At 70.7% G+C, this 230,686-nt stretch carries 184 protein-coding genes, 1 tRNA gene, 3 pseudogenes and 1 riboswitch (1 of these 189 only partly in view); of the genes and pseudogenes, 94 read left to right on the forward strand and 94 right to left on the reverse strand.

Going from position 1 to position 230,686, the window contains the following annotated elements; all coding sequences use genetic code 11:
* Positions 1-199: the end of a ketopantoate reductase family protein gene (locus WMF46_RS06435; protein WP_437984791.1), read on the forward strand. Its footprint begins 782 nt before the window's first position; only the last 199 of its 981 coding nucleotides appear in the window; the start codon falls outside the window, past its left edge; its stop codon occupies positions 197-199.
* Between the two features lie 121 nt (positions 200-320).
* On the opposite strand, the gene WMF46_RS06440 is transcribed toward WMF46_RS06435, so the two are convergent.
* The 3 genes from WMF46_RS06440 to WMF46_RS06450 are packed head-to-tail and all read right to left on the reverse strand — an operon-like array spanning position 321 to position 1,840.
* On the reverse strand, positions 321-989 hold the full coding sequence (locus WMF46_RS06440; protein ID WP_437984792.1) for a glutathione S-transferase family protein: 669 nt from the start codon (positions 987-989) through the stop codon (positions 321-323).
* A 7-nt stretch (positions 990-996) separates the two neighbouring features.
* Entirely contained in the window at positions 997-1,500 is a 504-nt protein-coding gene (locus tag WMF46_RS06445; protein WP_437984793.1) for an SRPBCC family protein, read from the reverse strand.
* A 10-nt stretch (positions 1,501-1,510) separates the two neighbouring features.
* A complete protein-coding gene (locus tag WMF46_RS06450; RefSeq protein ID WP_437744628.1) occupies positions 1,511-1,840 on the reverse strand; it encodes an ArsR/SmtB family transcription factor in 330 nt (109 codons plus the stop codon).
* Between the two features lie 108 nt (positions 1,841-1,948).
* Between WMF46_RS06450 and WMF46_RS06455 the strand changes: the two genes are divergently transcribed.
* From WMF46_RS06455 to WMF46_RS06465, 3 genes are all read left to right on the forward strand, one after another.
* Complete coding sequence (locus WMF46_RS06455; protein ID WP_437984794.1) at positions 1,949-2,467, forward strand: SRPBCC family protein; 519 nt, start codon at positions 1,949-1,951, stop codon at positions 2,465-2,467.
* On the forward strand, positions 2,451-2,810 hold the full coding sequence (locus tag WMF46_RS06460) for an ArsR/SmtB family transcription factor (protein ID WP_437984795.1): 360 nt from the start codon (positions 2,451-2,453) through the stop codon (positions 2,808-2,810). The genes WMF46_RS06455 and WMF46_RS06460 overlap by 17 nt, the downstream gene beginning before the upstream one ends.
* A gap of 93 nt (positions 2,811-2,903) precedes the next feature.
* Positions 2,904-3,395: a Fur family transcriptional regulator gene (locus tag WMF46_RS06465; protein ID WP_437550224.1), complete on the forward strand. Its 492-nt coding sequence runs from the start codon at positions 2,904-2,906 to the stop codon at positions 3,393-3,395.
* A 311-nt stretch (positions 3,396-3,706) separates the two neighbouring features.
* Here the strand turns inward: WMF46_RS06465 and WMF46_RS06470 are convergent, their stop codons facing one another.
* From WMF46_RS06470 to WMF46_RS06490, 5 genes are all read right to left on the reverse strand, one after another.
* On the reverse strand, positions 3,707-3,937 hold the full coding sequence (locus WMF46_RS06470) for a hypothetical protein (protein ID WP_437550225.1): 231 nt from the start codon (positions 3,935-3,937) through the stop codon (positions 3,707-3,709).
* 180 nt (positions 3,938-4,117) lie between these two features.
* Positions 4,118-4,894, reverse strand: coding sequence for an ABC transporter ATP-binding protein (locus WMF46_RS06475; protein WP_437984796.1), 777 nt, complete (start codon positions 4,892-4,894; stop codon positions 4,118-4,120).
* Positions 4,894-5,709, reverse strand: a complete 816-nt coding sequence (locus WMF46_RS06480; RefSeq protein WP_437984797.1) for an ABC transporter permease — start codon at positions 5,707-5,709, stop codon at positions 4,894-4,896. The genes WMF46_RS06475 and WMF46_RS06480 overlap by 1 nt, the downstream gene beginning before the upstream one ends.
* Positions 5,706-6,536 (reverse strand): molybdate ABC transporter substrate-binding protein, encoded by an 831-nt coding sequence (modA, locus tag WMF46_RS06485; protein ID WP_437984798.1) that lies wholly within the window; start codon positions 6,534-6,536, stop codon positions 5,706-5,708. The genes WMF46_RS06480 and modA overlap by 4 nt, the downstream gene beginning before the upstream one ends.
* Positions 6,537-6,598: 62 nt before the next feature.
* Positions 6,599-7,705, reverse strand: coding sequence for a substrate-binding domain-containing protein (locus tag WMF46_RS06490; RefSeq protein WP_437984799.1), 1,107 nt, complete (start codon positions 7,703-7,705; stop codon positions 6,599-6,601).
* 285 nt (positions 7,706-7,990) lie between these two features.
* Here WMF46_RS06490 and WMF46_RS06495 point away from each other — a divergent pair, with 285 nt between their 5' ends.
* Positions 7,991-9,424, forward strand: a complete 1,434-nt coding sequence (locus WMF46_RS06495; protein ID WP_437984800.1) for a sensor histidine kinase — start codon at positions 7,991-7,993, stop codon at positions 9,422-9,424.
* 61 nt (positions 9,425-9,485) lie between these two features.
* Here WMF46_RS06495 and WMF46_RS06500 read toward each other — a convergent pair whose 3' ends face one another.
* Both WMF46_RS06500 and WMF46_RS06505 read right to left on the reverse strand, forming a co-directional pair.
* The gene (locus WMF46_RS06500) at positions 9,486-10,028 is read right to left on the reverse strand and encodes a GNAT family N-acetyltransferase (protein WP_437984801.1); all 543 of its coding nucleotides are present in this window, start codon (positions 10,026-10,028) and stop codon (positions 9,486-9,488) included.
* Complete coding sequence (locus tag WMF46_RS06505) at positions 10,025-11,344, reverse strand: hypothetical protein (RefSeq protein ID WP_437984802.1); 1,320 nt, start codon at positions 11,342-11,344, stop codon at positions 10,025-10,027. The genes WMF46_RS06500 and WMF46_RS06505 overlap by 4 nt, the downstream gene beginning before the upstream one ends.
* Before the next feature lie 68 nt (positions 11,345-11,412).
* Here WMF46_RS06505 and WMF46_RS06510 point away from each other — a divergent pair, with 68 nt between their 5' ends.
* Together WMF46_RS06510 and WMF46_RS06515 are read left to right on the forward strand one after the other, a co-directional pair.
* The gene (locus WMF46_RS06510) at positions 11,413-12,978 is read left to right on the forward strand and encodes a PLP-dependent aminotransferase family protein (RefSeq protein WP_437984803.1); all 1,566 of its coding nucleotides are present in this window, start codon (positions 11,413-11,415) and stop codon (positions 12,976-12,978) included.
* Between the two features lie 345 nt (positions 12,979-13,323).
* Positions 13,324-13,830 (forward strand): hypothetical protein, encoded by a 507-nt coding sequence (locus WMF46_RS06515; RefSeq protein ID WP_437984804.1) that lies wholly within the window; start codon positions 13,324-13,326, stop codon positions 13,828-13,830.
* Between the two features lie 88 nt (positions 13,831-13,918).
* Here WMF46_RS06515 and WMF46_RS06520 read toward each other — a convergent pair whose 3' ends face one another.
* Entirely contained in the window at positions 13,919-14,665 is a 747-nt protein-coding gene (locus WMF46_RS06520; protein ID WP_437984805.1) for an SDR family oxidoreductase, read from the reverse strand.
* 167 nt (positions 14,666-14,832) lie between these two features.
* Between WMF46_RS06520 and WMF46_RS06525 the strand changes: the two genes are divergently transcribed.
* Positions 14,833-15,705: a DUF3943 domain-containing protein gene (locus WMF46_RS06525; protein WP_437984806.1), complete on the forward strand. Its 873-nt coding sequence runs from the start codon at positions 14,833-14,835 to the stop codon at positions 15,703-15,705.
* A gap of 185 nt (positions 15,706-15,890) precedes the next feature.
* Here WMF46_RS06525 and WMF46_RS06530 read toward each other — a convergent pair whose 3' ends face one another.
* The 3 genes from WMF46_RS06530 to WMF46_RS06540 form a co-directional block, all read right to left on the reverse strand.
* Complete coding sequence (locus tag WMF46_RS06530; RefSeq protein WP_437984807.1) at positions 15,891-16,430, reverse strand: hypothetical protein; 540 nt, start codon at positions 16,428-16,430, stop codon at positions 15,891-15,893.
* A 671-nt stretch (positions 16,431-17,101) separates the two neighbouring features.
* Positions 17,102-17,464 carry a hypothetical protein gene (locus WMF46_RS06535; RefSeq protein WP_437984808.1) on the reverse strand — a complete coding sequence of 121 codons (363 nt, stop codon included), beginning with the start codon at positions 17,462-17,464 and terminating at the stop codon, positions 17,102-17,104.
* An 88-nt stretch (positions 17,465-17,552) separates the two neighbouring features.
* Positions 17,553-17,828: a barstar family protein gene (locus WMF46_RS06540; RefSeq protein WP_437984809.1), complete on the reverse strand. Its 276-nt coding sequence runs from the start codon at positions 17,826-17,828 to the stop codon at positions 17,553-17,555.
* 437 nt (positions 17,829-18,265) lie between these two features.
* Here WMF46_RS06540 and WMF46_RS06545 point away from each other — a divergent pair, with 437 nt between their 5' ends.
* The 6 genes from WMF46_RS06545 to WMF46_RS06570 all read left to right on the forward strand — a co-directional run bounded on the left by WMF46_RS06545 (position 18,266) and on the right by WMF46_RS06570 (position 25,924).
* Complete coding sequence (locus tag WMF46_RS06545; RefSeq protein WP_437984810.1) at positions 18,266-18,853, forward strand: hypothetical protein; 588 nt, start codon at positions 18,266-18,268, stop codon at positions 18,851-18,853.
* A gap of 69 nt (positions 18,854-18,922) precedes the next feature.
* Positions 18,923-20,632, forward strand: a complete 1,710-nt coding sequence (locus WMF46_RS06550; RefSeq protein WP_437984811.1) for a WD40/YVTN/BNR-like repeat-containing protein — start codon at positions 18,923-18,925, stop codon at positions 20,630-20,632.
* 99 nt (positions 20,633-20,731) lie between these two features.
* The gene (locus WMF46_RS06555; protein WP_437984812.1) at positions 20,732-22,864 is read left to right on the forward strand and encodes a molybdopterin oxidoreductase family protein; all 2,133 of its coding nucleotides are present in this window, start codon (positions 20,732-20,734) and stop codon (positions 22,862-22,864) included.
* Positions 22,864-24,315, forward strand: coding sequence for an FAD-dependent oxidoreductase (locus WMF46_RS06560; RefSeq protein WP_437984813.1), 1,452 nt, complete (start codon positions 22,864-22,866; stop codon positions 24,313-24,315). Before WMF46_RS06555 ends, WMF46_RS06560 begins: the two co-directional genes overlap by 1 nt.
* Positions 24,316-24,398: 83 nt before the next feature.
* Positions 24,399-24,941: a YkgJ family cysteine cluster protein gene (locus WMF46_RS06565; protein WP_437984814.1), complete on the forward strand. Its 543-nt coding sequence runs from the start codon at positions 24,399-24,401 to the stop codon at positions 24,939-24,941.
* Between the two features lie 317 nt (positions 24,942-25,258).
* The gene (locus WMF46_RS06570; protein ID WP_437984815.1) at positions 25,259-25,924 is read left to right on the forward strand and encodes a hypothetical protein; all 666 of its coding nucleotides are present in this window, start codon (positions 25,259-25,261) and stop codon (positions 25,922-25,924) included.
* A 49-nt stretch (positions 25,925-25,973) separates the two neighbouring features.
* Here WMF46_RS06570 and WMF46_RS06575 read toward each other — a convergent pair whose 3' ends face one another.
* The 4 genes from WMF46_RS06575 to WMF46_RS06590 form a co-directional block, all read right to left on the reverse strand.
* Positions 25,974-26,705: a hypothetical protein gene (locus WMF46_RS06575; RefSeq protein WP_437984816.1), complete on the reverse strand. Its 732-nt coding sequence runs from the start codon at positions 26,703-26,705 to the stop codon at positions 25,974-25,976.
* 201 nt (positions 26,706-26,906) lie between these two features.
* Positions 26,907-27,281 (reverse strand): hypothetical protein, encoded by a 375-nt coding sequence (locus WMF46_RS06580; RefSeq protein ID WP_437716120.1) that lies wholly within the window; start codon positions 27,279-27,281, stop codon positions 26,907-26,909.
* A complete protein-coding gene (locus WMF46_RS06585) occupies positions 27,278-28,450 on the reverse strand; it encodes a hypothetical protein (RefSeq protein WP_437984817.1) in 1,173 nt (390 codons plus the stop codon). The genes WMF46_RS06580 and WMF46_RS06585 overlap by 4 nt, the downstream gene beginning before the upstream one ends.
* A 14-nt stretch (positions 28,451-28,464) precedes the next feature.
* Entirely contained in the window at positions 28,465-28,920 is a 456-nt protein-coding gene (locus tag WMF46_RS06590) for a hypothetical protein (RefSeq protein ID WP_437984818.1), read from the reverse strand.
* Positions 28,921-29,051: 131 nt separating this feature from the next.
* Here WMF46_RS06590 and WMF46_RS06595 point away from each other — a divergent pair, with 131 nt between their 5' ends.
* The gene (locus WMF46_RS06595) at positions 29,052-30,440 is read left to right on the forward strand and encodes an MATE family efflux transporter (protein ID WP_437984819.1); all 1,389 of its coding nucleotides are present in this window, start codon (positions 29,052-29,054) and stop codon (positions 30,438-30,440) included.
* 44 nt (positions 30,441-30,484) lie between these two features.
* On the opposite strand, the gene WMF46_RS06600 is transcribed toward WMF46_RS06595, so the two are convergent.
* Positions 30,485-31,309 carry an SDR family NAD(P)-dependent oxidoreductase gene (locus tag WMF46_RS06600; RefSeq protein ID WP_437984820.1) on the reverse strand — a complete coding sequence of 275 codons (825 nt, stop codon included), beginning with the start codon at positions 31,307-31,309 and terminating at the stop codon, positions 30,485-30,487.
* 66 nt (positions 31,310-31,375) lie between these two features.
* Between WMF46_RS06600 and WMF46_RS06605 the strand changes: the two genes are divergently transcribed.
* The gene (locus WMF46_RS06605; RefSeq protein WP_437744659.1) at positions 31,376-32,281 is read left to right on the forward strand and encodes a LysR family transcriptional regulator; all 906 of its coding nucleotides are present in this window, start codon (positions 31,376-31,378) and stop codon (positions 32,279-32,281) included.
* A 152-nt stretch (positions 32,282-32,433) separates the two neighbouring features.
* On the opposite strand, the gene WMF46_RS06610 is transcribed toward WMF46_RS06605, so the two are convergent.
* Positions 32,434-33,960 (reverse strand): amidohydrolase family protein, encoded by a 1,527-nt coding sequence (locus WMF46_RS06610; RefSeq protein WP_437984821.1) that lies wholly within the window; start codon positions 33,958-33,960, stop codon positions 32,434-32,436.
* 331 nt (positions 33,961-34,291) lie between these two features.
* The gene (locus WMF46_RS06615; protein ID WP_437984822.1) at positions 34,292-36,232 is read right to left on the reverse strand and encodes a hypothetical protein; all 1,941 of its coding nucleotides are present in this window, start codon (positions 36,230-36,232) and stop codon (positions 34,292-34,294) included.
* Positions 36,233-36,541: 309 nt separating this feature from the next.
* Here WMF46_RS06615 and WMF46_RS06620 point away from each other — a divergent pair, with 309 nt between their 5' ends.
* The 4 genes from WMF46_RS06620 (at position 36,542) to WMF46_RS06635 (ending at position 39,794) form a co-directional block, all read left to right on the forward strand.
* Positions 36,542-36,892, forward strand: coding sequence for a polyhydroxyalkanoic acid system family protein (locus tag WMF46_RS06620; RefSeq protein WP_437984823.1), 351 nt, complete (start codon positions 36,542-36,544; stop codon positions 36,890-36,892).
* Between the two features lie 12 nt (positions 36,893-36,904).
* A complete protein-coding gene (locus WMF46_RS06625; protein ID WP_437984824.1) occupies positions 36,905-38,242 on the forward strand; it encodes a DNA topoisomerase IB in 1,338 nt (445 codons plus the stop codon).
* A 257-nt stretch (positions 38,243-38,499) separates the two neighbouring features.
* A complete protein-coding gene (locus tag WMF46_RS06630; protein ID WP_437744664.1) occupies positions 38,500-39,006 on the forward strand; it encodes a hypothetical protein in 507 nt (168 codons plus the stop codon).
* 308 nt (positions 39,007-39,314) lie between these two features.
* On the forward strand, positions 39,315-39,794 hold the full coding sequence (locus WMF46_RS06635; protein WP_437984825.1) for a DUF2383 domain-containing protein: 480 nt from the start codon (positions 39,315-39,317) through the stop codon (positions 39,792-39,794).
* 138 nt (positions 39,795-39,932) lie between these two features.
* Here WMF46_RS06635 and WMF46_RS06640 read toward each other — a convergent pair whose 3' ends face one another.
* The 5 genes from WMF46_RS06640 to WMF46_RS06660 all read right to left on the reverse strand — a co-directional run bounded on the left by WMF46_RS06640 (position 39,933) and on the right by WMF46_RS06660 (position 44,253).
* On the reverse strand, positions 39,933-41,099 hold the full coding sequence (locus WMF46_RS06640; protein WP_437984826.1) for an acyl-CoA dehydrogenase: 1,167 nt from the start codon (positions 41,097-41,099) through the stop codon (positions 39,933-39,935).
* Between the two features lie 251 nt (positions 41,100-41,350).
* Positions 41,351-42,484, reverse strand: coding sequence for a class I SAM-dependent methyltransferase (locus WMF46_RS06645; RefSeq protein ID WP_437984827.1), 1,134 nt, complete (start codon positions 42,482-42,484; stop codon positions 41,351-41,353).
* A 43-nt stretch (positions 42,485-42,527) separates the two neighbouring features.
* Complete coding sequence (locus WMF46_RS06650; protein WP_437298260.1) at positions 42,528-42,728, reverse strand: hypothetical protein; 201 nt, start codon at positions 42,726-42,728, stop codon at positions 42,528-42,530.
* 27 nt (positions 42,729-42,755) lie between these two features.
* Positions 42,756-43,934, reverse strand: a complete 1,179-nt coding sequence (locus WMF46_RS06655; RefSeq protein WP_437984828.1) for an iron-containing alcohol dehydrogenase — start codon at positions 43,932-43,934, stop codon at positions 42,756-42,758.
* 1 nt (position 43,935) lies between these two features.
* On the reverse strand, positions 43,936-44,253 hold the full coding sequence (locus WMF46_RS06660; RefSeq protein ID WP_437984829.1) for a putative quinol monooxygenase: 318 nt from the start codon (positions 44,251-44,253) through the stop codon (positions 43,936-43,938).
* A 292-nt stretch (positions 44,254-44,545) separates the two neighbouring features.
* Between WMF46_RS06660 and WMF46_RS06665 the strand changes: the two genes are divergently transcribed.
* From WMF46_RS06665 to WMF46_RS06680, 4 genes are all read left to right on the forward strand, one after another.
* Entirely contained in the window at positions 44,546-45,730 is a 1,185-nt protein-coding gene (locus WMF46_RS06665; RefSeq protein ID WP_437984830.1) for a hypothetical protein, read from the forward strand.
* A complete protein-coding gene (locus tag WMF46_RS06670) occupies positions 45,727-46,404 on the forward strand; it encodes a hypothetical protein (protein ID WP_437984831.1) in 678 nt (225 codons plus the stop codon). The genes WMF46_RS06665 and WMF46_RS06670 overlap by 4 nt, the downstream gene beginning before the upstream one ends.
* Before the next feature lie 144 nt (positions 46,405-46,548).
* Complete coding sequence (locus tag WMF46_RS06675) at positions 46,549-48,477, forward strand: ATP-binding protein (RefSeq protein ID WP_437984832.1); 1,929 nt, start codon at positions 46,549-46,551, stop codon at positions 48,475-48,477.
* 230 nt (positions 48,478-48,707) lie between these two features.
* Complete coding sequence (locus WMF46_RS06680; protein ID WP_437984833.1) at positions 48,708-49,088, forward strand: response regulator; 381 nt, start codon at positions 48,708-48,710, stop codon at positions 49,086-49,088.
* A gap of 73 nt (positions 49,089-49,161) precedes the next feature.
* Here WMF46_RS06680 and WMF46_RS06685 read toward each other — a convergent pair whose 3' ends face one another.
* The 3 genes from WMF46_RS06685 to WMF46_RS06695 form a co-directional block, all read right to left on the reverse strand.
* Positions 49,162-50,835 carry a glycerol-3-phosphate dehydrogenase/oxidase gene (locus WMF46_RS06685; RefSeq protein ID WP_437984834.1) on the reverse strand — a complete coding sequence of 558 codons (1,674 nt, stop codon included), beginning with the start codon at positions 50,833-50,835 and terminating at the stop codon, positions 49,162-49,164.
* 96 nt (positions 50,836-50,931) lie between these two features.
* A complete protein-coding gene (locus WMF46_RS06690; protein WP_437984835.1) occupies positions 50,932-52,974 on the reverse strand; it encodes an ABC transporter ATP-binding protein in 2,043 nt (680 codons plus the stop codon).
* A gap of 258 nt (positions 52,975-53,232) precedes the next feature.
* Positions 53,233-53,859 carry an NAD(P)H-dependent oxidoreductase gene (locus WMF46_RS06695; protein WP_437984836.1) on the reverse strand — a complete coding sequence of 209 codons (627 nt, stop codon included), beginning with the start codon at positions 53,857-53,859 and terminating at the stop codon, positions 53,233-53,235.
* Between the two features lie 191 nt (positions 53,860-54,050).
* Between WMF46_RS06695 and WMF46_RS06700 the strand changes: the two genes are divergently transcribed.
* The 5 genes and pseudogenes from WMF46_RS06700 (at position 54,051) to WMF46_RS06720 (ending at position 58,917) form a co-directional block, all read left to right on the forward strand.
* Positions 54,051-54,551 (forward strand): response regulator, encoded by a 501-nt coding sequence (locus WMF46_RS06700; RefSeq protein WP_437984837.1) that lies wholly within the window; start codon positions 54,051-54,053, stop codon positions 54,549-54,551.
* A 179-nt stretch (positions 54,552-54,730) separates the two neighbouring features.
* Positions 54,731-56,308 carry an alkaline phosphatase D family protein gene (locus tag WMF46_RS06705; RefSeq protein ID WP_437984838.1) on the forward strand — a complete coding sequence of 526 codons (1,578 nt, stop codon included), beginning with the start codon at positions 54,731-54,733 and terminating at the stop codon, positions 56,306-56,308.
* An 86-nt stretch (positions 56,309-56,394) separates the two neighbouring features.
* Positions 56,395-56,853, forward strand: a pseudogene (locus WMF46_RS06710) (multicopper oxidase domain-containing protein); the annotation flags it as partial.
* 457 nt (positions 56,854-57,310) lie between these two features.
* Positions 57,311-57,628: a multicopper oxidase domain-containing protein gene (locus tag WMF46_RS06715; RefSeq protein ID WP_437984839.1), complete on the forward strand. Its 318-nt coding sequence runs from the start codon at positions 57,311-57,313 to the stop codon at positions 57,626-57,628.
* Positions 57,629-57,888: 260 nt separating this feature from the next.
* A complete protein-coding gene (locus tag WMF46_RS06720; protein ID WP_437984840.1) occupies positions 57,889-58,917 on the forward strand; it encodes a hypothetical protein in 1,029 nt (342 codons plus the stop codon).
* Between the two features lie 10 nt (positions 58,918-58,927).
* Here WMF46_RS06720 and WMF46_RS06725 read toward each other — a convergent pair whose 3' ends face one another.
* The 3 genes from WMF46_RS06725 to WMF46_RS06735 are packed head-to-tail and all read right to left on the reverse strand — an operon-like array spanning position 58,928 to position 61,684.
* Positions 58,928-59,413 carry a hypothetical protein gene (locus WMF46_RS06725; protein WP_437984841.1) on the reverse strand — a complete coding sequence of 162 codons (486 nt, stop codon included), beginning with the start codon at positions 59,411-59,413 and terminating at the stop codon, positions 58,928-58,930.
* A gap of 1 nt (position 59,414) precedes the next feature.
* Entirely contained in the window at positions 59,415-60,929 is a 1,515-nt protein-coding gene (locus WMF46_RS06730) for a hypothetical protein (protein ID WP_437984842.1), read from the reverse strand.
* 26 nt (positions 60,930-60,955) lie between these two features.
* The gene (locus WMF46_RS06735) at positions 60,956-61,684 is read right to left on the reverse strand and encodes a hypothetical protein (protein WP_437984843.1); all 729 of its coding nucleotides are present in this window, start codon (positions 61,682-61,684) and stop codon (positions 60,956-60,958) included.
* A 704-nt stretch (positions 61,685-62,388) separates the two neighbouring features.
* On the opposite strand from WMF46_RS06735, the gene WMF46_RS06740 reads away from it, so the two are divergent.
* Together WMF46_RS06740 and WMF46_RS06745 are read left to right on the forward strand one after the other, a co-directional pair.
* The gene (locus WMF46_RS06740) at positions 62,389-64,398 is read left to right on the forward strand and encodes a sensor histidine kinase (RefSeq protein WP_437984844.1); all 2,010 of its coding nucleotides are present in this window, start codon (positions 62,389-62,391) and stop codon (positions 64,396-64,398) included.
* Positions 64,382-64,759 (forward strand): response regulator, encoded by a 378-nt coding sequence (locus tag WMF46_RS06745; protein ID WP_437984845.1) that lies wholly within the window; start codon positions 64,382-64,384, stop codon positions 64,757-64,759. Before WMF46_RS06740 ends, WMF46_RS06745 begins: the two co-directional genes overlap by 17 nt.
* A 118-nt stretch (positions 64,760-64,877) precedes the next feature.
* Here the strand turns inward: WMF46_RS06745 and WMF46_RS06750 are convergent, their stop codons facing one another.
* The 3 genes from WMF46_RS06750 to WMF46_RS06760 form a co-directional block, all read right to left on the reverse strand.
* Positions 64,878-65,540: a glutathione S-transferase family protein gene (locus WMF46_RS06750; protein WP_437984846.1), complete on the reverse strand. Its 663-nt coding sequence runs from the start codon at positions 65,538-65,540 to the stop codon at positions 64,878-64,880.
* 26 nt (positions 65,541-65,566) lie between these two features.
* Positions 65,567-66,040, reverse strand: coding sequence for a hypothetical protein (locus WMF46_RS06755; RefSeq protein WP_437984847.1), 474 nt, complete (start codon positions 66,038-66,040; stop codon positions 65,567-65,569).
* A 424-nt stretch (positions 66,041-66,464) separates the two neighbouring features.
* Positions 66,465-67,472 (reverse strand): aldo/keto reductase, encoded by a 1,008-nt coding sequence (locus WMF46_RS06760; protein WP_437984848.1) that lies wholly within the window; start codon positions 67,470-67,472, stop codon positions 66,465-66,467.
* Between the two features lie 57 nt (positions 67,473-67,529).
* Here WMF46_RS06760 and WMF46_RS06765 point away from each other — a divergent pair, with 57 nt between their 5' ends.
* Complete coding sequence (locus WMF46_RS06765) at positions 67,530-68,441, forward strand: LysR family transcriptional regulator (RefSeq protein WP_437984849.1); 912 nt, start codon at positions 67,530-67,532, stop codon at positions 68,439-68,441.
* A gap of 124 nt (positions 68,442-68,565) precedes the next feature.
* On the opposite strand, the gene WMF46_RS06770 is transcribed toward WMF46_RS06765, so the two are convergent.
* Both WMF46_RS06770 and WMF46_RS06775 read right to left on the reverse strand, forming a co-directional pair.
* Positions 68,566-69,519 carry a serine/threonine-protein kinase gene (locus tag WMF46_RS06770; RefSeq protein ID WP_437984850.1) on the reverse strand — a complete coding sequence of 318 codons (954 nt, stop codon included), beginning with the start codon at positions 69,517-69,519 and terminating at the stop codon, positions 68,566-68,568.
* A gap of 166 nt (positions 69,520-69,685) precedes the next feature.
* A complete protein-coding gene (locus tag WMF46_RS06775) occupies positions 69,686-71,521 on the reverse strand; it encodes a vWA domain-containing protein (RefSeq protein WP_437984851.1) in 1,836 nt (611 codons plus the stop codon).
* 121 nt (positions 71,522-71,642) lie between these two features.
* Between WMF46_RS06775 and WMF46_RS06780 the strand changes: the two genes are divergently transcribed.
* A complete protein-coding gene (locus WMF46_RS06780) occupies positions 71,643-72,659 on the forward strand; it encodes a lipoyl protein ligase domain-containing protein (protein WP_437984852.1) in 1,017 nt (338 codons plus the stop codon).
* A 15-nt stretch (positions 72,660-72,674) separates the two neighbouring features.
* Here the strand turns inward: WMF46_RS06780 and WMF46_RS06785 are convergent, their stop codons facing one another.
* Positions 72,675-74,147 (reverse strand): aminotransferase class V-fold PLP-dependent enzyme, encoded by a 1,473-nt coding sequence (locus WMF46_RS06785; RefSeq protein ID WP_437984853.1) that lies wholly within the window; start codon positions 74,145-74,147, stop codon positions 72,675-72,677.
* A gap of 36 nt (positions 74,148-74,183) precedes the next feature.
* Positions 74,184-74,298: riboswitch (SAM riboswitch) on the reverse strand.
* A gap of 307 nt (positions 74,299-74,605) precedes the next feature.
* On the opposite strand from WMF46_RS06785, the gene ggt reads away from it, so the two are divergent.
* From ggt to WMF46_RS06825, 8 genes are all read left to right on the forward strand, one after another.
* The gene (ggt, locus tag WMF46_RS06790) at positions 74,606-76,438 is read left to right on the forward strand and encodes a gamma-glutamyltransferase (RefSeq protein WP_437984854.1); all 1,833 of its coding nucleotides are present in this window, start codon (positions 74,606-74,608) and stop codon (positions 76,436-76,438) included.
* Between the two features lie 371 nt (positions 76,439-76,809).
* The gene (locus tag WMF46_RS06795; protein WP_437984855.1) at positions 76,810-76,947 is read left to right on the forward strand and encodes a hypothetical protein; all 138 of its coding nucleotides are present in this window, start codon (positions 76,810-76,812) and stop codon (positions 76,945-76,947) included.
* Positions 76,948-77,798: 851 nt separating this feature from the next.
* Positions 77,799-78,167, forward strand: a complete 369-nt coding sequence (locus tag WMF46_RS06800) for a response regulator (protein WP_437550337.1) — start codon at positions 77,799-77,801, stop codon at positions 78,165-78,167.
* A gap of 181 nt (positions 78,168-78,348) precedes the next feature.
* A complete protein-coding gene (locus WMF46_RS06805; RefSeq protein ID WP_437984856.1) occupies positions 78,349-78,780 on the forward strand; it encodes a chemotaxis protein CheD in 432 nt (143 codons plus the stop codon).
* A 5-nt stretch (positions 78,781-78,785) separates the two neighbouring features.
* Positions 78,786-80,474 (forward strand): chemotaxis protein CheA, encoded by a 1,689-nt coding sequence (locus WMF46_RS06810; RefSeq protein ID WP_437984857.1) that lies wholly within the window; start codon positions 78,786-78,788, stop codon positions 80,472-80,474.
* A 55-nt stretch (positions 80,475-80,529) separates the two neighbouring features.
* Positions 80,530-81,084, forward strand: coding sequence for a chemotaxis protein CheW (locus tag WMF46_RS06815; RefSeq protein WP_437984858.1), 555 nt, complete (start codon positions 80,530-80,532; stop codon positions 81,082-81,084).
* A complete protein-coding gene (locus tag WMF46_RS06820; protein WP_437984859.1) occupies positions 81,081-82,076 on the forward strand; it encodes a CheR family methyltransferase in 996 nt (331 codons plus the stop codon). Before WMF46_RS06815 ends, WMF46_RS06820 begins: the two co-directional genes overlap by 4 nt.
* Positions 82,055-83,737, forward strand: a complete 1,683-nt coding sequence (locus WMF46_RS06825) for a methyl-accepting chemotaxis protein (protein ID WP_437984860.1) — start codon at positions 82,055-82,057, stop codon at positions 83,735-83,737. Before WMF46_RS06820 ends, WMF46_RS06825 begins: the two co-directional genes overlap by 22 nt.
* A gap of 232 nt (positions 83,738-83,969) precedes the next feature.
* On the opposite strand, the gene WMF46_RS06830 is transcribed toward WMF46_RS06825, so the two are convergent.
* Both WMF46_RS06830 and WMF46_RS06835 read right to left on the reverse strand, forming a co-directional pair.
* Positions 83,970-85,031, reverse strand: coding sequence for an endonuclease/exonuclease/phosphatase family protein (locus tag WMF46_RS06830; protein ID WP_437984861.1), 1,062 nt, complete (start codon positions 85,029-85,031; stop codon positions 83,970-83,972).
* 253 nt (positions 85,032-85,284) lie between these two features.
* Positions 85,285-85,512 carry a hypothetical protein gene (locus WMF46_RS06835; RefSeq protein ID WP_437984862.1) on the reverse strand — a complete coding sequence of 76 codons (228 nt, stop codon included), beginning with the start codon at positions 85,510-85,512 and terminating at the stop codon, positions 85,285-85,287.
* 17 nt (positions 85,513-85,529) lie between these two features.
* On the opposite strand from WMF46_RS06835, the pseudogene WMF46_RS06840 reads away from it, so the two are divergent.
* A pseudogene (locus WMF46_RS06840) lies at positions 85,530-86,381 on the forward strand (FAD-dependent oxidoreductase); the annotation flags it as partial.
* A 150-nt stretch (positions 86,382-86,531) separates the two neighbouring features.
* On the opposite strand, the gene WMF46_RS06845 reads toward WMF46_RS06840, so the two are convergent.
* The 3 genes from WMF46_RS06845 to WMF46_RS06855 form a co-directional block, all read right to left on the reverse strand.
* Positions 86,532-87,029: a hypothetical protein gene (locus WMF46_RS06845; RefSeq protein WP_437984863.1), complete on the reverse strand. Its 498-nt coding sequence runs from the start codon at positions 87,027-87,029 to the stop codon at positions 86,532-86,534.
* A 21-nt stretch (positions 87,030-87,050) separates the two neighbouring features.
* Positions 87,051-87,914, reverse strand: coding sequence for a hypothetical protein (locus tag WMF46_RS06850; RefSeq protein WP_437984864.1), 864 nt, complete (start codon positions 87,912-87,914; stop codon positions 87,051-87,053).
* Positions 87,915-88,010: 96 nt separating this feature from the next.
* Positions 88,011-89,792 (reverse strand): hypothetical protein, encoded by a 1,782-nt coding sequence (locus WMF46_RS06855; protein WP_437984865.1) that lies wholly within the window; start codon positions 89,790-89,792, stop codon positions 88,011-88,013.
* A gap of 791 nt (positions 89,793-90,583) precedes the next feature.
* Between WMF46_RS06855 and WMF46_RS06860 the strand changes: the two genes are divergently transcribed.
* From WMF46_RS06860 to WMF46_RS06890, 7 genes are all read left to right on the forward strand, one after another.
* Entirely contained in the window at positions 90,584-90,841 is a 258-nt protein-coding gene (locus tag WMF46_RS06860; protein WP_437984866.1) for a hypothetical protein, read from the forward strand.
* Between the two features lie 241 nt (positions 90,842-91,082).
* Positions 91,083-92,345, forward strand: a complete 1,263-nt coding sequence (locus WMF46_RS06865) for an MFS transporter (RefSeq protein WP_437984867.1) — start codon at positions 91,083-91,085, stop codon at positions 92,343-92,345.
* Positions 92,326-92,847: a GNAT family N-acetyltransferase gene (locus WMF46_RS06870; RefSeq protein ID WP_437984868.1), complete on the forward strand. Its 522-nt coding sequence runs from the start codon at positions 92,326-92,328 to the stop codon at positions 92,845-92,847. The genes WMF46_RS06865 and WMF46_RS06870 overlap by 20 nt, the downstream gene beginning before the upstream one ends.
* Entirely contained in the window at positions 92,819-93,928 is a 1,110-nt protein-coding gene (locus tag WMF46_RS06875; protein WP_437984869.1) for a TOMM precursor leader peptide-binding protein, read from the forward strand. Before WMF46_RS06870 ends, WMF46_RS06875 begins: the two co-directional genes overlap by 29 nt.
* 173 nt (positions 93,929-94,101) lie before the next feature.
* Entirely contained in the window at positions 94,102-95,028 is a 927-nt protein-coding gene (locus WMF46_RS06880) for a hypothetical protein (RefSeq protein ID WP_437984870.1), read from the forward strand.
* Positions 95,018-95,455 (forward strand): hypothetical protein, encoded by a 438-nt coding sequence (locus WMF46_RS06885; RefSeq protein WP_437984871.1) that lies wholly within the window; start codon positions 95,018-95,020, stop codon positions 95,453-95,455. Before WMF46_RS06880 ends, WMF46_RS06885 begins: the two co-directional genes overlap by 11 nt.
* Positions 95,452-96,321 (forward strand): hypothetical protein, encoded by an 870-nt coding sequence (locus tag WMF46_RS06890; protein ID WP_437984872.1) that lies wholly within the window; start codon positions 95,452-95,454, stop codon positions 96,319-96,321. Before WMF46_RS06885 ends, WMF46_RS06890 begins: the two co-directional genes overlap by 4 nt.
* 178 nt (positions 96,322-96,499) lie before the next feature.
* Here WMF46_RS06890 and WMF46_RS06895 read toward each other — a convergent pair whose 3' ends face one another.
* Positions 96,500-97,204 (reverse strand): DUF3455 domain-containing protein, encoded by a 705-nt coding sequence (locus WMF46_RS06895; protein WP_437984873.1) that lies wholly within the window; start codon positions 97,202-97,204, stop codon positions 96,500-96,502.
* 386 nt (positions 97,205-97,590) lie between these two features.
* On the opposite strand from WMF46_RS06895, the gene WMF46_RS06900 reads away from it, so the two are divergent.
* Positions 97,591-99,675, forward strand: a complete 2,085-nt coding sequence (locus tag WMF46_RS06900; protein WP_437984874.1) for a PEP/pyruvate-binding domain-containing protein — start codon at positions 97,591-97,593, stop codon at positions 99,673-99,675.
* A gap of 11 nt (positions 99,676-99,686) precedes the next feature.
* Positions 99,687-100,631 carry a lamin tail domain-containing protein gene (locus tag WMF46_RS06905; protein ID WP_437984875.1) on the forward strand — a complete coding sequence of 315 codons (945 nt, stop codon included), beginning with the start codon at positions 99,687-99,689 and terminating at the stop codon, positions 100,629-100,631.
* A 195-nt stretch (positions 100,632-100,826) separates the two neighbouring features.
* Here WMF46_RS06905 and WMF46_RS06910 read toward each other — a convergent pair whose 3' ends face one another.
* Together WMF46_RS06910 and WMF46_RS06915 are read right to left on the reverse strand one after the other, a co-directional pair.
* Positions 100,827-101,498 carry a bifunctional 4-hydroxy-2-oxoglutarate aldolase/2-dehydro-3-deoxy-phosphogluconate aldolase gene (locus WMF46_RS06910; RefSeq protein WP_437984876.1) on the reverse strand — a complete coding sequence of 224 codons (672 nt, stop codon included), beginning with the start codon at positions 101,496-101,498 and terminating at the stop codon, positions 100,827-100,829.
* The gene (locus WMF46_RS06915; protein ID WP_437984877.1) at positions 101,495-102,583 is read right to left on the reverse strand and encodes a PfkB family carbohydrate kinase; all 1,089 of its coding nucleotides are present in this window, start codon (positions 102,581-102,583) and stop codon (positions 101,495-101,497) included. Before WMF46_RS06915 ends, WMF46_RS06910 begins: the two co-directional genes overlap by 4 nt.
* Before the next feature lie 827 nt (positions 102,584-103,410).
* Here WMF46_RS06915 and WMF46_RS06920 point away from each other — a divergent pair.
* The 4 genes from WMF46_RS06920 (at position 103,411) to WMF46_RS06935 (ending at position 108,315) form a co-directional block, all read left to right on the forward strand.
* On the forward strand, positions 103,411-104,394 hold the full coding sequence (locus tag WMF46_RS06920) for an amidohydrolase family protein (RefSeq protein WP_437984878.1): 984 nt from the start codon (positions 103,411-103,413) through the stop codon (positions 104,392-104,394).
* Positions 104,395-104,589: 195 nt separating this feature from the next.
* The gene (locus WMF46_RS06925; RefSeq protein WP_437984879.1) at positions 104,590-105,603 is read left to right on the forward strand and encodes a zinc-binding alcohol dehydrogenase family protein; all 1,014 of its coding nucleotides are present in this window, start codon (positions 104,590-104,592) and stop codon (positions 105,601-105,603) included.
* Between the two features lie 53 nt (positions 105,604-105,656).
* Entirely contained in the window at positions 105,657-106,787 is a 1,131-nt protein-coding gene (locus WMF46_RS06930; RefSeq protein WP_437984880.1) for a mannitol dehydrogenase family protein, read from the forward strand.
* Positions 106,788-107,001: 214 nt separating this feature from the next.
* Entirely contained in the window at positions 107,002-108,315 is a 1,314-nt protein-coding gene (locus WMF46_RS06935; RefSeq protein WP_437984881.1) for an MFS transporter, read from the forward strand.
* Positions 108,316-108,412: 97 nt separating this feature from the next.
* Here the strand turns inward: WMF46_RS06935 and WMF46_RS06940 are convergent, their stop codons facing one another.
* Genes WMF46_RS06940 through WMF46_RS06950 form a run of 3 tightly spaced genes read right to left on the reverse strand, consistent with a single transcriptional unit; the run spans position 108,413 to position 113,772 of the window.
* A complete protein-coding gene (locus WMF46_RS06940; RefSeq protein WP_437984882.1) occupies positions 108,413-109,900 on the reverse strand; it encodes a UxaA family hydrolase in 1,488 nt (495 codons plus the stop codon).
* A 2-nt stretch (positions 109,901-109,902) separates the two neighbouring features.
* The gene (locus tag WMF46_RS06945) at positions 109,903-112,212 is read right to left on the reverse strand and encodes a family 43 glycosylhydrolase (RefSeq protein ID WP_437984883.1); all 2,310 of its coding nucleotides are present in this window, start codon (positions 112,210-112,212) and stop codon (positions 109,903-109,905) included.
* 42 nt (positions 112,213-112,254) lie between these two features.
* Positions 112,255-113,772, reverse strand: coding sequence for a hypothetical protein (locus tag WMF46_RS06950; protein ID WP_437984884.1), 1,518 nt, complete (start codon positions 113,770-113,772; stop codon positions 112,255-112,257).
* A gap of 588 nt (positions 113,773-114,360) precedes the next feature.
* Between WMF46_RS06950 and WMF46_RS06955 the strand changes: the two genes are divergently transcribed.
* Positions 114,361-115,674, forward strand: a complete 1,314-nt coding sequence (locus WMF46_RS06955; RefSeq protein WP_437984885.1) for an extracellular catalytic domain type 1 short-chain-length polyhydroxyalkanoate depolymerase — start codon at positions 114,361-114,363, stop codon at positions 115,672-115,674.
* A gap of 96 nt (positions 115,675-115,770) precedes the next feature.
* Here WMF46_RS06955 and WMF46_RS06960 read toward each other — a convergent pair whose 3' ends face one another.
* Complete coding sequence (locus tag WMF46_RS06960) at positions 115,771-118,215, reverse strand: right-handed parallel beta-helix repeat-containing protein (RefSeq protein WP_437984886.1); 2,445 nt, start codon at positions 118,213-118,215, stop codon at positions 115,771-115,773.
* Between the two features lie 592 nt (positions 118,216-118,807).
* Here WMF46_RS06960 and WMF46_RS06965 point away from each other — a divergent pair.
* Positions 118,808-119,119 carry an AI-2E family transporter gene (locus WMF46_RS06965; protein ID WP_437987865.1) on the forward strand — a complete coding sequence of 104 codons (312 nt, stop codon included), beginning with the start codon at positions 118,808-118,810 and terminating at the stop codon, positions 119,117-119,119.
* A 21-nt stretch (positions 119,120-119,140) separates the two neighbouring features.
* Here the strand turns inward: WMF46_RS06965 and WMF46_RS06970 are convergent, their stop codons facing one another.
* From WMF46_RS06970 to WMF46_RS06995, 6 genes are all read right to left on the reverse strand, one after another.
* On the reverse strand, positions 119,141-120,046 hold the full coding sequence (locus tag WMF46_RS06970) for a YihY/virulence factor BrkB family protein (protein WP_437984887.1): 906 nt from the start codon (positions 120,044-120,046) through the stop codon (positions 119,141-119,143).
* A 92-nt stretch (positions 120,047-120,138) separates the two neighbouring features.
* Entirely contained in the window at positions 120,139-121,068 is a 930-nt protein-coding gene (locus WMF46_RS06975) for an alpha/beta fold hydrolase (protein ID WP_437984888.1), read from the reverse strand.
* 83 nt (positions 121,069-121,151) lie between these two features.
* Positions 121,152-121,358, reverse strand: a complete 207-nt coding sequence (locus tag WMF46_RS06980; RefSeq protein WP_437984889.1) for a hypothetical protein — start codon at positions 121,356-121,358, stop codon at positions 121,152-121,154.
* A gap of 71 nt (positions 121,359-121,429) precedes the next feature.
* Positions 121,430-121,657 (reverse strand): hypothetical protein, encoded by a 228-nt coding sequence (locus WMF46_RS06985; protein ID WP_437984890.1) that lies wholly within the window; start codon positions 121,655-121,657, stop codon positions 121,430-121,432.
* Positions 121,658-121,770: 113 nt separating this feature from the next.
* Positions 121,771-122,403, reverse strand: a complete 633-nt coding sequence (locus WMF46_RS06990; protein ID WP_437984891.1) for a glutathione S-transferase family protein — start codon at positions 122,401-122,403, stop codon at positions 121,771-121,773.
* 33 nt (positions 122,404-122,436) lie between these two features.
* Positions 122,437-124,551, reverse strand: a complete 2,115-nt coding sequence (locus tag WMF46_RS06995; protein ID WP_437984892.1) for a M13 family metallopeptidase — start codon at positions 124,549-124,551, stop codon at positions 122,437-122,439.
* A 182-nt stretch (positions 124,552-124,733) separates the two neighbouring features.
* Between WMF46_RS06995 and WMF46_RS07000 the strand changes: the two genes are divergently transcribed.
* Positions 124,734-125,087: a hypothetical protein gene (locus tag WMF46_RS07000; protein ID WP_437984893.1), complete on the forward strand. Its 354-nt coding sequence runs from the start codon at positions 124,734-124,736 to the stop codon at positions 125,085-125,087.
* 57 nt (positions 125,088-125,144) lie between these two features.
* Here WMF46_RS07000 and tssC read toward each other — a convergent pair whose 3' ends face one another.
* Positions 125,145-126,617, reverse strand: a complete 1,473-nt coding sequence (tssC, locus tag WMF46_RS07005; RefSeq protein WP_437984894.1) for a type VI secretion system contractile sheath large subunit — start codon at positions 126,615-126,617, stop codon at positions 125,145-125,147.
* A gap of 641 nt (positions 126,618-127,258) precedes the next feature.
* On the opposite strand from tssC, the gene WMF46_RS07010 reads away from it, so the two are divergent.
* The 4 genes from WMF46_RS07010 to WMF46_RS07025 all read left to right on the forward strand — a co-directional run bounded on the left by WMF46_RS07010 (position 127,259) and on the right by WMF46_RS07025 (position 130,949).
* Positions 127,259-127,519, forward strand: coding sequence for a hypothetical protein (locus WMF46_RS07010; protein ID WP_437984895.1), 261 nt, complete (start codon positions 127,259-127,261; stop codon positions 127,517-127,519).
* 48 nt (positions 127,520-127,567) lie between these two features.
* Positions 127,568-128,158 (forward strand): hypothetical protein, encoded by a 591-nt coding sequence (locus tag WMF46_RS07015; protein WP_437984896.1) that lies wholly within the window; start codon positions 127,568-127,570, stop codon positions 128,156-128,158.
* A 2-nt stretch (positions 128,159-128,160) separates the two neighbouring features.
* The gene (locus WMF46_RS07020; protein WP_437984897.1) at positions 128,161-130,314 is read left to right on the forward strand and encodes a heavy metal translocating P-type ATPase; all 2,154 of its coding nucleotides are present in this window, start codon (positions 128,161-128,163) and stop codon (positions 130,312-130,314) included.
* Positions 130,315-130,379: 65 nt separating this feature from the next.
* On the forward strand, positions 130,380-130,949 hold the full coding sequence (locus tag WMF46_RS07025) for a cytochrome C (protein ID WP_437984898.1): 570 nt from the start codon (positions 130,380-130,382) through the stop codon (positions 130,947-130,949).
* Between the two features lie 63 nt (positions 130,950-131,012).
* Here WMF46_RS07025 and WMF46_RS07030 read toward each other — a convergent pair whose 3' ends face one another.
* Entirely contained in the window at positions 131,013-136,094 is a 5,082-nt protein-coding gene (locus tag WMF46_RS07030) for an AAA family ATPase (protein ID WP_437984899.1), read from the reverse strand.
* 403 nt (positions 136,095-136,497) lie between these two features.
* Between WMF46_RS07030 and WMF46_RS07035 the strand changes: the two genes are divergently transcribed.
* The 4 genes from WMF46_RS07035 to WMF46_RS07050 all read left to right on the forward strand — a co-directional run bounded on the left by WMF46_RS07035 (position 136,498) and on the right by WMF46_RS07050 (position 142,888).
* Entirely contained in the window at positions 136,498-137,628 is a 1,131-nt protein-coding gene (locus WMF46_RS07035; protein ID WP_437984900.1) for a serine/threonine-protein kinase, read from the forward strand.
* Positions 137,629-137,825: 197 nt separating this feature from the next.
* On the forward strand, positions 137,826-138,941 hold the full coding sequence (locus WMF46_RS07040; RefSeq protein WP_437984901.1) for a prephenate dehydrogenase/arogenate dehydrogenase family protein: 1,116 nt from the start codon (positions 137,826-137,828) through the stop codon (positions 138,939-138,941).
* 725 nt (positions 138,942-139,666) lie between these two features.
* A complete protein-coding gene (locus WMF46_RS07045; protein WP_437984902.1) occupies positions 139,667-141,808 on the forward strand; it encodes a response regulator in 2,142 nt (713 codons plus the stop codon).
* Between the two features lie 744 nt (positions 141,809-142,552).
* On the forward strand, positions 142,553-142,888 hold the full coding sequence (locus WMF46_RS07050; protein WP_437984903.1) for a hypothetical protein: 336 nt from the start codon (positions 142,553-142,555) through the stop codon (positions 142,886-142,888).
* 716 nt (positions 142,889-143,604) lie between these two features.
* Here WMF46_RS07050 and WMF46_RS07055 read toward each other — a convergent pair.
* Positions 143,605-146,208, reverse strand: coding sequence for a GAF domain-containing protein (locus WMF46_RS07055; RefSeq protein WP_437984904.1), 2,604 nt, complete (start codon positions 146,206-146,208; stop codon positions 143,605-143,607).
* A gap of 893 nt (positions 146,209-147,101) precedes the next feature.
* Between WMF46_RS07055 and WMF46_RS07060 the strand changes: the two genes are divergently transcribed.
* Positions 147,102-148,499 carry a hypothetical protein gene (locus WMF46_RS07060; protein ID WP_437984905.1) on the forward strand — a complete coding sequence of 466 codons (1,398 nt, stop codon included), beginning with the start codon at positions 147,102-147,104 and terminating at the stop codon, positions 148,497-148,499.
* An 82-nt stretch (positions 148,500-148,581) separates the two neighbouring features.
* On the opposite strand, the gene WMF46_RS07065 is transcribed toward WMF46_RS07060, so the two are convergent.
* The gene (locus tag WMF46_RS07065) at positions 148,582-149,067 is read right to left on the reverse strand and encodes a gluconokinase (protein WP_437984906.1); all 486 of its coding nucleotides are present in this window, start codon (positions 149,065-149,067) and stop codon (positions 148,582-148,584) included.
* A 99-nt stretch (positions 149,068-149,166) separates the two neighbouring features.
* Here WMF46_RS07065 and WMF46_RS07070 point away from each other — a divergent pair, with 99 nt between their 5' ends.
* Positions 149,167-150,483 (forward strand): serpin family protein, encoded by a 1,317-nt coding sequence (locus tag WMF46_RS07070; protein ID WP_437984907.1) that lies wholly within the window; start codon positions 149,167-149,169, stop codon positions 150,481-150,483.
* Positions 150,484-150,721: 238 nt separating this feature from the next.
* Here WMF46_RS07070 and WMF46_RS07075 read toward each other — a convergent pair whose 3' ends face one another.
* The 3 genes from WMF46_RS07075 to WMF46_RS07085 form a co-directional block, all read right to left on the reverse strand.
* Positions 150,722-152,110: an IS1380 family transposase gene (locus WMF46_RS07075; protein ID WP_437980858.1), complete on the reverse strand. Its 1,389-nt coding sequence runs from the start codon at positions 152,108-152,110 to the stop codon at positions 150,722-150,724.
* Between the two features lie 139 nt (positions 152,111-152,249).
* Complete coding sequence (locus WMF46_RS07080; protein WP_437984908.1) at positions 152,250-152,900, reverse strand: methyltransferase family protein; 651 nt, start codon at positions 152,898-152,900, stop codon at positions 152,250-152,252.
* A 249-nt stretch (positions 152,901-153,149) separates the two neighbouring features.
* Positions 153,150-154,607, reverse strand: a complete 1,458-nt coding sequence (locus tag WMF46_RS07085; protein ID WP_437984909.1) for a PLP-dependent aminotransferase family protein — start codon at positions 154,605-154,607, stop codon at positions 153,150-153,152.
* A gap of 91 nt (positions 154,608-154,698) precedes the next feature.
* Here WMF46_RS07085 and WMF46_RS07090 point away from each other — a divergent pair, with 91 nt between their 5' ends.
* Positions 154,699-155,733 (forward strand): GNAT family N-acetyltransferase, encoded by a 1,035-nt coding sequence (locus WMF46_RS07090; protein WP_437984910.1) that lies wholly within the window; start codon positions 154,699-154,701, stop codon positions 155,731-155,733.
* Positions 155,734-155,995: 262 nt separating this feature from the next.
* On the forward strand, positions 155,996-156,763 hold the full coding sequence (locus WMF46_RS07095) for a hypothetical protein (protein ID WP_437984911.1): 768 nt from the start codon (positions 155,996-155,998) through the stop codon (positions 156,761-156,763).
* 193 nt (positions 156,764-156,956) lie between these two features.
* Here WMF46_RS07095 and WMF46_RS07100 read toward each other — a convergent pair.
* Positions 156,957-157,030, reverse strand: a tRNA-Arg gene (locus WMF46_RS07100).
* Positions 157,031-157,251: 221 nt separating this feature from the next.
* On the opposite strand from WMF46_RS07100, the gene WMF46_RS07105 reads away from it, so the two are divergent.
* Positions 157,252-158,883 (forward strand): L,D-transpeptidase, encoded by a 1,632-nt coding sequence (locus WMF46_RS07105; protein ID WP_437984912.1) that lies wholly within the window; start codon positions 157,252-157,254, stop codon positions 158,881-158,883.
* Positions 158,884-158,908: 25 nt separating this feature from the next.
* Here WMF46_RS07105 and fusA read toward each other — a convergent pair whose 3' ends face one another.
* A complete protein-coding gene (gene fusA, locus WMF46_RS07110) occupies positions 158,909-161,020 on the reverse strand; it encodes an elongation factor G (protein WP_437984913.1) in 2,112 nt (703 codons plus the stop codon).
* A gap of 204 nt (positions 161,021-161,224) precedes the next feature.
* Here fusA and WMF46_RS07115 point away from each other — a divergent pair, with 204 nt between their 5' ends.
* The 3 genes from WMF46_RS07115 to WMF46_RS07125 all read left to right on the forward strand — a co-directional run bounded on the left by WMF46_RS07115 (position 161,225) and on the right by WMF46_RS07125 (position 165,176).
* Positions 161,225-161,572 (forward strand): transcriptional regulator, encoded by a 348-nt coding sequence (locus WMF46_RS07115; RefSeq protein WP_437907723.1) that lies wholly within the window; start codon positions 161,225-161,227, stop codon positions 161,570-161,572.
* A 282-nt stretch (positions 161,573-161,854) separates the two neighbouring features.
* The gene (locus WMF46_RS07120; RefSeq protein WP_437984914.1) at positions 161,855-163,855 is read left to right on the forward strand and encodes a protein kinase domain-containing protein; all 2,001 of its coding nucleotides are present in this window, start codon (positions 161,855-161,857) and stop codon (positions 163,853-163,855) included.
* 52 nt (positions 163,856-163,907) lie between these two features.
* Positions 163,908-165,176 (forward strand): glycoside hydrolase family 113, encoded by a 1,269-nt coding sequence (locus WMF46_RS07125; protein WP_437984915.1) that lies wholly within the window; start codon positions 163,908-163,910, stop codon positions 165,174-165,176.
* A gap of 40 nt (positions 165,177-165,216) precedes the next feature.
* On the opposite strand, the gene WMF46_RS07130 is transcribed toward WMF46_RS07125, so the two are convergent.
* The 4 genes from WMF46_RS07130 to WMF46_RS07145 all read right to left on the reverse strand — a co-directional run bounded on the left by WMF46_RS07130 (position 165,217) and on the right by WMF46_RS07145 (position 169,583).
* Complete coding sequence (locus WMF46_RS07130; protein WP_437984916.1) at positions 165,217-166,608, reverse strand: ATP-binding protein; 1,392 nt, start codon at positions 166,606-166,608, stop codon at positions 165,217-165,219.
* A 171-nt stretch (positions 166,609-166,779) separates the two neighbouring features.
* A complete protein-coding gene (locus tag WMF46_RS07135; RefSeq protein WP_437984917.1) occupies positions 166,780-167,496 on the reverse strand; it encodes a hypothetical protein in 717 nt (238 codons plus the stop codon).
* Positions 167,497-167,524: 28 nt separating this feature from the next.
* Positions 167,525-168,607, reverse strand: coding sequence for a nucleotidyltransferase domain-containing protein (locus tag WMF46_RS07140; protein ID WP_437984918.1), 1,083 nt, complete (start codon positions 168,605-168,607; stop codon positions 167,525-167,527).
* A gap of 79 nt (positions 168,608-168,686) precedes the next feature.
* Positions 168,687-169,583: a hypothetical protein gene (locus WMF46_RS07145; RefSeq protein WP_437550460.1), complete on the reverse strand. Its 897-nt coding sequence runs from the start codon at positions 169,581-169,583 to the stop codon at positions 168,687-168,689.
* A 280-nt stretch (positions 169,584-169,863) separates the two neighbouring features.
* On the opposite strand from WMF46_RS07145, the gene WMF46_RS07150 reads away from it, so the two are divergent.
* Positions 169,864-170,943, forward strand: a complete 1,080-nt coding sequence (locus WMF46_RS07150) for a glycosyltransferase family 4 protein (protein ID WP_437984919.1) — start codon at positions 169,864-169,866, stop codon at positions 170,941-170,943.
* A gap of 14 nt (positions 170,944-170,957) precedes the next feature.
* Positions 170,958-172,151 (forward strand): glycosyltransferase family 4 protein, encoded by a 1,194-nt coding sequence (locus WMF46_RS07155; RefSeq protein ID WP_437984920.1) that lies wholly within the window; start codon positions 170,958-170,960, stop codon positions 172,149-172,151.
* Positions 172,152-172,286: 135 nt separating this feature from the next.
* Here WMF46_RS07155 and WMF46_RS07160 read toward each other — a convergent pair whose 3' ends face one another.
* Both WMF46_RS07160 and WMF46_RS07165 read right to left on the reverse strand, forming a co-directional pair.
* Positions 172,287-173,771 carry an IS4 family transposase gene (locus tag WMF46_RS07160; RefSeq protein ID WP_437984921.1) on the reverse strand — a complete coding sequence of 495 codons (1,485 nt, stop codon included), beginning with the start codon at positions 173,769-173,771 and terminating at the stop codon, positions 172,287-172,289.
* A 158-nt stretch (positions 173,772-173,929) separates the two neighbouring features.
* A complete protein-coding gene (locus WMF46_RS07165; RefSeq protein WP_437984922.1) occupies positions 173,930-175,063 on the reverse strand; it encodes a hypothetical protein in 1,134 nt (377 codons plus the stop codon).
* Positions 175,064-175,669: 606 nt separating this feature from the next.
* On the opposite strand from WMF46_RS07165, the gene WMF46_RS07170 reads away from it, so the two are divergent.
* Both WMF46_RS07170 and glgX read left to right on the forward strand, forming a co-directional pair.
* Positions 175,670-175,921, forward strand: a complete 252-nt coding sequence (locus tag WMF46_RS07170) for a hypothetical protein (protein ID WP_437984923.1) — start codon at positions 175,670-175,672, stop codon at positions 175,919-175,921.
* Positions 175,922-176,002: 81 nt separating this feature from the next.
* Complete coding sequence (glgX, locus tag WMF46_RS07175; protein ID WP_437984924.1) at positions 176,003-178,138, forward strand: glycogen debranching protein GlgX; 2,136 nt, start codon at positions 176,003-176,005, stop codon at positions 178,136-178,138.
* A 9-nt stretch (positions 178,139-178,147) separates the two neighbouring features.
* Here the strand turns inward: glgX and WMF46_RS07180 are convergent, their stop codons facing one another.
* The 4 genes from WMF46_RS07180 to WMF46_RS07195 form a co-directional block, all read right to left on the reverse strand.
* Entirely contained in the window at positions 178,148-179,467 is a 1,320-nt protein-coding gene (locus tag WMF46_RS07180; protein ID WP_437984925.1) for a GNAT family N-acetyltransferase, read from the reverse strand.
* Positions 179,468-179,472: 5 nt separating this feature from the next.
* On the reverse strand, positions 179,473-180,360 hold the full coding sequence (locus tag WMF46_RS07185; protein WP_437984926.1) for a serine/threonine-protein kinase: 888 nt from the start codon (positions 180,358-180,360) through the stop codon (positions 179,473-179,475).
* 73 nt (positions 180,361-180,433) lie between these two features.
* On the reverse strand, positions 180,434-182,218 hold the full coding sequence (locus WMF46_RS07190; RefSeq protein WP_437984927.1) for a Rieske 2Fe-2S domain-containing protein: 1,785 nt from the start codon (positions 182,216-182,218) through the stop codon (positions 180,434-180,436).
* Positions 182,219-182,363: 145 nt separating this feature from the next.
* Positions 182,364-183,530, reverse strand: a complete 1,167-nt coding sequence (locus tag WMF46_RS07195) for an RtcB family protein (RefSeq protein WP_437984928.1) — start codon at positions 183,528-183,530, stop codon at positions 182,364-182,366.
* A 194-nt stretch (positions 183,531-183,724) separates the two neighbouring features.
* Here WMF46_RS07195 and WMF46_RS07200 point away from each other — a divergent pair, with 194 nt between their 5' ends.
* Both WMF46_RS07200 and WMF46_RS07205 read left to right on the forward strand, forming a co-directional pair.
* Entirely contained in the window at positions 183,725-185,665 is a 1,941-nt protein-coding gene (locus WMF46_RS07200; protein ID WP_437984929.1) for a D-glucuronyl C5-epimerase family protein, read from the forward strand.
* 32 nt (positions 185,666-185,697) lie between these two features.
* On the forward strand, positions 185,698-186,087 hold the full coding sequence (locus tag WMF46_RS07205) for a tautomerase family protein (RefSeq protein WP_437984930.1): 390 nt from the start codon (positions 185,698-185,700) through the stop codon (positions 186,085-186,087).
* 69 nt (positions 186,088-186,156) lie between these two features.
* On the opposite strand, the gene WMF46_RS07210 is transcribed toward WMF46_RS07205, so the two are convergent.
* Positions 186,157-186,993 (reverse strand): cyclase family protein, encoded by an 837-nt coding sequence (locus WMF46_RS07210; protein ID WP_437984931.1) that lies wholly within the window; start codon positions 186,991-186,993, stop codon positions 186,157-186,159.
* A gap of 187 nt (positions 186,994-187,180) precedes the next feature.
* On the opposite strand from WMF46_RS07210, the pseudogene WMF46_RS07215 reads away from it, so the two are divergent.
* Positions 187,181-187,696 (forward strand): annotated as a pseudogene (locus WMF46_RS07215) (hypothetical protein); the annotation flags it as partial.
* 153 nt (positions 187,697-187,849) lie between these two features.
* On the opposite strand, the gene WMF46_RS07220 reads toward WMF46_RS07215, so the two are convergent.
* Positions 187,850-188,551 (reverse strand): TetR/AcrR family transcriptional regulator C-terminal domain-containing protein, encoded by a 702-nt coding sequence (locus WMF46_RS07220; protein WP_437984932.1) that lies wholly within the window; start codon positions 188,549-188,551, stop codon positions 187,850-187,852.
* A gap of 129 nt (positions 188,552-188,680) precedes the next feature.
* Between WMF46_RS07220 and WMF46_RS07225 the strand changes: the two genes are divergently transcribed.
* The 11 genes from WMF46_RS07225 to WMF46_RS07275 all read left to right on the forward strand — a co-directional run bounded on the left by WMF46_RS07225 (position 188,681) and on the right by WMF46_RS07275 (position 202,192).
* Positions 188,681-190,162: an FAD-dependent monooxygenase gene (locus tag WMF46_RS07225; protein WP_437984933.1), complete on the forward strand. Its 1,482-nt coding sequence runs from the start codon at positions 188,681-188,683 to the stop codon at positions 190,160-190,162.
* Positions 190,163-190,444: 282 nt separating this feature from the next.
* Positions 190,445-190,987, forward strand: coding sequence for a hypothetical protein (locus WMF46_RS07230; protein WP_437984934.1), 543 nt, complete (start codon positions 190,445-190,447; stop codon positions 190,985-190,987).
* Entirely contained in the window at positions 190,984-191,943 is a 960-nt protein-coding gene (locus WMF46_RS07235; RefSeq protein WP_437984935.1) for a phosphotransferase, read from the forward strand. Before WMF46_RS07230 ends, WMF46_RS07235 begins: the two co-directional genes overlap by 4 nt.
* A gap of 199 nt (positions 191,944-192,142) precedes the next feature.
* Positions 192,143-193,018: an STAS domain-containing protein gene (locus tag WMF46_RS07240; RefSeq protein ID WP_437984936.1), complete on the forward strand. Its 876-nt coding sequence runs from the start codon at positions 192,143-192,145 to the stop codon at positions 193,016-193,018.
* 800 nt (positions 193,019-193,818) lie between these two features.
* The gene (locus WMF46_RS07245) at positions 193,819-195,348 is read left to right on the forward strand and encodes an amidohydrolase family protein (RefSeq protein WP_437550497.1); all 1,530 of its coding nucleotides are present in this window, start codon (positions 193,819-193,821) and stop codon (positions 195,346-195,348) included.
* A 79-nt stretch (positions 195,349-195,427) separates the two neighbouring features.
* Complete coding sequence (locus WMF46_RS07250; RefSeq protein WP_437984937.1) at positions 195,428-197,083, forward strand: hypothetical protein; 1,656 nt, start codon at positions 195,428-195,430, stop codon at positions 197,081-197,083.
* 161 nt (positions 197,084-197,244) lie between these two features.
* The gene (locus WMF46_RS07255; RefSeq protein ID WP_437984938.1) at positions 197,245-198,327 is read left to right on the forward strand and encodes an ABC transporter substrate-binding protein; all 1,083 of its coding nucleotides are present in this window, start codon (positions 197,245-197,247) and stop codon (positions 198,325-198,327) included.
* Between the two features lie 64 nt (positions 198,328-198,391).
* Entirely contained in the window at positions 198,392-199,252 is an 861-nt protein-coding gene (locus WMF46_RS07260; protein WP_437550503.1) for an ABC transporter permease, read from the forward strand.
* 23 nt (positions 199,253-199,275) lie between these two features.
* Complete coding sequence (locus WMF46_RS07265; RefSeq protein WP_437984939.1) at positions 199,276-200,058, forward strand: ABC transporter permease; 783 nt, start codon at positions 199,276-199,278, stop codon at positions 200,056-200,058.
* A gap of 60 nt (positions 200,059-200,118) precedes the next feature.
* Entirely contained in the window at positions 200,119-200,874 is a 756-nt protein-coding gene (locus WMF46_RS07270; RefSeq protein WP_437984940.1) for an ABC transporter ATP-binding protein, read from the forward strand.
* 154 nt (positions 200,875-201,028) lie between these two features.
* The gene (locus WMF46_RS07275; RefSeq protein ID WP_437987866.1) at positions 201,029-202,192 is read left to right on the forward strand and encodes a sigma-54 interaction domain-containing protein; all 1,164 of its coding nucleotides are present in this window, start codon (positions 201,029-201,031) and stop codon (positions 202,190-202,192) included.
* 109 nt (positions 202,193-202,301) lie between these two features.
* Here the strand turns inward: WMF46_RS07275 and WMF46_RS07280 are convergent, their stop codons facing one another.
* The 10 genes from WMF46_RS07280 to WMF46_RS07325 form a co-directional block, all read right to left on the reverse strand.
* A complete protein-coding gene (locus WMF46_RS07280; protein WP_437984941.1) occupies positions 202,302-203,294 on the reverse strand; it encodes a hypothetical protein in 993 nt (330 codons plus the stop codon).
* A gap of 334 nt (positions 203,295-203,628) precedes the next feature.
* On the reverse strand, positions 203,629-204,087 hold the full coding sequence (locus WMF46_RS07285; RefSeq protein WP_437984942.1) for an SRPBCC family protein: 459 nt from the start codon (positions 204,085-204,087) through the stop codon (positions 203,629-203,631).
* A gap of 82 nt (positions 204,088-204,169) precedes the next feature.
* Positions 204,170-204,973, reverse strand: a complete 804-nt coding sequence (locus tag WMF46_RS07290) for a phosphatase PAP2 family protein (protein WP_437984943.1) — start codon at positions 204,971-204,973, stop codon at positions 204,170-204,172.
* The gene (locus tag WMF46_RS07295; RefSeq protein WP_437984944.1) at positions 204,970-206,709 is read right to left on the reverse strand and encodes a M16 family metallopeptidase; all 1,740 of its coding nucleotides are present in this window, start codon (positions 206,707-206,709) and stop codon (positions 204,970-204,972) included. Before WMF46_RS07295 ends, WMF46_RS07290 begins: the two co-directional genes overlap by 4 nt.
* A gap of 10 nt (positions 206,710-206,719) precedes the next feature.
* Complete coding sequence (locus tag WMF46_RS07300) at positions 206,720-208,468, reverse strand: M16 family metallopeptidase (RefSeq protein ID WP_437984945.1); 1,749 nt, start codon at positions 208,466-208,468, stop codon at positions 206,720-206,722.
* A gap of 99 nt (positions 208,469-208,567) precedes the next feature.
* The gene (locus tag WMF46_RS07305; protein ID WP_437984946.1) at positions 208,568-210,970 is read right to left on the reverse strand and encodes a lysyl oxidase family protein; all 2,403 of its coding nucleotides are present in this window, start codon (positions 210,968-210,970) and stop codon (positions 208,568-208,570) included.
* A gap of 145 nt (positions 210,971-211,115) precedes the next feature.
* Positions 211,116-213,032, reverse strand: coding sequence for a DUF4397 domain-containing protein (locus tag WMF46_RS07310; protein WP_437984947.1), 1,917 nt, complete (start codon positions 213,030-213,032; stop codon positions 211,116-211,118).
* A gap of 46 nt (positions 213,033-213,078) precedes the next feature.
* Complete coding sequence (locus WMF46_RS07315) at positions 213,079-216,072, reverse strand: hypothetical protein (protein ID WP_437984948.1); 2,994 nt, start codon at positions 216,070-216,072, stop codon at positions 213,079-213,081.
* A gap of 447 nt (positions 216,073-216,519) precedes the next feature.
* Positions 216,520-217,608, reverse strand: coding sequence for a hypothetical protein (locus WMF46_RS07320; RefSeq protein WP_437984949.1), 1,089 nt, complete (start codon positions 217,606-217,608; stop codon positions 216,520-216,522).
* A gap of 154 nt (positions 217,609-217,762) precedes the next feature.
* Positions 217,763-218,764: a Vgb family protein gene (locus WMF46_RS07325; protein ID WP_437984950.1), complete on the reverse strand. Its 1,002-nt coding sequence runs from the start codon at positions 218,762-218,764 to the stop codon at positions 217,763-217,765.
* A gap of 1,102 nt (positions 218,765-219,866) precedes the next feature.
* On the opposite strand from WMF46_RS07325, the gene WMF46_RS07330 reads away from it, so the two are divergent.
* A complete protein-coding gene (locus tag WMF46_RS07330; protein WP_437984951.1) occupies positions 219,867-220,652 on the forward strand; it encodes an SDR family NAD(P)-dependent oxidoreductase in 786 nt (261 codons plus the stop codon).
* Positions 220,653-220,761: 109 nt separating this feature from the next.
* Here the strand turns inward: WMF46_RS07330 and WMF46_RS07335 are convergent, their stop codons facing one another.
* From WMF46_RS07335 to WMF46_RS07345, 3 genes are all read right to left on the reverse strand, one after another.
* Positions 220,762-223,074 (reverse strand): di-heme oxidoredictase family protein, encoded by a 2,313-nt coding sequence (locus WMF46_RS07335; protein WP_437987867.1) that lies wholly within the window; start codon positions 223,072-223,074, stop codon positions 220,762-220,764.
* Positions 223,075-223,153: 79 nt separating this feature from the next.
* Positions 223,154-224,731, reverse strand: a complete 1,578-nt coding sequence (locus WMF46_RS07340) for a DUF1552 domain-containing protein (protein ID WP_437984952.1) — start codon at positions 224,729-224,731, stop codon at positions 223,154-223,156.
* Positions 224,732-224,783: 52 nt separating this feature from the next.
* The gene (locus WMF46_RS07345; protein ID WP_437984953.1) at positions 224,784-226,244 is read right to left on the reverse strand and encodes a DUF1592 domain-containing protein; all 1,461 of its coding nucleotides are present in this window, start codon (positions 226,242-226,244) and stop codon (positions 224,784-224,786) included.
* A gap of 348 nt (positions 226,245-226,592) precedes the next feature.
* On the opposite strand from WMF46_RS07345, the gene WMF46_RS07350 reads away from it, so the two are divergent.
* On the forward strand, positions 226,593-227,450 hold the full coding sequence (locus tag WMF46_RS07350) for a LamG domain-containing protein (RefSeq protein WP_437984954.1): 858 nt from the start codon (positions 226,593-226,595) through the stop codon (positions 227,448-227,450).
* 3 nt (positions 227,451-227,453) lie between these two features.
* Here WMF46_RS07350 and WMF46_RS07355 read toward each other — a convergent pair whose 3' ends face one another.
* The 4 genes from WMF46_RS07355 to WMF46_RS07370 are packed head-to-tail and all read right to left on the reverse strand — an operon-like array spanning position 227,454 to position 230,216.
* A complete protein-coding gene (locus WMF46_RS07355) occupies positions 227,454-228,473 on the reverse strand; it encodes a hypothetical protein (protein ID WP_437984955.1) in 1,020 nt (339 codons plus the stop codon).
* A gap of 9 nt (positions 228,474-228,482) precedes the next feature.
* Positions 228,483-229,388: a hypothetical protein gene (locus tag WMF46_RS07360; RefSeq protein WP_437984956.1), complete on the reverse strand. Its 906-nt coding sequence runs from the start codon at positions 229,386-229,388 to the stop codon at positions 228,483-228,485.
* A complete protein-coding gene (locus WMF46_RS07365) occupies positions 229,381-230,007 on the reverse strand; it encodes an RNA polymerase sigma factor (RefSeq protein WP_437984957.1) in 627 nt (208 codons plus the stop codon). Before WMF46_RS07365 ends, WMF46_RS07360 begins: the two co-directional genes overlap by 8 nt.
* On the reverse strand, positions 230,004-230,216 hold the full coding sequence (locus tag WMF46_RS07370; RefSeq protein WP_437984958.1) for a hypothetical protein: 213 nt from the start codon (positions 230,214-230,216) through the stop codon (positions 230,004-230,006). The genes WMF46_RS07365 and WMF46_RS07370 overlap by 4 nt, the downstream gene beginning before the upstream one ends.
* Between the last annotated feature and the right edge of the window lie 470 nt (positions 230,217-230,686).

Below are 230,686 nucleotides of genomic sequence, written 5' to 3' on the forward strand. Positions count from 1 at the left end.
CGCCATCGAGCCCACCGTGGTGGCGCTGCTCAGCCGTCTGCCGCGCACGCTCACGACCGGCTTGTTGTGGCTCATGAGCCGCACCCAGGAGCTCCGGAAGCTCGGCGCGCTCGGCGCCGCGGAGCCCCGGATGCTCATCGACATGATGGCGACCGCGGTGCCGAATCAGGCCGCCGAGCTGCTGGCGATCCGCCCGTGAAGGTATCCGGCCACGTCTCGGCGTGCGCAGGCGCAGCGAGCCCGAAGCCTGCGAGGACGCGGGTGCGTCTTGCAGGTTGGCCCGGAGATCTGCATCAGCGCATTGCGCCAGCGCTCTGGACCTAGTCGCGATCGGTCGGCGCGCCGCCGGGGAAGTAGTGGCGGTAGGGTCGGCCGCCCTCCACGGCGCGATCGACGGACGGGCGCTCGCGCAGGCGGCGGTAGTAGGCGCGCAGGTTCGGGCGGTCGTCGAAGGGGTGGACCCAGTCGGCGTAGAACAGCGACGGGGCGGCGGCGCAGTCGGCGAGGGTGAAGGCGTCGCCTGTCGCCCAGGTGCGGCCGGCGAGCTCGCCGTCGAGCCAGGCGTAGACCTTGTCCAGGGCGGCGCGGGCCTGGACCTCCCCGTACTCATCGCGCGGGTTGGACTGCATCTCGCGGATGCGGTTGTTCACGATGACCTGCATCGTATTCATGACGTAGTTGTCGAAGATGCGGTCGAACATCCGCACCTGGAGCGCGGCGGCCGGATCGGGCGGGATCAGGAGGGCGGGCCCCGGATGGGTCTGGTCGAGCCACTCGACAACGATGGTCGCCTCCCACAGGGCGAGGTCACCGACCCTGAGCACGGGGAACTTGCCAAGCGGCCAGAGCGCCGCCAGCTCGGCGCCGGCCTGCGGGTTGGAAGGCTCCAGCAGGCGCAGCTCGAAAGGGACGTCCTTTTCATGGAAGGCGATGAAGGCCTTCTGGGAGTAGGACGAGAAGGGGTGGGCGTAGAGGATCGGTGTCGTCATGGTGGCCTCACTGCTTCGCGCCCCTCGCCAGCTCCTCGCCGAGCGCGTCCAGCATCTGGAGCCAGCTCGGGTGCGCGCCGGTCCGGCGAGCGAGCGCCTCGCTCACGTTCTGCTCGAGCCTCACGAGCGTCCGCCCGTTTCGCTCGGTGAAGGTGATCGACACGAGCGTCTCCTCGGGCCAGTCCCGATCGTGCCCCTGGCTCTCGGAGGAGACGGGATTCCCGTTCGCGTCAGCGATCCGCATGGTGAACGCGAGCCGCTCCGGCCGCACGACCTCGCGGTAGACACCGACGGTCCAGCAATCGCCGAACTGCGGGTTGTGGATGCACGAATGGAAGCCCCCTCCCGGCCGGATGTCGATCCGCGCGAAGCGGATGGTGCACCCCCGCGGCGCGAACCAGCGCGCCAGCAGGTCGGGGTTCGTCCATGCATCGAACACCACGTCGCGCGGAAAATCGAACGTGCGCTCGATGAGGACCGTGGGCTCATGAGGGGTTTGAGAGAATTGCATCGTGACGTGATCACCCTTTCTTTGGCGGATGCAGCTCGTGCAGGAGGTCGTCCAGGCGGCCGAACGCCTCGTCCCAGTGCTGCCGGTACTGCTCGACCCAGCTCGCCACCTCCCGCATCGGCGCGGGATTGAGCTGGCAAACGTGCTGCCGCCCGTCGCGCCGCTTCTCGATCAGACCCGCTCGTTCCAGGGTTGCCAGGTGCTTGGAGATGGCCTGTTGCGAGATCTGAAACGGCTGCGCCAGCTCGTGCACCGACGCAGGCCCCGTCTTGAGCCGCACGAGGATCGCGCGCCGGGTGGCGTCGCTCAGGGCGGCCAGGGTCGTGCTCAGCGAATCCACAACCATATGGTTGTGGATCGACACCCGGAAGTCAAGCGCAGGACGAAGTGCAATCAGATGGCTGCACTTCGTCGGGCGGCTCGTTATTGTGCATCCAGGAGGTTGCACATGGCATCGACGGACAGGATCGAGAAGCGGGTCACGCTGCGCGCGCCCGTGTCACGCGTGTGGCGGGCGATCGCCGACGCCAGGGAGTTCGGGCGCTGGTTCGGGATCGAGCTCGAGGGCGAGTTCGTCGCGGGCAAGACGCTCACTGGCATCTTCGATGAGGGGCTCAACGAAGCCGCCATCATGGACTACCAGAAGAGCCGTGGTCTCCGGCCTTCGAAGGTGAAGCTCCCCGAGAAGGGCGCGGTGTTCTGCACGGTGGAGCGCATCGAGCCGGAGCGGTACTTCAGCTTTCGCTGGATCCCGTATGGCATCGACGCCGAGGCCGACCCGGACAACGAGCCGACGACGCTCGTCGAGTTCCGCCTCGAGGGGGTCGCTGAAGGCACCCTGCTCACCATCGTGGAGTCTGGCTTCGACCGTGTGCCAGCGCATCGGCGCGAGCGCGCGTTCCGCATGAACGAGGGGGGATGGGCCGCTCAGGCCGAGAACATCGCGAAGTATGTCGAAAGCGTGTGAACCGGCGGTCGCTGACGTCTTCTTCGCCCTCGGCGACGGGACGCGGCTGTCGGTGGTGACCCGGCTCGGGGCCGGAGGGGCGCTGTCGGCGACCGCGCTCTCCGACGGAGCGAAGGTGACGCGACAGGCGATCGTGAAGCACCTCCGGGTGCTCGAGGGCGCGGGCCTCGTGACGCACGAGCGGCGCGGGCGCGAGGTCCTCTACGCGCTCGAGCCGCGGCGGATCGAGGAAGCCCGCGTGTTCCTCGACGGCATCTCCGCAGGCTGGGATCGCGCGCTCGAGCGGCTGCGTCGGATGGTCGAGGAGCCGTCGCCTCCGCCGAGGAAACGGGAAACGCGATAGGGGAGCGGCTTATCGGCGACGTCCTGACCGAAGCTCCGCCGAGGTGCTGGGCCAGCGTTGACCATCTTGCGAACGGTTCGTATAGTTCCCCGCGTGCGCCATGTGACCCAGCCGCCCGCGCTCGACGAGGCCGGCCTCGAGCGGGCGCTGGAGCGGCTGCGGCGCGCGGTGCGGCAGCGCGGCCTGAAGGGGTCGTCGGTACGCGACTCCATCGCGCGCGCGGCGCTCCTCAGGCGAGGGCACTTCTCGGTCGACGACCTGCTGAAGGAGCTCCGCGAGAGCGGCGTCGTCGATGCCCACCCCGCCACGGTCTACCGGGTCCTACCCCTCCTGGTGGAAGCGGGGCTCCTCCAGATGACGCTCGTGTCGAAGGGCGACGGCGCGCGGTACGAGCGAGCGTTCGAGCGTGAACATCACGACCATCTGATCTGCACACGCTGCGGCAAGGTCGTGGAGTTCGAGTTCGAGGCGATCGAGGTTCTTCAGCGCGATGTCGCGGAGAGATTCGGCTTCCGCTTGACGGGCCACGTCCACGAGCTGCTCGGGATCTGCAAGGACTGCAGCGCTGCCGGCGTCGAGGGCTGACGCGCGAGAGGCGCCCTGCCGGCGCCGCAGCGCGACCGGATCACCGGCGTGCCCGACCGCGAGGCAGGCGGCGTACATGAGCAGCGACCCGGACACCGCCGTCAGGTAGCCAGGCCACGCGATCCAGCCGGCGCTCAGGGCGACGAACGCGCCGACGAAGCCGAACATCGCCGCGCAGCCGGCCACGGCGACCCACGGGCCAAGGCGCCCCATGGCCGCGCACGCGAGCCCCCGGACCCGCCCGCCGAACGTCCCCCAGGGCCCGTCCAGCGGAAGAGCCGTCGAGGCCGCGCGCGCGAGCGCCCGGGCCCTCACGCGACACCTCGCCTCACCACGTTCATCACCTCGGTCGTCCTCCGCGCGTGGAGCTCCGCGGCGGCCTCTCCGAGCACGGCCCACAGCGCCTCCAGGCTGGAATCGTCGAGCCGGACGGAGACGGGGCCGAGGTGAATCGAGATACCCCCGCAGTCCAGGCACCGCTGGACGTGCGCGACGCCGTTGTACGCGAGGGTTTCGTGACGACAGTCCTTCGAGTTTGACAAGTCGACCTCCCGAGCGAGACCGTAACGCGAATGATTCTCATTTTCAACATGATCGCGCTGGGGGGCGACTCATCGCGCTGGGGGGCGACTCATCGCGCTGGGGGGCGACTGACGGACGACTGCCCTCGCGACCGGAGATCCGGCCGTGACAGAGGGTTTGCGCTGCTCCTCGCTGAATTTTCAGGCCGAATCCGCGCTCCGGGAGGGCGGCGCGTCGCCGGCGCTGCGCGCCGCGGCGACGAACTCCTCCACGAAGGGCGACGCCGGTCGGGCGGAGAGCTCCTCCCAGGTGCCGGCCTGCGTCACGCGCCCTGCCTCGAGAACGGCGATGCGATCTCCCAGGAGCCGCGCGTCCGTCGCGTCGTGCGTGACGACGACGGTGGGGATGGCGAGCGTCCGCAGGTAGTTCGAGAGGAACGCCCGGACCTCGCGGCGCGAGTGGACGTCGAGCGCGGCGAGCGGCTCGTCGAGGAGCAGCGCCCGCGGGCTCACCGAGAGCGCGCGCGCGAGCGCCACGCGCTGCTTCTCGCCCCCGGAGAGCGCCTGCGTCCGCCGGTGGGCGTGCGCGGCGATGCCGAGGTCGTCGAGCATCGCGTCGACGACCTCGGCGCCGGCCGCGCGCCGCCGCCGCGCGGGATCGCTCCGCAGCGCGAACGCGACGTTCTCACGGACGCTGAGGTGCGGAAACAGCGCGTAGTCCTGGGGCACATAGCCGATCCCGCGCTGCTCGACGGGCACGTCGATCCCGGCCGCCGTGTCGAGGAGCACCGCCTCGCCGACCTCCACGCGCCCTCGCTCCACGGGGAAGACGCCCAGGAGGAGCGAGAGCAAGGTCGTCTTCCCGGCGCCGTTCGGCCCCACCAGGACGAGCGACCCGCCGCCGGTGTCGAGATCGGCCTCGATGCGCAGGCGCCCGACGCGCGCGGTCACGCGGGCGCGGAGGCGCTCCGCCGCCATCACGGCGCCGCCTCGGGGCGCTCGCCCTCGGTGGAGCGCCCCAGCACGGCCCGCACGAACAGGAGCAGCGTGAACGCCACGACGACGAGGACCATCGACAGCGCCTGCGCGGCGCGCAGGTCCGACTCGAGCGCCGTGTAGATGGCGAGCGGCAGCGTCTGCGTCCGCCCCTCCAGGTTGCCGGCGAACATGAGCGTCGCGCCGAACTCGCCGAGGGAGCGGGCCCAGCTCATCGCGGCCCCGGCGGCGAGCCCAGGGGCCGAGAGCGGCAGCGCCACGCGGAAGAACACCCGGAGCGGCGACGCGCCGAAGGTCCGCGCCACCACGAGCAGCCTCGCGTCGACCCTCCGGAACGCGCTGGTCGCCGCCTGCACGAAGAACGGCGCCGAGACGAACACCTCGGCGACGACGACCGCCGCCGTCGTGAACGAGACGGACCACCCCGCGGGGTAGAGCCACCCGGAGAGGAGCCCGCGGCGGCCGAACGCGAGCAGCAGCGCGACGCCCGCGACCGCGGGCGGGATGACGATGGGCAGCTGCACCACCGCCTCGACCGCGCGCGAGAGCCGCCCGCGCGAGCGCGCCAGCGTCCAGGCGAGCGGCGTCCCGAGGACGACCACGACGACGAGGCTCGCGGAGGTCGTCAGGAGGCTCAGGCGCAGCGCGGGCCACACGAGGGGGTGGCTGAGCCCCTGCTCGACGTTCCCCACCGTGGCCGTCGCGAACAAGGCCAGGATCGGGACGGCCAGGAAGGCCACGAGGACCGCGCCGACCGCGGCCAGGGCCACCCGCTCCGCGCGGAGGCGCCCGCTCACCGAGGCGCGCCGCCCCCGGAAGGCACAAGGAACCCGGCGCGCCACAGCGCCGTCCGGCCGGCCTCCGACGTCACGAGATCGAGCCACGCGCGCGCGAGCCCGGGGTGCGCGGCGCCGGAGACGACGGCGATCGGGTACTCGGCGAGGACGTTGACCTCGGGCGGGATCGCCACGACGACCACGCCGTCCTGCGCCCCCTGCGCGTCCGTCCGGTAGACCACGCCCGCCTGCGCTTCGCCGAGGCGCACCTTGGCGAGCACCTGCCGCGCGTTGGGCTCGCGCGAGGCGACCTTGGACTCCACGCGCGCGCGGAAATCCCCGCCCAGGGAGGCCGACGCGCGATCGAGGATCTGCAGCGTGTAGCGGCCGATCGGGACCTCGGGGGTGCCGATGACGATGCGGGTCGCGGCGGGGAGGTCGGCGAACCCCCGGACGGTCGCGGCGCTCTCGCTCGCGACGACGAGGACGAGCTCGTTGCGCGCGAAGACGACGGGGCCCGCGGCGCGCTGGGATTTCACGAGCTCGTCCATGTGGCGCTGATCCGCCGAGGCGAACACGTCGGCCGCGGCGCCGTGCTCGAGCTGCGTGCGGAGCTCCTGCGTGCCGGCGAAGTTGAACGTGACCTCGACGCCCGGATAAGAGCGCTTGAAATCCTCTCCCAGCGCGGTGAACACGTCCCGGAGCGAGGCGGCGGCGAAGACGACGAGCCTGTCCTCCCGCTGGGCGGACGCCGGCTCCGAGCGCTCGCAGCCGCCGAGGACGGCGAGGCACGCCGCGAGGATCAGGAGGGGGAGGGCGCGCAACAGCTGTCGTCGGGGGTACTTCATCGGGGAGACTCCTGGGTTCCGTCGTTCCGGGGTTCCGTCGTTCCCTGGCTCGGTCCGTGCCGTCATGCCGCCCGCACCTCGGCGACCCGCTCGCCCGCCTGCCGAGCGTCGTAGGCGAGCGCCGAGAGCTCACGGCGGAACTCCCCTGAGACGAGGACGTCGAGCAGGCGCTGCACCCTGCCGTCATCAAGCCCCTCGCGCGGGACCGCGAGGTCGTAGCGCTCCTCGGCCAGGGGCACGAAGCCGAGCCCGAGCGCCATCGCCGCGTCGCGCGTCGCGACGCCGGTGTCCGCCGCGCCCATCGCCACGGCGCGCGCGACGTCGAGGTGGCCGGCGACCCGCAGGTGCGGCTTGCGCGCGAGCTCGATCGGCAGCCCGTGGCCGCGGACCTCGCGCTCGAGGAGCCGCTGGGCGCCGGCGCCCGCCTCCCGGCCGGCGAGGCGCAGGCCGGGGAGATCGAGGTCGGCCGCGCCGCGGATGCGGCCGGCGTCCTCGCGGCGAACGAGGAGGCCCGCCTCCCAGCGCGCCAGCGTGATGAGGACGATCGGCTCGGCGTGCCCGAGCCGGCGGACGTCGGCGACGTTCGCCTCGCCGGTGCGCGCGTCGACGAGGTGGACGCCCGCGACATGGGTCCGCTGCCGGGCCAGCGCCTGGAGGGCCGCGGTGCTCGAGCGGGGAAACCAGAGGAACCGCCCCGGCCCCGGCCTCGTATTGAGCCGGTCGGCGAGCAGGCCGAGGCCGGCCGCGCAGCCCATCACGACGACGTTCTCCTCGACCTCGGCGAGCGCCCGGAGCGGCTCGACGACGGCCCTCCCGCGCCGCTCGCCGGTCACGATGCCGTCCGCGGCCATCCGCACCGCGTCCCGCTCGAGGGGGTAGGAGACCCAGCGGTCCGCGATGCGCGCGACCGCGGCGCGGCCCAGCGCCGCCGGAGCGTCGGTCTCGGTCGCGAGGTCCGCCGCCGCGCTCGGCTCCCCGAAGAGGTCCTCGACCGAGCAGTCGAGGGCGCTCGCGAGGCGCAGCGCGACGTCGACCGCCGGGGTCGCGCGGCCCGCCTCGATGGCGCCCACGCTCTGCCTCGTGAGGCGGGCGCGCTCGGCGAGCGCCACCTGGGACAGCCCGCGCGCCTCGCGCCGCTCGCGAACCCGGTTCGCCGCTCGGTCTGTCATGACGCACACTCTTTACACCGAGGAACGCTTGCTTGTCATCCGTTGGCGGCCCGAGGCGCCCCTCGACAGGTCGAGTCGCCCCGCTCGTCGCGCGTTGTCCTGCCATGCTCCCGCTCGCCGCCGGAGCGCTTCTCGCCGTGCGGCGCGGCGCCGGGGCGCCTTGCTCTTCGCGCAACGCGGTCTAGCTTTCGCGGAGTGGCTCAGCCCCACGGATCCGCCGACGCCCGTCGAGAGGACGGAACTTCGGTCATTCCGACGCGGACGCGCTTCGAGGCCACGGCGAGGATGGGTTATGCCATCCTCACCCTGCTCCTGGCGCTCGGCATGGCGTTCTCGGTGCGGCGCTTCTCGTCCGTGGCCGAGGCTCAGATCGATCGGTTACGCGCCAAAGAGCACGAGATCACGCTCGTGGAGCGGCTCCGGTGGAGCAGCGAGCTCATCGTGTCTCACGGCAGGGGCTACCTTATCTCCGGCGATCGCGAGCTCCTCGAGCAGGCGAACAGGGCCAGGGCGCGCTTCGACGAGCACGTCGGCGCGCTTCGCGACCACGCGCTCAGCCCGATCGGCCTCGATCGGGTGGCCGAGGTCGAGCAGGCGGCCATGCACCTCGCCCGGATGCAGGAAGAGCTGCTCGCCGCCCGGCAGCGGACGCGGACTGGCGACGCGAGCGAGCTCGTGCGCCGGTTCGACGAGGAGCTGAGGCCGCGTCACCGCGAGCTCGAGGGCTCCCTCGCCCGCCTCGTCGAGCACAAGCAAGATGTCCTCAAGCAGCTCTACGATGACGCGAAGACGGAGCGAGCCCGGCTGGAGCTGTGGCTCGAGGGCCTGCTGGGCTTGCTGGTGCTGGCCGGCCTGGGGATCGCCTGGTACTTCACGAAGCTCCTCGGCGGCCCGTACCACAAGGCGCGGGAGGCGCGCGACGCCGCGCGCCTGGCGCTGGCGGCCCGCGACGAGCTCATGGGCATCGTGGCCCACGATCTGCGCAACCCGCTCGGCGCCATCGCGCTGAAGGCCGCGTGGCTGCGGCGGGGCGCCGACTCCGAGCGGACACGGCAGCAAGCGGAGTCGATCGAGCACGTCTCGCTGCGGATGGAGCGCCTCATCAGGACGATGCTCGACGTGACGACGATGCAAGCCTCCAGGTTCTCGGTGACGCCGAAGCCGTGCGCGGTGGAGGATCTCCTGCACGAGACCATGGAGATGTTCGGGCCGCTCTCCGAGTCGAAGCAGGTCCGGTTCGAGCAATCCCTGAAGGAGCCCGGGCTCGTGATCCGCGCGGAGTGGGAGCGCGTGCTCCAGGTGCTGTCGAACCTCCTCGGCAACGCCCTGAAATTCACGCCCCAGAGCGGCCAGGTGACCCTCTCGGTGGACAGGGACGGGGCGATGGCCCGCTTCGCCGTCCTCGACTCGGGGCCGGGGATCCCCCCCCAGAACCTCACGAGCATCTTCGAGCGGTTCTGGAAGGACGAGACGCCCGGGAAGAAGGGCACCGGCCTCGGGCTCTACATCGCCAAGGGGATCGTCGACGCGCACGGCGGCCGCATCTGGGTGGAGAGCGAGGTCGGGCAGGGCGCCCGGTTCTACTTCACGCTCCCGATCGCCGAGGCGGCGGGACACGAGGCGCCCGCGGCGGCGGAGGCGCCCGCGGCGGCAGAGGCGCCCGCGGCGTCAGAGGCGCCCGCGCCCGCGGCGGGAGGCGAGGGCCGCCCGCGCGGGTGAGGCCTCGATCCACGGGACGCGCGGTACGCGGCGCGCGGCGATGCCCGTGCCGCCCGGCGCTTCACGGCTGCCCGCCGGCCGGCGCGTCCTCCCGGACGCGCGCGTAGAGCAGCACGTCGCCGAGCCGCCCGTCCTTCACGACGTGGCGGCGCATCCGCGCCTCGAGCGCGTAACCCGCCTTCTCGAGCACGCGGGCGGACGCCCCGTTCCAGTCGAAGACGCCGGCCTGGATGCGCTCGAGGCCCAGCTGCTCGAAGCCGTACCGCGTCAGCGCGATCACCGCCTCGGTCGCCAGCCCGCGCCCCCAGTAGGCCGCGCCGAGCCAGTAGCCGAGCTCCGCGGTGTGCCGGTGCACGTCGTCGAGGCGCTCGAGGCCGATGCCGCCGGCCGCCTCGCCGGCGACCACGATCGCCAGGGCCTCGCCGGGCCGCGCGCGCGCCGCGCAGTGCGCGATCCAGCCCTCGGCGTCGTCGCGCGTGTACGGGTGCGGAAAGCGATCGCGCAGGTTCGCCCAGACGCGGCGGTCGTTCGCGTTCTTCACGAGCGCGTCGACGTCGACCGCCGCCCAGGGACGCAGGGTGAACGCGGGCGTCTCGAGGATCATGGCGTCGCTCCCTCCGGTCGAGCCTCGCCGGCCCGAGCCTCCGATCGATCGAAGAGCTTCACGAGGATCTCGCTCCCGATGCCGGTCGCGACCATCCGCTCGCGGCGGTTCGAGAGCAGCGCGCCGAGCCACGGCAAGGCGCCGCCGTCCCCGAGCGGGAGCTCGAGGCCGTCGTCCCGGCGGACGACGAGCTGGATGAACGGCCCGGCGTAGTAGCCGAGCCCCTGCAGCCGCCCGAGATCGTGCACGACCTCGACCTCCGGGCGTGCGCGGGTGAGCGGCTCGCTGACCTCGGCGACCCAGCGCTCGGCGCGCGCGAGGAGCTCGGGGCCGAGGCCGAGGGACCGCGCGGCCCCCACGAGATCCGCCGCGCGCCGCGGCAGATCGACGCCGGCCTCGCGCAGGGCCGCCTCCGTCGACCCGGGCTCGTGCGCCTTCGCCCGCCGCGCCATCGCGTCCGCGTCGACGCCGCGCGCGCCGAGGCTCGCGCGGACCAGCGACGTGTCGGAGAGCACGACGCGCAGCCCCGCGGCGCGGAAGCCCGCGTGAGGCAGCGCGCGGACGAGGTCCGCCCAGACGACGAGGTGCTCGAGCAGGGCGCGCCGCTCGCACGCGTCGTCCTCGCCGCGGCCCGGCGAGCGGGCCGCCGTCGCGAGGGCGAACAGGCGGAAGTGCGGCGTGAAGCCCGGCTGGGTCGTGGGCTGCATGCGCAGGACGCGCTGGCTCGCGCAGAACCGCAGCGGCTCGCCGCCCCGGGTCCCGCGCCGGCGCCGCGCGGCGTGCAGCGCGAGGCCCGTCGTCGGGTCCGCGGCGACCTCGGCGAAGCGGACCGTCGCGAGCACGTTGTTCGGCTCGACGCCCGCGCACGCCGTGGCGCCGAGCGGCCCGATCGGGGCGAGATCCACCGCCTCGAAGCCCGCCGCCGCCGCGTACGCCGCCGCGTCGAGGGCGTGCAGCCGCCGGGCGTCCGCCGTCGAGGCGTGCGTCATGGGCGCGCGCTCCGCGTGGTCGAGGACGTCGGCGAAGCTCCGCCGCAGCGCGCGCCGGCGCAGGCAATGGAGCAGGAGCGTGGTCAGCTCGTTGCCCGGGAGGTCCTCGGCGAGGAGCCGATCGAGCGGCTGACCGGCGTGCGCCTCGGCCGCGCGGCGGGCGATGCGCGACGAGAGCTCGCCCGTCTTGTCGTCTTCGAGCGGCCGCCGCGGGGGAGCGGTGGGCCGCTCGCGGGCGATGGGCCGCTCGCGGGCGATGGGCTGCTCGCGGGCGATGGGCTGCTCGCGGGCGGTCGACACCGTCGTGAGGTCGTCGGCGGTGGGCATGGCTGGCTCCTCGTCGACACGGTGCCCCGGATCTGGCACCCTGGAAAGGGCCAGAGAAGCCGATCTCGATGGTGCCAGCGCGCTCCACCTCCCACGCCGCCCACGCCTTCCTCCACCTGCAGCGCGGCGCGCCGGCGACGCTGGCGGCCCAGCTGGTCGAGCAGCTGCGCCGCGCCGTGCTGGACGGCGTCCTCCAGCCCGATCACCCGCTCCCGTCGTCCCGCGAGCTCGCGCGGGAGCTCGGCGTGTCGCGCAACACCGCGGTGGCGGCGTACGAGGCGCTGGCCGCGGACGGCACCATCGTGGTGCGCCCTCGTCGGGCGCCGGTCGTCGCGCACGTGCCGGCGCGCGCGGGGGGGCAGGGCGCCGCCCGCGTCCAGCCGGCGGCGGCCGCGCCGCGCACGTCGAAGAGCGCGCGGCGGCTCTCGGCGGTGGTGCCCCCCGACAAGCTCGACGCGCTCCTCGGCAGCCGCGCGCGGTCGCGCCCGTTCGGGGTCGGCCTGCCGGACCTCGAGCTGCTCCCGTGGCGCATCTTCGAGCGGTGCCTCGCGCGCCGCGTCCGGTCGATGTCGGCGGCCGACGCGCTCGACCACGATCCGCGGGGCGCGCCGCTGCTCCGGCGCGCCGTGCTCCACCACATCGCGGTGGCCCGCGGCGTGCGCGCGACGGTCGACCAGGTGTTCATCACGGAGGGATCCCAGGCCGCGGTGGACCTGTGCTGCCGCGCGCTGCTCGACCCGGGCGACGCCGCCTGGGTGGAGGACCCGGGGCCGCTGGCCCTCCGCGCGGCGGTGCGCATGGCGGGCGCGCGGCCGGTCCCGATCCCGGTCGACGAGGACGGGCTCCGGGTGCGCGCCGGCGCGCATCGACGTCGGGGCGCGCCGCGCGCGCGGGTCGCCTTCGTGTCGCCGGCCTACGCGTTCCCCTCGGGGGCGCGGCTCACGCTGCCGCGGCGCATCGAGCTCCTGTCCTGGGCCGCCAGGGCGCGCGCCGTGGTCGTCGAGATCGACTACGAGGGCGAGCTGCGGTTCGACGGCACCCCGCTGCCCTCGCTCCTCAGCCTCGACCTCGAGGGCGTGAAGGATCGCGTGATCCACGTGGGGACCTTCAGCCGCTCGCTGTTCCCGGGCCTGCGGCTCGGCTTCATGATCGTGCCGCCCGCGCTGGTGCGCGCCGTGGCCATGGTGCGCGCTGCGTCGACCCGCTCGCCGCCCTACCTGCTGCAGGCCGCGCTCGCCGACTTCATCGACGAGGGCCACTTCGCGCGCCACCTCCGGAAGCTGAAGCAGGCGACGCGGCGCCGGCGCGACCTCGTGCTCGCGGAACTCGGGCTGCTCTTGCCGAGCGCGGTCCGGGCGCGGGCGCCCGCGGGGGGCTCGGTGCTGACGCTCGACCTGCCCGCGGGCGCGGACGACGTCGCCATCGTCCAGGCGCTCGCGGCGCGGGGCGTCGACGCGCAGCCGCTCTCGCGCATCACGGCGGCACGCGCGCCGCGCGCGCCCGGGCTCGTCCTGGGGTTCGGCGCGCACTCGGAGTGCGCGCTCCGGGACGCGGCGCGGACGCTGGCGGCCGTCGTGACGCAGGCGATCGGCGCGGGCGAGGCCGGCGCGCCGCCGGGGTCGCCGCCGCGATAGTGCCTGTCCCCCAGGGATGCGGGTACCACCCGTCGTGAGCGAGCGCCGCGCCCACCACCGCGCCGTACGAGCAGGGCTCGTCCGCGATCCGGCGCGCTGGTCCGGGCGCGTTCCGAAGAGCACGCCGATGCAGGCCATCGCCGTGTCACCTCCTGCCACACCTGACACCTGTCACACCCGGTCGGTGTGGCAGGCCCCCCGGCGTCGCAGGACGGGCGCGCGAGCGCCAAAAGCAGGAGCGGACCGCGCGCATGCGGAGATCGCGCGGGTCCTCGCCGCGAGGACGGGCTGGCATCGAAGTCGCAATCCGCGAGACCCGTGACCTCGTTGACGGAGGAGACATTCATGCTGCTCAAGAAGATCGTGGGGATGTCCGTGCTCATGCTGTCGGTTGGCTCGGCTGGAGGCTGCGGCGGGCTCGAAGGTTCGAAGGGGACCGACGTGGAGGAGGTCGAGGCGCTCGCCAGCCCGATCGAGAACGAATATCAAGGGTTCGGTTGCGTCCCCGTGGCCACGTCGATGTTCGAGATGGAGGCGTACGGCGTCGGCTCGTCCTGTTCCCTCATCGGGCGGAAGAAGAACGCCGAGAGCCGCGCGATCGACGCGCTCGAGGCCCACGCGGAGAACGAGTGTGAGGCGATCCGGGACGACAACCCCGAGGTCTGGGACATCCTCTGTCGGGAGATCTGCGAGTTCAACGGGTACGACGAGACGACAGGCACGGGGATGTGCTCGTACGAGGTGACGGACACGGACACGTGGGAAGAATCCGGCTGTGCCCTCGGCTCGCGGCAATACAACCAGCAGGAGGCCACCGTCCAGTGCGGCTGCGACTGCCTCATGGACCTCTGAGGCCGAGCGCGCGAGCGCCCTGGCTTCGCCCCCGGCAGTGCGATGCAGCGACGTCGCGTGTGCCTGGCCGGACGGCTGGTGTGCGGCGCTAGCGGCCGCCGGCGACGTCCAGGAGGGAGCCGGTGCAGTAGGAGGACTCGCTGGAGGCGAGCCACAGGATGGCGTGCGCGACCTCCTCGGGGCTGCCGGCGCGGCCCAGGGGCAGGCTCGCCTGGAGCCGCTCGACGCGCCCTGGATCGCCTCCGCTCGCGTGGATGTCGGTCGCGATGATCCCCGGCCGCACGGCGTTGACCCGGATGCCCTCGGCGGCGACCTCCTTCGCGAGGCCGATCGTGAGCGTGTCGACGGCGGCCTTCGAGGCGGCGTAGTCGATGTACTCGCCCGGGGAGCCGAGCTGCGACGCCCGCGAGGAGACGTTCACGATGGAGCCGCCCTTGCCGCCGCGGAGCGTCGACATGCGCCGGACCGCCTCGCGCGCGCACAGGAAGCTGCCGACGACGTTGGTCGAGAGGATGCGCTCCACGCGCGCCGCGGTCATGTCCTCGAGGCGCGCCTGCCGGTCGAGCACGCCCGCGTTGTTGACGAGCGCCGCGATCGGGCCGAGGTCACGGTCGACGGTCTGGAACAGGCGCACGACGTCCTCTTCGCGGCTCACGTCGGCCGCGATCGCGAGGGCGACGCCGCCGTGCACGCGGATCTCGTCGACCACCCTCGCCGCGGCGTCCTCGTCGCGCAGGTAGCTCACGGCGACCGTGTAGCCTCGGCTCGCGGCGAGCAGCGCGGTGGCGGCGCCGATCCCGCGGCTGCCGCCCGTGATGAGCATGATGTCGGCCATGGCGCGGGAGCCTACGCGAGCCCGCGGCGAGGCGGGGTGCTGTGAGGCTCGCGGTCGCGCTGGAGCGCTGAGCAGCTTGGAAACCAGAGAAATGAGCCGCCAAAGCGCCAAGGACGCCAAGCACGCGAAGAAGACATGAAGATGAGCCGCCGAGTCGTCAGGAAGACATGAAGATGAGTCGCCAGGGGCGCCAGGAAGACACCAAAATCTTGGCGTCCCTGGCGACCTGGCGGTTCAACTTCCTGCTGTTTGCATGCGGCTTCGACCCGCTGGTCGCTCTAGACTCGAGTCTGGTCGCCGCACCCACCCCGCGCCGCGGCCGCTCCCCGATGGCCCCGATCCGCCTGTGCGCTGCCGCTTCGCTCGCCGTCCTCGTCGCCGCGTGCGCCGGCCGGACCACGGCGGTTCCTCCGGTCGAGTCGGCCTTCCCGTCGAGCCTCCCGCCTCCCGTTCCGGAGCGCGCGCCTGCCGCGGGGGAGCCCCAGGCGTCACCGCCTGTTGCCGCGGCCGAGGCCGTGGAGCCCGCCTGGGCGCCGCCGATCGTGCACACGCTGGCCGTCCTCACGGTGACCCGCAGCGTCGAGGCGGTACTGTGGCCCGAGCCCTTCGCCGACTTTCGCGCGGAGCGATGGGGATACCACTATGGCGAGGCGCTCACGAAGCCGCCGCTCTTCGACGCCGCTCAGCCCGCCTTCCGGTGGGATCACGACCCGTGGCCGATTAACGTGGTCGGCCACGGCCTGCTCGGGAGCGAGATGTACCTCAGGGCGCGGATATGCCGCTTCGGCGCCCCGGCCGCGCTCGCGTTCGCCATCGCCGGCACCCACCTCTGGGAGTACGGCTACGAGGCCAACGGCGTCCGGCCCTCGGCGCTCGATCTTGTCTACACGCCGCTCGCCGGGGTCCTCCTGGGCGAGCTCCGGTACGCGACCTGGCGCGCGGCGGGGGGCATCGAGAGCGCGCCGGCGCGCCTGATCCTGCGCGCGCTCATGGATCCGTTCGGCGAGATCGAGCGGGGCGCCGGGGTCTTCGACTGCTAGAACACGATCACGTTGTTCAAGCGAGAGATGAGCCGCCAAGGCACCAGACGAATAAGTGGAGCGGATCGAGCGCCGAGAAGCTCGCGCGGCGCGAGGGGTACGATCCGAAGCAGCTGGTTCGGTCGCTGCGCACCCTGCCTGCCAAGCTGGTGGGGATCGCGCAAGCTGCCTCTGGTTCGGGATATTTACTCGATTTCTACGCAGATGGCATCACCGAGCTCGCGAGAGTCGGTCGCGCGGATGCCGCAACCGTAACCTACGCCGTCAATGGAGCCCCCTCCACCGATTCTCGCGATTCCCCAGTACCCGACGTGAGTGCATATCTCATCGGAGTAGGCGGAAGCGGTAGCAAAATCCACGTGCTCGAAGCCTTCCAGGCACTGATCTCCGCCTCTCACTACCGCAAAGGTAGTCCCGCCGATGTCAAAGAGCTGGTAGTTGGGTTTGCAGAGGACGTAGTCCAGCTCGCGGGTGTCGTTGGCATGCTGCTGGCAGTTGTTCCACGGGCCGTCTATCGAACTCCCGTCCGCGAGACGAAAGACTCCTGAATAGGGGAGCTCATCGCAGCGGGCGACAAACGTCCAGAAGGCGTCGACTGGGAGCAACGGCGTGTATCCTGCGGGGCAAGTTTCTCCTTCATATACTCCAAATTCCACCGCTTGAGCTTCAGCGGGTGCGCTCAGCGAGATGACTCCGCCGACAAGGCCGCAGATCAGGGCGCCCATGGACGTCGTGTGACGAGTGTGTTTCATATGTCAACCAATGTGCTGTTATGATGGGTTATGTTTCCAAGCCAAGCGCGTGGTCAGGCGCAGGGATTCATTGGTGCGTCTTGGTCGCGCCGCAAGATGCGCTGTGGGCTCCGCAGTGGAGAGCCCGTCCCGTGCCTCATCGGCCAGCGCGGAGGCATCATTCTCACAAGCGGAAACACTGTCAATGTCTAAACTAGCGTGTCGTTTTCATGGATATCTCTGGTCGAGGTGAAAATGGCAATCGGGTCCTAGTCGCCCGGTCAGTAGAACAGGCCCTGCCTTCAGGCGGGCTCTGCAGTTCGCTCGTGGGTCCCAGCGCTCGGCGAGGCGCGTGCCGCTCGTGATCTCGTCTCCCTTCACGGCAATCGCCAGCCTAGAAGAGCCGCAGCGCCCGCGCGCGACCCTCACGCTGGAAGGACGGGCCCGGAGCACCGCGGCGGATCATCGAGGCCAGGTTCCATCCGCCGTGATGCCCTCCGCACCGGCGGTGCCGCATGATGAGCCCGCTGCAGCCCGAGGTACGGAGGCAGGCGCATCCGGCCCGCCCCGCAACCGCGAAAGGATCACGTCCAGAGTATGCAGCGACACGGTGGGCGACGCCAGACAGCGGGCTGGAACGGCGGCGTTCGAGAAATGAAACAGTGCTATCGAGCGCGCTGACGTTGCGAGATCAGGGCAAGCGCACGTTCCGTGTGGCTGGTCTCCAACATGCTGACAATCGCGTGGACCGCCTGGATCATGTCGAGGAGCGCCTTCTTGGGCACGTCCCACGAGCGCGCGAAGGGCTCCGAGCTCCCGGGAATGTCGATTCGCGTGAGGACCGCCACGACGTCCCCGCGATCCTGCAACACCAGGTCCTGAAAAATCTGCTCGAGGTGGTCCCGTCGCAGCGACGCACGGACCTCTGCGTAGAGCTCGATCGGCTCCAGCGATGGTGGACCGTTTTGGTCCCACGCCACAGGGGCGAAGCCGTAGCGGTAGGGAGCAAGATCCGGGAAGAACGTCATTGCAACTCATGCCTCACGCCAGGACATCTGCCCGGCGTTCACATTCAGTCGCGGCGGGAGGCCGTCGGCTGGGGGGCGGGGTGGAAGGCTACTCAAGTGTGACTTTCACAAAGGTGGACCGACTGGCGATGTCGCGCAACCGTTGAACAAACTGTCCATCGCGAAGCCGATGCAATGACTGTGTGTTGACGAGCTTGAGCTCACATTCGCCCGGCCACCCAGGACCGCCGTTCAGGCCGTCCCAGAAGGCGTCGAGGTTCCGACCAAAGTACGCCGCACCTTCCGGCTCTGCCGCAATGACGTACGCGGACCAGAAGTCTGCTTCTGTCTGGACGGGGGCGCAGTCAACAACGATAGATCGCATGCCTTCTCACCATTCCTCGATCGGTCAACCGAAGCCGCCGGACCAGGTCTGTCGAGATCGTCGCCTCTCGTGGCCTTCCTCACGAAAGGTCTCATGAACCGGCTCTGCGCCGCAAGGCCCCGATGCTGTCCAGCGCCATGGGGTAGGTCCGTCGAGCACCGGCGGCAGGCGACGCCTCTCCAGGGGGCCGGGGCGCCCTCCGCCCCCGCGTCGCCCGCGATGAAGGGCCCGCGGCATCACCGGTTCCACCGTACAGCCACGCTGTACGCGCTGGTTGCCATCGAGCACCTCGCGCGATCCGCCTCCCTCCTTGAAAAGTAACGCTGTATCACAACTTATCCATCTGTCGAAGGGCCGGGGCCGCTCTCACGCCGCGGCCTGCGGGCTTCGCCGTCGCTCTGGCGCCCGCTGCTGAATGACGGTATTGGGGATCGAAGATGCATCCTGCCTTCGCCAACATTCAATTCGGCCCCTTTGCGAGCGCCTACCACTCGGCAGCGATGACCCCGGAGCTCAAGGAGGCGCTTGGCGCATTTCTGGAGAAGGAATTGCTGCCACAGGTCGAACAGCCTTTCGAGTCGACGAGCGGAGCCTTGGTGGCGGCCTACGGCGCCGAAAGGTACTGCGGTCCGAACAGCGCGGTCCGCGACATCTACAAATTGGAGTTCGCGTTTCATCGTTCGTCGGGCGATGACACGATCAAGGTCGAGCTCTTGTTCCGTGCGCAGGCCAGGGCGTTCTCCGCGAGAAGGAACAAGCCGCTCTACCTCTGGACTCCCGCCCGCCGCGATCGATACCAGGCGGAAGGTCGACAGCTCCAGCACCTCTGCGGCTGCATCGCGAGGCACGAGGCCGTGGAGGCCATTTGCCCCTTGTGTTCGGCGGTGCTGAGCGTCCACGATTCGCCAAACCTGTTTGGTGTGAGCTGCCCGAACCGCTGCTTCAAGTACAACTATCACCGAGATCCGGCGAACGGGCAGTTCCTCCACGGTCACTTCTTCCGGAAGGAGCCCGGTGAGGTCTGACCCCGCGCCTGTCGGATGTCGGGCAGCTCGCGAGCGCCCCCGGTGCACCGGCCTGGTATCGTGCCCGGAATGAGCATCCGGCACAGCGCCGTCTGGGGACGAGGTCGCCTGATTGTCATCGCGGGATCCGAGGGGCACGTGCTCCGCTCGGAGGACGGCGGCCAGCGCTGGAAGAGGATGCAGACGTCCACCCGCCAGGACCTGAGCGCGCTCGCAGGCACCGGCGCGGCGCTGATCGCCGCCGGACACTGCGGGACCCTGCTGTCCTCGCGCGATGACGGGCAGCGCTGGTCCGACGTGGGCTGCGGCGCGACGGCGGACCTCCGAGGGGTCGCCCTGCGGGACGACGGCGAGGCCATCGCGGTGGGGCTCGGCGGGACGGTCCTCCGCTCCGGCGATCACGGCCAGACCTGGGGAGCCGGGCCCAGCCCCGGAGACCTCTGCCTCGAGGCCGCCGCGGTCGACGCAGAGGGCCGCTTCCTCGCGCTGGCGCTCGAAGGACAGCTCGCCACCCTGCAAGGAGCGACATGGACGCGCCACAAGGTCCCGGGCCGGAGTCCGAGGGCGCTCTGCGCGCGAGGCGGGCTCGTGATCGTGGGCGACGGCGATGGCCATGCCCACGCGAGCCGGGACGGGGGCGCGTCCTGGGAGTCGCATTCCACCGGGACCGGGCGCTCGATCAAGGCGCTGTGGATGGGCGCCGCGGGCCTCGTGATCGCGTCCGGCGAAAGCGGCATTCTGGCGGTCAGCGAGGACGAGGGCCGCACCTGGAGGCGCACCGCGCTCCGGTCGGATCAGCACCGCTGCGCGGCGTGGGGCGATGACGAGGGCGCGATCTGGTGCGTGGGAGACGGCCCCGCCGCCCGATCCCTCGATGGCGGGAAGAGCTTCACCAAGGTGCCAGTCCAGGCAGGGGACGCGCCGCTCGACGGGCCCTGGGAGAAGGTGCCTGTCCGAGGGAAGTTCCGGGGCCTCTGGGTGCAAGCCCAGGGGAGGGTCGTGCTTGTGGGCGACGGCGGCACCGTCGCGCGAACCCACGACGGCGGCCAGACCTGGGAGAGGAGCGCCGTGGAGGACGCCGGCGCGCTGATCTCCGTGTGGGGCAGCGGCGAGACGATCCTTGCTGTCGGCGAGGGCGCCTCGCAGATCCGGACCGAGGACGGCGGGCGCTCCTGGATGGACGTGAAAGGCAAACCCGGCGGCGCCTCGGTCCACGGGCAGAACGAGACAAGGGCGTTCGCCGTCATCGATGGTCGGGTCTGCCGCCTCGTCGCGGGCGGTTCACGATGGCTGGAGCTGGAGGCCCCGCGCGAGCCGCGCCTCCGCGCCGTCTGGGCAGGGCCGGAGCAGCGCGCCGTGGCGGTCGGCTCCGGCGGGACCATCGTCCGTACGATCGACGACGGCGCCACATGGGAAGCCGCGGAGAGCGGCAGCTCCCGCGATCTGTCCGCGATCTGGGGCAGGGGCGACGAGCTCTTCGTGGCTGGTGGACCGGGCGTCAGCGACGTGCTGCGCTCTCGAGACGGCGGCGCGACCTGGGCGGTGGTGGCCCAGGTCTCCGGCAGCCTCAGGAGCCTCTGGGGAGACGACGCGGGCACGCTGTGGGCGTGCGGCGCGCGCGGCATGCTCCTGCGCTCCACCGATGGCGGCCACACCTGGCGAGGCGAGGCGTCCGGCACCTGGGGCACCCTGTTCGAGCTGCGCGGGCACGGGGCCGAGGTGTGGGCGCTGGGGGAGAACCTGCTGCTGCGCCGGCGGCATCGGGCGTCGACAGATTAACTGCCCGCACATTCCTCAGAAATACGTTCGAAACAGAGCGATTGCTACACCAGGGAGAGCCTCCTCGACGCGCTCGGTGAGGGTGGCTGACGCGACTCCATGGCACCGCGCTCTTCCCTCCGGCTCAAGATCGTCACCTCCGAGACGACCACGCACACCCACTGTCCTTACTGCGCCTTCCAGTGCGGCGTGGTCATGACGGATCGCGCGGACCACGCGGGGGCGATCGACGTCCGACCGGACGACGATTTCCCCGTGAACCGCGGGCAGATGTGCATCAAGGGGTTCACCTCCGCGGCGCTGCTCGATCACCCCGAGCGGCTGACCGTGCCGAAGATCCGCGGGCGCGCAGGCCGCCTCCTGCCGGCGCGCTGGGACACGGCGCTCGATTTCGTCGCCGAGCGGCTCCTCCGGCTGCGCGAGCTCCACGGCCCCGCGGCGCTGGCCGCGTTCGGCAGCGGCGCCCTGACGAACGAGAAGACCTACCTCCTCGGCAAATTCGTCCGCCTCGCCCTCCAGTCGCCGAACGTCGATTACAACGGTCGCTATTGCATGGCCTCGGCGGCCGCGGGGCACAACAAGGCGTTTGGCATCGACCGCGGCCTGCCGTTCCCCGTGTCCGATATCGCCCAGACCAAGGCGCTCCTCCTCTGGGGCGCGAACTGCGCGGAGACCCTGCCGCCGATCATGCAATGGATCTTCGCGCAGCGCGACAACGGCGGCGCGCTCATCGTCGTCGACCCGCGGCGCACCGACACGGCGCGCGCCGCGGCGCTCCACCTCCAGCCCACGCCCGGGTCCGATCTGGCGCTCGCCAACGGCCTCCTCTACCTCGCCCTCGAGGAGAAGCTCGTCGACACGGCGTACATCGCCGCGCGCACGGACGGGTTCGACGATCTCCGCCGCGTCATCCTCTCGTACCACCCGGCGCACGTCGAGCGGCTGACCGGGGTCTCCACGCAGGATCAGCTCAAGGCCGTGCGGCTGCTCGCCGAGGCGCCGAGCAGCATGCTGCTCTCCGGCCGCGGGCCGGAGCAGCAGTCGAAGGGGTCAGACACCGTGCTCTCCTTCATCAACCTGATGCTCGCGCTCGGCAAGGTCGGCAAGCCGTACAGCGGCTATGGCTGCCTCACCGGACAGGGCAACGGCCAGGGGGGCCGCGAGCACGGCCAGAAGGCCGATCAGCTGCCCGGCTACCGGCATATCGAGGACGCGGAGCACCGGGAGGCCATCGCCCGCGTCTGGGGCATCGACCCTGCCGAGCTGCCGGCCAAGGGGAAGAGCGCCTACGAGCTGCTCGACGCGCTCGGCCCCGAGGGGGGGATCCGCGCGCTCCTCGTGTTCGGATCCAACGTGGCTGTCGCGTCGCCGAACGCGCTCAACATCGAGCGGCGGCTCGCCTCGCTCGATCTGCTCGTGGTCTGTGACGCCTTCGCCAACGAGACGGCCCGGGACGCCCACGTCCTCCTTCCGGTCGCGCAGTTCGCCGAGGAGGAGGGGACGATGACGAACCTCGAAGGGCGGGTGATCCTGCGGCAGAAGGTCCGCCCGGCGCCCCCCGAGGTGAAGACCGATATCGAGATCTTCTGCGAGCTCGCGCGCCGCCTCGGCGCGGGCAAGCACTTCCAGTACACGTCCGCGGAGCAGGTGTTCGACGAGCTGCGCCGGGCGACCGCGGGCGCCAGGGCGGACTACAGCGGCATCACCTACGACAAGATACGCCGGAACCGAGGCGTCTTCTGGCCGTGCCCGTCGATCGAGCACCCGGGGACTCCGCGCCTCTTCGCCGAGCGGTTCCATCACCCGAACGGCCGGGCGCGGTTCCACGCGGTCCACCACCGCCCCGCCGCCGAGCTCCCCGACGACGCCTATCCGCTCTACTTCACGACGGGCCGCTACAAGGAACACTACAACTCCGGCGCCCAGACGCGCCGGGTCTCCACGCTCGAAGAGGCCAAGCCCGAGCCGATGGTCGAGGTCCACCCCAGGCTGGCGGCGCGCCTCGGCGTCGTCGATGGCGACTTTCTGCTCGTCGAGAGCCGGCGCGGAGCGGTCACCTTCCGGGTAGCGGTCGCACCTTCGATCCGGCCGGACACGCTCTTTGCTCCGTTTCACTGGGGCGGCAAGAAGGCCGCCAACGTCCTCACCGTGCCGGCGCTGGACCCGACCAGCCGGATGCCGGAGTTCAAGGTGTGCGCCGTCAGGGCGCGCCGGGTCTCGGAGTCGAACTGATGCGAAGGAAGGACCTTGTCATCGTTGGCAACGGCAATGCGGCATGCCGCCTGCTCGACGAGATGATGTCGCGCGGCGCCAGGGACCGCTACGACATCACCGTCTTCGGCGAGGAGCGAGGCGGCGCCTACAACCGCGTCCTGCTCAGCAAGGTGCTCGCAGGGGAGGCGCCGGACTCCATCGTCACGAAGCCCCCCGCCTGGTACGAGCGGAACGGGGTGCGGCTCGTCAGCGGGACCTCCGTGGCGCGGATCGACACCGGGTCGAGGGCGGTCGTGGCAGCCGACGGCGCGCGCCATCGTTACGACGTCGCCGTGCTCGCGACAGGCAGCCAGCCGCTCGTCCCGCCGCTCGAGGGCATGACGACCTCGGAGGGCGATCTGCGCCCGGGCGTCTTCGTGTACAGGACGATGGACGATTGCGTCCGGATGCGCGGCAGCGCGCGGGCGGGGGACAACGCCATCGTGGTCGGCGGCGGGCTCCTCGGCCTGGAGGCGGCCAAGGTGCTGAGCGACATGGGCCTCCACGTGACCGTCATCCACGTCGCGAAGAGCCTCATGAACGCGCAGCTCGATCAAATGGGCGGCGACATGCTCGAGCAGCACATCGAGCGCTGCGGCATCTTCGTCCGCACCGGGCGCACCGTCGAGGCCATCTGCGGGGAGGAGGCGGTCGAGGGCTGTCGCCTCGACGACGGCAGCGTCCTGCCGGCCGATATGGTCGTCCTCGCGTGCGGCGTCCGGCCTCGCGTCGACGTCGCGCGCGCCTCCAACCTGCCCATCAACAAGGGCATCGTCGTCAACGACACGATGGCCACCCAGGTGCCCGGCATCTACGCGATCGGCGAGTGCGCGGAGCACCGGGGCAGGCTCTATGGCATCGTGACGCCCATCTGGGAGCAGGCCGCCGTCCTCGCCGACGTCCTGACGGGCGCGAACCCGCAGGCGCGCTACCGGGGCACGAAGCTGTATACCCGGCTGAAGGTGGCGGGCGTCGACGTGACCTCCATGGGCAGCACCGAGCCGGAGCTCGAGAGCGACGACGTGCTCCAGGTCGTGGAGACGCGGAAGAGCACGTACCGGAAGCTGATCATCCGCGACGGGCGATTGTTAGGCGCCCAGTTCGTCGGCAACACCGCGGCCGCGGCCACGCTGGTGCAGCTCTTCGATCGCAACGATCCGCTGCCCGCCGACCCTCTGGAGGCGCTCTGCGCCGGCGGCGGCGCGGGGCCGGCGGCGCAGGCGGAGCGCATCGTCTGCAACTGTCACAAGGTCAGCGAGGCGACCCTCCGGGAGGCCATCGAGGGCGGCGCCTGCTCGCTGGAGTCGGCGTGCGCCGCGACCAAGGCCGGCACGGGGTGCGGCTCCTGCCGCGGCGAGGTCGCCCAGCTCGTGGCCCGGCACGCGCCCTCGCCGGAGGTTGTCAACGGCCGCGCCGTGGCCGTCGGATAACGTGGAAAACACGCCGCGGCGAGCCGAGCGGCGCGGATGCGCCCTTGGCGCACGAGGATCCGCCCCGCTATAGACGCCGGCGAATGCACCACACGCCGCGCGAGCGCCTCCACGAGCTCTTCACCAAGGTCGACGCGTTCTTCGCCAGCGCGAGCGCCCGCCACGGCGAGCGGATGGCCTGCCGCACCGGGTGCAGCGACTGCTGCCGGCGGCGGTTCTCGGTGACGTCGATCGAGGCCGACGCGATCCGCGAGGCGCTCGCGGCGCTCCCGGAGGCCGACCGCGCGGCGCTGGCGGAGCGCGCGCGGGTGGGCGATCCGGGCGTGTGCCCGGCGCTCGACGGGGAGGGGAGGTGCGCGATCTACGCGGCGCGGCCGCTCATCTGCCGCACGCACGGCCTGCCCATCCGGTTCGCGCCGGCCAGCGAGCGCGCGCTGCCGGTCATCGACGCCTGTCCGAAGAACTTCGTGGGAGAAGACCTCCACGCCGTCGAGGCGTCGTCGGTCCTGGACCAGACGACGCTGTCGACGGTGCTGGCCGCCCTCGACATGGCCCACGCCGACGCGGCGGGGCAGCCGCGTGGGCAGCGCGTCGCGATCGCCGCGGTGCTCTCGGGCGAGGGGTAGCCGCCGCCGGGCCGTCGGCCTGATGACGAGCCGGTCGGGCTCAGCCGACCGACGGTCGTCGGCGCCATGAGGCTCCCGGCCTCGGCTTGCGTGCGCTCGCGGTGGCACAGACCAGGCATTGGCACAGGCCAGGTATGGCCCAGTTATTGGCTCAATATGAGCCATGTGCTGAGCGTGTGCCCATGGGCACGCGCTGATTTGCGGCAAATCCAGATTGGCCCGCGGGTTGCTCTCAGGTGGTGGCCCACTCTGGACCGATGGCAGGTCACGGCACACGCCGTCATCGGTCCGGAGGGGCAGCTTATTGGGAGGATAGAATGACCAAGTCGATCAAGGGGTTTGGGTTGGTGGCGGCGGCTGGCGCGGTGTTCGCGGCCTTGCTCAGCGGTTGCGGCTCGCAGGGCGCTGATCGCGGGCCGGACGTCGGCTCGATCAGCTTGCCGCTCGCGGCCGATGCAGCGTCTGGAGCGCGATATCGGCTCCGCGACGCCACGTTCGAGATCTCGGACGGTTATTACTACTACGAAGATGAGAACACCTCAGCCATGGCTGTCGGTGGTGGCTACGGAACTGTGGTGACGGTCAGCAGCGAGGACGAGGATCCGGACGCGAGCTCCATCCTCGTCGATCTGGAGCAGGGCAACTACGGCGTCAGGCTCCTTCCGGGCTGGCACTTCGAGAAGGTCGAGGACGGCACGGTGACGGATCCAAACGTGGAGGCCACGCTGCTGTCGTCGCAGAATGTCTACGTTCACGTCTCGCCGCATTCGACGAGCTGGGTTCAGTATGCGTTCGGTATCGGGAGCAGCGAGCTGTGGCTCAACGGCAAGGTGAACCTCGACATCAACGTCTACGAAGATCCGGACGACTACTACGGCGGCCAGGGTGGATACGGAACTTCGGTCGGAGTCGGGGGCGCGGGCGGCGGCGACTACAGCTCTGGCTACAGCGCGGCGGGGGTCGGCGGCAGCGGCGGTTACTAGCGCTGGTGCGAGGAGCTGAGCGGAGCGGAGCGAGCGACGTCATCGCCCGTCAGCGAGGGCTGCACTGCACGACGCAGAAGGCCGTGGCTCCCTTGGCGCGGGCGCTCGCCTCGCACGACCGCTTCGCTTGCTGCGACGCCATGAAGCGGTCCTTCGCCGAGCCATTGCCGAACACCATCTGATAGTTGCACGCGCCCGCGAAGCCGCAGACGCGCACGGACGCGCTCGCCGTACACCACCAGGACGTCCCGCCCGCCGCGCCTCCGTTGCTCGGGCTTCCATTCGAGGAGCCCTCGCTCGGTGAGGTGGGCGTCCGCGCCGCTGTCGACAGAGGCGCCGGCGCCTCACCCGTCTCGTCGTCGGCAGCAGGCGACGGCGCCTCGCCCGCGGCGCGGTCGCCGGTGGACGGGTCTTCGCCCGCCGCCTCGTCGGCCTCCTGGTCGGGGCGAAGCGGGGTGCTCGTCGACGTGGGCACCACCGGCGAGAGGCCGCCGGCGGTCGACACGCCGGGAGGCGTGGTCTCGACGACGGTTTGCTCCGGCGATGCGCTCGCCACCAGGTACACCGCGCCGCCGATCACGAAGATGGCGCCCACGCCCAGCGCGAACAACCCGCCGAGGACGATGAGCACGATCACGAGCGGCGACAGGCCTGACTTCGGGCGCTGCGGCGGCGGTGGAGGGTAGTAAGGCGGCGGCTGCGGAGGGTAGTGATGCGGCGGTTGCGGAGGGTAATGAGGCGGCTGCTGCGGAGGGTACTGAGGGCGCCCTGGACCAGACATCTCGCAGTCATAGCGCAGCGGAGCCGTCCGCGCTGCGTGTGACGAACACCCACGCTGTCGGCGAACGAGCGATGTCGCGTCTCGCTCGCGTCTCGCTCGCGTCTCGCTCGCGTCTCGCTCGCGTCGGACGAGCCCGCCCGCAGGGGCGCTGTCCGCGGTTGTGCTGCTCTGGAGCCGGCGGAGCGGCGCTCCGCGGCCCGCTCACACCCAGCCGGTCGTGGCGCGCAGGAGCAGCCCGAGCCCGAGCGACGCGCCGTTCGCGAGCGCCGAGGCCGCGATGGCTTGCGTGGCAGGCAGCTCGCGCAGCGCGAGCCGGTAGACGCCGAGCTCGAGCAGCACCGCCCAGAGCTCCGAGAGGGCCAGTCGCGCCGTGGCGCCGATCGCGAGCGCGGGGAAGATGAACCACACCGCCGGGTGACTCGCGAGGTTGGCGACGACGACGAGCGCGGCGCGGCGGCCTCGTGACCGCTCCGCCGCGCCGAGCAGCGGTGAGGCGACGGCGAGCTCGATGAGCAGCGTGAACGCGAACGCGCGCGCCCAGGCGGCCACCAGCGGATCGGTGAAGACGCGGCTCATGGCGCGGCCGGCTGCGCGGCGATCTCGGGCCCGCAGCCGTCCACCCCGCGCGCGCGCCCGGACCGCTCCTGGCGCGCCTCCGCGGCGCGCCGGCCGACGTCGCCGCGGACATAGAAGTACGCGAGCAGCGCGAGCTCCAGGTACCCGTGGAAGGAGGCGAGCGAGAGCACCAGGTTGCGCGTGCCGAGCGCGCTGCGCAGGGCGCCGAGCAGCACCAGGCCGGCGATGAGCGCCACGGCGGCGAGCCCTGCGTCCCCGAAGTCGCGCCGGAGCGAGCGCGCGGACATGCGGAAGGTGGTTGTCCGCTGGCCCGGGTGATCTTCCTGGGGAATGAGCAGCAGCCAGACCGCGTAATGGACGGACTGCAGGAACGCATAACATGCGGTGAGCGCGACCGCGGCGCGGGTCGGCAGCCCGGGAGCGAGCCAGTCGCTCGCCAGGAAGAGGTGCAGCCCGAAGGCGTCCAGCCACCCGGCGCGCAGGGTGAGCGAGGTCATCGCCCCGCTCGCGAGGAGCGCGGTCCCGGCCAGCACGAGGCCGAGCGGCCAGGCGACCGCGCGCACCCGGCGGCGGAAGAGCGCGAGCCACAGCGCGAGCGCGACCAGGTTGTGCGCGTGCGCGAGGACGAGCCGGAAGCCGCGCGGCGCGGCGAGCGCAGCCGCCGACAGCGCCACGGCGGCGGCGGCGGCGAGCGCGACGCGCCGCCACGCGCGCGACGCGAGCGCGCCGGCGACGACCGCGGCGCCGAGCCAGGCGGCGAGCAATGCGTGCTCGGCGCGGAGCAGCGCCGCGGCCGAGCCGAAGAGCTCCTGGGCGCCCCGCAGCCCCACCAGCGCGGCGCAGGCCGTCCAGACGACGCCGCGCCACCACGACGGCAGCCCGCGCCGCAGCACGAGGTAGCGCACGTCGGCCGCGACGTGCAGGACGCCGAGCAGGATGGGCCCGAGCACGAGCAGCGCGCTCGGCGCAAAGACCGCCATGGTGAAGGCGCCGAGCGCATTGGCCGCGGCGAGGGTGGCTATCCTGCGGTCGGGGCGCGCCACGATCGCGATCGCGAGCTCGCTCCGGCGGAGCAGGCCGAAGAGGCGCCGCCGCGCGCCGTCGAGCGGCGCGACGCCGCGCTCGAGCAGGCGGGCCACGCTCGCGGGCGGAGGACCGGGCGCGCGCACGGTCGAGGCCCGGTTCAGCGGCGCCGGCGGGCGGTCACGAGCGCCGCGGCGCCGCAGAGCAGCATCAGCCCCGCCATCGCGCCGCCCGAGGCGGCCCCGCTCATGGCGCAGCCGCCGTCGTCCGAGGACGCCTTGTCCGCGCCCGCGCTGCCGGCCGACGTCGAGTCCCCGCCCGAGGTCGACGTCGCGCTCCCGCCCGAGGCCGACGTCGAGCTCCCGCCCGACGCAATGCACAGATTGCAGTCGTATTCCATCGTGGTGAAGCCGCCGTCCTCGCCCGGCAGCGTTCGCTGGCACTTCTGCTGCGTGCACGTGCCAGGCTCGTCGTAAGCGGGCCCTGCGTTGTTACAGCTCGACCCCGGCGTGTCGCAGCTCTCGGGCGGCGGGACGTCCGCCCGCGCTGAAGAAGAGGTGAGCAGCGGCGCTGCGAGCAAGGCGGCGATCGCCACAAGGCAGGAGGGCTTCATCATCCCGCCACTCTGTGCTTTTCTCCGGAAAACTTCAAGAGCAGTGCCGCCGATCCACGCTCGTGCACCTGGCCCTTGCGAGGAAAATATACCCGGGTAATACCGAGACGGTCAGATATTACCCGGTAAAATACATGGACACCAACATCGAAGTCGAAGCGCCGTCCGCGCCGCGCGGCGTGCACGACATGACGCAGGGCAAGCCGCGCGCGCACGTCGTGCGCGTCATGCTGTTCATCCTGGCCGGCATGGCGATCCAGACCCTCTATGGCCTGATCGACATCTACTGGGTGGGTCGCCTCGGGAAGGAGGCCGTCGCCGCCGTGGCGGTCTCCAGCAACCTGATGTTCGTCTCGCTGGCCGCGACGCAGATGCTCTCGGTCGGCTGCGTGGCGCTCGTCTCGCAGGCGGCCGGAAGGAAGGAGCTCGGCGAGGTGCAGCGCCTGTTCAACCAGGTGCAGAGCCTCGCCACGTGGGCGGGCGCCCTCTTCCTCGTGCTCGGCCTCGCGCTTCACCGCACGTACGCCGAGAGGCTCTCCGGAGACGCCATGACCGCCGAGCTCGCGAGCAGCTTTCTGCTCGCGTTCATTCCGGCGCTCGCGCTGCAGTTCACGATGGTGGGGCTCGGCTCGGCCCTGCGCGGCATCGGCGACATGAAGCCGGGGCTCGTGGCCCAGACCGCGAGCGTGCTGCTCAACATGGTCCTCGCGCCCTTCCTCGTCTTCGGCTGGGTATCGGGGCGCCCGCTCGGCGTGTTCGGCGCGGGCCTCGCCACGCTCCTCGCGACCGCGGCCGCCGTCGTCGGGCTCGCCGTCTATCTGCTGCGCGGCAAGACCTTCCTTCGCCTCCGCCTCGCCGACTGGCAGCCAGACCTCCCCACATGGAGAAAGCTGGTGGCCATCGGCTTGCCCTCGGGCGCGGAGTTCTTGTTGCTGGCCGTCACCATGGGCGTGATCTACGTGGTCACGCGCCCCTTCGGCTCGGAGGCGCAGGCGGGGTTCGGCATCGGGCTGCGGCTGATGCAGGCCGGCTTCATGCCTGCCGTGGCGATCAGCTTCTCCGCTGCGGCGGTCGTCGGCCAGAACTACGGCACCCGCGCCTACGCTCGCGTCCGCGAGACCGCGCTCGAGAGCGTGAAGCTCGTGCTCGGGTTCATGCTCTTCTTCACCCTGATCTGCCAGGTCTTCCCCGCGCCGCTCGTCGCGCTCTTCTCGCCCGCGCCGGACGTCGTCGCGGCCGGCGTCGATTACCTCCAGGTGACCTCCTGGAGTTACTTCGCGAGCGGCATCGTGTTCGTCTGCGCCGGCGTCTTTCAAGGCCTCGGCAACACCTGGCCTTCGCTCGCCGCCTCGGGGGCGCGGGCGGTCGCGTTCGTCCTCCCCGTGCTCGTCCTGAGCGCGCGCCCCGGCTTCCGCATGCACACCATCTGGCTCGTCTCGGTCGGCGCCACGCTCGGCCAGCTCGGGCTCCAGCAGATCCTGCTGCGGCGCGAGCTCGCCCTCAAGGCGCCCGTGTCGCCCTGACGCGCCGCGGGGGGGGGCGGCGCGGCGCCGGGCCGAGCGCAGCTTCAGGGACGTGCGCGCGCCGTCCTGGCGGGCAGGGCGCGCACCTGGTTCTTCCGCATGACGTCGGCCGTCAGGCGCGCCGCCATGGCGCGCGGCACGAAGCGCGCGAGGTTCGCGAGGATGTAGTTGCCGAGGCCGTGGATGGCGTGGGTTCGCCCCGTCGAGAGGGCGCTCAGGCCGAGCCGCACGACGTCGCTCGCCTTCGCCTTCGCGCCCACGGCCGCGGCTTCCCCGGCGATCTCGAAGAACGGCGTCTCGGTCGCGCCGGGGCAGAGCGCGACCACCTTCACGCCCCGCTCGCCGAGCTCGGCCCAGAGCGCCTCGCTGAACGAGAGCACGAAGGCCTTGGTGGCCCCGTACACCGCCATCGAGGCGATCGGGTAGAACGCCGCCGTGGACGCGACGTTGAGGACCGCGCCGCGCGTCCTCACGAGGTCGGGCAGGAACGCGTGGGTCATCGCGACGAGCGCGCTCACGTTGAGCGTGATCTCCTCGAGCTGCCTCGCGATCGGCGTCTCCTCGAAGCGGCCGTGGGTCGCGAATCCGGCGTTGTTGACGAGGAGATTGACGGTCACGCCGCGGCGCGCGACCTCGGCGTGCACGCGCCCGATCGCCCCTTCGCTGGTGAGGTCGTCGGCGATCACCTCGACGCGGACGCCGTGCGCGGCGCGCAGCTCGGCGGCGAGCGCCTCGAGCTTGTCGCGCGAGCGGGCGACGAGGATCAGGTGGCACCGCTGCGCGGCGAGCTGGCGGGCGAATTCGGCGCCGATGCCGGTGGAGGCTCCGGTGATCAGGGCGTTCCGGTTCTCGAAGGGGTGTCGCGTCATGCCTCCATGTGTAAGCTCCGGGTGGCTTCGCGAGAACGGGCATCTTCGGGCATCGGAGTTCCACGGATGAAAAACGACGCCTTCTCCTGGGACGACCTGCGCGTGCTGCTCGAGGTCGATCGACGTCGCAGCTTCCTCGGCGCGGGCAAGGCGCTCGGGCTCTCCACCTCGACGGTCGGGCGGCGCATCGACGCGCTCGAGCTGGCCCTCGGCCGGAAGCTCGTGCACAGGACGACCGCCGGCACCTCGATCGATCCGGCGGCGCGCGCGCTCGTCGCGCTCGCCGAGGGCATGGAGAGGGAGCTCCGCGTCGAGGGGAGGGACGCGCGCGGCGCCGAGTCGCTCGAGGGCGTGGTGCGCGTCTCGATCAAGGAGAGCTTCGCGCGCCCGATGGCGAAGGTCCTCTCCGCGTGGCGGCGCATCCACCCCGAGACGCTGATCGAGCTCGCCTCGGAGGCGCGCCTCGCGGACGTCGCGAAGCGTGAGGCCGACCTCGGCGTCCGGACGGTGCGCTCGTCGTCGAAGGCGCTCGTCGAGAAGCGCCTCGGCACGTTCTCGTACGGCCTGTGGGCCTCGAACGAGTATGTCGAGCGCCACCTGCGGGACGGCCACCTGCGCGAGGCGGATTTCCCGCGGCACGACTTCGTCGGCTACGACGGGCCGGGGCGGGAGTCCGAGCAGGAGCGGTGGCTCGTCGCCCGCGGCGCGCGCCGGTTCCCGTTCCGTTCGAGCTCGGACGACGCGATGCTCACGGCCGCGAGCGAGTCCCAGGGCATCTGCATCTTCGCGGACGCGCTCGCGCGCGACGTGCCCGGGCTGCGGCGGCTCGCCTGCGCGACGCCGCTCCCGACGGTGAGCGTGTACCTCGTGGTCCACCGGGATCTGCGGCGCGTTCCGCGGATCCGCGGCGTCGCGGGGGCGATCGAGGAGGCGATCAGGCAGATCGCCGTTCGTGAGAAGGCCCGCGGCTAGTTCCGCCCGCCAGGCGTCCGGAGGGAGAGTTCAACGCAAAGGCGCAAAGGCGCAAAAATGCATGAATTTTATTTCTCTCTCTCTCTTGCGTCTTTGCGCCTTTGCGCCTTTGCGTTGAACTCTCCCTCTCCTCTCGCGAGGCGGCTACCGCCTCAGAAGAGCACGCGCTCGACGCCCGCCGCGTCGAGGAGGTAATCCCTGGACGCCTCGAGGCCGGCGCGGAGCCGGCCAAAGTTCACGCCGACGAGCTTGCCTCGCCATTTGCGGATGCTCCCCGCGACGATGACCGTGTCCACGTTGCTGCGGTCCATCAACGTCACCACGGCTCCAGGCACGTTGTTGAGAGGCGCCACATTGATGGCATCCGCTCGCAGCAGGATGATGTCGGCCTCCTTGCCCGGGGTCAGCGTGCCGACCTTGTGGGAGAGACCGGCCACCCGGGCCCCCTCGACCGTGGCCAGGCGGATGACATCGCGGCACGTGAGGAGCTCGGGCAGATCCGTCTCTCCGGCCAGCGCGCGCTCGTTGATGAGCGCCCGCTGAAGCGTGAAGACGGTCCGCATCTGGGTGAAGAAGTCCGCGGTCATCGTGCACTCGACGTCGGTGCTCAGCGCCGGCTGGACGCCATGATCGAGCGCGGCCTGGATAGGCGGCATGCCGTGCCGCATGGTCATCTCGATCGGGGCCGCGATCGAGACGTTCGCGCCCGAATCGGCGATCGCCTGCCAGGAGGCCTCCGAGATGGCGCTGGCGTGGATGAACTCGAGATCTGGCCCCATCAGGCCCTCGCTCTCGATCTGCTCGATGAGCGTCCCCTGGCCGATGCTGCCGACGAGGTGCGTCACGATGGGCAGGCCGTGCTGGCGCCCGATCGCCCAGGTGTCGCGCCACGCGGGGTCGAACACCTCCCCGCCCATGGCCAGGGTCAGGAGCTGGTCGGTCGAGGAGAAGTACTGGCTCTGGATCCGATCGAGATCGTTCGGGAAGATGTTGCCGGGGCCCGCGCCCGGCGAGTACACGAAGAGCGCGCGGCGGCCCGACTCCTGCAGCCCATGGATGACGGCATCGGTGTGCTCCGGCGTATGGCCCACCTGGGACGTGTCGACGACCGTCGTCACCCCGGCATCCAGCTGGCTGAGCGAGGAGGCCAGTATGGCGAGGAAGGCGTCCCGCGGTCGGAAGACCGGCGTGATGGTGAAGTGGATGTAGTCGAGGTAGTTCTTTTCGCCGTGCGGCAGCCCGTCGTTGGCCAGGAGGCCGTCCGAGAGGAAGCTCCGTAGCGCGGTCTGGTACTGGTGGTGATGGGTGTCGACGAACCCCGGCATCACGATCGTGCCCGTCGCGTCGATGATCTCCGCGCCTGGCGCGTGCAGGTGCGGCCCGACCGCGATGATCTTCTTGCCCTGCACGAGCACGTCGCCCCGGGCGAAGTCCCCCACGTTCGGATCCATGCTGAGCACGGCGCCGCCTCTCAGGATGTACCGCCGGTGCGGGGCGCCGGTCCCGTGCGGCATGTCGTCATCGTGCTCCGCCCTTCCCATCGCCGCCGCGGGCGCCGAGAAGGCCGCCGCAGCACCGAGCGCTGAAGCTCCCACCGCGAGAAACCGGCGACGAGACGAGCCCGCCTCGCCCGGCTCTCCGTCATGGTTCGAGTCGTTTCCACAGAGCTTCTGGCACATACCAAGTTCCTCCTGCTCAGTTCAAGCGTCCCTCTGTCGTGCCCCCGTCTCTCGAGACACCGACCGCCGCGTTCTGGTGCGCTGAGCAAAGCAGAGACTAACCCGGTGCGGAAGCCAGCGTCGAGCCTCGTGAGACGCGATGCGGCGCCGAGGTCGTGCGCCAAGTACGGTTGCACGGTTGCACGGTTGTACGGTTGTACGGTTGCACGTCGCACGGCATCGAGCTGGAAGGCCGGATGGAGAATTTCACCCGAGATGCCGTATTACACAGCGAATCTCCCGGTAGTGACTACAGAGGGGTCTCGCGTGTGATGATGCGGTCGCGGCGAGATCACCTGCCCAGCGCGGCCATCTTCTCGTTCACCCAGTCGTCGCCGGCGAGGGGGTGCACGCCGGCCCCGTCGCGATCGAGCGCGAGGCCCACCGAGAGCAGCCCGCTCTTCACGAGGAACGCTCCCCTGGGGGTCTGCCCGTCGGACTTCGTGAGCCGCCCGCGGATCGCGAGATCGCCCCCCGTCGCCTCCAGCAGCCTGAAATCGACGCCGGCGTCCGCGCGCCTCACCTTCGCGGATGCCTTGAGCCCCTCCATCGTGAGGAGCCCCGCGGCCCAGCCGGGAATGGCATCCTCGGCGTCGAGCAGCATCACGGCCGGCCGCGCGTCCTTGCATTCCAACCGGATCGCCGCCTCCATGAGCCCCCGCCTCACCTCGGCGTCCTCGATGTCGATGTGCGCCCACCAGCCAGGGAGCGCCTCGCCCTCGTGCTCGATCGCGAGGTCCTCGATGTCGATGCGGCCCTTCCGCAGCTTGGCTGCCTGATTCAAGACGTTCGCCGCGTCGAGCGTCATGCGCGCCGCCACGTCGCCCTTCACCCTCGTCTTCTTCCATTGCAGGGCGCCGTGTTTCAACAGCAGGTTCAGCGAGCCCGTCCCCCGGCCCAGCGGGTCGACCTCCAGGCTGCTCCGCAGGAAGGCTGCGCCGCCGGTGAACCGCGGCGCGTCCGGCGCGGCGCCCTCGGCGTTCAGCCAGCGCAGGTCCGGGATCGCCGCGGCGACGACATCCACCTTCGACGCGAACCCCGGCTGGAGCCGCAGGAGGTGGAGCTCCGGCGCGTCGAAGGTGGCGCTCGCCCTCTCCACGACGATGGGCGGCAGCCCGCTTCCCGGGCGCTCGAGCGTCGCGCGGGGCAGCGTCACGGCGAGGCGCGCCGCTCCGCGCTCGTCGACGCGGAGCGCCGCGCGCGCCTCGGCGGTCGCGCGGAGCGACGCGGTGGAGGCCACGAGGTGGCTCGTCTCGTAGGACGCGGTGCTGCCCGGCTCGACGCTCCCCCGGTTCACGACGAGGTTCGTCCGGAGCTCTCCGCTCCCGTCCTCGAGCCGGGGTGCGGCGCCCTCGCCCGCGGGAAGGGGGATGAAATCGAGCCCTGGCAGCTGCGCGTCCAGGCGGACGCGCGCCCAGGCGGTCTCGAGGACGTCGAGCCCGTCGACGTCCCTCGGATCGAACGTGCTCATCGTCACGTCGGCGTCGGCGTCGAGCCGCGCGACGACGCGATCGGCGACGTGGACCTCGCCCGACCGGAGCTCCAGCGCGACGGGCCCGACGCGAACGGCGCGGAGCGGCTTGTAATAGAACCCTCCCCGCACGCGACCGCCGCCGGCATACCGGACTTGCTGGATCCAGACCTCCTTGAGCGTCGTGTCGATGCCTTCCAGGTGCACCGTCCACAGGTTGTAGCCCTCGTCCGAGCTCTCGAGGTCGTGCTTCGGCGGCAGCTCCGGCTTGAGCGGAGGGTTCGCGAACTCCGGGATGGGCGGCAGCGCCTGGATGTGCGGCGCCTCCAGATCGCGCTCGCTCGTCGGATCCACGAGCATCCGCATCCGGAACACGAAGCCCGTGGCGCGGACGTCCTCCGCATAGAACTTCTTCCGGAGGAGATCGGTCAGGTGGATATCGACGTCCGCTTCGTCGAGCTCCACCGCCCACTGAAGCACGCTGTCGGAGCCGCTGAGCCGGAGCTCTTTGACGTGAACGACGCCGGGCCAGAGGCTCCACGCCGAGCCGTAATAGAGCGAGGCGTCGACGGGGTTGTAGCTGACGAGCCTCGCGATGAGCCCCGTGCTCAGCATGACGTTCACGACGACGACGTAGCCGAGCCAGAGCGCGAGAGGCAGGATCAACAGCGCCTTCAGCGCCCTCCCGGCCCGTGGCCCGATCCGCCCGCTGAGCGCAGGTGGAGACTTCAGCGCGGCAGCTTCGTGCAGGAGCGCGTGCATGCGCGCATCGATCGCACGCGCCATGCCGCGAGCTGAGCCGCGGCGCGAGGGGGCGGGCTCAGGGCTGGCCGTGGCGATCTGCCCCGCTCGTGGCGAAGGTCGACATGCGCGGACCGCGGGGGGCTCGATCTCGCGCGGACGCGCCCGGAAATGGCCCTGCCGCGAGCGCGCGGCCCCCGTCGGACCCGACAGGCACCCGGCTTGCTAACCCAGCGACCGCCGGCGCTGGCAAGCCTGTCGCGTCGACGCCGCTGGAGGTCCGCTGGAGACGATCTTCCAGCCATCTTCCAGCCATCACCCGAGATCATCATGAACCACACTGTCCATCACGACCTGAACGACGAAGAAGCGAAGAGCGCCGTCCTGCGGGCGATGGCGAAGTATTGTGATCGATATGCAGAGTACGCTCCCTCCATTTTCTGGAGCGACGAGCGGCGCGCGGATGTCGGCATCTCCTTCAAGGGCTTCACGCTCTCCGGGCGGCTCGAGCTCCGGCCCAGGGCCGTCGACTTCGCGATCGACGTGCCGCTGCCGCTGCGCATGTTCAACCGGATGGCGATCGCGGCGATCGACGCCGAGGTGAGGCGGTGCATCGATGACGCGCACCGCGATCGCGCGCGGCGGCGCGCTCCGAGCGCGGTCGCGCAGGAGGCGCTCTGAGCGGTCCGCGCCATGAAGAGCGGAAGCGCCACGACCACCCGTGAAAGGCGCCGCCCGCGGAGCGCCCCGCGCCGCGAGAGGCGCGGATCCGCGAACGGCGTCGTCCTCCGCCGGCGCCGCGTCAGCGTGTCGGTCGAGTCCGTCGAGACGGTCGAGCTCGCCCGCGCGGACGGCGAGCTCGCGGGGACAGGGCAGCTCACCCCGTCACCGGTCGAGTCCGCCGAGTCGGCCGGGCTCCATTACGTGAACGACGGTGAGCCGGGGATCTCCAGGCGAGGGGCGGGCAAGGGCTTCCGTTACGTCGACGCCGACGGTCGCCCCGTCAAGGACGAGGCGACGCTCGCGCGCATCCGCCGCCTCGCGATCCCGCCCGCGTGGACCGAGGTGTGGATCTGCCGGAGCGAGCGCGGGCACATCCAGGCGACAGGGCGGGACGCGCGCGGCCGAAAGCAGTACCGGTATCACCCGCGCTGGCGCGAGGTCCGCGACGAGACGAAGTACGACCGCATGCTCGCGTTCGGCGCGGCGCTCCCGGCGATCCGCGCGGCGAGCGAGCGGGATCTCGCGCTGCCTGGCCTGCCGCGCGAGAAGGTGCTGGCGGCGGTGGTGCGCCTGCTCGACGAGACGTCGATCCGCATAGGGAACGACGAGTACGCGCGCGACAACGACTCGTATGGACTCACCACGCTCCACGACGAGCACGTCGAGATAGAGGGGAGTCTCATCAGGTTCCACTTCAGGGGCAAGGGCGGCAAGGAGCACGCGATGACGGTGCGGGATCGGCGGCTCGCCCGCATCGTGAAGCGCTGTCAGGACGTGCCCGGCCACGAGCTGTTCCAGTACATCGACGGCGAGGGCCGGCGGCAAAGGATCCATTCGGACGACGTGAACGAGTACCTGCGCTCGGTCGCGGGCCACGACTTCACGGCGAAGGACTTCCGCACCTGGACCGGCACCGTGCTGTGCGCGTCGTTCTTCTGCGAGATGGAGATCGCGAGCTCGGTCCGCCAGGTGAAGAAGCGCGTGGCGCAGGTGATCGACAGGGTGTCTGCCCGTCTGGGCAACACACGAGCGGTCTGCCAGCGTTGTTATGTCCACCCCGCCGTGATCCGCGCCTACACGGAGGGCGCCCTGCAGTCGCTGATCGACGCCGAGGAGGCCGTCGCGGACGGGGCGCTCGCGGCGCTCCGGCCGGAAGAGGCGAAGATGCTCCGGATCGTCCGCGGCTTCGGCGAGCGAGAGGCCGTGCCGCTCGTGACCCGCCTCAGCGAGAGCGTGCGCGCGGTGAACGCGCGGCGAGCCGGCAAGAGCGCGACACGTCCCCCCAGAGAACGACGCGCCGCGGCCTGAGCCGCGCCGCGGCGAGCGCCGCAGCAGCCGCGCGGGGATGCGCCTCGCCGCGCTGTTCCCGACGAGTTTGCCGTGTCGTTGCGTCACAGCGTGATCGCCTCGCTGTGGCATCGTGCCGCGGACGCGGCGGGGGCTGTTGCTGGGTTCGCGAGCGGCCCGCGTTCTCCCGCCGGATACGCGCGCGGTACGGTTCGTGTTGTGCATAGCTCCTTGGAAACCAGCGCGCGCGGCGCGAACCCTCAGCCAAGGAGGTCTGCATGGCGAGCCAGCGGTTGATCACGGGGATGGTGCGAGCACGTGGGGAGGCCGAAGACGTCGTCCGGCGCATCCTGGACAGCGGGCACACGCGACGGGACGTCTGCGCCATCGTGAGCGAGGCGACGCGCCGCCAGCACATCTTGCGCTCGCGCGCATACGGCGCGGCCTCGCACGGGAGCGCGCTGACCTCCGTCCTCGCCGCGGCGAGCGCGGGGCTCGTGGTCCCGGGGCTGCGGCTCGCGGTGGCCGGCCCCATCGCGGTGAGGCTCGCGGACGCGAGCTCGGCGAGCGAGACGGCCAGCCTGAGCAGCGTGCTCGTCGACGCCGGGATCCCCGAGCAGAGCGCGCCGGAGATCGAGAGGCGCCTCAAGGAAGGCGCGATGCTCCTCGGCGCCCTCGCGCGCGACGAGAAGGACGCCGCGGCGCTGCGCGCGATCCTGCGAGACGCAGGCAACGGCGATTTCTGCGGCACGGGCAAGGGAGCCCGCGTGTTCGCCGCGCTGTGAGCCCGGCGGCGCTCTGCGCTCTGCGTCGTCGCTGGAGGGGGCCGCCGCCGGATCGATGAGCTCGCTTCATGACCGCGAAGTCCCGGACATTGGAACGGGACTTGAAGGGAATGAAAGAGTTCAGCCGAGACTGATTCGGTACGAGGCGAACATGTACCCCTGAGGCAACAGGGGGCGCGCGCCTTCCCGCAGCGGCGACGATCCCTGGCGATCACGGCTCCTGCGTGGACGTATGGCGTGGTGGCCCACCTTGGGAGGTAAGGAGGAGAGGAAGCGGGCGTTCACCAGACATCTCAGGAGAGTACCCCATGGAACCGGTCGCATTCGCAGACGAGAGCGTGGGCCTGGACGGACTCATCGACGATGACTCGATCGAGCAGCTCAAATCGTTCTGCCGCGGCGAGATGTCCGCGGTCGAGACCTACCGTCAGGCCATCGCCGCGGCGCGCCAGGGCTGGGTTGCTCACCACCTCCGGCTGAACCTCGCGTCGCACGAGGCGCGGGTGAAGGTGCTGCGCCGGCGGATCGAGGAGCTCGGAGGCGACCCCCCGGCGAGCTCCGGGCCATGGGGCGCGTTCGCCAAGGCCATCGAGGGGACCGCTGTGGCGCTCGGCCACAAGACGGCGCTCTCGGCGCTGGCCGAGGGGGAGGAGCACGGCCTGAAGGACTACCGGAACGACATCGAGGAGCTCGACACCGAGTCGCACGCCCTGGTGCGGGACGTGATCTTGCCGCAGCAGGTGTCGACGCGCAGCTGGCTCGCGGATCTCAAGCGGCAGCTGCCGTGACGCGCGAAGCCGTCGGCGGATTGTCTGATGGATGACGTCGTCTTCGTCGCGTGCTTTCACACGCGCCGAAGACCCGAGTCATGGAAGCGGAGAGGCTGAGGGCAACATCGGTGTTGGGACGAGGGTGAACACCCCCGCTCAGCCCTTCGCGTCGTATCCCGCCTGGAGCAGCTTCGCGATCGTGGAGAGCTGCATGTTCGACGTCCCCTCGTAGATCTTCCCGATCTTCGCGTCGCGGTAGAGCTTCTCGACAGGATAGTCCTTGGTGAAGCCGACTCCGCCCATGAACTCGATGGAGAGCGACGCCGTCCGCTCGGCCACCTCGGACGCGAACAGCTTGGCCATCGCCGCCTCCTTCACGAACGGCTGACCCGCTTCCTTGAGCCGCGCGGCGTTGTAGACGAGGAGGCGCGCGGCCTCGATCTCCATGGCGACGCGCGCAACCTGGAACTGCACGCCCTGGAAGCTCGCGATCGACTGCCCGAACTGCTTCCGCTCGCCCATGTAGCGCATCGCGTGGTCGAACGCCCCCGCGGCCAGGCCGAGCATCTGCGCGCCGATGCCGATACGGCCCTCGTTCAGCGTCTCGATGGCGATCTTGTAGCCCTTGCCGACCTCGCCGATCACGTTGCCCTCCGGCACCTCGCAGTCATCGAGGACGAGCTCACACGTGCTGGAGGCGCGGATCCCGAGCTTGTTCTCCTTCTTGCCCACCGAGAAGCCGGGGAAGGAACGCTCGACAACGAAGGCCGTGATGCCCTTGTAGCCCTTCGTCGGATCGACGTTGGCGAACACAAGGAACACCGAGCTCTCGTTCGCGTTCGTGATCCAGAGCTTGCGGCCGTTCAGGATCCAGCGGTCGCCCCGGCGCTCGGCGCGGGCCGCGAGCGCGAACGCGTCCGAGCCGGAGCCCGCCTCGCTCAGCGCATACGAGCCGATCCAGTCGCGGGAGAGCCGCGGGAGATACCTCTCCTTCTGCGCCTCGGTGCCCCAGCGGAGGAACGCATTGGCCACCAGGGTGTTCTGCACGTCGACGAGCACGCTCACGCTCGGGTCGACCACGGCGAGCGCCTCGATCGCGAGGATCGCGCTGAAGAAGCCCGCGCCCGAGCCCCCGTACGCCTCCGGGATCTCGATGCCCATGAGGCCGAGCTCGAACAGCGAAGGGAGCAGATCATGGTCGAGCGCGCCCTCTTCGTCCATCGCCGCCGCGCGCGGCGCGACGCGCTTCCGGGCGAAATCAAGCACCGAGTCGCGGAAGAGGCGCTCCTCGTCGGAGAGCTGGGTGAGCGGGGGGTGGGACACGACGGTTTCTCCTTGTGGGCCCATGGCGCGGCGCGGCGCCGTGGCGGCGTCGCCCCACTATGCTACGCGAGGGCCACGAGCGAAAGCCGTTCGCGCGCGCCACGCCCGGTCATCGCCGCGGCGCAACGCAGGCCACGCCGCGTCGGCGGCGGACGGGGTGCGCCGCCCCGAGCCGCCTCATCCGTTGTGTCGCCGCTCGCCCCGGGGTCGGGATCGTCCAGGCTGCCACGCGCGTCGCTTCACCTGGACGCTCACGCGCGCTTGCCCGCGGGCGCGTCGCGCCGGCGGCACCGGAGCAGCGTGTGGGCGAGGCCGAGGTGGTCGATCTCGGCCTCGACGACGAGGCCCGCCTCGTCGATGCAACGCCGGATATCGGCGGCGCTGTACATGCGGCTGTTCCCGTTCGCGAGGCACGTGAAATACAGGGAAGAGCCGTGAAGACAGTGGACCGCCACCTCGTTCGTCTGCCGATCCCAGAACGTGTCGAGGATCCAGAGCACCGTCTCGTCCCGCATGGCCGACGCGGCCCGCCGGAGGATCTGGACGATGTCCGCCTCGGAGAAGCACACGAGGAACTGGCTCATCCAGATGGCATCGAAGCCCGTCGGGAACGCCTGGCCGTGATCCAGGAAGTCGATGGGGGTGCCCATGATCCGGCCGAGCAGGCCGTGCCGCTCGACGTTGACGCGCGCGTCCTCCAGCTGGCCCGGCAGGTCGAGCAGCGTGACGCGCACGTCGGGGTCGTGCGTGCAGCACTGGATCGCCCACCGCCCCGTGTTGCCGCCGATGTCGAGGAGCGTCCTCGGCCTCCGCTCGAACACGACGGGCAGCGCCTCGGGGAACGCGGAGTCGGAGTAGAGGTGATCGAACGCAAACCAGCTCTCCCTCACCTTCGGCGGGAGCGCCGGCAGCGCCTCATAGACCGTCGGCCACTCGCCAAAGACCTTCAGGCCAGCCGGCTTGCCGCCCTCGATGGCCTCGTCGAGAAAGCGCATGCCCTCGTAACAAACGTCATGGATGAAATCCATGTTGATGCGGGTCATCCTGTCATTCTCGACGATGAGCCCGACCCGCGTGATCGTGTAGCGCTCGCCACGCTCTCGCGGCTCTGCGTGGGCGTTTGCGCCGCTTCCGCCGCCTGTGTGCTCCACCAGGCCGAAGCTCAGGCTCGCCTCCAGCAAGGTCTTGGCGGCATAGGCGGAGAGGCCGGTGTCCTGGGCCACCTCCGCCGGTGTCCTGCCGCCCTTGCCAGCGCGCTGGAGCGCTTTGAGGACGCCGCGGTTTCGCATCACCCGCGCCACCTGGAACATGACGGGCGCAAACGCGATGCGCTGGGCGGCGAGCATGGCGTCGAGGGTGGGATTCTGGGCGGGATCGTTCTTCATCGAGCTCCGGTCGTCGGGGGTGGGGTCAAGGCTAGGGTGCACCCTAGCGCTGGAGGAGCAAGACGAAGCCGCAGACGCCGGTGAACAGCAGCGCGCACTCTGCCCGACCCTCGTCGGCGAGCGAGATCCCCGTCACGCCGCAGAGCATGCCGAACACGAGGCTCGCCACGCTGATCCGCCGCCGCTGGTCGATCGACCGGACCCGCGGCGGAGTGGGCGGTCTCGTGCGGTACGGGCTTGCCACCCCGTGATGATACCACCAGCGCCGCGATCACAAGGACGCCGCCGCGATGTCGAACAGCTCCTCGTCGGTGAGCGGCAGTGGGTTCGCCTTCATGCTGCTCGCCGCCCTGGCCTTCGCGACAAGCGCCGGGAGGTCCGCCTCAGCCATGCCGTAGCGCCGGAGCCCCGGGATCGCGAGGTCACGGCAGAGCTCGCGGACCCAGGCGATCCCTTCCTCGGCGCTGGCGCCGGCGCGCCCCGTGACGAGCGCGGCCAGCTCGTCGAAGCGCGGCAGCGCGCGGTGAGCCGGGTCGCGCGCGCGCAGCGCCCGCAGGTTGACCTCCAGGACGGCGGGTAAGAGCGCCGCGCACACCGCGCCGTGCGGCGCGTCGTACATGCCCCCCGCGGGCCCCGCGAAGCCATGGACGGCCCCGAGGCCGGCGTTCGCGAGGCAGAGGCCGCCGAGCAGGCTGGCGATCGCGAGGTCGTCCCGGGTCGGCGCGTCGGTGCCCTCCAGGACCGCGCGGCGCAGCGAGCGCGCCGAGCGGCGGATGCCCTCGCGCGCGAGGCCGTCCGTGAGCGGGTTGCTGCGGCTCGACAGGAACGGCTCGATGAGCTGCGAGAGCGCGTCGAGCCCGCTCGACGCGAGCACCCCGGGCGGTGCGCCCGCGAGCAGGTCGGGGTCGATAACCGCGAGGCGCGGCAGCATGTGCGGGCTGCGCAGGCTCGCCTTCACGCCGGCCTCCCGCGACGCGAGCACCGCGTTGCGCGTCACCTCCGCGCCGGTGCCCGCGGTCGTGGGGATCGCCACGAACGGCACGGACGGCCTGGAGAGCGCTCCCCCCTTGCCGATGACCTCCAGGTAATCGAGCGGGTCGCCGCCGTTCGCGACGAGCGCGGCGATCGCCTTGCCGGCGTCGATCGCGCTGCCGCCGCCGAGCGCCACAACGACGTCGCACCGCTCGGCCGCGGCCCGCGACGTCCCCTCGCGGGCGATGTCCACCGTGGGCTCGCCCGCGACGGCGAAGCGCACCGCGGCGATGCCCGCCGCCGCGAGCGCGGCGAGGAGCGGCGCGGCGCGGCCGGGATCCTGCCCGGTGACGACGAGCGCACGCGTCCCGCCGAGGCCCCGCACGGCCGCGGGCACCTCGGCGATCTTGCCTGCGCCGAAGGCGATGCGCGTCGCGGTGGCGAACTCGAAGGCGGGTTCATGGCCAGGAGGCGTCATGTCAAACCCCCGCGTCGTCAGGGAAGACATTGACGTATTTCCGGCTGGTCCGCGGCTCGGCCATCATCTCCGCGACGGTGTCCCGCCACCGCTGGTAATGCGCCGTTTCCTTGTGTGCGGCCGGCGCCTCCTTGGTCCTGTAGACCTCGACAAGCACGAACCGCGCGGGATCCTCGGTGTCCTGGACGACGTCGAACCGGGCGATCCCCGGCTCCTTGACGCTCTCGCGTGCGTTCTCGATCGTCGCGCTCCGGAAGGCGTCGACGAGCTCGGGTCTGACACGTACATGCACATGCACGACGAACAGGCTGTTGGACATGCGCGCAATCTAGCTCGGGCGCGCTGCCACAGGAACCCGGCTCGCGCCGCGGCCGGCCTTCCGGGAGAGCGCGCGCAGGCCGCGCGGGCTCGGCCGAGCGCGCCGCCTCCGGGCGGGGCGGGGCGGCGGGTGGCGGGGCGGGCGCGCGGGTGGCGGCGGTCGGCAGAGCGCCGTCGCCCCCTGCGTGGACTCCCGACTTGGCTCGGCCGGCTCGCGCACTACGATCGTCGTGACCCGGCGTGCGGCTCGGCAAGCGTCGAGTGCATGAGCGCCGCGAGCGAGGAAGGTCGATATGGCGGATCCGACCACGGAGAGCCCGGAGCCCGATGCGGCGCGGCCCATCGCGCTGCATTCCATCGAGTTCAGGTCCGATCACGGTCTCCTGAAGGACTGCAAGGGGGAGAGCGGCTGGAGGAACGAGGGGGCCCTGTGCCCACGGCCGGAGTGGACGCCGGGGGGCGCCGTCCCCCTCTCGATCTCGATGGGGCGGCACATCGTCGTCCGGCTCGAGCTCGCGCAGCGCGACGCCTACAGCGCGGCGGCGGCCGAGATCCGCGCCGTGGGGCCGGGGGGCATCGTCCTCGAGAGCCGCGGCGGCGGGGCCGTCGCCGCGCCGCTCGATCTCTTCTCCTCGCGGCAGATCGGGAGGAAGATCCAGAAGTTCAACCTCGCCCTGAGCTGGTCTGCAGGGGCGGAAGCTACCGTGTCGCCCGCCCGGACCTCGAACGTCGTCTATGTCACGATGGGCAGGCCCCAGACCGACAGACAGGATGTCTGGCAGGAAGATGGGGTGACCTTGAAGCGGATGGACAGGGCGGTTTCCTGGATCGCGCCGATGGATACCCTCAATCCCCACGAGATCGTGGAGGGGGTCATGGCCAGGTTCCCGACCTACACGCTCCTGCCGAGCCCCAGGGTGCCCCGGCAGTACCATCACCCGACGTACATGAACGACGAGGGCGGCGCCTGGCCGATGACCGATCACGTGGAGGAGAGCGGGGAGTGCCAGGCGATCGTCCGCCTCCTCCGCGGCATGCTGCGCCAGCTCGGGATCCCGGGGCGGACGCGCATGATGGTGGTCTGGGGCGACCCCAACGTGGGCGGCGGGCGCAGGACGCTGTCGGCCGATGTCGAGCAGAACCCGTGGGCGGGGCTCGACGTCACGAAGGTCGAGGGCGGCCGCGTGTGGCGCGCCGCGCTCGTCGACGGGCCGGTGGAGGTGGGGAGGACCTATCCGGCGTCCCATACGCGCATGCCCGACGGGACGCTCAGCCCGGGGCTCAACCGGTACGAGGCGTGCCTCGAGTTCTCCCACGGCGGCGTGACCAGGTATTACGCGGGGGGCGCCGGCGTGTTCGATTCCATCGAGCCGATCCTGGGCGTCTTCTGGGGGCTCATCTGGTTCAGCTCGGCGCCGGACGACGGGTACCGCGTGGAGCAGATCGTGGCGACCTACAGGAACGGAGGCTGGGGATGAGCGCGGACGCATTTCACAAGCAGGACGTCGACGCGAAGATCACGGGGTGGCTCGCGGCCGTGGCGCGCGTCTCGCCGGAGGGCTTCACGCCCGTCGAGCGGTTCGACGACGTGCCGACCCAGGCGCGCGCGGAGTCGTTCTACTGGTGCGACTCCATCTTCCGGGACGAGCTCAACCCGCACGGCGAGGCCGTGAAGGCGCGCCACGCGTTTCATGCCGCCACGGACGATACGCCCGACCTGCTCCGCCACGAGTACGCCGCGGGCGGGCTCGGGCTCACCGTCATCGAGGGGCGCAACTTCATTCTCGTCCAGGTCGATCGCGCGAGCCTCGATATCCTCTCTCTCTGCGGTCCAGACCGCGCCGCCGCCGTGCGCCGGGTGGCCGAGGCGCTCTTCAACGCGGGCGTCGAATCGAGCGCGGTGGGCATTCCGGTGACCTCCGGTCCGGCGGCCTGCCCGGACGCCGCCGGGACACAGGAGCTCGAGGAAGGGACGGTGTTTTCGAGCAATCCGGCCGTGGACCCGGATCTCCTCACCTGCTGGAAAGACCGCACGGAGTGCGGTGTTCAGGGCGGAAGGCTCTACTTCCTCTGTTACAAGAAATCATCCCAGCGCGTGGGGTTCGCGAACGCGTGGCAATGGTTCGACGACCGGAGGGCCGGGGTCGGGTGAGGCGGGGGTAGGCGCGGAGCGCGCGGGAAAGCGCGGGAACGCGCCGGGACGTGAGAGAACGTGGATCCCCGCTGCGCCGGTATTGCGTCTGCGCGCCGCGCGCGGGATGTTGCGCGCGTGGCGGGACCACAGGCACCCAGGATCTTGATCTTCCCAGGCGGCCCCTCGGGCGCTGCGCAGGCGCTCGCCGCGGCGCGCGGCTATGTCGCGGTCCCGGCGCGGGACGTCGAGGCCGGGCTGGATCTCCTGGCGACTCAGCCGTTCGACGTGGCCGTGCTGGCGGACGAGGGGCCGCTCGAGGACACGCTCGCGCTCTGCCGGCGGCTGCGCGCGGCGCCCGGGGGCGATCGCGTGGCCGTGGTCGCCGTCACCGGGAGCGCGGGCGCGACCGCGGCGCTGCTCGAGGCGGGCGCGACGGTCGTGGCGGCGGCGCTCGAGCCGTCGATCGCCATCCAGCTCGACGCGGCGGTGTGGTGGGTGCGGCGGCCGTCGGCGCACGTGGCCGACCGGGCGCCCGCGGAGCGCGCGCTGCTCGAGCGCGCCGCGCGCTCCTTCCGCGACGCGTCCGCGGAGGTGATCGGCCTCCTCATGTGGGACGCGGCGGGGGGCGTGCTCGACGCGAACGACGCGTTCCTCGGCATGGTGGGCTACACGCGCGAGGACGTCGAGGCGGGGCGCCTCAACTGGATGGCGATCACGCCGCCCGAGCACCGCGCCGCGGACCAGCGCGCCCTCTCGGAGGTCCTGAAGAACGGCGTCTGCCCGCCGTTCGAGAAGGAGTTCCTGGCCCGCGACGGGCGGCGCGTGCCCGTCCTCATCGCGCCTGCGCTGGTCGAGGGGGCGCGCGATCGCGGCGTCTGCTTCGCCTTCGACATGAAGGCCCGCAAGGCCGCGGAGGACGCGCTCCGGACGAGCGAGGAGCGCCTGCGGCTCGTCGTGCGCGCCACGAGCGACGCCTTCTGGGACTGGGATCTCTCGTCCGGGCGCGTCACCGGCAGCGAGCGCATGCGGAGCTTCTATGGCACGGGCGGCGCCGACATCGAGGAGGACGCTGTGTGGTGGTTCGAGCGGGTCCACCCCGAGGATCGCGATCGCGTGATGAACGGGCTGCGGCGCGCGATGGAGGGGGACGGGGGGACGTTCGAGCTCTGGTACCGGTGCCTGCTCGCGGACGGCAGCTACGCCGACGTCCACGACCGGGGCATCGTGCTGCGCGACGCGACCGGCAGGGCGTACCGGATGCTCGGGGCCGTGTCCGACGTCACGGAGCGCCGGCAGATGGAGACGCGGCTCCAGCTCGCCGATCGCATGGCCTCGCTCGGCACGCTCGCGGCCGGGGTGGCGCACGAGATCAACAACCCCCTCGCGTACATGGTCGCGAACGTCGATTTCGCGCGCAAGGAGCTCCGCGCGAAGGGGGCCGGCGCGCGCCTCGACGCGCTCCTCTCGGCGCTCGACGAGGCCGCGGAGGGCGGCGCGCGGGTACGGCACATCGTGGGCGGCCTGAAGACGTTCTCGCGGGCCGACGACGGCGAGCTCGGCCCGGTCGACGTCGACCCGGTGATCCAGCTGGTCCTGCGGATGGCGCAGCAGCAGATACGGAGCAAGGCGCGGCTCGTCCTGGAGCTCAGCCCGGTGCCGGCCGTCCACGCGAACGAGGCGCAGCTCGGCCAGGTGATCCTGAACCTGCTCGTGAACGCCGCCCAGGCGCTGCCGGAGGGGAAGGTGTCGGAGAACGAGATCCGGATCTCCACCGCCCCCGCGCCGCCCGGCCGCGTGTGCATCGAGGTGTGCGACACCGGGCCTGGGATCGCGCCGGAGCTGCAGCGCCGCATCTTCGACCCGTTCTTCACGACGAAGCCCATCGGGGAAGGGACGGGGCTCGGGCTCGCGATCTGCCACGGCATCGTGACGAGCTTCCGGGGCGAGATCGGCGTGGAGAGCGAGGTCGGCAAGGGCGCGTGTTTCCGCGTGCTCTTGCCTGTCCATGACCATCGCGCGGGGACAGGCGAGGAGCGCAACGCCGGCTCGGGCGGAGCCTCCGACGAGCTTCCCGAGGAGGCCGCTCAGTAGGCGCTCCGCCGTCCTTGGCGGACGGGCTCCGACAGGCGGCGCGCCGGTCCGTGCTCCGGCGCGCCCCGGGGCCGCTCCGCGGGACCGACCGCTTGCCAGGGCCGCGGCGTTCGCTCAAGTTGCGTCACCGGCCCCATGAACACTCGATCGGTCAGGGCCGCAGCTGGGCTGCTCGGCGGGGCGGCAGAAGAAGCGCGCCGCGCGGCGCAGTCCGGTCGTGAGGTTCGGTCATGATCGAGAAAACTGGCCGCATCCTGGTCGTCGAGGACGATCTGGATATCAGGAGCATTCTGACGCAGCTCCTCGTGTTCGAGGGGTACGACGTCGAGGAGGCGGCGGACGGCGCCGAGGCGCTCACGCTGCTGCGGCGGGACGCGCCGCCCGCGCTGATCCTGCTCGATCTGATGATGCCGGTCATGGACGGGTGGCAGCTCCGCGCCGAGCTCCAGCGCGACCCGGCGCTCGCGTCGATCCCGGTGGTGATCGTGTCCGCCGACGTGCGGGTCGAGCAGGAGGCGTCGCGGCTGCGCGTCGCGGGCCTGCTGAAGAAGCCGCTCCAGATCGAGCCGCTGCTCGAGCTGGTCCACCGCATCTGCGGCGCGCCGGCGTGATGAGCCGGGCGGGGCGCGCGCGCCCATCGAGATCGCGCGCCAGGGCGGCGCTGGGGCGGCTCGGGGGCCCTGATCAGGCTCCGGGGCGCGGCGCTGCTTGACCGGCAGCGCCCGCGGCGGGCGCCTTCCCCTCCGCGAGGCGGCCGGCGCCGTGTTCGTGGAAGTACTCCGAAAGCCGCCTGTCGGCCTCGTCCCCGAAGAGGAGCTCGCACGCCTCGCGGAGGCCGGGCGACCTCGCGAGCGCCTCGCGGCGGAGCAAGAGCGAGATCTTCGTGCGCCGCCGCAGGAAATCATCGAGCTTCGCGATCATCTCGTGCTTCGCGGCGTGGGCGACCTCGCAGCGCAGGTCGTCCGCCCCTTCGAACAGCGGCTCGGCCATCCTCGGATCGCGCTGGATGTCCTCGAGCAGCCCGAGCGCCTGCGCGCCATAGCGGCGCCAAAGCCGCGTGCTGAGCGTCTCCGAGGCGCGCGGCGGCGTCAGCGCGTCGAGATCGAGGGCGCGCGCCTTGTGAAAGAACTCTTTACGAAGCGCCTCGCCCGGCTCGCCATACCAGCGCTGCGCAGGGCGGGGCAGCGCGACGCCGAGCCCCTGCACGGCGGCGCAGACCTCGTCGCCCACGTTGATGCAATCGGTGAGCTTGCCGCCGAAGATGCTCACGTGGGCCTGCGCCCCGTCCACCTCGAGGGCGTGCTTGCGCGAGAGCTGCAGCCAGTCCTCGCCGTCCCCGCCGCCCTCGACGGCCAGGGGGCGCACCCCGCAGCGCTCCGCGATGACGTCGGCCTCGTTCAGGGGGCGGGGCAGGTTGAGGCGCTTGTTGATGTTGGAGAGCACGAAGCGCCGATCCTCGGGCGTCACCGCCGCGCGCGGGCCCTCGACGCGGGTGTCGGTCGTGCCGATGCACGTCCTCGATCCCATCGGGATCACGAAGAACGGCCGGCCGTCGTCCGCGAAGAACGTGAGCACCCGCCGGCTCGAGGTGAGCCGATCCACGATGAGGTGGATGCCCTTCGAGAAGATGTGGCGGTGCCTCGTCCGCTGGCCCGTCAGCTCGTTGTGCGCGTCGACGAACGGCCCGCAGGCGTTGACGAGCACGCGCGACCGGACGGAGAGCTCCCTGCCCGACAGGACGTCGCGGGCGCGCGTGACCCACGCGCCCCCCTCGCGCCGCGCGCCGAGCGACTCGACGTAGTTGGCCACCCGCGCGCCGTGATCGAGCGCCGCGCGCACGAAGCCCCAGACGAACCGCGCGTCGTTGTCGACAAGGTACGCGTCGGAGTACTCGAATCCTCCGTCGCAGCCGTCCAGGTTGACGATCGGCTCCTCCCGCGCGATCGCCCGGCGGGAGAGCAGGCGGGGGATGCGCGTGAAGAAGCTGCCGATGATCCAGTAGAGCCAGGTGCCCAGGAAGAGCTTGAAGAGCCCGTGGCGGAAGCCCCGCTCGTGCGCGGCGTAGAACCGGATCTCCTGCACCGACGACGGGTAGCTCCTGAGGAGGAGGTTCCTCGACGTGCAGAGCTTCCGCACGAGCGGAAACTCGAAGCTCTCCATGTACTTGATGCCGCCCCAGGCGAGGTTCGACGACTCCTGGCTGGTGAATCCGGCGAAGTCGCCCCGATCGATCAGCGCGACCTTCGCCCCCCGCGCGGCGAGGGCCGCGGCCGCGACGGCGCCGTTGATCCCGGCGCCGAGGACGAGGACGTCGAACGTGTCGCGGCTCAAGCTGTCGATGTTCGTGGCCCGCAGCATCGATGGCGATCCGGCGAAGGCGCGGCCGGCGCTCGCCCCACCTGCTCTATCACGTCCTCGCCGCCTCGGGGCGGCGGACGGCGCCCGACGTCTCGCTCAGCCCATCAGCCCATCGGCCCAGCTGCCGTCCTCGCTGCGGTACGCGTCGGACGACGGCGCCGGCTGGACGCGGCGCGGGCTGCTCTTCGCCGCGGCGGCGTGGCCGGTGTGGAGGTGCTGCCAGCGCGCCATCTTGGTGTAGACGCCGCCCCGCCGCAGGAGCTCTCCGTGCCCGCCGTTCTCGACGATGCGGCCGCGCTCCATCACGAAGATCTGGTCGCAGTCGACGACCGTGCTCAGGCGGTGGCTCATCAGGACGATCGTCCGCTTCCCCTTCAGGGCCCGCAGCGCCTCGGCGATGGTCCGCTCGTGCTCGGCGTCGAGCCCGTCGGTCGGCTCGTCGATCACCAGGATGGGCGCGTCCGTCAGCAGCGCGCGCGCGATCGCGATGCGCTGCCGCTGGCCGGTCGACAGGTTGAGCCCGCCGTCGGCGATCGCCGTCCGGTAGCCGTCCGGCAGCGCCTCGATGAAGCCGGCCGCCCCCGCCATCTCGGCCGCCCTCCGGAGCTCCGAGTCGGTCGCGGAGGGGCGGCCGTAGGCGATGTTCTCCGCGATCGTCGCCGGCAGGAGGATGCTGTCCTGGAGGACGAGCGCGATGTGCCGGCGCAGGTCGGCCACGCGGACCGCGCGCGTGTCGATGCCGTCGAGCCGCAGCGCGCCGCAGGTCGGGTTGTGGAAGCGCGGCAGCAGGCCGAGCAGCGTCGTCTTGCCGGCGCCGACCGAGCCCACGAACGCGACCATCTCGCCCGGCCGGATGGTCGCGTCGAGCCCGCGCAGCACCGGGTGGCCCGGGCGGTACTCGAACCCGACGCCATCGAGCGAGAGCGCGCGCGGCTGGGGCGGGAGGCTGGCCGCGTCGTGCCTGTCGACGACCGCCTGGTCGCGGTCCAGCACCTCGAAGACGCGCTGCGCGCCCGCGACGCCGCCCTGCACCGCGGCGCCGGCGCCGGTCAGCTTGCAGAGCGGGTCGTAGAGCATGCCCAGGTACCCGAGGAACGCCGTCAGCGCGCCGAGCGTCATGCCGGCCTCGCCCCCGCCCGCCCGGGCCTGGACGATGAGGTAGCCGCCGTAGCCGAGCACCAGCGCGCCGCCGAGCCCGAGGATCGAGCCCATGGCGAGCGTGTGGCGGAGCTCGTCGTGGTGGAGCCGGAGCCACGCCTTCACGCTGTTGCGCAGCGTCGTGTGGAAGCGCGCCTCCTCGTCCGCCTCGCGGCCGAACGCCTGGACGAGGCCGATCGACGCCATGGAGCGCTGGACGGACGTCGCGAACTCGCTCTCGACCTCCTTCGCCTCGGTGCACTTCTTGTGCAGCACGCGCCCGAACCGGACGTTCGTGAGGAGGAGCGGCGGGACGACCGCGAGCGCGAGCAGCGTGAGCTCCAGGCTGCGCGAGGCCATGATGCAGATCATCACGGCGAGCGTCAGCGCGCTCCCCATCACCGCGACCGCCACGTTGAGGATGCCGTGGAACCCGGAGGCGTCCTGGTTGAGCCGGTAGAGGGCGTCCCCCTGCGGCTGCGCCCGGTGATAGCCCATATGGAGCGCCTGGAGCTTCCGGTACACGTCGCGCCGCACGCGCGTGAGCCCGCCATAGCCGATGCGGAACGTGACCAAGGCGCGGCCCATGCCCACGAACTCCTGCGCCACGCGCAGGACGAGCGTGATCGCCGCGAGCCCGAGGACGCGGCCGAGCAGGCTGTCCGGGAGCGGCGCGAGCAGGACGCGATGGACGAAGTCCCCCGCGCGCGGGCCGGTCGAGATGAGATCCACGATCACGGCGACCGGCCACACCTGGAGCAGGCTGATCGCGATCGAGACGCAGACCAGCACGGCGAGCGCCGCGATGCGCGCCCACTCGCCCTTGAAATAGGCGCCCACCCGGAGGAAGAAGCGGACCCGCTCCGCGCCGGCCGGCTGGCTGGGCGCGGCGCGCGCGGCGGTCAGCTGCGTGGTCGTCCGAGGAGAATGCCTCGAAAACCTGACCCTGCCTTCGCGCCGAGGCGAAGGATGATAGTGCTTGCGGTGAGCCGGTGCGCTCATGGTTCGCTGAGCTCTCTCCTGTCTACGGCTGAGGTGGTCGTCGGCGGCCCATCTCGGGCCCGGCCTGACGATCCATCGGTTACGACCAGTAGCGAGGTATCGCCGCTGGTGTAACAGCCCAACGCGGACGCGCTCGACGCGAATGCCGGAGAACAGGTAGGCGCTCGTTGATTTGCTGCGCGGTTGTCCGGGACTCCAGGGCCGGCGACGCCGGCGCTGTCAACGGCACAGGCCGACGGCGCGGCCGGCTCTCCGCGCCTACCCGCGAGTCCGGCTCTCGCGCCTCGCGAGCCTCCGGCCGAGGGCGCGCGCCGGCGCGAGGTCGAGCTCCGCCGGCGCGTGATCCGCGCTCGCCCGAGGCGGGCCGTCGCGCCGCGCGGCCCTGCTCGTCGGATCCATCTCCGCGTCCATCTCCGCGCGGGCGGGGGCCTGGACGAGGACTCCATGGCCGGCGAGGGAGCCGAGCGTCGCCGTGAGCGTCGCGCGCTGCGCTCCCTCGACCGCGGACGGCGAGCAGAACACCGAGGCCACCTTGCCGGCGAGATCTCCCGAGGGCTGCCTCGATCCGTCGAGGAAGCGCCGGATCTCCGCGCACATCGCGCCATAGCGCGCAGGCGAGCCGATGGCGATGCCGTCCGCCCAGAAGAGGTCGTCCTGCTGCGCCAGCGGGACGGAGGCGAGGTGTTCCCGCGCGGCGCGGATCCGCTCATTCGCCGCGCTCCACCGGTCCTCGATCGCCGTCAGATCGGCGACGCGCCGGAGCCGCACGGTCGCTCCGGCCTGCCTGGCGCCCTGCGCGACGGCGGCCGCGAGCGCGGCCGTGCCGCCATAGCGGGAATAGAAGATCACGGCCACGTTCATGCCGAGCGCGCATGCAGTCCTCATACCGCCGTGATCCCATGGTCGGAGCGCTCCATGCCATGTCCGATGAGCTCGCCGCGCGCCCCGTCATGGCATCGTCGAGAACGGCATGAGGGGCAGGCTGGCAGGCCCCGCAGCCGTGGATGACGCATGGCGCAGAGCGCGCGTCGCGATTCAAATTGCGCGTCGCGGCTCCACGGCTTATGGGTCCTTTGATGGTCCGGAGCGGATTGCGCAGGGGAGGCGTCGATGTCCCGTGCGCCCCCGGAAGGGGGTGCGGCGCGGAGCGGGGCGATCCGCCGGCCGCGCCGCCGTGCCCTCCGGGCGCGATGGGGCGGAGGCTCGCCGAGCAGGGCCCCTCTCGACGGAAGACGATCTTCATCATCGAGGACGACCCAGGCGTCTGCGATGCGCTCGTGACCGTCCTGTGCGATGAGGGATACGATGTGATGACGGCCGGGGACGGCGCGGACGCGCTGGCCAGGCTCCGCGAGGCGCCGACGCCGGCGCTCATCGTGCTCGATCTGATGATGCCGGGGATGGACGGATACGCGTTCCGCGCAGAGCAGCTGCGCACGCCGGCGATCTCCGACGTCCCCGTGGTCGTGCTGACGGCGGGGGCGGCGCCGCGGGCCACGGAGCTCGGAGCGGTCGACATCCTGAAGAAGCCTGTCGATCTCGTCGCGTTGCTCGACGTGGTCGGTCGCAACACCTGAGTCGGCGCCGGGACGCCCGAAACAAACATCGCTGAGAGCGCGGCGCGACGGACGCGTTACAGCGCTCGTTTCTGCTTGCCGGGGCGGCGGTGCGTGCGTCATACGCAGCTCACCGCACGCGGTCGACAAGGGGCGTGATCATGTCGATGGCCCGGCGAAGCCTCCTTTGCAGCGTATCCATGTTCAGCCTCGCCGCGCTCCCCGGACTGTCGGGCGGCTGGGGCGCCGCGCCGGACGGCGACGCGCCTTTGCCGGCGTCGGGGGACGCTCCGTCGCCGGCCAGCGAGCTGTCGAAGGCGGTATTCCAGCACGGCGTGGCGAGCGGGGATCCGCTGCCCGATGCCGTCATCCTCTGGACGCGCGTGACGCCGGGCAAGGCGGGCCCGGTGGCGGTGACATGGCAGATCGCGCTCGACGCAGGCTTCAGCCGGATCGTGGGCACGGGGGCGCTCCTGACGGACGAGGAGCGCGATCACACGGTCAAGGTCGACGCCGGCGGGCTCGACCCAGGGACGACCTATTATTACCGGTTCATCGCCCTCGGCGGATCGTCGCCCGTCGGGCGCACGAGGACGGCGCCGCGCGGCCGCGCGGGGCGGCTGCGCTTCGCCGTCGCGTCGTGCGCGAGCTATGCGCACGGGCTGTTCCACGGGTACCGGCTCATCGCCGCGCGCCTCGACCTCGACGCGGTGATCCACCTCGGCGATTACATCTACGAATTCGGCGCCGGCCAGTACGGGAGCGCGCGGCATTACGAGCCCGCGCACGAGATCGTGACGCTCGCCGACTACCGCGCGCGTTATGCCCAGTACCGGCGCGACAGGGACCTCCAGGCGGCGCACCAGCAGCACCCGTTCATCACGGTCTGGGACGACCATGAGCTGGCGAACAACACATGGAAGGGCGGCGCGGGGAACCACGCGTGGCCTGCCGAGGGGGCGTGGGAGGAGCGCAGGGCGGTCGCGCAGCGCGCCTACGCGGAGTGGATGCCGATCCGCGAGCACCCTCGCGATGCCAGCCGGATCTGGCGCGCGCTGCGCTACGGCGATCTCGTCGACCTCTTCCTGCTCGACACGCGCTCCTGGGGGCGCGACAGGCAGGCCGACCCGAGCGATCGCGCGGCGATCGAGGCGCCGGCGCGGACGATGCTCGGGCGCGATCAGGAGGCGTGGCTGCGCGCGGAGCTCGCGGGCTCGACGGCGGCGTGGAAGGTCATCGGCCAGCAGGTGCTGATGGGCCAGATCCCGCAGGACCTGAACACGGACGCGTGGGACGGGTATCCGGCGGCGCGCCAGCGCTTCTTCGAGCTCCTCGACGAGGAGCGCGTGCGCGACGTCGTCGTGCTCAGCGGCGACACCCACGCGTCGTGGGCGATCGATCTCGCGCCGGCGCCGCTCGATCCGGCGCGCTACGACGCCGCGACGGGCCGTGGCGCGCTGGCGGTCGAGATCGCAGTGCCGGGGATCACCTCCCCGTGGCTCACCGAGGAGCAGGCCCGGGCGCTCGAACCGCTGGTCCTCGCGAACCCGCACGTCAAGTACGCCGACCTGTGGCGCCGCGGGTACGCGGTCCTCGACGTGACGCCGGATCGCGTGCAGGGCGCGTGGTTCCTGTACGATGCGCCCGAGCGCCCGGACGTCGACGAGGTGTTCGCCGCGGCGTTCGCCGCGCGCCGCGGCGAGAGCCACCTGCGCCGCGAGGAGGCGGCGGCGCCCGCCATCGACGACCCGCCGGAAGCCGCGCCTCGGGTCAGCTGACCTGGAGCCGACGTGCGGCGGGCCCGCGAAGCCCGCGAAACCACGCGGGTTCTCCGCCGGTTGGTGGTAAGATCCGTCCCTGCGATATGCTGTGCAGGCGTTCCGCTGGTCCTGTCGCGAGCCTCTGGCTCGCCGTCGCCGCGATCGGGTGTGCGGGCGAGCGTCCGTCGCAGCCCGAGGGGTGGGACAGCGCGGTGGCGCTGCGACCGGCGCGCGATCTCGACGCGAGCCCGGGGGTGCTCGAGGTCGATCTGACGGCGCGGGTCGAGGACGTGGAGATCGTGGCCGGCAAGAAGACGCCGACGTGGACCTACAACGGCGGGCTCCCCGGCCCGCTGCTGCGCGCCAGGGTGGGCGATCGCGTGATCGTGCACCTTCGCAACGAGCTGCCGGCGCCCACGACGGTCCACTGGCACGGCGTGCGTTTGCCGGCGGAGATGGATGGCGCGCCCGGGCACAGCCAGCCCGAGACGCCGCCGGGCGGCGGCTTCACGTACGACTTCGTGGTGCCGGACGCGGGGCTCTACTGGTACCACCCGCACGTCGACTCCGCGGTGCAGGCGGGCAATGGCCTCTACGGCCCGCTGCTGGTCGAGGATCCGGACGAGCCCGCGGCGCTCGGCGACGAGCTCGTGCTCAGCGACGTCAGCCTGCGCGACGACGGCTCGCTCGAGGACCCGGAGGCGGGCGGCAATCTCGGCACGCTGTTCGGGCGCGAGGGCGACCTCCTGCTCGTCAACGGGCGCGTCAACCCGGTGATCGGGGCGCGCGCCGGGCTCAGGCAGCGGTGGCGCATCGTCAACGCGGCCAAGTCCCGTTATTACCAGCTCCTCCTTCGGGAGGCCCGAGGTCGAGGCGTTCCGGCTGCGCCTCGCGGACGAGCCCCTGGCCGAGGAGGATCCGCTCCCCGCGATCGCGCGGGGCATCGAGGCGCTCGACACGGCGGCGGCGAGGCGCGTCGATCTGCAGCTGACGCGGGAGGAGGGCCCGGGCGACCTCGTGATGGGCATCAACGGCGTGCCCTCCTGGGAGGCGGAGCCGCTCGTGGCGGCGGTGGGCGAGACCGCGGTGTGGACCATCGAGAACACGATGGAGTTCGATCACCCGTTCCACCTGCACGGCTTCTTCTTCCAGGTGCTCGGCGCCGATGGCCAGCCGGTGAGGCCGCTCGCGTGGAAGGACACGGTGAACGTGCCTGTCGACGGCGCGGCGCGCTTCGCGGTGCGTTACGACAACCGGCCTGGCATGTGGATGTTCCACTGCCACATCCTCGATCACGCCGACGCGGGCATGATGGGGATGCTGCAAGTCTTGCGGTGAGCGCGGTGAGCGCGATGAGAGGCGGCGGGGGGAGGCGGCGAAGCGCGCGGAGCAGGACGCGCGGGGCGAGCGGTGCGCGGGTTGGGTTGATAACAGCGCTGTAGAAAAACAGGGGCTCTGTCGGTATCTCGCACAACACAGCACCTCCGCCGCGGCGGGAGGGGGCTGCTAGGGGAGGGGGATGCGAGGGGAAGGGGATGCGAGGCGCGGACAGGCATGATCCCGAGACGAAGTCGCCCTGGATCGGGTAGGATGGGAGCGTGGTAGATCTCGATGTGATCTCGGACCGAACCTACGTGGCTGCGGGGGCGGACTTCGCGTTCGTGATCACCCGGCGGGGGCGGGTCATCACCAAACGCGTGCCGCGCGACATGCCCAGGGAGGGCCGCAGCCAGATCGTCGAGGCGGCGCTGAGCCTCGGGGAGCGAGGGCGGCTCGGGTGCGTCGAGCTGCGGCGCGAGGATCTGGTGCCGTACGGGGGCGCGGCGCCCGTCGACGTGTACTTCGGCGTGGCCGCCGAGGCGATCCTCTGCGTGGTGATGCCCACGTGGGCGGACCGGCGGGACGTGGCGTCCGCGATCGAGCGCGGCCTGCGTGCCATCGACGAGGGGACCCTGGCGGCGCCGCAGCCGATCCGGAGCGCGCCGCGGCGCACCCGGTCGCGGCCGCGGGGAGAGGCGGTGCCTGCGTCGGCGCGCCGGCCGGTCACCGAGGTGCGCGAGGTGCCGCCGGCCATCTGCGGGGCCGCGGTCGTGTGCGAGGCGCCGGCCCCGGCCTCGAGGCGCCCGCCGCCGCCGTCGCCGCCGGCCCGCAAGCGGAGCGCGGTCGCGGGGCTGGCCCTCCTCGCCAACGGGGGGCCGCCGCGGTCGCTGGCGCGCCCGGTGGCGCTGCGCGAGGCGCCGGCGTCGCCCGGGGCGCCGGCGCGGCCGGCCGGGTCGCTGCCGGACATCCGGATTGGCGAGGCGGCGCTCGGGCGCGAGAGCCTCGACGCGATCGGGCGAGAGCTCGGCGGGGCGTGGCCGTCGGCGCCCGAGATCCGCGTCGGCGCGGCGTCGGCGGGGGAGGGGGCTCTGGCGTCGATCGAAGCGGAGATGCCGGAGCCGGCGCGGGCGGGATCGATGCCGGAGGCGATGCGCCTCGAGCTGGTGAGCATCAGCCGCGAGAGCCTGATGGAGATCGCGGCCGAGGAGGGGCGCATGGCGGCGGCGGGGCCGAGGCCGTGGGTGCCGCTGGTGCGGCCCGCGCAGGTCACGCGGCCGTGGGAAGAGCCGCCCGAGGAGGCGGGATGAAATCCCTGCGCTAGAGACGATACCCCGGATCGCGGGGTAGCTTGCCGTCGACGCGAAGCACTTTGACGTCATTCCCCGCTGCCGACGCGCGAACGAACCCGATGGCTCCGTCCACCCTGCCCACGATCCAGATGACCGTGGCCGCGTTCGACACGCCTTTCGGCGGACCGGATTGGCCACGAATCTTGCGATCGATCCAGTAGAGACCAACCTCCTCGGGTGACATGCCGAGGACCGCCTCGTCGAAGGCGATGCGCTCTGGAGCGGCCCTGGGATAGGTGATGGGCACCAGCAGCTTCCCGTTCACCATGACCTGGCTGCCCATGTACGCGCGCTTCAGATCTCCAAACGAGATCCCCTCCGCGGGGAAGCTCTTCGAGACGACGATCGCCAGAGGTCCCAGCTCGCCCGCGCCGTACGTCTCCTCCGGCGCTGCCGTGACCACCGCCGCGAACACCCATGCGCACGACGTCAAGAGGGTTCTTCGTGCGATCATGCTAGAAACTCCACGCGGCCTGCGTGACGAACTGATCAAAGTCGAAGCTCTTCTCTTTCAGGTAGGGCATCCATACATGCACACCGACGAGCTTCAGCACGACGTTCTCCGTGGGGCGTATGTTCAAGCCGCCGACGATATCGCACGCCTCGTACACGAAGGCGGATTTGCCCAGGTGGTCGTATTCGAAGCCGACCCAGGGCATGATGCCGTACCAGGGCAATCGATAACCCGTTTGAAAGTAAACGCCCCAGGTACGGTTGTCAGGGGTCCATGTCCCTGGGGCCAAGCCAGCAGGCCGGTGGTCGTCGTCGTAGCGTACATCATGCATGATGTACTCGGTCTGGAACAAGAACCCGCCCCATGTGTACTTGAGATCTGCGGCCAGGCCGAGCTCATCGTAGCTCGCGGTGATCGGGAAGTTGGTAGTAGGCGTGCCGTTCTCCAGCGTCGTGACCTGCCCGGCGTCGGTGTAGCGGCCCTTGTAGCCCGAAGTGCCGACTGCGAAGTTTCCGAACGGAGTGTCTTGCCGTAGCCAGAGGCGCCAGCCAACCGCCTTGTTCTTGTCCAGATCCATGTAGCTATCGACCGGGCCACGGCCGTTGGACAGCGTAAGGTGGTACCCTACCTGCGTGTCATTGATGCCATGACTCCCATACGCTTCGATGCCGGTTTGTCGTTGGGGCAGCCACTCGGAGCCGACGACATAGGGTCGCGTGACGCTCAGGATGACAGGTGTCCCGTGGTCCACGTTCCAGATCCCATACGGGGTAAGCCACTGTCCGAGCCGGACGTTGAAGAGAGGATGGGCAGCGTATTCAAGCCACGCGCGCTCGATGATCACCCCGCCCACCTTCTTCGCCCGGGAGAAGTCGGTGTAGTCTGGAAAGGCAGCGCTGATACGGGTGCTCCGGAACGTCGCCGGGTCGGTCACGACTGCCCCGTCGGGCAGGTAAGTGAATCGGAGCTCGATCAAGGAGCGGAACTTCTTGCCCAGGTTCGAGTCGAGGTAGACGTTGAGGTTGCCGATGTAGAACGTCGGGTTCGGGCCCACTCCGGTCGAGGCCCCGGATATCTTCTCGTCGCTGAGCAGCGTGGCGAAGGTGAAATCAGCGAAGCCGTAGACGCTGATCTTGGTCTCTTCGGAGGTGAGCTCCTCCGCGAGTTCCTCGCCGGCCAACGCTTGAGCGACGGATTCTCCGCCGGCTCCCGGCGCGGCGCCCGCGTCGATCGGGCCGGCAGCCCCTGCCTGTGGTCGAGGCGCCGCGGCGCTCGAAGCCGGGCTGGCCGCCGGCGAAGGTGTGTTTGCTGCGCCCGGCTGCGCGCTCGCGGCAGGTTGAGCCGGAGACGCCGGCTCCGGAGATTGAACGGCGCCCGAGGCGTCCGGTGCCGGAGCCTGTCCGGAGGGGGCCGCCGGACCCGTGGCCTCCGCAGGCGTCGGAGCTGCTTGTGCCGCCGCGAACGACGACCCGAGCGACAGCGCGGAGGATACGGCGAAGGCAAGGTGAATGGGCACGCCGCGGGGTGCAACGGATCGCGTTCTCAATTGGGGCAGCTCCCTTCCGCGACGCACTGGTATTGCTCGACTCCATAGGCGGTAAAGTCGCAGCACACGGTGCCGGTGAAGCAATTGTTCGGCGAGAGCGTGCAGCCTTGAACCTGACACTTTTGCGTCAGCTGGATATTGCAGTACGTGGCCTCGGTTCCTGCGCAATCTGCGTCGCCGGTGCAGGGCTTCCCCGCGCCGATCGGCGGCCGGCGACAGTAGGATGGGGTGACCGTGAGGTCGCACATGTATCCACCCGGGCAGTCGGCAGGGCCCTCGCACCCCTGGCTGGTGCAGTAGCCGCTGGTCCCCGAGACGGCGTGACAGGTGTTGTACTCGGCTTCGGGGCAAGGCGTCGTTGCGGTGTCGCACGCCGCAGCCAGGCCGGCCGGGGTCGCCGTGCATGGCGCCCCGGCGGACGCCCTGCTGAAGCCGGTCGCGCATTCGCACGCCCCTGTCGCTCCGGTCACCTCATTCTCGCCACATGCCGTGCAGGACGCCGCGGCGTCGGCGCGGCCATATCCGGCTTTGCAGACGCAGCCGCTTGGCCCGATCTCCTCGTTCTCGCCGCAGCGCACGCAGCCTGCCGTCGTTGCAGCATAACCCTCGGCGCAGACGCAGACCTCCGAGTACTCCGACACGGACATCACGGTCTGGCCAGGTCCACAGGGCTGTTCGCTGTCGTAGACGCAACCAAGGAACGAAAAAGCAACGGCATTGGCCATCAGAAAGACTCGACCCCATCGGCGTGACGCCGAGGGAGGAGGTCCATGCAGCAGTCTCGCAGACATCACGCTCATTCCTTGCTGTTGGGTTCCTTACACAACCTTCGAACGCAGAGTTTGCAAGAGGAGTGAACCTCTCTGTTGTCGAGCCCACCGGAGGGCAGCTCGGCACCTGCCGTCGTGGCTGGTCTGCCCAGATCCCAGCGTGCCCGTCCATTGCGGCCATGCCTCGAACTGCCCGTACATGGGTAATGCTACAGGGATCTGCAGCCAGTGGAAGGCCAATCTGCGCACCTGGGAGGGCGGCCCAGCGCAGCGCGACCCGAGCTCGCGCTGCGCTCCGTGGATCCGGGCGGCCTCTCACGGGCGTCAAGCGGGACAGCCTCGACGCCGGCGTGAGCTGTTGTGCTACACGTCGAGCCGCGGTGCGCCCAGCATCCGGCGATACTCCTTGTCCGGCGTCGCGCTCGACGACGCCCGGCTGTTCGCCGAGGCCCAGGAGGCGATCCGCCGGCTTCGCCCTGTTTTCACCATCCGGACACCCGGGAGCCGCCGCGCTCGCCCGAGCGGCGACGGGCCGGCCGGCGTGACGTCACCAGGTCCGGGGCGCGTACGTCGCCGGATCGCTGGGGGGTCGGTGCGCATCAGTATGGATTGCTTGACAACCCGATGGCCCTTCGCACGATTCGTCATCGTGGAGGAGCATGCGTACCGGACCCGACGATCACACGGAGCCAGGCGCGCTCGTCGTCGAGCACGCTCGCCACCCGGGGCCGGGCGGGCCCGCGGAGCGCGCTGAGCGCGCGGGCCCCGGGCCGCAGAAGGCCGCCTCGGGCTGCCCGCCGGAGCAACGTACGGACGATCTCGGGAAGAAGAGCCCTCCGCCGGGGAGCGGCCGAAGAGCCCAGCCGAGCACGGTCGCGACCGACATCCCGACGGACATCGCTCGCAAGTGGCAGGAGATGACCGATCTCCTCGCGGAGATCCTGCGCGTCCCGGCCGCTCTGATCATGAGAATCGAGCCGCCGGAGATGGTCGTCTGCGTCTCCAGCGAGTCGAAGGGGAACCCCTTCGCGCCCAACGAACGAGCGCGCCTCGGCTCCGGGCTCTACTGCGAGAGCGTGATGACGAGCCGAACGCCGCTGCTGATCCCTGACGCCCTGAAAGACGAGCAGTGGAAGTCGAATCCGGACATCGAGCTCGGGTTGATATCCTATCTCGGCTTCCCGATCTCCTGGCCCACGGGGGATATCTTCGGGACGATCTGCGTGCTGGATGACCGCGCGAACCATTACAGCAAGGCCTACCAGGCGCTCATGGAGCAGTGTCGCGACGTGATCGAGATGGACTTGAAATCGATCTTTGCCCTCGATACTCGCCTGACAGAAGAGGCCCGGGCGAAAGAGCGGCTCGAGCAGCAGGTCGCCGAGCGCACCGCCGACCTGCGCCACGCCAACGCCCAGCTCAGGCAGAAGATCGCCGAGCACGAGCGGACGGAGGCGGCGCTGCGGAGGGTCGCGGAGGAGTGCAGGTGCGCGGAGGAGGCGTTGCGCACGAGCCAGGAGCTCCTGCGCGCCATCATCGACAGCTCGACGGCCATCGTCTCCGTCAAGGACATCAAGGGGCGCTACCTCCTCGTCAACCGCCGCTTCGAGGAGCTGTTCGGCGTCGCTCGCGAGGCCATCGTGGGCAAGAGCGACGATGACGTGTTCTCTCGGGAGCACGCCGAGGCGCTCCGCGCTTTCGACCGGCGGGCGCTCCTCGCTGGGACGGCGCTGAAAGACGAAGAGGTGGTGCCCGAGGACGACGGCGCGCACACCTATTTCACCATCAAGTTCCCTCTGCGCGACGTCGCCGGCGTCCCGTACGCGGTGGGCGGCATCTCTACGGACATCACGGAGCGCAAGAAGATCGAGGCGGAGCGCGCCCTGGTCCTGGAGCGCGAGCAGAGGGCTCGGACCGCCGCCGAAGCGGCGGTGCGGATGCGCGACGACTTCCTGTCGATCGCCTCCCATGAGCTCTATACCCCCATCGCGGGCCTGAAGCTCGCCGTGCAAGGCTTGATGCGCGAGGCGACGACGCTCCCCGCCGGCGCGACGAAGCTGGCCAGGATGGCGGAGCGGCAGTGCCAGCGGCTCGTGAGGCTCATCGAAGATCTGCTCAACGTGGCTCGGATCCAGGCAGGCAAGCTCGAGCTGAAGCTGGGAGACGTCGATCTCCGGGCGCTCTCGCAGGAGGTCGTGGAGCACTTCGACGTGGAGCTGAAGCAGGCAGGAAGTACAGTGAGCTGGCGCGCAGACGCCCCCGTTGTGGGCGTGTGGGACAGGGCCCGTCTGGAGCAGGTGGTGACGAACCTGGTGCTGAACGCCATCAAGTATGGGAGGGGCAAGCCGATCGAGATCAGCGTCGCTGCCGAGGGCGAGGTGGCCAGGCTGGTCGTCGCCGATCGCGGCATCGGGATCGACGCGAGCTGCGCGCCGTACATCTTCGAACGCTTCGAGCGAGGCGTCTCGGCGCAGCACTATGGCGGTCTCGGCCTGGGGCTGTACATCAGCCGCCAGATCGTGGACGGCCATGATGGCTCGATCCGGGTCGAGAGCGAGCTCGGCGCGGGGGCTGCCTTCATCGTGGAGCTCCCCCTGCACCGGCGCCGCGACGCTCTGCCGACCGAGGTGTCTCCGCCGGCTGGAGGTCCCGATGAGCCTGCAGCATGATCCTCACGACGGTGTCTTGGTCGTCGACGACGACAGCGGATTTCGCGCCGTCGTGGAGGAGCTCTTGCAGGCATGCGGCTACGAGGTCGTCTGCGCGGAGAACGGCGCGGTGGCGCTGGAGCTGCTCCGCAGCGGCCTCCGCCCGAGCATCATCCTGCTCGACCTCATGATGCCGGAGATCAATGGCTGGGAGTTTCTCGCGCTCAAGCGACGGGAGCCCGCGCTGGCGGACATCCCGGTGGCGATCCTGTCGGGCGTCGACGCTCTGGAAGCCAAGGCAGCCACCCTGGACGTGTGTGCGCTGCTCAAGAAGCCGATCGATCTCGATACCCTTCTCGCCGTGGTCGCGAAGACACGATGAGCTCGCGTCAGGGAGCTCGTTCGGCGCTCGAGACATCCTCGAGCGACGGCGTCGACCCCGGTGAGAGCGGCGAGGGGTCGCGCCCATGGCGATGGCTGGTCGCCTGCGGCTGACCTCTTCACCCTCGCCGACCGGCGGCATCGAAGCGCGGAACCTCCGGGAGCTCCGGGGCATCGAGCCCCGCGAACGGATCGCGCCAGGCGTCGAGCTGCCACAGGCGCGCGTGCCAGGCCGCGACGCGCGGGTAGTCCGAGAGCGGCAGGCCGGCGAGATCCGCGAACGGAAGCACCGATGCCATCCGAAAGTCCGCATACGAAACCGCGCTCCCGACGAGCCAGTCCCTGCCGCTCAGGACCTGTTCGAGCAGCGCCGCCGCCTCGGCAAACCCCGAGAGCCCCTCCGCCACGAGGTCGTCGCGGATGGGACCGAGCCCGTAGCGCTGCTTCGTCACCCGCTCGAAGTGGACCTTGTCGCACGCGGCGACGAAGTTGTGCGTGCCCCAGCTCAACCACCGGATCATCTCCGGTTGCGCGGCGCCCGTGCGCCAGAAGTCCGAGCCCGTGAGCTGCGAGAGGCGGCACGCGATCGCGTCCGTCTCCCAGAGCGACTGGTCCCCCTCGACCAGGATGGGTACGCGCAGGTTCGGATTCAGCGCTCGGAACTTCTCCTGTTGTGACGGGTCGAGGGGAGCCGCGTGGACGTAGTCCACGGGTGCATCGAGGTGGCGCGCCACGGCGACGGCGACCCGTGGATTCAAGTTTCGGCTGAAGTACAGTTTCATGGGTCGTCCTCTCCAAGGCCCTGCGATCACAGGCCGCAGCCGACCCAGGTGCGCTCGATGGTCTTGTAGTCCTGGGTCATTCCGCTGGCGTTGGGGCAACCGGTCGAAAGGATCACCGTGCCCTTGATCTGGCACGACGACGAGCTCACAAACGTGCTGTTGCCGATGGCGACAGGGGCCTGCGGCGTGCCGACCAGGCCGTCCTGCTGCGCGCTCACCGCCGACCAGGACGCGGTCGAGCTGGGTTTGATTGAGGAGGCGACGAACACGGAGTACTCCATGCCGCTCTCGACGCCTGGCACGAACGGATTGTCCTTGACCTGCCCGGACTGCGACTGGACGGTCGCGGTGCTGGTGGTCTGGCCGAAGGTGATATCGACCTTCGCTTGCAGATGGCTGTTGCACAGATAGACCTGCTGCGAGAAGTTCGGCGGCGGGGCGCCGGCCGACGCGGCGCTCGTGAACATGAGGAGGGGGAGTACGAGCACGCGGACATTCATCCTGATCTCCTGTCTGTTTCGTTGCGGGGAGGCGATGCCCATTGCATCGCCGCGCGCGGGCGATCTCCGCACAGCCCGCGGGCGCTGGCAAGCAGCAAGGCTCCGGCAGCGAGTCCACGCGAGCGGCGGGCTCGGCGTCCGACCCGCCAGGGTGATGGCCCCGGACGCCGCGCTCGCGACCGCCACCTGGTGCTGGTCACCTCCGTCGCCTGCGCGCCCGCCGAGGAGCGGACTGCCGTCGGCGTCGAGCTTCGGCTCCCTCAACAGCACGCGAAGCAGAGCAAGAGCGTACACAGGGAGACGGGGAGGGGAGAGGTATAGAATCCCCACCTCTCGTCTCCCCGCCTCCCTGTGAATCCTTCCTTCTTCCTCTCCGCCAACCCGATCAATTCCTCGATGCATCGACGATGAGGCCGCCCTGAGGTCACCTCTCGCTGTCGAGCATCGCCATCATGGGCGCGGGGTAGCGGGCGCCGGCGATCTCTTCCGCGGGGACGGCGGCCTCGAGCTCGGTGAGGTCGGAGGGCGCCAGCGCGATCTCGAGGCCGGCGAGGGCATCGTCGAGCTGCTTCCGCGTGCGCGCGCCCATCGTCGGGATCACCGTGACGCCCTGCGCGGCGCCCTTGGCGCGGACCCAGGCGATCGCGAGCTGCACGGGGGTGACGCCGCGCCTCTCTGCGAGGCGAACGAAGGCGTCGACGAGGGCCTGGTTCTTCCGGGCGTTGTCGCCCGAGAAGCGCGGCAGGTGGGCCCGCATGTCGCCCGCGCCGCCCGGCTTGCTCCCGGCCAGCAGGCCGCGCGAGAGCACGCCGTACGCGGTGACCGCGACGCCGAGCTCGGCGAGCGCGGGGAAGATCGTCGCCTCGGGGCCGCGGCTCACGAGCGCATACTCGATCTGGAGGTCCACGATCGGGTGCACCTTCGCGGCGCGGCGGATCGTCTCCGCGCCCACCTCGGAGAGGGCGATATGGCGGACATAGCCCGCCTTCACCATGTCGGCGATGGCGCCGATCGTGTCCTCGATGGGGACCGCCGGGTCCAGGCGCGCGGGCCGGTAGACGTCGATGTAGTCGACGCCGAGGCGCGACAGGCTATGGGCGAGGAAGCTCTTCGTCGCGATCGGACGGGTGTCGAAGCCGAGGAAGGTGCCGTCGGGCGCGCGCAGGCCGCCGTACTTCACGCTGAGCACGGCCTTGTCGCGGCGGTCCTTGATCGCCCGGCCGACGAGCATCTCGTTCTTGCCCATGCCGTAGAAGTCGCCGGTGTCGATGAGGCTCACGCCCCGATCGAGCGCCGCGTGGATGGTCGCGATGCTCTCCGCGTCGTCGCTCTCGCCGTACCAGCTGCCCCCGCCCATGCTCATGCAGCCGAGGGCGAGGGGGAAGACGGAGGGGCCAGTTTTGCCGAGCTTGGTGGTGTTCGTCGTCGTCATGCCGTCACCCTAGGCGCTCGCGTTTCATTGCTCCAATGAATAGGATGTATTCTCGACATGCCTGAAGTTTATGGGAGAAACCTCGACCTGAACCTGCTCCGCGTCTTCGCCGTCGTCGCCGAGGCGGGCAGCGTCACGGAGGCGGCGAGCCGGCTGTACCTGACGCAGCCGGCGGTGAGCGCCGCGCTCCGGCGCCTGACCGCGACGATCGGTGCGCCGCTCTTCGTGCGGAGCGGGCGCGGGGTCGCGCTGACGAGCCGCGGCGAACGGCTGCGCGCGTCGCTGAAGCCGCACCTCGGTGCCCTGATCGAGGCCGCGCTGGCGCCGCCGACCTTCGACCCGAAGACGTGCGAGCGCACCCTCCGCCTCGGGCTCTCCGACACGGCCGAGGTGTGGCTGCTCCCGCCGCTCTTGCGCGCGCTCGAGCGCGAGGCGCCACGCATGCGCGTCGTCGCCGTGCCCGTGCAGTTCCGCACCGTGGGCGCGGCGCTCGCGGGCGGCGTCGACGCGGCGATCACGGTCGCCGACGATCTCCCTTCGAACGTCCGCCGGCGGCGGCTCTTGAAGACCGGCTTCACCTGCCTGTACGACCCGCGCCACGCGCGCCTGCGCAAGCTGACGGACGCCCAGTACTTCGCGCACGATCACGTCATCGTCTCGTACAACGGGGACCTGCGCGGCTTCGTGGAGGACCTGCTCGGCAAGACGCGGAGGATCCGGTGCTCCGTCGCGAGCTTCTCCAACCTGGGCGCGCTGATCGACGGCACAGCGATGCTGGCGACCGTGCCCGAGATCGTCGCCGACGACATCCGCGCCGTCAGGCCGCACCTCCGGACCAAGCCCCTGCCGTTCGAGGTCCAGCCCGGGTACATGGAGCTGCTCTGGCCCGCCGCCACGGACGACGACGAAGCGTGCAAGTTCGCTCGGGAGAAGATCGTCCAGATCGCGCGGCCGCTGAGCAAGGGATGACCGGCCCGCCGGCCCGTCAGCGCCCATCGGCCCGGAGAGAGTTCATGAAGGCACGAAGATCATCGATCTTTCTTCCGGCCTTCCCGCCTTCGGGGTCGATGGGAGCGCGGTCTGCCCCTGGTCCCTACGCCCCCGTCGCCCCGCGCGGCTGCCGCGCCGCGGCCGTCGCATAAGGCGGCTCGCGGCCGGCGCGCACGGCGGCGAGATCGGCGCGCATCGTCCTCGCGTCGGGATAACGCTCCTGCTTGAGGAAGGCGAGGGCGCGGTCGACAACGGCGCACAGGCCGGGCGGCGCCGTGGGGGCGTGCATCGCGAGGGGCGGCGCCTTCTCCGTGGCGACCGCGATGAGCAGGCGCGCGTCCTCGAGGTTGCCGTGGATCGTGCGGCCCGCGAGCAGCCGGAACATCGTCGCTCCGAGGCCGAAGAGGTCCGTCCGGCCGTCGATCTCGCGGATGAGGCCCAGGGCCTGCTCGGGCGCCATGTAATCGTCGGTGCCGATCGACACGCCCGTCGCGGTCTTCGTCATCTCGGGCACCCCGGCGACGTCCTCGAGCAGCGGGTCGAGGACGCGCGCGAGGCCGAAATCGAGCACCCGCACGCGCCCGTCGTTGCCGATATGGAGGTTCTCGGGCTTGAGATCGCGGTGAACGACGCCGTGCTCGTGCGCCACGATCAGCACGTCGAGGACCCGCTCGCCGAGCGCGAGCACCTGGCCGACAGGGAGCGTCCCGTGCCGCGCCATGCGGTCGAACACGGTCTCTCCCTCGAGCACCTCCATGGCCATGTAGACAAGGCCGTCGTCCGTGGCCCCGGACTCCAGCACCTGGGGGAGCCCGTCGCAGAGCGGCGCCACGGCGGCCAGCGCGCTCCCGATCGGCCCCTCGCGCAAGAACCGCTTTCGCACCGCCTCGATCTCGGCGAGCTCGGCGTGCAGTACCTTGAGCGCCGCCACGCACCCGTCAGCCCGGCGGCAGAAGAAGACGCTCGCCATGCCGCCGACCCCGAGGACGCTCTCCACCGCCCAGGGGCCGATCCACGTGCCGACGCGCTGCTCCGCCAGCTCCTCTTCGGTCACCATGGGGAGATGCTACCACCGGCGGCTCCCCGCCGGGCCTCGTCCCGCAAGGCCCCGGCCGCGCCCCTCTTGCAGGGCCCCGGCCGCGCCCCTCTTGCGGAGCCTCGTCCGCGTTCCTCGGGGCGAGGACTGCGCTCTTGCGGCGGAGAGGACGAGCAAATGCTGGTGGTCAGCGCCAAGCGGACGTCCCCGACTGAGCGAGCGCCTGGACCGCTCGCCATAGCTGGGTCACCACGTCGCGATCGAGGCCGACGGTGGAGAGCTTCCCGAGGCACCCGGCGCAGACATGACCGGCCTGGAGCTTGATAGCCACCTCGGCCTTCTGCTGGCAGAGGTCGAAGAGGCAGGCGAGGGTCTCGGCGTGCAACAGCTTCTCGGGCTCATAGTCGGCGGAGAGGGCGTGCAGCCCGTAGAGGAGCAGCTCGTAAGCCACGAAGGACGCGGCTGGCAAGGAGATGAGCTGATCCAGGCCGGCCAGCGAGATCACCGCCGTCCGGTATCCCGGATGCCAGTGCGAGAACCAGCGGTCCGGCAGGGGCTGCTCCACGAAGACCACCTTGAGGGCGCCAGGGTCCAGCGAGTCCGCGTGGGCGGCCAGCTCGTCCTCGCCGCGCTGCGAGAGCGGACCGGCAGGGATCGGGGCCCCCTGGAGCGACACGTCGACGTCGAAGGCCGGCGCCCCCTTCACACCGCCGAGCGCCTGGGATGCCGTCCGGAGCAGCGGGGCCAGCCGGGCAGCCGTGGGGACACCGAGGACGCGAGGGCCCGGCATGGCGCGGCCGCGGCCGCCCATCTTCATGGCCATCATCGCGTCGTAATAATGGCTCTTCTTGCTCAGGGACGACATCGGCCTGGAATAGGCGTCCCGCTCGGCGTCGAGCCGGTCCGCCTCGGCCCGGATCTCGGGATCCCCGTCGGCGTAGCCTCGGAGCCGGTTGGCCGCGTCGGCCAGCGTGGACGCGGCTTCCTGCCACCGGCGCTCGTCGTTGAGCCCCAGGGCCACCCGGCGAGCGCGGGCGGCGTCGAGCGCAGCCGCGGCCCGGAGCACCTCCGGATCCGCCGGCTGGGCGCGGACCTGCTCCGCCGCGACCCGAGGCCACGCCAGCGTCCAGGGCTCCCTCGACAGCGCGCCGTCCCGGTCCGTGAGCGCGACGTTGACCAGGTGCGTCTCGCCGATCGCGCCGGCGGGGAAGCGCAGCCGGAACATCGGGGCCAGCACCATCCCGCCCGGGAGCGAGCCGAGCGAGAAAGAGCGAGTCCCGCCGTCGCGGGTGCAGGGGTAGTCATTGAGCGACTCCACCTCGACGCCCTCGGGCGCGCGGATCACGAGCGCGGCGTCGCGGGCGACCACGGAGAGCACCTCGCCTATCTCCCGGCCGACGAAGCCGGGGAGCTCGTCGGCGCGCGCTGCGAAATAGAAGTTGCCGCCGCCCTCCTCGGAGAGGCGGCCCAGGAGGAACTCATTGAAGCCCTCGCCCAGGCCAATGGTGCTGGTGGTCACCCGGCGCAGCCGCTGGGAGCGAGCGTGGGAGGTCAGCTGGTCGGGCGAGGTGATCCCGTGGTTGGCCTGGCCGTCGGTGAGCAGGAGGACGCGGCCGATGGCATCCTCGGGCAGGTGCGCGCCCACCTCCGCGCAGCCGCGGAGCCAGCCGCCGCCCAGGTCGGTGTTGCCTCGCGCTGTCACCGTGTCGAGCGCGGCCTCGGCGCGGAGCCGCGCCCCGGGCGTGGCCTCGGTGGAGGGGATGGGCACCTCGACCTGGTGGTCGAAGGTGACCACGCTGAAGCGATCGCCGGGCTGGAGGGTGCGGATGGCCTGGCGAGCAGCTTCCAGCGCGAGCCGGAGCTTCTCGCCGGACATGGAGCCGGAGCGGTCAATCACCAGCGAGAGGTGGGCAGGCTTGCGGGCCTGGCTCCCCTCGGGCCGAGGTACCGTGATCTCCACCCGGAGCAGTCGCTCCGTGGGCTCGGCGGGGAGCCATGCTCGATCGGGGCGGGCGTTGAACATGGCACCATGGCACACCCCGCCCCGGGCTGCCGTCAACGGGTCGATGGCTTTCGCAGGCCGGCAGATCGCCGCGGCCGCCGCCTCGCCGCGCGCCGAGCTTCACGCCAAGGAGACTCCCTCGATGCCTGCCATGCACTCGCTCCCGCCGGTTCATCGCCCTCTCGAGGACGCGCTCGCGCTCGGCCCCGCGCTGCTCGCGCGCGCCGGCTCCGCAGAGGCGGCGCCCTGGCTCGCCACCAGCCTCGTCGAGGGCCCCGCCGTGGTGCTGGGCGCGGCCCAGCGCGCGGCGCGCGTGGTCGACCTCTCGGCCTGCGCCGCGCGCGGCGCGAAGGTCCTGCGGCGCGCCACGACGGGCACCGCGGCTTTCCTCGGCGGGCGCGGCGTCGTGTGGACCCTCGCGCTGCCGCATGCCGCCGCGCTCGCGCCCGACGCCACGGCCCGGACGCTCCTCAACCGCAACGTGCGCGGCTTTCTCAAGGGCTTCTCCCGCGCCGGCGCGCCCGCGCATTACTTCGGGCGCGAGTGGATCTCGCTGCAGCACCGCCCCGCCGCGCTGGTCGGCCTCGACGCCACGCCGGACGGCGCGGTCCTCATCGAGGTCTTCGCGGGCCTCGACGCGCCGCCCGCGATCCCCCCGGAGCTCGCGGCGCCGGACGAGCGCGTCATCGACCGCTGGCTGGGCAAGGCCCCGGCCGCGCTCTCCGACGTCCTCCCGGCGCGCCTCTCGCTCGAGGCGCTCGCGCGCGCCGTCGTCGAGGGGGTCGCCCTCCGCGCCGCGCTCCCGCTGATCGACGGCGGCGAGGCGCCCGAGCTCACGGCCGAGCGCTTCCAGCCCGTGACCGCGCCCGACGACCCGGTGCCGCCGGGCGCCTCCGCCGCGGTGCTGGCGCGCGTGCCCATCGGCTGGATCGAGGCCGCGGCGCTCTCCAACGTTCCGCACGCTCCGCCGGCGCGCGCGTGGCTCGGCGGCGACGTGCTCACGGCGCGCTGGCTCCTCGACGCGCTCGGCCGGGGGGATGCGCCTGCGCGCGGCGAGGACATCGACGCCGAGGCCTCGCCGCTGGAGGGGGCGACCCTCGCCGACCTGCGCGCGCTCGCGCGGCGCGCGCTCGCCCTGGGCCGCGCGCCCGGGGGCTGATCCGCCTCAGAGGCCTCAGAGAAGCGCCTGGCAGGGCGCGAGCTGGCTCGCCAGGGGCCCGAGCGCCGCGCCGGCCGCGCCCCCGGCGAGGAGGCCCGCCAGCGCGGGGCGCGGGCGAGGATCCGGGTCGGGGACATGCCGCCCCCCGTCGAGGCGATAACGCCAGCGGGGACCCCGGGCGACGAGATCGGCGATCGCGAGGACGAACCGGTCGATGTCCGCCGCGCTGGTGCCGACGCCGAAGCTCGCCCGCACCGCGAGGGGCACCGCCGCGCTCCCGCTCGCCTCCGGCGCGCGATCCCCGGCGAGCGCCGTCATGAGCGGGTGCGCGCAGAACGACCCGTCCCGCACGCCGATGCCGTGCTCGGCGCTCAGGGCCGCGGCGACCGCGCCGGGATGGAGGCCCCGCACATTGAACGTCACGACGCCGATCCGCGGGCTCTCCGGGCCCCACATCGCGAGGCGCTCGACCCCGGGCACGGCGCACAGGCCGCGCGTGATGCGGTCGAGCAGGCGCGCCTCGTGCGCCGCCACGGCGGACATGCCCACCTCGGAGAGCGCGCGGCACGCCGCCGCAAGCGACACCGCGCCGACCACGTTGGGCGTGCCGGCCTCGTGGCGGGGCGCGCCGCTCGCCCATTCGACGCCGTCATGCGTGACGCGCCGGACGGCGCCGCCGCCGGCGAGGTAGGGGCGCGCGGCGTCGAGCCAGTCGCCGCGGCCGACGAGCACCCCGCCGCCGAAGGGGGCGTAGAGCTTGTGACCGGACAGCGCGACATAATCGGCCCCGATCCCGGCGAGCGCGATCGCGCGGTGCGGCGCGAGCTGGGCCGCGTCCACGGCGAGCCGCGCGCCGTGGCGATGCGCGACCGCGGCGAGCTCCGGGAGCGGCCACAGCTCGCCCGTGACGTTGCTCGCCCCCGTCACGGCGAGCAGCCGATGGCGTGAGCGCACCCCGCGCAGCGCGTCGTCGGCCCGCGCGATCGCCTCGTCCGCGCTCGCGGGCACCGGGAGGACGACAAACCGGCCGCGCCGCCACGGCAGCTGGTTCGCGTGGTGCTCCGAGGCGAACATCACCACCGTCGTGTCCTCGGGCAGCGCCGCGGCGAGCAGGTTGAGCGCGTCGGTGGTGTTCCTCGTGAACACCACCGTGTCCTCGTCGCGCGCTCCCACGAAGCCCGCCACCTCCCGGCGAGCGGCGGCATAGAGCTCCGTCGTCACGGTGGACGCGAACCCCGCCCCGCGGTGCACGCTGCTGTACCAGGGAAGCAGCTCCGAGACCGCGTCGAGCACCGAGCGCAGGCACGGGGCGCTCGCCGCGTAATCGAAGTTCACGTAGCCCACCTGCTCGCCGGTGACGAGCGGCACGGAGAGATCCGCCCCGACGACGGGCAAAGGGAGCGAAGGGAGCGAAGGGAGCGCGCCGAGGGCAGACGGCGCCGGCGCGCCCGCGGCAGGGCGCCAGTCCACGATGGAAGCGAGCGACATATCACCTCACGAGTCCAGGGGACTCCGGGCGACCAGAGTCCGCGCTTGCCCGCCGCACATGCGGCTGGCCAGGTCGTCACCCGGGACACCCCACCGCGGATCGGAGGGTTGTCGGCCAGCGAGCCGGGGCTACGCGCTGGCGCTCATGACCTGCCGAACCATTACCGCGTTGGTTGCCTCGTGGCAAGGACCGGCTCGACCTCACAGCCGCCCGCCCGGCCGCGAACGCCGGTACGGTGGTTGCATTGTGAATCTCCAGGGCAATGCGAACCGCACATCGCGGCTCCTGGACAGGGCCCTCACGGCCGACTCTGCCGCACGAGGCGGGGCGCGACCGTGAGCCGTCCGTCCTCCAGCGCATCCCGAGAGAACCCATGAAGACCCCCGGACTGCTTCTCGCTCTCTTCCTCCTTTGCGCCTCCTGCAGCGCCTGCAGACCGGACGAGAGGCTCGCTCCCGTGGGCCACGGCGGCGCCACGCCGGGCCACGCAGGCGCCGAGCCGGACGCCTCGCAAGGCGGCGCCGGGGACGACCTGTTCGCCCGGCTCCCCGAGATCGCGCCGACGGCCACCGGGCGGCGGGGGGCGGCGGCGACGGTCGATCTCCGCGGGACGCTGGCCGCCATCGAGATCCTGAAGCGAGGGGGGAACGCCGTCGACGCCGCGGTCGCCGCGGCGGGCGTGCTCGGCGTGACCGACCCGTTCTCCTGCGGTATCGGCGGCGGCGGCTTCATGCTCGTCTACCTGGCCGGCGAGCAAAAGGTGATCGCCCTGGATCACCGCGAGACGGCGCCGTCCCGGATCGAGGCGAGGTCCTTTTATGAAGACGGCGCGCCGATCGCGTTCAATGAGCTCGTCACGAGCGGCCTGTCGGTCGGCGTGCCCGGCACGGTGCGGGGCTGGAGCGAGGCGCTCCGCCGCCATGGAACGCTCGGGCTCGGGGACGTGCTCAAGCGGGCCATCCAGGTCGCCGAGGCGGGGTTCGACGTCGACGCGACCTTCCTCGACCAGACCCGCCGCAACCTCGCGCGATTCCAGGCGATCACGAGCAGCAAAGCGCTCTTCCTGGGGCCCGACGGCGCGCCGTGGCCGGTGGGCACGATCTTCAAGAACCCGGATCTGGCCGGCACCTACCGGCTCATCGCCGAGGGGGGAGAGAAGGCGTTCTACGAAGGGCGGGTCGCCGAGGCGATCGTCGCCGCGGTGAAGTCGCCTCCGGTCGAGCCCGGGAGCGCGCTCGACGTCCGCGCCGGGGTCATCGAGCTCGCGGACCTCCAGGGCTACGAGGCCCGCGTCCGCCCCGCGCTCTCGACGACGTACCGCGACTACACCCTCTACGGCCTGGGCCTCCCGAGCAGCGGCGGGATCACCGTCGCGGAGGCGCTGAACCTGCTCGAGGCGTACGACACGGCGACCCTCACGCCGGTCGAGGTGCTGCACCGCACCCTCGGCGCCTCCCGGCTCGCGTTCGCGGATCGAGGCGCTTTCCTCGGCGATCCCGGGTTCGTGGACGCCCCCGTCAAGGGGCTGCTCTCGAAGGACTACGCCGACGCGCGGCGCGCCCTCATCGACCTCGCCGAGGCCCCTTCGGCCGCGGCGGCGCCGGGCGATCCCTACGCATTCCAGCGAGATCCGAGCCCCGCGCCCGCCCGCGCCTCGGCGGCGAGGGGCGGGGGGGCCGGCCCGAGGGACGCGTACGACAACGAGACGACGCACATCACGGTCAGCGACGCCGCCGGGAACATCGTGTCCTATACCTGCACCATCGAGTTCGAGGGTGGCAATGGCATCGTCGTCCCGGGGTACGGCTTCCTGCTGAACAACGAGCTCACCGACTTCAACATCCCGCCCGACCCGAGCTCGCCGCACCCCAACGCGGTCGAGCCGGGCAAGCGGCCGCGCAGCAGCATGAGCCCCACGATCGTCCTCAAGGACGGCAAACCCGTGCTCGCGCTCGGCTCGCCGGGCGGGTCCACCATCATCACCACGGTCCTGCAGATCCTCGTCGGCCATCTCGATCTCGGCCTCCCCATCGACAGGGCGCTCGTGGCGCCGCGCCTGTCGCAGCGCAACTCGGGCGACGGCGCCACCGACGCGGAGACGGCGTTCCTGAGCGCCCCGGAGGCCGAGGGGCTCGCGTCCCTGGGCCACGTCCTCTCCGACGCGGGCACGATGGGAGGCGAGATCGGCGCGGCCACCGCCCTGCGCTTCAACGCCGATGGGACCGTGACCGCGGTCGCCGAGCCGGTCCGGCGCCACGGCGGGAGCGCCATGGTCGAGCAGGAGCGGTGAGCCCGTCGCGCGATCCTGGTGTTGATGGGGCAGCAGTCGGTAAGTAACCGTGATGCTTCAGCAGCAGCGGCCTCGCGACCCGCGAGCGAGCGCCAGCGCTGATTCCGTCCACGCGCAGTCCACTGCAGGGACCCGTCATTGCAACCCGTGAAGCAGCCCGGAAATCTGTGCGACGAGCCCAGACGACCGATCGGCGCGTACAGCGGCCATCGATGGTGGCGGGCAGCCGGCCGCGCGGCACGCTCCTTGTTTCATTCGATCGAGCTCAGGGAAGGTGCCGGCGCCCTCGGTCGCCACGGGGAGCGGTGATCGGCTCTGCGCGCGCGCCTGCCACCCTTTTCATCGAGGATGACGAAGAAGGAGCTCTGGCCATGAGCACGCACGATCTCAGGTCGCTGTATCGGGAGTACGTCGAGGCGGCCTGGCACCAGAGGGCCGAGCACGGGGCGCACAGCGACGATCTGGGCACACGGCAGCAGCTGGGCCTGCTCCCGGCGCCGGGGCGATAGGTCTCGGCCATGTGCGCCGCGCTGGATGCCCTCGGCGTGGTTGATCGGCTGCTCTGGCAGCTGTGCCTGTCGAGCTACCACGCTCCCGCGGTCGAGCTCGGCCTGTTCTGCCTTCTCGAGGACGCCGCCCTCGATCCTCTCACGCTCCCTCGCGAGCTCCCCGGATGCTTGACGGCCGTCGGGCGGAGCCCAACAGGGCGTTTCCCAAGCTATCCCTGGCGCCGTGATGGGGAAGAACTCGAACACACAGGATCTGAGCCATAGAGAGGACGCGGCGTTTCTTCGTCCTCTCCTCCGTGTCCACCGCCTCGGCGACGCGGGCGGCCGTCGACCAGGTGGACGATGACTCTGCCTGGGCTCGACATCCGAACGCACCCGCGCGTCGCTCCTTCAGGCTTGCTGTGCGTTGTTGCGGCGCACATCCTTTGCCTTCCTGCTACCTGTCTCCCTACCGCCTCCCTTCCAGCTGCCTTCGGCCTCCATGAGCTCCCGGTCGCGGAGCTCGCGCGCCTGTTCCGCGCGCGATCGCCGTTGCCGCGGGGATGGCGTCTCCACTCGAGGCCGCGCGCTCCGGCTGCAGGCCTACCAGCGCCTGCCCGGCCGCATGCCACCAGCGTCGTGGCCGCGAACCTCATGGAGAGGATCCGGGCGCGCCGGCAAACCATCGCGACCGACAGGGACAAGATGCGTGCCTGTTGCAAATTTCTATTGGAGATTCCGCCTGCCCTCGTGGTAGGGTGATCCTGCTCGGGGGAGACGCCCTGCACGTAGGTGGGAAGAGGGGGAGTCGTGCTCATGCGCGATGGCACGGCCGGGCCATGTCCGCTGCATCGGATCGAGGGGGGGCAACGATGCCTCGGAAGAAGATTCTGCTGGTCGACGATTCTCAGACCATCCTGCGTATCGAGCAGATGGCGCTGAGCAAGGACTACGACCTCATCACGGCGAACGACGGCGGCCAGGGGATCGAAGTGGCCTTGGCTCAGCGGCCGGATCTCATCCTCCTTGATGTCGTCATGCCGCACATGAACGGGTTCGACGCCTGCCAGCAGCTGCGCGCGGAGGACGCGACGCGCGGCACGCCGATCCTGCTCGTCACCAGCCGGAGCGATGTCGCGCACATGGAACAGGGATTCCGGTGCGGCTGCTCCGATTTCGTCACGAAGCCGATCGACACGATGGAGCTCCTGGAAAAGGTCAGGAACTGCCTTGGCGACTGACACGGCGGCGAGGGCATTCGAGGGCGCACGTCTCGCCCCTTCCAGCGGCGACGATGGATCCGTACCCCTGCCCGACGATGTCGACGGAGAGGAGAGGACCAGTCCGTCCGGCCCGAGGGCGCCGTCCGCGTCGGCCGGACCGCCCAGCTGGCGCTCGCTGCCGTCGGAGACCCAGCACGTCATGCCAGGCCAGCTGTTCGCTTCGCCCGAGCCGACCATGGTGACCACCATCGTTGGATCCTGCGTGGCGATCTGCCTCTGGGACGCCACCACCGGCGTCGGCGGGATGAACCATTACGTGCTCCCGGAATGCCCGAGCCCGGCGATGGCCTCGGTCCGCTTCGCCGAGTTCGCATGCCAGCGCCTCCTCGAGCGGCTCGTGGAGCTCGGGGCCTCCAGCCGGGCGCTGCAAGCGCACGTCGTCGGGGGCGCCTGCCTCATCTCCGCGTTCCGGGAGCGCGGCACCCACCTCGGCGCCCAGAACGTGGATGCCGGGCTCGCGTTCCTGCGCATGGAGCGGATACGGATCGCCCAGCTGGACACGGGCGGCAACCGGGGGCGCAAGATCGTCTTCCGGACGAGCGACGGCGCCATCTCGATCCAGCCTCTGTGAGCCGCATGGACAGCGATCGCGACGAGCTGCTCCAGACGTTCACGCCGGAGGCGCACGAGATCCTCGACGAGATCGAGCGCGCGCTGCTGCAACTCGAGACCGGCCGCGACGCTCACGAGGTCCTCCAGCGCGTCTTCCGCGCCACCCATACGCTCAAGGGGAGCGCCGGCTCGGTAGGCCTCGGCGGCCTGAGCGATCTCGGGCACGCCGCCGAGGACATCATCGAGGCGCTCTGCCGCGGCGAGCTCCCGCTCTCGACGCCCGTGGTCTCGCTGCTGCTCGAGACGGTGGACGCAGCTCGCCGGCTCGTCGCCGAGGTCGAGCGGGGGCAGGCCGAGCGCAGCACCTCGTACAGAGAGGTCGTCGCGCGCCTGGAGCAGGCGCGGCATGGAGGGCTCACGGCGAAGGAGGACGCGGGGGCGACGAGCGCGCGCCGCGCGACCGAGGACGACGCGGAGGGAGCGACCGGCATCAAGAGCATCCGTGTCGCCGTCGAGAAGCTGGACTGCATGGCGGATCTCATCGGAGAGCTCACCCTCGGCCGGAACAGGATCGCTCGGACGCTCCGCGCGGTGCGCGGCGATACCGGCGCTGCGCTGCGCGACGAGATGGAGGAGCAAGATCGGCTCTGCAAGGAGCTGGAGGAGGCGGTGCGCGCCGCGCGCATGGTGCCGGTCGGCCCCTGGTTCCGGCATTACGAGCGCACGGTGCGCGATCTCGCGCACGCGCACGGCAGGCAGGCGCGCCTCCTCGTCGTGCACGGCGACGTCGAGGTGGACACGGCCGTTGTCGAGCGGTTCCGGGACGCCCTGACGCACATCCTGCGCAACGCGATCTGTCACGGCATCGAGCCGCCCGAGGCGCGGCGCGCCGCGGGCAAGGACCCCTGCGGCACGATCACCCTTCACGCCGCGCACGAGCGGGGCGGCATCGCGCTCCGGATCTCCGACGACGGCGCCGGGATGAGCCGCGAGCGCATCGCCGCCCGCGTCTGCGCGCTGGGAAGGCACCCGGCGCCCGAGGCGCTCCCCGATCATGAGCTCTTCAGCCTCGTGTTCGAGCCCGGGTTCTCCACGGCGGCGGAGTCGTCGCATCTGGCGGGGCGCGGCATGGGCATGGATGTCGTGCGGCGCAGCGTGGAGTCGATCCAGGGGACGATCCGGATCGAGAGCCGCGAAGGGCACGGCACGTCGCTGTCGATCCAGCTCCCGCTCACCCTGGCCACCATCGAGGGGCTCTCCGTCGGGATCGGCGCCGAGCGATACGTGATCCCGCTCCGCGCGGTGCTCGCCTGCTGCGATCTGCCCCGCGGCGCGCTCGCGCACGGCGGCGCCCAGGGGCTCATGATCCGGCGCGGACGCGCGCTGCCGTGCGTCCGCCTCCGGGCGCTCTTCGGGCTCGGCGGATCTCCCCCGCCGGAGGAGCGCGTCGTCATCGTCGCGCACGACGGCTCCGAGGCCGGCCTCGTTGTCGACCTCCTCGACGGCGAGGGGCGCACGGTGGTCAAGCCGCTCGGCCAGCTGTTTCGCCGCGTCCGGGGCATCTCCGGCTCGACCATCCTCGGCGACGGCAGCGTGGCGATGATCCTCGACGTCGACGCGTTGCTCGGCGGCGTCCTCGGGGACCTCGGCCCGGTCGACGCCCCCGACGAGCGCAGGGCAGCGCCATCGGCCGCCGGAGGCAGCCCAGGATGAGCCGGCGCCCCGGCGCGCAGGGCGCCCGTTTGCCATCTCTCTCCAAGGAGGCGTCATGATCTCCGACGCGTCGAGCCCCGTGTCGCAATACATCTCCTTCATCATCGCGGGTGACGAGTACGCGGTGAACATCCTCCGGGCGCGGGAGATCGTCGAGCACAGCGTCACATCGCGGGTCCCGATGATGCCAGCGTGCATCGTCGGCGCCATGAACCTCCGGGGCCGCGTCGTGCCGGTCATCGATCTCGCGGTCAAGCTCGGGCTGCCGCCGACGAGGGTGAGCCGGTGGACGTGCGTCCTCATCGTCGAGACCGAGCTCGACGGCGAGAACACCCGCCTCGGCCTGCTCATCGACGGTGTGGGCGATGTGCTCACGCTCTCCGAGGACGAGATCGAGCAGGCGCCGGCCTTTGGCGCGCAGGTGCGCGTGGATCAGCTGCTCGGGATGGCGAAGGTGGGCCAGAAGCTCGTGCTGCTGCTCAACATCGACCGCATCCTCTCGCCGGCGGAGCTCCTGGCCTCGACGACGCCCGGCCCCTCGGCCCCCGGGGCCCCGCCGGCGCTCCCTGGCGGCCACGGTGCGGCGGCCGGCGAAGGGGACAGGCCATGATCTCGCTCACCGAGCTGGGCCCGCGCGCCCTCAGCGACGAGGAGTTCGGGCTGTTCCAGAGGCTCGTCAAGCGCGCCTCGGGCATCGCGCTCGGCCCGCAGAAGAAGCCGCTCCTGCTCTGCCGCCTCGGGCCCCGGCTCCGCGCGCTCGGGCTCCGCAGCTTCGGCGAGTACTACCGCCGCGTGACCGCGCCGGACGGCGAGGGCGAGCTCGTGCACATGCTCGACTGCATCTGCACGAACGAGACCCATTTCTTCCGGGAGCGCGCTCAGTTCGAGCTCCTCGAGCGCGAGATCCTCCCGGCGTGGCACGAGAGCGCGGGCCACGGAGCGCCCTTCGCGCGCGGCCGCCGCCCGCTGCGCGCCTGGAGCGCGGCCTGCTCGACCGGGGAAGAGCCCTACTCGATAGCGATGTCGTTGCTCGACAGCCTGCACTCCCGGGATCGCAGCGACACGGCGGGACAGGCGCCGCCATGGGCCGCCGCCGCGTCGACCGGCGCTCCGGGGATCTGCATCCTCGCGACGGACCTGTCCGTCCGCGCGCTCGACCAGGCGCAACGCGCGGTGTGGCCGATCGAGCGGGCCTCGGAGATCCCGGAGGAGCGCCTGCGCAGCTACATGCTCCGCGGGACGGGCGCGAGCGCGGGCCTCATGAAGGCCCGGCCGGAGCTGCGCAGGCTCATCACCTTCCGGCGCTTCAACCTGCTCGACGCGGCGCCCAAGCGATTCGGCCTGTTCGATCTGATCTTCTGCCGGAACGTCCTCATCTACTTCGACGCCGCGACGAAGGCGTCGATCGTGGCGAGGCTCATCGCCAGCCTCGCGCCTTCAGGGTACCTGTTCCTCGGACACGCCGAGGGCCTCCACGGGACGGACCACCGCGTGCGGTGCGTCGCGCCATCCGTTTATCGGCTCCCGCCCCCGGCGGGGCTCGCAGGAAGCCGCACCACATCTAGCCCGGAGCATGCATCATGCTTGCGCATATCGGAGTAGGCCGGAAGCTCTACCTCGGCTTCGCCGCCATGGTCGTCATCGTCCTCGGACTGGCGGGCACGTCCTACATGAGGTTCGCGGAGCTCGACGAGGCCCGCTCGTGGGACCAGCACACCTACGAGGTGATGCTCACGACGAGAGAGATCATGGCGTCGCTGCTCGACACCGAGACAGGAGAGCGCGGCTTCGTCATCACCGGGGTGGAATCGTTCCTGGAGCCGTACCGCAGCGGGCGAGACCGGTTCGATAAAAGCCTGAGCCGTGCCCGGGAGCTCACCAGGGACAACCCGCGCCAGCAGACGCGCCTCGACAGGATCGACAAGCTCCACGACGAGTGGCTCTCCTCCGTGCTGGAGCCGATCATCCAGTACCGCCGCAGCGCGGACGAGGCGAGGGCGCCGGCGGATCGCGCCGTCGAGGAGGTCAGGCACGGGCGCGGGAAGGGCCTCATGGACCAGATGCGCACGGCGCTCAAGGAGATCGACGACGAGGAGATCTCCCTCCTTGCCCAGCGGCAGGCGGCGACGAACGCGCTCGTCAGGACGATGTACGTGACGCTGCAGATAGGAGGTCTTCTCGCGATCATCGTCGCCGCCGTGCTCGCCGTCGTCTTCAGCAGGATGATCCTCTTGCCGCTCACCCAGGCGGTGTCGATCCACCAGCGCATCGCCGGGGGCGACTTCACGGGCCAGGTCACGGTGAAGAGCTCCGACGAGTTCGGCCAGATGCTCGGCGCCGTGAAGGCCATGTCGGAGCGCCTGGCGGGCCTCATCGGCGAGGTCCGGGGCGGCGCGGTCTCGGTCTCCTCGGTCTCGGTGCAGCTCTCGGCGACGGCGCAGAGCCTGTCGCAGGGCACCAGCGAGCAGGCGGCGTCCGTGGAGGAGACGATGACCAGCCTGCAGCAGCTGAGCGGCACGATCGCGAAGAACGCCGCCAACTGCAAGCAGGTCGAGGAGACGGCGCACCGGAGGACGAGGGACGCGGAGCAGAGCGGTCAGGCGGTCCGGGAGACGGTCGAGGCGATGAAGGCGATCACCCAGCGGATCGTGATCATCGAGGAGATCGCGTACCAGACGAACCTGCTCGCCTTGAACGCCGCGATCGAGGCGGCTCGCGCGGGCGAGCACGGCAAGGGCTTCGCCGTGGTCGCCACGGAGGTGCGGCGGCTGGCCGAGCGAAGCCGGGATGCGGCGAAGGAGATCGGCTCGTTCGCCGCGTCGAGCATCGTCGTCGCGGAGCGCTCGGGACAGCTCATCGCGGAGCTCGTCCCGTCGATCCGGGAGACCGCGGAGCTGGTGCAGGGCGTCGCCGTGGCATCCAAGGAGCAGTCGAACGGCGTGGCCCAGATCAGCGGGGCGGTGGAGCTGATAGAGCAGTCCACGCAGCGCAACGCGGCGATCTCCGAGGAGCTCGCCAGCACGGCGGCCGAGCTCTCGGCGCAGGCAGAGCAGCTCCAGAACGTGATGGCGTCGTTCCGCCTCGCGCAGGAGAGCGACGGCGACCCGGGCCAGAGGCCTGCGGGGCCGGGGCGTCTACCGGACCGCCGCGGCGGCAAGGCGCTGTGGAGGCCGCCGCAGAAGGGTCCCCTGAGCGGCGGCGGCGCATCGAGCAACGGGCGCGTGCCGCACGCCCCAGGCGATCAGGACTTCATCCCCTTCTAGAGCGGCGGTCGCCCGCTTCGGATACGGGCCCACCTCGACGTTTTCGGTGCTCAGCGCACCGGAGTGCGCTTGCGCGCCGAAAACGCCGATCTGGGCCCGTCTCCTGTGCGGTCGCCCGCCGCTCTGCTCCTCGAAAAAGTGACGCAGTATTATCGATGCATCGAGGAGGCCGCGTTCACTCCGCAGCCAGCGGGCGTCACAGCGCGCAAAGCCGCGGGGCTCGCGAGCGGGCTCAAGCCTCTTCTTCGATCACGTCCTGCGCTTCCTTCTTCATCGGCTTGTACTTGAAGATCGCGCGAATGATGCCGTGATCGTTGGTGCCGTCGGCTTTGTGATCCTCGAAGTTCAAATGATCATTGTTCACCGTCATGCCGTTGAACATCCATAGGCGTTTGCGGCTGTTGTCGTAAAACTCCTGGCTCACCAGGATGTGATCGAGCGATTCACGTATGTCCTGGTGGACATGCGTGTAGTAGACGTCCCTTGTGTCACGATACTCCTGCAAGGTCTGCGCGGTATAGAGCGCGGTGTCTCCACCTCCAGCCGAATCGCCTACCAGGTACTTCGGTTGGCCGGTCAGTACGTTGGCAGTGTTGCTCTGCTGTCCATCGTTGATATCGCCGATCACGATGACGGGTGTATTGTTGCCCTTCATCTGTTCTGTCAAAAGGAAGCGAAGCGCCGCCGCCTCGGCCGTTCGACGGATCGTCGAGAGCGCCGACCCGAGCCCGGCCGAGTGCTTTGAATATGTAGTCCTGTCTGCCTTGTACCAGGCCTCGTTGAACACCTTCGTCGGCGCCTTGGATTTGAAGTGGCAGACGTAGACATGAATCGCAGGGTCGTTCTCGCGCGGTTTTATCGTGAAGTGGAGGACCGGCCTGGAGAAGCCGCTGATGCTCACGTTGATGTCCGGCGTCTGCGGATCGTCGCCGCTGGATTGCAGGACGAATTTTCTGGGGAAACGCTCTATCCAGTCCGGCTGGCCTTCCAGGAGCCCCTTGCGTACGATGGCGGCACAGACGATTTTCGTTCCCGTAGCCTCTGGCGGCGCCAGCACATCGTAATCCTCCGTCATGCCCGCGGCCTGCAAGCAGTTGTCCAAGGAGTCGCGGTGCCATAATTCCTGGAACCCGCAAACGTCGGGTTTCAGCATTTTCAGCTGCCGGGCGACCCATTGGAGCTTGAGATTGTATTGATCCTGGGTCCAGCCCTCCGGGTCCGAGTACATCCGCAATCCAGGTTCGTTGAGGTTGAAGAGGTTGAATGTCGCAATGCTCAGCTCTCTCAAATTCATAGGCGCTTCCTTTCTCTAAAGATTGCTGCTCAAGTACGAACGACGAGCCCGACAATCGTAGATTCGCCGTCCTGCGACGCTTCCCCCGCGTCGCTGCTCCAATGCGCGATGCGCGATGCGCCGCAGGTGCAGCGTCGTCGGTGTACCATTGAGCGCCACAGGAGCCAGGAAATCCAAACGCGATCCGAATGTCAATCTCCTCGTAGCGGCTATCCCACCATACAGCCACGCTGTACGCGCTGGTTTCCGCGGCTCACTTCGAGCCCGCGATTCCGGCGAGGATCAGGTCGATCCCGGCGAGGAACTCTCCGCGGTCGTCGTGGCCGGGGAGGTGGGCGGCGACGCTTCGCGTGAACGGGTACTCGCGGGCGTCGAGCTCGCTCCAGCGCGCCGCTGCCGCCTCGAGGAAGTCGACGCGGTTCGTCGACGGCGCGAGCTCGCGGCGCGCGAACTGGCTCGCCGTGGCGTTCTGGACGCTCACCCCGATGACGTAGCTGCCCCGAGGTGCTCCGCGGCGACCTCCGGCGCATCCTCCTCGACTCACTCCCGCCTGACACCGTGCAATGGGGCCGCAAGCTCACGGGTGTGCGCGCGCTCGGCGACGGAGAGCACGAGCTCACCTTCGCGGACGGGTCGACCGTGACCACCGGCCTCGTCGTCGGCGCCGACGGCGCGTGGTCGAAGATCCGGCCGCTCCTCTCCGACGCGAAGCCCGAATATGTCGGCACCACCTACGTCGAGACGTACCTGCTCGACGCCGACGCGCGGCATTCCGCCAGCGCCAGGCTCGTCGGCGGGGGCGCGTTCTACGCGCTCACGCCCGGCAAAGGCATCGTCACGCACCGCGAGACGAACGGCGTCCTCCACACCTACGTCGCGCTCACGAGGCCAAAGGCGTGGATCGAGGGCATCGACTTCACCGACCCGAAGACGGCGCGGGCGCGCGTCGCCGCGGAGTTCGACGGCTGGGCCCCGGCCCTGACCGCGCTCATCACCGACGGCGAGACCGCTCCGGTCCCGCGCATGATCCACAAGCTCCCCGCCGGGCACCGCTGGGATCGCGTGCCCGGCGTGACGCTCCTCGGCGACGCCGCGCACCTGAGCCCGCCCGACGGGGAAGGCGCAAACCTCGCGATGGTCGACGGCGCTGAGCTCGGCAGGGCCATCGCCGCGCGCCCGAATGACCTCGAAGCCGCGCTCGCCGAGTACGAAGAAGAGATGTTCGTTCGTGGAGCGAAGGCCGCCCCCGAAGCCGCGGCGACCTTCGAGCTTTGCTTCGGCGAGACCGCCCCGCACGGCCTCATCGCATTGCTGTCGGGCGGGGCCTCCCCGGGCAGCTCGACGCGCTGATGGCCTGACGCAGCGCGCGGCCGTCACCCAGTCCAGGAGCGGGCGGTCGGGCGTGTGGTATCCATGGTGGCAGCAGTGTCGTCGCTCCTGGGCGCGCCGGGGCTGCGGCTCCCTGCTTTGGGACTCCCAGTCTGATCCAGCCGGTTTCAGTCAAAACCGGCCGCCGCCACCACCGGACTGGCCACCACCGCCCGCGGACTGGCCGCCACCACCCCCGGACTGGCCGCCACCGCCCCCGGACTGGCCGCCACCGCCCCCGGACTGGTCGCCACCGCCCCCCGAGTGGCCAACACTGCCCTTGACCGGGCCACTGCCCCCGGCGCTGGCAGCGCTCGTCGTGGGACAGCCGCGGGAGTAGTTCCTGGCGGTCACCTTGTAGCAGCACAATCCGTCTCGCTGCTTCGCGCTCTCCACCGACACGACCTGGTCGTTGCAACTTCGATCGATCATGTTGAGCTCCTCCACCGCCTGCTCGCGGTCCAGGCACGCCCCGAGCTCGTCGGGCCATTCGAAGCAGCGGATGTCGTCCCGGCCGAGCCAGTCGCTGCAGCCCGGCGCTGCGATGAGGAGCGCAGCTGTTGTCGACGGGCCGGCGCTCAGCAGGAGACCGGCAAGGAGCGTTCGTCGAAAGGATCGGTCGAGCAGCATGAGGTGCACCTCCAGCCATCGCTAGCGTGGCGGCTCGGGCACGAACTCGGCGCCCAGCCGGAAGATCAGGAAATCCTTGATCACGTTGTCGCTGGCGTTGGGCCAGATGAACGGGCTGCCGGCCGTGCGGCTCGGGTTCCACTCATACCACATCCACCGGGCCCCCTCGTCGATGCCGCAGACGATGGGGAACTCGTTGCCGGGCTGCGGGACGTCGGTGGCGGTGTCGTTCGCCTCGCCGAACACGACATGGCCGCGGTCGGACACCTCCGTCGTCACCCAGCCGGCGCTCGTCGTCTCCGGATCCAGGCCTCCGCCGTTGCAGCGCGCGATGTGCTGGTCGATCGTCTCCAGCGTCGGCCCGTGCGAGCCGAGGTCGTAGTCCTCGCCGGTCGCGCAGACCTCCCACGCGCCGTTGCCCGTGAAGACGGGCTCCGCGCCCTCGCGGAAGAACTGGCCGATCACGCCCTGCGTCGTGGACATGTCGGCGTAGGTGATGATGTAAAGATAGTGCCCGGCGTCCGCGGATGGCGCCGGCACCGTGTACGACTCGGGCCCATGGCCGACGGGACACGAGAAGATCTCGTCGGCGAAGGGGTTCTCGATGCCGCCGAAGTAATTCAGGAGCTTGTCGCCGGTCCCGTAGCCGAAGCCGTACGCGTTGTCGGCCGTGATGATGACGCTCACGTCGGTCGTGAGCCCGCTCCCCCCACCGGCGCCGGCGATCTCGCCGAGCTCGTTCCCGCCAGCGCCCCCCGTGCCCCCGCCGCCGGAGCCGGCCTGGGAGCCGCCGGAGCCGCCGGGGTCGCCCGTGCCGGCGTCCGAACACCCGGAATTATGGAGCGCAACAGCGAGAGCCAGAGCAGGAGCGAGACGTAGGTGCATTGCACGAGGATCGGCGAAGCCGCAGCATTCGTAAAGCCCCCGCCGCGGCGCCCGTTCGCGAGATCCCGGCGTCGCGCGCGCCCGCCGCGTCCACCCTCACTTGGGCGCGTCGCGCTTCCGGAACCACTTGGAGAGGTAGCGCTCTTCGAGGTCGATGAAGGCTTCGCGCATCATGGCCTCGTAGACGATGGCCTCGAGGACCCCGGGGCGCGGGGCGGGGGTCTGCTGCTGGATGAGCCCGGCCGGGACACGCCGCGAGATCTTGTAGCTCGTGAGCAGCGGCTCCGCGTCTCCGGGCAAGATGAACTCCGTTTTGAACAGGAACTTGAGCCCCATGATGATGATCTGCGGCTTCTTGCTGGCATGGGCGATCCCGGACGACTCGACGCGATAGCTCACCACGAGGGAGGGGGAGGTCACGGTGAGCTGCTCCTCGGCGGAGCCCTCGAAGGGCGGGCCCGGCTCGAAGGTGACGAGCTCCGGCTCGAACCCCCGCGCGAACCCGTCCACCAGGGCCGACGCGGTCCGCTTCTCCTGGGGATCGAGGCGGGTCGCATCGACGTAGCGGCTCGGCAGGGACGCGGCGCCGCTGAACATCGGGATCTTCCTAACGATGTCGTCGGCGCGCTCCAGGTCCTGCGACGGAAGCCGCCGGAAGCGGACCTGGACGGCCGGGCCGCGGAGGCCCTGCGGCGTGCTCCTGGGCCCCACGCGCTCCGCGTAGGCCAGGAGCCGCCTCACGAAGTCCGCGTTCTGCTCGCCCCCTTCGGGCATCTCGCTCTTGTACCGATCGAGAGCCCGCGCATAGAGCGCGTGCCTGGCGTCGTTGAACGTCTTGTCCAGGCCGTGCTTCGGGTAGCGCTCCGCGAACGCCAGCAGCGCCGCGAGCGTACCCACCTCCCGCGCCCGCTCGAGCTCCGCGGCGAGCGCGGCGCGGCGGACCGCGTCGACCTCGCCCTGGATGCCCGTCTTGGGGTGGGCGCGGAGGAAGTCGTCGATGGCCTCGACCGAGCCTTTCGCCACCGCGAGGCGCAGCTCGGCCCGTGGCAGCAGCACCTGGGAGACGACCTCCGCGTGGCCGCGGCCGCGCGCGATGTAGCTCTGGTACGCGGCCACGTCGTCGCGCTCCCGCGCCGCGGCGTACATCCGCGCGTCGCTCATCCGGTTGCGGAGGAAGAAGAGCCCCAGGCCGAGGGCCACGCCGATCGCGGCCGCGAGGAGCCACGCATAGCTTTGCCACCCGGGGACCTCGCGCGAGAGCGGGATCGGCGACGCGAACGGGCTCTGGATGGCAGGCGGCTCGAAGGGATCGAGCCGGCGCAGCTCCGCGGCGTCGGGCTTCGCTTTCATGCGGCTGCACGCCGCTTCGACCTCCCGGATCACGTCGTCCGAGCGCGACGGGTCCTCGAGGGGAAAGGCGTGCTGCGTGCCGCCGAACGTGAGGACCACGGCGCCGCGAGGGCCCGCCGAGACGCGCGAGAGCTCCGCGAGCGAGAAGACCCGGAGCCTGTGGTCGCGCGCGTCGACCAGGTTCGCGGGGAAGACGAACAGGCCGGGCGCGAACGGCAGCGTGACGAGGTCGGCGTTGTAGGCGAGCGCCCGGAGCACGCCGATGACGGTGGTCGCGGCGAGCACCACGTACGCGGCGGCCGCCGACCTCGGGTGGAGCGCGAGAACGCTGTTGACGTCGCCCAGGCCGGCCGCACAGAGCCCCGCCAGCAGGAGGCCCGAGGCGGCGCTGACCGCGAGCCAAGCGACGATGGTGCGCCGAGTCCCGAACCGGCTGACGATCGGCGCCGGCGCGAACCGCCCGCGGAACGCCTCGATCACGCCGTCCTGGATGGTACGCGGAAGCTTGTAGAAATTGATCTCGTTCATCGCGCTGCTCCCACCCGGCGCCGGAGCTCGGCGCCCTTCCACGCCTCGACCTGCCGATCGACTCTAATGCATTTCGCCCCGAGCTCCGAGACCGGAGATGGCAACTGCTTGCAGCAGGAGCGTGCGGCGATGCGTCGACTTCTGCTCCTCTGGCACTTATGCAGTCTCGTCGGCGCCGGCGCTGCGGTGCGCTGCGGCGATGACGGGCCCCGGAGGGACGGCTCGAGCGCGCCGGGGCCGCGGCTCCGGCGGTACGGCGGCTCGAGCTCGGGCAGGCCGCCCGCTACGGTAACCATCAACCCGCTGTCCGCCGGCGACGCTGCCGGCGAGGCCGCGGCGCCGACGCACGCGGCCACGGGCCCTCTTGCCCGCCGAAGTTCGGGTTTGCGTCGGCGATGCGAGGCCCGCGAGGGACGACGGTCGAGCTGGGCCATCCGACCCTCGCGCACCCGACCCGCTGGCGCGTGGGGCTGCGACCCGCACGCCGGCGTCCTCGCGTTCGAACAGGCGTAATGACCGGACCAACGCATGGGACGCGAGACATCAGCCGACCAACAGCACATTTTCGACGCTTCCAAACAAGGAATGAAGAGTCTAGCTTGAACGCTTAAGGCGAACGCTCCTAGCGAAGGAGGAAGAGCCGGAGCTTTCAACGTGTTCGTATGAGGCAAGGTGAACGCGCAGCGTGCGTTCACGACAAGAGACCACTTCAGTAGACCACGCATCACTGCGGCAAGACGCCGTTTCTTACAGACCACACGCATAACGCGTAAAAGGAGAGGTAACCCAGCATGAAGATCGTCATCAAGAGCGCGGGCTCGGTTCGCAACGCCGGCTCGGTTCGCAACGCCGGCTCGGTGCGCAACGCCGGCTCGGTGCGCAACGCCGGCTCGGTGCGCAACGCCGGCTCGGTGCGCAACGCGGGCTCGGTGCGCAACGCCGGCTCGGTTCGCAACGCGGGCTCGGTGCGCAACGCCGGCTCGGTTCGCAACGCCGGCTCGGTTCGCAACGCGGGTTCGGTGCGCAACGCGGGCTCGGTCCGTAACTAGCGACCGCGACTACAGGGACATTGGTCGCGCCGCGGCGGCGATGAACTCGCCTCCGCGGCGCGCCGCCGTCAACAGGACAATCACGACCAGGCGCGATGGCGTCCCTCGTGGCGCAGCCCATCATTGACCACCTGTCTTCCATGGCGGATCGACGTGCACCGTGAGGGCGAGTTGCCGTCCATTTTGCGCTTGAATCGACCTCGATGGATTGATAGTGTCGACACGTCCCAACAGGAACTCCATGCCCACCGTGTCAGAGCACATCGACGCCCCCCTCGCCCCTGCGCCGCCGAGGATGGGCCGATTTCTTGCTCTCGACATGCTCTTCGAGGGCGGACGAATGTTCGTCGGCGCAACGTCGGTGCTCTTCCTCCTGTCCAGGGGCTTCCAGCTGCAGGACATCGCGACGTTGAAGTCGGTCCAAGCGGCCGTGATTCTCGTCGGTGAGTTTCCTACCGGTCTCGTGGCAGACGTGGTCGGGCGGCGGCTTAGCCTTGCGCTCGCGCTGCTGCTCGGCGGCGCAGGGTTCTTGCTCTTTTTCACTTGCGATACCTGGGTGTGGTTCTGCATCGCTGAATGCCTGACCGCCCTGTCGCTCTGCTTCTGGTCCGGCTGCTACGAGGCCTACGCCATCGACTCGTCGGGGCTCGCGAGCTCACCGCAGCACCTCGATCGCTTCTTTTACCTCAACCAGACGTGCAACAGCGTTGCGGTCATGGCGTTCGGCTTCGCTGGCGGGCTCATCGCAGCCCACGGCGTGGGGCTGCCGTACCTGGGCGCGGCGCTCACGTTCGGTGCCGCGATGGCATGGCTCGTGTTCGCGCTCCCTCGCGACGTGCAGGACTCTCGCGTCGCGGCGGAGCACACGCCGCTCCGTGTGCACCTGCGCAACGCCTTCGCCGACGGCATCCTGCGGCCGACCGTGCTGCCGCTGTTCCTCGCGAGCCTGCTGGTGCAGCTCGTGATCCAGCCGATCCTCCACTACTGGCAGCCGCTCTTCCAGGAGCTCGATCCTTCCGTCGAGAGCACTGCCCTGGGCACGACCTTCATCGCTTACGCCGGCGCCTCCGCCGTGTTCGGGTCTGTTTACGCTGCCATCGCCAAGAGAGCATGGGTACGCAGCGCGTCGTTCATGCTGACGCTCTTCATGAGCTTCTCCGTCCTGTACATGCTCGTCGGCCAGATGCGCGCCTGGCTTCCCGCGCTCGTCGTGTTCTGCTTGCTCCAGGGCAGCCTTGCCTCGGTGCGGAGCTTCCTGAGCGCCCGCATCAACGAGCGCATCACCTCCTCGTCGCGCGCATCGGTCCTGAGCTCGTTGAGCCTGTTCTCTCGCATCGGCATGATGGGCGCCCTCGCCATCATCCACTGGCAGCTCTCGGGCCGGGACGGCGAGCGTCTATCTGTCGTGAACCTCTACAACCTCTTCTCGACCGTATCCATCGGGTTGTGCGTGCTCATGGTGATCTTCCTGCTCGTGGTGAAGAATGACAAGAAGCATACATGAACTGGATGTCTCACTGCGCCCGCTCTGCGCGGGTGATCTGGACGCATTCATGACGTGGGCGTCCGACCCTGAGGTGACTCGCTCATTGTTCTGGGACAGCTACCAGGATCGTGAGCGCGCCCGCCGCTTCCTCGCAGACGTCGCTGAATCACACCCGTGGTTCATGGCCATCTGCCTGGACGCTACGCCGGTCGGCGCCATCACCCTCGACCGCCGGTCCGGAGCGGCGTCCTGCAGGGCGGAGCTGGGTTATGTCCTCGCCCGCGGACACTGGGGGCGGGGTATCACGACGAGGGCGGCCTCGCTCGCGCTCGATCGAGGCTTCGCCGATCTGGGCGTGGCGCGTATCGAGGCCTATGTCGATCCGGACAACGTCGCCTCGATGCGCGTCCTCGAGAAGGCCGGCATGGTTCGGGAAGGGCACCTGCGATGTTATCTGATGCACCGGGGAGCGGTGCGCGATAGGTATCTCTATGCAAAATGCAACCAAAGCACGCAGTGAGCGCGCATCGAAGCTTCAGATCCCACGCTACCTCGGGCTGGAGCGCGCTGAAGCGACGCGAGACGGAGCTGTTCAGCTCACGCTGGGTCACACGGATCGGCTGCGAAAGGAGCTCACGCTGGACAGCGAGGGGCTCGACTTCCTGCTCGGCTTCCTGAAGCCCACCACGCTCTCATCAGCGGCTCGGCGCGTGCGCGAGCGCCCCGCCAAGGCGCAGCGGCTCGGACGAGACCTGAAGTCCGCGGGCATCCTGCGCCCGGCCAAGCCCGTTCCAGAGCGCTTTCGCCGGTACGATCGCCATCTTTTGTTCTACGATCTCGCGGGCGCCGACCCGATCGCCGTGCAGGCCAGCCTCGCGCGGCGGCGCGTCGCGCTGGTGGGCATGGGCGGAATCGGCAACTGGGTCTCGATGGCGCTCATCGGAGCCGGCTTCGGCGAGCTGCGGCTCATCGATTTCGACGACATCGAGCTCAGCAACCTGACCCGTCAGGTGCTGTTCACGGAGAAGGACGTCGGGCGACCCAAGATCGACGTGGCAGCGGAGCGGCTGGCCGAGCGAAACCGGGGCACGCTCGTCCGTCCGGTCCCGCTCAAGGTCAGCAGCGCGCGAGAGCTGAGCGCCGCGCTGAAGGGCGTGCACTTCGTCGTGCTCTCTGCGGACCAGCCAGCCACCATCCACGAGTGGGTCGATCTCGCCTGCGTGAAGCGACGCATCCCCTATGTGAACCTGGGATACCGCGACGCCACGGGGGTCATCGGGCCGATGACCGTGGCGGGGCGGACGTCGTGCTACCACTGCTTCAAGCCGCGCTCCGAAAAGCGCCGGGCCAAGGGCGGCGCGCGCGACATGGCGGAGCTGCACGAGGCGCTCAACCGTCGCTATCAGGCGCCGTCCTTCGGTCCCGTCAACGCGCTCGTGAGCTCGATCGGCGCGCTCGAGATCATCAAATATCTGGGGGGCTTCGCCGATTGTGCTTCGATGGGCACCGAGCTCACGGTGGATCCGTTCACGCTCGAGATCGACCGCCGCGCCTACCGCCGTGATCGCTCGTGCTGGAACTGTGGCCACATCGAAGCATGAAGCGTTCGGTCCATCGCATCCAGGCGCGGAGCGTGAGGGACTTCCGCTGGCAGCGCGGTCGTCTCGTGTTGACGCGAGCGAGGTCGGAGGCGAACTTCTGGCAACGGACGGCTTCCGGGCACGTTCGCAGCGGGACCGCGGACGCCCCGTCTGCCGGCGGGCTGAGGGCTCCTGTGCTTTATGAGGTGGCCAGCGACCTCGCCCGCTCCTTCGACGCCGTGCGCCTGGAGCTGCGTGAGGAGGTGCGGGAGCTCCGCCGGCCCGCGCGACCGCCGCTGCGGCGTAGGAGCGCGTACCTCGATGTCTCCCGCGACGGCGAGAGCTTCTCGTTCCTGAGCGTGTGGGACCGCGGCAGTGCCCAGCGCGTGCGGCGCTGGGCGCAGGCCCTCGTGGAGCACCTGGACCTGCCCGCCGCGAACGCAGGCGAGCTCGACGCGGAGGTGCTCGAGCTGCGGCCTCCCGCGTTCGGCTACCTGCTGCATGAGGCGCTGGGCCACCGCCTCGAGGGGGACGACCATGTCGGGCCGATCGTCTGGCGCCGGTTCAAGGCGCTGAGCTTCGATGTCTGGGATACGCCAGGTCATCCGGAGTGGATCGGCTTCACGCCCTGGGATGACGAGGGCACGTCGGGCCGGCCCGTCCGGCTGCTCGCGGGTCGCGACGGGCGCCAGGAGCTCCTCCGTGCGGCGACTGGCAATCTGCGGGCGGTTGACGGCTCATGGCATCCCCTGGTCCGCCAGCGCTGCCTGGAGGTGCGGCCTCTCTGCCCTGGCAGGCCGCCGCCTCGGCGCTCGGCGCTCGTGATCGGCGACATCGCCGAGGGGTCTTTCCACGGCGATCACGTCGTGCTGCGCTCGAGCCGCCAGCTCCTGCGCCAGCGCGATGGCCGCGTCCTCCGCCTACCGCCGCTGCGGCTCACCCTGCCGCTCGACATCGTGCTCGGTTTCTCGCACGACGGCGACGTCGAGGTGTGGAACCCCGGCGCAGGTTGCCACAAAGGGTTGCAGCGCGGGCTGCCGGTGACGTTCTGCTGTCCGGCCGCCTGGCGAGCGATCTCGGACAATCATGAAATGCAAGTCGAGGTGCTCGGTGAAACCTAGCCTTCGCGCGGCGTGCGGCTCGCTGCTATTCCTGGGGATCGTGGCCTTGCAGACCGCGGCCAGCGCGACGCGCGAGAGCCTTTACCCGCTCAACGCCTATCGCATGTTCGATCGACACTGGCCCGATGGGATTGTGATGGAGCGCGTCCTCTACGTCGACGAGCACGGACGACGTCATCGGCCGTGGGACGTGGTGCACGTGCCGTTCTTCCAGGCAAACCACGCATCCTACGCCACGTTCCTGGATCCGGCCCCGCCGGAGCAGCGCGCGGATCTCTGCCGTTCGGTCCTGGAGGGCCGCTTCCGCAGGCTCTCGATCGTGGCCGAAGAGGTAGAGTTTGTCCGGTCTCCGAGCGGCGCCATGACCGAGAGGGTCGTGCGCTCCGAGGAAAAGCACGTTTGCACCGTCGAGGGCTCGGCGCCGTGAGCGCCGCGGAGCACCTCTGGCGGCGGTGGCAGGAGTTCCTGCTCCACGCCCCGGCATCGCGGTTCCTGGACCGGTTCCGGTTCGTCCTTTATCCGTACGGCCTCTGGGAGGTCTGGCGCTGGGACTGGTCGTTCTACACCGCGATGAGCCCGCACCTCTATCGACCTATCGGCGTCGCTGCGGTCCTCGGCCTGCCGTTCCCCTCCCACGCGGTGCTGCTCGGCGTCAAGCTCATCGCGACGCTCTGCGCGGCCGCGGCGCTCTTCAATGTGGCGTTCCGGCTGGCTGCGTTCGGGTTCTTCGCCAGCATGCTCCTCCTGGATGCGTGGCATAACATGTTCGGGTTCGTCGACGCGCGCATCCATGTGGTGTGGCTGTGCGGGCTCATGGTGCTGCATCGGCCTGGCGCGCGGTCCGACGCGTGGGCGTCCAGCGCGTCGTTCCGCTGCATGGAGCTCGTCGTGGTTCTCGTGTACTTCCAGTCGGCTGTCGCGAAGCTCATGCGATCGGGCTGGGACTGGGCGCTCGAGGGGACCACCATGCAGATCGCCATGCTGAGACAGGGAGAGCCGCTCGGTCTCCTTCTGGCCCGGTCAGCGGAGATATCACGCGTGTTCTCCTGCGCTGCCCTGCTGATGGAGCTCGCGTTCATCCTCTATTTCCCGGTGCGCGGCGCGCGCAAGTACCTCCTCGGCGTGGCGCTGCTGTTCCACATGGGCACCCTCGCGACGCTGAGCATCGACTTCAGCCACCTGTGGGTGTTCCACGCCGCGGTGCTGATGCTTGGACGGGAGCTCATCACGGAGGTCCGCCCGACCGCGGAGCCTGACGCTGGTGCCCCGGCTGCACAGGTCTCGCGGGCGTGACGGCACTCCACAGCCTGCGTGCACATGACGTCGTTCGGCGGCCGTTTCGACGGGGCGCCGTTCATGGCGGTGGACGAGCAGCGAACGGCCGAGCGGGCCGTTCAAATCTCGGCTCGGCGCGCGGGGCGGCGGCCAGGGCCAACGCGGCTGTCCGAGCGGGCTCGGAGAGCGAGCGAGCTCACGGGTTCGCGTAGAAGTAGTAGGTCGCGCTATAGTCGATGCGCGCTTCGGCGCCATCGTGCGCTTTGTCGCAGCCGTCCGCCGGAGCTTTGCCGCCCACGGTCTCGACGCGCTGAATCCACGCGACGTGGCTGAGCACGCCTTGCCCCTCGGTCGACTTGATCTCCAGGAGCAGCCAGGGGATCGCGGTGGCGTCGGGAGCATCGACCTTGGCCTTCATGGCACCGACGATCTTGCTGCCGTCTGCCGCTTCCCACGTCGGGCCGCCGTAATGCTTGCCGAGCGTCTTTCCTGCCTCGTCCGAGAGCGTCGCGTCCGGGGCTTTGAGCGTCCACTCGAATTTCGCCTTGGGCTCCTTCTTCTTGCCGCACACGTAGATCTGTGCGCCCTTGGCGTTTGCCTTCAATACGAGGTTGGCCGTGCTCGGGGCCTTGATGGCATCGGGGGTTTCGGGGGGCGCCAGCTTGGGGAGGCTCGCAGTCGCCGCGGGCTCGGCCGCGGGCGTCGTTGGCAAAGGTGCCGGTGCCGGCGGCGCGGGCGCGGGAGCTTCGGCGCTCGCGAGCGGTTCGCTCGGCGGCGGGCTCGAGGCGCTCGGCGTCGAACCCGCGCAACCACAACCAACGACGATGAGTCCAATCGCATAACGCGCATTCATGATGAATTCCTCTCCGATCGCGGCGGCACAGGGGGCCAGGAAATCCAAACGCGATCCGAAAGTCAATCTCCTCGTGGTGGCCGTCCGACCGTACAGCCACGTTGCATGCGCTGGCGCAAATTTCTTGACAAGTTGAAATGGGTTTGCGCGGACTATCTTCCCAATCGCCGAGGAGGACGGCTGGTTCTCGCTGGTGGCGCCAAGGGGCTTTGTGCCATGACGGCCGCGGCACACTCCGCGACGCGGATGTCGCGGCTGCGGCCCTTCGAACGCCGCTTCGGCAGCGACCAGCGCGGCCGCCAGCCTGGCATCACGTTTGCTCAACTCCGGCCACGTCGGGGAGGGAAACCCAATCGATGCAACCTAGGACCTCGGCGCGAGTATCGGTCTTGCTTTCGGCGGTCGCGTTGACCGCATGTAACGATTCCTCGGCCGTGAACGCCGCCGGCGCGGGGGGAGCGCCGGGGGCTGACGCGGAGTATCTCACGGAGCTCGTCACGCGCGACGACTACACCTCCCTGGCAGGCGAGGGCGCGGAGGTGAAGTACCTGACGATCGTCGACGGCCGCGAGCCTCCGGCGGTGTTCTCCGGCGCAGCGTGCCTGTTTCAGAATACCGACGACCACCCGTACCATTTGCAGTTCCTTCGTACCTTCCCGGAGTACGCGGCGCTCGCGCCGGAACGTTATGCGGACATGGTGCTGCGCCGCGCCAGCCGCGTGATGTGGGGCGGCGGCCTGAAGCTCTACCCGGCCACGCCTCATCCTCTGACGGGAGCGGCGGGCGTGCTGGCGTACACGGTCTACAGCGAAGCCGCGCCCGATGAGCTCCTGACGGTCGACGACATCGTGCAAGCCGACCGGCGGCTCAAGGGGTGTAGCCCGTTCGCCGAGCGCTTCCTGGTGTTCTCACCGGATGGATCTGCCCAGACCGCGGCGGTGCAAGCCATCGCCGACAAGCTCGTGGCAGCAGGCGTCGCGCTGGTCGACCCGGATGCGCTGTTGAGCGGGCTGTCCGCCGAGACGTACAGCGAGGGCGAGGCGTACGGTTACCTGAAGATCGTGGATGGCGCCGCCGCAGGCAGCGCCGGACCGCGCGACGTGCTGGTGATCGACGCGGCGCCGAGCGATCTGGGGCTGGTCGCCGGCCTCGTCACGCGGCAGCCGCAGAGCCTGGCCAGCCACGTGAACCTGCGCTTGCGCGAGAAGGGGATCCCGAGCGCCGCGGTGCCGGGCGTATTCGACAACAGCGTGCTCCGCGCGCTCGCCCATGGCCTGGTCCACCTCACGGCCCGGGGAGCCCACGTGGAGATCGAGCCCGCGCGCCTGGAAGACGCCGAGGCGTTCTGGAGCGCCCGCCGGCCGCCGCTCGGCGATCCAGCCGCGGACCTGGAGGTCACCTCGCCGGCAGCCCTGGCCTCGCTCGGCTCGGCGGATATCGCGGCGTTCGGCACCAAGGCCGCGAACCTCGGAGAGCTGTCCCGGATCCTGCCCGAGCAGAACCGCGTGGACGGCTTTGCGATTCCGTTCCGCGCCTATGCAGATTTCATGGAGCGGCGCGGGTTCAACGCCGAAGTCGCGGCGCTGCTGGCCGATCCCCGGGTGTTCACGGACGCCGATACCAAGCAGCGCCGCCTGTCGGAGCTCCGGGGCCGCATGCGCGCCGCCGAGCACTTGCCCGGATTCGGCGAGGCGCTCGAAGCGGCCGTTCGCCAGGCCTATGGCGCCGCGGGGCTGGTCACCCGGCTGCGTTTTCGCAGCAGCACCAACGCCGAGGACCTGCCGGGGCTGTCGGGAGCAGGTCTGTACGACTCCCGGAGCGGCTGCCTGGCCGACGACCTCGACTCGGACACGCTGGGACCGTCGGCCTGCTTGAGCCCGGAGCACGAGGCCTACCTGCGCGCCGAGCTCGAGCGGCGAGAGATCGAGCTCGCCGAGCACCCCGACCGGAGCCATCTGCTGCCGCTCATCGAGGATCTGGAGCAGGACTTGACCGAAGAAAAGAGCGCCTTGCTCGCGGTGCGCCGGGTCTGGGCCAGCTTGTGGAACGAACGCGCGTTCGACGATCGCGAGTACTATGGCATCGATCACACCAAGGTGTTCATGGGCGTCGCGGTCCACCCCACGTTCGTCGGTGAACGCCTGGAAGCCGTCGCGCTCACGGGGCTCGAACCCGACGCGCCGGAGCCTTTGTATCGTGTGGTCAGCCAGGTGGGAGAGGTCGGCGTCGCCGAGCCGCTGGATCCCACCGCCAGCCCTGAGATCCTGACGTTCCGGCGCTCTGCCCGCGGATCGCCGAGCGAGGTCACGCTGGTGTCACCGTCCTCGCTGGCAGCGGGCGGCGCTCGGCTCTGGCCCGATACCGCGTTGAACGAGCTCGCGGGGCTGTTGTTCATGGTGCAGGACCATTTCGCGGCCAGCGTGTATCCGAGCCTCGCCCCGCTGTCGCTCGATGTGGAAGTGGACGTCACGATGGACGGGCGCACCGTGATCAAGCAAGCCAGACCCTACACGCCATGATGGAGCCAGACATGACCTTGAAAACGATCCTGTACGGCCTCGGGTTCTCGCTGGCGTGCGCCGGCTGTTCCAGCTCCGAGCCGGGGAACGGAGCGAGCGCGGGCGGAGCCGGCGGAGCACCGCCGGACTCGAGCGACGCGCTGTGCGGCGAACGTCCCGGCGGCCGGCTCGGCGCGACTCACGTGCTGCGCTTCGAGACCTCTGACGGGCGCGCGGTGGTCCAGCTCAGGCGGACCTGGGAAGACTTCGGTGTCGGCGAATCCTCCTTGTATCGATTGGACGGTTTCAGCGTATCGCTCGACGGAACGACGGCGTGCGTCACCGAACCGAGCCGCCTCGAGTACGTCAACAGCCATCATAACTGGACGGACGTCGCGCGAGCCGATGCGGGCACGGCTCGCTACGAGCTCAAGTTCGATTTCGACGCTCCGTTCACGTTCAGCGCCTTCGCCGCCGACGGCTCCGTGGTCGTCGACGCCGTCCCGATGATCTCGACCGGCAGCCCGGCGTTCTGTTGGGGGTGTCCTGCGCCGCTGGCCGTGTCGATCTCGGAGGTCATGCTCAACAACACGACCACGCTGGCGGATGAATCCGGCGAGTACGAGCCGTGGATCGAGCTGTTCAATCCGTCGGCGGAGGACGTCGATCTGACGGGCTGGACGCTGTCCGACGACTTCGCCGAGCGCGGCAAGTGGCCGCTGCCCGCCGTCACCCTTCCGCGTCACGAGGTGCTCGTCCTGTTTGCCGACGGCGACACGGACCAGGGCGAGCTCCACACGAGCTTTGCGCTCGATCCGAGCGGCGGCGAGCTCGTGCTGACGGCACCCGGCGGGGTGAGCGATGGCGGCCTCGTGCTCGAAGCTCAGGTACCCGGCGTGAGCCTGGCCTACCAATGGGCCGCGAACGGCTACGTCGTCGGGCAGCCGACCCCCGGCGTGAAGCCGCCGGAGGAATGATCCCGCCTTCGCGCCGGACCGTGCTGGCCCTGCGCGCGCCGCCGCGAGGACGAGGGCCACGCCGCGAGATCTCTCGGGCACCCGAGCGCCGCGCTCTGGCACGACGGACGAGCTGCACGGCCACGCGGAGGGGCCGCACCACCGCCGGCGGGTGCCGCGTTTGCCCCGCCGAGCGCTGCCCGCCGGAGCTGTCCTCTACGCCCGCGCGCCGTTCTTGAGCGCTGCACGCGCGGCGCTGACCACGGACATGAACTCACGCGCGCGCTCCGCGAGGACCTCGTCCTTGCCCGCCGCGAGCGCCGCGGCGTCAACGAGCTCGCCGCCGACGCCGAGCGCCACGGCGCCGGCCTCGATGAAATCCCTGGCTGTCGTCAGGTTGACCCCGCCGGTCGGCATCATCTTCACCTCCGGGAGCGGCGCGCGCAGGGCGCGCAGGTACTTCGCGCCCCCCATCGCGGAGCACGGGAACACCTTCACCGTGTCGGCGCCGGCGTTCCACGCGGTGATCACCTCGGTCGGCGTGAGCGCCCCCGGGAAGACCGCCTTCCCGAGATCGTGCGCCGCGCGGATGACCTCCAGGTCGAGCCCCGGGCTCACGATGAACTCGGCGCCGGCCTCGATGCACGCGCGGGCCGCGTCCGCGGTGAGCACGGTGCCCGCGCCGACGAGGACGTGGTCCCCCATCCGCGAGGCGATCTCGCGCATGACGGACAGGGCGCCGGGGACGGTCATCGTGATCTCGACGACCTCGATGCCGCCCGCGCAGAGCGCGCGAGCGGCCCGCACGGCGAGCTCTCCGCTCGGCGCGCGCACGACGGGGACGATGCCGATCTCCTCGATGCGGCGGACGACTTGCTCCCTGTTCATCGCTCGATCCTCGCGCCGGCTCCGCTCATCGCCTTCCGCACCTCGTCGAGCGACGCCATCGAGGTGTCCCCCGGGGTCGACATCGCCAGCGCGCCATGCGCGACGCCGCACTCGAGCGCCCACTGCGGGCTCTGCTCGGCCAGGAGGCCATAGATGATCCCCGAAGCGAACGAGTCGCCGCCGCCCACGCGGTCCAGGATCTCGATGTCTCGCTGCGGGACCTCGTGGAACTCGCCCTTGTAGTACAGGACGCCCCCCCAGCCGTTCACGCTGGCGGTCCTGGCCGTCCGGAGGCTCGTGGCGACGACCGAGATGTTGGGGTACGCCGCGACGACCTCCGAGATCATCCGGCGGAAGCCGCTCGTGTCGAGCTGGCTGTAGCTGCTGTCCACGCCGGACACCTCGAAGCCGAGGCCGGCGACGAAGTCCTCCTCGTTGCCGAACACGCAGTCGACGTACGGCATGAGGGCGCGATTGACCTCGCGCGCCCGCCGCTGGCCGCCGAAGTTCTTCCACAGCGAGGGCCGGTAGTTGAGGTCGTAGGAGATCCGCACGTCCTGCGCGCGCGCGACCTCCATGGCCTCGTGCGCCACGCCGGCCGTGGTCTCCGAGAGAGCGCAGAAGATACCGCCGGTGTGGAACCAGCGCGCGCCGCGCTCGCCGAAGAGGGTCTTCCACGGCATGTCGCCGGGCCTGAGCTTGGACGTCGCGCTGTGGCCGCGGTCCGAGCAGCCGGCGGCCGCGCGGGGCCCGAAGCCGCGCTCGGTGAAGTTGAGCCCGTTGCGCACGTCCCGGCCCACGCCGTCGTAGTCGACCCAGCGCAGGAAGGACGTGTCGACCCCGCCCTGGAGCATCAGGTCCTCGATGAGGCGCCCGACGGCGTTGTCCGCGAGCGCCGTGACGATGGCGGTGCGGAGCCCGAAGCAGCGCCGGAGCCCCCGCGCCACGTTGTACTCGCCCCCGCCTTCCCAGACGTCGAACGTCCGCGCCGTGTGGACGCGGCGCTCACCCGGGTCGAGGCGCAGCATCACCTCGCCGAGGCTCACCTGGTCCCACTGGCAACCCTTTGCACTGCGAATCTGCATCTTCTTCTCCTCGACGGCTCATCCAGCCGCCGTCGATGGATAAGTTGTTGAACTGGTGGGGCTGTTCGGCAAGGCTCTCAACACAGCCTCCGATGCCCCGCGCCGTGCGCGTGGGAAGCGAGCCGGCAGCGTGAGGCGCCGGGCTGCGACTACGTTGGAAAACTTGTCGAACAGTTCTCCAGCGTCGCTTCTCCAGGGTTGGTGATCGATCCCGATCCCAGGGATGAAGGGCCGCCGCGCATGGGCCTGCTCAGGGGAGCGAAAGGAAACCCCGAGGCAAATTGTGAACGTTCACATTGCGGGTGTCAACCAAAATGGATCGGCGCGACGCCATGCTCGATCCCGATGGGGGCGCAGCGGCGGCCGGACGCGGCGCCCGTGACCCAGGTCGAGGAGATGGCGGGTCGCCGCCGCGCCGTCGTGTTGGTCGACGGCGACCACCGGGACCGAATCGTCCAGCCCGCCCGCGACAGCGGTGATCCCAGATGCTCCTTATAGGGATAGGCCCTTGACCGGGGGCAAACGGATTGGAAATTGGAATCTACATCGAACATCACCGCGGCCCGGTGTCTGCCTCTCTTGCCGCGGCGCTCCGGAGGAGGCTTGCCCGCCACCCGAGTCCGAGCTCGGCCTCAGCAACGGATTGGTGTTGACATCGTTCATGTGAACGTTCACATTAAAGGCCTCCTTATTCCGCTTTGCCATGAGGGGGTCGTCATGCGCAGCGACACCTTCGCTATCGGGATCGCGTTCGGCACCGACTCGAAAAAGACTCCACCATGAAAATACTCACGAGTATTCCGACGACTTTCGCCAAGTTGTGCCTGATGATGACGCTCTCGCCGCTGGCGGCGTGTGCGTCGTCTTCCGCGACCACCGCGACGCCGCCCGAGACGGCGGGCGACACGAGCAAAGCGGCGGCCCCGCTGGCCGTGCCGGCGGAGCAGCGGGGTCCGATCCTCGACACGCACATCCATCTCTACCAGGTCACGCGTCCGGGCGGCGTCGTTTGGCCGGAAGCCAAGCAGAAGCCGATCTACCGCGACGTGTTGCCCCCGGAGTATGAAGCCGTCGCGAAGCAGAATGGCATCATCGGCACCGGCATCGTCGAAGCCAGCCCCGCCGTCGACGACAACTTCAAGGTCCTCGAATTGACGAAGGGCAACGACTTCTTCAAGTTCCTCGTCGCGCAGCTCGAGATCGGCTCGCCGAGCTTCAGCGCCGATCTGGCGCGCCTCGCCGCGGACCCGCGCGTGGTCGGCATTCGCGGCTTCCTCTGGAGCCCGAAGCTGACGCTCGACGCCAAGCAGCTCGCCTCGCTGGAGGAGCTCGCGGCCAAAGGCATGACGCTCGACATCATCAGCCGCGGCGCCCTCAACCCGAAGGACAAGGTCGAGGCGCTCGCGAGCGCGGTGCCCAAGCTCCGTATCATCATCGACCACCTGGCGGGCGCGAAAGGGCCGACGCCGGATCCGGCTTGGGTCGATGCGATGCAGCGGCTGGCCAGGCACCCGAACATCTACATCAAGTTCTCGTCGTTCTTCGACATGTACAACCCGGCCGCCACCGAGGACGATCCCTGGAAGGCGCCGACCGATCTCGCGGCGTACAAGGCGCACTTCGATGTGCTGATGAAGGCCTTCGGCGAAGACCGGCTGATCTGGGGCAGCAACTGGCCCGTTGTCGACATGGGCGGCAGCCTCGCTTCGGAGATCGAGGTCGCCGAGCTCTATCTCAAGGAGTTTGGTCAGGAAGCACGTGACAAGGTCATGTACAAGAATGCGCAGAAATTTTACGCGCGTCACCCCTGAACAGCGGCGTCCCGAGCGCCACGGCGAAGGCGGCGCCCGCCGCCCCGCTGACGGATTGTGAAGCAACGCCACGTCGCTTCGGCTTCGGCCCTTCGACATGGCGCTCTGTTCTTTGGCAGAACGAAGCGGCCCCGGCTGCGGAGCGCGCCGTGAAAGCCGCGAGTGAACGAAGTCGCTCAGTGAGGCAATGACAGCATGAAAGCCCTGACGATCACGGGTCCGTCGGTTGCACAGGTGAGCCAGATCCGCGAGCCCAAACCGGCGCACGATGAGGTGTTGATCCGCGTGCAACGGGTCGGTCTGTGCGGCTCCGACTTGAACACGTTCTTGGGCAAGAACCCGATGGTGACGTACCCTCGGGTGCTGGGGCACGAGGTGGCCGGCACGATCGTGGAGCTCGGCTCGGGCGTCGAGGCGGACTGGCACGTCGGTACCGACGTCACGTTCACGCCGTACACGGCGTGCGGCGGGTGTCCCTCGTGCCGCGCGGGACGGCGCAACGCCTGCCGCGACAACAAGACCATGGGCGTACAGCGCGACGGCGCGCTGACCGAGCTCGTGGCCGTGCCGTACCAGAAGCTCTTCACGTCACGGAAGTTGAGCCTCACGGAGCTCGCGCTCGTCGAGCCGTTCTCGGTGGGCTTTCACGCGGCGGCGCGAGGGCGCGTCGAGGCCGAGGAGACCGTGCTGGTGATGGGCTGCGGCGGCGTGGGGCTCGGGGCCATCGCCGGCGCGGTGAGCCGCGGCGCGCGCGTGATCGCGCTCGACACGCAGGAGGAGAAATTCGCGCTCGCCAGGGCGCTCGGCGCGCGGGAGGCGGTGCTCGGGAACGCCGATGCACGCCAGCGCGTGATGGACCTGACGAACGGCGACGGGCCGGATGTCGTGATCGAAGCCGTGGGCGCGACCGCGACGTACCGCAACGCGGTGGAGTGGGTGAAGTTTTGCGGCCGAGTCGTGTACATCGGGTACGGCAAAGAGCCGGTGAGCTACGAGACAAGGCTGTTCGTGATGAAGGAGCTCGACATCCTCGGCTCGCGCAACTGCCTGAACGAGTTCTCGGACGTGATCGCCTTCTTCGAGCGACGCACGTTCGACCCGAACATCCTGATCTCGAAATCGATCCCCATCGAAGGCGTTCCCGAGGCGCTCGCCGACTGGGCTGCCCACCCCGGTCGAACGTCCAAGATCATGGTGGGCATGTCGTGAGCGTACGCGAGCGTCACGTGGGTACGCGGCTGCTGAGCCGCCGGAGCACTGACATGGGCAATCCGATTCTTCAGTTCGGCACGAGCCGGTTCCTGCAGGCTCACGCGGACCTTTTCATCTCGGAGGCGCTCCTCGCCGGCCGCGCGCTCGGGACCATCACCGTGGTGCAGACCACGTCGAACCCCGAGAGCCGCGCGCGCATCGACGCGCTGCGCGCGCAGGGGCGTTACCCCGTGCGGATCCGCGGGCTGCGCCGCGAAGAGGTCGTCGACACGACGATCGAATGCGGCTCGATCACCGAGGCGCTCGACGCGAACACCGATTGGCCGCTCGTGCGCGAGCGCTTCGCGAAGGATGCGCGCGTCGTGATCTCGAACACGAGCGACAGCGGATACGTCTGCTTGCCCGAGGACACGGCGACATTGCTCGCGCCCGGCGCGGGCGTGCCGCGCGGGTTCGCCGCGAAGCTCGTCGTCCTGCTGCGCGCGCGCTTCGAGGCGGGCGCCGCGCCGCTCACGCTGCTGCCTTGCGAGCTCGTCTCGAACAACGGCGACACGCTGCGTGCGCTCGTCGCCGGCGTCGCGCGCCAATGGGGCGCCGATGCCGCCTTCCTGCGCTACATCGAGCACACGTGCATCTGGGTGAATTCGCTCGTCGACCGGATCGTCTCCGAGCCGATCCGCCCCGTCGGCGCGATCGCCGAGCCCTACGCGCTCTGGGCGATCGAGCGGCGCGAGGGAATGGTGCTGCCGTGCCAGCATGAAGCGATGATCGTGACGGACGACCTGCTCCATTACGAACGCTTGAAGCTGCTGTTGCTGAACCTCGGGCACACCTACCTCGCCGAGCGCTGGCAGCTCGACGGGCGCCCCGCGGACGAGAACACGCTGCACGCGATGCGCGATCCGGCCTTGCGCGCCGATCTCGAGGCGCTCTGGCGCGACGAGGTGGTGCCCGTCTTCGATGCGCTCGGCAAGGGGGCTGCCGCGCGCGCCTACCTCGACGAGGTGCGCCAGCGCTTCCAGAACCCATTCCTCGATCACCGGCTCTCCGACATCGCGCGCAACCATGGCGAAAAGAAGCGACGCCGCTTCGGGCCCGTGATCGAGCTCGCGCGCGAGCTCGGCCTGAACCTCGATCAGCCCCAGCTGCGCGCGGCGCTCCGCGCGGCCGCGCCCGCATGAGCATCTGAGGCTGCCACGGGCGGCTTCGCGCGATCGACGGGCCGCGCGAGCCGCCGCGATCGCCGCGCCGATAGCCGCACCGATAGCCGCAACAACCCGATGCAGTCGCCGTTGCACCGCCCGCGCAACGCACCGCAAGGCAGCGCCGCTCGACGGGCAGCGCGCGAGAGCTGCCGATCGCACGAACAGATACCGTAGCAAAGGAGACATGCAGATGAGAAAGATGCGTTGGGTCGTGCTCTTCCTGTGCTTTCTCGCCGTCGCCATCAATTACATCGATCGCGCCAATCTGGCGGTCGCGGCGCCCCAGATCGAGAAGGAGCTCGGCATCGGCCCCGCCCAGATGGGGTTTATCATGAGCGGCTTCTTCTGGACCTACGCGCTCATGCAGATGCCGTTCGGCTGGTTCGTCGACCGTGTGGGCGCGCGCATCGCGCTGCCGATCGCCGTCGGCTGGTGGTCGCTCTTCACCGCGGCGACCGCCGGCGCGTCGAGCGTCGCGGCCATGTTCGGCTACCGGTTACTGCTCGGCGTGGGCGAAGCCGGCGCCTACCCGGCCTGCGCCAAGCTTGTGAGCCAGTGGTTCAAGCCGCGCGAGCGCGCGCTCGCGACGGGCATCTTCGACAGCGGTGCGCGCGTCGGATCGGCGCTGTCGATTCCCCTCGTCGCGCTCATCATCGACACGCTCGGATGGAAGGCGGCCTTCATCATCACGGGCCTGTTCGGCGCGGTGTGGATCCTCGGCTGGGTCGTCATCTACCGCAGCCCCGCACATGGCGACATGACGGGCGAGAAGGACGTCGTCCACGCAGCGCCCGCAGAGGACGCGCAGAACAACGTGACGTGGGCGTCGCTCTTCCGCCATCGCACGCTCTGGGGCATGATGCTCGGCTTCTTCTGCCTCAACTTCACCAACTACTTCTTCATCACGTGGTTCCCGAGCTACCTCGTGCAAACGCGCGGCTTCTCGCTCAAGTCGCTCGGCACGCTCGGCATGATCCCCGCGCTGATGGCGATCCCGGGCGGCTGGATCGGCGGCTTCGTCTCCGACACGCTCTATCGCCGTGGCTGGAGCCTCACCGCCGCACGCAAGACCTGCATGGTCGGCGGCATGCTGGTGTCGTCGGCGATCACGTTGTCGGCGTTGACCTCCAACCTCTATCTGATGCTCGCCTGCTTCGGCATCTCCTACGCGAGCCTCGCGTTCGCCGGCGCCAGCGTCTGGTCCCTTCCCGGCGACGTCGCGCCCACGCCGCGCCATGTGGCTTCGATCAGCGGCATCCAGAACTTCGCGTCGAACCTGGCCGGCATCGTCATCACGACGTTCACCGGCGTGATGCTCTCGCTGACCAAGGGATCGTTCACGATCCCGCTCGTCGTGGCGGGCGGCTTCTGCCTGCTCGGCGCGTTCAGCTACCTCGTCATCGTCGGCAAGATCGAGCCGCTCCAGGTCGGGTCGGCACCGATCGCCGCGAGGTACCCCAGCCTGGATATTGACCGAGATAGTTCGCCTACCAGCGCACGATGAGATCGTCCATCCGGCTCGGTAACCGGAGGCGGTTAGGCGGGCCGTTCGACGTGCGGCGGAACGAAGCCGAGCCTGGCCTCCGACAGGTGTCGTAGGCTCAAAGGGTGACGCCCCGCTTCCAGAGTGCGATCTCGCGCTCGCCGTTCTCCTCGGCGCGGGTTGGACGGCCCGAGGCGGTGGCCAGCACCAGGTCCATCAGGGCGTCGGCGGTCGTGTCCATGGATTCGCCCGAAGCGATGCGGCCGGCGTCGAAGTCAATCCAGCGCTTCTTGCGCTGGGCCAGGCTGGAGTTGGTGGCGAGCTTGAGGGTCGGCGCGGGGAAGCCGAGGGGCGTGCCCCGACCGGTGGTGAAGAGGATGACCGTCGCGCCGGCGGCCGTGAGCGCCGTGGACGAGACCGCGTCATTGCCGGGGGCCTCCAGCAGAGCCACGCCCGGCGTGCCGCGGATTTGCCCGCCGTAGTGGACCACCTCGGTCACCGGGGCGCGGCCGGCCTTCTGCACCGCGCCAAGGGACTTCTCCTCCAGCGTTGTGATGCCGCCGGCGATGTTGCCGGGCGAGGGGTTCTCCGACACCGGCTCGCCGTGGGTGATGAAGTAACTCTTGAAGTCGTTCACCACGCCGACGATGTCCTCATAGACCGCCTCGCTCTCGGCGCGGGTCATGAGCAGGCGCTCGGCGCCGAAGATCTCCGGGATCTCGGTCAGGATGGCCGAGCCGCCGGCGGCGCACACCTTGTCAGCGATGCGGCCCACCAGCGGGTTGGCGGTCAGCCCCGAGAAGCCGTCCGAGCCGCCGCACTTGAGGCCGATCACCAGGTCGGAGACGGGGCAGGGCTCGCGGCGGTCCTGCTCGACGATCCTCACCAGCTCCTCGACGGCCTCGAGGCCCGCCTCGAGCTCGTCCTCGGCCGTCTGGGCGGTGAAGGACCGCAGGCGATCGGGATCGATGTGCGCGGCGCTCTCGAGGAGCGGGCCGAGCTGGTTGTTCTCGCAGCCCAGGCCGATGATCAACACTCCGCCCGCGTTCGGGTGGCCGGCCAGGGCCACGGTCATCCGGCGGGTGGCCTCGAGGTCACCCCCCAGCTGCGAGCAGCCGAAGGGGTGGGTAAGGGCGTGGACCCCGTCCACCCGGCCCTTGAAGCGTCTGTCCGCCTCGGCGGCCACCTTCTGGGCGGTGCGCGAGACGCAGCCCACCGTCGAGAGGATCCAGATCTCGTTGCGGGTGCCCACCCGCCCGTTCTTCCGCCGGTAGCCCATGAAGGTGCGGTCTTCGGTGGCGGGGAGGGGCTCAGGGTTCGTGGGCTCGTAGGCGTAGGTGTCGAGGCCGGAGAGCGCGGTGGCCAGGTTGTGCGTGTGCACGTGGTCGCCCGGCTGGATGTCCACTGTCGCCCGCCCGATTGGCCAGCCGTACTTCCGCACCAGCTCGCCAGCGGCCATCGCGCGCAGCGCCACCTTGTGTCCGGCCGGGATGTCGACGCGGGCGGTGATCGCGTCGGCCACCGAATCGCCGGCGGCCAGTCCGCGCACGGCGACGGCCACATCATCTCGGGGATCGATCTGCAACAGGGAGGATGCCAAGATCATAGTCAGTCGCCAATCGTATTCGTGCCGTTCAGGAGCGGTACGCCGAAGCTCGGCGTTCCGTCTGCATTCCATTCCAGCCGCTGGACGCGCGTGTGACGGTTCGGGTCGTAGAGCGGGTCCCCCGTGATCTTCTCGTAGTTCCGCGCGTGGTACACGAGCACGTCGATCGATCCATCCGCCGAGGTCGTGAACGAGTTGTGGCCCGGGCCATACAGCCCGTTTGCGCTGACGAACACTGGATCCTCGTTCTTCGTCCACGAGCTGGCGCTCAGCAGGTCGTCCGTCGCGCTCGCCGTGAGCAGGCCGAGGCAGTAGCGGTCGTCCGTCGCGCTCGCTGAGTAGCTGATGAAGACCCGCCCATTCCGCTCGAGCACGGCAGGACCTTCGTTGACCGCGAACCCCGCCGTCTCCCAGGCGTGCTCGGGTCTGGCGATCCGCACGCTGGGCCTGGCCAGCGTCCACGGGTTCACCATGGCCGCGATGAACAAGCTGCTGTTGTCGCCCGCGACGCTGGGGTCCTCCTGCGCCCACACGAGATAGCGCTTGCCGTCGTGCTCGAACGTCGTCGCGTCGAGCGCGAAGGTGTCCGAGTCCGTCACGATCTGCCCTCGCTCGATCCACGTCCCATCCATCGGGTTGGCCGATGAGCTCTCGAGCGCAACCATGCGAATGGCCCAGACGTCGGTCGAGCTTCCGGCGGCGAAGTAGATGTACCACTTGCCGTCGATGAAATGTAGCTCGGGCGCCCAGATGTGCGCCGCCATCGGGCCGGTCGCGTGCTTCGTCCAGACGACCTTCGGGGTCGCGCTGGCCAGGCCTCGTATCGTGGTCGCGCGCCTGATCTCGATGTGATCGTACGTCGGCACGCTCGCGGTGAAGTAGTAGTAACCGTCCGTATGCCGCTTGATGTGGGGATCGGCGCGCTGCGAGATCAAATAGCCGAGCGGTTCGAGCGCGAACGACGCCTCCGCGTTCTTGACCGCCGTGCCGTCGAGCGCGTGCGCATGGATCTGGTAGTTCAGGTGCCGGAGATAACGTGTCGCATCCGAGTACCACTGCAGCGAGACCATCGCCGGATCCCCGTTCAGCGCGGGCACGATCCGGAACGTGGCGTCCCTCCGGAACGCGGTGGACTCCGTGAACACGTCGATCCACAGAAGGTGACTCCTCTCTTCGGGTGGGGTCTCCCAGAGCCCGCTAGCCCGGTTGGACGTCTCACTCTGCAGCGGGTACCGGGTCGAGTTCATGCTGTCGACGTGCAGGTAGCGACCGCCGAAACCCACAGGCTCGAACGACACCAGCGTCGGATCATCCGGGTCCGCCAGGCCGGGCACCACTCTCCACTGGAAGTCGGCAGGAAGCTGGTTGTTTGCCCTGTCGTCGAGGTCGGTGATCATCGCATGATAATAGGAGTGCGCGACGTAGAGCGGGGCGTCCTCCTTGTGCGTCGTGCGAAGCTGGTAACCCCCTCCGGCGTCGTCGTCGAGATTGGAGAGCTCGAGAACAGCGGGGGCGGCGAGGGCCGCATATTCGGGGTCCTCGCTGGCCGGTGAGTCGAAGACGACGCGTACGGGCTGAGCTCCGTCGGCCTGCCAGTCATCGACGCTGCTCAAGGTCACGGTCTGCGCAGTGTTCCAGTTCGCCTCCGTGAACGTCAGGTCCGCTTGGCTCAGCGTCGCCTCGGTCGTGTCGCTGACGCTGAGAGCGATCGTCACGGGCGCGCTCGGCTGCGATGCGAGGAACACGGTGAATGTCACGGGCGCGCCGCGCTCGGCGAGGGTCCCCGACGGGTTGCTGACGACGATCGCTGCCGTCCCTGGACCGTCGTCGTCCGTGTTCGTGATGTCAGCGGACTCCGCGACGAGGCCGTCGCACGCCGGGTCTGCAGAGACCGAGGGCCCGAAGCGGACGCGGAAGATCTGATCCCCGTCGCTCTCCGCGTCGTCCACCCCCGTGACCGTGATCTCTCGAGGGACACTCCAATCCTCCACGGTGAAGGAGATGGTCGCCGGTGAGACGGAGCCTTCGGTCGCATCCGAGCTCGAGACCGGCACCATGATCGGCGCGCTCGGCGCGCCGTCGAGCGCCACGCTCACGGTCACCCGCCCGCCGGACTCCGAGGTGCTGAGCGCTGCGCCCGCCGTGATGAGCCGCAATGAATTGGTCGACGCGTCCGGCGCATCGGTCGAGGGCCCATCCGAGCACCCGACCACCACGAGCAGCCCGGCGAACGCGAAAGCTGCCGCCGTGAGCGCGACGCGCGGCGCAGAGAGGGAAGTGCACTCTGGAGGGGAAGTTCTCGGTGCGCGCATGATAGGGGGAAATTCTACCCGTCAGCGGGTCCGGTAGAATGTTCAGTAGTGGGCGATGATCGCGTCGAGCTCCGACTGCGTGACCCGGACCGCGTTCGCGTGGCGCACGCCGGACGGAAAGCGGTACTGCGCGCTCGGGAGCTCCGTCCAAGAGCCCGGATCCGCGTCGAGATCCGTCGTGCTCCAGCACCCGAACACACCGCCGTTCAGGTAGTAGTCGGCGAACAGGTACCATCGACTCTGCCGCGGATCCTTGATGACGAACGGCCCCTCCGTCGCTCGTCTACTGCTCTGCGTGGACCCGCGCGTGATGTAGTCCGGACTCCATCGCGTGAACGTCGCCGCATCGAGCGCGAGCGTCGAGGAGCGCGCGATCTGGATGTCCTTGCCCGATCCGGTGAGCGCGCTCCCGCTGCTGTCCGTCTCGTCCTTGAAGAAGAGGTAGTTGCGGTCATTCCATTGCGTGATCGTCGCGTCGATGACGCTGTAGCCCGGATCGAAGAGCACGTCGGGTGTCGGGTTGACGATGGTGACGAAATCCTCGGTGTAGCTGACGTAGATGCGGTTCGCGCCCGTGGTGTCGTTTCCGGACCAGATGATCGCATAGAGCTTGCGATCGGGGTCGTAGTAAGCCTCCGGGGCCCACGCGTGCATCGGGGTGGCCCCGGGGCCCGGGAGGTTCGTGAGCGTGATCAACCGGGGATTCGTGAAGGTGATGAGATCGGTCGAGTCCGCCACGAAGATCTTGGAGCTCGGATGGTTCCAGTAGTTCGAGTCGTTCTCCGAGAGCGTCCAGTCCGTGGCGATATAGATGTACGTTCCATCGTTCTTGCGGAACAGGAACGGATCGCGGATGTGATTCGTGCCCATCCCGGTGAGCTGGTACGCAGGCTGTCCATCGGCGAGGGTCGACCAGCGAAGCCCGTCGGTGCTGTAGGCGAGGTGCAGCGAATCGCTCGCCACGTTTTGATTCGGCCCGAAGTAGCTCAGCACCCAGGCACCCGGGGAGCAGCTGGTTGCGTTCATCGTGGCCGTGTGCTCGCCGTTCGTACACTTGACGCAGCTGCGGTCCGTGGTGCTGCTTCCCTCCGTGCCGACGAGCTCCCCTGGCACGCAGTCGGTCCAAGCGACGCATGTCGTTACGGGATCGGCGTCGTCGTCCCATGTGCCGTCCGCGCAATCGACAGGCGCGGCGGTCCCGCCCGCGCAGTACGTGCCCGGCGAGCAGCCGTCACACTGCGCGGGCGTGGTGCTCGTCCCCGGCGCGGTCTGCCTCGTCCCAGGCGCGCAGGGCGCGTGCATCCTGCAGCTCGGCGCGTTCATCGTGTCGCTGAAGGTGTGCTCCGGGCACGCCGTGCACCGCCGGTCCGCCGTAGGCGAGCCCTCGGCGCTCGCGAAGGTGCCTGCGGTGCAGCCTGTCCATGCGACGCAGCTCGTCGCGCCATCGCCGTCGTGATCCCAGGTGCCCTCGGAGCACGCGGGGGGCTCGGCATCGGGTCCTGCGTCTCCGCCGGGCGTCGTCACCGGATCGCTGCACCCGGAGGTCCATAAGAGCGCCACCAGGAATCGTGCTCTCGATCTGCTTCCCAAACGTGCCATCTCGCTCCTCGGTTTCCCGCGTGGTTGCTGCGCCGATGGACGCCGGCGCCCGCCCGGTCCGATGTCCGGAGCTCGGGATCACATCCTGGTGCACAGCTGGTTCGAGCGAGCGGAGCCGTGCCGGGATCGATCCCGAGGACGAGCGCCCTGCGCGCTCGACGGCCTGTTCTGAACAAAGCGAAGGGGTTGTTCGCGAGCAATTGTGAGCGCTCACATCATCGGCGTCAACCGAAATGGCCCGGCGACGAGCTCACGGCCGCCGCGGCGAGCTCCGGAGCTTGCGCCCGGATTCCCTCGACGACGAGCTCGGCGAACACCCTCGCCGAGGGAGGGCGAACGAGCGAGGACCGCCTCTCGTGACGCCGCGCTCCAGAGGCGCCCCGCCAGCCTCTTCTCCCTCGGGCTGGAGGACACCGCGGGCCGGTCGATTGGAATTGACGTTGCCAATGTGAGCGCTCACAATCGGCCCGATCGGACTCCTTTTGCTTCGCCATGGATGGGTCGTCGTGAACACGGAGACCTTCGTCATCCACAGGAGAGAACTCCATCATGAGCCGAAATTGGACTGCCTGTGGCGCCTTGCTGGCAGCCATGCTGGGGCCGGTACCCTCCGCGGGAGCGGCGACGTTGCAGCAGATCAACGACTGGAAGGTGAGCGGTCTGCCTGGTGACGTGAGCATGCACGTCTATGTCCCGGACCACGTCGCGCAGAATCCTCCGATTCTGACGCTGGTGCACTACTGCGGCGGGACCGCCAGTGCAGTGTTTGGTCAGGCGCGGGGCGGGGGCATCGTCGACGCGGCGGACGAGCATGGCTTCATCATGGTCGTCCCCAGCAGCGGAAGATGCTGGGACGTCGTCTCGGACAAGACGCGCACGCGCGAGGGCGGTGGCGACAGTCACGCCATCAGGCAGATGGTGAAGTACGCGCTCGACACGTACGGAGGCAACGCGGATCGCGTCTATGCGACGGGAGATTCGTCCGGCGGCATGATGACCGAGCTCCTGCTTGCCCTCTACCCGGACGTCTTCAAAGCAGGCGCCGCGTTCGCGGGCATGCCGGCCGGGTGCCGCGCAGCCAACGAATCAGGCAACGGCGGCGGATATAGCGGAGCGTGCGCGGGCGGCTCGGTGACCCACACAGCGCAAGAGTGGGGGGACATCGCCCGTACGCTGGCCCCGGGGTATGCGGGACATCGCCCGCGGCTGCAGCTTTTCCACGGCGACGCGGACACCATCATCAGGTACCCGAACCACACGGAGGCCATCAAGCAATGGACCAATGTTCTGGGCGTGGGCGCGAGCCCGACGTCGACCGATACGGGAGTCCGGCTCGGCAATCACGATGCGACGCGGCAGCGCTGGGAGAATGAGTGCGGCTACGTGGTCCTCGACGCGTTCACCTCGATTGGCGGCGATCACGGCCCCTCCGACGCGTTATTCCCCGCTGAGCACGTCATCCCCTTTCTGGGTCTCGACAAGACCGGGCCGGTCGATCCCGAGATAGAGCAGTGCAGCGGCGGGGCGGGCGGAAGCGGCGGCGCAGGCGGAGCCGGTGGAGAGGGTGGGGGTGGCGGACAGGGGCAGGGCGGCATGAGCGGCGTGACCGCTGGGAGCACGGGGTCGAGCGGCACCGCAGGCGGAGGCGGCGCCGCAGGCGGAGGCGGCACCGCAGGCGGAAGCGGCGGGAGCAGCGGAACGGGTGGCGCCGTCACGGCTGGTGGCCCGGCCGGTAGCGCTGATTCTGGATCGTGCGCGGTCGGCAGGGCCGATTCGGGGAAGTCCGTCGGGACTTCCCTGGTTGCTCTGGCAGTTGCACTTTCGACCTTGATCCGTCGTCGTCGGAGGACGGCGGTGGGGTGAACCTGAACCGGGACCACCGAGGGGAGATCCGCGAACGGCCCGCGCCGGTCGGGGAAGCAAGGTGGGCGCCGCTGCTGTAGCGCCCACCGCGGCACGTCAGCGCACCCGTAGTTGCGCCGCCGATTCACCGAGCTTCTCGCCCTGCGCATCGACCACATGCAGCTTGTACGTTCCGGCGCTGGCCGGCACGGCGATGGACGTCGCGTCCCCCGCCGCCTTCGTCATCGTCGCGCCCTCCGTGAACGTGCCGGTGCCGGCCGGCGCGAGCCAGACGGCGTTGGCCGCCGCGCCGGTGCTCCTGATCTTGATTGTCGTGGTGCCGGATGCCACCGAGGCGCTCGCCGGGAACACGTAGTCTTGAACCGCGAGCAGGCTGTTGGGGAGGATGCCCCGGTGCTCCTCCTGGATGCCGGAGCTCAGGCAAATTTCGTATTGCGCTGCCGGCCACATGTTGTCCGGCACCGCGACCGGCGGGTCGATCCTGCTATCGGGCGGGTTGATGCCCATCTTGTTCACGGTGGCGTACGTCCTCAGGATGGTGAGGTGGTGCTTGGCCCCGAAATCCTCGCAGTTGATCGTGTATTTAACGCCGGGGTCGATGTCGAGCACGTTGTCGTTCTGCGTGATGTGCGCGCTGCCCTCGTCGTTGTGCAGGCCGTACGTGGGGCCGCTCGTCGCGGGCGGAATGCCCTTGACGTAGTTCTCGTTGATGGTCGTGCCCGGCATCTGACCTAGCGTGTAGACCGCGCCGCTGTCGTGTAGCCTGCTCAAGGTATCGATGAAGCGATTGTTGTTGATCGCGTTGTCTTTGCACGTGGTCGAGTCGGGGAAGTTCCGCCAGCCCCAGCCCAGGTTGATGCCGTTGTAGGCCGTCTTCTGGATGTGGTTGTAGGTTATCTTCAGGCCATCCACGAAGAACGCGGTGATGCCCGAATGGCCGCCGAAACCCGGCAGTGAGCTCACGTCGTACAGCAGGTTGTTGCTGATGGTGTCGTTCTTACAGATGCCTTCGACACCCGGGCCGAACTTGTGGTGCGGGCCGGAGTCGCCCGCGTACAGGTGCTGCGGGTGGCCGACCGTGATGCCGCTGCCGGCGATGTCGGTGATGTAGTTGCCGACGATGCTGGAATTCACGACGTTGTTGATGAAGGAAATGCCCTCGTTGCCGCTGTGCTTCACCACGTTGCCGATGAAGTTGATCGAGTCGGCGTTGTTGACCGTGATCATCCCGGGCAGCGTGTCGATGATTTCGTACTTGCTGTTGTGCCAGTTGCCGTCGCCGTAAGCAACGTAGATGGTGGCGCCCTGTACCGTCGCTTTGCCGCGCGACCCGTCCACGCTGTATAGGTTGTAGTCGGTGTTGGCGAAGGTGATGCCCTGGAAGGTGAGGTTCTTGACTCGGCTAGCGCTGGAGGCGCCGACGATGTCGATCAGCTTTTCTGCGATCGGCGCCTGCACGTCGGCTTGAGCCATGTCTTCGCCCTGCCGCGGGTAGTAGTAGAGGGTCCCGGTCGTCTTGTCGAAATAGAACTGACCGGGTGAGTCCAAGAACTCGCGCGCGTTGTAAATCGTGTGGGAGCCAGAAACACTGAAGCCCGAATTCCAGCCGGGGGTTTGCGCGATGGCGCCGTAGGGCTGTTGAAAGAGCAGCGCGCGGAAGTTGTCTGGCGTGGTGGTGACATCACGAACGCAAACGATATTCTCGTTCCAAGTGGTGCCGTTCACGATCTCGAGGTCGTCTTTGTTGCTGGCGATGGCAGGTACCGCGTTGAGGTCGTACTTGGCGCCGTCACTGCCGTTGCCGGTTGCCCAAGCCCAGCTGTGCTGCCCGGCCGTCACGCTGTACGTCCCGACCGCTCCGCGCGACGTGACCCGCTTGCTCGTCATCAGGGCACGAGCATCGTTCACGTACAGGTTGCGCAGCTTCGTCGTTCGGTCCAGCTTGGCCTTGTAGATATTGCCTGCGTCCGGCGTCCATCCGGTGACCTTCGTCGCGCCGTTCACAACGGGCTTTTCCCCGGGGTAAGCCTGATAATAGATGCGATGGCCATTCGTGCCCGAGTCCGACGGCGCGAAGGCGATGGCGTCGGTGAGGCTGTACGTGCCAGCTCGGAGGTAAACGTAGATGTCGCCGGTCATGTTGGCGTTGACGGTGCGGACGGCGTCGCGCGCCTTGGTGACCGTCTTGAACGGCGCGCTGGCCGTGCCTGGATTGTCGTCGCTACCGGAAGGCGACACGTAGTACGCCGCTTGCCGCGTCCCGGTCTCGTCTGGAACCTCGCCGCCGCCGCCGCCGCCGCCGCCCGTCCCGCCACCGGCCATCGCGCCGGCGCTGCCGCCGCCCCCGTCCGCTGCCGCTCCTCCGGCTCCTGCAGTGGCGTCGGCTCCGCCGGTTGCGCTGCCGCCAGCCGAGCTGTCGCCGCCGGCCAGGTTGGGGCTCGTCCCGTCCGATGAACAGGCAGCCAACCCAGCGAACGCCGTGAGGGATGCGGCGACCAGCAGCTTGACGTGACGAACGGTGGAATCGTGACTCTCACGCATGATTCTTGCCTCGAAGGGAAGGTGAGCCAGCCGCCTACGCGGAGCACCGCGCCGCTTCCAGATCACGTCAACTCAGTGAGGAACCGACCCGCAGCGATGCTGCCGCGAGCCCTGCCAGAGCGTCGCGAAGCAGCGGTACGTCGCGAAGCAGAGATGCCGAACGAGCACGCGCGCCGGCACGCTCCTCCCCCTGCATGCGCCTTACCTGGAGCCAGCAGCCCGACCGGCACGGTGAACGCGCACAAGGAGAAAGGCCCGGTGCGCATGACGCACCTATCCAGGGCAACGCCAAAGAATACCTGGCGTAAAATGTGAACGTTCACATGGCTGGCGTCAATCGAAATGAACCGGCGCGCGGATGTCCTCGATCCGGAGCGGTGCGCAGCGGCGGCCGGCCGAGGCGCCCGCGTGAGCTGTCCCGCGAGCCCGGCTTGCGCGAGGTCGTGTTTTCCGGGGGACCTGGGCGGTGCTCGTGCACAGGACCAGCTCGGCCTCGACGGCGGTGCAGCCGTCGAGGCGCTGACCGGCTCCGAGCTCGTCGGGCGGGCCGGCGCGGCGGCGTGATGGGGGCGCCGCGGCCGAGCTCGCCACGCTGCTCGTCTGGGTTCCGGCGGGCGTGTACCTGATCCTCACGCACCACATCGCCATGGGGATCGTCGAGCTCGCGTGGGGGGCGCTGGTGGTGGGGGGCGCCTCCGACTACGTGATCCGCCCGCGGCTCGTGGGCCGGGGCTCGAGCGTGCCAGCGCTCTTCACGTTCGGCGCGCTGTTCGGTGGGGTGGAGACGTTCGGGCTGTTCGGGCTCTTGCTCGGGCCGCTGGTGATGGCGCTGGCGATCTCGACGCTGCGGATCTACGTGGCGGAGACGAAGGGGAGGCGCACGGAGGGCGACGCTCGGAGGTGATCGAGGTGGCGAGATCGACGCTCAATCGTCCATCCTGCTGCTGGCTGCCGCCCCGGGGCAGGTCTCGACGCCGGGCGCAAGCTTCCGGTTCACCACCGCCCCCACGAGGAGCGCTGCCGTGAACAAGTACAGGCCGATCATGGTCACGCCGATCACCGCGAGCCCCGCCAGGTAGGCGCCGCCATCTCCCGCTTTGGCGATGTAGAACGCATAGGCGAAGCCGAACAGGATCTCGAGCGCGACGGCGAGCAGCGCACCGGGGAGGATCGGCACGCCACGCCGGGCCCGGGGCGGGATGCCGACCCGGTACAGGGCACAGACGTACGCGAGGACGATCCCCGTGCTGACGCAGAAGCGGAGAAGGCGGCTCGCCAGGGTCGGGGCTTCGGTCGCCCGCAGCGGCGGGATCCACCGCCCGAGCCCACCCATCGCGCCCTGGAGCGCGGGGCCCAGGGACGCGAGGAGAGCAACCGCGACGGGCAGGACGATGCACATGCCGATGGCGAGCAGGCGCTTCTTCCACCAGGGACGCGAGATCCCGGTCCCGATCTCGAGGGAGTCGAAGATCGAGTGCACGCCGCTCGAGGCGAGCCAGATGAAGACAGCTGTGCTCGCGACGCCCGCCGAACCCTCGTTCCAGGTGGCGAGGTTGATCAGCTCGGCGCTGACGAGCTGGCGGGCCGCTGCCGGGAGCGGGCTCAACAGCTGCACGACCGCGCTCCAGTTGTTCGTCGAGAAGCGCCCGGCAAGGAGACCCGCGACGGCGGCGAGCGGCACGAGCGAGAGAAATAGCCAGAACGCCGTCTCGGCGGCGAGGCCGAGGACCCTCGTGCGATCCAGGCAGACGAGCACGTCCTTCGACCAGGCGCCGGCGCGTGAAAACCGCCGCTTCCATCCCGCCAGCTTCAAGGTGTGCAGCCGACGCATCGATGCCTCCCACCCCGGGGCTCCATGGTATCTTGTCAGCCTCACGCGTCGTGTGATCGCGCCCCGATATTGCCAGCGAAGGCGCGTCGCCGTCACGCCGCGCGCCCGCGCGTGAGGAGCTCGCGCCACCGCTGCGCGGAGACCCGCGCCGGCTCCGTCGTGTCCACGAACCCCTCGAGCACGCGCACGAATTTCTCCGGATCCTCGCAATGCGGGTAGTGCCCGACGGCGTCGAAGAGATCGAGGCGGCTGCCCGGCATCGATGCGTGCGCGTCGCGGGCGTGGGCGACGGGGATCACCGGGTCGTTGGTCCCCCACACGATCAGCGTCGGCACCTCCGCCGTCAGGTACAGCCGGTCGTGCGCGCTCACGCGCTGGCCGGCGCGGTCGATCACCGAGCGCAGGGTCTGGACGAACGCGCGCCGGGCGTCCGCGTCCGCGAGCGATGAACAGGAGTTGACGAACTCGACGAGCACCGGGCCGGGGCGCCGGCCGCGCCGCTCCAGGAAGCGCACGGCGGCGCGCGCGAGGGAGCGCTCCGGGCGGAGAGCGAAGCGGAGGAGCGCGCGGGAGAGCGGCCGGCAGCCGATCGGCAGCGCCAGCCCGGCCCCGGGCAGGCTCAGCATCCGCAGGAGCGCGTTCACCTCGATCCCGAGGCCGCCGCTGCCGACGAGGACGAGCCGCTCGCAGCACTCGGGGAACTGGTAGACCGTCTGCATGGCGACGCCGCCGCCGAACGAGTGCCCGACGAGGGTGCCGCGGTCGTGTCCGAGCGCCGCCATGAGATCGCGGATGCTGCTCGCATACGCGCCGAGCGAGTAGTCGGTCCGCGGCTTGGCGGAGGCGCCGTGGCCCAGCAGATCCGGCGCGACGACGGTGAACCGCCGGGCGAGCGCGGGGATCACGTGCCGCCACGTCGCCGAGCTCCCGGCCATGCCATGGATGAGCACCAAGAGCGGGCCCCGGCCTTCCCGGCGGAAGGCGATGTCGTGCCCGTGGATCGTGGTGTGGCGCAGCTCCATGACACGAAGCGTAATGCGATTCCGCCGGTGTCGCTCCGATCCGACCTATGCGGGTCGCGCCCGGTCGAGCGGGCGCTCGTCCCTCAGCCGGAGCCGCGTCTCTTCGCCGCCTTGTCCTCCGTGTCGAGCCGCTTCGCGTCCTCGTCGTAACGCCTCTCGTCGGCGCGGATCTCCGCCTCGGTCTGCTCGCGGATCGGCGGGCGCACTGCCTGGGGTTGGTCTTCGCCGAAGATGGCCTTGGCCGCTCCCCGGCCGAGGCCGTAACCGAGCCATGCTGTGAACCACGACATGGACAGCCCTCCTTCCTGGGCTTCTCGAGGGAGTCGTACGCGCCGCCCTCGACGGACGCCTTGACGTCGCTTCAGACGTGATCGGCGCCCTGCTTCACCTCGTCCCACGTATCGTCGGTCGTCTCGGCGATCTCGTGGAGCTTGGCCTTCGCGACGTCGAGCGTAGCGTGCAGGGGGTCGAGGTGGGGCTTCGCCCGAGCTTGGCCGCTCGCTGATGTGGGTCGTCGGCGACCGGCCACGCGGACCGCGGGCAAGCCCCGCTCGGACCCCGCGAGGAGGGGGACGCGGCGCTCGCTCACGTCAAGGGTCCGCTCCGCGGAAATCCCAACAGATTCGAGCCCTTGACGTGAGCTGCGTGCCGCGCGGTGGAAGGGTAGGTACGGCGTCCTGGCGGGATTCCTGGCACGCGGGGTTACACGGCCACGTGGAGGGGCTGCACCACCGCCGCGAACACCGGGAGCGCCTCGCAGCGCGCCCCGTGCGCGGCCAGCGCCGGCCGCCTCGCGGCGTCGGTGAGGGCCGGGTGCGCCTCTCCGACGAAGCGCAGCGCGCAGGCGACCGCGATGTCGGCGTGGCTGAAGGCGCCCAGCCACCAGGTATCGCCGCGCCGGGCGGCGCGCTCCCGCTCCAGCAGGTCGAGCGTCTCGCCGATCTGCGCGGTGCAGCGCTCCATCCAGACAGGGCTCCGGCGCTCGCCCGTGCGCAGCACGTGCTCGTAGAGCAGGCTCACCGCCTTGTCCGCGAGCCCCGTGGCGAGCGCGGAGACCCGCAGCCCGGCGCGGCGCGCCTCGCCCGAGCGCGGCAGGAGCGCGCGATCGGGCCCCACCAGGTCGTCAAGGGCGTCGAGGATCGCCGCGCTCTCGACGAGCGGCTCCCCGCCGTCCGTCACGAGCACGGGGACCCGCCGGAGCGGATTGTACTTCGCGATGGACTCCGCGTCGGCCCACACCGACCACGGGCGGTGCTCGTACGCGAGCCCGTAATGCTGGAGCGCCACGGCGACGCGGCGCACGAAGGGAGAGTCGTACTGGCCAATCAGGATCATGGAGGCTCGTTTAACCGAGCCTGCCGCGCGCGGCTACCAGACAGCGCACGTCTTGGTCGGCCGCATCGGCGTGCCCGGCGCGCACTTGAAGGCCTCGCCGAACTCCGGGAGGTTCGCGAGCGGGCCGTTGACGCGGAACCGCGGCGGGGAGTGCGGGTTCACCTGGACCATCAGCCGGAGCGCCTCGTCGCGCAGCTTGCCGCACCAGGACTGCCCGTGCGCGAGGAAGAACTGCTGATCTTCCGTGAAGCCGCTCGCGACCGTCTGCTCCGCCGCGCCCTTGCGCATCGCGCGGTACGCCATGAACGCGAGCTTCACGCCCCCGAGATCCGCGATGTTCTCGCCCAGCGTCAGCTTGCCGTTCAGCTTCAGTCCCGGCAGCGCCTCGAAGGCCGAGTACTGGGCCTCGACGCAGGCGGTCTTCTCCCTGAACGCCGCCCCGACCTCCTTCGACCACCAGTCCTCCAGGTTGCCCTTCTGGTCGAACTGCGAGCCCTCGTCGTCGAACCCGTGCGTGAGCTCGTGCCCGACCACCATGCCGATAGCGCCGAGGTTCACCGCCGCGGCCGAGCTCACGCTGTAGAACGGCGGCTGCAGGATGCCCGCCGGGAAGACCATGTGGTTGCGCTGCGGGTCGTAATAGGCGTTCACGGTGGGCGGGCTCATCTGCCACTCGTCGCGATCGAGCGGCTTGTCGATCTTCCCGAGGTCCCACTGCGTGTGGAAGGCGCGCGCGGCGAGCGCGTTCTTCGCGTACGATCTCGGATCGACCTCGAAATCGTAGGTCCTCCACTTGTCGGGATATCCGATGAGGTACGCCATCGCGGTGAGCTTGGCGAGCGCGCGCTGCCGCGTGCCCTCATCCATCCAGTCGAGCGCCCGGACGTTGCGCGCGAACGCGTCGCTGATCTGGTGCACCATCGCCTCGGCCGCAGGCTTGCTCGCGCCGGGGAAGCTCGTCTTGACGAACGGCTGCGCGAGCAGCTCGCCGAGCGCGTCATCGGTCGCGTCCACGCAGCGCTTCCAGCGCGGCCGCACCTCCTTTTGCCCGGTGAGCGCGGCCTGCAGCGTGAAGCTCTCGTCGACGAACGCCTTGGGCAGCGCGGGCGTCATGGAGCGCACCACGTGCCACGACAGGTAGCTCTGCCACGCGGCGGGCTTCACCGACGTGAGCAGCCGGGAGAGCCCCTCGAAGAACCGGACGGAGGTCACGTTGACCTCCTTGACGTCCTGGAGGCCGAGCCCCTGGAAATACGCGTCCCACGAGAACGCCGGCGCGGCCTTCGCGAGCGCCGTCCGATCCAGCTTGTTGTAGAGGCCCGCCGGGTCTCGCCGCTCGACCCGCGTCTTCGAGATCTTCGCGAGCTCGGTCTCGATCTGCACGACGTCGAGCGCCGCCGCCCTCGCCGCCGCCTCCTGCGCCCCGGCGAGCCGCATCATCCGCGCGACGTGCTCCTCGTAGGTCTTGCGGAGCGCCTTCGATTTGTCGTCCTCGTTGAGGTAGTAGTCGCGGTCTGGCAGGCCGAGGCCGCTCTGGTCGAGCTGCGCGATGACGCGCGTCGCGTCCTTCATGTCCTGCGCGGATGCGACGTCGAACAGCGCCCAGATGCGGCGGCGGTGGAGCTCGGTGACGAGCGCCCCGAGGCCCTTCGGGTCGCGCACCCGCCGCGCCTTCGCGAGGAGGTCCGTGATGGGCTTCGCGCCGGCGGCCTCGACCGCGGGCTCGTCCATGCACGCGCCGTAGTAGGCGCCGATCTTCTTGGTCACCGGATCCCGGTCGCCGGCGCTCGCGGCGTCCTCGAGGATGCGCCGGAGCTCCGCCTCGTTGCGCTTCTCGATCTCGTTGAAGCTCCGCATCCAGGCGGACTCGTCCCCCGGTATCTCGGTCTTCGCCAGCCATCCGCCGCACGCGAACTGATAGAAGTCCTCGCAGGGGTTCGCCGATCGGTCGAGCGCGGCCTCGTCGAGCCCGACGCTCTCGAGCTTCGTCTCGACGACAGGGAGGCCCTGCGGCGCCGGCGGCATCAGCGCCTTCACGGTGGGGGGCGGGGGCGCCGGCGGCGGGCTCGCGGCGGGGCCGCAGGCCGCCAGCGCGGAGAGGGCCGCGGTGAGCGCGAGGGGAGCGGCAGGCTGTCGGAGCGTGCGCATACAGCGCTCTACCACAGGCCGCGGCCGCGGGCGGCGAGGGAGTTGGGGCGGTAGGATTTTATCGAGCGATCTCGCCATGTCACAGGTGAGTAGCCGCGAGGGCACGAGGGCAGAGGAAGAACTGCCGTTGCTCGGCGCTCGACCCGCCCCGTCCTCGACGCTCGCAGGATGATTGCGCCGCCATGACCGTCGACGACGGGAAGCCGCCTCGATATGCTGCGCGCGAACCCACGACGCGGAGGACGACCATGCAAGAGCCGTATCGGACCCTGTATTTCACCCTTGTGGCCAACAACTTCCCGATGGGCCGCTGGCGATACAACGTGAGATTTGACGCTGACAGGGTATTGATCGGGTCCGACTATCAACACATCACGGTGCTCGCCGACGTGGCCGGCTGGCACGTCACCATCGGCGGGCAGCACCCAGGTCAGGTGGAGGGCGGGTTCGATGCTCTCGTGAGCCTTCGCTGGGATGTCACGCCGGAAATAGGGCAGGCGCTCGAGTGGTTCAACGCGAATCGCTCCTACATGTGAGCCCCCGGGCGCGCCATGCCCGACGGGCGACGGGGGCGGCCCGCCTGCGCGGCTCGATCACTCCCGGTCGAGCTTGCCCATCAGGCTCAGGGTGAAATAGGCCCCCATGTACTTGAGGTGCGGGCGCACCTCGAGGTGGACCCGGTACCAGCCCGCGCTCCCCTCGACCTCGGTCACCGAGGTCCGCCCCTTGCGGAGCGGCCTGCGCGAGCGCACGGCGGGCGACACGACATCCATGTCCGCGACATACTGGCTGAGCCAGCTGTTCAGCTCGCGCTCGAGGTCGCCGCGCTCCTTCCAGGTGCCGATCTGCTCGCGCTGCATGACCTTGAGGTAGTGGGCGAGCCGGCTGACGAGGAAGACATAAGGCAGCTGTGTGCCGAGCCGGTAGTTGACCTCGGCGGCGCGCCCCTCCTCGCTCTGGCCGAAGTACTTGGGCTTTTGCGCCGAGTTCGCCGAGAAGAAGCAGGCGTTGTCCGTGTCCTTGCGGAACGTGAGCCCGATGAAGCCCTCCTCGCTGAGCTCGAACTCGCGGCGCTCGGTCAGCATGATCTCGGTCGGGATCTTCGTCTGGATGGCGCCGAGCGCCTCGTACTCATGGAGCGTGAGCCCCTCGACGGTGCCGCCGGATTGCGGCCCGATGATGTGCAGGCACCAGCGGTGGCGCGCGAAGCTCTCGGCGAGCCGGGTCGCCATCGCGTAGGTGGGCGCCCCCCAGAGGTACGCCGCGTGGTTGCCGACGACGTCCTCCTCGTAGGAGAACGCCCGGATGGGCGAGGTGCTCGCCCCGTAGGGCAGGCGCAGGAGGAAGCGGGGGAGGAGCAGGCCGACGTAGCGCGCGTCCTCGGACTCGCGGAACGCCGTGTACTTCACGTACTGCGGCCCCTCGAAGAGCGCCTTGATGTCGCCGAGGTGCGGCACCTTCCGGTAGTCCTTGAGCCCGAAGAAATGCGGGCCCGCGACGGCCAGGAAGGGCGCGTGCGCCATCGTCGCCACCGCCGCGCATTTCTGGAGGAGCGCGATGTCCTGGGGCACGGGGCCGAACTCGTAGTTCGAGATGATGGCGCCGAACGGCTTGCCGCCGAAATTGCCGAACTCCGACGAATAGGCGATCTTGTAGAGGCCGCTCCTCACGACCTCGGACGAGTCCTCGAAATCCGCGAGCAGATCGTCCTTCGAGCAGTTGAGGATCTCGACGCGGATGTTCTCCCGGAAGTCGATGTGATCGATGGCGAACTTCAGGCCGCGCCACGCGGCCTCGAGGCGCTGGAACACCGGGTGATGCAGGATCTCGTCGATCTGCCGCGACAGCCGCTGGTCGATCTCCGCGATCCACAGGTCGATCAGGGCGCTGTCCAGCGCCGCGCCGGCCTCCGGGCGGCCCGCGACCTTGCCGACCACCGCCTCCACGCCCCGCTTCACGTCGTGGTAGGCGCCGCTCGTGGGGGCGACCCCCGTCTCCTCCAGGAGCTCCGCAAGGAGAGAGCCATTGCTCCCCATCACCGGCTCTTCGTGCTGCCCCTCTTGCATGTCCGGAAATTTACCACGGTCGCTCGCCGGCTGGAAGCGACGGACACGCTGGCGCCCGCGCGCCGCGCCGCGCCCGGGCGGGGCGAGCCCGCGGCGGCGCGGCATGGCGCGGCGCTGCCACAGGAGAAATGCGCGCTCGGCGCGCCTCGGACGCCCGCGCGGAACGCTCCCTCAGCACGCGAGTCAGGTGTCGACCGGACATGAAAAGCCCATGGCGATCGCGCGACTGCAGTGTTACAAATCACATGTGGGTGCTCCCACGGAAGCCGAAGACATAAGGGCTTTCGTTCGAGTCTTCCCTCTCGCAGTCCCGGATCAGGCGCCGACGCCCCCGCGTCGACGCCCGTCCTGGTCGTGGCCGCGCGGCGCCGCGCGGCGCCAGCGCCCCGAACGGCTCGGGACCGGGTGAAATGGGCAGTGGGAGCACGGAGGGACAGCGGACATCGCCTGTCTCTATCTCTCCGTGTGCCCCGTGCCTGTGTGATCCAGATTCTCTGTCTTCACATCCGGCGCGCGTCCGCGCGTCGTCGGCATTCGGCGCGCGTTCGCGCGTCGTCGGCATTCGCGCGCGTTCGCGCGTCGTCAGCGTTCGGCGCGCGTTCGCGCGCCATGGGTCGTGGATTTCGAGGAGAGGAGTCGGGATGGAACACCTCGGGCTCGGCATCATCATCGGGATAGGGCTCACCAGCTTGACGAGGATCACCCGTCCGACCGTCAAGAGGGGCATGAAGCTCGGCTTCGTCGCCGTGGACGCGATCAGGGGCGCGCTCGGCGAGGGCAGGGAGAGGCTCGCCGACCTCGTCGCCGAGGTGAGGGAGGAGATGGCGCGCCAGGAGCAGCGCGCCGGCTCGGGCGGCGCGCCGGGGTGGTCGCGCGCGGAGATGGAGCCGCCCGGGAGCTGACGAGAGGGGTGTTCCGGTGACCCGGCCGCGCAGGCCGGGAGGTGAGCCATGCCGAGCGATCGAGGGGTCGTCATCATCCACTGGGTTCCAGGGCGCGTGCGCCTCGCCGTCCCCGCGCTGCGCAGGGACCCGGCGAGGGCCGAGGAGATCGCGGAGCTGGCGCGCGCGTGCCCCAGCGTCGTCGACGCGCGGGCGAGCGCGTGGGCCGGGAGCCTCACGGTCGAGCACGAGCCCGATGTCCCGCTGGAGGACGTCTTCTCCGAGCTCGCGCACATCCCCGAGCTCTCGGGCTGCGGCTGTCGCACGATCGATGGGCTCACGCCCCCGCCCTGCGCGGCGCCCGCCGAGCCGCCGAGCCCGGGCCGGACGGCGCGCCTCGTCGTCGAGGCCGCGGACAGGCTGAACGCGGCGTCGCAGGTCGTCCCGCCGCCGCAGGTCGACCTCAAGCTCCTGGTCCCGGCGCTCCTCGTCGGGTCCGGGATGCTCCAGCTGCTGATGCGGCGCTCCCCGGCCATGCCCCACTGGATCACGCTCGTGAAGTACGGGGTCGACTTCTTCGTGGTGCTGAACCACGGCCGTATCCAGAGCTTCTTCGCGAGCGCGGGCGCGGGCGCACCCACCGGCGGCGAGGCGGGGTGACGATGGCCGCGCTCCTGTCGACCGCGACCGAGCCGGTCTCGGTGGTCCACGCGATCCCGGGCAGGGTCCGCCTGCGGCTCCCGCGCCTCGGGAAGGACGTGGCCTTCGGTCCGCTGCTCGAGGCGGGGCTAACCGCCGTGCCCGGGGTCCTGTCCGTGCGCATCGCCGAGGGCGCGTCGAGCGCCGTCGTCGAGCACGACCCGCGGCGCGTCGACCTCGACGCCATCGTGCGCGCCGCCGCCTCGGCCTCCGCCGCGCCGGCCCCGCGGGGGGCGCTGCGCGCCGCGCGCGCCGCCCGGGAGGTGCGCCGCGCGGCCGCCCTCGCGAAGCGCCCGCTCTACCTGTCGAGCGTCGGCATGGTCCTCTCGCTCGGCAGCTTCGTCTCGCCGCTGCTCGCGTACCCGTTCATCGCCGCGACGTCCGCGCCCATCCTCAAGAGGGCCTGGGACTCGGTGGTGCGGGACCGCAAGCTCAACGTCGACCTGCTCGACAGCCTGGCGATCGCGTCGGCCGTGGCGACCGGAAACGCCATCAACGCGGCCGGCATCATCTGGCTGGTCACGCTCGGCGACCACATCCGCGATCGCACCCAGGCGCGCGCCCGGCGCGCGATCAGCGGCCTGCTCGAGTATCAACAGGACCTCGCGTGGGTGGTCCGCGGCGACGCGAAGGTGCAGATCCCGGTGGCCGAGCTCGCCGCCGGAGACGTCCTCGTCGTCTACACCGGCTCGGTCATCCCGGTCGACGGGACGGTCACGGACGGCGAGGGGCTCGTCGATCAGCAGACGCTGACCGGCGAGTCGATGCCCGTGCTCAAGGGCCCCGGTGACCGCTGCTTCGCGGCGACCGTCATCAAGGACGGCAAGCTGTACATCCGCGCCGAGCGGGTCGGCGGCGACACGACCGCCGCGAGCACGGCGCGGCTCATCGAGAACGCGCCCGCGCTGGAGACGCGCGCGCAGAACTACGCGGAGCTCGTGGCGAACCGGCTCGTCCCGCCGGCCCTCGCCTGCTCGGCGGTCGTGCTCGCCGCGACCAGGGACCTCGGCCGCGTGTCGGCGATCCTGACGATCGACTTCGGCACCGGCCCGCGGGTCTCGGCCCCGACGACGGTGCTCGCGTCGATGAACGCCGCGGCGCGGCGCGGGATCCTCATCAAGGGCGGCGCGTACATCGAGAAGCTCGCGAAGGTGTCGACCGTGGTGTTCGACAAGACGGGCACGCTGACCTCCGGCATCCCCGAGGTGACGGACCTCCTCGTCCACGACGCCCTGTCCGAGCGCGAGGCGGCGACCCTCGCCGCCGCGGTGTCCGCGCGGCAGACCCACCCCGTATCGCAGGCCGTGCTCCGGCTCGCCGAGGCGTGGTGCCTGACGATCCCGGACCGGGAGGAGTCCCGCTACCTCGTCGGCCGGGGCGTGCAGGCCAGGGTGTTCGGCAACGTCGTGCAGCTCGGCAGCCCCCGCTTCCTCGACGAGCTCGGCATCACTTGCCGCGCCGAGCCCGGCGCGAGGAAGGCGCTCGAGGCGGCGGCGAAATCGCTCCTCTTCCTCGCCGTCGACGGCCGGCACGTCGCCACGCTCGCCTGCCGCGACGCCATCCGGGCCGAGAGCCGCGCGACGATCCGCAGCCTGCGCGCGCGCGGGATCGAGGATATCGTCATGTTGACGGGCGACAGCCGCGAGGTGGCCAGGCAGGTCGCGCTCGAGCTCGGCATCACCCGATACTTCGCGGAGATGCTGCCCGAGGACAAGGCGGAGATCACGCGCCGGCTGACGCAGGAGGGCCGCACGGTCGCGGTCGTCGGGGACGGCATCAACGACTCCCCGGCGCTGTCGTACGCCGACATCGGCATCAGCGTGTCCGCGGGCGCCGAGATCGCCCGGGAGACGGCGGGCGTCGTCCTCGTGGAGGACGACCTGTCGAAGCTCATCGAGGCGATCGACATCTCGCGCGCCGCGATGCGCCTCATCCACCAGAACTTCTCGATGATCCTCGCCGTGAACGCGGTCGCGTACGCGCTGTCGATCCCCGGGCTCCTCAACCCGGTCGCGGCGACGCTCATGAACAACGGCTCCGCGGTCCTCGCCTGCGTGAACGGACTCCGTCCGCTCATGGCGGCGCCGCGCAGGAAGGCCCGCGCCGGCGGCCCCTAGCGCGCTCGTCCGCGCTCCGCGCCGCAGCCCGGCACGCACGCTGCACGAGGGATGGAATGGTTGGAATGCAGAGCGAGACGCGCGCCGGATCGAGATCGTCCGCCGCGGACCGGACGCACGCGGCGCGCCGGACTGTGCAGTGGCTGCCCGGCGCGGCGCTCCTGGCGTTGATCGGCTGTGCAGCCGTGGCACGGGCGCCTGCCTCGCCGCACGTCGCGGCGGGGAGCCCGGAGGAGGCCGGCCGGTACCTGATCCTCGCGGGCGGGTGCAACGACTGCCATACACCCGGCTGGGACCGATCGGGCGGCAGGCTCCCGATCTCGGAGTGGTTGACGGGCAGCGACGTCGGCTACCGAGGTCCGTGGGGGACGAGTTATGCGGCGAACCTCCGGATCTCCGCCCAGAACCTCAGCGAGGAGGCCTGGGTGCGGATGTTCCGCGAGGCCGCCGGCCGGCCGCCGATGCCATGGCTCAACTACGTGACGATGCACGAGCGCGATCTCGTCGCGATGTACCGCTTCATTCGGAGCCTCGGTGAGAAAGGCGCCCCCGCGCCCCGCGCGGTGTCGCCCGAGGAGGAGCCTGCGACGCCGTACATCCTCATGGTCCCGCAGCAGCCGAAGAGCAGGCCGTAGGCGTCGGTTCGCGTCGGTTCGCGTCGGTTCGCGTCGGTTCGCGTCGGTTCGCGTCGGTTCGCGTCAGGCGTGCAGGCCGCCGAGCGTCGCCGACGCCGCGTGGCTCGCCGCCGGCCGCTCGCAGGGCAGCTCCACGGCGAACCGCGCCCCCTCGTCCGGCCGGCTGACGACGCGCACCGCGCCGCCGAGCGCCTCGACGATGCTCTTCACGACGTGGAGCCCGAGCCCGAGCCCGCCGAAATGGCGGCTCGATACAGCGCGCTCGAACCGGTCGAACACGTGCGGGAGCCTCCCCGCCGGGATCCCGATGCCCTGATCCTGCACCACGAGCTCTGCCGTGCCGTCCTTCCGCGCGACCGAGACCTCGATCGGCTTGCCCGCGCCGAACTTGAGGGCGTTGTCGAGCAGGTTCGAGACCACCTGCTCCAGCCTGCTCCTGTCCCACGAGCCCACGACGGACGGCTCGGCGCGCACGCTCACGGACGAGCCGGACTGCGCGATGCGCTCGGTGAGCCGCTCCAGGACGTCGTCCACGACCTCCGCGAGATCGACCGGTTCGACGTGCAGCTCCAGCCGGCCGGTGTGAAGCTGCGACACGTCCAGCACGTCGTCGATCAGCCGGATGAGCCGTTGCACCTGCCGATCCATCCTTTGCAGGGCGCGCGATAGGCGCTCGTCGGACGCGTGGTCTCCCCGGCGGAGCAACGCCTGGAGGCCGAGGCGCAGGGAGGTGACGGGCGTCCTGAGCTCGTGCGACGCGACGCTGAGGAACTCGTCGCGGACGCGCACCGCGTGCTGCGCCTCGCGGTAGAGGCGGGCGTTCTCGAGGGCGATCGCGATCTGGTCGGAGAGGAGCTCCAGCACGTGGACGCGAGCGCGCGTGAAGGCGTACGTGGTGAGGTTGTTCTCGAGGTAAACCACCCCGAGCCGCGCCTGGTTCCGCTGGATGGGCAGGACAAGGACCGACCGCGAGCCGCCCCCGGCGAAGTGAGGATCGCGGTCGCGCGCCGGCGCGCTGTCCGCGTCGTCGAGCACGAGGAGCTCGCGCGCCATGTGGGCGTGCTCGACGACCCGCCGGGGGATCTCGCGCGACCGGGAGAGGGGCGTGCGTTCGATGGAGACCGGGGTGGCGACGGACCCCTGAGCCCGCACGAAGAGCTCCCCCTCTTCCTCGAGCACGAGCGCGCCGCACTGCGCGCCGGCTGCCTCCAGGCAGACGCTCAGGAGCTTCTCGAGCAGCCGATCGAGCACGATCTCGCTCGAGAGGGTCTCGGCGGCCTTGAGCAGGCTGAGCGCGTCGAGGGCGACCGCCGGGAGCCGCTCCGCGAGCTCGGGCTCGTCGCCGGGCCCGCCGATACTGAACTCCTCCGCGAGCGCGTGGGCCTTCTCCGAGGCCCCCCACCGGGCGAACCCCTGGTGCGCGGCGCGCAGGTACATGGCCGCGATCCGCGCCCGTCCGAGCCCGTGGTAGAAGCGCCCAGCCAGCTCGTTGCCGAGCGCAGCGATGTGGAGGAACCCCCCGCGCGTCGCCGCCTCGACCGCCTCGTCGTACAGCGCTCCGGCGAGCTCGAACCTGCGCTCGACGCGGGCGATCTCCGCGTCGACGAGGAGGCGCCGCGGGCGGAAGTTCTCCGGGCAGCCGAGCTCCCACCTTCGCAGGGCGCGCTGCAGGTCGGCCACGCGCGCGAGCAGCGCGGCCCTCTCCTGCTCGTCGGCCTCATCGCATCGCCACAGCAGCGTGAGCGCGGTGAACAGCGCGCACTGGCACTCCGGGATGTAGCCGCCGAGAAAGTGAATGAACGGGACCGCCGCGTCGGCGTGAGCGATTGCCTCGGCCAGGTCCCGGAGCAGGTACGAGACCTGAAGGCGCCCGATGTGATACACGCACCTCGCCGGCGGCTCCCGCTGCGCCGCATCGAGGAAGGCCCGCTCGTCGAACTCGGCGTCCTCGGCCGCGTTCTGGCCCCTCGTCAGCCCCTTGAGGCACCGGATGGTCTGCCGGTAGGCGAGCTGGTGGAAGAGCGTCGACTTGTTGCCTGTCTGCCGGCTGAACGCGAGCGCGTCGTTCAGATCGACAAGCACGCGATCGAGCTCCACCCCTGCGGCGAACGAGTGCGCCACGAGCCCCGTGCGCGCGTACGAGGAGAAGCGGAGCTCGCCGGACGACACGCCGAGCTCGATGATCTCTCGGAACGGCGCCCCGCTCGAGGCGAGCGGCGCGACCCACGGATGAACGAACTCGTTGTACATGTACCGGGCGATCGTCTCCTGGGCGCGATCCTCGAACCGCCGCGCGAGCTCCACGGCGAGCTGGCCGAAGCCCTGGGCGCTCGATAGGTCGCCTTCGGCTGCGAGGAGCATCGCGTGCCCTGCGTAGGAGAGGATCGACTCGCTCGAGTTGCCGTGCTCCAGCGCGAAGCGGACGCCGAGAGAGGTGAGGAGCACCAGCTGCTTCCGGTCCGCGAACCAGGCGGGGGCCACCATCTCGGCGAGGAGCCTCATGCGGGCCCGCTCTTCTGGGCTGGTCACGCGGGGCAAGTCGACGAGCGACTCGGGCGAGCGCGCCCCGAGGTGGCTGGCGATGGCCCGCCGCTGCGCCGCGATCTCCACGTCGAGATCCGCTACGGACAGCTCGACCCCGAAGTCCGTGCGCAGCGTGTCGCGCCCCCAGCCGAGCGCCAGATCGTGCTCGCCGGTGATCGTCGTGCTCATGATCCGGAGCGCCTCCAGATCGACCTTCTCCGGGATCGACGCCGCGTGGCGGAGCCCCTCTTCCACGAGCGCGCGGGCCATCGCGTGCTGATCGGTCAGCGCGGCGCACTCCGCCGCGTCGCGGTGGAGGGAGAACCAGAGCTCGTAGCGCGAGCGGAAGGCGCCGTCCGGCAGCAGGCGGAGGCCGCTGCGGAAGTACGCGAGCGCCGGGCCGAAGGCGGCGGCGCGGCGCGCCTTCACGCCGGCGCGGTGGTTGAGCTCGGCGAGGTGGCCCCGCTGCTCCGCGTCGAGCAGCGCGGCGCCGAGGTTCAGCTGGTCCGCGGCGTCGAACAGCGCCGCGTCCGTCCCGTTGGTGCAGGTGGCCTCGAGGAAGCGGCCGATCTCCAGGTGCAGCTGCATCCGGAGCTGCTCCGGCCCGAGCTCGTAGGCCGTCTGCTGGAGCCGATCGTGGACGAACCGGATCGCGAGCCCCGCCTCGCGCTCGCACGTGCCGTCCGGCACGACGAGCCCCTCGCGGAGCGGCTGGACGAGCGACGCGGTCGTCTCGTCGACGGATCGGCCGAGCACCGCCGCGACGAGCCTGAGCTCCGCGCGCTTGCCGATGCACGCGGCGACCTGCAGGAGCTCCTGCGCCGCCTGGGGCAGCCTGCGGACGGACTCCGACATCAGCTGGACCACGTTGTCGGTGACCCCGACCCGCTCGATCCGGCCGAGATCCCACATCCATGTCGAGCGGATCGCGTCGAAGAGGAGCAGTCCTTTCTCCTGGAGCGACCGGAGGAGCTGGCGGATGAAGAAGGGGTTGCCCGCCGTCTTGGCGAGGAAGAGCTCTGCGAGAGGGCGCGCCCGCTCCGGCTCGCAGCGGAGCGCCTCGGCGAGCAGCGCGACGACCGCCTCGACGCCGAGCGGGCCGAGCGAGAGGTGCGTCAGCGGGGGGACCTGCGCGCCCCGGATCTCCTCGATGGTCTGGTGGAGCGGGTGCGCGGCGCCGACTTCCCTCGACCGGTACGCGCCGAGCAGCAGCACGTGCTTGCTGCCTGGATCGGCGGCCAGGGCGCGGAGGACGCGGAGCGACGCGGCGTCCGTCCACTGGAGGTCGTCGAGGAAGATCGCGAGCGGCGGCCGCTGGCTGGCCACCGCGCGCACGAAGTCCTGGATCGCGAGCAGGAAGCGGTTCTCCGCGCGCATCGGATCCGAGGCCGGCAGCGCGGGCGCGTCTCCGAGGAGCTCGGTGAGCTCCGGGCAGAGCTCGCCGAGGGCGCGGCTCCGCTCGCTGACCGCCTCCCTCAGCTGCGCGCGGCTCTCCTCCGGCTCGGCGCGGAGCGCGGCAGCGAGGGCGCGGAGCGCCTCTGCCAGGGACGCATAGGGGACGTTCGCCGCGCGCAGGTCGAACTTGCCCTGGATGAACCGCCCGCCCCGCTCGGCGACGGCGTCCTGCAGCGCCTCGACGAGGGCAGTCTTTCCGACGCCTGCCTCCCCGGTCACCAGCACGAGCTCCGTCCCGCCGTTCGAAACGCGGGCGAGCGCGCAGCGCAGCGCGGCGAGCTCGCGCTCGCGGTCGATCAGGCGCTCGGGGAGCGGGAGCCGCCGCGCCAGGTCCATGCGGCCGAGCTCGAACGGCGCGATGGTGCCTGCGGCGCGCCATCGCCTCTGCGCCTCGTGGAGGTCCTGGGCGAGGCACTCGGCGCTCTGGTATCGCAGGTCCGGCATCTTCGCGAGGAGCCGCTGCACGAGCTCGGAGAGGACCGCCGGGACGCTGGGGCTCGCGACGTGTGCGGGCACGGGGCTCCTCGCCATGTGGGCGTGCACGAGCGCCAGCGGATCGGCGTCCTTGAAGGGCGGCGCGCCGGTGAGCATGGCGTAGAAGGTCGCTCCCAGCGCGTACAGATCCGAGCGCGCGTCGATGAACCAGCAGGTGCGCCCTAGCTGTTCGGGGGACAGGAAGGGGAGCGCGTCGAGCTTCTCGAGCTCCACGGCTCGGGGCATGCTCGTCAGCTCGGCCGCGCCCGAGAAATGGACAAGGGTGACCTGCCCGTCCTCGCCGAGGACCACGCGGCCTGGGGCGATGGCGCGGTGGACGACGCCGCTCCCGTGGATGCGCGTGCACGTCTCCGCGAGCGCGACGGCGATGTCGAAGAACGCGTCCAGCGCCAGCGGCCCTCGCGCGAGCCGCCGCTCGAGGTCCTCGGGGCCTGCGTCCTCGAGGAACAGCGCCGGCATGCTCTCCGGGCCCTCCAGCGCGAGCGGCCGCACGACCCCCGGCACATCGAGCCGGCGCAGGAAGGCGTGCTCGCGCAGCAGGAGGGCCGCCGCGCCCGGGGCTGGATGACGCCCCCGAACGGTTTTCTGCACGACCATCCTCCCGGCAAGCCTCTGTCTGCGGAGCAGAAATCGGCTACAGCGGTGGACCTCAGTCGCTTCCGCCCGAGTCATACGCGTTCCCCCTCGCGCGTTGCCGCGAGAATATAAAGCAGGATGCGTGCTGGTGCGAGCCGGGAAGTCCCGGGTCTCGTGATATGGGAGAGACGTCGGGTTGTGCGCTTCGCGCCATCGCGCGGCGGCGCTGCCGCTTCCTTCTTCTCGGCACGACGACGCGCGCGCTGCGCTGCCTCACCCTCGTCGCGAGGGTTCCCCTCCAGCGGTCTTTTGCCAGGCCGTCGGGCCGCGCGGACAGGGGTGAAACGGGCAGGGGTGAGAGGGGAGCGCGGCGCTGGCCTCGAGCTCCGGTGACGACCGGCGACCGCCAATCCGGCGAGCGAAGGTGCTAGGATGAATCAGCGCATGTACGGGGGGCGGGCGGCTGCCCCCGCGCCGGTGCGCGCTGCGGGGAGCTTTGATGAACGCACCTGTCGTCGCAGGGGACGTGATCGCCGAGAAGTACCGGGTCGACAGGATCTTGGGCAGCGGCGAGCTGGGGACAGTGGCCTTCGCGAGCCACCTCGTGCTCCCGCAGCGGGTCGCGATCGAGCTCCTGCTCGCCGACGGCAGCCCGGAGCGCGTGGAGCGCTCGCTCCGGGAGGCGCGCGCGGCGGTGGCGCTCAAGGGGGAGCACGTCGCGCGGGTGCTCGACGTCGGCCAGCTCGCCTCGGGGGTCGCGTACATCGTCACGGAGCACCTCGACGGGCAGGACCTCTCCGAGCTGCTGCGCGGCCGCGGCCGGATCGAGCTCTCGGAGGCCATCGATTGGGTGCTGCAGGCCTGCGTGGCGGTGGCCGAGGCGCACGCCGCGGGGATCGTGCACCGCGACCTCGAGCCGGCGCGCCTGTTCCTCGCGACGACCCCCGGCGGCGCGACGCTCCTCAAGGTGCTCGGCTTCGGCGCGTCCAGGGAGCTGCCCGGCTCGAGCGACGGCGGCGCGCTGGCGCAGACGCGGGAGGAGCTCGGCGCGCCGCTCTACATGTCGCCGGAGCGGATGCGATCCTCGGTCGCCGTCGACGCCCGCGCCGATGTCTGGTCGCTCGGCGCGATCCTGTACCGGCTCCTGACCGGGCGGCCGCCGTTCGAGGCGAGCTCGCTCGCGGATCTCGCGCCGCGCATCGCGAGCGCGGCGCCGGCGCTCCCGAGCGCGCTGCGGTCCGACATCCCCCCTGCCATCGACCGCGTGCTCCTCTGCTGCCTCGAGAAGGACCCTGCGCGGCGGCCCACGAGCGTGGCCGAGCTGGCGATCGCGCTCGCCCCTCACGCGTCGGCGGAGGGCCAGGATTACGTGGAGCGGACCGCGCGGCTCCTCGGCGCGACGCTCCCGCCGCGCCCCCGCGCCTCGCTCCCGACGATCGGGCTCGGGCTCAGCGCGAGGCCCCGTCCGCCCGAGAGCGCCGGACCGAGCTCGGAGGCGGGCCCGGTGACCCAGCGGCACGGCGCGTACGGCGCGCAGGACACGGGGCGCAACAGGGCGCGCATCGCGCTGATCGCCGCCGTCGCATCGCTGCTCGCGATCCTCGGCGTGGCCGCGACGCAGCTCAGGTGAGCCGGCGCCGGCCGAGCCGCCGCGGGCGCAGGAGCGCCGCCTCCGGCCCTCGCCGGAGGGACATCGTCGCCGCGAGCGCGGCAGGATGGGAGAAGCCGGAGAGCCGTCCTGTCTCCCACGGACGCGGTCGCAGAGCCTCGCGGCTATGCCGAGAAAACGTGGCATCCGCGTAGACCGGCTGTCGTAGTATCCGCCGCATGCCGCATTCTCTCCCACATTCCGGGGGCGGTCTCGCTCCGCCCGCGCGCATCGGCAAGGTCGCATTCCTCGGGTATGGCCGCTTCGGTGCGGCGCTCGGGTCGCTGCTCCGCGATGCGGGGATCTCGGTGCGCGCGTTCGACCCTTCTGCGGAGGTCCGCGGCGCCGCGCGGGCCGCCTCGCTCCCGGAGCTCGTGGACGGCGCGGATCTCGTCATCGTCGCCGTCCCGGTGCCGGCGGTGCGCGAAGCCCTGCTGTCGCTGCGGCCGCACCTTGCGCCGGGGCAGCTGGTGGCCGACGTGGGCAGCGTGAAGAGCGTGCCGGCGAGCGCCATGGCCGAGGTGCTCGGCGAAGGCCGGCCCTGGGTGGCGACGCACCCGCTGTTCGGTCCGGCGAGCCTCGCCCGCGGCGAGCGCCCGCTGCGCGTCGTCGTCTGCCCCAACCCTGCGCACCCGGACGCGGTGCGCCGCATCGTCGCGCTGTTCGAGCGGATCGGCTGTCAGGTGCTGGAGCAGGCGCCGGAGGAGCACGACCGCGTCATGGCCTTCACGCACGCGCTCGCGTTCTTCATCGCGAAGGGCATGATGGACGCGGGCGTGCCCGCTGGCGCGCCCTACGCGCCGCCCTCGTTCCAGGGCATCGCGCACACGATCGAGACGGTGCGCGTCGACGCGGGGCACCTGTTCGCCGCGCTGCACCGCGAGAACCCCTTCGCGGGCGAGGCGCGCCGCCGCCTCATCGACGCGCTCGTCGCCGTCGATCGAAGCCTCGACGTCCCGACCAAGGACGCCGCGCCCGAGGACCTCGCCGCGCTCGCGATCCCCGATCTCGGCGCGCTCTCTCCCGAGCTCCGCGAGACGCGGGAGCTCATCGACGACCTGGATCTGGAGCTCGTCGGCCTGCTCGCGCGGAGGGCCGAGCTCGTCCAGCGCGCCGGGCGCGCCAAGGCCACGATCGGGGCGGCGGTCCGGGATCCGGTGCGCGAGGCGCGGCTGATGGAGTCGCGCCGCCGCTGCGCCGTCGAGCTCGGCCTCGACCCCGACGGCGTCGCCGAGATCTTCGAGGTGATCCTCCGGCACTCGCGCTCGCTCCAGGAGCGGCGCTCCGCCGTCTAGCGCGCGGCGCAGGCGACCGGCTCCTCACACCGAAACACGAGGCACACCGAGCGCGTCGAGCGGGTATCGACAGAGAGTCAGGAGAGCATCGATGCCTAGCTCTCCGCGCCACTTGCGTCGGTTTTCTTCGTGTTTCTCCGATTCTCGCGCTGCTATCACGGCCTCTTCGAGGGGGCGCTCGGTGGCGCTCGGTGGCGCACGAATTCCTCTTTCCACCCTGGCGTGCTCCGGTGTAGGGTCTGCGTGCGGGAATCATGCAGCGGCGTCAGGCGCCCCCTTGTGGATACTGCAGGTGAGGCCTGGGTCGCAGATAAGACAGCGCCTCGATTACGATACGAGCTCGTCGGCGCAGGGCAGCGCACGGGAGGGGCTGGAATGGATCTGCGGAGCGGCCATGCCGGGCGGGCCGAGCGTCCCGGGGCTGAGCGTGGCCGGCGTGCGCTCCGCGCGCCGGCGCCCCTGCGCAGGGCCGCCTCCGGGAAGGCCCTCCGGCGCCCGGAGAGGCGCTCCGGCAGCGGGCGGGCGTGCTCACCCTCCGCCGCGGGCGCGCGCTGCATCCCTGCGGCGACGTGGTTTCCCAGAGCCTCCTCGCGCGGAGCGCTGGAGCGGGCTGGAGCGGACGCGGCAGACGCCGCCCGAAAGCGGTGGACACAGCCCCATTCCTGAGGATGCTGCGAGGCTGGCCGCGGCGCTGACACGGAGCAAGGGGGGCAAGGAGACGCGGGATGAGGGCAGAAGTAGGCAGAGTCAACATCCTGATCGTTGACGACAGGCCTGAGCAGCTCCTCTCCCTGGAGGCAGTCCTCGCGCCGCTCGGCGAGAACATCGTCAAGGCGGCGTCCGGGAGGGAAGCGCTTCGCCATCTCCTTCAGGAGGAGTTCGCGGTCATCCTCCTCGACATCCAGATGCCTGAGATAGATGGGTTCGAGACGGCGACGCTCATCCGCAAGCGGCGGAGCACGCTGCACACGCCGATCATCTTCCTGACGGCGCACACCGAGCGCGTCTATGTCGAGCGCAGCTATTCGCTCGGGGCGGTCGATTACATCATGACCCCGTTCGCCCCCGAGGTCCTCCGCACCAAGGTGTCAGTCTTCGTCGATCTCTTCAAGAAGACACAGAAGATCAAGCTCCAGGCGGAGTCGCTGCGCGCGCACGCGGAGCAGCTCCAGCGGCTCAACCGCGCCGCGCTCACGATCAACTCGGCCCTGTCGCTCGACGCCATGGTCGCGGCGATCACGGAGGCGGCCCGCGACGTCGGCGGCGCCCATCAGGCGATGACCCTCGTGAAGCTGGAGCGGCCCGGTGAGCGGGCGCGGACCGCGGTGTCGCTCTCGGAGCGGTACACGACGTTCCAGAAGGAGGCGCCTCCCCCCATCGCCGGCAAGCTGTGCGCGCTCGTCTGCGCCAGGAACAGGCCTCTCCGGCTGACGCAGCGAGAGCTCTCGCTGCACCCGGAGTGGCTGGACAACGGCGGGCAGAGGCCGCCGCCGCGGGGGTACCTCGCGGCGCCCCTCACCGCGGCCGACGGCCAGAACATCGGGACCATCCAGCTCTCGGATCGGAACGACGGCGAGTTCTCCGACGACGACGAGACCGTCCTCGTGCAGCTCGCGCAGCTCGCTTCCATCGCCATCCAGAACTGCGTGCACGCCGAGGCGCGCGAGGCGAACCGCCTGAAGGACGAGTTCCTCGCCACGCTTTCCCACGAGCTGCGCAGCCCGCTGAACGCGATCCTCGGCTGGACGCACCTCCTGCGGTCCGAGCCGTTCGATGAGCAGCGGGTGTCCCACGGGCTCGAGGTGATCGAGCGCAACGTGGCCGCGCAGACGAAGCTCATCGAGGATCTCCTCGACGTCTCGCGGGTCACGACGGGCAAGCTGAGCATCAGCGCCGCGCCGATGGCGCTCGCGCCAGTCGTGGAGACCGCCATCGACGCGATCCGCCCCGCCGCCGAGGCGAAGGGCCTCACGATCGACGTCTCGCTCGACCCCGACATCGAGGTGAACGGCGACGCGGATCGGCTGCAGCAGGTCGTCTCGAACCTCACGTCCAACGCGCTCAAGTTCACCCGTCCCGGGGACCATATCCTCGTCTCCCTCCGGCGGGCCGGCGCGACGGCGGAGCTCACGGTGCGCGACACGGGGGAGGGGATCGCGCCGGATTTCCTCCCGCTCGTCTTCGAGCGCTTTCGTCAGGCCGACAGCACGAGCCGCAGGACGCACGCGGGCCTCGGCATCGGGCTGTCCCTTGTGCGCCATATCGTCGAGATCCACGGCGGCTCGGTCGTGGCCGACAGCCCTGGGTTGCACAAGGGGTCGACGTTCGTGGTCCGGCTCCCGCTCCTCGGGGTCGAGCGCAGCTCGCTCCCGGCGCTCGCGAGGGAGGGACGGTCGCGCTCGCTCGCTTGTTCGGAGTCCGCGTCCAATCTCGGCGGGCTCCGCGTCCTGCTCGTCGAGGACGACGCGGACGCCAGGGAGCTCCTTCAGGAGGTGCTGTCGCAGCACCACGCCGAGGTGACGGCCGTGGCTTCGGCCCACGAGGCGCTCGCGGCGTTCTGCGCGGATCTCCCGCACGTGCTCGTGAGCGATATCGCCATGCCGGGCGAGGACGGCTATGAGCTCATCCGCGCCATCCGCCAGCGCCCGCCGCAGGCCGGCGGCGATCTGCCCGCGCTGGCCCTGACGGCCTATGCTCGCAAGGAGGACCAGAAGCGCGCGCTCGACGCCGGCTTCCACATGCACGCCACGAAGCCGATCGAGCCCGCCGCCCTCGTGGCCGCCGTGGCCAGCCTCGCGGCCCGGGCCCGCGCAGGCGACCTCCCCTGCGCCCGGGAGCGAGGGTCGAGCGAGGAGATCAACCCGTGAAGAGCGCGCGGAGACGAGGGGCCGCGGGCGCTCCATAGCGGCGCGCCTCCGCGTTCTCCGTCGCTCGCACATCCAACCTGAGCTCGCTCGCTACCTCGCCCGCCCCGCCAGCGATATCGGGTCTCTCCCCAGCGTGCCTGCGCTCATGAGCAGGGACGAGGACCATGGCCGATGGGCATCGGGCCTGGGACTTGCACTTCTTGCACTTGATGACGCGAACGTGTCCTCATGACCAGACCGGGAGCCGACCCATCGGGGGCCAGACGAGGCGCGTCCGCGCTGCAGTCGGGCTCTGTTCGCGTGTTGCGCGGCGCCGGCGCAGCTCCTCCAGGCCGCTCACGCGAGGAGGCTTTGGCTCATGGGGCCCTCACCTCTGGAGGTCAATCCGTTATGGCGGATGAGCTGTCAGGCGCAGTCGCTCTTCACGCGTCAGGTTCGCCCGCGCCGATGTGGGCGAATGTGCTTGACCAGCGGGAGCTCACGGGGGGGCACCCACATGCAACGATGATGCAGTGAGACAAAAAGCTTGCGTAATCCAGTATGGTGGCTTATCGTCCACCATAACGGAATCCCCACGGAGTTGACACCGGCCCATCGAATGCAGCGTGCTCATAGCGCTTTTTAGGGCGCACATTTTGCGCGAATTTGCGTGGATTGAGTCGCTTGGCGGTGTGGAGCGGTGATCGGCGCGGGGTTCTGCCGAGTCATTCTTTGGGGGGGACAACCCAACGGAGAGAACGAACCATGAACGCTTCGAAGAGCATCTTTGCAAGCGCGCTGCTGCTAGGCGCGACCATGATGATGATCGGCGCCGGATGCGGCGATGACGATGGGACCACCACCACCTCCTCCACGACGACGAGCTCGGCGTCGGGCACGGGCGGCGAAGGCGGCGAAGGCGGCGCCGGCGGCGAGGGTGGCGCGGGTGAGGGCGGCGGCACCGGCGGCGAGGGTGGCGCGGGCGAGGGCGGCGGCACCGGCGGCGCGGGTGGCGAGGGTGGCGCGGGCGAGGGCGGCGGCACCGGTGGTGCCGGCGGCGCTGGCGGCGCCGGCGGCGCGGGCGGCGCGGGCGGCGCCTGAGACGAGCGCGTCGATAGCGGCCATCCCTCGCCGAGCCCGCGGTACGGCGGGCGGGGGATAGGCTGTTGGAGCGCCACTCATCACCTCCCGTCCCCATGCGTCTTCGCGGCTGCATGCCTTGGTCGGGCGTTGTTCGGCGCTCTATCGCGATGTGCAGGTTCGTGGGATGCTAGCTCGACCGCCAGGCCAGCGCGTTAGGCGTGCGAACGTGCGCTGAAGCGAGCCGAACGACGCGGATGAGCCCGTAGCGCACGAAGTTGCGCCGCGCTGTAGGCTCGGGAATCACGGGTAGGCTGGGAGACGGCAGGTGCTTGTGTCTTCCCACCGTCTCGTGGTGTCCCGAGCATTTTGATTTCGGAAACTGTGTCTGTCAGCGCCGGCCTCGAGGGGCCGGGTGCAGGACGGCGTGCGCTGCTGCCGCGCGCTCTACCGCGCTGCCACGTGTCTTTCGCGCTGCGGCGCGCCTTGTTCGCACGGCTGCATTCCCCTTCGCGCTTGTACGCATCTCGGACGGAGCCATGGCGTAGACGCGCTCGCGCTATGCATGTTTTGCGGCCCCTCTGGTGCCGGCGTCATGGATTTTTCAGAGGGGATGTCCCTCAGCGATGTGAGCTTTGCCCACGGCGCCCCCCGCGAAGCCTCGCTGAAGCTCTCCCCTTCCTGGCGGGGAATCCTGTCGGGCGGGACGGACCCGGACGCACCCCGCTGCAGCGGGGCTAGCGCGCCTCGTTGCAGCGCCGCAGCTCGCTCGTGGGGCTAGCGTCGCGGTTGCACGCGCGGAGCTCCTCGGTGAGGCGAGCGACCTCGTCGACGAGGGCTTCATTGCAGCGACGGAGCTCGCGCGAGGTGCTCTGCGCGTCGCGATGGCGCAACGCGTTGTGCACGGCCACCGCCGCCTGCGATGCGAGGAGGCCGCAGAGCTCGACCTGGCCGGCGCGGAACGCGCCAGCGGTCGCGCCGTTCTCCGCGTAGAGCACGCCCGTGAGGCGGCCCTGATGCGTCATGGCGAGGCACAGGATCGATCGAAGGCCGCCCTCGAGCAGGTAAGGGTCGTCCGCGAACCGCTCGTCCAGGGCCGCGCTGGTGAGGGCGATCGGCTGCTGTGTCTGGGCGACGTGCTGGACGACGCTCGCGGCGAGATCGGCGGTGGAATCGAGCGGCGTCGCAGGTCCGAGGCGGACCCCTCCGCGGTCGCCGTCGAGCTCGGCCTCGATGGTCAGCGCGCCGTCGCGCGCGAGGACCAGCACGGCGCGCTGCGCCCCCGCGCTCTCGCTCAGGGCCCGGAGGAGCCGCTCGAAGAGGCGCTCCAGGACGAGCTCCCCGCAGAGCGCGCGCGAGACGCGGAGGAGGGCGAACGCGTCGAGCGACGTGGGGCGCTCCGTGCTCGCCGGGAGTGAGGACTCCGGCGGACGGCTCTGCTGCCCGACGAGCGCGGCGCGCGCCACGAGGTGCGGGTACTTTCGCGACAGCTGTCGCGCTTTGGCCTGCGCGCCCCACCGCAGATAGCCCTCGTGGGCATCGGCCATGTAGACGTGGGCGATCCTCTCCCTGCCGCTCGCCAGGTGGAACTTCGCGCAGAGCTCGCTGGCGAGCGCCTCGTCCCGGACGAAACCGTTCACCTTCGCCGACTCGATCGCCTGATCGTAGAGCTTCATCGCCGCGAGCTCCTCGCCGGCGGCGCGCGCGGACTCCGCGCGGAGGAGGAGGTGCTTGTGACGGTAGTTGTCCGGGCACCGCTCGCCCCACTCCGAGAACCGATCCCGGTAGCTCGCCACCGAGACGGTGGTCAGCTGCCGGCCGCGCGCCAGCGCGGGCGAGAGCAGCGTCAGGCAGGTGTAGAAGAACACCTCCGTCGCGAGGTGATCGTCGACGCCGCCCTGCATCCTCGCCTCGGCCAGCGAGCCCATCCGCAGCGCCCCCTCGTAGTCCTCGTTGAGGAAGCAGATCTGCTGCCGCAGCGCGTAGTGGACGCGCGCGGCGGCGCCGTGCGCCGGCGCCGAGAGCTTCGCTTCATCCGCTGCGTCGTCGAGATCGCCGTGGCTGGGTGGGCGGGACGTGCCGGCGCGCGTCGCGTCCATCAGGTCGTCGAGCGCGCGGCGCACCCCGGTCAGCGCGAGGGCGGCGAGCTCCTCCCGCGCGCGCCGCACCAGCGAGAGGAACCCGTCGACCTCGGCCCGCACCGCCTCGCACTCGTCGCCGAGCCCGAACCGAACGAGCGCGGTGTGGACGCACGCCTGGGACAGGTAGGTGAGATCGCCCGTCCTGTGCCCCGCCTCGAGCGCGGCCTGAAAGAGATCGAGGCTGGAAAGAAGGTGATCGGTGAAGACGCTGACGTGGGCCCCGAGCACGACGCGCAGCCGGCACGAGAGCTCGGGCTGTCCGGACCTCTCGTTCATCTCGAGCGCGAGCTGGCCGAGCTCGTAGGCCTCGTCGTAGCGGCGGAGCACCCGCGCGGCGACCCAGGCGTAGGCCATGTAGCCGTACGAGGAAACTCCGCCGTGGCCGTGCTCCAGCGACAGGTTGACCTGCCTGGCCGCGATGAACGTGCAGAGCGGCGGGTTCACCGTTGCGGCGGGGAGCATCAGGGCCATGAGGAGCCGGAGCGCCGCGCGGGTCCGGGCGTCCGACGCCTCGGGCTCGTCGAGCAGATCCTTGAGCCGGCGCGTGCCGAGCGCGGCGCGCGCGGCCGCGAACTCGGCGTCTGCGGCCGCCTTTCGCCCCGGCCCGTCCTCGGGGAGGGGGACGCCGAGCATCGCGAGGGCCGTCTTTCCGAGCGCCACCGCCTCGTCGAGCCGGCCCTGCGTTGTGTACACGGCGATGCGCAGCTCGTGCGCCCTGGCCCGCTCGAGATCCGAGCGCGCCTCCGCCGCGAGCACGTCGAGCAGCGCCTCCGCGCGCTCGAGCCGGCCGCCGAGGTGCGCGCACTCGGCCGCCTCCGCGTGCAGCGAGAAGGCGATCTCGTGGTCTCGCTTGAAGCTCCCGTCCGGCAGCGCCGCGATCCCGGCCTCGAAGAGATCGGCGGCCGCCGGGGTCGCGCCCCGCTCCCTCGCCTTGCGGCCCGCGGCGAGGTTCATCGCGGCGAGCGCCGCCCGCTCGCGCGGCTCGACGATCAAGGGCGCGCCGAGGTTCAGGTGGTGCGCGGCCTCGAAGAGCGCCTCGTCCGAGCGCTCGCGCTGCGATCGCGCCTCGGCCATACGCCCGAGGCGCAGGTGGACCGCGCGCCGCTCCGCGTCAGGGAGGGCGGCGTAGGCGTCGATGTCGACCTTCAGCACCTGCGCACGCGCGGTGCGCTCGTCAGCGGGCTTGCAGAGCAACTTCATCGCCATCTCCGAGGCGATCGCGGGGGGCGCCGGCGGCGAGGGCGGGGCTGGCGCGGGGGGCCGCGCAGTCGCGTCTTCGCTCGCAGGGAGCTCCGTCGTGATCGTAGATGGGTAGGGGATCATGGAGCGGCCGGCGCCCGCGGTCGCGGGCTCCTCCAGCGGGAATACGTCCGCCGGAGTCGGGTGGCAGCATCCTACCTTAAGTGGGCGTGGGTGCGCTACGGTGGTAGACGCCCGTCTTTCCGTTCTGCGCGCGCCGACGGCCACCCGCGGAGCCGGGGGAGGGCGGCCTCGGGGTCCGCGCGGGCGCCCCGCCCGCGGCTCGCGGCTCCTGATGCCCGCCCCGGCGTCAGGGCCGTCCCGGCGTCAGGGCCTTGCGCGCGAGCAACCCGCCCCATCGCCTGCGCCTCGCCGGGCCAGGCGACGTTCAAGATGCCAGTCGCCCGCGCCTCGACGGCAGCGGCGAGCGACTCGACCCTATTTCGACCATCGATGATCTGGATAGGGAACAGGCGGTGTCCAGGGCGAGAGATGCCCTATCCATCTCTGTCGGCGCGCGCGTGCCAGCGCGCGAGTCGAACGATCGCGCGACCTGGGTCGAATGGCCGGTTCGCCCTGGAGCGACGGTGCGAAGAGGACATGAGGCGGCGCCGAACGAACGCGTCCTCCTGCCCCGGATGAGCCCGCATCCAGCGAGAAAAGTTTGGAGTTTTCAACTTCGCGAGAAGCTTGAAAGGCGCGGGCCATGGTCCGCATCCTGCAATGTTTCCAGTGTGCCCGCGTCGAGGCGGGAGAGGAGATTCAGTATGTGGTCTGTCTTGAGAGCACGGAGCGCCCTCTGCGGCGTCATCTGCTGTGGCGCCGGGTGTATGTCCTCGGAGGCTGCGGACGCTGTGTCGGAGGGCGAACCCGGAGGCGACAGCGGCGGTGCGGCGCGGGCGAACGCCGAGCACGCCTCGCCTCCCGGGATGTGCGAGATGGGGGCAGTCGGCCCCGGGGGCGTGTGTCTGGGTGCCGCGGTCGCACCCAGCGGGCGGCTGGCCGGCGCGGCCGGGCTCGGCGACAGCGAGCGGGCCGAGCGGGCGTGCCGGCAGAGATCGTTCAGCCGGCAGTATCCTGGCAAGGGCGCGACCCTGCGCGGCTTCACGGTCGACGGCGCCGGCCGCGCGTTGCTCGCCGGCTCCTTCGAAGGGGAGCTGACCTTCGGCAGCACCCGGCTGCGGAGCGCGGGCGCGACGGACGCCTTCGTGGCCGAGCTCGACGCGTGCGGCGCTCCGCTCTGGAGCAAGCAGTTCGGCGACGGCACGGCGCAGAGCGCCATCGACGTGGCCGCGAGCAGCGGGGGTCAGTCGCTCGTGTTCGGCGATTTCTCCGGCACGGTCCGCTTCGGCGCGCACCGGCTGACGGCGGCGTCGCCTTCGGGCGCGGACCTGTTCCTCGCGAAGCTCGGCCCGCGCGGCGCGGCGAGCTGGGCGGCGCAGATCTCCGCGGAGGAGGACGCGATCCTGAGCGGCACGGCGCTCGCCGCCGATGGCCGCGGCGGCGCGCTCGTGCTCGGCAGGCTGGAGGGGGCCGCGAAGGTCGCCGGCGCGCGGATCGAGCGGCGGGCGATCGGCGCCTTCGTCGTCCGGCTCGACGCCTCGGGTCGCTTCGCGTGGGTCAGCCTGCCGCCGAGCGGCTCCGACAGCGACGAGATCGGCATCGAGGTCGACCGCGACGGGAACGCGATCCTCGCGAGCCAGGACGGGCGGGGCACGGCGACGTTCGTGACCAAGCTGGACCGGAACGGAGAGCTCGTGTGGCACAAGCGGTTCCGTGGCTCGCCGGATCAGCTCGAGGAGGCGTACGACCTCGCCGTGGATCCGGAAGGCGCCGCGTTGCTCTCCGGCAGCGGCGTCTTCGGCGAGCCCGATCTGCCGGGCGGCCCGCGGCCGTTCGTCGCCAAGATCGGCCCGGATGGCCGTGTGATCTGGGTGAAGCGCTTCGACGCGCGGAGCCCCCGCCGCATCACGGCGAGCGGCGAGCGCGTGGTGCTGGCAGGCGACGCGCTGTGCGCGTCGGCGGATGAGCCGGCGTCGTGCAGCGCGTGGGCGGCCGGGCTCAGCTCGAGCGGAGAGGAGCAGTGGACCCGGCGCATCGGCGCGGACGTCCACGTCTCCGGGCTGGAGATGGATCCGTGGGAGAGCCCGATGCTGGCCGGGTCCTTCCAGGGCACGATGGCGCTCGGGGGCGAACGCCTCTCCAGCGACCAGGGCGCGCTCTTCCTGACCCGCTTGCCGGACCCGGGCTGACCGCGCGCGGGCGCTCGGGTCCTCCCGGAGAGATCGCCTGGAAAGCGCCCGGCGCCGGCAGGCGGCGCGGCGCTGGCCCGGCTCACACGCCGAGCGCGCGGCGGACGGCGGCGACGATCTCCTCGGGGGGGCCGCCGACGTCGACGCGGATCGCGTCCTCGGGCGGCTCCAGCGCGGCGAGCTGCGTCGAGAGGAGGCCGGGGGGCATGAAGTGATCCTTGCGCGCAGAGAGGCGCGCGGCGATCAGCGCTGGATCGCCGGTCAGGTGCACGAGGCGCATCCGCGCGGGGTCGACGAGCAGCTGCGCGCGGTGCGCCGCCTTGAGCGCCGAGCAGGCGAGCACGGCGCCGCGCCCCTCGTCGAGGAGCTGGCGGATACGCGCGGTGAGCGCCGCGATCCACGGCGCGCGATCCCGATCGTCGAGCGGCTTGCCGGCGCGCATCTTCTCGATGTTGGCGGCGGGGTGGAAGTCGTCGGCGTCGACGAGCTCCCATCCGAGCTCGCGCGCAAGGCCCGCCCCAACCGTCGTTTTCCCGGCGCCGCTCACGCCCATCACGAGCACGATCACGGGCGCCGCGCCTCTCCGAGGGCTGTCTCTCGCGCTCTCCGCATGGTGGGAGCCATCCTATCATGGGCGGTTCGGCACGCCCCCTGCTGCGCCGGGCGTATGCGTAGGCCTCCGATCCCTGTGGTCCTGTTGCCATTTTCCCTGCTCTGCGCCGGTTGCTCCTCTGGCGGCGCCGAGCCGGAGCCGCGGCCCTCGCCGTCCGGGTGCGCCGATCCGGGCACCGCGGGCTGCGTCGTCGCCTCGGACAGGCAGCGGGCCCGCGCGCCTCGGGTGCCGGAGGCCGACGCCAGGGAGCTCGCCCTCGGCAACACGGAGTTCGCGCTCGAGCTCTACCGCCGGATCGGCGCCGCGCCGGGCAACCTCTTCTGCTCGCCGTACAGCGTGTCGAGCGCGCTGGCGATGACGTACGCCGGCGCGCGCGGGGAAACCGCGGAGCAGATGGCGCGCGCGCTGCGGTTCACGCTGCCGCAAGCGCGGCTCCACCCGGCGTTCAACACGCTCGATCTGGCGCTCGCGCGCCGCGGCGAGCGCGCCGAGGGGCGGGACGGCAAGGGGTTCCGGCTCCACGTGGCCAACGCGATCTGGGGGCAGGTCGGCTCCGCGTTCGTGCCGTCGTTCCTCGACGTGCTGGCGGAGAGCTACGGGGCCGGGCTGCACGTCGTCGACTTCGTCCAGGCGCCCGACGAGGCGCGGGGGATCATCAATGGCTGGGTGGCCGAGCGCACCGAGGACCGCATCAAGGACATCCTGCCTGAAGGCGCCCTCGGGCCCTCGACCCGGCTCGTGCTGACGAACGCCATCTACTTCAACGCTGCCTGGCAGTTTCCGTTCGAGGAGGAGGAGACGACTCCGGGGAGCTTCACGCTGGCGGACGGCTCCGCGGTGTCCGTGCCGATGATGACCAACCACGCGCAGGTCCGTTATGGCGAGGGCGACGGCTACGAGGCGCTGGAGCTGCCCTACGACGGCGGTGAGCTGTCGATGGTGCTCGTGCTCCCGTCGGAGCTCGGCGGCTTCGAGGCGGGGCTCGATGCGGAGCGGCTGGATGGCGTCCTCGCCTCCCTCGGGTCGCGGAGCGTCACGATGGCGCTGCCGCGGTTCAAGATCGCCTCGACCCTGGATCTCGCCCCGCCGCTCGAGGATCTGGGGATGCCCGCCGCCTTCTCCGATCGCGCGGATTTCTCGGGGATAAGCGTCCAGGGCGGCCTGTTCATCACCGATGTGCTCCACGAAGCGTTCGTCTCCGTGAACGAGGCGGGCACCGAGGCGGCGGCTGCGACGGCGGTGGTGATCGGCGAGACGTCGGCGCCCGAGCCCGCCGCCATCCGCTTCGACCGCCCGTTCCTCTTCGTCATCCGGGATCGCGCGACGAGCGCGATCCTGTTCGTCGGCCGCGTGGCCGACCCGTCGAGGTAAGAGCGCCGGGTCCGGACGAGCGAGGCATCCTGCGACAGGCGTTGCATCCTGCCCTATGGCGCCGCGTGCCCGCCTCTAAGCGTGGATTTCGCGCCTACGGGGCACGAGTGGGCCGACGGCGACGCGCGAGTGGCGTTCCGCCGACGAATGCGACGTCGATTACAATCGGGTGCGCTCAGCGCGGCGCAAAGGCACACGCCCCCCTTACCCCCCACCATGATTTCGGCTGGTTCTGGGCTCAATTGAGCCGGCGAGCGAGCTGCGAGCGCTCCGGCACGTGCAGCTTCGTGCACCGACTCGAGCGGGCCAACCTTCCAGGGACGAGGATCAGCGCGCGCCGCAACCACGGCGTTCGCCAGGTCGCGAGGTGCGGAACATGGTCGAGGACATACCGGCGCATCAGGTTGGCGGTCAGCAACTTCAGCAGCAGCGCGGCATGATTGGCGTTGAAGCTATGGCTCGGCACGCGACCGCATCCCCATCCGTGCTTGAGATCGCCGATGAGTGGCTCGATGCCCGCGCGCAGGTCATACCGCGCCGCGACGTCTTCCGGCGCTTCGACCGGCTCGTTGGTCAAGAAGACCTGCACCGTGTAGTCGAGGCCCTCCCAGAGGTAGATCTGCTTGCCGTTCTCCCGATCGCGTGTGCGTACGGCGATCACGCGGACTCCATTCGGCCAACCGCTGCGCCGGAAGGGGACCTCGGTCACCTGCCGTCGAGGACGACCGTCGGCATCCCGGTCGATGGTACGCCATCCGGTGGCGTACGCGACCCTGCCGACCAGATCAGGGCTCATCCGCGCCTTGGTCAGGAAAAAGCATTCCTTCGTGGCGACGGCGTGCATCAAGGCGCTGCAATCCCCCGCGCCGTCGATCCGCACGTAGATGGCCGCGCTCGGCGCTGCGGCGCGCGCCCGGTCGATGCACTCCTCGACGAAGGGCACATCGGCTTCGCCGAAGCTCGTGTCGCCCGGTCGCAGCTTGGCCCCGACAATGGCCTCGACCTCGGCGATGCGCGCCAGGATCGGATGATAGCTCGGCCGGCCACGGTAGCGTGGGTTCGGGCCCGGAAGTGCCCCCTCTTGCATCCCGAAGAGCGGCTCCACGGTCGTGTCGACGTCGATGTGCACGAAACGGTGCTTTCGGCGAGCAACGAGGGCGAGCCCGTGGTCGACGACCATGCTGTGCAGCGCTTCGAGCGCCTCCTCATCGAACCGGCACAGGTCCCGGTAGACGGTGTCGATGCTCGGGACGACGCCGCCGGCGAGACGCACGAAGAGCGGATCGACGGCGAGCGCCTCGATGCCGAAGACGCGCTCCTCGCCGGCGAGCGCGCTGTCCATCAGCAGGCGCATCTGCGCAGCCATCGGGTAGATGACCGTGCGGCCGGTCTTCAGCCGGGAGAACCAGCGGCTCAGGGCCGCGTCGATGCCGAGCTCGCGGATGAAGGCGCCGAACGGGGCGAGCCCTGCGACGCCCGTCAGGTTCTTCTCCGTGGGCTCGACGTGAATGCTGCGAGGGTCTGGCCGCCGGATTCGCTCTTGGTGCCGTCCGTCGCCTTTCCTCTTGAACCCGAGCTCGCGTCGACGCACCTTGGAGGTGCTCGGCGTGTGCCTTCGTTTGGTCATAGCAACCCGGACGGGTCGCCACGCCGAGCCTTTCTTTCAAGGACTTCCGTTTACGACGGCGGATTTCTCACGCCTCGGATCGGTTTCGTAGGCGCGAAATCCACGCTAAGTGAGGGGGCGCGCGCCGCGCGAGCCCTCCTCAGTAGAGGCGGGGGACGAGCCGCGCGGACGTCCGGCGCGCGTAGTCGTCGTATTCCGGAAAGGTGTCGCGCAGCACGCGCTCCTCGTATCCCATGCGGATGACCTGCAGGATCATCTCGACCGTGTAGATCAGGACCGCGGCGATGGACGGATAGATCAAGATGATTCCCGTCCCCTGGATCAGGGTGGCGAGATAGACAGGGTGGCGCACGAGCCGGTAGGGGCCGCTCGTGATGAGGCGTCGCGCCTCGGGCATGACGCTGAACGACTTGCCCAGCCACCCGATGCTGACCACGGCGAGCGCCATTCCACCGACGATGAGCATCGTGCCAACCACCAGACGGCCGGGCATCGGCGGGGTCTTGGGCAGCCATGCGATGCTCGCCGGCAGCAGGCCGGCGGCGAGCGCGGTGATGCGAGGTACGACGCCGCTCAGCTTGCGTACAGGGCGGAGGCGAACGAGCGTGAACGCCGCGACGAGCAGCAGGTAGGCCTCGGTGGCCACGAGCGAGGCCACCGTCGTCCCGTATGTGAGCCCCCTGGGTCCGCTCCAGAGAAACAGGTGAGCATAGAGTTCGCGCCCGACGAACAGGGCGTTATAGAGCATGAGGACGGCGAGCGGCAGCCGCATCGCGAGGTCGTAGATCACCGCGCCATTCATTGTATCCCCCCTTACTTCGCATCGTGAGAGGGGGCGCGAGCGAGGTCAAGCCAGCGGGGCTTTCGTCGCGTCGGATCCATCAGCCATCCACCGCGGGCGCAGCGCGCTTCGACGGCGGCGGGGTCGCGGGACGATCGATGTCTGTCGGAGACAGCGCCTGCGGGGGAGAAGGAGAGTTCAGCCGTATCGGAGCTTGAGGAGGAACACGGTGCCCGAGAGCACGACCCGCCGGGGCGCTCACACCGCCTCGACCATCCTCTCCACCGCATCGCTGATCTCCTGCTCGTCCAGCGCCGCGAACCCGAGCCGCAGGAAGGGGCGCTTCTTGCCGTCGAACGCGAACCGCCGCCCCGCGGAGAACGCCACCTTCCGCGCGAGCGCGCGCTCGGCCCAGGCGTCCGCGTCGATCGCGGCGTCCACCTTGGCCCACAGGGCCATACCGCCGGCAGGCACGGCGAAGTCGAGCGCGTCGGGGAGCCGCGCGCGCAGCGACGCGACGAGCCGATCGCGCCGCGCAAGGTAGGCGCGGCGCGCGCGCTGCGCGTGGCGCTGCACCTCGCCGTCCTCGAGGAGCTCGGCGACGGCGCGCTCCACGGCGTGGTCGCCCTGCCGGTCGACGAAGGTGCGGTGGAGGGAGAGCCGCTCGATGAGCGGTCCGGGGGCGACCACGAAGCCGATCCGGAGCCCGGGGGCGAGGATCTTGGACAGGGTGCCGATGTAGACGACGACGCCGGCCGTGTCCGCGCTGGCGAGCGGCAGCACCGGGCGGCCGTCGTAGTGGAACTCGTGATCGTAGTCGTCCTCGAGGACCGCGATCCGGCGGGCCCGGCAGAGCTCGAGGAGCGCGATGCGCCTGCCGGGCGCGAGCACCGCGGTCGTGGGGTACTGGTGGTGCGGGGTGACGTAGACGGCGCGCAGGCGCTCCCGCTCGGCGAGCTCCGAGAGCGCGTCGAGGGAGAGGCCCGCGGCGTCGACCGGCAGCGGGAGGAGCCGCGCGCCGGCGAGGCGGAGCGCCTCCCACGCGGGGCGGTAACCGTAGGACTCGACGGCGACCGCGTCGCCCGGCGCGATCAGGGCGCGGGCGACGAGGTCGAGCGCCATCTGGCTGCCGCGCGTGACGAGGACCGACTCCGGCCCGGCGGCGAGGCCGCGCACCGCCGAGAGCATCGCGGCGAGGGCGGCGCGGAGGCGCTCGTCGCCGCGCGGATCGGCGTAGTCGAGCAGCTGCTTCGACCCGGCGTGCAGCGCGCGGCGGTAGGCGCGCGCGAGCGCCGCCGTCGGGACGAGGCGCATGTCGGGGAGGCCGCCGCTCATGCGGAGCGTGCCGGGCGGGATGATGGGCACGTGCCGGAGCGAGGTCGCGCCGAGATCGAAGCCGAGCCGCGCCGGCACCTCCGCCCGCGCGGCCGCGCGCCGGGCGAAGCCGCGGGGCGCCGGCGCCGGCAGCTCCGCCGAGACGAAGGTGCCGCGCGCGGCGCTGGCCTCGATCCAGCCCTCGGCGGCGAGCTCGCGGTACGCGGCGAGGACGGTGTTGCGATGGACCGACAGGGACCGCGCGAGCGCGCGGCTGCCCGGCAGCTCGGCGCCGGCGCGGAGCCGGCCGCGGCGGATGTCGTCGGCGAGGGCGCGCGCGATCTGGAGGAAGATCGGCTGCGGCGCGGCGGGATCGACCGCGAGGGCGAGCTCCCAGGGCATGCCAGCTGGTCTAGCAGAAATCGGCGAACCGGATCTTTCGAGAGTACCAGGTGCGCGCCAACCTCGGTCCATGCGCAGGGAGATTTTTCGCATGGAGAGGGCGGAGGCCGAGGCGTTCCTCGGTCTCGCGGAGGTGGTCCACCTGGCGTCGACGACGGCGGAGGGCGAGCCGGTCTTGAAGACGGTGCACGGCGTCGTGGTCCGGGGCGCGATCGCGTTCCACGGCGCGCCCGTGGGCGAGAAGACCGAGGCTGTCGGTCGGCCCGCGGTGGTGTCGTGCGAGCAGGTCGTCGCGTCGATCCCGAGCTACTTCACCGATCCGGAGCGGGCGTGCCCGGCGACGACGCTCTACCGGAGCGCGCAGGTCCACGGGGTGATCGAGCGCGTGGACGATCCGGATCACAAGGCCGAGGTGCTGGAGGCGCTGATGCAGAAGTACCAGCCCGAGGGCGGGTACACGCCGCTCGCCGCGTCGAGCCCGCTCTACCGCAAGGCCATCGCTGGGATCCTCGTGCTCGCGGTCCCGCTGTCGCGGCTCGACGGCAAGGCGAAGCTCGCGCAGAACCGGACGCCCGAGGAGCGGGCGCGGATCCTCACGAAGCTCTGGGAGCGGGGTGCGCCGGGCGATGCCGCGGCGATCGAGCTGCTCCGCGGCGCTTGCCTGGACACGCCGGTGCCCGAGTTCCTGCAGGCGCCGGCCGGCTGCGTGCTCGCGTGCGCGCTGGGCCCGCGCGACGTGGCAGCGGCCGTCGATCTGCTGGAGGGCGGCTACTGGAACCAGGGCGTGTCGCGCGAGGCGATCGCGCGGGCGCTGCTCGGCTCGTCGGCGTGGGTGGGCGCGCGGGACGCGGCGGGCCGGCTCGTGGCGACGGCGCGGGCGATCAGCGACGGGAGCAGGCGCGCGTGGATGTACGACGTGATGGTCGCGCCCTCGCTGCGGGGCCGCGGCGTGGGCGAGGCGGTGGTGCGGCTGCTGCTCGGGCACCCGGCGGTCCGCGGCGCGAGCCACGTCCACCTGGGCACCCAGGACGCGCACACGTTCTACGCGCGGTTCGGTTTCCGTGACCGCGCGGCGCTGCCGCCGCGGCCGTTCACGTCGACGGAGATGCAGCTCGTCCGCGCGTGAAGCGGCGCTCGGGCGGCCGACGCGGCCGTGCGGCTGCGCGGCGACGGCTCACGGGATGCATGGCGCATTCCGTAACAACCCATGACGATGTGTGCCACGCACGTTTGTGTGCACGACGCGAGATCCAGGGGTTTTATCGGTGTTCGTGCCGGCACACGCGTTGCGTATTCGCCGTCGCATGGGACACACATTCTCGACGTTTGCTCTTGCGCTCATGTCTCTCGCACCGCTCTGCACGACAATCGCGTGCGGTCCTGCTGCTATGCCGTTCAACGACGACTACCTCGGGGGCAACGAGGACGACCCCGGGGGCAGCAGCGACGACGACCCGACGAACCCAGAGCAGGCGTCCGTCTGCGAGCCTCGACAGGCTGCGATTTCGGCTGATTTTGAGCTCGTTGTGGAAGATTGGCCGAGCGATCCGTCCGATTCCTATGATTACAATATCGTCGCGCCCTGCCAGGTGGAGGCGGCCAGCGCAGCATCGCGCGACTTCGCATGTACGGACGAAGACGGCGCGGTGCACGGCCTGACGCTAACCCTTTCCAATCTCCACATCGTCGGTGCCATTCCGGCGAGCGGTCCCGTGTTCCTTCGGGCGGCGCGATATGATGATCTCGGCGAGGACTATCAGTGGTTCGAGGTGCGCGCCGGCTCCGATGTCACGGGCGTGCTGCTCGCGGGAGGCGTACGCGCTTCCAGCTGGATCCCCGATTCGTCAAGTGAAGCCTATTTCGCGCCGATCTCGATGTTGCCGGCCACCGAAGAGGGATGTCCCGAAGAGATCCGACGTGAATGCCTGAACAGCCGCAGATCCCGGATCCAGTTCTGGGTCGACCATGTGCCCGGCGCCTCGATTCTCGACGGTCACGAAGGGGATATCGACGCGAGCGGGGCATACCGTGCGATCGTGGGCACGAGCGTGGACAACTACCTGAGCGACCCTGTCGCCTGCCACCCGGGCGACGATCCGAGCTACGCTGATGAGTGGCGTGTCTTGATCGGCGCAAAAGCGATCGATGGCCCCTAGAACTTCGCTAGGAGCGCGCGGCCACACCGCCGAGGAGTCGGCCGGCCACCGTCGCGCCCTCGCGGGCGCTCCCTCGATCGGCGATCAGCGCGAGGAAGCCCGGAGCACCAGCTTCCCACCTTGCGCTCACGCGGGTTCCGGGCGAAGCGCAGCCGAGCCAGCCGCGAACGTTGCGGAAAGGTAGAGGACCCAGCGCGCCACAGTGGATTCGAACCACTGGCCTTCGGCTCCGGAGGCCGACGCTCTATCCAGCTGAGCTAGTGGCGCACTCTCGCGGGTTTCGCGAGGGCCCGGAACCTACCCAAGACCTGGCTCCCGCGCAACCCCTTTCCTGCACCTTTGCGTGCCGCCGCCGCCCCGCCCACGCCGTCACTCGTCGCTCGCCGAGGGCCCGCGCCAGCCGTGGCGCCGCCGCCGCCCGCCCGCGAGGGCAGCGTGGCGATGGCCAAAATTTGGCCACCGGCCCGTCTGTCCGGCATTCCCGGGGCATGGATGCCCGTCAGCGAAGCTCCGCGATCCTGGCCCCCGCGCGCGGACCCCTCCCGCTCGCCCTGGCCGTCGCCGCCCTCGCCCTGCCGGCCCTGCCGGCCTGCACCGGCGGGGAGAACGCCACGCCCGAGGGCATCATCAGCCTCTCCGCGGGCGCGGCCCAGAAGGCCGCCGAGAACGACCCCGCCACCCTGCCGCGCCCGGACGGGCCCCGCATCGGCGCCGTGCAGATGGTCGCGCCGATCTACGAGAAGGCGGACCGGCGCTCGGCCAAGCTCGGCTACCTCCGCGCGGGCGGGACGGCGCCCCGCGGGGAGAAGCCCGCCGCGTTCGACGACTGCCAGGGCGGCTACTACCGCGTGCTGCCCGCCGGGTTCATGTGCGCGGACAGTGACGCCACGATCGACACGCAGCACCCGATCGTCCGGGCGCTCACGCGGCGGCCCGACCTGTCCAAGCCGATGCCGTACCCGTACGCCTTCGTCCGGGCCATCGCGCCGAACTACTACCGGATGCCGTCCACGAAGGAGCAGCTCCAGTACGAGATGAGCCTGGAGCGGCACCTCCGCAGCTACAAGAAGCTCAAGAAGAAGTGGGACGAGATCAAGGTCGGCGCCAACGACGTGCCGCTCGACCTCACGGGCAACGCCGTCGCCGACCCGCCCGCAGAGCCGCCCGAGCTCGGCGACAGCGAGCTCTTCGGCGGCAACGGCAGCGACGAGATCCCCTGGTTCTTCAAGGGCGGGCGGCAGCTCCCGAACATCTCGTCGTTCAAGGTCCCGGGCTACGCGATCATCACCAACCGGATCGCGCGGAAGGCAGGGCTCGCCCTCGTCGACACCTTCATGGGCGACGGCGGGCGGCGCTTCGCCCTGACCACCGACGCGCGGCTCGTGCCCACCTCGAAGCTCAAGCCCGCCCGCGGCTCCACGTTCCACGGCGTCGACATGACCAAGGGGTGGGAGCTGCCGCTCGCGTTCGTGCACCGGCAGGACGCGAAGCGCTACGACATCTCCGGCGGCGAGATGGAGAAGGCGGGCGAGCTGCCCTGGCACACCGCCGTGCAGCTCACGGGGCGCTCGAAGAAGGTCGGCGGCGCCCGCCTCGTCGAGGCGAAGGACGGGACGTGGGTGCGCGACTCCGACGTCGCCATCGCGGTGAAGCCCTCGGAGCTGCCGTCGTTCGCGCAGGGGAACGTGAAGTGGATCGACATCTCGATCCTGAGCCAGACGCTCATCCTCTACGAGGGCAGGAAGCCCGTCTACGCCACCGCGTCGGCGACGGGCCGCGACGGGCTCGGCGACCCGAAGAAGACCTTCTCGACCGTGCGCGGGACGTTCCGGATCCGCGACAAACACGTCACGACGACCATGGACGCGCACGAGGTCGACAACAAGTTCGAGCTCCGCGACGTGCCGTGGGTGCAGTACTTCGAGGCCGGCTACGCGATCCACGCGGCGCCGTGGCACGACGACTACGGCAAGCCGCGCAGCCACGGGTGCATCAACCTGTCGCCGATCGACGCGCGCCGGGTGTTCCTCTGGACCGATCCCCCCGTGCCCGACGGATGGCACGGCGTGAGCGCGGGGAAGGCCACGGGGGAAGGGACCATCGTCCACATCCATCCCTAGAGCGGGGCTCAGGAAGCGGCGGGGGTCAGTCCTCGTCGGCCTCGGCCTTGAAGCCGCTCTCCTTGATCACCTTGTCCTGCACCATCGGCGGGCAGACCTCCAGGTGCTCGACGTTCATCGTGAACGTGCCTTTGCCCTGGGTCATGCTCTTCAGCTTCGACTCGTACTCGAGCACCTCGGCGAGCGGGACGAACGCGTTCACGATCGTCTGGCTCTCGACCGAGTCCGTGCCGATGATCCTCCCGCGGCGGCTGTTGATGTCGCCGATGATGTCGCCCATCGCGACGCTCGGCACCGTCACCGAGAGCCGCACGATGGGCTCGAGCAGCACCGGCGCGCACTGCGCGGCGGCGGCCTTGAAGGCCTTGCTGCCTGCCATCTGGAACGCCGCGTCCGAGGAGTCGACGTCGTGGTACTTGCCGTCGAAGAGCCGGACCTTGACGTCGATCATCGGGTAGCCCGCCAGGACGCCCTTCGACATCGACTTGACGATGCCCTTCTCGACCGAGGGGATGAACTGCCGCGGCACGGCGCCGCCCACGACCGCGTCCTCGAAGACGAAGCCGCCGCCGCGCGGCACAGGCTCCATGTCGATGTAGCAGACGCCGAACTGGCCATGTCCGCCCGTCTGCTTCTTGTGCTTGCCCTCGATGTTCGTGGCCTTCTTCGAGATCGTCTCCTTGTAGGCGATGTGCGGCGGGCCGAGCCGACAGTCGACCCCGACGCGCCGGCGGATGCGCTCCACCGTGATCTCGAGGTGCAGGGCGCCGAGGCCCGAGACGACGAGCTCGCGGGTCGACGCGTCCTGGTGCACGCTGAGCCCCGGGTCCTCCTCGGTCAGCCGGTAGAGCGCGTTGCCGACCTTGTCCTCGCCGCCCTTGGCGTCGAACCGCACGCCGCGCGAGAAGAGGGCCGGCGGCAGCTCCGGCGCGGAGAGCAAGAACGCGTGCTTCTCGTCCGAGAGCGTGTGCCCGCTCAGCGTCGCCTTCAGCTTGTGCAGCGCCACGATGTCCCCGGCGCGCGCCTCGTCCACCTGCTTGTGGTCCTTGCCGACCACGCTGTGGATCTTGCCGAGCCGCTCCGAGCCGCCCGTGCTCGCGTTGAGCATCGTGGCGTCGGGCCGGAGCACGCCGGAGAGCACGCGCACGAACGAGGTGCGGCCGGCGTGCGGATCGATCGAGGTCTTGAAGACGAACGCCGCGGCCGGGGCCTCCGCCGCCGACGGCCGCTCCGCGGCCTGCGGCGCGGCGCCGGGCTTGCCGGTCGGGACGACGCCGCTCCAGGCCGGGTGCTCGGTCGGCGGCGGCACGAGCTCGACGATGCCGTCGAGCAGCGCGGCGACGCCGCTCGGGCGGACCCCGGAGGCGAAGTAGACAGGGATCAGCGCCCCCCGGCGGACCGCGGCGCGGAGCCCCTGATCGAGCTCCTCCTGCGTGAGATCGCCCTCGGTCAGGTACCGCTCGGTGAGCTCGTCGTCGCTGCCGGCGACGTCGTCGACGAGCTTCCCCCGGGCCTTCTCGACAGCGCCCGCGGCGTCGGCCGGCACGGGAGAGCCCGCGGCCGTGGCGGGCGCCTCGGGCTTGTCGAGCCAGGCCTTCTTCGTCCGGATGGCGACGACCCCCCGGTGCTGGAGCCCCTCGCCGACGCGCTCCTCCATCACCGCGAGCGGCGCCTTGAGGCGCGCGCGCACCTCGGCGAGCACCTCGTCGGGGCGGGCGTTCTCGGCGTCGACCTTCGTGACGACGATCACGCACGGTAGCTTTGCGTCCCTCACCCAGCCGAAGACGCGCTCGGTGATCGGCTGCACGCCGTCCTTGCCGCTCACGACGAGGATCGCCGCGTCGACCGCCGCGAGGGCGAGCCGCGTCTCGGCGAGGAAGCTGCCCTCGCCCGGCGTGTCGACGAGGTTGACCTTCTTCCCCGCCCAGGAGAGGTGCGCGACGCTCGCCTCGAACGAGCAAACGTGCTCTTTTTCCTCGGCGGTCTCGTCGAGGACACTCGACTTGTCGTCCACCTTGCCGAGCTTGGCCGTCGCCTTGGCGACGTACAGCATGGCCTCGGCAAGCGATGTCTTCCCAGCCCCCTTGTGTCCGATGATTGCAACGTTCCTGATGTCCCCTGCCTCAGTCGTTGTCATCCCTCGTTCGTACCAATCCCCGTCGAGATCGAGAAGGCCGGCACGCGATTTTTGCGGCGCTTTCCTCGAGGCAGGAGGTCAGCGAAGCCGGGCAGCGAGTCGCTCACCCGAGCTCTGCCGCGACGCGCTGCGGCGTGCTCTGGCGATTCGGGCTTGTCCGGCGCTGCCTGAGTGGAGCGTTCGCCCGGGAGCTCGGCGCACGAAATGAGCACTCTCCGCCTCGCGCTCCAGATGGTCCTCGGTATCGCGCTGCCGTTCGCGCTGCAGCGCTGGGACCGACGGCGGCTCACGCCCGAGCAGCGCGCCGCTTGCTGGAACGGAGCGACCTGGGGCGCGGCCCTCTATGCGTTCGGCCCGCTGTCCATGCTCGGGTGGTGCTGGGTCACGCGCGGCGTCCAGCACGGGCGGCCGGGGGCGCGTGGAACACACGGAACAGCGCGCTTCCGCGCGCTGAAGGCGCTCGGGCTCGGCGCGGCGTCCGCCGCAGCGCTCGTCCTGATCCTGAGCGGCGTCGATTACCTGGTCGCGCTCGCATTGGGGCTCCCGCCGTGAGCCGCGTGGCTGGCACGTGGCACGCATGGAAGCGGTGTCCATGGCTCGATGGCGCATGACAGTAGCCGCGGATGCCGCTGATGGAGATGGCTGCAGGCCGGCCGGCCGGCCAGCTGGCCGGCCAGTCAGCCGCGCCAAAATGCGTGAAGAACGGACATTTTCGTGCCCGAGTGTCACTAGACGACACGTCATGGACGCGATAGCAGCACTCTGAATCTGTTATTCATGGGACAGGCTTTGACTCTGTCCGCGGAGCCCGCGGACACACACCGAGGCAGTGCGTTGACGTCGCTGAAGCCCAGAGAAGAGGATCGCGCGGCCGCACGGGAGCGGACCGACGCTGGACGTGCGCCGCGGGCGGCCGAGGGCGGTCCGAGGTGGCAAGAGATCGTCGCCGGCAGGTACGCGGTGGAGACCCGGATCGGCGCCGGCGGCGTGGGCGTCGTCCAGCTCGCCACCGATCGCCTGTCGGGCCAGCGCGTCGCGCTCAAGCGCGTCGATCCGAGGCTCGTCGAGAACAGGCACGCCGTCGATCGGCTGCTCCGGGGCGCCCGCGCCGCGCGCGCGCTCAAGGGCAGGTACGTCGCGCGGATCCTCGATGTCGGGGTCGAAGGTGGCGCGCCGTTCGTGGTCAGCGAGTACCTGGAGGGCTCCGACGTCACGAGCTACCTGCGGCGCCGCGGGCCGATCCGGGTCAGGGAGGCGGTGAAGTACCTCCTGCAGATCTGCGAGGCGGTCGCCGAGGCGCACGGGATCGGGATCCTCCACCGGGACATCAAGCCCGAGAACCTCTTTCTCAGCTTCGGTGACGGCGCCCCGAGCGTGAAGGTGCTCGACTTCGGGGTGTCGGCCGTCGCCTGCGGCGTCGAGAGCGAGGGGCCGAACGCCGCCTCGGGCGCCATGCGGACGTCGCTGCTCTTCATGGCGCCGGAGCAGATGCGGTCGGCGGGCGGCATCGACGAGCGCGCGGACATCTGGTCGATCGGCGCGGTCGCCTACGCGCTGCTCTGCGGGGCGAGCCCGTTCGATGCGCCGACCGAGCTCGAGATCTGCACCAAGGTCCTGACCGAGCCGCCCGCGCCCTTTCCGGCGGGCGTCGAGCCCCCGGAGCTGCGGGCCCTCCTGCTGCGCTGCCTCGCCAAGGACCCGGAGGCGCGCCCCTCGGACGTCGCGAAGCTCGCGTTCGCGCTCGCGCGCTTCGGGGGCGAGGGCGCGGAGGACGCGGCCGAGCGCGTGTGGGAGGCGCTCCGGGCGGACGAGACCGTCCGCATGGCGACGCCTGCTCCGGTCGCCGCGGACGAGTGGGAGGCCGACACGCTGGCGGACCTGCCGAGGATGTCGCCCGACGATCTCATGAGCGACCTCGAGACGACGGCCAAGTGGGAATCTCCCGCAGGCCGTCTGTCCGACGTCACGCTGGTGTCGCACGCCGGGGCGGCGTGGGACGGCGGCGATCAGCTCCGGGCGAGCCGGACTCCGCCCCCGCCGGTCCTGACGCTGAGCCCGCCGGAGCGCCGCTCCGATCTTCAGGCGGGCGGGCCAGGGAAGCCGCCGACCGCCGAGGACACGCCCGTTCCGCTCGGCCGCAAGGTCGTGCACCGCGTCAGCGACGGCGCGGCGCCTCGCGTCACGCCGGTGCTCGCGGCGCGTGCGCTGGCCGAGACCGATGCGGAGCGGCTCACGGTGGTGCGCCGGGGGCCGTCGCCGTGGCCCCGGCGGCTCGCGATCGCGTTCGCGCTGTTCGGGATGCTCGCGGGGATCGGGGGCGTGTGGCTCGTGCAGATGCGCACGCTCGACGGAGGTGGGAGCGCGCTGCCTGCGGCGAAGGGGCTGGCGAAGCGCGCGGTCCAGGAGGCGCGCTCGTCGGTGGTCGCGAGGCGATCGAGCGCGGCCGTTCCTGCCGCGCCGGAGCCCTCGCCCGAGCTCCCGGCGGCCGAGCTCCCGGCGGCCGAGCTGGTTCCCGCGAGCGCCGCGGGCCCAGACAGCGAGGCGCCGCGGGTGGCGCAAGCGCGAGGGGCCCGTCTCGACGCGCGGCGCCCCGAGGTCATCTACGACGAGGTCGAGCGCGAGCGGCGGCGGCGGCGCGAGAAGCTCGAGCGCGAGCGGGCGTGGCGTGAGGCGACCACCCGCGCGCGGCAAGAGCGCGACGCGTCCCGGCGCGAGCCGCCGCGGCCCGAGGAGGGCGCGGTCGCGCCGGCGCAGCCCGCCGAGGGCGCGCGCGCGCCGCAGCAACCCGCGGAGAGCGACGGCGCGCAGCGACCTCAGGCGAGCGACGGCGGGTGACGTCCGCGGCCCGGCGGTCCGCCTGCCTGGTATAAGGCGGCCCGTGTCAGGGATGAGTCGAGCAGGTCACGCGCTCGCCCGCGCGGCGGGCGCCGCGCTCGCCGTGTCGGCGGCGGCGGTCGACGCTCCTGTGCGCCCTGCGAGCGCCGCGCCGCAGGTCGTGCAGCAGGCGCCGCGGATCGCGCCGGAGCACCTGCCGTACGGCGCGGCGGGGTGGGCCGTGTCGGGCTGGGGCGGCGTGCGCGGCGTGACGATCGGGCCGATCGAGAACCTGCGGCACCCGGGCCGCGGCTACGGCACCGCGGCGAGCGGGCGGGCGATGGATGAGGCGGTCGCCATGGGCGCGACGTGGGTCAGCCTGACGCCGTTCGGCCGCGTGTGGGACGGCAAGGGCACGGGCGTCGATCTCGTCTTCGAGGCGCCGTTCGAGGAGAACCGGCGCAACGTGCTCGCGGCGATCGCGCAGGCGCACGCGCGCGGGCTCAAGGTGCTGCTCGTTCCGCACCTCTGGGTCGAGAGCGGCGAGTGGCGGGCCCTGATCGACCCCGGGGACGACGCCGGCTGGGCGCGCTGGGCCGAGTCGTACCGCCGGTTCCTGCTCACGTGGGCCGCGGTCGCGCGCGAGGGAGGCGCGGAGATGCTCAGCGTGGGCGTCGAGCTGCGGAGCTGGGTGACGACGCCGCGGGCGGCGAGCTTCCTGCCGATCATCGAGGCGGTGCGCCGCGTGTACCCGGGGCTGCTCACCTACTCGGCGAACTGGGACGACGTCGAGCACACGCTCATCTTCGACGCGCTCGACCTCATCGGCATCAACGCGTTCTACCCGCTGGCGGAGCGCGAGGGCGCGTCGTTCGAGGAGCTGCTGCGCGGCGGGCGCAAGGTGGCGGCCGGGGTGGACGCCGTGGCGCGCGCGTGGGGCAAGCCGATCCTGCTGACGGAGATCGGCTACACCACGCGGCGCGATCCCGCCGTGCGCCCGTGGGAGTGGCCCGACCGCATGAAGGGCGTGGTGGTCGACCAGCGCTCGCAGGCCGAGGCCTACGCCGCGGTGATCGCGCCGTTCCTCGACGCGCGCACGTGCGCCGGCTTCTTCGTCTGGCGGCTCTACGCCGATCCGGACGACGTCTCGCAGGAGGCCGAGTGGGGCTTCTCACCGAGGGGCAAGCTCGCGGAGCTCGTGCTGCGCGACGCCTTCGCCGCCCGCTGGGCCGCCGACGGCCCCCGGCTGCCCGGCGACGCGCTCGGCAGACACCGCGCCCGCACCCCGGGGCTCTTCGGCTGGGAGCTCGATCCCGACGAGCCTGGGGGCCTGTTCCCGTAGCCGGACGAGCGGACGAGCCGCTCCTTGCGGGACGATGCGCTCATGACGGCAGGCGGAGGGTGAAGGTCGAGCCCCTGCCAGCGGTGCTCGTCACCTCGATGCGCCCGCCGTGCGCCTCGGCGATGCGGAGCGCGGCCCACAGGCCGAGGCCGACGCCCGGGGCCACGCCGCTCGACGACGGGGCGCGGAAGTAGCGCTCGAACAGCCGTCGCTGATCGTCGGCCGCGATCCCCACCCCGCGGTCCGAGACCGCGATGGAGACCTCGGCGCCTACCCGCGCGACGGTCACCTGCACGGCGCCGCCCGCAGGCGAGTACTTGATGGCGTTCGCGACCAGGTTGTTGAGCACCTGCTCGATCCGGATCGGGTCGCAGCACAGCGGGACGGGCTCGTCGGGGAGCGACAGCCCGAGCTCGTGCGCGGTCGCGGTCGGGCGGTAGAGCTCCACGACGTCGCGGGCGAGCTCGCGCGCGTCCCGGGTCTCGCGGCGCAGATCGAGCTCACCGCCCTCGATCCGCGCGATGTCCATGAGGTCCGTGAGCATCCGATCGCAGCGCGCGGCCTCCTTCCCGATGCGGGTGAGCATCGACCGGAGCCGCTCCTCGTGGGGGAGGGGCCGATCCGGCCGGAGGCCGTCGACGGTGAGCTTCAGCGCGGCGAGCGGGTTGCGCAGGTCGTGCGCGACGCTCGCGAGGATCCCGAGCTGCCTCTTGCGCTGCTCGGCCAGCGCGGCGGCCATCTCGTTGAACGCGACGGCGATCTCGCGCAGCTCGTCGAGCCCGCCCTGCGGCGCGCGGGCGTCGTGCGAGCCGGCCCCGTAGCGGTCGATGGCGGCGCGGATCGAGAGGAGCGGGCGATAGACGCACCTGCGCAGCTGCCAGAGCGCGAGCAGGACGCCGGCCAGCAGCATCCCGGCGGCCCCGAGGCTCACGATCTCCGAGAGCCTGTGCACCTCGTCGACGCGCTGCCGGGCGATCCGCGCCTCGGCGAGCCGGGTGGCGAGCAGCCGCTCGAGCGCGGCGAACGTACGGTCGACCTCATCGTGGGACGCCCCGGCCTGCCGGTGCTCCTGCGTGTGCGTGGCGAGGTAGCGCTCGATCTCCCGCTCGGCCTCCTCGAAGACGCTGGCGCTCTCCGCGGTGACCGGCTGCTCGCGGGCGTCCTCGAGCCACCTGGAGAGCTCGCGCCTGGCCGCGTCGCGCGCGCCGACGTGCTCGGGGAGATGGGCCAGCGCGACGCGGGCGCTCTCGCGCTCGTGCGAGAGGAGGTGGACCTCCAGCTGCGTGATGGACCTCACCTCCCGGACGATGTTGAAGAGGCACGTGACCTCGCGGGTCATGTACGTGGCGCTGAGCGTGAACCCGCTCGCCGTCAGCAGCGCGAGGGCGGCGAGCCATGCGGTGCTCGCCGCCGCGAGCGTCTTCAGCTTCATCGTCGTCCCCCGGTTCCGGCCCAGGTCGCGCCGGGAACGAGCGGAAGCGTAGCGCCTCGAGCGCGCGCGGCCCGTCCGCCGGGCAATCCGGAGCTCCCGGAGCCGCCGGGGAGGCGGACGAACGCGGGCGCTGCAGGCGCGGCTCCCGTCGAGGCTGCGCCGCGCGCAGCCTCAGGCGCGCGTGTTTTCCAGGCCGTTCGGGATCGACAGCGCCGTCCGCGCGATGGCCATCTGCCGCTCGATCTCCGCGGGCGACGCCGGGGCCTCCAGGATCAGCGCCGCGTCATCAGGCACCTGGGCCGCGATCCGCTGGAACGCGTGCGCCGCGCTCTGGCTCAGGCCGCCGTGGCGGCTCCCCGCGTTCACCTCGCTCACGTGGAGCTGCCTTAGCCGTGCCCTGTGCTCCCGTACGAGGAAATGGGCCTCGGTCATCGTGCGATCGACCTGGTGCGCATGGCCGATATCGAAGCAGAACGACGCGTCCGGCAGCGCGTCGAAGAAGGGCCCGAGCTCCTCCACGGTGCGGCCTGTCCGCTTTCGCTTATCCATGTTCTCGATCGCGAGGAAGCCGCCGAGCTGCCGGAAGGCGCCGAGATCATGGAGGGTGTCGGGGTGGAGGACGATCAACCATCCAAGCGCGGCCACCTCCGCCATGGCGTCGGCGACGGCGCGCTCCTCCGCCGCGTCGAAGCGGCTCGGAGCGTGGAACGAGACGTGGTCGTACCGCGACAGGTCGAGCGAGCCGAGGAGCCGGAGCAGCGGCTTGAGCTCCGAGATCCGCAGCGCGGAGAGCTCCACGGCGGTCGCCGAGCTCCCTTCGAGCATCGAGAGCGCTCGCTCGACGTCGCTGAGGGCGAGCGCCCCTGTCGAGTAGCCCACGGGTCGCATCAGAACACCCCATAGGTCTGGAGGAGCATCAGAACACCCCATAGGTCTGGAGGAGCTTGCGGAGCTCGTCGTCTTCCTTGAAGAAGAGCCGGTCGAGCCCGCCCTGGAACTCACGCGCGATGTCCCGCACCCGCTTGAAGGTCGGGTCGCTGCCCAGCTGATCGTCCAGCGGCAGCTGCTTCAGCCGGCCGCGCTCCTCTTCGTTCGAGAGGAGCGCGAGGAACGCGTCGTAGCTGTCGAACAGCGTGCGCGCCGTCTCCGCGGAGATCGAGGGCCGGAGCAGCACCTCGGCCAGGCTCTCCAGGGGCGTCACCCGGATGCGCTCTCGCAGGAAGCGCACGAGCGCGGGCGTCGAGAGCCGCTCGCCGTCGTCGGTCAACGTCGTCCGATCCTTGCAGAACAGCTCGAAGCCGAAGCAGGTGAGGAGCCCGCTCACGAAGATGAGCTTCCGCGACATCCTGAGCTTCGCGTTGCGGAGCGCCCAGCCCGAGCTGCGCTCCCGCTGCTTGTAGACGAAATCGACGGCGACCGTGCGCCAGTACCGGACGATGTCGTTCAGGAGGAACATCGGGAGGATCTCGCGCTTGCTGCCGTAGCGCAGCCCGCGGTCGTCCTCGACGTACCGCGAGAGCACGAGCCTGAGCACCCGCTCGTGGGCGTCCGGCTGGCCGATCGCGAGCGACTCCAGGAGCAGCAGGATGCGCTGGGTCGTGTTCTTGTTCGTGTCCTCCTGCCCGCCGATCTGGTGGAGGATCGGGTGGCTGAAGGCCACGTTGCCGAACACGCCCGTCGGGCCCGGCTCATGGAACTTCGCTTCCTTCAGGATCCTCGTGATGGCCTGGACCTGGCTGAAATGCCCCTCGTCGGCCTGACCGTCGATGAGCAGCGTCCAGTCGAGATCGCTGCCGGTCGTGTACTCGCCCCGCGCCAGCGAGCCGAAGACCACGACGCTCGTGTCGCAGGGGATCTGCTCGCGGAGCAGCGCCGCGAGCCGCGCCCGGGTCTCCGTCGAGAGCCGCGCGGCCGCCTCGATGCTCGGCCACGATCGCCCCGCCTTGTCGCCGATCCGCTGGATGGCGCTCCGCGGCGCCGCGCCTTCATCTCTCGTCATCGATCGCACCCTCGATCGCGGGAGTCGTTCATCGAGCCCACCGCAGCGCATGGCAGCGCGCCGCGTCGCGCCGCGCGCCTCACGCCCCGCCGTCGCCGGAGAGCGCGAGCCCGAACCACCGGTTCACGAGGTCATGGTGCTCGTCGAGGCGATCGCGGTAGCGGGGGGTGCCCTCGAGCGCGGCTCGCTCGAAATCGATCCAGTACAGGGCGCCCGTCTTCTCGCCGATGAGCACGTTGCCGAGCTTGACGTCGAGCGGCGCGACGCCGCGCGCGTTCATCGCCCGGACGATCTCCTCGATCCGGCCGCGGTAGGCCGCGCCGCCGCCGCTCGCGAAGGCCTCGATCTCCCGCCGGTCGCGGTCTGGATCGAACAGCTGCCCGAGCGGCGCGAGGTCGATGTCGAGCACCTTCTCCCCGCGCTCGGCGACCTGATGTTGCAGCGTCCGTCCGCGCACGTAGTCGAGGTAAAGGGTGCGCGTGGCGAGGCTGAGATCGCGAATCCTCGGGACGCTGGGGAGGTCGCGCAGGCGGAAGAGCGCGGCTGCTTCGTTGTAGAAGAAGAGACCGAGCAGGGCGAAGAGGTGCGCCTGGAGCGGCGCGTTCTGCGGCTGTCCGACGAAGCGCTTGCGGACGCAGACGTAGCCGCCGCGCAGCACGATGTGCAGCCGGTAGCGCAGGCGCGGCATCTTCTGGCTCCGCCGGTTGAAGAAGGCGACGTCGGCAGGGTGGACCGCGAAGGCGAAGCCGTCCTGATCGAGCTCCGCGAGCACCCTGTCCCCCGGGCCAAGCTCGGCGACCGATGGGATGTCGCTCGGGGTCACGGCGTCGGGCACGGGGAGCGGGTTCTCTGCGAGCCGGCGCGCGAGGAGCGCTTTGACCGTCTCGAGCCGCACGGCGAGCAGCCTCGTCGCGGCGTCCATGCCGGGCACGCGGCGCATGCCTTCGTCAAGGGCGCGCCGAAGCTCAGGGTTCATGCCCGTCTAGTAGCCGCTTCCGCTCGGCAAATCAAAAGGTGAGGTGACGGCGAGGCGAGGTGGTACGCTGATCCAGCGACCTTGGGCGCGTGCGTTGGCGCGCGTCGGCGAGCGCCAACGCGCGTGGACGAACGTCGACGAACGTCGACGAACGTCGACGAACGTGGACGTGCGCCAGACGCCACGGCCGCCCGCGTTTCGGGTGGGCGTTTGGCAGCGCGGGTGATGCTGGGTGCGGTTTGCGCTTCAACAGGGGACCCGATTCGGGTAGCAAGCCTTCATGGGGAATTCGTCGCTGCGGATCGTCCATGTCGTGAGCAGCCTCAACGGCGGAGGTATGGAGCATTTCGTGCTGCGCCTCGCCGAGGCGCAGCGGCGCCACGGCCACGACGCCTCCATCGTCGCGCTGCGCGGCGGGCCGCTCGCGGAGCTGGCGCGGCAGCGGGCGCTGCCGACCACGGTGCTGGGTGGGCGCCTCCCCACGCGGCTCGCGCACGCGGCCCTCTCCTTCGCGCGCTCCCGCCCGCACGTCGTCCACGCGCACAACCCCACTGCGCTCCATTACGCCACGATCGGCAAGCTCCTTACGCGCGCGCGGCTCGTCTTCACCGATCATGCCCAGACGCGCGGGATCATCCGCGTTCCGTCGCGCTTCGAGTGGCGTGAAACGGACGCTGTCGTCGGCTGCTCGCAGGACACGGCCGACAAGAGCGGCGCGGTCGGCGTGGCCAGCAACATCTCTGTCATCCACAACGGGATCGACATCACCCCGGCCAAGCGGACGCGCGACGAGGTGCGCGCCGAGCTCGGCTTCGGCCCGGACGTGTTCCTTGGCATCATGCCCGCCGCGTTCCACCCGGTGAAGGCGCACGACGTGCTGCTGCGGGCGCTCGCGCGGCTCCGGGAGCGGGGCGTCGCGGTCGCGGTGCTCGTCGTCGGCGACGGCGACGAGCGCGATCGCATCCATGGGCTCGCGAGGGAGCTCGGGGTCCACGGCGCCGAGGCGCGCTTCCTCGGCTTCCGCAAGGACGTGCCCGATCTGCTCGTCGCCGCCGATTTCTTCACGCTGCCCTCGCGCGACGAGGGGCTGCCGCTCGCCGTCCTCGAGGCCATGGCGCGCAGCCTGCCTGTCGTGGTGACGCCGGTCGGCGGGGTCCCGGAAGTGGTGCGGCACGAGGAGCACGGCCTGATCGTCCCGGTGGACGGGCACGACGCGCTCGCGGACGCGATCGAGCGGCTCGCGAGCGATCCGGCGCTGAGGCGGCGGCTCGGCGAGGCGGGGCACGCGCGGGTGCGCGACGACTTCTCGTTCGAGAAGATGACGCGCAAATACGAGCAACTCTATTTCCGCCTCACGTGACAGGCGAGCGCGCGATGAAGATACTCGTCTTCACCCATCATTACCCTTCCACGCGGCTGCCGACGATGGCGCCGTACAGCTATCACACGTACAGGGCGCTCGCGCGCCGCTGCGAGCTCCGGCTCGTGGCCCCGATCCCCTGGTGGACGCGCGCGCGCGGGGCGTCGGGGGAGCTCTTCGGCGGCACGCGCGAGGCGCACACCGGCATCGACGCGCTGTTCCCCACGTACTGGTCGGTCCCGGGGCTGCCGAGCCTGCACGCGCGGGCGCTCCGCGCGTCGCTCGGGCGCACGATGGCGGGGCTGCGGCGCGAGTTTCCGTACGACGCGATCCTGGCCGCGTGGGCCTATCCCGATACCGTCGCCGCGGAGGCGTTCGCGCGGGAGGCGGGGGTGCCGGTCGTCACGACGGTGCTCGGCAGCGACATCAACGAGCAGCCGAGGAACGCCGCGCTGCGGGCGCAGATCGCGCCGGCGCTCCAGCGCTGTGCCCGGGTGGTCGCGGTGAGCGGGGCGCTCGGGGAGCGCCTGGTGGAGCTCGGGGTGCCGCGGGAGCGCGTCGTGGTGCAGCTCAACGCGGTCGACGGCGCGCGGTTCGCGATCCGGGATCGGGCCGAGCCGCGGCGACGCTTCGGCGTCCCGGCGGACGCGAAGGTGGTGCTGTACGCCGGTTATCACGTGCCCGAGAAGGGCGTGGACGTCCTCGTGGAGGCGATGGCGCACCTCGACCGGGCGGGCCGTCGCGACATTCACCTGATGATGGTGGGCGGTGGCGAGCTGCTCGAGCCGCTGCGCGCGAAGGTGAGCGCGCTCGGCCTGGGCGATCGCGTGCGGCTGTTCGGCTGGGCGCTGCCGGTGGAGATCCCGGACTACATGGCCGCGTGCGACGTGTTCTGCCTGCCGAGCCGCCGCGAGGGCTGCCCGAACGTCGTCCTGGAGGCGCTCGCCTCGGGCCGCCCCGTCGTCGGAACCCGGGTCGGCGGAGTGCCGGAGCTGGTCCGCGAAGGGAACGGGGGCAATGGCCTCCTCGTCCCCCCCGGCGATCCCGGGGCGCTCGGGTCCGCGCTGGCGCGAGCGCTGGATACGGAGTGGGAGCCGGAGGCGCTGCGGGGGAGCGTGGGGGCGCTGTCATGGGACGTCGTGGGGGAGCGCTATCACGCGCTCCTGAAAGAGGTCCTCGGCGAGCAGCGCGGTCGCAGGCCGGGCTGAGGCGAGCTGTCCGGCTCGCGCGACGGATACGCCAACGTAAACGTGAACGTTTACGTGGTCGTGGTCGTGGTCGTTCACGGCCTATCGTTGACGACCACGACCACGTAAACGTCCACGATCACGTCTGAGGATTGATCACATTTCCCCCTTAGTTTTCGCTGTGTTGGCGAGGGCGGCGTTCCAGCCCGTCTCCAGCATGAGCAAGGTTTGCATTCCGCGCGCAAGCGTCAGCCAGCCGGGGGGGCCGTTGCGCTTGAGATGTCCACCAAGACCGGCAACGGCGTAGAGCGCATCGACTACCGTCGCCCCCTGAGCCGGCAGCTTCTTGGGCTGGTGCTGGTGCAGCAGCTTCAGCTGCGTGGGGTTCAGGGCTCGTTCCGCGGGCGCGTTGGGCTCAAGGCGTGACAGAGAGCGCAGCAGCAGCATCTGCCACGCGATCGGGGCGAACAGCGCCATCGCGTTCGTCAGGCTCCGGAAGCTCTCGAGCTGGCGCGTCTCGAGGGCGCAGCCGGTCTTGAGCGCCTTGAAGAACTCCTCGATGAGCCACCGTGCCCGGTAATGGTCGACGATCGCTGCGATCTGGTCGGGCGTGTCGACGGGCTCGTTGGTCGCCAGCACCCACGCGACCGGCTCTTCGCCCGCTGGCGTGTCGATCTCCTGCACCAACACGACGTTGACCGCGAGCTCTTCGGCCAGCTCGGGCAGGTAGTACGGACGGCGCAGCGCCACGCGCCGAGCGCCGACGCCCAGCGTGGCGCTCCGCTCCGAGCGCGCGGGGTGCGCGCGCTTGCTCGCAGGTACCGGTCCGGCGCGGCGTTGGGTGAGCACAACCTCGCGACTGAGCCGGATCGGCAGCTCGACCAGCGCCTCGCTCAGCCGCAGCGGAGCGCTGTCGTCGAGCGATTCCTCTTCGTCCTCGGCCAGCTCCGACACGTTCCGATCGCGCGCCATGCGCACGACGAAGCGGTGGCCCTGCTCGACCATGGCGCACAGAAGCGGGTAGGCGTCGGCCTCGCGGTCCATGACGTGCAGCAGCGACGTGCGGTCGCCCACGGCCTGCTCGGCCGCCTCTACCTGCCGCAGCCAGCGCGTCGACTCCTTGTCGGTCACGCGCGCATAGTCGCTGCCCGTCCTGTTCTTCTTGCGTGGGCTCTTGGAGAGGGCGGAGGCTTTGCGGGCCCAGCAGGCAAGGCCCAGCAATCCGAGCGGCTGGTTGATCGCGTCGGTGGCCACGGCGAGCGTCGCGTGCGCCAAAAAGCCCTGCGTGTCCTTGCCGTTGAGCGGACCGAGCCCTTTGCGTGCTCCGTCGCCGTCGAAGGCGACCGCGGTGGTGTCATGCACCGCGCGAACCGTGTCGTGACCGGCCATGCGCTCGAGGGTCTGCTCGCTGTGGGCTTGCACCAGCGCACCATACGACACGCGCTTGTTGCCAAGGAGCCGGTAGAAGCCCTCCAGCTCTGCCTCTGTCTTCAGCGAGTCCGGGAAGCTCTCGCCCGGCGCGACGCTCAGCCGTGCCACCACAGCCCGGACCCGCTGATGCAGGCGCGCATCGCCCAGCTGCACCGTCTCGAACTCGCGAACGATCGAAGGCGTCGTTTCCGGCACATCGGGATTTCCCATAACATTTCAGACGCTTGGCGCGTCCGAAACGGATCAAAAAATGTGCGGGATCCTCAGACGATCACGTAAACGTTCGGAGGTAGGAGAACGCGGCGCGAAGATTGGTTAGCGGCTACGCGCCGAGGGTCTGCGGTGTTGTCGGAGGGGGAGTGGTTGCGTCAGCTCGCGCAGGGCGGCGCCTTCAGGCGGTGATCCCTGTAGTCACCGGGATTGCCTGTCTTTCCCTCGAGCGCGGCGATCGCGATATTGTACATCTCCCGCGCGGTCACGTAGTGGAGCACCCACTCCTTGCCATCGTTGTAACGGGTGGTGAGCTCCCGGTGCAGCTCGTGGCCCCCGGCGCCGAGCAGCGACGCCGCCTGGTCCTCGGGGGCGCCGTGCGTGTAGACCTTCACGAACACCCATTCGGGCCTCCCCTCGATATGGATGTTCTGATCCACCCACGTCTTCACCCGGTCCGGCGTCGGCGGATCGACCGCCTGGAGTGCGCCGTACTCCATCCGCATCCGCACCCGGCTTCCCCGGCGCGTCAGCGCGAGCGCGAGCGGGCCCTCGATCATCAGGATCCGGTCCTCCAGCACCTCGCCGACCTTGGCTCGCGCGCCCACGGCGTGGGCGCTCCGGCGCGCCAGGTTGCCCGTCGGCCAGTAGATCTGGTTCACGATGGAGTGCTGCGACTCGTCGGGGGCCGACGGAAACGTGTAGTCGGCATAGCAGCCCGTCTCGAAGAGGAGCGGGAGCTCCGCGTCGACTCCGCAGTTCCGCGAGTCCCGCCCGGAGTTCGCCAGACACCAGTTGCCGTGGATGAACCCGTAACGCATGCGCCCGTCCGGGTCGCGCGAGAAATGCCCGTGCTTCCCCAGGATGTCCAGGTACCTGAGGATGTCCGCGCGCAGGTTCTCCTCCGTGTCATTGTGGTGGTGCAGGTGCAGCTCCACCTCGCCGAAGCCGCGGCGCGTGAGGTCCGCCAGCGCGTCGAGCCACCCGGGTGTGTACTGCTCCCCCGGAAAGAAGAAGCTGTGACGCGGATGGTGGCCGTCCGCGTCGCGGTACGCGCCGGCCATCTCGGGATACCCCTTCGACCACGCCCTCACCCGCGCGTCGCCGACCTCCGGTGTGGCGTTCTCCCACCCTGGCTCCCAGTGATCGCAGACCGCGAAGAGCAGGTGCCGCGGGCCGAGCGGACGCGGAGCACGGGCGTTCTCGATCCTCTGCCGGGCGTAGCCGCCGAGCCAGTTGTGAAGGTTCTTGTTCTTGAGATACTGGATCTTCGCCTGGAGTGTTCCGATCATGAGCTCTCTCGACCGCGACGCGTTGGACCGGCGGCCGCCGCGGCGGAACGGATACTAACCTGGCCCCCCCGGGCGTAGCCATAGCCGCCTCGGGGCCGCGCAGCGATCAAGATCACCTCGCGGTCTCACGCGACGCCGCGCGGAGCACGGCCCACCTGCCTCCCGAACGGCGCGCGCGACGGGGCGTGCGTCGTGATCGTGCTCGCCACGTTCGTCCCCCCTCGCGAGGCGCGCGCGACGCCGTCCCCGGCCCTGCACGCGGCCCGCGCCGCCCCACGGCAAGGGGTACGCAAAGGCCATGGAAGCTCGAGCACACCCCAGCAGAGCCCGAACGGCCGTCCCGAACAGCCACCGTGCAGCGAACCCGTACGGCATGCATCGTGTCTTCAATTTTTGCGTCTGGCTGTTCGGTGTGCCGCCCTGCTTTGCCGAGCGACGGTCGCCGTGGGGGGACAAATCGCCCCACCTGTGGCGGTTTGTGCCGCCCAGTCTGTCGGCGGAGCACCTACCGTTGTGTCTGCGGTGAGCATCCCTACGGGAAGCGCGCTGGCACGACGCCTGCTCTGCGGGGAGCGGACCGTAGCCATCACCGACAAGGAGCCAGGCATGATGTCAACCGCGATGACGCTGAGCGAAGAGATGGTCTCCCTTTCTCGGAGGGCCTCCGTCGAGTCACCAGCTTCGATGGCCGAAGCGTGCGAGCTAGCCCGGCGGCTCGTGGACATGATCGAGCGCCTCAGGATGTGCACTCCGGAGGGCGATCAGGCCCAGGCGCTCCGCATCGCGGAGGGGATGGCACGGAGCGTCGCGGATGTCGTCACCGACGCCATGGGCAGCCGGCGCGCTCACGTCGCCTAGCCGCGCGAGCACGCTGGCCGGGGCGACGAGGCCCGAAGGGGGCGCCACGCCCCGGCCGTGGATCGGCAAATCGAGACCAGCATGAGCTACAAGCGCAAAGGAATGCGCCCCGGGGATCCGTACCCGCTCGGCGCGACATGGGACGGCGCTGGAACGCAGTTCGCCCTTTTCTCGGAGAACGCCGAGGCGGTGGACCTGTGCCTCGTCGACGACGAGGGGAACGAGCAACGCCTGCCGGTCCGTCACCGCACCTCCCTCGTCTGGCACGTCTACGTGCCGGAGGTCGGGCCGGGGCAGAAATACGCGTATCGCGTGCACGGCCCGTGGGCGCCGGAGCGGGGGTTGCGCTTCAACCCGCGGGTGCGCCTGCTCGATCCGTACGCGAAGGCGCTCGCCTCGCGGGTAAAGTGGGACGCGGGCGCGTTCGCCCACCGGAGCGGTGAGCCCGACGGCGACCTCGCCATGGCCGAGGGGGAGGCGCTCGGCGCCCCGCTCGGCGTCGTCATCGACCCGTCCTTCGACTGGGGCGGAGACCGGCGCCCGTACGTGCCGTTCCACCGCAGCGTCATCTACGAGGCGCACGTCCGCGGCATGACGATGCAGCACCCGGAGATCCCGGAGGAGCTCCGCGGGACCTACCTTGGCATCGCCCACCCGGCCATGATCGGATACCTGCGGTATCTCGGCATCACGGCCATCGAGCTCCTGCCCGTGCACGCCTTCGTGCACGAGAAATTCCTGCTCGACAAGGGGCTCCGGAACTACTGGGGATACCACTCGATAGGCTTCTTCGCGCCGGACGTCGGGTACCGCGCCGGCGCCGAGGTGGCGTCGGAGGTGCGGCAGTTCAAGGAGATGGTGAAGGCGCTCCACGCCGCCGGCATCGAGGTCATCCTCGATGTCGTCTACAACCACACGGCGGAGGGCAACCACCTGGGCCCGACGCTGAGCCTGCGCGGCATCGACAACCCGACCTACTACCGCCTCGTCCCTGGCAACGAGCGCTATTATTTCGACTACACGGGCACGGGGAACACCCTCAACGTGCGTCACCCGCAGACGCTCCAGCTGATCATGGACTCCTTGCGGTACTGGGTCCTCGAGATGCACGTGGACGGGTTCCGCTTCGACCTCGCGGCGGCGCTGGCGCGCGGCCTCCACGACGTCGACCAGCTCTCGAGCTTCTTCACGATCATCCACCAGGACCCGGTGCTCAGCCAGGTGAAGCTCATCGCCGAGCCCTGGGACGTGGGCCCCGGCGGCTACCAGGTGGGCAATTTCCCGGTGCGCTGGGCGGAGTGGAACGGTCGTTATCGGGACACGCTGCGCGACTTCTGGCGGGGCTCGGGCGGCATCGCCTCGGATCTCGGGTTCCGGCTCACGGGGAGCAGCGATCTCTACGAGAACAGCGGGCGAAAGCCGTACACGAGCATCAACTTCGTCACGGCCCACGACGGCTTCACCCTGGCGGATCTCGTCTCGTACAACGAAAAGCACAACGAGGCGAACGGGGAGGGGGGCTGCGACGGCGCCGACGACAACCGCTCGTGGAACTGCGGCGCCGAGGGGCCGACCGACGACCCCGAGATCCTGAAGCTGCGGGCACGGCAAACGCGGAACATCATGGCGTCGCTCCTGTTCTCGCAGGGGACTCCGATGCTCCTCCACGGGGACGAGCGGGGGCGCACGCAGGAGGGGAACAACAACGGTTACTGCCAGGACAGCCCGCTCACGTGGCAGCCGTGGGGCTGGGACGAGGCGTCGCGGGCGATGCTGGAGTTCACGCGCAAATGCCTCCGCATACGGCACGAGCACCCGGCGCTCAGGCGCTCGATCTTCTTCAAGGGGCGCCCGATCCGCGGCGGCAAGACCTACGATATCCAGTGGGTTCGCCCGGACGGGGAGCTCATGACCGACGAGGACTGGTCGAACCCGTTCACGCAGTGCCTCGGCGTGTTCCTGTCGGGGGAGGGGCTCGACGACGTGGACGAGGAGGGCGATCGGCTGATCGACGACGACTTCGTCCTGCTGCTCAACGCGTCGCCGTGCGACCTGAGCTTCCTCCTCCCCTTCTCCGATGATCCCAGGCCGTGGCAGCTCCTCGTGGACACCCAGGACGACGCCGCCGTCGAGACGCGGAAAGGCGGCGAAGAGACGGCGCTGACGTCGCGCTCGCTCAAGCTCTTCCTCCGGCTCCGGAGCCGGCGCGGCGCCTGAGCGGGGCGCTCAGAAGGCGTTGAAGGCGCCGAGGAAGAGCGGGGGGCCGGCGAAGGCGGCGTCGAGGAGGGCGGCCGCCTTGGCGCTGCCCACCACGAAGCCCTGGCTCAGGAGATCGCGCGCCGAGGAGGCGCCGAAATAGATCTGCGTGAGCCGCTCGATGGAGAGCGAGAGGCGATCGCCCGCGGTGCTGCCGGGGGCCGTCTGGACGCCGCGCGCCGCGAAGGTGACGTCGAAGGCGCGCGGCGCGTCCGTGAACACCGGGTCCTCGACGTCGACGCCGATGGCGCCGCGGACGCCGTGCTTCCGCGGCGACGGGTGAAGCGCGAGCGCGGCGGCGACGTCGACGATGCGCCCCATCGCGCCCGCCGCCGTCAGGCCGAGGACGCTGCGGCGCTGCGCCGTGTGCGCGGGCGGGCACAGGCCGGGGTGCCGGGCCGCCGTCTCGTACACGATCGGCTCGTCGCGGATGCCGGGCTCGTCGAGCAGCGGCGCGCCCTGGCCGCGCGGGAGCGCCAGCTCCACGACCTCGTACTGATCGCCGAGCGCGCCGAGGAAGCCGATGAGCCCGCGGTAAGCGCCCGGCGTCGGCGCGTGGACCTCGCGGACGAGAAGCTGCTGGGCGCCGTAGGCGCCGCCCTCCGGGACGTCGAAGAACAGGTAGCCGGCGATCGCCTTCGAGCCCGGATCCACGTAGACGGCGCCGCTCGGAGAGCGCTTGAAGACGCGCACGTCCCACCAGTAGTCGCTCCGCTTCAGCTGCCCCGTCGTCTCGGCCCGCGCGACGTCGTAGGCCTGCTTGATGAGCGGCTCGTCCCGCGGGCGGGAGAAGGCCCGCACGTGGCGGCGCAGCACCGAGTCCGGGAGCCGATCGGGGGAGGTGCGCACGACGTCCCGGAGCTCGCAGACGCCGAAGCCGAAGCGCCGGTAGAACGAGAGCCGGAAAGGGTGGAGCAGCGTGAGCGCCTCGCCCCGGCGGCGCATGCGGCGGAGGCTCTCGCGGACGAGCCGATCCGCGATGCCCCGGCGGCGGAACTCCGGGAGCACCGCCACGGACGAGAGGCCCTGGAACGGCACGTCCGCGCCCGCGAAGCTCATCGTCAGGTCGAGCGAGGCGACGTACCCGACGAGCTGGCCGTCGGTCTCCGCGACGATCACGTTGTCGAGGGCGAGGTGCGCGTGCTCGGTGAAATACCGCAGCCACGCCTCTGGATCACCCGCCTGGAACGCGCGGTAGGCGACCGTCGCGAGGGTGCCCTCCTCGCCCTTGCGGGCGCTGCGAAACACGAGCTCATGGTTGGAACGGCTCGGGGTGCGGGTGCGCGCCATGCCGGTCAATCTACCCTGGGAAGCGCGCTCCCTGGGCCCGGCGGTCCGGCGGCGGCCCGGCGAAGCGCTTCGGACATCTCCTCGGCCGATCCGAAGCGGCCGGACGGCTCACGGGCAAGCGCCCTGACGAACCACGCGTCGAGGGCGGGCGTGATCTCGGCGCAACGCTGGCTCGGAGGCGAGAAGGTGCCGAGCCGGATGGCGCCGAGGAGGGCCTCGATCCCCTTCTGCTCGAACGGCGGCGCGCCGGTGAGCGCGTGGTACGCCATGATGCCCACGGACCAGAGATCCGAGCGGCCGTCGACCAGCTTCGGGTTGAAGAACTGCTCCGGGCTCATATAAACGAGGCTGCCGACCACCGCGCCCGTGTTCGTCAGCGTGGTCCCGTCCGGGTCGACATCCCCCCTGGCCACCCCGAAATCGAGCAGCTTGACGCAGGTGCCTCCGCCGGTGTCGGCGAGGAAGACGTGCTCTGGCGTGATGTCCCGGTGAATGACGCCGAGCTTGTGCGCCGCGGTGAGCCCCGTGCAGAGCTGCGAGACGAGCGCGAGCGTCTCCTCCAGGGGGAGGCGCCCGGCGCGCGCCAGCCGGTCGGACAGCTCCTCGCCCCGCAGCAGCTCCATCACGATGTACGAGAGGCCGTTGGCGGCGACGCCGTGCTCGTACACCTCGGCCACGTGAGGGCTCTTGATCCTCGCCATGAGCGCGCCTTCGCGGTGGAACCGGGCGACCGCGGTCGCGTCGGTCGCGAGCGACGCAGAGATGAACTTGACGGCGACCTCCTTGCCGAGCCCGAGGTGATGCGCCGTCCAGATGCTGCCGACGCCTCCCATCCGGAGGAGGGTGTCGAGCGTCAGGTGCGGCGCTACGTGGGATCCAGGCTCAAGCCGCATAGACAGTCAGTATGAATGATGCTCGCACCAGTGCACGTCTCTCTGGTCTCTGTCCACCGGGCGGGCGGCCGGCTCAATACAGCCCATCGGGTGGTCGCCCGTCGGACATGAACTTCTTGGCCACAGCCGCGATCCGGCGCGCGGAGAGCTCCCGCCGGACGGGGACGACGTGGGTGAGCAGCGCCGCGAGGTACGCGCCGTCGGGCTGAGGATCGGACGACTCGAGCCGCTCCAGCGCCTCGAGCGTCTTCACGGCGTGCGCCGTGAAGATGGGCCTCACCGCGGCGTCGAACGCGGCGAAGGGGGCGAGCTCGGCGAACGCGCGCCGGCGACCCGCGGCGTCGAGCTCCCGCGCGATCTCGAGCGCCGCGCCGACGTCGCGCGCCTCCACCGCCTGGAGCAGCCCGCCGCCTCGCGCGCGGGTAGTAGTAGCCGTAGCGGACGCGTGCGGCGCGGCGGCGTCCGCCTTGCGGAGCTTGCCGACGAAGCCGGCCGCGAGCACCGCGAGCTGCGCGGCCTCGCGCGGGAGGGCCTCGCGCCCGAGCGCCGCCGCCGCCTCCGCGAAGGTGACGGCGTGGGTGACGTCGAGCACCCCGACCTCGGCGTCGAGGCGCGCTTCCCAGGCCGAGTCGAAGCGCGTGAGGCGGACGGCGGCGGCGTGGCCGATCGCGCCGAGCAGCGCGAGCGGCCCGGCGCCGCGCGCGAGCCAGCGCACGGTCGCCTCGACGGCCGGCTGCTCTCCCGCGAGCACCTCGGCCTCGAAGGCGGCGCGCTCCGCGCCCTCGAGCGGCGCGGCGTCCGGGCGCGTGGCCTCTGCGGCGCCGTCGGGGCCGGGCAGGGGCAGATCGGCGAGGCGCGCGAGCGCGGCGCGCGTGGCGGTGAAGGGGGGCAGGCTGGTGTCGGCGGTCGCCCAGGCGAGCTGCACCGTGGAGGCGGCGAGGACCTCGTCGGCGGCGGACGAGAACCGCTCGGCCAGCTCGAGCGCCTTCGAGAGGAAGATGGCGCCGTGCCCGTAGTCGTACAGGTGCTGCGCGACGAAGGGCATGAGCGCGCGGCGCGCGCCGGCCGTGCCGCGGATCTCGACGAGCTCGCGCATCCGCGCCTCGGCCTCGTCGCGGCGCTCCGCCGCGAGCGCCTCGCTCACCTTCGCCGGCTCGTCGAGCTCGAAGTCGGCGATGCGCGCGAGGGGCGAGCGGGCCCCCACCCTGCCGGGGCCCTTGCCGCGGGGGCCCAGCCGGGCCGACGCCTCGCCGATCGCGTGGGCGGCGACCACGAACGCCTCCTCGGCCGGGATCCTGCCGCGCTCGACCCAGGCGCAGAGGTCCGCGAGCAGGGCGAGGCCGTGGTCGAAGCCGTACTCGGCGCGCTCCGCCCCGTCCCTGGCGAGCACCTCGAACGCGAGGTGCAGGCTGCCCAGGCCGGTCTCGCCCCGGTGGAGCCCGAGCGCGCCCAGCCGGAGGCCCTCGCGCAGCGCGCGCGCCGGCTCGTCGCGCAGGATCGCCTCGCGCAGGCCGGCGACGAGGCGCCGCACCTCGGCCGCGGTGTCGACGGCCCGGTTGAGCTGCACGCGCCCGCCGTCGATGCGGGTGGCGTAGCGCCGCACGGGCTCGCCGCCGAACATGCAGGCGCCCGAGGCGAGCTCGAACTTCCAGTTGTGCCACGCGCAGGTCAGCACGCCGTCGCGCAGCGCGCCCTGCGACAGCGGGTAGCCCTGGTGCGGGCAGCGATCGTCGAGCGCGTGGACCTCGCCGCCACGGAGGACGCAGGCGAAGCGCCGCCCCGTGTCGTCCTTGCGCAGCACGGGCGCCTCCGCCGGAAATTCGGAGAGGGGGCCCAGATCGATCCAGTCCGACTTCATGGCTTCTCCGCGCCGCGGCGCGCGCCGCGGTGGGTACGCGGCGCGCGTCGTGAGAGCGACGCGCATCGTAGCCGAGGGCGGGGCGGGGAGGGGCCACGAACGGGGCCGCCGCGAGAAGTTCCCTGTCCGGACCCGCGCCGGCCGCTCACCCCTTCACGCAGAGGACCTGCCGCAGCTCGGCGACGACCTCCACGAGATCGCGCTGGTCTTCCATGACGCGCTCGATCGGCTTGTAGGCGGAGGGGATCTCGTCGAGGACGCCGCCATCCTTGCGGCACTCGACCCCGGCCGTCTGCGCGGCCAGGTCGTTGACCGTGAAGCGCCGCTTCGCCTCGCCGCGGCTCATCTTGCGCCCCGCGCCATGCGAGGCGCTCTCGAACGCCTCGGGGTTGCCGAGGCCGCGCACGATGTACGAGCGCGTGCCCATCGAGCCGGGGATGATGCCAAGCTCGCCCTTGCCCGCTCGGATCGCGCCCTTGCGCGTGACCAGCACGTCTTCACCGAAATGACACTCTTCTGCGACGTAGTTGTGATGGCAAGTGATGGCTTCCTGGATCGCGAGCTCGGGGAAGTGCCGGCGGAGCACGCCCTCGGCGAGGTGGAACATGGCCTCGCGGTTCGTCCGCGCGTACCGCTGCGCCCAGAAGAGGTCGTGCCGGTAAGCCTTCATCTCCGGGGTGCCGGCGAGGAACACCGCGAGATCGCGATCGGGCAGGTCGCGGTTGTGGGCGAGCTTCTTCGCCGTGGCGATGTGGATCTCGGCGAGCTCCTTGCCGATGTTGCGAGAGCCGGAGTGGAGCATCAGCCACACGCCGCCGTCCGTGTCGAGGCAGAGCTCGATGAAGTGGTTGCCGCCCCCCAGCGTGCCGAGCTGACAGCGCGCCCGCGTGAACAGCCCCTGGACCTTCGGGCTCAGGCTCGCGAACTCGTCCCAGAGCGCGAGGCGCTCGAACCCCGCCGGCGGGGCGTCGTGGGAGGCGAACCCGACGGGGATCGCCCGCTCGAGGTCGCTGCGGATCCGCCGGAGGTCGTCGGGCAGATCGGCCGCGGTGAGGTTCGTGCGGAGCGCGCCCATCCCGCAGCCGATGTCGACGCCGACGGCGGCCGGCGCGACAGCGTCCCGCATCGCGATGACCGAGCCGACGGTCGCGCCCTTGCCGAAGTGGACGTCGGGCATGGCGGCGACGTGGTGGAACACCCAGGGCAGGGCGCTGATGTTCCGCAGCTGCTCCAGCGCGATCTCCTCGACCTCGTCCGGCCGGGTCCACAGCTTGATGTCCACGTTCTTGCCCTTGATCTGCGCGGGTCCCATGCCGGCAGAATAGCGCGGGGCGCACGCCCGCGAACAGCGAGGGGCGCGCGCAAGCGAACAGCGAGGGGCGCGTGCGGGCGAATCGCGAGGGGCGCGTGCGGGCGAGCGCGAGGCGCGCGGTTACCCCGTTCGGCCTTGCGGGGCCTCTGGGTTCTTGATACGCGTCGAAATCGCTGCTTCCGGGGTCCTTGTTCATGCCGTCTGCTCGCGCGCTCTCCATCGCAACCCTGGCGGCCTTCGCCGCTCTGTCGTGTGGGGTCACGAGCGGTTGTGACGGCTGCAAGCCGAGCGAGGACCCTGCGGCCGGGAAGCCCGCCGCCGCGGCTTCCGCGACGGCCAGCGCGGCGGAAGGCGCGGAAGGTGCGGAACGTCGACCGCGCGCCCTGCCCGCCGGCGACGATCGCTTCGCGGCCCAGATCGCGGCGAACCTACCCCGGGTGCCCGATCCGGCGATCCAGGCCTCGGAGGGCGACGGCGCGGGCGCCGAGCTCGACAATGGCACCTTCCGCGATCGCGCCATCGCCTTCGTCCGCCAGGTGATAGCGGGCGGTGACAAGGTGACGTGTGATCTCGCCCTCTCGTCCAAACGCCCCTTCCGCGCTGTCGTGATGGGCTTTCAGGAGGGGAAGCAGATCGCCCGCGGGGAGGCGTCGGACGCGGGGCTCTGCGTCGCGCTGAAGGACGCTACGCGCAGGGCCGTGGCCGCGGCGGGCGGCGCGGCGGCGATGACGAGCGCGCTCGCGGGCGCGCGGCTGGTCGTGGAGCTTCCGGATCATCACGAGTCGATGGTGGAGAGCGTCGAGCGCCCGGGGAAGGGCGTCGAGCTCGTCGAGGGGCTCGTGCCGGTGCGCGTCCTCGACAAGCCCCTCCTCGCGCGGCGCATCGAGGAGGGCAAAGGCTATCTCTTGCGCGTCATCGAGCCGCGGCACAAGGGGGTTCACAAGTACTACCACGCCCCCGCGGACCGGTTCGAGCGCGAGCTGCACACGATCTACACCGCGTCCACGGCGCTGACGCTGCTGAAGCTGCACGCCTACGAGCCCGACGAGCGCCTGCTGCGGCAGGCGACGGAGGCCGCCGGCTTCATGATGGGCATGCAGAGCCGCGAGGCGCGCGATCGCACCGCCGGCGGCTTCTTCTATGCGTTCGACCTGGAGCGCGAGCGGCCCGAGCGCCGGCTGGTCGTCGGCACGGCGTCGAAGTCGATCTTCACGCTCCTCGAGCTCCACGGCGTCACGAAGGACAAGAGGTACCTCGAGTCCGCCGTGCTCGCGGCCGAGTGGCTGATCTCGATGCAGCGGCCGGACGGCAGCGTGCGCTCGGCCCTGACCGGGCAGGAGGGCGGGGCGTGGAAGGTCCAGGGAAAGGACTCGACGCTCTACACGGGGCAGGTCCTCTCCGCGCTGTCGCGCACCTACCGGGCCACGAACAACAAGAAGTACCTCGACGCCGCCGCCCGGACCGCGGACTACCTGCTCGCCAGGATCGCGGAGAAGGGGTGTTTCCTCGGCGACGATTACAGGAAGCCCAACCCGATCTCGAGCTCGTGGGCGGTCCAGTCGCTGCTCGACTTCGCGAAGGCCGGCGGCGGCCAGCGCGCCGAGCAGACCGTCTTCCGCTGCGCCGACGACCTCGTGAAGCGGCAGTGGCGCAGGCCCGAGGACGCCTACCGCTACGGCCGCTGGCAGCGGTCGCTGTCGAGCAGCGGGAGCGGCTGGCTCGCCGAGGTGATGTCGGAGGTGTACCACCATTGCCGGAAGAAGGGCACGGAGGGCTGCGATCGGTACAAGGACGCGGTGGTCGCCGCGATCCGGTTGCTCTTGCAGTACACCTACGGTCCGGAGAGCTCGTTCGTGGTGAAGAACCCGCAGGCGGCCGCGGGCGGGGTGTTCTGGAGCGTCAGCGATCGTTATGTGCGCACCGACTCGGTGTGCCACGCGATGAACGCGTACCTCAACATGATCGGCGAGCTCGGCGACGGCCCGCTGCTCACGCTGCCCGAGCGGCCCCTCGCCGAGCGGATGGCGCTCGCGGCGGAGGCGCCGGGCGCTGCGGACGCGGGGCTCCCCGAGGACGATGGCGAGGAGGCCGCCGCGGGGCAGCCCGGGCCGAAGGGCGAGGACGCGGACGACTGAAGCGAATCGACGTTGTTCCAGGAGAACTCCCCATGGCTCAGGTGAAGATCTACGGAATCAAGGAGAAGCTCAATCCGGTGAAGGAGGCGCTGTCCAGGGTGATCCACGCCTGCGTCATGGAGGCGCTGCAGATGCCGCAGGACAAGCGGGCGCATCGCTTCTTCCCGATGGAGCGCGAGGACATGCTGGCGCCGGGCGGGCGCACCGACGCCTATACGATCATCGAGATCTCGATGATCACCGGGCGCAGCGTGGAGACGAAGAAGAAGCTCGTGCGGCTCCTGTTCGACAAGATCCGGGACGAGGTCGGGATCGACCACCAGGACATCGAGATCTGTATCTCGGAGTCGCCCGCCCACGACTGGGGGTTTCGCGGGATGCACGGCGACGAGGTCAAGCTGAACTACAAGATCAACGTCTAGCGTCCGGGCGCTCGCGGGCTTGCTTCCCCGCGCGGCAGCGCGGGCCGGGCGCCGGCGCGGCTCCGGCGGTCAGCGCGGCAGCACGGCCACGATGCGCAGCGGCCCGCCGGAGCCGGCGCGAATCTTCATCGGGAGCGCGATGACGAGCGCGCCTCGCGGGGGCAGCGACTCGAGCGAGGCGACGTTCTCGAACGCCGGGATATCCGCCCCGAGCAGCGCCCGATGGGCCATGAAGTCCCTCGATGGGCCGTGGTCGATGCTCGCCGTGTCGATGCCCACCGCCCCCACGTTCCGCTCGATGAGCGCCCGCGCGGCGTCCTCGCCGATACCCGGAAAATGCAGCGCCTCGGCGTGGCCAGGCCGATCGTCGCCGAGGTAACGCTTCTTGTCAGGCCAGCGCGCGCCCCAGCCCGTCCGGATCATCACGATGGTGAGCGGCTCGATGGCGCCGTGCGCCCGCTCGAACGCCTCGATGTCCGCCAGGGTCACGAGGTAGTCGCTGTCCCTGGCCGCGGCGGCCGATACGTCCACCACCACCGCGGAGCCCACGAGGCGGGAGAGGGGCACGGCGTCTGCAGTCGATTTGCCCTCGGCGAAGTGGATGGGCGCGTCGAGGTGCGTGCCGCCATGCTCAGGCGCGCAGAGCGTGTACGCCGAGTAGAAGTAGCCGCCCTCGGTCTTGCCGTGGTGCACCGTACCGTGGGTGAAGCCTGTCGTCGCCGTGGGCCAGTAAATGGTCTTGTCGTCGAAGGGATAGGTCAGGTCGACGAGCCGCGCGCTGTCGGGCAGGCGGATGTCGCGCGCGCCCGCGCCTCCAGGGGTGTTGCCCCGCGCTCCCGCCTGCTCCGCCGCGCAGCCCGCCGAGAGCGCGGCGAGCACGAGGTTCGTCGTGATCAACGTTCGCATCGAGCCCCTCCTGGACGGCCATGCGACCGGCCGCCGGAGATGATTCTGCCACCGGCCTCGGGCCCGGGGCATCGATCCTGACATCGCGTGCGGGAGAGCAACGCGGGCAGGAGCGGAGGGAACGACGAGGACAGGAGCGCGGCGAGCGGCAGGCGGGGGAAGCGGCCTGTCCAGTTCCGCTTCCGACGCCCGGAACGCGACCCCGGGGGCGCTGAGGCAGATCGTCGCGGAGATCCATGCGGGGGCGGCCACCGCCGAGGAGCGGGCCGAGCTGTACACGGCGCTCCTGGTGATGGCGACCATCGATCCCTGGGGGCATAATCTGCTGAAGGAACTCGTCATGATGGTGGAGGACAAGGAAGAGGGGCTGCTCCGGCGAACGCCGATCATCGGGGAGATGATCATCGAGGCCGAGCGACGCGGGGAGAGACGCGGCGAGGAGCGCGGGGAGAGACGCGGTGAGGAGCGGGGGGAGCGACGCGGCGAGGAGCGCGGCGAGGAGCGAGGCAAGCAGCAGGCGATCGCGGAGCTGCTCGGTCGGCTCTTCGCCCGGCGGCTCGGGCGGCGACCGACGGCCGAAGAAGAGCGCTCGATCATCGAGCGAGCCCGCGCCATCGGTCCGGGCGAGGTCGAGGATGCCTTGCTCGATCTGGAGGCCGACGCGCTGGTGCGCTGGCTCGCGGAGCCGCTCCGCACGTCGTGAGCTCGGCGGGAGGATGGTTCTCCGCGCGCGTGGCCCGTGATCGCAGCGATTCGACCCAGGTAGGCGCAGCCGCCGCACAGCAGCGGCTGCGGCGCGGCCCAGGTCGGGAACGACCATCGGCCCGAGCGGCCCGGTCATCCGCGCGGGCGGCGGTCAGCCGCTCCGGCGGGGCGCCCGCTTCTTGGCTCCGGCGTGCGGGCTCCTGGACTCCCTCGGTCGCGGCGCCCCTTCGAGCTCCGCTTCAAGCCCCTTGAGGATCAACGCCAGTCCATACCGGAACCGCGCGTCCGTGTCGGTGCTCAGGAGGTGCGGGAGCGCCGCCGCGAGGTGCGGGTAAGCTCCTCGCTCCACCGCCTCGCGGAAGAGCGCTGGATCGGCCTTGCCAGGGTCCGCTCCCGGGCGGACCACCAGGGCCTGCTCCTCGAGGGTGCAGCCGATCACGTAGTACACGATCGACCAGCAGCCCCACGCCGCGGCACGCGGGGAGAGACCGGCGTCGCTCAGCGCGCCGAGCAGCACCTCCGAGACCCGCAGCGTGTTGTCCTGCGCGACGTAGGTCCCCGCGAACACCCGCGCCCCATCGCGGTGCGCCAGGAGCGCCCTGCGGAGCCGCTCGGCCATGTCCGCCGCGAGCTCCAGCCCCGAGAGCGCCGCCGGCACGCTGTCCGCGCAGCCCGCCAGCATGGCCTCCGCCATCGCGTCGAGCAGCTCCTCCTTGTTCTTGATGTGCCAGTAGAGCGTCGCCGCCTGGACATCCAGCTCCTGCCCGAGCCGGCGCATCGTCAGCGCGTCGAGCCCGACGTCGTTCAGGAGACGCAGCGCCGTCGCGACGACCTGCTCACGTCGTAGCCGCATCGCCGGCCCTCCCCTCGTCCGCGCCCGGAAATCGAAGCACGGCCTTGACTCTAACACCGTTCAATTTACTCTAACGTTGTTAGAGTTTGGGGTGTGGAGGTTTCGATGTTATTGAAAAATGATGTTGTGGTGGTTGGCGGTGGCCCGGTAGGGATGTTGCTGGCCTCGGAGCTCGCGCTCGCGAAGGTCCGGGTCCGTGTGCTGGAGCAGCGGCGGACGCGCACCGAGCAATCGCGCGCGCTCACGGTGCACCCGAGGACGCTGGAGATCCTCGATCAGCGCGGGATCGTGGATCGCTTCCAGCGCCGGGGCGTGCCGGTGCCGGCAGGGCATTTCGCGTGGCTCGACACGCCGCTCGATTTCTCGCGCCTCGACACGCGGCACCCGTACACGCTGTGGCTGGCCCAGGCCCAGACAGAGGCGCTCCTGGAGGAGCGGGCCCGCGAGCTGGGCGTCGAGATCCAGCGCGGTCGCTCGGTCGTCGAGGTCGCGGAGAGGGAAGGCGAGGTCGCGCTGCGGGTCGAAGGCCCCGCGGGGCAGGCCGAGGAGCGCGCGCGTTACGTGGTGGGGTGCGACGGGGCGAGGAGCGTCGTACGACGGTCGATCGGCGTCGGGTTTCCGGGCACGGAGACGACGGTGACGGCCATCCTGGGCGACGTGGAGCTCGACGAGCCTCCGGCCAGGCCGTTCAGGCACACGGGCTCGCGCGGCTCCGTGCTGGCGGCCCCGCTTCCGCCCGGCGATCACGAGGGCGTCTATCGCTTCGTCGTGTTCGATCCGCAACGGGCGCACGTGAGCACGTCCGAGCCGGTCACGCTCGAGGAGCTGCAGAGCGGCGTCGCGCGGATCGTCGGAAGGGACTTCCGGATGCGCAATCCACGGTGGCTGTCGCGCTTTGGCAATGCGACGCGGGTCGCCGAGCGGTACCGGCGCGGGCGGGTCCTCCTCGCGGGCGACGCGGCGCACATCCACTTTCCCGCCGGCGGCCAAGGGCTCAACGTCGGGCTGCAAGACGCGATGAACCTCGGCTGGAAGCTCGCGGCCGAGGTGAACGGCTGGGCGCCGCCCCACCTCCTGGACAGCTATCATGCCGAGCGTCACCCCGTGGGCGTGGCCCTGGGGCGCAACACGGAGATTCAGACCAAGCTCGGCGACTTCTCGGAAGCGGGAATGGCGCTCCGCCAGATGATGAGCGATCTGCTCGCCATGGATCCCGTCAATCAGCGGATCTCCGAGATGATCAGCGCGCTCGACGTCGCGTATCCGACCGGCGGGGCAGCGGAGGCGCACCCCTGGGTCGGCAGGCGAGCGCCCGATCGCGCGCTCGTGACGGACTCCGGCGCTTCGCGGCTGTACGAGCTGCTCCACGCGGCCCGGTTCGTCCTGCTCGACCTCGCCGGCGCGGTCGATCTCCGGGAGGCAGGCGCGGCGTGGGGCGATCGCGTCGACGTCGTCCGCGCGACGGCCGCCCCCGAGAGCGATCTCGCCGCCCTCGACGCGGTCCTGGTGAGGCCGGACGGGCACGTCGCGTGGGCGAGCGACGCTGCCCGACGTGCGACGCGCCTCGCCGATCTGAGGAGCGCGCTGGCGTCCTGGTGCGGGCCCGCGTGAGGCCGCGAGGGTGCACTCACACCTTCGGCTCGGAAGAGGTGGAGAAGGCGGAGCACCGGCGCCCGTTCGCGCGTTCTGCGCCCGCGCGCTCCCGGGTTCGGCCTGGCGCGGCCCGACGCGAAGCGCTAGCGTCTGGCCAGGGTGCGCAGGGGCGCCCTCCCCGCCGGAAAGAAGCCTTTCACCCTGCGACGCGACGACCGCGAGTCACCTCGCACCGTCATGACCACGTCGACATCCTCAGGCCGAGGGAGCGGGTAGCGGCCGATTCGAGAGGAGACGTCCATGATGGATCCCGTTCGCGAGCTGAAGACCCGCGCTGAGCTGCTGCACAAGCAGCTCGCGTCGAACGACGCCAGGGCGCTCTTGCGCCTGCGCGCGCTGCCCGAGCTCGGGCGCGCCGACGAGGCCGCGCTCGCCGCGGCCGCTGCTGGCATCCGCCGGAAGCACTGCCTCGCGGTTGTCGCGCGCGAGTGCGGCTTCTCCAGCTGGGAGCGCGCGCGCCTCGCCCTCGCGGGAGAGCCCGGCGCGCCCGAGCTAGGGACGCTGCTCTACGGCCGGGATGGCGGCGTGCTGCACCACTGGTTCGCGACCCACGAGGAGGCGCGCGCCCACGTCGAGGCGCTGCCGGAGGCGCCGCGCGGCTATCTCCTCGCGTACAAACACCACTTCTTCGTCGCCGATCGCGCGTTCGTCGCGTCGCTCGGGCTCGATCCCGACGACCCGGACTGGCAGGCGATCGGGTGGGACTGGGCACGGCCTGCCGATGTCGCCGCGCGGAGCCGCCTCTACGCAAAGCGGCTCGCCTCGATGCGGGGGTGGGCATGAGCGCCCCGGAGCTGCACCCGGACCTCACCGCCGCGCTCGAGGCAACGTTCCCGGGGCGCCCGGTCCAGGACGTGACCTCGCTCTCCGGCGGGTTCTCCGGCGCCGCGCTGATCGCGTTCGTCGTCGACGGCGCGCCGTACGTCGCGAAGCGCTTCGCGCCCGATCCGAGCGATCTGGAGCGCGCCGCGCGCGAGAGCGCGTGCATGCGCATCGCGTCCGAGCGCGGCGTCGCGCCGCGCCTGCACCACGCGGACGCGCGGACGGGCGTGACGATCATGGACCGCATCGCGGGGACGCCGCTCCGCCCGACGCGCGATCCGGCGCAGATCGAGCGGGTCGCCGCGGCGTTGCGGCGGCTCCACGACGGTCCGCCGTTCCCGCGCAGCCCGTCGCGCATGGACTTCCTGCGCTCCCTCGACGCGCAGTGCGCGGCGCTCGCAGGAGCGGGCCTGCCAGCCGAGCTCGTGCGCACGGTCGTCGAGCTCGAGCGTGTGAGCGCGCCGCACGCGCACGCCGCCGCGTGTCATCGCGACCTCAACCCGAACAACGTGCTCGTGACGGCCGAGCGCGTGTACTTCGTCGACTGGACCCACGCGGGCGCGGGAGATCCGTTCATCGATCTCGCGCAGCTCGGTGTCTTTGCGTGCCCGCGGCCCGAGCAGCGCGAGGCCCTGCTCGAGGCGTACCTGGGGAGGCCAGCGAACGACGGCGAGCGCGCGCGGGCGGGCCTTGCGCGCGCCGTCGCCCTCGCCTTCTACGCCGCGAGCTTCTTCTTCGTGGCAGCGCGCCTCGGCGGGCCGCCTCCTGAAGACGACGCGTCCCGCCCGCTCGCGGAGGTCCTCGCCGCGTTCGGGGCCGCGCCGGAGCGAACGCACCCCGGCGTCGTCGCCGCCGCCCTCCTGCGCGAGATGCGACAGGAAGCCCGGGCGCTCGACGTCCTGCGCGGCTCGGCGTGACGTCACGCTGAAGGCATGGGGCGCGGACCCCCGGCAAGGATCGCGGCCCACCTCGGTGCTGCCCAGCCGAGGCGCACGCTGCGACCTTGTCCCGCTCCTCGGTAGCGCACGCGTTGCGCCCGAGCGCCATGCACCGCGCTTCTTTGATATACAGGCCAGGACGGAACCGAGGGTACGGATGAACGGTGACGCGAATTACATGGCTGTCGTTGCGGAGAACCAGCAGCTGAAGCAGCGCATCCGGGAGCTGGAGGAGGCCGAGGAGGCGCGAGATCGCCTCCAGGCGGAGCTGCGCCAGAGCGAAGAGCATGCGCGCGTCTTTGTCACCTACAGCCCGGCTGCTGTGGCCATGTTCGACAAGGACATGCGCTACATCCTGGCCAGTCACCGCTGGCGGGAAGATTTCGGCATGAAGGAGAAGGACATCATCGGCCGATGTCATTACGATCTCTTCCCCGAAATCCCCGAGCACTGGAGGGAGATCCACCGGCGCTGCATCGCAGGGGCCACGGAATCGAATGATGAAGAGCCCTTCCCGCGGGCCGACGGGAGCGTCGACTGGGTGCGCTGGAAGATCTTTCCCTGGTACAAGTCGACCGGCGAGATCGGCGGGATCATGCTGTTCACGGAGGTGATCACCGACCGGAAGCGGCTCGAGGATACGCTCCGGTTGCAGGCGAAGACGCTCCTGGAGCTGTCGACGCCCATCGTGCCCATCAGCCAGGGCGTCCTCGTACTGCCGCTCGTGGGCGTGCTGGACGCGGCGCGGGCGCAGCAGATGATGGAGAACCTGCTGAGCAAGGTGGTCGAGCGGCAGGCGCGGGTGGCGATCATCGACGTCACCGGCGTGCCGCACATCGACGCGGCCTCGGCGAGCGCCCTCCTGCAGGTGGCGAGGGCGGTCCGGCTGCTCGGGGCGCAGGTCGTCCTGACGGGCATCCGGCCGGAGGTGTCCCACGCCATCGTCAGCCTCGACATCGATCTCGCCGGCGTCGTGACCCGCCGCGACCTGCAGAGCGCGATCTCGTTCGCGACCGGGATGAGCCTGGCGCCCGCGTCGCCGTCCAAGCCTTGACGCGCCTTGCCCGGGGGCTGCTGCTGGAGCAGCACCACCGCAGCACGCGTCTGCTGCTCCAGCAGCAAGGGCTCATCCGGTATAACGGATCCGTGTCTTTTGAAGCGGACATAAGCCTGGTACGCCGCATGCAGAACGCAGAACGCAACCTGCAGCGGCGCAACGAGCGTCGAGCTGCTTTCCTGACAGAGTGCGCGGCGTGCGCCGCGTGCGGCTGAGTTTCCTTCGTCGCCGGGAGGCGTCGGGGCGTTCGAGCCCTCTCTGAACTCTCCCCCGGGACGGCGCGCTGGAGCGAGCGGGCGCGGTCACAAGGCCGAGCGCATCAATGGTGCTTCCGCCCGACCTGCCCTGCTGGCCGCGGTGAAGGCTTGGTCCGCGCAGTGCAATGCGTCAGGGCGATAGTCGACCTGAAGAAAGCCATGAAAGATCCAGTGATCGCGCTCCCCGCGGTCTCATCCACCCTCGCGATCACGACCCTGACGAACGCCCTCCCGGGCGCGCCGGCCGTCGTGTGGCGTCGGGTCGCGACGCGCTCTGCGCTCGGCGCGTGGGCGCGCTCCGCGGCGTCCCCCCGGCGCTCGCAGCGGCTCACGCCCCGCCGGATCGGCGCCGACGTCGAGCGATGGACCGCCACGCGCTGTAGGGGCGCCGCGCTCGCGGCGCTCTAGCTCGAAGGCCTCTCACATTCTCAGCACAGGAGCGGGCGCCTGGTCGGCGCGCGGCCTCGTGCGCCCTGGGCGCGGCTGCCCGGCGCCGATGGCCGCCGCGCGACCGCGCGATCGCGCCATGGAGTCATCGTCATGAGCGTCTCATCCTCTCACCTCTCGCTGAAAGACGGCAAGAAGACCTCTCGCTCGCGGGTGGTGCGCGACAAGCTCGATTACCCGGTGATCGACACCGATCTGCACACGATCGAGTTCGCGCCGATCCTCGAGGATTACATCGCGAAGTACGGCGGCGCGAAGTCCGTCGACGAGTTCCGTGACGCGATCAACCGGGGCTTCGGCTACCTGAGCAACGAGTGGTACGAGCTCACGCCCGAGCAGCGCGCGGCGCAGCGCTCGGTCCGCCCGCCGTGGTGGGCGCTGCCGACGAAGAACACCCTCGATCTCGCCACGGTGTCGCTGCCCAGGCTGCTTCACGAGCGGCTCGGCGAGTCGGGGACGGACTACGCGGTTCTCTTCCCGAACGTCTCCACGTTCGCCACCCACGTCGGCAAGGAGGACCTGCGCCGGGTGCTCATCCGCGCGGTCAACGCCTATCACGCCGACGTGTACCGGCCGTACGCCGACCGCCTCACGCCTGTCGCGGCCATCCCGCTGCACACGCCGGAGGAGGGCGTCGAAGAGCTCGAGTTCGCCGTGCGCGAGCTCGGCCTCAAGGTCGCGCTCATCCCGGGCAACCTCCGGCGGCCGATCCGGTCGGTGGCCGAGAAGTACCCGTCGCGGCACCACCCGGACGTCGCGCGGCACGCGAACTGGCTCGACACGTTCGGCGTGGACAGCGAGCACAACTACGACCCGTTCTGGGCCAAGGCGGTCGAGCTCAGGACGGTGCTGACCACCCACTCGGCCGGGATGGGGTGGACCAGCCGCAGCTCGGTCTCGAGCTACATGTACAACCACATCGGCCACTTCGCCTCCGCCTCCGAGGCGCTCGCGAAGTCGCTCTTCTTCAGCGGCGTGACCCGCCGGTTCCCCGATCTCCGCGTCGGCTTCCTCGAGGGAGGGGCGGCGTGGGGCGCGACGCTGTTCGCGGATCTGGTGGGGCACTGGGAGAAGCGCAATGGCAGGGCGGTCCAGAACTACAACCCTGATCTGATCGACGCGAAGCTGCTGTACGCGCTCTACCAGCAGTACGGCGGCGAGGAGGTCGGGGCGCGGCTCGGCGACATCCACGCTGTCCTCGGCGGGGCCCTCGGCGTCTCGAACAACTCGCGGAGGCAGCCGCAGGACCCGGGCGCGCTCGACGACTTCGCGTTGGCGGGTATCGAGCGGATCGAGGACATCCGCGACAGGTACGTGCCGAACTTCTACTTCGGCTCGGAGGCGGACGACCCGACGATCGCGTACGCGTTCAACACGAAGGTCAACCCGCTCGGCGTGCAGCTCAACGCCTTCTGGGCGTCGGACAGCGGCCACTGGGACGTGCCGGATCTGACCGAGGTCCTCGCGGACACCTGGAGCCTCGTCGAGCGCGGGGCGCTCACGGAGGCGAACTTCCGCGATCTCGTGTTCACCCACCCCTACAACTTCTTTGCCGGCAAGAACCCCGGCTTCTTCGCCGGGACCGCGGTCGAGCAGAAGCTGCGGAAGAGCAAGGCGGCCTGACGTGGAGCATCGGGCGGGGCGACGGAAGCGGCCCCGCCCGAGCGTAACTGTGAATCAACGAACCCCTCTGGATCCATTCATGCGTTTGCTCGACCGCTCAAGAACCCCCATTTCATCGATCCTCGCGACGAGCCTCGTCCTTTGCGCGACGCAGGCGAGCGCGCAGAACCCGCCCGGCAGGACCCAGGGCGAGCGTCCCGCGCCTGCGCCTGCCGGCGCGGCCCCTGCGCCCGCTGGCGCGGCGCGTACGCCTGCCGCCGCGCCTCCCGCGGGCCCTGCGCCTGCCGGCGCGGCTCCTGTGCCCGCTGGCGCGGCGCGTACGCCTGCCGGCGCGGCGCCCGCTGGTGCGGCCCCTGCGCCTACTGGCGCGGCTCCTGCGCCCGCTGGCGCAGCCCCCACCGCGCCGGGCGCGGCGGCCGCCGCCCCGGGTGCTCCCGGCGCCACCCCCGGCGCGCCGGACCCCGGCGCCCCGCCCGCGGGCGACGCGACGGCGGAGGCCTTCGTCGAGCCGGATCCCAACGCCGTCACGCGGGACGACCTGCAAGGGCTCGTCACCGACCTCGAGAACTTCAAGTTCCAGTGGCAGCGAGAGCGCGATCTCCACACCGCCCTCTCGACCCGCTCCCTCCTCGTCGGCGGCGTCATCCAGGCGCGCATCGGATGGACGGAGCAGCCGGTGAACACGGCGACCTCGAACGATCGCAAGGTGACGTTCGACACGGGCGCCGCGACCCTCACGTTCAATGGCATCCTCTACAAGGACTACGAGGAAGGCCGCAACCTGACCTACTCGGTGCGCTTCGGCGCCTCGCCCCAGCAGGCGAGCAACAACAGCTTCCTCAACCTGCTGGACGCCCAGCTGGCGTACTCCGTGCTCCCCACCCTCGCCCCCGAGGACTGGGTCCTGCAGGTCACCCTGGGCCAGCAGCTCCTGCCCTTCGGGCTGGAGGTCCCCGCGAGCGAGGAGCTGAAGCCGGTGATCACCAACGCGCAGTTCACGACGAAGCTCGGGCTGAACCGGCGCGACATCGGGCTCATCGTCCGCGGCGACGTGCTGCCGCAGGTGGACTACGGCTACAACTACCGGGCGCCCCTCCTCGCCTACGCGATCGGCATCGTCAACGGGAGCGGGCCGAACACGCCCGACGACAACAGCGAGAAGGACATCATCGGCCGCCTCGCGTTCACCGTGCCGTCCGACTACAACTCCATCCTCCGCCAGATCACGCTCGGCGGGAGCGCGTACATCGGCTGGCAGAACACGTTCCTCAAGGACGAGAAGAAGACGCTGTCCGGCAAGGGCGTCAAGCGCCGCTTCGGCGGCGACATCTACTACAACCACTATCCGATCGGCGTCACCTACGAGTTCATCTACGGCCAGGACGACGTGACGCTCGGGACGACGGCGGAGGACCCCCGGAAGACGAGGCAAACCAGCCTGTCGCACGTGGCGACCTTCTTCTACAACTGGGGCGAGCAGTTCCTGAGGGGCTACCGCAACCAGGGCCGCTACGATGACTGGTGGCCGAAGACCTACCAGCCGTTCCTCCGCGTCGACCTCTTCGACCCCAGCACCGAGGTGCAAGAGAACCGGGTCGACGTCTACACGCTCGGCTTCAACGTCTTCTTCGCGGAGACGACGAAGTTCCAGCTCAACGTCAACCGCCGAGACGACCGCACGAGCACCGAGGGGGCCAAACACGAGGTCCTAGCCCAACTCCAAGGCGCCTTCTAGAGGGGGCTCACCCGCTGCGGATACGGGCCCATCTCGACGTTTTCGGTGCTCGGCGTACCGGAGTACGCCTGCGCGCCGAAAACGTCGATCTGGACCCGTCTCCTGTGCGGGAGAGCCCCCTCTGGGGGCGGTGCGTGGCAATGAAAGCAGACAGGAGATTTATGAGACGAGCTTTGGTTTTGGTGCAGATGTTGGTTGCGGTGATTTTGACGTTATCGGCGCATGTGGCGCGGGCGGAGGCGCCTAGCGTTATCCGGGTGGCATTTGCGGGGACGGGGATCGGGAACCGGCCGTTCGTCGGCGGTAGCAGCTTGAGCGTGGTGCACGCGCGGGGGCTCCTGGAGGAGGAGTTCAAGAAGGACAATATCAAGATCGAGTGGTCCTTCTTCAAGGGGGCCGGGCCCGCGGTCAACGAGGCGTACGCGAACCGGCTGCTCGACTTTGCGCTCCAGGGAGATCTGCCGTCGAGCATCGGGAGGGCAGGGGGGCTCAAGACGAAGCTCCTCGCGGGGGTGTCGACGAGGCAGCATACGTACCTCGCCGTCCCGTCGGACTCGTCGATCGCGTCGCTCGCGGACCTCAAGGGGAAGAAGGTCGCCCTCTTCAAGGGCACGAATCTGCAGCTCGCCGTCAACAAGATCCTCGCGGGCAGCGGGCTGTCGGAGCGCGATCTCCGGATCCTCAACATGGACAGCGCGACCGCGAAGGCGGCGCTGGCGACGAGGGACATCGACGCCGCCTTCGGCGGATACGACCTGCTCACGCTCCAGGATCAGGGGGTCGCCAAGATCGTCTACTCGACGAAGAACGACTCGCCGGCCTACCTGCGGCACGCCCACCTGATCGTCACCGAGGACTTCGCGAACAAATATCCCGACATCACGAGGCGCGTCGTCAAGGTCGTGGTGCAGGCCGCCCACTGGATCGCGCAGAACGAGGCCAACCCGGCGCCGATCTACCAGCTCTGGTCCAAGTCGGGGGTGCCGTACTCGAACTTCAAGGCGGACCAGACGGGCGACTCGCTCAAGGTGCGCGCGAGCCCCCTGTTCGATGAATACCTGATCTCCCGCTACAAGGCGGCCGCCGCCGACGCGAAGCGGTTCGGCCTGATCAGGAACACGTTCGACGTCGACTCCTGGATCGATCTGCGGTTCCTGAACGCGGCGCTGAAGGAGCTGAACCTCGAGGGCTACTGGCCCGAGTTCGACGTGAACGGGAAGGTCAAGCACCCCGGGAGGTCATGAGAGGAGAGCGCGCGGCGAAGGGGCCTAGCGCAGGGCGGAACGCCACGAGAGAAAGGCAACCAAGATGACGCAGCAGGGAATTCAAGAAAGCCAGACCCAGGCCGGCTACAAGCTCGCGGCGCCCGACGTGGCGCTGCCCGCGGGCGGCGCCTCCCGGCTCCTGTCGCGGAAGGTGGGCAACGTCGCCGTGGGGCTCGTCTTCCCGGCGGCGCTCCTCCTCGCGTGGAGCTACGCCTCGCAGCGCGAGCTGATCCCGGCGCAGATCCTGCCGGCGCCAGGGCTCGTCGTGCAGACGCTGACCGAGCTCGCGAGCTCGGGCGATCTGCACACGAACATCGCCATCAGCCTCGGTCGCGTCCTCGGCGGCTTCGCCGCGGGCGGCGCGGCGGGCCTCGCGCTCGGCATCGCCATGGGGCTCTCACGGCGGATCGAGGAGCACGTCCACCCGCTCTTCAAGGCGCTCGCGCAGGTCCCCGCGCTCGCGTGGCTGCCGCTCGTCATGATGGTGGCGGGGATCGGCGAGTCGCTGAAGCTGATCCTCATCGCGCAGGCGAGCCTCATCCCCGTGGCGATCAACACGTTCGAGGGCATCAAGAACGTGCCGAGATCGTACATCGAGGTGGCCCGGGTCTTCCGCTTCAGCCATGCTCAGCTGCTCCGGAAGGTCGTGCTCCCCGCCGCGGTGCCGTCCATCGCCGTCGGCGTCCGTTACGGCCTGACGCAAGCGTGGTTGTCGCTCGTCACGGTCGAGCTCCTGGCCTCGTCCGAGGGTGTCGGGTTCCTGATCGTCTGGGGCCGCCAGCTGTTCCAGCTCGACGTGGTGCTCGCGGCGATCCTCGTCGTGGGGATCGTCGGGCTCGCGCTCGACAAGGGGCTCGAGGCGATCGAGGCCCGCCTCCTCCGCTGGCGGCGCGCCGCCCTCTAACACCTCACCGAAGAACACACACGATGAGCGCCATCACCCATGCTCTGATCCAGCCGCGGCTGCGGCGCGGCCTGGTCCTGCCCGTCCTGCTGTTCGTCGCGTGGCTCGTGGTCTGCCGCTACGAGCTCGCCAACACCCGCATCCTGGTCCCGCCGCTCGCGGTCTGGAAGGCCGCGAGCGCGCTGCACGAGAGCGGCGATCTCTGGGCACACCTGCGCGCCAGCCTCGTCCGGGATCTCCTTGGGCTCGCGCTCGGGATCGTCGCGGGCGGCGCCGTCGGCGGTGTGCTCGCCGTCTCGCGCACCGCCGACAAGCTGTTCTCACCGAGCTTCCACGCGGCGAAGCAGGTCGCCCTGTTCGCGTGGATCCCGCTCATGTCGGTGTGGCTCGGCGTGGGCGAGCAGGCGAAGATCGCCTTCATCGCGCTCTCCGCCTTCTACCCGGTCGTCGTGAACACCTATGAAGGCGTGCGCAGCGTCGGTGTCGAGCACATCGAGGTGGCGCGGGTGCTCCGCCTCTCGCGGTGGCAGACCCTCCGCAAGGTCATCCTGCCGTCCGCCGCGCCGTCGCTCTTCGCGGGCGTGCACCAGGGGCTCATCTACGCGTGGCTCGGCACGCTCGGGGCCGAGTACCTGCTCGAGCCCGCGCCCGGGATCGGCAGCCTGATGGTGGACGGGCGCGAGCGCTTCGCCATGGATGTCGTGCTGGTCGGGCTGATCGTGTCCGGCCTCGTGGGCTTCGGCCTGAACGCGCTGGCCAAGGCCGCGGAAGACCGCCTGTTGCGATGGCGCGTCCGCGGCGTGTGAGCGTCGCCAACGTATTCAACCTCTGATTCCGTCTGCTTCGTCTGCTTCGAGGAGGAACTCATGGGCTCGCCTGGAGTCATCAACATTCGTGATGTCAGCAAGAAGTACGTGGTCAAGGACAAGCCCCTGGAGGTCCTCCGGGGGATCGGCCTGACCATTCACCCCGGCGAGTTCATCAGCGTCGTGGGCACGAGCGGTTGCGGCAAATCGACGCTCCTCCGGCTCCTCGTCGGGCTGGACGGCGACTACGAGGGCGACATCCTCGTCGGCGGCGCGCGCGTCCAGGGGACGAGCCTCGATCGGGGCATCGTCTTCCAGGAGCACCGGCTCTTCCCCTGGCTCACCATCGAGCAGAACGTCGCGCTCGGGCTCGAGAGCTCGGCGTGGACGCACGCCGAGAAGACCCGCGCGGTCGACGAGCACCTCGAGCTCGTGGGCCTGTCCGGGTTCAAGCGGGCATACCCGCACCAGCTGTCCGGCGGGATGGCCCAGCGGGCGGCGATCGCGCGAGGGCTGGTCAACCGGCCAGGCATCCTGCTGCTCGACGAGCCGTTCGGCGCGCTCGACGCGCTGACCCGCGCGAAGCTGCAGCAGGAGCTCCAGCGCATCTGGCAGGAGGAGAAGATCACCATGATCCTCGTCACGCACGACGTCGAGGAGGCGGTGTTCCTCGGCGATCGCGTCGTCGTGCTCGAGCCGCGGCCCGGGAGGATCAAGCACGTCGTCCCCGTCAGCGCGCCGCGCCCGAGGTCCCGCACCGATCACGAGATCAAGGCCCTCGTCGACGAGGTGCGCGGCTACCTCCTCGAGGCCTAGCGCGACGGATCGAGGCGCAGCGTGACGGAAGGCCCGAAGCCATCTGGGACAGCCGCTGGAGCCGCGCCGGAGAGAAAGATCTCTGGCGCATGGCAGGGCCATCCGTTATAATGGACGAACCATCCGCTATTATGGTGAGTGAAGCCCGATGACGATGCCATTGCTCACGCTTCCCAACACGAGCTCGCCGGCCCTTTCTGTGCGCGCCAAGGCGCTTGTCTTCGAGGATCCACGCTCGCAGGCGATCCTCGAGCGGATCCGGCAGCTCTCGCCGAGCGACGCGACGTTGCTCGTGACGGGGGAGACCGGCACGGGCAAGGAGATCGTGGCCCGTCACATCCACACGCTGAGCCACCGGCGGGGGCGGCCCTTCGTGGCGGTCAATTGCGGAGCCTGGTCGGAGTCCCTCGTCGAGAGCGAGCTGTTCGGCCACGAGAAGGGCGCCTTCACGGGGGCGACGACCTCGAAGGCCGGCTGGTTCGAGGCGGCGGACGGCGGGACGCTGTTCCTCGACGAGATCGGGGATCTGTCGCTGCCGCTCCAGGTCAAGCTGCTCCGCGTGCTGCAGGAGCGCGAGGTGGTGCGGCTCGGCTCGCGCCAGCCGATCCCGATCGACGTGCGGCTCATCGCGGCGACCAACGTGAACCTGGAGGAGGCGGTGATCGCGCGGAAGTTCCGCGAGGATCTCTTCTACCGGCTCAACGTGGCGACGCTGGCGCTCCCGCCGCTGCGCGAGCGGCCGGGCGACATCCTCCCGCTGGCGCGCTACTTCCTCGAGCTCTACGCGCACCGGCTCGGCTCGGGGCCGGTCGTGCTCACGGCGGAGGCGACGGCGCGGCTCCTCGGGCACCCGTGGCCCGGGAACATCCGGGAGCTCGAGAACGCGATGCACCACGCGCTCCTGGTCTGCAAAGGCCAGGAGATCACCCCGGCGGATCTGCGCCTCACGGCGCTCCTGCCGAAGGCCGGGGCGAGCGTTCCTCCGCCGGAGGAGGGGGCGACGGGCGCCGTGTCCCAGGTCAGGCCGACGCCGCAGGCGACGGCGCTGGAGGGCGCGTTGCTCGCGATGTTCGAGCAGAACCTGCCGAACCTGCACGAGCAGATCGAGGAGACGATCATCCGGACGGCGTACCGCTACTGCGATCGCAACCAGCTCCAGACGGCCAGGCTGCTCGGCATCAGCAGGAACATCGTGCGCGCGCGGCTCGCGCAGTTCGGGGAGCTGGCGCGCTACCGGGCGTCGCGCGGCGGGGCGGCGGCCGCTGCGTTCGGGCGAGGGGAGGCGAGCTCCGCGCCGCGCGCCCCGGGGACGACCTGAGCGAACGCTGCGTGCGCGCCAGCTCGGCTGTGCGGGGCACGCTGGCCCGGCGGGTGCGGTGAGGCGAGCGAGGCCGGCGGGGTGAGGTGAGCGAGGCCGGCGGGGCGCCTCAGGAGCGCGACGGGGAGGCCGGCGGGGGACGACCCGGCGTGCGGGGGCGAGCCCTAACGGCCGGGGCCTTCATCCCGAGGGCCTCTCGCACCGTCGTGGCCGTGGCCGCCTGCGCGATCCACCGATCGAGCTTCGCCGCGTCCGCGCAAGCCCGGATACGCGCCTCGTCGTCAGGCGAGGGGGAGAGCCCGCGTGCCCGCAGCAGCGTGAGCAGCGCGTCTTGACGGCCCTTGGCCTCACCCTCGACTCGGCCTTCGGCTCGGCCCTTGGCCTCGCCCTCGGCCCGGCCCTTCTTCCGTCCCTGTGCTTCGAGGAAGAGGCGGAGCTTCCGGGCAGCGGGTGTCTCCGGGATCTTGTCGGGATTCATCGATGCCTCTCTGAGGAGCTCCAGCATCCGCTCGCTGAGCACGGAGAGGATCGCACGCTGCTGGGCCCGTCGCAACGCGCGCGGCAGCCGCTCGGTCAGCTCGAATGCCCGCTCGACGACGGCGCGCGCCCGAGGCCCATGGCGGTGCTGCATGGCCCAGGCCGCGAAGAGCGCGAGCTCCGGGTGGCGCTCGTCGAGCAGCGCCTTGCCCTCGTCGTGGCCGAGGTGGAGCACGACCGGCTTGAGCTGGAGCAAGGTCCCGAGGCGCGTCCGCACGCACGCCACGCGCTCGGCCCAGCGGGCGACGGCGCGGCGCGCGGTGATGACGATCACGTCGCCGAGCGCGCCGGTCTGACTGAAGAGCAGGCTGGCCGCGAGGGGCCACCGGCGGCGCTTGGCCGGGTCGACGCTGCGTTGCAGCTCGACAAGGACCCAGCGGCGCCGGCCGCCATGAAGGACGAGATCGAGCCGCAGCTCCGCCGGCTTCACGAAGCGGAGCGTGGCGTCGGCGGGCTTGAGGCGTCGCGGCAGCTGCACGCCGGTGAGCTTGGAGACGAGCGCGCCGAGCAGCCCCGGCTGCTCACGCAATGCGACGATCAGGACCTCATGCGGTGTGCTCGGCACCGCGCGTGACTACGCCGAAAGGGTGGTGAGCGGCCAAGTTCTGCTCGCCTCCCGCGCCCACTCCACAGCAGCGCTCGGGGGCACGCAGAAATCCAAATGCGCGCATCGACCGGCGCGTAATCAAACAATCCGCCAACGGCGCGCCTGCCTCGCTGGACTCGCAACACAACCTGATGGATCGCGCCGCACTGGCCGCAATGGCAAATAGCCATGCTCCTTTTTCCTGCCGTCGCCGGGCGCCGCGGCATTGCGAGGAACCTGGGCCCGGCGCCTGTCCTGGCAACCAGCGGGTCGCGCGCGCGCCGTGTGGCGGACGCGGCGGTCGGCGAGCGGGCTACCGCGGCGGGGCTTCGCAGGCCCGTCGCGTCACCTCGTGGCGGTAGTCGAACATCCGCTCCAGCTTGCGCCGGACGAAGAGGCCGCCGCCGAGCCGGCCGAGCGCGCCGAACGGGAGCTCGTACTCCACGCGGTCCGTGAGGTAGCAGCCGCCCGAGCCGTCGGGGTCCATGCGGTGCGTGTGCACCCAGCGCTTGAACGGCCCGCTGCGCTGCGTGTCCTGGAACATCCGCCCCCGCTCGTACTGCGTGTGCTCCGCGACCCAGCGCAGCGGGACGGGGCCGACGCGCGTCTCCACGACCACGCGCGCGCCGACGAGGATGCCGCCCGTCTTCTCCAGCACGCGCGCGTGCTCCCAGGGAGGCGTGAGGCGCTCGAGGGCGTCAGGCTCCTCGTGGAAGGCGAAGACCCGCTCGGGGGGCGCGGCGATGCGCGTGCGCTTCTCGAAGGTGGGCATGCGCGAGCATGGATCGCCTCACGCCCCTCTTCGAGGAGCGCACGCACATCACCGCCGCTCCTGGCGGCCTCTCGACGTGGCATCAGAACGCCCACGACCAGGTGACCGCGGCGGGCTCGGGGGGCGGGCCGGGCATCACGCCGGCCGCGTACCGGGTCTCGCTCGGCTGGATCGGGTGGACGGCCGCGATCGCGAAGCCCGTCACGTGGCCCAGGATCATGCCGGCGCCGACGTCCTGCCACGAGTGCGCGCCGGCGCCGATCCGCAGCGCCATCGTCACCACCGTGGCCGCCTCGGCGAGGGCCAGCGCGCCGAGGCGCGGCGCGGCGTCGCCGGTCGTGCGCAGCGCGAGGTTCAGGCGCGCGCCCGCGATGGCGGCCACCGGGGTCGTGTGACCCGAGGGGAAGGCGTCGAAATCGAGGTCGGTCTCGCCGCACCGATCGGTCCGCCACGAGCGCGGCCGGCACCGGCCCGACAGGCGCTTGATCACGTTCGAGAGGCCGGTCGACAGCGCCACCGCCTCGACCTCGATGAGCGATGTCCTGAGCGCCCGCGCGTAGGGGCGGGGGACGCCGGCGCCCGCGAGGTAGCTGCCCTCGAGGGCGTACCCGCCGCCGAGGAGGAGCAGCGTGCCCGCCGCGGCGCCGGTGATATCGCTGGCGAGGCCGATCGCGTCGTTGCGCTCCTCGCTCGAGGCGGCGCCCCACGCGGAGCGCCGCTGGGGGAGCAGGTACGTCGCGAGCGACGCGGTGCAGGCCGCGGCGAGGGCCGCCTCGCCGCCCGGCGCGCCGAACGCCCAGTCCGGGGCCGCCGGCCCCGCCTGGGCGGCGGCGGGCGCGCTCCACGCCAGCGCGCACACGCAGGCGAGCGGCGCGGCGTACCTCACGGCTTCTTCGCTGCGGGGGGCGCGGCAGGCTGCGCGGGCGCGGCGGGCTGCGCGGGCGCCGCGGGCTTTGCAGCCTGGGGCGCGGCAGGCTGCGCGGGCGCCGCGGGCTTCGCAGCCTGGGGCGCGGCGGGCTGCGCGGGCGCCGCGGGTTTTGCAGCCTGGGGCGCGGCGGGGGCCGACAGCTTGCCGGGCGCCGCCGGCTTGCTGGCCGCCGCCGCCGGTCCGGCCGTCACGCCTGGCGCCTTCTGCACGATGACCTCACCGAGCTGCAACGCCGAGAGCTGCTCTCCGACAGCGCCGGCGTCGCCCACCAGGACGACCCGGAGCTGCTCGGGCACGAGGTACTTCTGCGCGACCCGCTGCACGTCCGCGGGCGTGATCCGCTGGAGCCTCGCCGGTCGCGTCGCGTACTCGTCGAGCGGCAGATCGTAGACCGCGAGGCCCGCGATCGTCGACGCTGTCGCGTCCGCCGTCTCGAAGCGCGCCGGCAGCTGGCGGATGAGGTTCGCCTTGGCGTCCGCGAGCTCCTCGCTCGTGACGGGCTCCCTCCGCATCCGGTCGATCTCCGCGAAGATCTCCCTCACGGCGGGGCCCGTGTTCTCCCGCACGATGGCGCCGCCCGCGGAGAACGGGCCCGCTCCGTGGCGCATGTCGAAGCCGGAGCGCGCGCCGTAGGTGTAGGCGTGCTTCTCGCGCAGGTTCAGGTTGAGCCGGCTCGAGAACTGCCCGCCGAGGAGCGTGTTCATCACGAGCAGCGCGTCGTAGTCCGCCGTCGCGCGCGGCACGCCCGGCAGCGCCACCGTCACGGTCGACTGCGTGAGCCCTGGCCGGTCGACGACGACGACGCGCGGCGCGCCCGCGGCGAGCGCCGGCGGATCGGCGGGGATCGCCGCCTTCGCGGGGGCGGGCGGCGCGGAGGCCGGGCCCTTCCAGGCGCCGAAGACCCGCTCCACCTCCTTCACCGCGTCGGCCTTCGTGATGTCCCCGGCGATGGCGACGGTCGTCAGCTCCGGCCGGAACTGCGCGGCGTGGAACTTCGCCAGGGCGCCCGCCGTGATCTTCTTCAGCGCCGCCTCGGTGCCGATCAGCGGCGCGTTGTACGGGTGGCCCTCGGGGTAGAGGACCCGGGCCTGGGCGATGGAGAGGAGCGACGCGGGGCGATCGTTCATCTCGGCGAGCTGGGTGATGCGGCGCGACCGCTCGCGCTCGATCTCCGCCGGCGCGAAGGCCGGGTTCATGTACGCGTCGCCGAGCAGCGTGAGCATCTCGCCGAACCGCGGCGTCACGCTCTGGCCCTGCACGCCGCCGCCGTCGAAGCCGACCGCGGACGAGAAGCTCGCGCCGAGCTTGCCGAGCGCGTCGCTGAGCGCGAGCGCGCTGCGGGTCTTGGTGCCCTGCATGAGCATCGCGCCCGCGAACGCGCCGACGCCCGGCTCGGCCTGATCGGCGCCGCGGACGGTCGTCACGTCCACGGCCACGATCGGCAGCTCGTGCCGCTCCACGACGAGGACGCGGATCCCGTTCGCGAGCTTCGCCTCCTCGATCTGCGGCGGCCGGAAGACCACGTCCGGCCCCGGGGAAGGCGGCGATTTGCGGAAATCGTCTGCCGCCGCGGCGGCGGGCGGCGCCGCCGCGGGGGGCTGCGCGCCGGGGGGCGCGGGGGGCGGCGTCGACGTGACCGGAGCGCAGGCGGCGAGCGCCACGGCTGCGAGCGAGGCGGAGACGGTTCGTTTCATGCGCATGGGCTCAACCCCCCTTCGGCGCGGCCGGCCCGGCCGCAGGCTTGTCGACCGCGGGCTTGTCGCCAGCGGGCTTCATGATGGCCGGCGTGGCCGCCGGCTTGTCGGTCGCCGGCCCGGCCGCGGGCTTCGCGCCCGCCGGCGGGGCCGCGGGCGCCGCGACCGCGGGCTGCACGCTCGCCGCTGCCGACGGCGCCGCAGTGGTGGGCTTCGCGGCCGCCGCGGGCGTCGCCGCCCCGCTCTGCTTCACGAGGCGCCCGGCCTTCGGAGCGCCCGCCTTCGGCGTGACGAGGGCGATCACGCGCCTGCCCTGGGGCAGGAGATCCGCTGTCGCCTTCTGCAGGTCGGCGGCGGTGGCCTTCTCGTACCTGGCCACGTCCCTCGGGAAGTACCCCGGATCGCCGGTGAGCTGGTTGTAGTTGTTGATGGCGTTCGCGCGGGCCGTCACCTGCTCCATGCTGAAGACCAGCTCCGAGAGCACCTTGGCCTGGGCCCGGTCGTGCTCGTCCTGGGTCGGCGGCGCCTTGCGCAGCCGCTCGAGCTCGGCGTCGATGAGCTTCAGGGCCTGCTCGGGCGACTTGCCCTTCTTCAGCGTCGCCGTGATCTGGAAGGTGCTGGCGAGCTGGCTCGATTGCTGGAACGCGAAGACGTCCTGCGCGATCTGGAGATCGTACACGAGCTTCTTGTAGAGGCGGCTCGTCTTGCCCGAGGCGAGGACGTTGGCGACGAGGTCGAGCTCGGCGTCGCCGGGCGCGAAGCTCGGCGGCGTCACCCAGCTGATCGTCACGCGGGGCAGCTCGACGTCCGCCTCGATGTCGAGGCGCTTCTCGGTCGCGAGGTCGCCGGGGTCGGGCTTCGTCGCCACGGGCGGCGGGGCGCCCTTCGCGATGGGGCCGAAGTACTTCTGGATGAGCTCCTTCGCCTTGTTCCGGTCGATGTCGCCCGCCACGACGAGGGTCGCGTTGTTGGGCACGTAGAACGTCCGGAAGAAGGCCTTCACGTCGTCCATATGCGCCGCGTCGAGATCCTCGGGCGTGCCGATGGTCAGCAGGTGGTAGGGGTGGCTCTCCGGGAACAGGGCCGCGCGGAGGAACTGCGGCACGAGGCCGTAGGGCGCGTTCTCGTAGTTCTGGCGGCGCTCGTTCTTCACGACGTTGCGCTGGCTCGTGAAGGTCGCGTCGTTCGCGTGGTCGAGCAGCCACCCCATCCGGTCGCTCTCCAGCCAGAGCACCAGCGCGAGCTCGTTGGCGGGGACGGTCTCGAAGTAGTTGGTGCGGTCGCTGTTCGTCGTCCCGTTGCGTTCGCTCGCGCCGGCCCGCTCCAGGTACTTGAAGAACATGTCCTCGCCCACGTGCTTCGAGCCCTGGAACATGACGTGCTCGAACAGGTGCGCGAAGCCGTTCTTCCCCCGCGGCTCGTCCTTGGAGCCGACGTGGTACCAGACGTTGACGGCCACGACGGGCGTGCGGTGATCCTCGTGCAGGACCACCTCGAGCCCGTTCTCCAGCGTGTACTTCTCGACGGGGATCGCGACGCTCACGCTGGTCGCCGCCGCCGCGGGCTGCGCCTTCGTCGCGACCGGCGCCGCCGCGGGCGTGGGCTTGGCCGCAGGTTGAGCCGCCGCAGGCTGCGCCGGCGCTGCGGCCGGGGGCGCGGCATAGGCGGGCAACGTCAGGCCGAGCGCGGCGACGAGCGCGCTGGACAGGGACGAGAGCGCCCGGAGGCGCGTCCGTTCGGACCGATGGTGGGCTCGCATGAGCGCGGTTTTAGCGCAGATTGCCCGAGGTCGAGCGCAAACTTCGCTCGTGGAATGGGGGCGCGGCGCTGTGTGTTCACGCCCCGCGGCGCGCCCCTGTCACTGGAATGGCGTGACGAAGATCTGGTACGGCCCGAAATCCACCGGAGTACGCCCCTTCACGGTGATGGCGCCGAGGCTCCCTCCCGGTCGTGCCCCGTAAATCCGGGAGTTCACGCCCTCCCTCTCGCCCGCGCATGCGCTGAGCGGGCCGAAGCACTCGATATTGATGGGATTGCATGCGTCGTCCGCGGTCTTGATCGTCATCGGGAAGTCGGTCAGGCCGCACGAGGACACCACGGTGGACATCCCCGGGCAGACGGGGACATAGAACGTCTGCTCAGGGCTGCTCGCGCCGCACAGGGAGCTGGGAGGGATCGGCGCCCCGGTGGTGTCGCCGCTGATGAGGCCGCTGCCCGAGATGACCCCGGCCCTCTCGCCGAGGCACGACGCGCGCTGGAACCTGAGGCGGACCGTGCCGAGCGCCTCGGGGTGCGCGGCCTTGACCACGACCGTGTACGTCCCGGCCCGGAGCCTGGCCGCGAAGTGCGCGCCCGGCGCGGCGTCGCCGCAGCTTCTGGCCGCGCAGCCGACGGGGGGGCCGCCGCACCCGTCGCCCTCGAGCACCGCGAGCGCCGTGTCGACGTCCGACGCCAGGGTGCCGAGGTACACGACCTCGTCGGACGGGAGCGTGAACCGGAAGAACACCTCGCCGCCGCTCCCGCCGCATGGCAGCGCGACGTAGGAGGTGTTCCCGGCCGTGATCTCCGCCGCGTAATCCATCGAGCCCGCCAGCTCCCCCGGCGTCTCGCAGCTGTCGGCGCCCGGGATCGGCGCGCAGCCGTCGTCCGGGACGCCGTTGCAGTTCTCGTCGACCGCGTTGCCGCACACCTCGGGCACCGGGGAGGCGCACCCCTCGCCCTCGCAGCCGTCGTCGGGGAGCCCATCGCAGTCCTGGTCCACCGCGTCCCCGCAGATCTCCGGCTCGGGCTCGCAGGGCGCGAACGCCGGGACGTGGACGGGCACCTCGACCAAGTTGTTCTCGATCGCTTGCTCGGCGATCGCGCCGATGGGGTTGACGGTGACGCGGAGGGTGTAGTCCCCCTCGGGCACGTCCGTCACGTCGACCCACTGGCATGGCGTGCCGACGTCGTAGGTGTCGGCCCAGCCCGCGCTCAGGAAGTTGCACCCCATGCCTCCCGAGGTCGGGTAGCCCCGCGGCGCGGGGGACGAAGGATCGAGGGGCTCCATGTCGACGAGGCAAAACGCCTGCTTGTGCCCCAGGGAGACGACCTCGCCCTCCGCGTCCACCAGCCTGTAATCGGTGAAGTCCAGGAAATGAAAGTGCTGGTGGCACTGCGCATACTCGAAGAGCGGGCTGTTGAACTCGGGGCCGGGGTCGAGGTGGCCGGGCCCTGCGTTCTCGACGCGCCCCTCGAACTCGAGGAGATGCCGCCGGCCCGGGCCGCCGATGCACCTTTCCATGAGCTCGCAGGCGTCTCTGGGGAACGTCTGGTACGAGAACCGGATCGTGTCGACGATGCGCTGCCTGTTCGGGCGCAGGTCGGGCACGATGCAGACGCCGGCCTCGCACGCGTGGCCGCTGGGACAGCACGCGCCGCCGCAGATGGCGCCGTCGCAGGCGGGGTAATCGACCGGGAGGACGATCGTGTTGTTGTCGAAGCGCGCCTCGGCGACGGTCCTGTTCGGGTTCACGGTGATCTCGAGCTCGTAGAGCCCGGCCGGGACGCCGGTCACGTCGAGGGCGTTGCACGCCACGGTGCCGGGCTGCTCGACGTGCTCTCCCGGGCCGAGGCCCTGCGCGTTGCAGCCGTACTGGCCGCCTGGCATCGCGACGCAGCGCGCGTCGAGCTCGGCCTCGGCGACAACCGCGCCGCCCTGGCCGAGGCGCGCGCGGAAGAAGCGGGGGACGACGTAGCTGTCCTCGCAGAAGTTCGGCTCGAAGACGTCGCTCTCCGAGGGCGCGCCGAGGTCGAGCGGAACGTCGCCGGCGTTCGCGAGCGAGACGTGGAAGCGCATGAGCGCCCGCCGGCCGCTCGCGCCGAAGCACCCATGCAGCAGCTCGCACGCGTCCTCGTCCACGCGGACCGTGGCGAACGTGACGGGCTCTCCCTGCTCCGGGGGGCCGAGCACGAGGTCCGCCGCCTCGCAGCTGCCGCGCGCGCACGTGGCGCCGGGGCTGCAGCACACCGCGTCGCCGCACGCGCGCGCCTCGTCGCACGCGGCGGCGCAGCCCGACGGCTTGCCCGCGGCGTCGATCTGACACCGCGCGCCCCCGGGACACACGATGTCCGAGCCGGGGCAACGGATGCTCCCGGACACACCGCCGCCGCTCCCGCCGCCTCCCGTGCCCGAGGGCGGCTCGGTCGGCCCGTCGTCGCCGCACGCGGCGGCCGCCAGGAGCCATGAGCCCATCAACAGCGCTTCGACGACGTTCTTCATGTGCACCCTGGTCAGCAGTAGCAGACGAGCCGCGCGGGCCGGAAGCCGTGTGCCGCTCCGGCAGGCCGCCAGGCAAGCTGCGTATCGTAAGGGTGCGCGCAGGGAGGATCAGTAGGGTCGAGCGGGGGCGCAGGATTTCGACCGGTCAGGGAGTCGGCAACACCACGGGAATGACCGAGGAGGTGATGCCGATGTTTCTCATGAACATGAGCCGCGCGGCGCTCGCTGGGTCGGATGAGCGCCAGTCTCCCACGAGGATAGCGGCAAACCAGGTCGTTGGCAGGCTTCTCGCAGCGCTCCGGATGGCGTCGGCCGATCCGACCGGTCGAACTCCTAACCATTGCTGGCCTGCGGCGCTCGGCGCCGCGAAATCGACGCCTGTGCTGGCGCTGGCCGACGCGTACGCGACGTCCGTGAGCACGGGTGTAAACGTATCACCCCGGGTCCCATCAGCATTGACCGACCAGTGGCCGAGATCCACCGAGGGCGCTGCCGCCGAGGCGTTGATCAACATGACGCGCGTGGTGGTGAACGTCCCGGGCAGGTTTGGCTGAACCCTCCACAGCTTGAGCCGGAGCGCGTTATCGCCCGTCTCTCCGGTGATGCCGAGGAGACCTCCCAGGTAGATCGAGCCGGGCTCCAGCGGGCCCGTCGGCTGAGCGCCGACCACCAGGGTGTCATCCGAGCCTCCGGAGCCGGGCGCGACGACGGAGAGCGTCGACTCACCCGGCGGCAGATCGGTGTATGTCGGCGCCTGCGCATACCTCAGGTTGATGGCGATCCTCTCCGTGCCCGAGTACACCTGGAGGGGCGACGGCGTGGGCGGCGGCGATGCGTGGAAGAAATAGACGAGCGGATCCCGGTTGATGAACACGGCAGGCGAGTCGTCCCCCGCCGGGACGACGAGCAACCCGTGTGCGCGCGCATCGGCGACGACGCGGGTTGGCTCCCCGGTCTCGATGACGAAGTACGATCGCCCACCGACGAGCGATCCCGCAGAGAGCGAGAACGGCGCCTGACCCGTCGGACCGAAGTCGCTCGACGCGGTGACCGTGATCGACCGGGCTGACAGGGGCACGAGCAGGCCTTCTGGAGCGCTGGCGGTGAGCCCGTCGAGCGCCGCTGCGGCCGTAGCGCTCCGGTCGATGTAGAACGACTTCGGAGCCCCCCAGCTGGAGTCGGCGTTCACGAAGCGCAGGGCGGCCTCGCTGCATGAAGGCGTCGTGAACTTCTCTTCTGCGATGAGAAGCTGCGGCGCCGTCGGGCTGGTAGTGCCCAGGATTCCGACGGCCACGATCGTGTAGCGCGTCCCAGGGGCAACCGTCAGCGGATCCGCCGAGATCGCGAGCGCGTCGCCTGCGCCACCGCTGGTTCCGTCATCACTTCGTGCCGAGAAGGTGATCGCGCCCGCCGTGACTTTGGCGTACCTCGTGACGGACGCGGCAACCCTGCTGGGCGACACTGCCTCTATGTCCGGTACCGGCGCCCCGTTCACGTAGAGGCGGAGCGCAGGCGGGTCGTCGAGCCCCACCGGGGAGTTCGTGCGATTCGGCAGAAGGGCATTGATGAACCGGACCTTGGGTTCTGGGTCGGTGTCCGGCGGCAGGCCACACTCCTCCGGATCGCCGCCACCCGTGCCGCTGCCGCTGCCCGCGCCGCCCGTTCCGCCCGCGCCGCCCGTTCCGCCCGCGCCGCTGCTGCCGCCCGTGCCGCCGCTGCCGCCCGTGCCGCTGCCGCTGCCCGTGCCGCCGCTGCCGCCCGTGCCGCCGCTGCCGCCCGTGCCGCCGCTGCCGCCCGTGCCGCTGCCGCTGCCCGTGCCGCCGCTGCCGCCCGTGCCGTTGCTGCCGCCCGTGCCGCCGCTGCCGCCCGTGCCGCCGCTGCCGCCCGTGCCGCCGCCGCCGTCAGAGCTACCACCCGACGACGTGCTGGCGCTGGCGCTCGTGGTCCCACCTCCGCCTTGCCCCGACTGTGATGAGGTATCGTCGTCCCCGCAAGCGCTCGTGAAGATCGAAAGCCCGGCCAGCGCACCTACCATGATCAGCCATCGTTGACGCATCTTCATCGTAACACATCTCCGTACAGCGCGTCGCACGCGCCAGAACGATTCACTACCTCGGGAACTTCAGCTCGCAGGCGTCACGCGGAACCGCGATGACTCCCTTCGTCAGCTCGTCACGCATGTAGATGTAGGCCATCACGCCGGCGTTGAAGACCGCTCTCCGGAGCCATGCATCGACCTCCGGCGAGCTCGCATCCGCGGTGCGGAGCTCCTCCGTGAGAGGGTTCCTGAGCGTGCACACGTCCCTCCACATGGGCACGCCGAACTCCGGAGCCACGGCGCTGCCCACGATGAGACTCCAATCTCCGCTCGTGGACGCGGCGTCGTAAGCGGCTCCGAACCCATGAGCATCGGTGCGGATCTCATCGCAGGCGGCGCGCGCAACGCCGAGCATGTTCGCCTTCGATCTTTTGAATGCGGCCTTCGCGGTCTCCGGATCGAGCGGGATCGGCACCGCGGCCACGATCCGATTGTCGACGAAGACGTTGAAGAAGGTCCTCTCCTCCTCCGTGGTACGGCCGAACGAGACGGTGGTGCCCCCGGTCGCCATCCAGACGAGGTACTTCGCCGCCCCGCCGGGGCCGAGGTCGTCCTCCCCCGCGTCGGGCCCATGGAACGTGGCGAGGTTCTCGTTGGGTGCCCAGCGCGGGCCGAAGAGCCCGTCCACGAAGCTCGCCACCCTCGCCCCGGAGGTCGCGCGGAGCGCCCTGGCCGCGCCGGTCTGGGCGTCTCCGTAAATCCCATGGCAGTTCGCGCAGATACCGGCGTAGATATGCTCCCCCGGGTTGGCCCGGTAGATCGCGCTCCACGGCTGGCGCGGCCTCCCGGTCCCCGGATTGATCATCCACTGCTCCACCGGTTCGGGCTCTGGCGCGTCGCCCGGAAACGCGCAGCGTGGGATGAAGAACCCCTGAGCGTAGACATTCTTCGCCAGCGCCTCGTGCTCGCTCGTCACCTCCTCCGCGCGGATCCAGTCGTCGAGCTTCGTCTTCCAGTCGATGTTGCGAGGGACGTAGGGATAGCGCTCGGTCGTGTCCTCGAGCACCCACCCGAGTTCGTGATGCTGCTCGCAGTCGTGAAGGGCGCGCGCCTCCGCGGCGTCCGCCGCGCGCATGGCGAGCTCGATCGCCTCCGGATCCCCCGGCGCCTCCCGTCCCCCGCGCTCGTAATCGCGCGGCACCGACGCCCACCAGCGCGCCACGAGGACCGGCAGGCGGCAGTCCACAGACGCCGTGTGCATCGGCATGTGGAGGTTGAAGAATGCGCTTACCTCCTCGTTGTCCACGGGCAAGCCGAACGCACGGGGAGTCCACGCTCCCGTGGGCAGGACGACGCGACGGTAGATGCCTCCGGCCGGGATGGAGTTCTGGATGACGAGCTCATCGAAGGACGCGGGCACACCAGGAAAGTAGAGCCGCCCGTCCGAGCCCACGGTATCCATGTTGAACCCGAACATGCTCCCGCCAGGCGACATATCCAGGCCTCGCAGCGTCGCCTTGCTCGCCACCGCATAGCCGCGCGGGTTATGGCAATGGGCGCAGTTGCCCGCCATGTAGGCCTGCATGTTCAGCTCGTCGGCGTTGCGTGGCCGGCGGGGAAGCGCAGACTCCTCCAGCCTGGGGAAGTCGTCGGGCGTGAGGGTCGCCGACGTGCCGCGCACGACACCGTACGCGAGGAGACGCTCGAGCTGATTGAGCTCGTCGGCTAGCACGTCCGGCGTGTAGACGCCGCCTTCCCCTCTGGGTCGCTTGTGGAGCTGGAAGGGCGTGACGCCGAGGACGAAGCTCTCGCTCTCCGAGCCCGAGTGGCACGCCACGCATCGCGTCGCGCCGGGCACGGCGTAGCTCTGCAGCGCGCCGGTGGTCTCGTCGGCCGTGTAAGGGCGGACGTAGTCGGGGAACGGCTCGCCGTTCAGGTAGAGCTCCCTGCTGTCCGGTGACGCCGGATCGAGCCCGGTCCCGAGGAGCTTCGCGCTCGTCTCCTCCGCGTTCCACACGTACGTGCCGAAGATCGCGTCCTCGGCCTGCTCGCGCGTCACGATGATGCGCGTCTCCATCTTGCGGTATCGCGTGACGCCGTCGGGCTCGACCACGGTCCTGAAGAACGTCTTGTAGAAGCGGGTGTTCGGGGGGATGCGGAGGCTCTCCGCGTCTGGGTCGTACGTGATGGCCTGCCCCGCCGGGACGTGCACGAAGCGCAGCTTCGCCGCGTCGTCCGACCAGAGAGGGTAGGTCGGCGCGTAGGCGAGCGTGCCCCTGCGCGCGAGCACCTCGGCGTCCAGCGAGACGAAATCGGTCTCCGAGAGCTTGACCGGGAGGTCCTCGAACGATCGCATCGCAGCGAAGCGCTCGTCCACCTCCTCGTCTCGACCGACGATCTCGGCGTCGGGGATGCAGTTCCCGAGCTCGGTCAGCGCATCGCCGATCTCGCGCGGGGTCACGAAGTCTCCGTCCGGATCGACCTCGATGTCACCCTTCGGGAGGACGTACGTGCCGACGGGGCACCCCTGCTCGATCCACGCCTGCAGCCGCCGGCCGAGCGCCTCTTGCCCGCCGATCTTGTAGGGCATTTCCCCGCTGAGCATGACGTCAACGGGCGTCTTGCCGCTCTTGCCGCGCGCATTGCACAGGTTCTCCGGGGTGCCCGTGTAGGAGAAATCTCCTTGCTCTGCCGGGGCCTTGTGGCAGTTGCCACATTGAATCTCGATCTCCCCCGAAAGGTTGCTGAAGGTATCGAGGGCATCTTCGACCGTCGCCGAGTGGCGCTGAGGGATCTGTTCGTGAGATCGGGCCGGGGTGCATGGACGCGGCTGCGTGCCCCCTCCGTCACCGCCGCTGCCACCGGTACCGCCGCTGCCGCCGCTGCCGCCGCTGCCGCCGCTGCCGCCGCTGCCGCCGGTACCGCCGCTGCCGCCGCTGCCGCCGCCGTCACCACCGCTGGTAGCGCCCCCGCCGCTCGTGCCCTCCGGGGGCGAGATTTCATTGGTGTCGTCACCTCCGCAGCTGTACCCGGCCACGGACACGACCCCGAGCAACAGCACCATCGACCTCATCGTCACCCAACGCCGACCTTGACGCATCGTTGCCAGCTCCCCGGGCTCGCAGCGGCGAACCCCCTACCGTCGCGGCGGGCGAAATGCCACCGGTGAGCTTCGGGGACAACCGTGAATGCTGGCTGTCACTGACCCGTGACGCCATTGCGGTCCCATCGACGTAGATGATTGCGCTTTCATTGATTTACGCGCCGCAAGCTCGCCTCTCCCGCCGGCCGTTGATGGGGAGTAAGCGTTCACCGGCCAGACCTCCTAGGGTGGGCGGTGTTGCGGGGTGGGCTGCCGCTCGGGCTGTCGGTGCCGCGGCGCACGGTGCTCAGCGGGTGATGAGAAGGGGGCGTGCCTGAGCGCGCCGCGCTGGCCATGTGCGTCGGACGGAGCGCGCCTACCGCGATGGATCGCGCGGCGCGCTCCGTCCTGCGTCATCAGCCGATCAGCTCACAGGTTGGTGTTGCGGGGGCACGTGGTGCCGCTGGAGCCGCAATTGAGCTCAAGTGTCGCGTCACACGCGATGAAGCCGGCGTCCGTCAGCGCGTCCTCGAAGCTCGCCGGGTTCGCGATGATCCAGTTCATGAAGCTCGTCTCGGCTGCAGCCCGAGTTCCATTGCCCTCATTGAGGTACAGGAAGCGAGCGTACGGGTACGCGTTGGTCGGGTCCGTGATGAGCTTGCGGATGTTGGTCACGCTCGGCTCTTTGCTGTTGATCCAGAGGTACTTGTTTTCGTAGGTGCCCGAGGCGACCTTCGCGTCGCCGCCCGCGTAGGCGATCGCGCTGGCGTTCGCGCCCACGAGCTTGCCGATGCAATCGGTGGCCGAGTCGGTCGCCGCGCAGGGCGTGGGCACGAGCGAAGAGGTCCCCGGCGTGTCGGTCGAGAGCCGCGGCCCGGCGGTCTCGTCGTCCACCACGATCTGCACGTTCGAGCAGAAAGCCGTGCAGCCGGTGAGCGCCTTGAAGATGTCGGTCGTGCCCGAAAGGTCGTCGCGGCGATACATCACGAGGGGGCTCGAGGAGCTCGTCGACCCCGAGGTGAACTCGCCCCACGTGTCGAAGGCGGCGCAGCTGGAGGCGTCGCCGTCGCCGTCGCCGCAGAACGCGCCCTTGACGTTCGCCGAGGTCGCGCCGGTCGCGCTCTGGTCCGCAGCCTTGTCCGACCAGATATAGACGGCGTCGAGCGCGACGCGATTGCTCTTCTGACCGCTGTCACAAGAGCCGCCCAGGTCCCTGGACATCGGAGCGATCGTCTGCGCCTTCGCGTTGCACGGGGCGGAGCCGCTGCCTTCCAGGCACTGCTCGCCTCTGCCCGACCCGGTACCGAGGTAGTCGAGGGACGCGCTGAGCCCCGCCCGATTGATCGCGTCCGTGATCGCGTTGAACATCGTGTCCGACCCGTAGAATTCCGTGCCGTTGATCAGCGCCTCTTGCGATTCGCCGATGACTTCCTCGTCCGTGCTGCCCACGGCGCACGCCGCGAGGCCGAGGACCGAGAGCGCCGAAAGGACCAATTTGCCCATCTTCTTCATGATCATCTCCATCGTTCAGAGTGACGGTGCGCCTGTGCACCTCGATCGTCTCGGTGCACCGGCGCGCATCGAACAAGTCAACATTCCAAGGAGAACCGCCTGGCCGCCGAAGCGCTCGCCGGCAGGCGGACAAGTCTCTATCTCTCCCGATGCGTGCCGCTCAGTGGGTGGTCACCGTGCGGATCTTGCCGAGGCGGCTCGCCCCCGCCTCGGTGAACCAGAGGTTGAGGAAGCCGCACCGCTGGAGCGACGGGACCAGCGTGAGCCCGAGCGGACGAGAGCCGGCGATCGGGAGAGCGAACTCGGTGACGGCGCCGCTCGTGGTGATGCGTCCGATCTTGTCCCCGAACTGCTCCGTGAACCAGAGATTGCCGTCCACCCCGAGCGTGATGGACGAGAGTCCGACGCCCACCGCGGGGAGCGCGAACTCCGTCACGGTCCCGTTGGTGTCGATATTCGCGATCTCGCTCGCCGTGGTGAACCAGATTTTGAGGTCGGGACCGAGCGTCATCGCGTTGGGGCGCGCGGCCGAGGGCGGCAGCGGGTACTCGGTCGCGCTCCCGGACGTGCTGATCCGCGCGATCTTGTTCGCGCGAAACTGCGCGACCCAGATATTTCCGTCGATTCCAGCTGCGATCCCGCGCGGTTGGCTGCCGGCAGTCGGCAGCGCGAACTCGGTGATCACCCCGGCCGGCGTGATGCGTCCGACCTTGTTGCCGAGGACCTCGGTGAACCACAGATTCCCGTCGAATCCCAGCGTGATCGCGGACGGGCTCGAGTTGCTCGTCGGGATATCGTACTCGGTCACGACGCCGGTCTTCGTGATCGCCCCGATCTGGTTTCTCCCTGGGTCGGTGAACCAGATCCGGCCATCCGGACCGAGGGTGATGCCGACCGGGCTCGCGCCGGCCGCGAGCGGGTACTCGGTCACGGTGCCGCTGGAGTTTGCGGCCCCGATCTTGCTGCCGGAGAGCACAGTGAACCACACTCGGCCGTCAGGGCCGAAGGTGATGTTCCCCGGCGAGGCGTTCGAAGGAATGGCGTACTCCGTGATGTCTCCCGCGGACGCCGCCGGGCAATGCCCGGCGCTCGCGTGCTCCGCCTGCGCCATCAACGCGCCGCCGACCATCATCGACAAGGCAATAATCGACTTATTCTTCATTTTATTCTCTATCAGGGGTTGAGGTTGAGAGCGTCTCGCGAGATCTCCTGTCACGAATCTGTGAATGCCGCGGCTGCGCCGCGCGCAGGCGTTGCTCGGCGAGAGCGGCGCTACGCGCGCTCTCGACCGCTGCCTCTTCGCGCTCACGCTCGTCAGCGGTTCGTCACGATCCCGCTCGGCGCCCCGCTCGGAACTGCGCTGGCAAACTGCGTGCACACACGGCGCTTCCCCCATTCCCTCCCCGGAATCGGATTCCGTCCTATGTCGATTCGCGCCTGTTTGCTCGTAAGATGAGCCATGCAGCCGCGGAGCGAGTCACGTCCCGCGGTATGGTGGGGTGTCGGCGCCAGGCGCGCGCGATGAGAACGCAACGCCGGGACCGCGCGCCGGCCGGACACGCCAAACAGGTTGGTTGAACGGCCATGGCTGCATGGAGCCGATGGCCGGACCCATCCGGGTCACCGCACGATCGCGAAATGCCGCCGCGGCGTTGCCGGACGGCGGAGCGAGGACGAGCAGCGCTCCTGCCTCTGCTGGTCACCCCGCATCAGAATGCAATGGTGACGCGCTCGAACGCTCGCGCATTTGCGCGATTTGGGCGCGTCGATGCAATCGAGGCCCACACGTCATAGCTCGCTATGCGGGGGGGGGACGGTAGCCATGCCCCCCGGCGGCTTCGTGTGGGCCGGACTATAGTAGGCGCGATGGCGAAATGCGCGAAGTTTGTGTTACGTATTACCGACGTGTGTCCTGTGATGGCGTGATCCTGTTGTCCTCGATCGGCGAGCTGATGCACTCGAGAAGGATCTGGACGTCAGCTGTGCGACGCTCCTGTGCCGAAACGGTAGAACGGCAGCATCGGATATCGCTGCTCGAGAGCGTTTCGGCTGTCAGCTGTGCGACGGTCCTGTGCCGGAACGGTAGAACGCCAGCGCCCGATACTGCCGCTCCTGCGAGAGCAGGGGGCGCGCCTTCAGGCAGCTGCGCCCGAGATGGGGAGGCGTAGCGCGCGGCCGCCGGCCGCCGGCCTCTGGCCCCGCGGCAGGCGGCCGGCGGCAGCAAGTTTCTCGTCGGCATCCGGAGGTCGTGTACTCTCGCCGACATGGCTCCCGTCGTCGTCATCACCGGTGCATCCAGCGGAATCGGTCGATCGCTCGCGTTCTCCTGGGCGAAGCGCGGCGCGCGCGTGGTGCTGAGCGCGCGCGGGCGAGACGCGCTCGAGGGGGTCGCCTCGGAGGTGCGCGCGGCGGGCGGCGACGCCCTCGCGGTGGCCGGCGACGTGACCGTCGAGGAGGACCGCAAGGCGCTCTGCGAGCGGGCGCTCGGCGCGTACGGCCGGCTGGACGTGCTGGTGAACAACGCCGGGCGCGGCTATTACACGCCGTCGATCGAGATCGATCCCGCCGAGCTCGAGGCGCTCTACCGGCTGAACGTCGTCGCCCCCGTGCGCCTCGCGCAGCTCGCGATCGAGCCCCTCGCGGCCGCCAAGGGTACCCTCGTCATGGTCTCCTCCATTGCGGGGCTCGTCTCCGCGCCGCGGATGGGCCCGTACGCCTCGTCGAAGTTCGCGCTGGAGGCGCTCGCGATGTCGCTCCGCGCGGAGCTCTCATCGCGCGGCGTGCGCGTGCTCGTGGTGCGGCCGGGCCCGGTCGAGACCCCGTTCCACGCGCACTCCGTGGTGACCGACGACAACGTCGGCTACCGCCCGCCCGGCCACAAGAAACAGAGCCCGGACGAGGTCGCCGAGATGATCGTACGCGCGGTCGATGCGGGCCGCGACGTCCTGGAGACGAGCCTGTTCGTGAAGACCGCGAGCCTCGCCGCCCGTGTGGCGCCCGGCCCCATGCGCTGGCTCTCGAAGCGGATGGCGCGGCGCTCGGGGTTCTGAGCGAAGCGCGCCCCTGCGCCGGGAGCGCCGAGCGGGGCGAGCACCCGAGCAAGCCGAAGGAAGGCGGAGGCGGGGAGGGGCGCCCGGAGCGAGCGCAGCGAGGCGGGGCTCAGAGCGAGCGCAGGAAGGCGACCACCGCGTCGCGATCTTCCGCGGGGAGCGCCACGAAGCGCTGCTTCGCGGCGTCCGCCTCGCCGCCGTGCCACAGGATCGCCTCGACGACGTTCCGCGCGCGGCCGTCGTGCAGCAGCTGGGTGTGGCCGTTCACGGCCTCGAGCAGCCCGATGCCCCACAGCGGCGGCGTCCGCCACTCGCGCGGCCCCGCGAGGTGGTCGCTCGTCGACGTGTCCGCGAGCTCTTCTCCCATGTCGTGCAGGAGCAGATCGCTGAAGGGCTGGATGAGCTGATCCCGCAGCTCGACGAGCGGGTGGCGGCTCCCCGTCTTCATCGAGGGGACATGGCAGCTCGCGCACCCTGCCTGGCTGAACAGCGCCTCTCCGCGCTGGACGGCCGGGTCCGCCGTGTCGCGGCGCGGCGGCACGCCCAGCATGCGCATGTAGACGGCCAGCCTGTCGAGATCCTCGTCGGAGAGCTCGGGATCTCCGCGCGTGCCGGCCTGACAACCCGTCTGCGCCTCGCCGCACTCCTCGACAGGGAACAGGCTCGTCGTCACGCCCATGTCCGCCACCAGCGCGTCGGCGACCTGGTGAGGCACGCTCACCTTGCTCGCCTTCCAGCCGAAGCGCCCTATCCGCGTCACCCCCGAGACCGGGTCCGGGATCAGGTTCGGACGGCCCGAGATACCGTCCTGGTTGCAGTCCATCCCGTCTGCGCGCTCGAGCACCGCGTCCTCCGCGATCGCCTCGAGGAGGCCCATGCCCACGAGCGGGCGTGCGACGCGGACCGAGTAGCTCGCGATAGGCCCCGCGGAGAGCCCGTCGAAGCGGAACGTGGGCTTTCGCAGGACGTACGGCGTGCCATCGGGGAACTGCCCGGGCTCCTCGGTATAGGCCACGGTGGCCGTACCCTCGCTTTCGCCCCCGCCCTGCGCCTTGTCCTGCAGCTGCCGGCCGTAGCTCGGGTCGACGGTGGGCCCGCCGTCCGTGTTCGCGCCTGCGCCGAACAGCTTCACGACGGCGGTCTCCATCGCCTCGCCGGGCTCGGGCGGGGCGCCGCGACCGTTGTTGATATGGCAGCTCACGCACGCCGCCTGGTTCGAGAGCGGCCCCGCCTTGCCCGCGTGCTCGTCGAAGACGGGGTTACCGCCCTCGCTGTGCTCGCCGGTTGCAAAATCGGTATGGAACAGGCGGCGCCCCTCGAGGAAGGGCTGGATAGAGCTCTCCTGGATGTTGAGCGCCATCTGCTCGTAATAGAGATGAGGCTCCTCGTAGATGTACGGTATCGTCCCGTCGCCGCCCGACAGGGCCGCCTCGTTCGGCTCGTTGAACGGCGTCAGCTCGCCGCTGCCGACGCGGTAGCGGAACGTGTCGCTGTAATAGCTCGTCCTCCCCTCGACGGTGCCCGCGTCAAGGAACACCCCGAACTCGAACTCCAGCAGATCTCCCGCGCGGATCTCCCTGCTGTCCCTGGCGTTGCGATCGACGACGAACTCCCAGTGGGTGCTCGTGATGCGCTCCATGCCGTTGTTCGAGTCGAACACGTTGCCCTCGCCCGAATACCAGCAGCGGAAATTGATGGTCTGGTTGAGCGATGCGTTTGCCTTGGGGAGCCAGGTGAACTTGACGGTGCTTCCGCCCGCCGCGATCGTGTCCTCGACGATGAACTTGTAGCTTCGGTTCTCGAAATAGCGCGGCTGGTACGGGCTGAACTCTTCCTCTTTCTCGTGGCGCCCGCGCACGCGCCCTGCGGCCTCGAGCGTGATCGTCCCATTGGCGGCCGTCGTGGTGATCGGCTTGCCCGCCGTCGCCGAGGGGAACAGCGGGGAGATCTCTCCGTCCACGCCGGAGCACTCGCCGGGATCGACCGCGCCGCCGTCGCAGGCCGGCGCGGGCGGCGCTCCCGCGGAGAAATAAGCGAAGATCGCCTCGATGTCGGCCGTCGCGATCTGCTGCTCGCCGAAGGCCGGCATGCGCGCGTCCTCCGTGCGCCCCGTGCGCACCTGCGCCGTGAATTCTTCCAGGGTGCCCTCGAAGGCGAACAGATCGGGAAACCCGCCGGTCGGCTTGCCGTGGGCGCTATGGCACCCGCCGCAGTTCAGCGCGAACGCCTGCGGCAGCGCTGGCCCGTCGCTCGTCTCCTCGCAGGGCGGCGCGCCCTCCGGACCGCCCCCGTCGCCCGGCGAGGGCGACTCCGGCGAAGGCGACTCCGGCGAGGGAGACGCGGGCGACAGGTCGCTCGAGCACCCGAGCTCTGCTGCGCAGGTCACGAGCAGCCCGAGCGCGACATGGAGACCCCCGGACACCAACCGACGTGAGCGGCTTTCGAACATCGCGTTTCGACCTCCGGTGTGAGCCCATCCATCGAGACCGTGAACCGCAGAGCTACCGCAGGATCTCCTCGAGGAGCGCGTTCGGCACGCCGCGGCGATCCTCGCCGAACGACGCGACGCCGAGGTTGTAGTACTGGTTCATGATGGTGAACCACAGATCGCGCAGCTGGCGATCCTGGCCGAGGGGGCCATACGCGACGTGCGCGTCGTTCAGGAAGACGCCGTCGCCGCCCAGGAGGACGATGGGCAGATCGTACGCGTCGTGGTCGTGCGTACGCATCTCGCTCATGTAGACCATCACCGAGTGATCGAGCACCGTCCCATCCCCCTCGGGGATCGCGTCGAGCCGCTGCGCGAGCTGCGCTGTCTTCTGGCCGAGCCAGCAGTTGATCGCCGCGAAGTCGAGGTTGCTCTCCTCGACGACCGCGTAGCGGCCGCCCTCGTCCGTGGCGCCCAGGTTGCCGGGGCCGTGCTGGCAGGAGTGATAATGGAGGCTGCTGCCCTCCCTGTACTCGAGTCCCACCTTCGCGCGGACGTCGGCCGGGATGCACCGGTACTCGAACTCGGAGCGCGCGTCGTCGAGCATGTGGGTGATGACGCGCGTCACGTCGCATTGAATGGCCATGACGATGAGATCGATCATGACGTTCGCGTGATCGTCGTGTTTGTACTCGCCGGCTTCCGTGCTGTCGTTCTCGTTGAGGCCCTCCTGCTGCCCCGGCGGCTCGGGGACCACGCCGGGCTGGCCGATCGGGCTGCAGCCCAGGCTCGACGGGGTCATCGTCGACTGGACGCGGGTCACGTTCTTCTCGGTCTCTCGCAGGGCGTCCAGGTACTGCTGGACGATCTTGCGATCGTCCGAGCCGACCCGGCCCATGAGCGAGTTCGCGTCCGCGAGCACCGCGTCGATGACGCTCTTCTCGGTCGCGGCGCGGCGCTCCGCCTCGATCCTGGCCTGCTCGTCGGTCTGCCCTGGCACGGAGGGCGCGCTCGCGGCGCCCGCGTTGATGAGCGCGTCGAACACCGCCTTCGGGTTGACCGAGCGCTTCAGCGGCTCGCGTGGGCTCTTCCAGGAGACGGCCTGATTGTAGGCGTAGCTGCGCCCGTCGAAGAAGCCGGGCTTCACCCCGAGCCCCGTCTGCAGCGACGGGATGCGGGTCGCCTGCTCCGGGCCTGCCTTCTGCACGATGAGCTGGTCGACCGAGACGCCGTTGCCCACCCACTCGCCGAGGTCCTGCCCGGCGGCCCTCCCGAGCTCGTCGGCGTCCACGCAGGTCGACAGCGCGGCCATGCAGCGCGAGTGGGACGGCTCGAGGAACGCGTTCTGCTGCTTGCTCCACGTGTGGTTGCCGAGGCGGCTTATCATGAGCATCTTCGACTTCACCGGCGCGAAGTGCTCGAGCACCCTCGGCAGCTTGAAATCGGCGCCCCTCAGCGTCTTGCCGAACGCGGGCGCCGTCTCCCACCAGTGGTGGGGCGCCCCGTTCGGGAAGGTGCAGAGCAAGAAGCGCTTCGGCGTGCCGGGCTCCCCGCCGCGCGCGGTGCGCGGCGCGAGGCTCTCGAGAAACGGCAGCGCCAGGCAGACGCCCGCGCCGCGCAACAGGTTCCTGCGTGTCATTCCGCGTTTCATGTGCGCATCGCTCCTTCGTGCCTGGTTCCGTGAGGAAACAACGCCTGCGCCTTCACTTCGCCCCGACCTTCGCTGCGCGGAGGCGGAACGCCTCGCTGGTCACCACCTGCTTCACCAGATCCGCGATCGTCCCCTTCTCCCAGCGCGCGGCGATCGCCTCGAGCGCGCCCCTGTCGCCGCCGCTCGGGCGCCGGCGCAACGCATACGTGAAGAGCTGCTCGGAGGGGCAGATCCCCAGCTGGGGGTCCTTCTGGAGCTCCGGGATGAGGCCCGAGATGTCCTGGAACGCCGCGCCCCCGTACTCGCCTGTCGCGTCGACCGCGTCGCCGTTCGGGTACGCGGTCCGGTAGGCGCCTATCGCGTCGAAGTTCTCGAGGCTCAGCCCGATGGGATCGAGGACATCGTGACAGCCCGCGCAGTCGGGCGACTCGCGGTGCTTCTCGAGCTTCTCGCGGACGTTGTCGACGGCGCCCGTGTCGCCTCCCGCGGCCTCGAGCTCCGGGATATCCACGCCGGCGGGAGGGGCCAGCTCGGCGCAGTAGAGCTGCGCCAGGATCGTCTTCGCGCGCGACGTGGGGGAGGTCCGATCGGCGCGGGAAGACAGCGTGAGGAACGCGGGGAGCGTGAGGAACCCGGCGCGCCCGGCCCCGGGGTCGTTCGCGTAGAGCGGCGCCAGCAGCGGGCTCTCCGGGTGGGGCGCCGTGAGGAACTCGGACCACGGCCGCTCGCCGGTCGTGAAGCCGGCGAAATAGGCGTTGGCCTGGTCGATCATCGCGCCCTTCATCTCGTCGTTCCAGCCCGGGAACATCGCTGTGTCGACGCTGTGGCTCGGGAGCGTGCGGGTCCCGAGCCACTGCCCGAAGAAGTTCTGGAAGAACGCGGCGCTCTTCGGGTCGGCCAGCATGCGGTCCACCTGCTCCCGGAGCTCGTCCTCGGTGGCCAGCGCATCGCCCTCTGCGGCGTCGAAGAGCTCCTCGTCCGGGAGCGAGCTCCAGAGGAGGTACGAGAGGCGCGACGCGATCTCATGGCCGCCGAGGGCGCCCGGCGATCGCTTCGAGTCGGGGCCGACCTCGATCCGCAGGAAGAAATTCGGCGACGTCAGCAGGCTCCGGACGACGTGCTGCACCGCCTCGACGGGGGACATCTCGAGGGTGGTGCGCGCGTCGTCGTACTGCGCCGCGTACCGGTCGACCTCCGCCGCCTCGAGCGGGCGCCGGAAGGCGCGCAGCCCGAAGCGCTCGATGATCTCGCGCGCGCACGCGTCGTCCGCGCCCGCGCCCTCCGCCGGGTCGCACACGAGGATCTGGGCGCGCTGCGCCTCGTTCGAGAACGCGTCGGCCGCCAGGGTCTTGGCGGCGTCGTAATACCCCTGGACGAGGACCTGCGAGAGGCTCGAGAGCGCGCTGGCGTTCGCGTCGAAGCCCTTCGCGCCGGAGGCCGGGAACCCGTCCGCCGGCCGCAGGCGCGTGCCCAGGAGGTGGGCGACCGTGTTGTTGTACTCCGATGCTGTCATGTGGTGCAAAGGCATCCCGCCTGGCGCGACGGCGGCGTCGTCTCCCGGTTCCTGCCCCGGAGCGTCATCACCTCCGAGGATGCCAGTGCACGAGACGCTCAAGAGACATCCCCCGGCGACGAGCCAGGGACTCGCGAACACTCGGTCAAGTCGGCACATCATGGTCGGCTCCCGCGTGTGGAATCAGCACTCTCCCCCTCGTCGCCGGAGCGCGCGCCTTTCGTGATCGAATCGACCGCACGCCCGCGCTACGATCCGCCTGTGTCGTGCGCGCGGAAGACTACGATGATGGTGCTGCTCCTCGGCCTGTCCGGATGTGGGGCAGATATGGATATTGCGGTGGGCCGTATGACTCCGACGTCGGTTGTGGGCGGCGGCGGGGAAGGTGGTCGTGGCAGCGGGGAAGGGGGGCGTGGTGGTGGGGCGCTGACCGGCGGTGAGGCGGGAAGCGGCGGCGAGGCGGGCGGCGGCGGCGGGGAGGGGGGCAACGGCGGGGAGGGAGGCAGCGGCGCGGCCCCCTGCGATGTGCTGCCGTCGCTGGCTCATCGGTACACGTTCGACGGGGTGGGGGCGGTCGTCGCCGATACGGTCGGCGGCGCCGACGGCGAGATCTTCGGCGGCGCGAGCCTCGACGGCGGAGGGGTGCTCACCCTTGACGGAGAGGACGACTACGTCGATCTGCCCGCGGGTCTCCTCACGGGGCTCCGCGACGTCACCGTCATGGTCTGGGTCGCCCGCAACGGCGGAGGGGCGTACCTGCGCGTCGTCGACTTCGGCATCGGCAGCACAGGGGAGAATCCCGTCGAGGGCGACTCGAGCGTGGGGCGGTCCTACCTCGTCATCACCCCCTCGACGGGCTTCGACCCGCCGGGTATCGCAGCGCTCGCGAGCGACAGCGGCGCCGCGGGCCAGGTGCAGGTCACCACCGCGCCCACGCTCGATGACGCCGAGATCCATCAGCTCGCCGCGGTCTTCGACGGCGCGGCGGGGACCCTTTCGCTTTACCTCGACGGTGCGCTGCTCGGCAGCACGCCGGTCGGCTTTCCGCTCTCGGCGATAAAGGACGCGAACAACTGGCTCGGGCGGTCCCAGTTCGATCAGGATCCGTATTTCGGAGGGCGTTACGACGAGCTGCGCCTCTACCGCGGGGCGCTGGCCGGCTGCGCGATCGAGGCCGCGTGGCGCGCCGGCCCGGAGTTGCCCTGAGGATCAGAAGGCCAGCGCGAGCCCGAGGCGCGCGCTGAGGCCCGCGGCCGGGGGGCGGTAGACGATGCCGTCGAGGTTCTCGACGACGAAGCGGGGCCGCCTCAGCGGGACGACGGCGTGCAGCGCGCCCTCGACGCTCACGGGAGCGGCGATGCGCCATTCGAGCAGCGTCCCGAGCCCGGCTGCGAAGATCGGCGTCGTGAGGGTGAAGGGCTCGTCGACGTCTCGCCCCCTGGAGCGGAGCCAGTGCTGGCGGCCGAGCGCGCAGACGTAGACGCGGATGGGGCGCTCGAGCGGGAGCGCGCACGCGTCGACCTCGAGGAACCAGAGCCGGAACTCGGCGCCTGCAGCCTGCCCCGCGATGTGGCTCGAGCTCGACGGCACCACGCCGGCCGCGCCGTCCGCGCGGAACCAGCCGCTGCGGATCCCGCCGCCCGCGGCGAGCCCGACGCCGATCGTCGGGACGAGCGCCTGCTCGATCTGCGCGCTCACCCAGAGCGCTCCCTCCACGTCGCGCTCGTTCGCGGCGGACGGCCGCGCCGCCGCGGGAGGTGGGCGGCGCGGCGCGGGAGGCGGCGGGCGCGGCGCGCTGGCGGCGGGGGCGGCGATCGCCTGGGGCGGCGCGGGCTGCGCGGCGGCGCTCCGCGCGACCGCGTCGGGATCGATCGACATCGCGACGATCAGCGCCGCTGCCCGCGACATGGACGCGCAGTCGTCGCCACGGATCACCCGCTCGCCCGGCGCCGGCGCGCGGATGCGCAGGTCGAGCCGGTAGCGCTCGTGGCGCTCGCGAGCGATCGCGATCTCGACCTCGATCGGCTGGCGCTGCTCCGACGTTCCCAGCAGCCGGGCGATCTCGCTCCGGACCTCGTCGACCGGCGGGCACCCCGCCGGCGCTTCCCAGCGGAGATCGATGGTGCGCGGCTCGGCGGGCGCCGCGAGCGCGCGCGCGGGCAGGAGCCCTGCCGCGGCGATCAGCGCCGGAACGATCGACGGCGCATGCGCCCACCTCGAGACGTGCACCCGCGCACTCTACTCCTCCTGTTCCTCCTGTCCGCACGCGGCGCGCACGCGCGTCGCGAGCGGCGAGCCCGGGCTCTTCGCGAGCAGCCTCGCCGCGATCGCCCTGCCGGACGGCGCGCGGCCGGAGCGGCAGAGCGCGATCGCGCGCGACGCCTCGCGCTCGGTCGAGAGCACGCCCCTCGGGTACCGGCTGGCGTGCTCGTCGAGCTTCGAGAGCGCCTGCGCGAACTGGCCCGCCTGCAGCGCCTGCTGCGCGTCGCGGAGCAGCGCGATCTCCGCGTCGAGCCCCTCGGAGCCCTGCCTCGCGGCGGCCGCCGCCCGGGGCGCGCGCGACGCCGTCGCGCGCGCCGCGGCCGCCGGGGGCGCGGCGCTCGGCTCGGCGGGCGCGCCGGACGCCTCGGGAGCGTCGGCCTTGCTGGAGGCGCTCGCCTCGGTGGACGCAGGCGTCCCGTCGCTCGGGGCGCTGGAGGGCGCGGCGGCGTGCGCCGCTCGGGGCGCCTCGGCCGCGCCCGCCGCCGCCTCCTGCGCGCGTTGCGCATCGGGCGCCTCGCCCGGTGTCGGGAAGTAGAGCGCGGCCCCCGTCGCGAGGCTTACGACCAGCGCCGCCAGCCCGATCTTCATCGGGGCGCCGAGCAGCGTGATGGCCGCGCCTTTCGCGACCGCGGTGCTCGCGCCCGCGGCCATGCTCGCGGCGGCGGGGCCGACCGCGTGCGCGGCCGCGCCGACGCTCGCGGAGCCGGCGGCTCCGGCGCTCTCGGCGCTCACGGCCACGGCCGTGGCCGTGGCCGCCGTCCCTGCGAGGCCGAGCCTCGCCCACACGGCCGCGCGCGTCCGACGTCTGTCGTCGTCGGTCGGCTCGTCCTCGTCACGAAGGGCGTTCAGGAGCGCTCGCTCCCCGGTCCCCAGCTCATCCATTGCGGCCTCCTCGGATCCTGGCGTGGTGGCGGTGCACCGCGTCGGAAAACGCCTGTCGAGCGGCCCTCAGCCGCGCATACACGGTGTTGACGTTCACCCCGATGCCCCGCGCGATCTCCGCCGCCGGCATCTCTTCCAGCTCGGCGAGGAGGAGCACCACGCGCTTCTCTTCGTCGAGCGACGAGAGCAGCTCGTGCGCGACGCGCGCGGCCTCCGCCCTCGTCATGGCCTCGTAGGGGCTGAGGTTGCTCGGCCCCGCGAGCAGCTCGGGATCCACGGTCTCTCCTGTCCCGCGGTGGGCGGGGCTCTTGCGGCGCAGCGATCTCCGGTGCGTCTGCGCGACGTTCACGACGATCCCGAAGACCCACGTCTTCAGCGACGAGCGGCCCAGGAACTCCGGGAGCCGCCGGTGCACGACGACGAACACCTCCTGGCACACGTCCTCGTGCGCCGAGGCGTCCACGCCGAGCCGGCGCACGGTCCGCCAGACGAAGGGGAACATCTCCTCGTACACCTCGGCGAAGTCGAGCGGCGCGGCCTGCACGCCGGCCGCGGGGACGGCGGCCACAGCGCCGGCGGGCGGAGGCGTCGAGGGAGCGACCGCCGCGCGGGCCGTCACGGGCTGCGCTCCTCGTCGCAGGGCAGCGAGACGGTGAGCTCGCCGAGCGCGGTGAGCTCGCCGCTCGCGCCGAGCAGGTTCACGTCGGGGATCGCGTCGGTCCTTCCGGAGAACGAGGCGTGCCTGAAGACGTCGGGGTCCGATTCGAGGAGTGGAACCGCTTCTCGCATGGTCGCCGCCTGCGCTTCGAGCGACCGATCGTCGCTCATCTCCTGGATATTTCCAGTGCCGCCGCCCCCGGTCGCGTCTGGGGGGAGCGTTTCCTCCACACATGCCACGGCGAAGCGGATCCCGAGCAGGGGGCTGATACCGCAGCGGAGGGCTTGGCGAGCTCGGCGCATGGATCGAGGGGCTGGTGACCGGAGCCGCCGCGTTCCGTGAAGAAAAGTGGAGGGACGGGGGGCGACGTTCATCGGGCGGTCGTCGATGGGCTGGCGCTTTACGGCTCGCGGGCGGATCATCCGCTGCGGCGCACCGCGACCGACAGCGCGCACCTCCGCGCGCTTGACGGCCGCGAGGAGCGCATCGAGGAAGACCGGATGACACCCCCTCGCTGGCTTGCCGCGCTCGCGGCGCTCACCGTTCCATTGGCGGTCTCGGCGACGGCCTTGACCCAGGGCGACGCTCCCCTCCCGCCGCCTCCTCCTCCAGAGCCGCTCCCGTCTGCCTCCGCGCAGCC

Source organism: Sorangium sp. So ce117 (assembly GCF_051524395.1).
Taxonomy (GTDB): domain Bacteria; phylum Myxococcota_A; class Polyangia; order Polyangiales; family Polyangiaceae; genus Sorangium; species Sorangium cellulosum_B.

Coding starts and splice junctions, on each gene's coding strand:
- WMF46_RS06440 (WP_437984792.1), bottom strand. CDS start 989: ATGACGACACCGATCCTCTACGCCCACCCCTTCTCGTCCTACTCCCAG.
- WMF46_RS06445 (WP_437984793.1), bottom strand. CDS start 1,500: ATGCAATTCTCTCAAACCCCTCATGAGCCCACGGTCCTCATCGAGCGC.
- WMF46_RS06455 (WP_437984794.1), top strand. CDS start 1,949: ATGGCATCGACGGACAGGATCGAGAAGCGGGTCACGCTGCGCGCGCCC.
- WMF46_RS06460 (WP_437984795.1), top strand. CDS start 2,451: ATGTCGAAAGCGTGTGAACCGGCGGTCGCTGACGTCTTCTTCGCCCTC.
- WMF46_RS06475 (WP_437984796.1), bottom strand. CDS start 4,894: ATGGCGGCGGAGCGCCTCCGCGCCCGCGTGACCGCGCGCGTCGGGCGC.
- modA (WP_437984798.1), bottom strand. CDS start 6,536: ATGAAGTACCCCCGACGACAGCTGTTGCGCGCCCTCCCCCTCCTGATC.
- WMF46_RS06490 (WP_437984799.1), bottom strand. CDS start 7,705: ATGACAGACCGAGCGGCGAACCGGGTTCGCGAGCGGCGCGAGGCGCGC.
- WMF46_RS06495 (WP_437984800.1), top strand. CDS start 7,991: ATGGGTTATGCCATCCTCACCCTGCTCCTGGCGCTCGGCATGGCGTTC.
- WMF46_RS06500 (WP_437984801.1), bottom strand. CDS start 10,028: ATGATCCTCGAGACGCCCGCGTTCACCCTGCGTCCCTGGGCGGCGGTC.
- WMF46_RS06505 (WP_437984802.1), bottom strand. CDS start 11,344: ATGCCCACCGCCGACGACCTCACGACGGTGTCGACCGCCCGCGAGCAG.
- WMF46_RS06510 (WP_437984803.1), top strand. CDS start 11,413: ATGGTGCCAGCGCGCTCCACCTCCCACGCCGCCCACGCCTTCCTCCAC.
- WMF46_RS06515 (WP_437984804.1), top strand. CDS start 13,324: ATGCTGCTCAAGAAGATCGTGGGGATGTCCGTGCTCATGCTGTCGGTT.
- WMF46_RS06520 (WP_437984805.1), bottom strand. CDS start 14,665: ATGGCCGACATCATGCTCATCACGGGCGGCAGCCGCGGGATCGGCGCC.
- WMF46_RS06525 (WP_437984806.1), top strand. CDS start 14,833: ATGAAGATGAGTCGCCAGGGGCGCCAGGAAGACACCAAAATCTTGGCG.
- WMF46_RS06530 (WP_437984807.1), bottom strand. CDS start 16,430: ATGGGCGCCCTGATCTGCGGCCTTGTCGGCGGAGTCATCTCGCTGAGC.
- WMF46_RS06535 (WP_437984808.1), bottom strand. CDS start 17,464: ATGACGTTCTTCCCGGATCTTGCTCCCTACCGCTACGGCTTCGCCCCT.
- WMF46_RS06540 (WP_437984809.1), bottom strand. CDS start 17,828: ATGCGATCTATCGTTGTTGACTGCGCCCCCGTCCAGACAGAAGCAGAC.
- WMF46_RS06545 (WP_437984810.1), top strand. CDS start 18,266: ATGCATCCTGCCTTCGCCAACATTCAATTCGGCCCCTTTGCGAGCGCC.
- WMF46_RS06550 (WP_437984811.1), top strand. CDS start 18,923: ATGAGCATCCGGCACAGCGCCGTCTGGGGACGAGGTCGCCTGATTGTC.
- WMF46_RS06555 (WP_437984812.1), top strand. CDS start 20,732: ATGGCACCGCGCTCTTCCCTCCGGCTCAAGATCGTCACCTCCGAGACG.
- WMF46_RS06560 (WP_437984813.1), top strand. CDS start 22,864: ATGCGAAGGAAGGACCTTGTCATCGTTGGCAACGGCAATGCGGCATGC.
- WMF46_RS06565 (WP_437984814.1), top strand. CDS start 24,399: ATGCACCACACGCCGCGCGAGCGCCTCCACGAGCTCTTCACCAAGGTC.
- WMF46_RS06570 (WP_437984815.1), top strand. CDS start 25,259: ATGACCAAGTCGATCAAGGGGTTTGGGTTGGTGGCGGCGGCTGGCGCG.
- WMF46_RS06575 (WP_437984816.1), bottom strand. CDS start 26,705: ATGTCTGGTCCAGGGCGCCCTCAGTACCCTCCGCAGCAGCCGCCTCAT.
- WMF46_RS06580 (WP_437716120.1), bottom strand. CDS start 27,281: ATGAGCCGCGTCTTCACCGATCCGCTGGTGGCCGCCTGGGCGCGCGCG.
- WMF46_RS06590 (WP_437984818.1), bottom strand. CDS start 28,920: ATGATGAAGCCCTCCTGCCTTGTGGCGATCGCCGCCTTGCTCGCAGCG.
- WMF46_RS06595 (WP_437984819.1), top strand. CDS start 29,052: ATGGACACCAACATCGAAGTCGAAGCGCCGTCCGCGCCGCGCGGCGTG.
- WMF46_RS06600 (WP_437984820.1), bottom strand. CDS start 31,309: ATGACGCGACACCCCTTCGAGAACCGGAACGCCCTGATCACCGGAGCC.
- WMF46_RS06605 (WP_437744659.1), top strand. CDS start 31,376: ATGAAAAACGACGCCTTCTCCTGGGACGACCTGCGCGTGCTGCTCGAG.
- WMF46_RS06610 (WP_437984821.1), bottom strand. CDS start 33,960: ATGTGCCAGAAGCTCTGTGGAAACGACTCGAACCATGACGGAGAGCCG.
- WMF46_RS06615 (WP_437984822.1), bottom strand. CDS start 36,232: ATGCACGCGCTCCTGCACGAAGCTGCCGCGCTGAAGTCTCCACCTGCG.
- WMF46_RS06620 (WP_437984823.1), top strand. CDS start 36,542: ATGAACCACACTGTCCATCACGACCTGAACGACGAAGAAGCGAAGAGC.
- WMF46_RS06625 (WP_437984824.1), top strand. CDS start 36,905: ATGAAGAGCGGAAGCGCCACGACCACCCGTGAAAGGCGCCGCCCGCGG.
- WMF46_RS06630 (WP_437744664.1), top strand. CDS start 38,500: ATGGCGAGCCAGCGGTTGATCACGGGGATGGTGCGAGCACGTGGGGAG.
- WMF46_RS06635 (WP_437984825.1), top strand. CDS start 39,315: ATGGAACCGGTCGCATTCGCAGACGAGAGCGTGGGCCTGGACGGACTC.
- WMF46_RS06645 (WP_437984827.1), bottom strand. CDS start 42,484: ATGAAGAACGATCCCGCCCAGAATCCCACCCTCGACGCCATGCTCGCC.
- WMF46_RS06655 (WP_437984828.1), bottom strand. CDS start 43,934: ATGACGCCTCCTGGCCATGAACCCGCCTTCGAGTTCGCCACCGCGACG.
- WMF46_RS06660 (WP_437984829.1), bottom strand. CDS start 44,253: ATGTCCAACAGCCTGTTCGTCGTGCATGTGCATGTACGTGTCAGACCC.
- WMF46_RS06665 (WP_437984830.1), top strand. CDS start 44,546: ATGGCGGATCCGACCACGGAGAGCCCGGAGCCCGATGCGGCGCGGCCC.
- WMF46_RS06670 (WP_437984831.1), top strand. CDS start 45,727: ATGAGCGCGGACGCATTTCACAAGCAGGACGTCGACGCGAAGATCACG.
- WMF46_RS06680 (WP_437984833.1), top strand. CDS start 48,708: ATGATCGAGAAAACTGGCCGCATCCTGGTCGTCGAGGACGATCTGGAT.
- WMF46_RS06685 (WP_437984834.1), bottom strand. CDS start 50,835: ATGCTGCGGGCCACGAACATCGACAGCTTGAGCCGCGACACGTTCGAC.
- WMF46_RS06690 (WP_437984835.1), bottom strand. CDS start 52,974: ATGAGCGCACCGGCTCACCGCAAGCACTATCATCCTTCGCCTCGGCGC.
- WMF46_RS06695 (WP_437984836.1), bottom strand. CDS start 53,859: ATGAGGACTGCATGCGCGCTCGGCATGAACGTGGCCGTGATCTTCTAT.
- WMF46_RS06700 (WP_437984837.1), top strand. CDS start 54,051: ATGGTCCGGAGCGGATTGCGCAGGGGAGGCGTCGATGTCCCGTGCGCC.
- WMF46_RS06705 (WP_437984838.1), top strand. CDS start 54,731: ATGTTCAGCCTCGCCGCGCTCCCCGGACTGTCGGGCGGCTGGGGCGCC.
- WMF46_RS06715 (WP_437984839.1), top strand. CDS start 57,311: ATGGGCATCAACGGCGTGCCCTCCTGGGAGGCGGAGCCGCTCGTGGCG.
- WMF46_RS06725 (WP_437984841.1), bottom strand. CDS start 59,413: ATGATCGCACGAAGAACCCTCTTGACGTCGTGCGCATGGGTGTTCGCG.
- WMF46_RS06735 (WP_437984843.1), bottom strand. CDS start 61,684: ATGGCCAATGCCGTTGCTTTTTCGTTCCTTGGTTGCGTCTACGACAGC.
- WMF46_RS06740 (WP_437984844.1), top strand. CDS start 62,389: ATGCGTACCGGACCCGACGATCACACGGAGCCAGGCGCGCTCGTCGTC.
- WMF46_RS06745 (WP_437984845.1), top strand. CDS start 64,382: ATGAGCCTGCAGCATGATCCTCACGACGGTGTCTTGGTCGTCGACGAC.
- WMF46_RS06750 (WP_437984846.1), bottom strand. CDS start 65,540: ATGAAACTGTACTTCAGCCGAAACTTGAATCCACGGGTCGCCGTCGCC.
- WMF46_RS06755 (WP_437984847.1), bottom strand. CDS start 66,040: ATGAATGTCCGCGTGCTCGTACTCCCCCTCCTCATGTTCACGAGCGCC.
- WMF46_RS06760 (WP_437984848.1), bottom strand. CDS start 67,472: ATGACGACGACGAACACCACCAAGCTCGGCAAAACTGGCCCCTCCGTC.
- WMF46_RS06765 (WP_437984849.1), top strand. CDS start 67,530: ATGCCTGAAGTTTATGGGAGAAACCTCGACCTGAACCTGCTCCGCGTC.
- WMF46_RS06770 (WP_437984850.1), bottom strand. CDS start 69,519: ATGGTGACCGAAGAGGAGCTGGCGGAGCAGCGCGTCGGCACGTGGATC.
- WMF46_RS06775 (WP_437984851.1), bottom strand. CDS start 71,521: ATGTTCAACGCCCGCCCCGATCGAGCATGGCTCCCCGCCGAGCCCACG.
- WMF46_RS06780 (WP_437984852.1), top strand. CDS start 71,643: ATGCCTGCCATGCACTCGCTCCCGCCGGTTCATCGCCCTCTCGAGGAC.
- WMF46_RS06785 (WP_437984853.1), bottom strand. CDS start 74,147: ATGTCGCTCGCTTCCATCGTGGACTGGCGCCCTGCCGCGGGCGCGCCG.
- WMF46_RS06795 (WP_437984855.1), top strand. CDS start 76,810: ATGAGCACGCACGATCTCAGGTCGCTGTATCGGGAGTACGTCGAGGCG.
- WMF46_RS06800 (WP_437550337.1), top strand. CDS start 77,799: ATGCCTCGGAAGAAGATTCTGCTGGTCGACGATTCTCAGACCATCCTG.
- WMF46_RS06805 (WP_437984856.1), top strand. CDS start 78,349: ATGCCAGGCCAGCTGTTCGCTTCGCCCGAGCCGACCATGGTGACCACC.
- WMF46_RS06810 (WP_437984857.1), top strand. CDS start 78,786: ATGGACAGCGATCGCGACGAGCTGCTCCAGACGTTCACGCCGGAGGCG.
- WMF46_RS06815 (WP_437984858.1), top strand. CDS start 80,530: ATGATCTCCGACGCGTCGAGCCCCGTGTCGCAATACATCTCCTTCATC.
- WMF46_RS06820 (WP_437984859.1), top strand. CDS start 81,081: ATGATCTCGCTCACCGAGCTGGGCCCGCGCGCCCTCAGCGACGAGGAG.
- WMF46_RS06825 (WP_437984860.1), top strand. CDS start 82,055: ATGCTTGCGCATATCGGAGTAGGCCGGAAGCTCTACCTCGGCTTCGCC.
- WMF46_RS06830 (WP_437984861.1), bottom strand. CDS start 85,031: ATGAATTTGAGAGAGCTGAGCATTGCGACATTCAACCTCTTCAACCTC.
- WMF46_RS06845 (WP_437984863.1), bottom strand. CDS start 87,029: ATGCTGCTCGACCGATCCTTTCGACGAACGCTCCTTGCCGGTCTCCTG.
- WMF46_RS06850 (WP_437984864.1), bottom strand. CDS start 87,914: ATGCACCTACGTCTCGCTCCTGCTCTGGCTCTCGCTGTTGCGCTCCAT.
- WMF46_RS06855 (WP_437984865.1), bottom strand. CDS start 89,792: ATGAACGAGATCAATTTCTACAAGCTTCCGCGTACCATCCAGGACGGC.
- WMF46_RS06860 (WP_437984866.1), top strand. CDS start 90,584: ATGAAGATCGTCATCAAGAGCGCGGGCTCGGTTCGCAACGCCGGCTCG.
- WMF46_RS06865 (WP_437984867.1), top strand. CDS start 91,083: ATGCCCACCGTGTCAGAGCACATCGACGCCCCCCTCGCCCCTGCGCCG.
- WMF46_RS06870 (WP_437984868.1), top strand. CDS start 92,326: ATGACAAGAAGCATACATGAACTGGATGTCTCACTGCGCCCGCTCTGC.
- WMF46_RS06875 (WP_437984869.1), top strand. CDS start 92,819: ATGCAAAATGCAACCAAAGCACGCAGTGAGCGCGCATCGAAGCTTCAG.
- WMF46_RS06905 (WP_437984875.1), top strand. CDS start 99,687: ATGACCTTGAAAACGATCCTGTACGGCCTCGGGTTCTCGCTGGCGTGC.
- WMF46_RS06910 (WP_437984876.1), bottom strand. CDS start 101,498: ATGAACAGGGAGCAAGTCGTCCGCCGCATCGAGGAGATCGGCATCGTC.
- WMF46_RS06915 (WP_437984877.1), bottom strand. CDS start 102,583: ATGCAGATTCGCAGTGCAAAGGGTTGCCAGTGGGACCAGGTGAGCCTC.
- WMF46_RS06920 (WP_437984878.1), top strand. CDS start 103,411: ATGATGACGCTCTCGCCGCTGGCGGCGTGTGCGTCGTCTTCCGCGACC.
- WMF46_RS06925 (WP_437984879.1), top strand. CDS start 104,590: ATGAAAGCCCTGACGATCACGGGTCCGTCGGTTGCACAGGTGAGCCAG.
- WMF46_RS06930 (WP_437984880.1), top strand. CDS start 105,657: ATGGGCAATCCGATTCTTCAGTTCGGCACGAGCCGGTTCCTGCAGGCT.
- WMF46_RS06935 (WP_437984881.1), top strand. CDS start 107,002: ATGAGAAAGATGCGTTGGGTCGTGCTCTTCCTGTGCTTTCTCGCCGTC.
- WMF46_RS06940 (WP_437984882.1), bottom strand. CDS start 109,900: ATGATCTTGGCATCCTCCCTGTTGCAGATCGATCCCCGAGATGATGTG.
- WMF46_RS06945 (WP_437984883.1), bottom strand. CDS start 112,212: ATGCGCGCACCGAGAACTTCCCCTCCAGAGTGCACTTCCCTCTCTGCG.
- WMF46_RS06955 (WP_437984885.1), top strand. CDS start 114,361: ATGAGCCGAAATTGGACTGCCTGTGGCGCCTTGCTGGCAGCCATGCTG.
- WMF46_RS06960 (WP_437984886.1), bottom strand. CDS start 118,215: ATGCGTGAGAGTCACGATTCCACCGTTCGTCACGTCAAGCTGCTGGTC.
- WMF46_RS06970 (WP_437984887.1), bottom strand. CDS start 120,046: ATGCGTCGGCTGCACACCTTGAAGCTGGCGGGATGGAAGCGGCGGTTT.
- WMF46_RS06975 (WP_437984888.1), bottom strand. CDS start 121,068: ATGGAGCTGCGCCACACCACGATCCACGGGCACGACATCGCCTTCCGC.
- WMF46_RS06980 (WP_437984889.1), bottom strand. CDS start 121,358: ATGTCGTGGTTCACAGCATGGCTCGGTTACGGCCTCGGCCGGGGAGCG.
- WMF46_RS06990 (WP_437984891.1), bottom strand. CDS start 122,403: ATGATCCTGATTGGCCAGTACGACTCTCCCTTCGTGCGCCGCGTCGCC.
- WMF46_RS06995 (WP_437984892.1), bottom strand. CDS start 124,551: ATGCGCACGCTCCGACAGCCTGCCGCTCCCCTCGCGCTCACCGCGGCC.
- WMF46_RS07000 (WP_437984893.1), top strand. CDS start 124,734: ATGACCGTCGACGACGGGAAGCCGCCTCGATATGCTGCGCGCGAACCC.
- tssC (WP_437984894.1), bottom strand. CDS start 126,617: ATGCAAGAGGGGCAGCACGAAGAGCCGGTGATGGGGAGCAATGGCTCT.
- WMF46_RS07010 (WP_437984895.1), top strand. CDS start 127,259: ATGGAACACCTCGGGCTCGGCATCATCATCGGGATAGGGCTCACCAGC.
- WMF46_RS07015 (WP_437984896.1), top strand. CDS start 127,568: ATGCCGAGCGATCGAGGGGTCGTCATCATCCACTGGGTTCCAGGGCGC.
- WMF46_RS07020 (WP_437984897.1), top strand. CDS start 128,161: ATGGCCGCGCTCCTGTCGACCGCGACCGAGCCGGTCTCGGTGGTCCAC.
- WMF46_RS07025 (WP_437984898.1), top strand. CDS start 130,380: ATGCAGAGCGAGACGCGCGCCGGATCGAGATCGTCCGCCGCGGACCGG.
- WMF46_RS07030 (WP_437984899.1), bottom strand. CDS start 136,094: ATGACTCGGGCGGAAGCGACTGAGGTCCACCGCTGTAGCCGATTTCTG.
- WMF46_RS07035 (WP_437984900.1), top strand. CDS start 136,498: ATGAACGCACCTGTCGTCGCAGGGGACGTGATCGCCGAGAAGTACCGG.
- WMF46_RS07040 (WP_437984901.1), top strand. CDS start 137,826: ATGCCGCATTCTCTCCCACATTCCGGGGGCGGTCTCGCTCCGCCCGCG.
- WMF46_RS07045 (WP_437984902.1), top strand. CDS start 139,667: ATGAGGGCAGAAGTAGGCAGAGTCAACATCCTGATCGTTGACGACAGG.
- WMF46_RS07050 (WP_437984903.1), top strand. CDS start 142,553: ATGAACGCTTCGAAGAGCATCTTTGCAAGCGCGCTGCTGCTAGGCGCG.
- WMF46_RS07055 (WP_437984904.1), bottom strand. CDS start 146,208: ATGAAGTTGCTCTGCAAGCCCGCTGACGAGCGCACCGCGCGTGCGCAG.
- WMF46_RS07070 (WP_437984907.1), top strand. CDS start 149,167: ATGCGTAGGCCTCCGATCCCTGTGGTCCTGTTGCCATTTTCCCTGCTC.
- WMF46_RS07075 (WP_437980858.1), bottom strand. CDS start 152,110: ATGACCAAACGAAGGCACACGCCGAGCACCTCCAAGGTGCGTCGACGC.
- WMF46_RS07085 (WP_437984909.1), bottom strand. CDS start 154,607: ATGCCCTGGGAGCTCGCCCTCGCGGTCGATCCCGCCGCGCCGCAGCCG.
- WMF46_RS07090 (WP_437984910.1), top strand. CDS start 154,699: ATGGAGAGGGCGGAGGCCGAGGCGTTCCTCGGTCTCGCGGAGGTGGTC.
- WMF46_RS07095 (WP_437984911.1), top strand. CDS start 155,996: ATGCCGTTCAACGACGACTACCTCGGGGGCAACGAGGACGACCCCGGG.
- WMF46_RS07105 (WP_437984912.1), top strand. CDS start 157,252: ATGGATGCCCGTCAGCGAAGCTCCGCGATCCTGGCCCCCGCGCGCGGA.
- fusA (WP_437984913.1), bottom strand. CDS start 161,020: ATGACAACGACTGAGGCAGGGGACATCAGGAACGTTGCAATCATCGGA.
- WMF46_RS07115 (WP_437907723.1), top strand. CDS start 161,225: ATGAGCACTCTCCGCCTCGCGCTCCAGATGGTCCTCGGTATCGCGCTG.
- WMF46_RS07125 (WP_437984915.1), top strand. CDS start 163,908: ATGAGTCGAGCAGGTCACGCGCTCGCCCGCGCGGCGGGCGCCGCGCTC.
- WMF46_RS07130 (WP_437984916.1), bottom strand. CDS start 166,608: ATGAAGCTGAAGACGCTCGCGGCGGCGAGCACCGCATGGCTCGCCGCC.
- WMF46_RS07135 (WP_437984917.1), bottom strand. CDS start 167,496: ATGCGACCCGTGGGCTACTCGACAGGGGCGCTCGCCCTCAGCGACGTC.
- WMF46_RS07140 (WP_437984918.1), bottom strand. CDS start 168,607: ATGACGAGAGATGAAGGCGCGGCGCCGCGGAGCGCCATCCAGCGGATC.
- WMF46_RS07145 (WP_437550460.1), bottom strand. CDS start 169,583: ATGAACCCTGAGCTTCGGCGCGCCCTTGACGAAGGCATGCGCCGCGTG.
- WMF46_RS07150 (WP_437984919.1), top strand. CDS start 169,864: ATGGGGAATTCGTCGCTGCGGATCGTCCATGTCGTGAGCAGCCTCAAC.
- WMF46_RS07155 (WP_437984920.1), top strand. CDS start 170,958: ATGAAGATACTCGTCTTCACCCATCATTACCCTTCCACGCGGCTGCCG.
- WMF46_RS07160 (WP_437984921.1), bottom strand. CDS start 173,771: ATGGGAAATCCCGATGTGCCGGAAACGACGCCTTCGATCGTTCGCGAG.
- WMF46_RS07165 (WP_437984922.1), bottom strand. CDS start 175,063: ATGATCGGAACACTCCAGGCGAAGATCCAGTATCTCAAGAACAAGAAC.
- WMF46_RS07170 (WP_437984923.1), top strand. CDS start 175,670: ATGATGTCAACCGCGATGACGCTGAGCGAAGAGATGGTCTCCCTTTCT.
- glgX (WP_437984924.1), top strand. CDS start 176,003: ATGAGCTACAAGCGCAAAGGAATGCGCCCCGGGGATCCGTACCCGCTC.
- WMF46_RS07180 (WP_437984925.1), bottom strand. CDS start 179,467: ATGGCGCGCACCCGCACCCCGAGCCGTTCCAACCATGAGCTCGTGTTT.
- WMF46_RS07185 (WP_437984926.1), bottom strand. CDS start 180,360: ATGCGGCTTGAGCCTGGATCCCACGTAGCGCCGCACCTGACGCTCGAC.
- WMF46_RS07190 (WP_437984927.1), bottom strand. CDS start 182,218: ATGAAGTCGGACTGGATCGATCTGGGCCCCCTCTCCGAATTTCCGGCG.
- WMF46_RS07195 (WP_437984928.1), bottom strand. CDS start 183,530: ATGGGACCCGCGCAGATCAAGGGCAAGAACGTGGACATCAAGCTGTGG.
- WMF46_RS07200 (WP_437984929.1), top strand. CDS start 183,725: ATGCCGTCTGCTCGCGCGCTCTCCATCGCAACCCTGGCGGCCTTCGCC.
- WMF46_RS07205 (WP_437984930.1), top strand. CDS start 185,698: ATGGCTCAGGTGAAGATCTACGGAATCAAGGAGAAGCTCAATCCGGTG.
- WMF46_RS07210 (WP_437984931.1), bottom strand. CDS start 186,993: ATGCGAACGTTGATCACGACGAACCTCGTGCTCGCCGCGCTCTCGGCG.
- WMF46_RS07220 (WP_437984932.1), bottom strand. CDS start 188,551: ATGCGGCTACGACGTGAGCAGGTCGTCGCGACGGCGCTGCGTCTCCTG.
- WMF46_RS07230 (WP_437984934.1), top strand. CDS start 190,445: ATGATGGATCCCGTTCGCGAGCTGAAGACCCGCGCTGAGCTGCTGCAC.
- WMF46_RS07235 (WP_437984935.1), top strand. CDS start 190,984: ATGAGCGCCCCGGAGCTGCACCCGGACCTCACCGCCGCGCTCGAGGCA.
- WMF46_RS07240 (WP_437984936.1), top strand. CDS start 192,143: ATGGCTGTCGTTGCGGAGAACCAGCAGCTGAAGCAGCGCATCCGGGAG.
- WMF46_RS07245 (WP_437550497.1), top strand. CDS start 193,819: ATGAGCGTCTCATCCTCTCACCTCTCGCTGAAAGACGGCAAGAAGACC.
- WMF46_RS07250 (WP_437984937.1), top strand. CDS start 195,428: ATGCGTTTGCTCGACCGCTCAAGAACCCCCATTTCATCGATCCTCGCG.
- WMF46_RS07255 (WP_437984938.1), top strand. CDS start 197,245: ATGAGACGAGCTTTGGTTTTGGTGCAGATGTTGGTTGCGGTGATTTTG.
- WMF46_RS07260 (WP_437550503.1), top strand. CDS start 198,392: ATGACGCAGCAGGGAATTCAAGAAAGCCAGACCCAGGCCGGCTACAAG.
- WMF46_RS07265 (WP_437984939.1), top strand. CDS start 199,276: ATGAGCGCCATCACCCATGCTCTGATCCAGCCGCGGCTGCGGCGCGGC.
- WMF46_RS07270 (WP_437984940.1), top strand. CDS start 200,119: ATGGGCTCGCCTGGAGTCATCAACATTCGTGATGTCAGCAAGAAGTAC.
- WMF46_RS07275 (WP_437987866.1), top strand. CDS start 201,029: ATGCCATTGCTCACGCTTCCCAACACGAGCTCGCCGGCCCTTTCTGTG.
- WMF46_RS07285 (WP_437984942.1), bottom strand. CDS start 204,087: ATGCCCACCTTCGAGAAGCGCACGCGCATCGCCGCGCCCCCCGAGCGG.
- WMF46_RS07295 (WP_437984944.1), bottom strand. CDS start 206,709: ATGAAACGAACCGTCTCCGCCTCGCTCGCAGCCGTGGCGCTCGCCGCC.
- WMF46_RS07300 (WP_437984945.1), bottom strand. CDS start 208,468: ATGCGAGCCCACCATCGGTCCGAACGGACGCGCCTCCGGGCGCTCTCG.
- WMF46_RS07305 (WP_437984946.1), bottom strand. CDS start 210,970: ATGAAGAACGTCGTCGAAGCGCTGTTGATGGGCTCATGGCTCCTGGCG.
- WMF46_RS07310 (WP_437984947.1), bottom strand. CDS start 213,032: ATGAAGATGCGTCAACGATGGCTGATCATGGTAGGTGCGCTGGCCGGG.
- WMF46_RS07315 (WP_437984948.1), bottom strand. CDS start 216,072: ATGGTGCTGTTGCTCGGGGTCGTGTCCGTGGCCGGGTACAGCTGCGGA.
- WMF46_RS07320 (WP_437984949.1), bottom strand. CDS start 217,608: ATGATCATGAAGAAGATGGGCAAATTGGTCCTTTCGGCGCTCTCGGTC.
- WMF46_RS07325 (WP_437984950.1), bottom strand. CDS start 218,764: ATGAAGAATAAGTCGATTATTGCCTTGTCGATGATGGTCGGCGGCGCG.
- WMF46_RS07330 (WP_437984951.1), top strand. CDS start 219,867: ATGGCTCCCGTCGTCGTCATCACCGGTGCATCCAGCGGAATCGGTCGA.
- WMF46_RS07340 (WP_437984952.1), bottom strand. CDS start 224,731: ATGAAACGCGGAATGACACGCAGGAACCTGTTGCGCGGCGCGGGCGTC.
- WMF46_RS07345 (WP_437984953.1), bottom strand. CDS start 226,244: ATGACAGCATCGGAGTACAACAACACGGTCGCCCACCTCCTGGGCACG.
- WMF46_RS07350 (WP_437984954.1), top strand. CDS start 226,593: ATGACTCCGACGTCGGTTGTGGGCGGCGGCGGGGAAGGTGGTCGTGGC.
- WMF46_RS07360 (WP_437984956.1), bottom strand. CDS start 229,388: ATGGATGAGCTGGGGACCGGGGAGCGAGCGCTCCTGAACGCCCTTCGT.
- WMF46_RS07370 (WP_437984958.1), bottom strand. CDS start 230,216: ATGAGCGACGATCGGTCGCTCGAAGCGCAGGCGGCGACCATGCGAGAA.